General features: G+C 63.2%; 145 protein-coding genes and 5 pseudogenes (1 of these 150 running past the window's edge). 69 read left to right on the plus strand and 81 right to left on the minus strand.

Going from position 1 to position 168,772, the window contains the following annotated elements:
* The 6 genes in view from leuC to A3AI_RS0120575 are tightly spaced (at most 2 nt apart) and all read left to right on the plus strand, a layout consistent with a single transcriptional unit that may run on beyond the window.
* Positions 1-1,222, plus strand: partial view of a 3-isopropylmalate dehydratase large subunit gene (gene leuC / locus A3AI_RS0120550; protein WP_198030168.1) — the 3' portion only. Its footprint begins 167 nt before the window's first position; only the last 1,222 of its 1,389 coding nucleotides appear in the window; its start codon lies off the left edge, out of view; its stop codon occupies positions 1,220-1,222.
* 1 nt (position 1,223) lies between these two features.
* Positions 1,224-1,859: a 3-isopropylmalate dehydratase small subunit gene (gene leuD / locus A3AI_RS0120555; RefSeq protein WP_024517379.1), complete on the plus strand. Its 636-nt coding sequence runs from the start codon at positions 1,224-1,226 to the stop codon at positions 1,857-1,859.
* Positions 1,856-2,995, plus strand: a complete 1,140-nt coding sequence (gene leuB / locus A3AI_RS0120560; protein ID WP_024517380.1) for a 3-isopropylmalate dehydrogenase — start codon at positions 1,856-1,858, stop codon at positions 2,993-2,995. Before leuD ends, leuB begins: the two co-directional genes overlap by 4 nt.
* On the plus strand, positions 2,995-4,056 hold the full coding sequence (locus tag A3AI_RS0120565; RefSeq protein WP_036048975.1) for an ABC transporter substrate-binding protein: 1,062 nt from the start codon (positions 2,995-2,997) through the stop codon (positions 4,054-4,056). The genes leuB and A3AI_RS0120565 overlap by 1 nt, the downstream gene beginning before the upstream one ends.
* A 2-nt stretch (positions 4,057-4,058) precedes the next feature.
* Complete coding sequence (locus tag A3AI_RS0120570) at positions 4,059-4,880, plus strand: ABC transporter ATP-binding protein (protein ID WP_245286922.1); 822 nt, start codon at positions 4,059-4,061, stop codon at positions 4,878-4,880.
* Positions 4,877-5,749, plus strand: a complete 873-nt coding sequence (locus tag A3AI_RS0120575; protein ID WP_024517383.1) for an ABC transporter permease — start codon at positions 4,877-4,879, stop codon at positions 5,747-5,749. The genes A3AI_RS0120570 and A3AI_RS0120575 overlap by 4 nt, the downstream gene beginning before the upstream one ends.
* Before the next feature lie 11 nt (positions 5,750-5,760).
* Here the strand turns inward: A3AI_RS0120575 and A3AI_RS0120580 are convergent, their stop codons facing one another.
* Both A3AI_RS0120580 and A3AI_RS0120585 read right to left on the minus strand, forming a co-directional pair.
* Positions 5,761-6,678: a LysM peptidoglycan-binding domain-containing protein gene (locus tag A3AI_RS0120580; RefSeq protein ID WP_024517384.1), complete on the minus strand. Its 918-nt coding sequence runs from the start codon at positions 6,676-6,678 to the stop codon at positions 5,761-5,763.
* A 120-nt stretch (positions 6,679-6,798) separates the two neighbouring features.
* Positions 6,799-7,761, minus strand: a complete 963-nt coding sequence (locus A3AI_RS0120585) for a helix-turn-helix domain-containing protein (RefSeq protein WP_024517385.1) — start codon at positions 7,759-7,761, stop codon at positions 6,799-6,801.
* Between the two features lie 163 nt (positions 7,762-7,924).
* Here A3AI_RS0120585 and A3AI_RS0120590 point away from each other — a divergent pair, with 163 nt between their 5' ends.
* From A3AI_RS0120590 to A3AI_RS0120605, 4 genes are all read left to right on the plus strand, one after another.
* Positions 7,925-9,907: a primary-amine oxidase gene (locus A3AI_RS0120590; protein ID WP_024517386.1), complete on the plus strand. Its 1,983-nt coding sequence runs from the start codon at positions 7,925-7,927 to the stop codon at positions 9,905-9,907.
* A gap of 31 nt (positions 9,908-9,938) precedes the next feature.
* Positions 9,939-11,027: a TRAP transporter substrate-binding protein gene (locus tag A3AI_RS0120595; protein ID WP_024517387.1), complete on the plus strand. Its 1,089-nt coding sequence runs from the start codon at positions 9,939-9,941 to the stop codon at positions 11,025-11,027.
* 37 nt (positions 11,028-11,064) lie between these two features.
* Positions 11,065-12,687: a gamma-glutamyltransferase gene (gene ggt / locus A3AI_RS0120600; RefSeq protein ID WP_036048977.1), complete on the plus strand. Its 1,623-nt coding sequence runs from the start codon at positions 11,065-11,067 to the stop codon at positions 12,685-12,687.
* 81 nt (positions 12,688-12,768) lie between these two features.
* Complete coding sequence (locus tag A3AI_RS0120605; RefSeq protein ID WP_024517389.1) at positions 12,769-13,938, plus strand: Gfo/Idh/MocA family protein; 1,170 nt, start codon at positions 12,769-12,771, stop codon at positions 13,936-13,938.
* Here the strand turns inward: A3AI_RS0120605 and A3AI_RS0120610 are convergent.
* The 5 genes from A3AI_RS0120610 to A3AI_RS0120630 form a co-directional block, all read right to left on the minus strand.
* Entirely contained in the window at positions 13,899-14,918 is a 1,020-nt protein-coding gene (locus A3AI_RS0120610; protein ID WP_024517390.1) for a branched-chain amino acid ABC transporter permease, read from the minus strand. The genes A3AI_RS0120605 and A3AI_RS0120610 overlap by 40 nt on opposite strands.
* The gene (locus A3AI_RS0120615) at positions 14,915-15,769 is read right to left on the minus strand and encodes a branched-chain amino acid ABC transporter permease (protein WP_036048979.1); all 855 of its coding nucleotides are present in this window, start codon (positions 15,767-15,769) and stop codon (positions 14,915-14,917) included. Before A3AI_RS0120615 ends, A3AI_RS0120610 begins: the two co-directional genes overlap by 4 nt.
* A gap of 4 nt (positions 15,770-15,773) precedes the next feature.
* The gene (locus A3AI_RS0120620) at positions 15,774-16,478 is read right to left on the minus strand and encodes an ABC transporter ATP-binding protein (protein WP_024517392.1); all 705 of its coding nucleotides are present in this window, start codon (positions 16,476-16,478) and stop codon (positions 15,774-15,776) included.
* A 5-nt stretch (positions 16,479-16,483) separates the two neighbouring features.
* On the minus strand, positions 16,484-17,209 hold the full coding sequence (locus A3AI_RS0120625; protein ID WP_024517393.1) for an ABC transporter ATP-binding protein: 726 nt from the start codon (positions 17,207-17,209) through the stop codon (positions 16,484-16,486).
* A gap of 69 nt (positions 17,210-17,278) precedes the next feature.
* On the minus strand, positions 17,279-18,589 hold the full coding sequence (locus A3AI_RS0120630; RefSeq protein WP_024517394.1) for an ABC transporter substrate-binding protein: 1,311 nt from the start codon (positions 18,587-18,589) through the stop codon (positions 17,279-17,281).
* Positions 18,590-18,781: 192 nt separating this feature from the next.
* Between A3AI_RS0120630 and A3AI_RS0120635 the strand changes: the two genes are divergently transcribed.
* Positions 18,782-19,633, plus strand: coding sequence for an SDR family NAD(P)-dependent oxidoreductase (locus A3AI_RS0120635; protein ID WP_024517395.1), 852 nt, complete (start codon positions 18,782-18,784; stop codon positions 19,631-19,633).
* A 33-nt stretch (positions 19,634-19,666) separates the two neighbouring features.
* Here the strand turns inward: A3AI_RS0120635 and A3AI_RS0120640 are convergent, their stop codons facing one another.
* Positions 19,667-21,355 (minus strand): AMP-binding protein, encoded by a 1,689-nt coding sequence (locus A3AI_RS0120640; protein ID WP_024517396.1) that lies wholly within the window; start codon positions 21,353-21,355, stop codon positions 19,667-19,669.
* 472 nt (positions 21,356-21,827) lie between these two features.
* Positions 21,828-22,013, minus strand: coding sequence for a hypothetical protein (locus tag A3AI_RS0120645; RefSeq protein WP_036049053.1), 186 nt, complete (start codon positions 22,011-22,013; stop codon positions 21,828-21,830).
* A gap of 272 nt (positions 22,014-22,285) precedes the next feature.
* Here A3AI_RS0120645 and A3AI_RS0120650 point away from each other — a divergent pair, with 272 nt between their 5' ends.
* Complete coding sequence (locus tag A3AI_RS0120650; RefSeq protein WP_024517398.1) at positions 22,286-24,634, plus strand: mechanosensitive ion channel domain-containing protein; 2,349 nt, start codon at positions 22,286-22,288, stop codon at positions 24,632-24,634.
* 114 nt (positions 24,635-24,748) lie between these two features.
* Here A3AI_RS0120650 and A3AI_RS0120655 read toward each other — a convergent pair whose 3' ends face one another.
* Positions 24,749-26,818, minus strand: a complete 2,070-nt coding sequence (locus tag A3AI_RS0120655; RefSeq protein WP_024517399.1) for an NHL repeat-containing protein — start codon at positions 26,816-26,818, stop codon at positions 24,749-24,751.
* A 365-nt stretch (positions 26,819-27,183) separates the two neighbouring features.
* On the opposite strand from A3AI_RS0120655, the pseudogene A3AI_RS46340 reads away from it, so the two are divergent.
* Positions 27,184-27,923, plus strand: a pseudogene (locus A3AI_RS46340) (IS5 family transposase); the annotation flags it as partial.
* Positions 27,924-27,954: 31 nt separating this feature from the next.
* Here the strand turns inward: A3AI_RS46340 and A3AI_RS0120665 are convergent.
* Positions 27,955-28,863: a LysR family transcriptional regulator gene (locus A3AI_RS0120665; protein WP_024517401.1), complete on the minus strand. Its 909-nt coding sequence runs from the start codon at positions 28,861-28,863 to the stop codon at positions 27,955-27,957.
* Between the two features lie 106 nt (positions 28,864-28,969).
* Between A3AI_RS0120665 and A3AI_RS0120670 the strand changes: the two genes are divergently transcribed.
* Positions 28,970-30,037: an aromatic ring-hydroxylating dioxygenase subunit alpha gene (locus tag A3AI_RS0120670; RefSeq protein ID WP_036048981.1), complete on the plus strand. Its 1,068-nt coding sequence runs from the start codon at positions 28,970-28,972 to the stop codon at positions 30,035-30,037.
* 124 nt (positions 30,038-30,161) lie between these two features.
* On the opposite strand, the gene A3AI_RS0120675 is transcribed toward A3AI_RS0120670, so the two are convergent.
* Both A3AI_RS0120675 and A3AI_RS0120680 read right to left on the minus strand, forming a co-directional pair.
* A complete protein-coding gene (locus A3AI_RS0120675) occupies positions 30,162-30,512 on the minus strand; it encodes a RidA family protein (RefSeq protein ID WP_024517403.1) in 351 nt (116 codons plus the stop codon).
* 78 nt (positions 30,513-30,590) lie between these two features.
* Complete coding sequence (locus A3AI_RS0120680; RefSeq protein ID WP_024517404.1) at positions 30,591-32,189, minus strand: FAD-binding oxidoreductase; 1,599 nt, start codon at positions 32,187-32,189, stop codon at positions 30,591-30,593.
* A 141-nt stretch (positions 32,190-32,330) separates the two neighbouring features.
* Between A3AI_RS0120680 and A3AI_RS0120685 the strand changes: the two genes are divergently transcribed.
* Entirely contained in the window at positions 32,331-34,007 is a 1,677-nt protein-coding gene (locus A3AI_RS0120685) for an acetolactate synthase large subunit (protein WP_024517405.1), read from the plus strand.
* Between the two features lie 130 nt (positions 34,008-34,137).
* Here the strand turns inward: A3AI_RS0120685 and A3AI_RS0120690 are convergent, their stop codons facing one another.
* The 3 genes from A3AI_RS0120690 to A3AI_RS0120700 form a co-directional block, all read right to left on the minus strand.
* The gene (locus tag A3AI_RS0120690; RefSeq protein ID WP_024517406.1) at positions 34,138-35,760 is read right to left on the minus strand and encodes an inorganic phosphate transporter; all 1,623 of its coding nucleotides are present in this window, start codon (positions 35,758-35,760) and stop codon (positions 34,138-34,140) included.
* A 239-nt stretch (positions 35,761-35,999) separates the two neighbouring features.
* The gene (locus A3AI_RS0120695) at positions 36,000-37,448 is read right to left on the minus strand and encodes a UdgX family uracil-DNA binding protein (protein ID WP_024517407.1); all 1,449 of its coding nucleotides are present in this window, start codon (positions 37,446-37,448) and stop codon (positions 36,000-36,002) included.
* On the minus strand, positions 37,448-38,686 hold the full coding sequence (locus A3AI_RS0120700) for a putative DNA modification/repair radical SAM protein (RefSeq protein ID WP_024517408.1): 1,239 nt from the start codon (positions 38,684-38,686) through the stop codon (positions 37,448-37,450). The genes A3AI_RS0120695 and A3AI_RS0120700 overlap by 1 nt, the downstream gene beginning before the upstream one ends.
* Positions 38,687-38,855: 169 nt before the next feature.
* Between A3AI_RS0120700 and A3AI_RS0120705 the strand changes: the two genes are divergently transcribed.
* The 4 genes from A3AI_RS0120705 (at position 38,856) to A3AI_RS0120720 (ending at position 46,280) form a co-directional block, all read left to right on the plus strand.
* On the plus strand, positions 38,856-39,656 hold the full coding sequence (locus A3AI_RS0120705; RefSeq protein ID WP_024517409.1) for an ImuA family protein: 801 nt from the start codon (positions 38,856-38,858) through the stop codon (positions 39,654-39,656).
* The gene (locus A3AI_RS0120710; RefSeq protein WP_036048983.1) at positions 39,544-41,148 is read left to right on the plus strand and encodes a Y-family DNA polymerase; all 1,605 of its coding nucleotides are present in this window, start codon (positions 39,544-39,546) and stop codon (positions 41,146-41,148) included. The genes A3AI_RS0120705 and A3AI_RS0120710 overlap by 113 nt, the downstream gene beginning before the upstream one ends.
* Complete coding sequence (locus tag A3AI_RS0120715; RefSeq protein ID WP_024517411.1) at positions 41,145-44,711, plus strand: error-prone DNA polymerase; 3,567 nt, start codon at positions 41,145-41,147, stop codon at positions 44,709-44,711. The genes A3AI_RS0120710 and A3AI_RS0120715 overlap by 4 nt, the downstream gene beginning before the upstream one ends.
* A gap of 165 nt (positions 44,712-44,876) precedes the next feature.
* Positions 44,877-46,280, plus strand: coding sequence for a CoA transferase (locus tag A3AI_RS0120720; protein WP_502685754.1), 1,404 nt, complete (start codon positions 44,877-44,879; stop codon positions 46,278-46,280).
* 115 nt (positions 46,281-46,395) lie between these two features.
* Here the strand turns inward: A3AI_RS0120720 and A3AI_RS0120725 are convergent, their stop codons facing one another.
* Positions 46,396-47,361 carry an amidohydrolase family protein gene (locus tag A3AI_RS0120725; RefSeq protein ID WP_024517413.1) on the minus strand — a complete coding sequence of 322 codons (966 nt, stop codon included), beginning with the start codon at positions 47,359-47,361 and terminating at the stop codon, positions 46,396-46,398.
* 123 nt (positions 47,362-47,484) lie between these two features.
* A complete protein-coding gene (locus A3AI_RS0120730) occupies positions 47,485-48,033 on the minus strand; it encodes a P-loop NTPase family protein (RefSeq protein WP_024517414.1) in 549 nt (182 codons plus the stop codon).
* 286 nt (positions 48,034-48,319) lie between these two features.
* Between A3AI_RS0120730 and A3AI_RS0120735 the strand changes: the two genes are divergently transcribed.
* Positions 48,320-50,173 (plus strand): acetyl-CoA hydrolase/transferase C-terminal domain-containing protein, encoded by a 1,854-nt coding sequence (locus tag A3AI_RS0120735; RefSeq protein ID WP_024517415.1) that lies wholly within the window; start codon positions 48,320-48,322, stop codon positions 50,171-50,173.
* 37 nt (positions 50,174-50,210) lie between these two features.
* Here the strand turns inward: A3AI_RS0120735 and A3AI_RS0120740 are convergent, their stop codons facing one another.
* The gene (locus A3AI_RS0120740; RefSeq protein WP_024517416.1) at positions 50,211-50,990 is read right to left on the minus strand and encodes an enoyl-CoA hydratase; all 780 of its coding nucleotides are present in this window, start codon (positions 50,988-50,990) and stop codon (positions 50,211-50,213) included.
* 134 nt (positions 50,991-51,124) lie between these two features.
* A complete protein-coding gene (locus A3AI_RS43195) occupies positions 51,125-51,700 on the minus strand; it encodes a hypothetical protein (RefSeq protein WP_156927868.1) in 576 nt (191 codons plus the stop codon).
* Positions 51,701-51,858: 158 nt separating this feature from the next.
* Between A3AI_RS43195 and A3AI_RS0120750 the strand changes: the two genes are divergently transcribed.
* The 3 genes from A3AI_RS0120750 (at position 51,859) to A3AI_RS0120760 (ending at position 53,453) form a co-directional block, all read left to right on the plus strand.
* Positions 51,859-52,404 carry a sigma-70 family RNA polymerase sigma factor gene (locus A3AI_RS0120750; RefSeq protein ID WP_024517418.1) on the plus strand — a complete coding sequence of 182 codons (546 nt, stop codon included), beginning with the start codon at positions 51,859-51,861 and terminating at the stop codon, positions 52,402-52,404.
* 5 nt (positions 52,405-52,409) lie between these two features.
* Positions 52,410-53,048, plus strand: coding sequence for an NrsF family protein (locus tag A3AI_RS0120755; protein WP_024517419.1), 639 nt, complete (start codon positions 52,410-52,412; stop codon positions 53,046-53,048).
* 234 nt (positions 53,049-53,282) lie between these two features.
* Complete coding sequence (locus A3AI_RS0120760; RefSeq protein ID WP_156927869.1) at positions 53,283-53,453, plus strand: hypothetical protein; 171 nt, start codon at positions 53,283-53,285, stop codon at positions 53,451-53,453.
* A 33-nt stretch (positions 53,454-53,486) separates the two neighbouring features.
* Here the strand turns inward: A3AI_RS0120760 and A3AI_RS0120765 are convergent, their stop codons facing one another.
* Positions 53,487-54,602: a DUF2336 domain-containing protein gene (locus tag A3AI_RS0120765; RefSeq protein WP_024517421.1), complete on the minus strand. Its 1,116-nt coding sequence runs from the start codon at positions 54,600-54,602 to the stop codon at positions 53,487-53,489.
* 68 nt (positions 54,603-54,670) lie between these two features.
* The gene (locus A3AI_RS0120770; RefSeq protein ID WP_024517422.1) at positions 54,671-55,819 is read right to left on the minus strand and encodes a sensor domain-containing diguanylate cyclase; all 1,149 of its coding nucleotides are present in this window, start codon (positions 55,817-55,819) and stop codon (positions 54,671-54,673) included.
* A gap of 403 nt (positions 55,820-56,222) precedes the next feature.
* On the opposite strand from A3AI_RS0120770, the pseudogene A3AI_RS43200 reads away from it, so the two are divergent.
* From A3AI_RS43200 to A3AI_RS0120795, 5 genes and pseudogenes are all read left to right on the plus strand, one after another.
* A pseudogene (locus tag A3AI_RS43200) lies at positions 56,223-56,782 on the plus strand (sigma-70 family RNA polymerase sigma factor).
* Complete coding sequence (locus A3AI_RS0120780) at positions 56,779-57,474, plus strand: hypothetical protein (protein ID WP_024517423.1); 696 nt, start codon at positions 56,779-56,781, stop codon at positions 57,472-57,474. Before A3AI_RS43200 ends, A3AI_RS0120780 begins: the two are co-directional and overlap by 4 nt.
* Before the next feature lie 34 nt (positions 57,475-57,508).
* The gene (locus A3AI_RS50280) at positions 57,509-57,712 is read left to right on the plus strand and encodes a S8/S53 family peptidase (RefSeq protein ID WP_024517424.1); all 204 of its coding nucleotides are present in this window, start codon (positions 57,509-57,511) and stop codon (positions 57,710-57,712) included.
* 71 nt (positions 57,713-57,783) lie between these two features.
* Positions 57,784-58,050 carry a hypothetical protein gene (locus A3AI_RS50285; RefSeq protein ID WP_024517425.1) on the plus strand — a complete coding sequence of 89 codons (267 nt, stop codon included), beginning with the start codon at positions 57,784-57,786 and terminating at the stop codon, positions 58,048-58,050.
* A gap of 418 nt (positions 58,051-58,468) precedes the next feature.
* The gene (locus A3AI_RS0120795) at positions 58,469-58,915 is read left to right on the plus strand and encodes a TIGR03809 family protein (RefSeq protein WP_036048988.1); all 447 of its coding nucleotides are present in this window, start codon (positions 58,469-58,471) and stop codon (positions 58,913-58,915) included.
* Positions 58,916-58,920: 5 nt separating this feature from the next.
* Here the strand turns inward: A3AI_RS0120795 and A3AI_RS0120800 are convergent, their stop codons facing one another.
* Complete coding sequence (locus A3AI_RS0120800; protein WP_024517427.1) at positions 58,921-60,276, minus strand: TIGR03808 family TAT-translocated repetitive protein; 1,356 nt, start codon at positions 60,274-60,276, stop codon at positions 58,921-58,923.
* A gap of 3,308 nt (positions 60,277-63,584) precedes the next feature.
* On the opposite strand from A3AI_RS0120800, the gene A3AI_RS48800 reads away from it, so the two are divergent.
* Entirely contained in the window at positions 63,585-63,761 is a 177-nt protein-coding gene (locus A3AI_RS48800; RefSeq protein WP_198030156.1) for a hypothetical protein, read from the plus strand.
* Positions 63,762-63,776: 15 nt separating this feature from the next.
* On the opposite strand, the gene A3AI_RS0120825 is transcribed toward A3AI_RS48800, so the two are convergent.
* The 11 genes from A3AI_RS0120825 to A3AI_RS0120875 form a co-directional block, all read right to left on the minus strand.
* Positions 63,777-64,421, minus strand: a complete 645-nt coding sequence (locus tag A3AI_RS0120825; protein ID WP_024517429.1) for a pyroglutamyl-peptidase I — start codon at positions 64,419-64,421, stop codon at positions 63,777-63,779.
* Positions 64,418-65,410: a methylmalonyl Co-A mutase-associated GTPase MeaB gene (gene meaB / locus A3AI_RS0120830; RefSeq protein ID WP_024517430.1), complete on the minus strand. Its 993-nt coding sequence runs from the start codon at positions 65,408-65,410 to the stop codon at positions 64,418-64,420. The genes A3AI_RS0120825 and meaB overlap by 4 nt, the downstream gene beginning before the upstream one ends.
* Before the next feature lie 143 nt (positions 65,411-65,553).
* Positions 65,554-67,707 carry a methylmalonyl-CoA mutase gene (gene scpA / locus A3AI_RS0120835; RefSeq protein WP_024517431.1) on the minus strand — a complete coding sequence of 718 codons (2,154 nt, stop codon included), beginning with the start codon at positions 67,705-67,707 and terminating at the stop codon, positions 65,554-65,556.
* Positions 67,704-67,895 (minus strand): hypothetical protein, encoded by a 192-nt coding sequence (locus A3AI_RS0120840; protein ID WP_024517432.1) that lies wholly within the window; start codon positions 67,893-67,895, stop codon positions 67,704-67,706. The genes scpA and A3AI_RS0120840 overlap by 4 nt, the downstream gene beginning before the upstream one ends.
* Before the next feature lie 42 nt (positions 67,896-67,937).
* A complete protein-coding gene (locus tag A3AI_RS0120845; RefSeq protein ID WP_024517433.1) occupies positions 67,938-68,435 on the minus strand; it encodes a GFA family protein in 498 nt (165 codons plus the stop codon).
* Entirely contained in the window at positions 68,432-70,300 is a 1,869-nt protein-coding gene (locus A3AI_RS0120850; protein ID WP_024517434.1) for a methylmalonyl-CoA mutase subunit beta, read from the minus strand. Before A3AI_RS0120850 ends, A3AI_RS0120845 begins: the two co-directional genes overlap by 4 nt.
* Before the next feature lie 72 nt (positions 70,301-70,372).
* Entirely contained in the window at positions 70,373-70,864 is a 492-nt protein-coding gene (gene folK, locus A3AI_RS0120855) for a 2-amino-4-hydroxy-6-hydroxymethyldihydropteridine diphosphokinase (RefSeq protein ID WP_024517435.1), read from the minus strand.
* Positions 70,857-71,237 (minus strand): dihydroneopterin aldolase, encoded by a 381-nt coding sequence (folB, locus tag A3AI_RS0120860; protein ID WP_024517436.1) that lies wholly within the window; start codon positions 71,235-71,237, stop codon positions 70,857-70,859. Before folB ends, folK begins: the two co-directional genes overlap by 8 nt.
* A complete protein-coding gene (folP, locus tag A3AI_RS0120865; RefSeq protein WP_024517437.1) occupies positions 71,234-72,109 on the minus strand; it encodes a dihydropteroate synthase in 876 nt (291 codons plus the stop codon). Before folP ends, folB begins: the two co-directional genes overlap by 4 nt.
* Positions 72,110-72,269: 160 nt before the next feature.
* Positions 72,270-72,677 (minus strand): DUF4332 domain-containing protein, encoded by a 408-nt coding sequence (locus A3AI_RS0120870; protein WP_024517438.1) that lies wholly within the window; start codon positions 72,675-72,677, stop codon positions 72,270-72,272.
* A 23-nt stretch (positions 72,678-72,700) separates the two neighbouring features.
* The gene (locus A3AI_RS0120875; protein ID WP_024517439.1) at positions 72,701-73,063 is read right to left on the minus strand and encodes a hypothetical protein; all 363 of its coding nucleotides are present in this window, start codon (positions 73,061-73,063) and stop codon (positions 72,701-72,703) included.
* 352 nt (positions 73,064-73,415) lie between these two features.
* Here A3AI_RS0120875 and A3AI_RS0120880 point away from each other — a divergent pair, with 352 nt between their 5' ends.
* The 4 genes from A3AI_RS0120880 (at position 73,416) to A3AI_RS0120895 (ending at position 78,781) form a co-directional block, all read left to right on the plus strand.
* A complete protein-coding gene (locus A3AI_RS0120880; RefSeq protein WP_024517440.1) occupies positions 73,416-75,017 on the plus strand; it encodes a helicase HerA-like domain-containing protein in 1,602 nt (533 codons plus the stop codon).
* A 70-nt stretch (positions 75,018-75,087) separates the two neighbouring features.
* Complete coding sequence (locus A3AI_RS0120885) at positions 75,088-76,377, plus strand: glycosyltransferase family 87 protein (protein WP_051382461.1); 1,290 nt, start codon at positions 75,088-75,090, stop codon at positions 76,375-76,377.
* A gap of 11 nt (positions 76,378-76,388) precedes the next feature.
* Complete coding sequence (locus A3AI_RS0120890) at positions 76,389-77,804, plus strand: M20/M25/M40 family metallo-hydrolase (protein WP_024517442.1); 1,416 nt, start codon at positions 76,389-76,391, stop codon at positions 77,802-77,804.
* Positions 77,801-78,781 carry an ABC transporter substrate-binding protein gene (locus tag A3AI_RS0120895; protein ID WP_024517443.1) on the plus strand — a complete coding sequence of 327 codons (981 nt, stop codon included), beginning with the start codon at positions 77,801-77,803 and terminating at the stop codon, positions 78,779-78,781. The genes A3AI_RS0120890 and A3AI_RS0120895 overlap by 4 nt, the downstream gene beginning before the upstream one ends.
* Positions 78,782-79,032: 251 nt before the next feature.
* Here the strand turns inward: A3AI_RS0120895 and A3AI_RS0120900 are convergent, their stop codons facing one another.
* The 5 genes from A3AI_RS0120900 to A3AI_RS0120920 form a co-directional block, all read right to left on the minus strand.
* Entirely contained in the window at positions 79,033-79,341 is a 309-nt protein-coding gene (locus A3AI_RS0120900; protein ID WP_024517444.1) for a DUF1330 domain-containing protein, read from the minus strand.
* A gap of 414 nt (positions 79,342-79,755) precedes the next feature.
* A complete protein-coding gene (locus tag A3AI_RS0120905) occupies positions 79,756-80,517 on the minus strand; it encodes a bestrophin-like domain (protein ID WP_024517445.1) in 762 nt (253 codons plus the stop codon).
* A gap of 798 nt (positions 80,518-81,315) precedes the next feature.
* Positions 81,316-81,708: an SEN1984 family lipoprotein gene (locus tag A3AI_RS0120910; protein ID WP_024517446.1), complete on the minus strand. Its 393-nt coding sequence runs from the start codon at positions 81,706-81,708 to the stop codon at positions 81,316-81,318.
* A gap of 310 nt (positions 81,709-82,018) precedes the next feature.
* Positions 82,019-83,014 (minus strand): NAD-dependent epimerase/dehydratase family protein, encoded by a 996-nt coding sequence (locus A3AI_RS0120915; protein ID WP_024517447.1) that lies wholly within the window; start codon positions 83,012-83,014, stop codon positions 82,019-82,021.
* A gap of 37 nt (positions 83,015-83,051) precedes the next feature.
* Positions 83,052-83,831, minus strand: coding sequence for a class II aldolase/adducin family protein (locus tag A3AI_RS0120920; RefSeq protein ID WP_024517448.1), 780 nt, complete (start codon positions 83,829-83,831; stop codon positions 83,052-83,054).
* Between A3AI_RS0120920 and A3AI_RS49990 the strand changes: the two genes are divergently transcribed.
* Positions 83,830-83,964, plus strand: a complete 135-nt coding sequence (locus A3AI_RS49990) for a hypothetical protein (RefSeq protein ID WP_283807254.1) — start codon at positions 83,830-83,832, stop codon at positions 83,962-83,964. The two genes, A3AI_RS0120920 and A3AI_RS49990, sit on opposite strands and share 2 nt — an antisense overlap.
* A gap of 92 nt (positions 83,965-84,056) precedes the next feature.
* Here A3AI_RS49990 and A3AI_RS0120930 read toward each other — a convergent pair whose 3' ends face one another.
* Positions 84,057-85,706 (minus strand): glycosyltransferase family 39 protein, encoded by a 1,650-nt coding sequence (locus tag A3AI_RS0120930; protein WP_024517449.1) that lies wholly within the window; start codon positions 85,704-85,706, stop codon positions 84,057-84,059.
* 317 nt (positions 85,707-86,023) lie between these two features.
* Here A3AI_RS0120930 and A3AI_RS0120940 point away from each other — a divergent pair, with 317 nt between their 5' ends.
* Both A3AI_RS0120940 and A3AI_RS0120945 read left to right on the plus strand, forming a co-directional pair.
* On the plus strand, positions 86,024-86,866 hold the full coding sequence (locus A3AI_RS0120940) for a flagellar biosynthesis protein FlhF (RefSeq protein WP_024517450.1): 843 nt from the start codon (positions 86,024-86,026) through the stop codon (positions 86,864-86,866).
* Positions 86,867-87,024: 158 nt separating this feature from the next.
* Positions 87,025-87,441 (plus strand): Ros/MucR family transcriptional regulator, encoded by a 417-nt coding sequence (locus tag A3AI_RS0120945; protein ID WP_024517451.1) that lies wholly within the window; start codon positions 87,025-87,027, stop codon positions 87,439-87,441.
* Here the strand turns inward: A3AI_RS0120945 and A3AI_RS0120950 are convergent, their stop codons facing one another.
* From A3AI_RS0120950 to A3AI_RS0120960, 3 genes are all read right to left on the minus strand, one after another.
* The gene (locus A3AI_RS0120950) at positions 87,442-87,867 is read right to left on the minus strand and encodes a SufE family protein (protein WP_024517452.1); all 426 of its coding nucleotides are present in this window, start codon (positions 87,865-87,867) and stop codon (positions 87,442-87,444) included.
* 94 nt (positions 87,868-87,961) lie between these two features.
* Positions 87,962-88,381 (minus strand): DUF5330 domain-containing protein, encoded by a 420-nt coding sequence (locus A3AI_RS43205; protein ID WP_036048992.1) that lies wholly within the window; start codon positions 88,379-88,381, stop codon positions 87,962-87,964.
* A gap of 96 nt (positions 88,382-88,477) precedes the next feature.
* On the minus strand, positions 88,478-88,753 hold the full coding sequence (locus tag A3AI_RS0120960) for a hypothetical protein (protein WP_024517453.1): 276 nt from the start codon (positions 88,751-88,753) through the stop codon (positions 88,478-88,480).
* A 167-nt stretch (positions 88,754-88,920) separates the two neighbouring features.
* On the opposite strand from A3AI_RS0120960, the gene A3AI_RS0120965 reads away from it, so the two are divergent.
* Genes A3AI_RS0120965 through A3AI_RS0120975 form a run of 3 tightly spaced genes read left to right on the plus strand, consistent with a single transcriptional unit; the run spans position 88,921 to position 91,864 of the window.
* Positions 88,921-90,762: a sensor histidine kinase gene (locus tag A3AI_RS0120965; RefSeq protein WP_036048994.1), complete on the plus strand. Its 1,842-nt coding sequence runs from the start codon at positions 88,921-88,923 to the stop codon at positions 90,760-90,762.
* On the plus strand, positions 90,755-91,480 hold the full coding sequence (locus tag A3AI_RS0120970) for a peptidoglycan-binding domain-containing protein (RefSeq protein ID WP_024517455.1): 726 nt from the start codon (positions 90,755-90,757) through the stop codon (positions 91,478-91,480). Before A3AI_RS0120965 ends, A3AI_RS0120970 begins: the two co-directional genes overlap by 8 nt.
* A 39-nt stretch (positions 91,481-91,519) precedes the next feature.
* Positions 91,520-91,864: a DUF1491 family protein gene (locus A3AI_RS0120975; protein WP_024517456.1), complete on the plus strand. Its 345-nt coding sequence runs from the start codon at positions 91,520-91,522 to the stop codon at positions 91,862-91,864.
* Positions 91,865-91,898: 34 nt separating this feature from the next.
* On the opposite strand, the gene A3AI_RS0120980 is transcribed toward A3AI_RS0120975, so the two are convergent.
* The 5 genes from A3AI_RS0120980 to A3AI_RS0121005 form a co-directional block, all read right to left on the minus strand.
* Complete coding sequence (locus tag A3AI_RS0120980) at positions 91,899-92,867, minus strand: DUF2336 domain-containing protein (RefSeq protein WP_024517457.1); 969 nt, start codon at positions 92,865-92,867, stop codon at positions 91,899-91,901.
* A 534-nt stretch (positions 92,868-93,401) separates the two neighbouring features.
* Entirely contained in the window at positions 93,402-95,744 is a 2,343-nt protein-coding gene (locus A3AI_RS0120990) for a S8 family peptidase (protein ID WP_198030157.1), read from the minus strand.
* 144 nt (positions 95,745-95,888) lie between these two features.
* Positions 95,889-96,890 carry an AAA family ATPase gene (locus tag A3AI_RS0120995; protein WP_024517459.1) on the minus strand — a complete coding sequence of 334 codons (1,002 nt, stop codon included), beginning with the start codon at positions 96,888-96,890 and terminating at the stop codon, positions 95,889-95,891.
* Between the two features lie 232 nt (positions 96,891-97,122).
* Positions 97,123-97,383, minus strand: a complete 261-nt coding sequence (locus A3AI_RS0121000) for a hypothetical protein (RefSeq protein WP_024517460.1) — start codon at positions 97,381-97,383, stop codon at positions 97,123-97,125.
* 103 nt (positions 97,384-97,486) lie between these two features.
* On the minus strand, positions 97,487-97,753 hold the full coding sequence (locus A3AI_RS0121005) for a hypothetical protein (protein ID WP_156927871.1): 267 nt from the start codon (positions 97,751-97,753) through the stop codon (positions 97,487-97,489).
* A gap of 520 nt (positions 97,754-98,273) precedes the next feature.
* Here A3AI_RS0121005 and A3AI_RS0121010 point away from each other — a divergent pair.
* The 3 genes from A3AI_RS0121010 to A3AI_RS49370 all read left to right on the plus strand — a co-directional run bounded on the left by A3AI_RS0121010 (position 98,274) and on the right by A3AI_RS49370 (position 100,922).
* On the plus strand, positions 98,274-98,462 hold the full coding sequence (locus A3AI_RS0121010; protein WP_024517462.1) for a hypothetical protein: 189 nt from the start codon (positions 98,274-98,276) through the stop codon (positions 98,460-98,462).
* A gap of 18 nt (positions 98,463-98,480) precedes the next feature.
* The gene (locus A3AI_RS0121015) at positions 98,481-99,242 is read left to right on the plus strand and encodes a hypothetical protein (RefSeq protein ID WP_024517463.1); all 762 of its coding nucleotides are present in this window, start codon (positions 98,481-98,483) and stop codon (positions 99,240-99,242) included.
* Between the two features lie 414 nt (positions 99,243-99,656).
* The gene (locus A3AI_RS49370) at positions 99,657-100,922 is read left to right on the plus strand and encodes a transglycosylase SLT domain-containing protein (protein WP_245286924.1); all 1,266 of its coding nucleotides are present in this window, start codon (positions 99,657-99,659) and stop codon (positions 100,920-100,922) included.
* A gap of 70 nt (positions 100,923-100,992) precedes the next feature.
* Here A3AI_RS49370 and A3AI_RS0121025 read toward each other — a convergent pair whose 3' ends face one another.
* The gene (locus A3AI_RS0121025) at positions 100,993-101,844 is read right to left on the minus strand and encodes a LysR family transcriptional regulator (RefSeq protein ID WP_024517465.1); all 852 of its coding nucleotides are present in this window, start codon (positions 101,842-101,844) and stop codon (positions 100,993-100,995) included.
* Between the two features lie 90 nt (positions 101,845-101,934).
* On the opposite strand from A3AI_RS0121025, the gene A3AI_RS0121030 reads away from it, so the two are divergent.
* Positions 101,935-102,762, plus strand: coding sequence for an MBL fold metallo-hydrolase (locus A3AI_RS0121030; protein WP_024517466.1), 828 nt, complete (start codon positions 101,935-101,937; stop codon positions 102,760-102,762).
* Positions 102,763-102,770: 8 nt separating this feature from the next.
* Here A3AI_RS0121030 and A3AI_RS0121035 read toward each other — a convergent pair whose 3' ends face one another.
* Positions 102,771-104,096 (minus strand): 4Fe-4S dicluster domain-containing protein, encoded by a 1,326-nt coding sequence (locus A3AI_RS0121035; RefSeq protein ID WP_024517467.1) that lies wholly within the window; start codon positions 104,094-104,096, stop codon positions 102,771-102,773.
* Between the two features lie 664 nt (positions 104,097-104,760).
* Between A3AI_RS0121035 and A3AI_RS0121040 the strand changes: the two genes are divergently transcribed.
* Both A3AI_RS0121040 and A3AI_RS47760 read left to right on the plus strand, forming a co-directional pair.
* On the plus strand, positions 104,761-106,128 hold the full coding sequence (locus tag A3AI_RS0121040; RefSeq protein ID WP_024517468.1) for a TAXI family TRAP transporter solute-binding subunit: 1,368 nt from the start codon (positions 104,761-104,763) through the stop codon (positions 106,126-106,128).
* A 126-nt stretch (positions 106,129-106,254) separates the two neighbouring features.
* Positions 106,255-106,425: pseudogene (locus tag A3AI_RS47760) on the plus strand (IS110 family transposase); the annotation flags it as partial.
* Between the two features lie 157 nt (positions 106,426-106,582).
* Here the strand turns inward: A3AI_RS47760 and A3AI_RS47765 are convergent.
* Entirely contained in the window at positions 106,583-106,837 is a 255-nt protein-coding gene (locus A3AI_RS47765) for a hypothetical protein (RefSeq protein WP_036049000.1), read from the minus strand.
* A gap of 267 nt (positions 106,838-107,104) precedes the next feature.
* Between A3AI_RS47765 and A3AI_RS0121055 the strand changes: the two genes are divergently transcribed.
* Positions 107,105-107,626 carry a hypothetical protein gene (locus A3AI_RS0121055; protein WP_024517470.1) on the plus strand — a complete coding sequence of 174 codons (522 nt, stop codon included), beginning with the start codon at positions 107,105-107,107 and terminating at the stop codon, positions 107,624-107,626.
* Between the two features lie 134 nt (positions 107,627-107,760).
* Here A3AI_RS0121055 and A3AI_RS0121060 read toward each other — a convergent pair whose 3' ends face one another.
* The 3 genes from A3AI_RS0121060 to A3AI_RS0121070 are packed head-to-tail and all read right to left on the minus strand — an operon-like array spanning position 107,761 to position 111,221.
* Positions 107,761-108,354 (minus strand): DUF1254 domain-containing protein, encoded by a 594-nt coding sequence (locus A3AI_RS0121060; protein WP_024517471.1) that lies wholly within the window; start codon positions 108,352-108,354, stop codon positions 107,761-107,763.
* On the minus strand, positions 108,351-108,929 hold the full coding sequence (locus A3AI_RS0121065) for a DUF1214 domain-containing protein (RefSeq protein WP_024517472.1): 579 nt from the start codon (positions 108,927-108,929) through the stop codon (positions 108,351-108,353). Before A3AI_RS0121065 ends, A3AI_RS0121060 begins: the two co-directional genes overlap by 4 nt.
* Before the next feature lie 12 nt (positions 108,930-108,941).
* On the minus strand, positions 108,942-111,221 hold the full coding sequence (locus A3AI_RS0121070) for a transglycosylase domain-containing protein (RefSeq protein WP_024517473.1): 2,280 nt from the start codon (positions 111,219-111,221) through the stop codon (positions 108,942-108,944).
* Positions 111,222-111,538: 317 nt separating this feature from the next.
* On the opposite strand from A3AI_RS0121070, the gene A3AI_RS0121075 reads away from it, so the two are divergent.
* Both A3AI_RS0121075 and A3AI_RS0121080 read left to right on the plus strand, forming a co-directional pair.
* Entirely contained in the window at positions 111,539-112,054 is a 516-nt protein-coding gene (locus tag A3AI_RS0121075; RefSeq protein ID WP_024517474.1) for a YcgN family cysteine cluster protein, read from the plus strand.
* A 161-nt stretch (positions 112,055-112,215) separates the two neighbouring features.
* Positions 112,216-113,790, plus strand: coding sequence for an MDR family MFS transporter (locus A3AI_RS0121080; RefSeq protein WP_024517475.1), 1,575 nt, complete (start codon positions 112,216-112,218; stop codon positions 113,788-113,790).
* A gap of 79 nt (positions 113,791-113,869) precedes the next feature.
* Here the strand turns inward: A3AI_RS0121080 and A3AI_RS0121085 are convergent, their stop codons facing one another.
* Both A3AI_RS0121085 and A3AI_RS43225 read right to left on the minus strand, forming a co-directional pair.
* Positions 113,870-114,259: a response regulator gene (locus tag A3AI_RS0121085; protein WP_024517476.1), complete on the minus strand. Its 390-nt coding sequence runs from the start codon at positions 114,257-114,259 to the stop codon at positions 113,870-113,872.
* 2 nt (positions 114,260-114,261) lie between these two features.
* Entirely contained in the window at positions 114,262-116,304 is a 2,043-nt protein-coding gene (locus tag A3AI_RS43225; protein ID WP_245286925.1) for a GAF domain-containing protein, read from the minus strand.
* Positions 116,305-116,685: 381 nt separating this feature from the next.
* Between A3AI_RS43225 and A3AI_RS0121095 the strand changes: the two genes are divergently transcribed.
* Positions 116,686-117,654 carry an ABC transporter substrate-binding protein gene (locus tag A3AI_RS0121095; RefSeq protein ID WP_024517477.1) on the plus strand — a complete coding sequence of 323 codons (969 nt, stop codon included), beginning with the start codon at positions 116,686-116,688 and terminating at the stop codon, positions 117,652-117,654.
* A 167-nt stretch (positions 117,655-117,821) separates the two neighbouring features.
* Here A3AI_RS0121095 and A3AI_RS0121100 read toward each other — a convergent pair whose 3' ends face one another.
* From A3AI_RS0121100 to A3AI_RS47770, 3 genes are all read right to left on the minus strand, one after another.
* On the minus strand, positions 117,822-118,319 hold the full coding sequence (locus A3AI_RS0121100; RefSeq protein WP_024517478.1) for a hypothetical protein: 498 nt from the start codon (positions 118,317-118,319) through the stop codon (positions 117,822-117,824).
* Between the two features lie 216 nt (positions 118,320-118,535).
* Positions 118,536-120,170: a thiamine pyrophosphate-requiring protein gene (locus A3AI_RS0121105; RefSeq protein ID WP_024517479.1), complete on the minus strand. Its 1,635-nt coding sequence runs from the start codon at positions 120,168-120,170 to the stop codon at positions 118,536-118,538.
* A gap of 225 nt (positions 120,171-120,395) precedes the next feature.
* Positions 120,396-120,548, minus strand: coding sequence for a hypothetical protein (locus tag A3AI_RS47770; protein WP_156927872.1), 153 nt, complete (start codon positions 120,546-120,548; stop codon positions 120,396-120,398).
* 262 nt (positions 120,549-120,810) lie between these two features.
* On the opposite strand from A3AI_RS47770, the gene A3AI_RS0121115 reads away from it, so the two are divergent.
* Entirely contained in the window at positions 120,811-120,987 is a 177-nt protein-coding gene (locus A3AI_RS0121115; RefSeq protein ID WP_036049004.1) for a Flp family type IVb pilin, read from the plus strand.
* Between the two features lie 4 nt (positions 120,988-120,991).
* Here the strand turns inward: A3AI_RS0121115 and ku are convergent, their stop codons facing one another.
* On the minus strand, positions 120,992-121,972 hold the full coding sequence (gene ku / locus A3AI_RS0121120; RefSeq protein ID WP_024517482.1) for a non-homologous end joining protein Ku: 981 nt from the start codon (positions 121,970-121,972) through the stop codon (positions 120,992-120,994).
* Positions 121,973-122,260: 288 nt separating this feature from the next.
* Here ku and A3AI_RS48805 point away from each other — a divergent pair, with 288 nt between their 5' ends.
* The 15 genes from A3AI_RS48805 (at position 122,261) to A3AI_RS0121195 (ending at position 139,265) form a co-directional block, all read left to right on the plus strand.
* Positions 122,261-122,413, plus strand: a complete 153-nt coding sequence (locus tag A3AI_RS48805) for a hypothetical protein (protein ID WP_198030159.1) — start codon at positions 122,261-122,263, stop codon at positions 122,411-122,413.
* A gap of 252 nt (positions 122,414-122,665) precedes the next feature.
* The gene (locus A3AI_RS0121130) at positions 122,666-123,337 is read left to right on the plus strand and encodes a response regulator transcription factor (RefSeq protein ID WP_024517483.1); all 672 of its coding nucleotides are present in this window, start codon (positions 122,666-122,668) and stop codon (positions 123,335-123,337) included.
* Positions 123,338-123,425: 88 nt separating this feature from the next.
* A complete protein-coding gene (locus A3AI_RS0121135; protein WP_024517484.1) occupies positions 123,426-124,802 on the plus strand; it encodes a sensor histidine kinase in 1,377 nt (458 codons plus the stop codon).
* A 162-nt stretch (positions 124,803-124,964) separates the two neighbouring features.
* Positions 124,965-126,362: a hypothetical protein gene (locus tag A3AI_RS0121140; RefSeq protein ID WP_024517485.1), complete on the plus strand. Its 1,398-nt coding sequence runs from the start codon at positions 124,965-124,967 to the stop codon at positions 126,360-126,362.
* An 87-nt stretch (positions 126,363-126,449) separates the two neighbouring features.
* A complete protein-coding gene (locus A3AI_RS0121145) occupies positions 126,450-126,719 on the plus strand; it encodes a hypothetical protein (protein ID WP_024517486.1) in 270 nt (89 codons plus the stop codon).
* A 134-nt stretch (positions 126,720-126,853) separates the two neighbouring features.
* Positions 126,854-127,954, plus strand: coding sequence for a c-type cytochrome biogenesis protein CcmI (gene ccmI, locus A3AI_RS0121150; protein WP_024517487.1), 1,101 nt, complete (start codon positions 126,854-126,856; stop codon positions 127,952-127,954).
* Positions 127,955-127,982: 28 nt separating this feature from the next.
* On the plus strand, positions 127,983-128,480 hold the full coding sequence (gene ccmE / locus A3AI_RS0121155) for a cytochrome c maturation protein CcmE (RefSeq protein ID WP_024517488.1): 498 nt from the start codon (positions 127,983-127,985) through the stop codon (positions 128,478-128,480).
* Positions 128,477-130,459 carry a heme lyase CcmF/NrfE family subunit gene (locus A3AI_RS0121160; RefSeq protein WP_024517489.1) on the plus strand — a complete coding sequence of 661 codons (1,983 nt, stop codon included), beginning with the start codon at positions 128,477-128,479 and terminating at the stop codon, positions 130,457-130,459. Before ccmE ends, A3AI_RS0121160 begins: the two co-directional genes overlap by 4 nt.
* Positions 130,460-130,462: 3 nt before the next feature.
* Positions 130,463-130,945, plus strand: coding sequence for a cytochrome c-type biogenesis protein (locus tag A3AI_RS0121165; RefSeq protein ID WP_024517490.1), 483 nt, complete (start codon positions 130,463-130,465; stop codon positions 130,943-130,945).
* Between the two features lie 228 nt (positions 130,946-131,173).
* Positions 131,174-132,736: a Do family serine endopeptidase gene (locus A3AI_RS0121170; protein ID WP_024517491.1), complete on the plus strand. Its 1,563-nt coding sequence runs from the start codon at positions 131,174-131,176 to the stop codon at positions 132,734-132,736.
* Between the two features lie 276 nt (positions 132,737-133,012).
* On the plus strand, positions 133,013-133,693 hold the full coding sequence (locus tag A3AI_RS0121175) for a response regulator transcription factor (protein WP_036049017.1): 681 nt from the start codon (positions 133,013-133,015) through the stop codon (positions 133,691-133,693).
* Entirely contained in the window at positions 133,677-135,140 is a 1,464-nt protein-coding gene (locus A3AI_RS0121180; RefSeq protein ID WP_024517493.1) for a sensor histidine kinase, read from the plus strand. The genes A3AI_RS0121175 and A3AI_RS0121180 overlap by 17 nt, the downstream gene beginning before the upstream one ends.
* Positions 135,137-138,100 carry a bifunctional [glutamine synthetase] adenylyltransferase/[glutamine synthetase]-adenylyl-L-tyrosine phosphorylase gene (locus A3AI_RS0121185; RefSeq protein ID WP_024517494.1) on the plus strand — a complete coding sequence of 988 codons (2,964 nt, stop codon included), beginning with the start codon at positions 135,137-135,139 and terminating at the stop codon, positions 138,098-138,100. The genes A3AI_RS0121180 and A3AI_RS0121185 overlap by 4 nt, the downstream gene beginning before the upstream one ends.
* A 93-nt stretch (positions 138,101-138,193) precedes the next feature.
* On the plus strand, positions 138,194-138,778 hold the full coding sequence (locus A3AI_RS0121190; protein ID WP_024517495.1) for a bifunctional transcriptional activator/DNA repair enzyme AdaA: 585 nt from the start codon (positions 138,194-138,196) through the stop codon (positions 138,776-138,778).
* Between the two features lie 16 nt (positions 138,779-138,794).
* The gene (locus A3AI_RS0121195) at positions 138,795-139,265 is read left to right on the plus strand and encodes a PaaI family thioesterase (protein WP_024517496.1); all 471 of its coding nucleotides are present in this window, start codon (positions 138,795-138,797) and stop codon (positions 139,263-139,265) included.
* On the opposite strand, the gene A3AI_RS0121200 is transcribed toward A3AI_RS0121195, so the two are convergent.
* Genes A3AI_RS0121200 through A3AI_RS0121220 form a run of 5 tightly spaced genes read right to left on the minus strand, consistent with a single transcriptional unit; the run spans position 139,262 to position 145,223 of the window.
* On the minus strand, positions 139,262-139,474 hold the full coding sequence (locus A3AI_RS0121200; protein ID WP_024517497.1) for a formate dehydrogenase subunit delta: 213 nt from the start codon (positions 139,472-139,474) through the stop codon (positions 139,262-139,264). The two genes, A3AI_RS0121195 and A3AI_RS0121200, sit on opposite strands and share 4 nt — an antisense overlap.
* Positions 139,464-140,306 carry a formate dehydrogenase accessory sulfurtransferase FdhD gene (gene fdhD, locus A3AI_RS0121205; RefSeq protein ID WP_024517498.1) on the minus strand — a complete coding sequence of 281 codons (843 nt, stop codon included), beginning with the start codon at positions 140,304-140,306 and terminating at the stop codon, positions 139,464-139,466. Before fdhD ends, A3AI_RS0121200 begins: the two co-directional genes overlap by 11 nt.
* A gap of 4 nt (positions 140,307-140,310) precedes the next feature.
* On the minus strand, positions 140,311-143,187 hold the full coding sequence (gene fdhF / locus A3AI_RS0121210) for a formate dehydrogenase subunit alpha (RefSeq protein ID WP_024517499.1): 2,877 nt from the start codon (positions 143,185-143,187) through the stop codon (positions 140,311-140,313).
* Between the two features lie 12 nt (positions 143,188-143,199).
* Positions 143,200-144,750 carry a formate dehydrogenase beta subunit gene (locus tag A3AI_RS0121215; RefSeq protein WP_024517500.1) on the minus strand — a complete coding sequence of 517 codons (1,551 nt, stop codon included), beginning with the start codon at positions 144,748-144,750 and terminating at the stop codon, positions 143,200-143,202.
* Positions 144,747-145,223, minus strand: a complete 477-nt coding sequence (locus A3AI_RS0121220) for a formate dehydrogenase subunit gamma (RefSeq protein WP_024517501.1) — start codon at positions 145,221-145,223, stop codon at positions 144,747-144,749. Before A3AI_RS0121220 ends, A3AI_RS0121215 begins: the two co-directional genes overlap by 4 nt.
* 244 nt (positions 145,224-145,467) lie before the next feature.
* On the opposite strand from A3AI_RS0121220, the gene A3AI_RS0121225 reads away from it, so the two are divergent.
* Positions 145,468-146,364, plus strand: coding sequence for a LysR family transcriptional regulator (locus A3AI_RS0121225; RefSeq protein ID WP_024517502.1), 897 nt, complete (start codon positions 145,468-145,470; stop codon positions 146,362-146,364).
* 15 nt (positions 146,365-146,379) lie between these two features.
* Here A3AI_RS0121225 and A3AI_RS47775 read toward each other — a convergent pair whose 3' ends face one another.
* Together A3AI_RS47775 and A3AI_RS0121240 are read right to left on the minus strand one after the other, a co-directional pair.
* Positions 146,380-147,219, minus strand: a complete 840-nt coding sequence (locus A3AI_RS47775; protein ID WP_156927874.1) for a hypothetical protein — start codon at positions 147,217-147,219, stop codon at positions 146,380-146,382.
* A gap of 227 nt (positions 147,220-147,446) precedes the next feature.
* Entirely contained in the window at positions 147,447-149,396 is a 1,950-nt protein-coding gene (locus tag A3AI_RS0121240; RefSeq protein ID WP_084800991.1) for an autotransporter outer membrane beta-barrel domain-containing protein, read from the minus strand.
* Here A3AI_RS0121240 and A3AI_RS47780 point away from each other — a divergent pair.
* The gene (locus A3AI_RS47780) at positions 149,395-150,102 is read left to right on the plus strand and encodes a hypothetical protein (RefSeq protein ID WP_156927875.1); all 708 of its coding nucleotides are present in this window, start codon (positions 149,395-149,397) and stop codon (positions 150,100-150,102) included. The two genes, A3AI_RS0121240 and A3AI_RS47780, sit on opposite strands and share 2 nt — an antisense overlap.
* Positions 150,103-150,892: 790 nt before the next feature.
* Here the strand turns inward: A3AI_RS47780 and A3AI_RS0121245 are convergent.
* From A3AI_RS0121245 to A3AI_RS0121295, 10 genes are all read right to left on the minus strand, one after another.
* On the minus strand, positions 150,893-153,217 hold the full coding sequence (locus A3AI_RS0121245; protein ID WP_024517505.1) for a PAS domain-containing sensor histidine kinase: 2,325 nt from the start codon (positions 153,215-153,217) through the stop codon (positions 150,893-150,895).
* A 202-nt stretch (positions 153,218-153,419) separates the two neighbouring features.
* Positions 153,420-154,799 (minus strand): cation diffusion facilitator family transporter, encoded by a 1,380-nt coding sequence (locus A3AI_RS0121250; protein ID WP_024517506.1) that lies wholly within the window; start codon positions 154,797-154,799, stop codon positions 153,420-153,422.
* Between the two features lie 117 nt (positions 154,800-154,916).
* A complete protein-coding gene (locus A3AI_RS0121255) occupies positions 154,917-155,885 on the minus strand; it encodes a zinc-binding dehydrogenase (RefSeq protein WP_024517507.1) in 969 nt (322 codons plus the stop codon).
* A gap of 33 nt (positions 155,886-155,918) precedes the next feature.
* A complete protein-coding gene (locus A3AI_RS0121260; RefSeq protein WP_024517508.1) occupies positions 155,919-156,914 on the minus strand; it encodes an NAD(P)H-dependent flavin oxidoreductase in 996 nt (331 codons plus the stop codon).
* A gap of 262 nt (positions 156,915-157,176) precedes the next feature.
* On the minus strand, positions 157,177-157,605 hold the full coding sequence (locus tag A3AI_RS0121265) for a CBS domain-containing protein (protein ID WP_024517509.1): 429 nt from the start codon (positions 157,603-157,605) through the stop codon (positions 157,177-157,179).
* 316 nt (positions 157,606-157,921) lie between these two features.
* The gene (oxlT, locus tag A3AI_RS0121275; RefSeq protein WP_024517510.1) at positions 157,922-159,223 is read right to left on the minus strand and encodes an oxalate/formate MFS antiporter; all 1,302 of its coding nucleotides are present in this window, start codon (positions 159,221-159,223) and stop codon (positions 157,922-157,924) included.
* A 212-nt stretch (positions 159,224-159,435) separates the two neighbouring features.
* Entirely contained in the window at positions 159,436-159,576 is a 141-nt protein-coding gene (locus A3AI_RS48810) for a hypothetical protein (RefSeq protein ID WP_198030161.1), read from the minus strand.
* A gap of 210 nt (positions 159,577-159,786) precedes the next feature.
* Positions 159,787-161,064, minus strand: a complete 1,278-nt coding sequence (frc, locus tag A3AI_RS0121285; protein ID WP_024517511.1) for a formyl-CoA transferase — start codon at positions 161,062-161,064, stop codon at positions 159,787-159,789.
* A 71-nt stretch (positions 161,065-161,135) separates the two neighbouring features.
* Positions 161,136-162,866 carry an oxalyl-CoA decarboxylase gene (oxc, locus tag A3AI_RS0121290; protein ID WP_024517512.1) on the minus strand — a complete coding sequence of 577 codons (1,731 nt, stop codon included), beginning with the start codon at positions 162,864-162,866 and terminating at the stop codon, positions 161,136-161,138.
* Between the two features lie 65 nt (positions 162,867-162,931).
* Positions 162,932-163,627: a GntR family transcriptional regulator gene (locus tag A3AI_RS0121295; protein WP_502685755.1), complete on the minus strand. Its 696-nt coding sequence runs from the start codon at positions 163,625-163,627 to the stop codon at positions 162,932-162,934.
* A 212-nt stretch (positions 163,628-163,839) separates the two neighbouring features.
* Between A3AI_RS0121295 and A3AI_RS0121300 the strand changes: the two genes are divergently transcribed.
* Positions 163,840-165,969 (plus strand): acetate--CoA ligase family protein, encoded by a 2,130-nt coding sequence (locus tag A3AI_RS0121300; RefSeq protein ID WP_024517514.1) that lies wholly within the window; start codon positions 163,840-163,842, stop codon positions 165,967-165,969.
* 65 nt (positions 165,970-166,034) lie between these two features.
* Here the strand turns inward: A3AI_RS0121300 and A3AI_RS0121305 are convergent, their stop codons facing one another.
* The 3 genes from A3AI_RS0121305 to A3AI_RS0121315 form a co-directional block, all read right to left on the minus strand.
* Positions 166,035-166,385 carry a VanZ family protein gene (locus A3AI_RS0121305; protein ID WP_024517515.1) on the minus strand — a complete coding sequence of 117 codons (351 nt, stop codon included), beginning with the start codon at positions 166,383-166,385 and terminating at the stop codon, positions 166,035-166,037.
* A gap of 75 nt (positions 166,386-166,460) precedes the next feature.
* Positions 166,461-167,063: a thiamine pyrophosphate-dependent enzyme gene (locus A3AI_RS0121310; protein WP_024517516.1), complete on the minus strand. Its 603-nt coding sequence runs from the start codon at positions 167,061-167,063 to the stop codon at positions 166,461-166,463.
* Between the two features lie 8 nt (positions 167,064-167,071).
* Positions 167,072-167,674: a thiamine pyrophosphate-binding protein gene (locus A3AI_RS0121315; protein ID WP_024517517.1), complete on the minus strand. Its 603-nt coding sequence runs from the start codon at positions 167,672-167,674 to the stop codon at positions 167,072-167,074.
* 203 nt (positions 167,675-167,877) lie between these two features.
* Here A3AI_RS0121315 and A3AI_RS0121320 point away from each other — a divergent pair.
* Positions 167,878-168,492: pseudogene (locus tag A3AI_RS0121320) on the plus strand (NAD(P)-dependent oxidoreductase); the annotation flags it as partial.
* On the opposite strand, the pseudogene A3AI_RS46365 reads toward A3AI_RS0121320, so the two are convergent.
* Positions 168,487-168,772, minus strand: a pseudogene (locus A3AI_RS46365) (integrase core domain-containing protein); the annotation flags it as partial. The pseudogenes A3AI_RS0121320 and A3AI_RS46365 overlap by 6 nt on opposite strands.

The raw sequence follows: 168,772 nt of genomic DNA on the forward strand, positions 1-168,772 counted from the left end.
TCCGGACCATGCCATTTCCACCGCGCATGGCCGCGCCGGAACCAGCAAGATCGGACAGGAGCTGCTGGCGGCGCTGCGGGTCGAAACCTCAGCCAGCGGCATCCGGATGTTCGATGTCGATCAGCCCGGCCAGGGCATCGTCCATGTCATCGGCCCCGAACTCGGCCTGAGCCTGCCGGGCGCGACAATCGTCTGCGGTGACAGCCACACCTGCACCCATGGCGGGCTGGGCGCGCTCGCCTTCGGCATTGGCTCGAGCGAGCTTACGCACGTGCTGGCGACGCAGGCGCTGATCCAGCGCCGGCCGAAAACCATGCGCGTGAAATTCGGAGGGAGACTTCCGCTCGGCGTGACCGCCAAGGACATGATTCTCGCGCTGATCGGCCATATCGGTGCGGCTGGCGGCACCGGCTATGCCGTCGAATATGCCGGCAGCGCCATCCGCGCGCTGCCGATCGAGGGACGGCTCACCGTCTGCAATCTCTCGATCGAGCTAGGCGCCAAGATGGGCATGGTCGCGCCGGACGAGAAGACTTTTGAATTTCTGCGCGGGCGGCCCTATGCGCCAGAGGGCGCAATGTGGGAGCAGGCGGTTGCGGCGTGGCGCGAGCTTCCGAGCGATGCCGACGCGGTGTTCGACCGGGAAGTCCTGATCGATGTCGAAAAGATCATTCCGCAGGTGACCTGGGGCATCAGCCCCGAACATGTGATCGGCGTCGATGGCTGCATACCCGATCCGGGCAATGTGGACGATCCCGCGCGCCGCGCTGCGATCGAGACCGCGCTCGATTACATGGGCCTCAAGGCCGGCGCGCTGATCGCGGGCACCCCGGTCGATTGGGTCTTCATCGGCTCCTGCACCAACAGCCGCCTGAGCGATCTGCGCGCGGCGGCCGAAATCGCGCGCGGCCGGAAGGTGGCTGCGGGCGTGAAGGCTTGGGTGGTGCCGGGGTCGGAGACCATCAAGCGGGAAGCGGTGGCCGAGGGGCTCGACAAGGTCTTCACCGAGGCCGGTTTCGAATGGCGCGAGCCGGGCTGCTCGATGTGCCTGGCCGCCAACGGCGAGACAGTCGCGCCCGGGCAGCGCTCGGTCTCGACCTCGAACCGCAATTTCGTCGGACGTCAGGGGCCGCTCGCGCGCACGCATCTCGCAAGCCCCGCAAGTGCTGCGGCCGCGGCGATTGCCGGCGCGATTGCCGACGTCCGGACCATGGGGCGCTGACATGCCGAAACCGTTCAACAAGCTGACCGCGATCGCCGCGCCGATCATGCGCAGCAATATCGACACCGACGTCATCATCCGCATCGAGCGCCTCGTTGGCAACTCCGTGCGCGGCTCACTCGGCAAATGGGCGTTCGGCTCGCTGCGCTATCTGCCCGACGGCTCCGAGAACCCCGATTTCATCCTGAACCGGGAGCCGTATCGGGGCGCGGAGATCCTCGTGACCGGTCCCAATTTCGGGTGCGGGTCCTCGCGTGAGGGCGCGGTATGGTCGCTGCAGGAGATGGGCATCCGCGCCGTCATCGGCTCCGGCTTCGGCGACATCTTCTTCGCCAACTGCTTCCAGAACGGAATCCTGCCCGTGGTCGTCGACAAGGAGATCGTCGATTCCCTTGCCGCCGACATCGAGGCGACACAAGGCGCCGGGCGGCTCAGCATCGATCTGGAGGCGCAGACGATCGTTTCGCCCTCCGGCAAGCAGCACATATTCGAGATCGATCCGCGACGGCGCGAAGGCCTGCTGCAGGGATTGGACGAGGTCGCGCTGACGCTCCAGCGCGACGACGAGATCAGGAGCTTCCAGGCCGCCGACCGTGCGGCGCGGCCCTGGATCCATTTTGCGAGGCCATCGGCATGAACAACGCGTCCAACATGGTGAAGGTCGCCGTCGTCGGCGGCGAGGGGATCGGGCCTGAGGTGACCGCGCAGTCGCGCCGCATCCTCGACTGGTTCGCGGCCAAACGCGGCGTGCCCATGACGATGCGCGAGGCGCAATATGGCCTCATTCCCTATCTTGCGACCGGCAAGGTGCTGCCCGACGACACGCGCAAGGCGATGGACGAGGCCGACGCCATCCTGTGGGGCGCGACCGGAGGCCCCGAGACCAAGGAGGTGCCGGCGGCGGCGCGCAAGGCGGGCAGCTTGCTGTCGCTCCGCAGCAAATACGATCTCTACGCCAATCTGCGCCCGATCGTAGCGAGCGCCGCACTCTCGGCGTCCGCGCCGCTCAAGCCGGAGGTACTCGACGGCGTCGATTTCGTCATCATCCGCGAGCTCACCAGCGGTATCTATTTCGGCGAGCCGCGCGGCATCGAGACCCTGCCCGATGGGCAACGGCGCGGCTTCAACACCGAGCAGTACACCACCAACCAGGTTCGCCGTGTCGCGCGTTCGGCCTTTGAGCTGGCGCGGACGCGGCGGAACAAGGTCTGCTCGGTCGACAAGGCCAATGTGCTGGAGACCAGCGTGCTCTGGCGCGAGGAGGTGATCGCGCTGCACAACGAGGAGTTCTCCGACGTCGAGCTGACCCATCTCTATGTCGACAATGCCGCCATGCAGATCGTGCGCGATCCCCGGCAATTCGACGTGATGGTGACGGGCAACATTTTCGGCGACATTCTCTCGGATTGCGCGGCGATGGCGTCAGGCTCGCTCGGCATGCTGCCCTCGGCCTCGCTCGGCCCCGTCGATCGCTTCGGTCGCCGCAAGGCGCTTTACGAGCCGGTGCATGGCAGCGCGCCCGACATCGCGGGCAGGGGCATCGCCAATCCGCTCGGCTCAATCTTGAGCGTTGCGATGATGCTGCGGCTGACGCTGAACCGGCCTGAAGATGCGGATTTGCTGGAGCAGGCGGTGCAAATCGCGCTCGCGGCCGGCGCGCGAACTGCGGATATTGCCGAGCCCGGTGTGAAGAAACTCTCGACCGTGGAAATGGGTGATGCCGTGTTGCACGCGCTCGACAAGGTCGCGGGCAAGGAAAGGGAGCATGCGTGATGGCTCAAATGCCCATGGCTCATGTGTCCCGACGTACGGCGCTGATGGTGGTTGCAGGCGCAGGCACGGCGCTCGCGGGCCGGCGCGCCCGCGCTGAAGATGCGAGCGGCCGCGCGATCTATCCGGTCGCGATACCGATCTATCAGACCCAGTTCATCGCCGACCGGATCGGTTACTTCAAGGAAGCCGGGCTCGACTGCAAGCTGATCCAGGGCGGCAGCGGCGTGAAGACACGCGAGATCATCGCCTCCTCGCAAGGCGATGTCGGGATCGGCGACATCACCCATCCGATGCAGCTCTCCAATCACGGCCGTGCGGGCCGTGTCCTCATGCCGGTCGACACGCGATCGAGCGCGGTGATGTTCATCATCCGCAAGGACTTGAAGGACCAGGGGATCAATACGCTGGAGGGATTTACGCAGTGGAAGCGGCCGGACGGCCGCAAGCCGATCGTCTCGGTGTCGTCGCTCGGCGGCACCAACCATGTCTGGGCGTCCTATTACATGGAGACGATGGGGCTCGACGACAAAGTGACCTGGATCGGCACCGGCAATGTCGACACCATGCTGGGCTCCTTGAAATCGAAGCAGGTCGACATTCTCGTCAGCTCGCTGTCGCTGCTCAACGAGTCGCGCGAGCAGGGCTGGGGCGAGCTGTTGTTCGACGGCACGGATGAGGCGATCTGGAACAAATATATCGGCGGCAAGGTGCCGGTCACCGCGCATTTCACGCTGCAGTCGACCATCGACAAGGACCCGGCCAAGATGCAGGCCTTCGTCACCGCGCTGTGGCGCGCGGCGCAATGGATCAAGGCGCACAAGCCGGAAGAAATCTACGACGCGATCGAGCCCTATGTCGGCAGCACGTCGCGGACGGCAAACCTGCTCGAAATCACTTCGCTGCAGAAGGTCGCGGATTACGAAGGCACCATCGAGGCCGCGGACTTTACCCGTGGCGAGAAGGTGTGGTTCCGTGAGATGACCGGCATCAAGCCGCTGGCGATCGCCGACGTTGTCAGCCCGAGCTTCATCGCGGCGGCGCGAAAGGCCTATCCGGATTGACGGTGCAAGAGACGACCGCAGCGCCGTTGTCGAAGGGTACCCGGCGGATCGAGGTCCGGGGCTTGAGCAAGTCGTTCCAGCTCGCGGGTACCACGATCGAAGCCGTCCGCGACGTCTCCTTTGCCGTGCGTCGCGGCGAGTTCGTCGCGTTGCTCGGGCCCTCCGGCTCGGGAAAAAGCACCGTGCTCAACATGATCGCGACCCTGATCCGGCCAAGCCGCGGCGAAATTCTGATCGACGGCAGGCAGGTCACAACCGGCAAGGCGACGCCCAATGTCGGCTATGTCTTCCAGCGTGACACGCTGTTTCCTTGGCGCAGCGTGGCGGACAATATCGGTTACGGCCTGCAGCTCGCCGGCATGCCTGAGCGCGAACGCAAGGCGCGGATCGCTGCCAGCATTGCGCAAGCCGGCCTGAAGGGGTTCGAAGACGCCTACCCCTCGGCGCTGTCGGGCGGAATGCGCCAGCGCGCGGCCCTGATGCGGACCCTGATCGTCGAGCCGCAGATCCTTCTGATGGACGAGCCGTTCGGCGCGCTCGACACCCACACCAAGATCGACATGCATGAGGTGCTGTTGCGGATCTGGGAGCGCGAGCAGCAGACGGTGCTGTTCGTCACCCATGACCTCGGCGAGGCCCTGACGCTGGCCGATCGCATCATCCTGTTCTCGGCGCGGCCCGGTCGGATCAAGGACATGTTCGATGTCGACGTGCCGCGGCCGCGCGATGCAGTGAAGGTGCGGGAGACGCCGCGTTATGCCGAGCTGTTCAAGCACATCTGGCATTCGCTCGGCGAAGAATTCGTGAAGGGCCGCGAGCCATGAAGCGATATCGCGGGCTCGATACGATCGCCTGGCAGCTCGGGATCTGCGTCGTTGTGCTGTCGGTCTGGCAATGGGGCTATGACCTGCACGCTAAATTACCGTGGCTGGTGCCGGATCTGCTCGATCCCTATTTCATCTCCAAGCCGTCGGAGATCTTCGACAACTTTCTGCAGCTCGGCTGCTTCAAGTCCAAGCTCGGCACCTATAATGGCTGGCTGAACGGCGATATCGCCAAATGCCTGGCGCGCAACCAGAACAATCTCTGGATCGCCACCGCCGTTACGCTGAAGAACACATTCTCCGGCTTTCTGACCGGCGTAGCCAGCGGCTTCGTCGCCGGGCTGATCCTGGGACGCTCCGACCGGCTCAGCGCCATCTTCCAGCCCTTCATCACCGCGGTGAACTCGATCCCGCGCATTGCACTGGCGCCGATCATCGTGCTCGCCTTCGGCATCGGTGACGCCTCAAAGATTGTCACCTCCTGGATCGTGGTGGTGTTCCTCGTGTTCTTCAACACCTTCGAGGGCGCGCGCTCGATCGACGAGGGGTTTGTCAACGCCGCGCGGCTGTTGGGCGCCAGCGAATGGCAGATCACCCGCACGGTCGTGATCCCCTCGACCATGGCGTGGGTGTTCGCCTCGCTGACGCCGGCGATCTCCTTTGCGCTGATCGGCGTCATCGTCGGCGAGTTCATCGGCGCCGAGCGCGGCATCGGCCGGCTGATCATCGAATCAGAGGCGCGCGGCGAGGCCTCCGGCATGATGGTTGCGGTCATCGTGCTGATGCTGGTGGGTGTAGTGCTGTCCGCGTTGATCTGGCGGCTGCAGGCCTACCTGTTGCGCTGGCAGCAGCACAACAGGGTGGAGTAGGCGAAAGCGCCTCAGCGGTGCTTTAGCGGCACCACCAGGACCTGGCCGGGACGGATGAGATTAGGGTCCCGGATACGGTCGCGATTGGCGCGGTAGACGATCGCGTATTGCTCGCCCGCCCCGTAGGCAAGGCGGCTGATGCGCCACAGGCTGTCACCGCGGGTGACGACCCTGGTCGTGCCACCGGTCGCACTGCTGGCCGCAACGCTTCGGGGCGCGGGTGCGCCGTCATCCGTCGCCGATGCTGCCGCCATCGCCTGCCGCGGCGCGGTGGCCGCGCTGTCCTGCGGCTTTGCGACCGGCGCTGCGACTTGCGCGGCGGCTACCGCCTGTGTCGTGATCGATCCGGTATTGGTATCCGCTTCCTTCACCGTGACCGTCACGCCCTGCTTCGACAGGGCGACCGTCCCGTCAGCCATCTTGGCGCTCAGCGTCAATTCGTAACTGCCGGCGGGCAGATGGGGAGGAACCATGACGAACTGGCCGGATGCATCGGCCACCGCGCGATCGAGCCGCTCACCATTGCGCATGAGGTCGACGGTCGCGCCCGGCGCCGCCCGGCCGGCAATGACCGCATCGCCGCCGGCCTCGACGCGGGCGACGTCGAAGGCGGGGACGAGCGGATCGGCGGCCGGCGGGGGTGGCGATTCCCCGAGATCGGCCGACAGAGCGGCGATCTTGCTTTGGGTGGATGCGAGTGCCGGTGGCGTCTCGGTCTGGGGGGCACTCCTCTCGGCAGTGAGGGGGGCGCTCGCAGGCTTGCTGGCGGCGGCCTCGGACTGGGAAGGCTGCGACATCACACCGACTGGGTGGCTTTCGGCCAGCTGTCCGTGAGGAATCTGCATCACGGCGTAGCCGAGGGCCGCAACGCTCGCCGTGCCCACCAGGAGCATCGGCGCGAATGTCTTTCCGATCGATAATGTCATCATGATGAGCCCCTATGGCCCGTCGATTAACTGCGGTTTGGCGGAACCCTGCGCCGATTTCACCCACCCATCAAGTCCGCTTGTGGGATTAATTCGTTGGATAAAGCTCTTTCCCGGCTTCTGTTACAGATTCGGCTCACGCTGAAGCACACCAATTGAGCTGCGAAATTCCCGCGGCGTCAGACCGATGGCCGCCTTGAAGCTCCGTGTTGCATGTGCGGCGTCGGCGAAGCCGCATTGGGTGGCAAGGTCCGCAATCGACGCGCCGCGCGATGCGGCGCCACCAAGCAGCCGGTGGAACAGCTCGACGCGAAGCTTATGCACATGGCGCTCGAAACTCGTGTCGCGGTCGGCGAAAACGCGGTGCAGCGTACGCTCGGAGATGCCGAATTCACCTGCAACGGCACTTGCGGGACGGATCGCGGCGGCGATGTTGGCCTTGAGATAGGCCTCCAGCAGCGCGAACAGGCTGGACCGGGAGAGCTCATGTCCGGTTCCATTGGCGATCCGCAGCAAAGCCGCGAGGTAGGCCGCGATGTCGGCCTCATCCTGGCCGGCTCGCGCCTCCTTCGCATCGACCGCACTGCGAATGAAGGCCGCGACCGCCCGGGAAAGCGTCGTGGACAACGGAATGGGCCGGGCGCAGAACCGCTCGGCGTCCGGGAATGCATGCAACAAGGCACGCGCGGGCACCATGACCACCAGGACTTCGGCGCGCTGCTCAGGGCCATAGAGCCGGTCCTCGAACGGGCGCCGCGCGTCATAGAGCATGCCGAAACCCGGCGTCATTGTGCCCTCGTTACCGCCCTGGGTCAGCGAGCTCTGGCCGCGCCGCTGAAAGTCGAACATGAAGTCGTCGGCGCCGTCGCGGCTGACCAGCCGCGCGCTGCGGGTGTAGCACTGTGGGCTGCTGTCGAAACGGACCAGCTTTGCCGCGCCGAACTCCACGAACTCGAAGCGGCCGCTGACATGCGTCGAACCGAGCGGCCGCGTTTCGATCTGGGAAAAGGAACGGCAGATCGCCTCGGTCCAGAACGCATGACGTTCGGCCGGGTGGACGCGATCGGTTGAGACGCGGACGGGCATCGGCAAGCCTTGGTTTCAACCTCTACGGTCGCTCAGGACCGGTCCGGCTGGCAAGGGGCTCGCCAGCCGCCGCCTTTCGCTGGCCGCCTTGGCAGGCTGGTTCAAGACGGAGGTATCCGGCCCGGCCTAGGCTTGCGACTGACTAGCAAGAATTGGTCCCGTCATGGCTCGCACAGAACAATCGTTTCACGCCACCATCGCCCATCCCCTCAATCCCCTCAGCGAGGCCGAGGTCGTGCTCGCCGCCGATATCCTGCGGACCGGGAAGAAGCTCGGTCCCGACACCCGCTTTGCCCATATCCAGCTCGATGAGCCGGCCAAGTCCGCAGTGCTGGCCTGGCAGCCAGGCGGGAGGCTGCCCCGGCGTGCCGAGGTCACGCTGTTCGACTGCAAGACCGGCGTCACCCATGTCGCGACCGTCGATCTTACCGCGCGCGAGGTGACCGTCTGGCGGGAGCACTCGACCAAAATCCATCCCTTCGGCCAGCCGCCGATCCTGATCGAGGAGGTGTTCAAGGTCGGCGACATCGTCAAGGCCGACCCCGGCTGGCGCGGCGCCATGAAGCGGCGGGGCTTGAACGATGCCGAGATCGAGCTGGTGCAGGTCGATCCGTTCTCCGCCGGCTATTTCAATCGCGAGGTGGAGAAGGGGCGGCGGCTGGTCAGCGCCGTCTCCTACTGGCGCAAGGACAACAAGGACAACGGCTATGCCCATCCGATCGAGGGCGTGGTGGCGCTGGTAGACCTGATCGAGAACAGGGTGGTCCAGCTCGTCGATGAGCCCGAGATCGTGCCGATCCCCAAGCGGCTGCGCAACTACGACCGGGACTCGATCCCGCACACCCGCACCGACGTCAAGCCGCTCGACGTCGTGCAAAAGCACGGACCGAGTTTTGCCGTGGACGGCTGGAAGGTGAGCTGGCAGAATTTTTCCTTCCGTGTCGGCTGGACTGCGCGCGAGGGGCTGGTGCTGCACCAGATCACCTTCAACGACGGCGGCCGCGAGCGGCCGATCATCTACCGCGCCAGCGTCACCGACATGATCGTGCCTTACGCCGATCCGACCGCGAACCATTTCTGGAAGAGCGCGTTCGATGCCGGCGAATACGGCCTCGGCAAGCTTGCCAATGCGCTCGAGCTTGGTTGCGACTGCCTGGGCCACATTCATTATTTCGACGTCGCGGTGGCCGACGATTACGGTAAGCCGGCCATCATGAAGAACGCGATCTGCCTGCATGAGGAGGATTACGGCATCCTCTGGAAGCACTATGAATTCCGCAATGAAACTTTCGAGGTCCGTCGCTCGCGACGGCTCGTGATCTCGTTTTTCTCGACCGTCGGCAATTACGATTACGGTTTCTACTGGTATTTCTACCAGGACGGTACGATCCAGCTCGAGACCAAGCTGACCGGAATCATCCAGACCGCGGCCGTCGCACCGGGCAAGAGCTATCGCTGGGGCGGCATGGTCGCCGACGGCCTCGGCGGTCCGACGCATCAGCACCTCTTCAATGCGCGGCTGCACATGATGGTCGATGGCGAACGCAACAGCGTCACCGAGCACGAGTTCAGGCCGCGGCCGTTCGGGCCCGACAACCCCTATGGCAATGTGTTCGACACCACCTCGACCGTGCTGACACACGAAAAGGATGCGGCGCGCGAGGCCGACGGCCGCACCGGGCGCTACTGGAAGATCATCAATCCGAACCAGAGAAACAGCGTCGGTGGCCCGACCGGCTACAAGCTGATCGCGCATGTCGCACCGGTGATGCTGGCGCAGGACAACTGCTACATGACCACGCGCGGCGGTTTTGCCACCAAGCATGTCTGGGTGACGCGCTACGCACCGGACGAGCGCTACGCCGCCGGCGAATTCCCCAACCAGCATGCCGGCGGCGACGGCCTGCCGAAATATGTCGCGCAGGACAGGGACATCGAGAACCAGGACATCGTGGTCTGGCACAGTTTCGGCGCGACGCATGTGTGCCGGCCCGAGGATTTCCCGGTCATGCCGGTCGAATATGTCGGCTTTGCCTTGAAGCCGAATGGCTTCTTCGCCGAAAATCCGGCGATGGATTTGCCGGGCGAGCGCAATAGCGCGAGCCGCGACAACCGTGACAAGGGATCCTGCTGCCAAAGCAGTTGAGGAAATCGCAAAGCCATCAGGGGAGGTGACCATGAACCGCAGGAAGTTCTTCAAGGCTGCAAGTCTCGCCGCGGCGTCCAGCGCACTCAGTGCGCCCGCCATCGCACAGTCCGCACCGACCATTCGCTGGCGCCTGACGACCTCGTTTCCCAAGACGCTCGATACGCTCTACGGCGCCTGCGACATGTTTGCGAAGGCGGTTGGCGATCTCTCCGAGCAGAAATTCCAGATCAGCGTGTTCGGTCCCGGCGAGATCGTGCCGGCCTTCCAGGTGTTCGATGCGGTCGCCAACAACACCGTGGAGATGGGCAACAGCGCGTCCTACTACTACATCGGCAAAGACCTCGCCTTTGCCTTCGGCACGGCCGTGCCGTTCGGGCTCAACACGCGGCAGATGAACGCGTGGCTGGCCTATGGCGGCGGGCTCGACCTGCTCAACGAGCTGCTGCATGCGCCCTTCGGCATTCGCGCCTTTCCCTTCGGCAACACCACGGCGCAGATGGGGGGCTGGTTTCGCAAGGAGATCAAGACGCTCGACGATCTCAAGGGCCTGAAATTCCGCGTCGGTGGCGTGGCCGGCCAGGTGCTGAGCCGGCTCGGCGTGGTGCCGCAGCAGATTCCACCCGGCGACATTTATCCGGCGCTGGAGAAGGGCACGATCGATGCCGCCGAATGGATCGGTCCCTATGACGACGAGAAGCTCGGCTTCCTGAAGGTCGCGCCTTACTACTATTATCCGGGCTGGTGGGAGGGCTGCGCCAACGGCTTTCTCTATATCAACGGTGGCAAATGGGCGGAGCTGCCGAAAGTCTATCAGGACATGGTGGCAATCGCGGCGGGCCAGGTCGCGGCCGATCTCACCGCCAAATATGACGCTCGCAATGCGCAGGCGATCAAGCGGCTGGTTGCGGCCGGCGCCCAGCTCAGACCGTTCTCGCCCGAAATCCTCGACGCCGCCTTCAAGGCAACCACCGAGCTGTTTACGGACGTCGCCGCCAACAACGACAAGTTCAAGAAGCTCTACGATTCCATGACCGCGTTCCGCAACGAGCAATATCAGTGGGACCAGGTCTGCGAAGCGACCTATGACAACTACATGATCCGCCGCCTGCGCGCCTGATCCGGGCTGTTGCAGCTCGTCCGAACGGGAGAGTGATTTGGAGATTCGCACCGGCCGGCCCGTGACGTTGGCGTCGCGGGGGATGGTGACGTCGCCGCATTCGCTTGCCTCCGCCGCCGGCGTCGATGTGCTGCGCGCGGGCGGCTCGGCCATCGATGCGGCGATTGCGGCAAGCGCCGTGCTCGCGGTGGTCTATCCGCACATGACAGGGCTCGGAGGTGACGCGTTCTGGCTCATTCACGATGGCCGAAGCGGCAAGGTCAGTTATCTCAATGGCGGCGGCAAGGCGGCAAGCGGCGCGTCGCTGGCCGCGATGTCCGGGCGGGGGCTCGCCGAAATTCCACTGCGCGGCGTGGTGCCGGCGACGCTGACCGTGCCTGGTGCGGTCGCGAGCTGGATCGTGGCGCACGAGACGCATGGGCGGCTGCCGCTGTCGCGCGTACTCGATAGCGCGATCGGCTATGCGGCGGAAGGTTTTCCGGTCACCGCACGTCTTGCGAGCTTTATCGAGATGATGCGGGAGGATCTGGCGCGGCAACACGAGGCCGCGGCGATCTTCCTGCCCGAGGGAGCGGTCCCGGCACTGGGAACGACGCTCGGAAATCCCGATCTCGCCGCGACCTTGCGGGCCATCGCTGGCGAGCGCTGGTCCGGCTTCTATATGGGGGACATCGCCGCCGAAATGGATCGGTTTTCGCAGGCGGCGGGCGGCTTTTTCCGGCGATCCGATTTTGAGAAGCAGACGGCGAGCTGGGGCGCGCCGCTGGTCGGCCGCTATCGCGATGTTGAAATCTACAACACCCCGCCGCCGACGCAGGGCTTCACGGTGATCGAGATGCTCAATCTGCTGGAGCCCTATGAGCTCGGCAGCATGGACCTGCTCGGGCCGGATCGGGTGCATCTGATGGTGCAGGCCAAGCAGATCGCCTATCACGACCGCGACTCCGTGCTCGCCGATCCCACCTTTGTCGATGTGCCGGCCGAACGCCTGATCTCGAACGACTATGCGCGCGAACGCGGCCGACTGATCGATCCCGCCCGCGCGCTGCGCTGGGATCAGGTGCCATCTTTCGGCAGCCTCGCCGGCGACACTGTTTATGTCGCCGCGGTCGATCGCGAAGGCAATGCCGCCTCGCTGATCCAGAGCCTTTACGGCGCGTTCGGTTCCTGCATGGTGGCGGGACGCACGGGCATCGTGCTGCAGAACCGCAGCGCCTATTTCTCGCTCGATCCTGTCGATCCCAACCGGCTCGAGCCCGGCAAGATCCCGCTGCACACGCTGATCGCCTCGATCGCCAAGCGTGATGATAGGCTATGGACCGTGCTCGGCTGCATGGGCGCCGATGGCCAGCCGCAGATTCAGCTGCAGCTTTATTCCGCGATGATCGATGGCCGGCTCGACATTCAGGAAGCGATCGAGCTGCCGCGCTTTCTCTCCGGCCGCTTCTCGCTCGGCGAGGCGCGCGATACCCTTCACATGGAAGGACGCTTCCCCGCCGCCACCATCGAGGCACTGGAGCGGCGTGGCCATATCGTCAGGCGGTGGGAAGCGTGGAACGAGATGGCCGGCCATGCGCACGGCATCACCCGCGACCCACAGAGTGGCACCCTCAGCGGTGGCGCCGATCCGCGCAGCGACGGGGCGGCGATCGGGTATTGAGATTGCTTGCGGTTGATGTCGAGCACGTGCTTTGCCAAGGTGGTGCAAAGCAGGACCGACAGCGACGGGAGGCAATCCAGAATGACAAAAATCAGGGTGGGGATGGTCGGCTGCGGCTTTGTCTCCGAGCTGCATATGTACGCGTTCCGCCGTGTCTACGGCGTCGATGTGGAGGTGAAGGCGGTTGCGGCGCGCGGGGAGCATGTGGTCGAGTTCGCGCGACGGCACCGGATTCCGACCGCCTATCGCAGTTTTGCTGATCTCATCGCTGATCGCGAGATCGATGTGGTCGACATCTGCACGCCGCCGAACCTGCACACATCCATGATCGTCCGGGCCATGGAGAGCGGCAAGCATGTGATCTGCGAAAAGCCGTTTGCAGGCTATTTCGGGCGCGAGGGTGACCAAACGCCGATCGGCAAGCATGTGCCGAAGGCAGTGATGTATCAGCGCGTGCTGGAGGAGATGGACAAGACTGCAGCGGCGATCAGAAGGACCGGCCGGCTCTTCATGTATGCGGAGGACTGGGTCTACGCGCCGGCAGTGACCAAGATCGCGGAGATCATCAAGGCGACAAAGGACAAGATCCTGTTCATGAAGGGCGAGGAGAGCCACTCCGGCTCGCATGCAGCCCATGCCGCGCAGTGGGCGATGACCGGCGGCGGCTCGCTGATCCGCATGGGCTGCCATCCCCTGTCGGCAGTGCTTTATCTGAAGCAGGTCGAGGCAAAAGCGCGCGGCGAGGCGATCAATGTTGCCAGCGTCACCTGCGATGTCGGCAATGTCACGGCCTGCCTCAAGCCGGAGGAGCGCGCCTTCATCAAGGCCAATCCGGTCGATGTCGAGGACTGGGGCGCGCTCAATGTCACCTTCTCCGACGGCACCAAGGCGACGGTGTTCTCCGGCGACATGATCATGGGCGGAGTGCGCAACGTGATCGAGACCTACACCAGCGGCGGCTCGCTGTTCGCCAATATCACGCCGAATACGCATCTGGTGAGCTACCAGACCAGCGAGGAGAAGCTCGCCGGCGTCTACATCACCGAGAAGGTCGACCGCAAGACCGGCTGGCAATATGTCTGCCTGGAGGAGGAATGGACGCGCGGCTATTTGCAGGAAATCCAGGACTTCATGGAATGCGTAGCCACGGGGCGGCAGCCGCTGTCGGATCTGGCGCTGGCCTATGAGACCATCAAGGTGAACTACGCCGGTTATTGGGCCGCGGAGGACGGGCGCCGGGTGGCGCTCTGACGGTCCAATGTCACCAGCGGCTTTGCAATGGCCCCGCGCCGCCTCATCCCCTGCAAGCTGCCGACGATGCCTTGCGGCATGAAGATGATGCAGAGCACGAGCAGGATGCCGTAGATGGTGTTGGCGGCGCCGATGTAGTCGGTGCCGAACCAGACCCGCAGGCCTTCGGTCAGCGACAGCGTCAGGAGCGAGCCGACGCTCGGGCCGAGCAGCGAATAGACTCCGCCCGCGATCGCCGCGAACACGATCTGCAGCGAGACGGCGATGCCTGAGACGGTCTCGGGGTTGAGATACATCACATATTGGCCGTAGATCGCCCCGCCCACGGCGGTGAGCGCGGCACTGACGATGGTGACGCGCATCTTCTGGCGCATGACGTCGATGCCGACGGCGGCGGCTGCATCCTCGTCCTCCGAGATCGCCTCCAGCGCCTCGCGGCCGATGCCGCGGTCGATGCTGCGCCATGCCGCGAGCCCGGCGAGCCAGAGCAGGACGGCGATGACGTAGAAATAGCCTTTCTCCGGAAATTGCAGTGCGTACCAGGAATGGCCGACCGCCTTCTGGGTGAAGCCCAGCGAGCCCCCGGTAATATCGCGCGCCGCGACCAGCGAGAGCAGGACGACCTGGCTCAGCGCGAGCGTCACCAGCGCAAAATAGTGCCCAACCACGCGGCGGCGGAAGCAGGGATAGCCGACGACGATCGCAAGCAGCACGGCGCCCGCAACGCCCAAGGGAATCCCGAGCCACGGCGTCAAGCCATAATAATTCCAGAGCAGCGCCGGCACATAGGCGCCGACGCCAAGGAATGCGCCATGGCCGAAGGAGACGAAGCCGAAGCGGCCCATCAGGGACCACGCGGTATAGATGAAGGCCCAGATCAGGATCTGGATCACCAGATGCAGGAAATAGGGTGGCGCGAGAAATGGCAGGGCGATCAGGATCGCGAGGCCGACCGCCCAAAGGACGTGATTGAGGTTCATGGCGCGAACAGCCCCCGCGGCCGGATGAACATCAAGACAATGAAGAAGGTGAAGGCGAACACGTAGGACAGTTCGGTCGAGGAGTAATAGCCGCCGATGGCAATGATCTGGCTGATCACGAAGGCGGCGATGAAGCCGCCGATCATGTTGCCGAGCCCGCCGAGCACGCAGATCATGAAGATCACGGGACCGAAGGTGTTGCCGATAAAGGGATGCACGTCATACTGCAGCGCCAGGAGGCAGGCGGCGAGCCCGGCCAGCGCGCCGCCAATGCCGGAGACCACCAGATAGATGCGGCGCTGGTCGACGCCCATCAGGCCCACGATCTCGCGGTCCTGGGAAATGGCGCGGATCGCGGTGCCGATATAAGTGCGCTTGAGGAAGACATAGAGCGCGACCGCGCCGATCAGCGCTACTGCAAAGGCAATCAGCCGGGCGAAGCTGACATAGATGGTGGCGACTTCCAGAACCGGCAGCCGCACGCCGATATTGCGGAAGTCGGTGCCGAACAGGAGCGTCGCAAAGCTCTGCAGGAAGAACAGCAGGCCACCGGTCGCGAGCAGCTGGTTGATCGGCGCGGAGTCCAGCACCGGCGCGATGATGAATAGATGAACGAGGATGCCGAGGGCGGCGATGCCGATGATCGCGATCAGGAAGGCCAGCGGCAGGGGCACGTGATACTGGGCGTAGAGGAAGAAGATCGCATACATGCCGCACATGACGATGTCGGCATAGCAGATCCAGACCACGTCGATGACGCCGAAGATCAGGTTCAGCCCCAGCGCAAGCAGCGCCAGCACCCCGCCGAGCAGGATGCCGTTGATGATGGCTTCGAGAAGATAGATGTCCATTCTCTTAAAGCCCCATATAGGCTTCGCGGATGAAGCTGTTGCCCTTGAGCTCGGCGGCGGTGCCGGAAAGCTTGATCGCGCCAACCTCGAGCAGATAGGCGCGATCGACGACGTCCAGCACCTGCTGCACGTTCTGCTCGACGATCAGCACGGTCAGCCCCTCGGCGCGGATCCGGTGCACGAGCTCGAACACCTGTTGCACCACGATGGGCGCCAGGCCCGCGGACGGCTCGTCCATCAACAGCACCTTGGGCTTCGACATCAGCGCCCGCGCGATCGCGCACATCTGCTGCTCGCCGCCGGACATGGTGCCGGCGGGCTGGCCGCGGCGCTCCTTCAGGCGGGGGAAGAGCTGATAGACCCAGTCGAGCTGCTCGGCAAAGCGCGCACGGGCCGAGGGAATGAACGCGCCGATGCGCAGATTCTCCTCGACCGACAGGCGCGGAAACAGCCGACGATTTTCCGGCACATGCGCGATGCCCTGTTCGACCACGCGGTGCGCCGGCAGGCCGCCGATCTCGCGACCCTCGATGCTCATGGTTCCGTCCCGCATCGGCAGGATGCCGGAAATCACCCGCATCAAGGTGGTCTTGCCGGCGCCGTTCGGGCCGATCACGCCGACCGCTTCGCCGCGTGCCACGTCGAGCGAGACGCCGAACAGCGCCTGGAACGAGCCGTAGGCAGCGGAGACGGTGGCAAGCGACAGCATCGGCGTCATGCCTGCGCCTTGCCGAGATAGACTTCGGTGACACGGGGGTCGGCCGCCGCCGCACCCGGCTTGCCCTCAAAGATCTTCTCGCCATGGTCGAGCACGATCACACGATCGACCACCCGCATCAGCACGCCCATGATGTGCTCGACCCAGATGATGGTGATGCCGAGCCGGTTGCGGATGTCGAGAAGCATGTCGGCGGCACGCTCCATCTCGGCGCGGTCGAGCCCGCCGAGGCTTTCATCGGCGAGCAGCAGCTTTGGTTTTGTGGCAAGCGCCCGCGCAAGCTCGAGCTTTTTCAGCGCTGCGGCGCCGAGCCCCGCGGTCGATGCGGCGGCGTCGGAGGGCAGGCCGACCATGCCGAGCGCCTCGACGGCGCGGCGTTCGGCATCGAGCCGCGAGATGCGACCGGCCTCGCCATAGAAGGCGGCGAGCGTGACATTTTCCAGCAGCGACAATTTGCGAAAGGGGCGCGGGATCTGGAAGGTTCGTCCGACGCCTTGATGACAGACGACATGCGCGCTTTCGCCTGCGATCTCGCGGCCGTCGAGCCGTATCGAGCCGGAGGAGGGCCGCAGATTGCCCGCGATCAGATTGAATGTCGTGCTCTTGCCCGAGCCGTTGGGACCGATCAGGCCAAGGATCTCGCCTGCTCGCACATCGAAGGAGACCTGGTTCACCGCCAGGAATCCGCCGAACCGCTTGCTGAGTCCCTCGACCGTCAGCATCGGGATCTCTTGAAGTGGAGCATGATCTTTTCGAAAAACCGGTGTCCACTTTTTCGGATCATGCTCTTTTCACGCCGCGTAGACTGAGGATTTCGGCAGCGGGAAGACCGGGTCCTGGGTCCTGATATTGGTCGGCCAGACCACCGAGATATGCTCGCCGGCGTTCTGCATCACGACCGGCGTGGAGCGCTCGTTCTGGCCCGAGAGCGGCGTATCGGGTGGGAAGAATTTCACGCCATAGCCCTGGATGGTGCCGCCCGGCGGGATGTCGACATCGAGCGCGGCCTTGCGGACAGCCTCGGGATCGAACCCGCCGTATTTGTCCTTGGCGACCGGCAGCACATTGTTGAGCAGCACCCAGGTCTGGTTGAAGCCCATCGAGCAGTGCGGCGGCACTTCGGTGGCGCCGGTCTTGGCCTTGAAGCGCTCGACCATGGTCTTGATCAAATCGCCCAGGCCCGGCGCGAGTTTTGCGGGATCGAGCAATTGCGCCGGCACGGGATCGATGTTGCAGAAATTGTCGATGTCGGTGCCGAAGGTCGCGCGCAGCTTGTCGAGCTGGCTGTAGCCGGCGCCAGCGCCGAACAACATCTTGAAGCGCAGGCCGTTCTCGCGCGCCTGACGCAGGAACAGCGTGATGTCAGGGTTGTAGCCGGCATGGGAGATCACGTCGGCGCCCGAGCGCTTGATCTTGGTGACCAGCGTCGAGAGATCAGGAGCGGCGGCCGAATAGCCTTCCTTGAGCACGACCTGAACGCCGGCCTGTTTGGCAAAGACCTCGTCGGCCGCGGCAACACCGGAGCCATAGGGGCCGTCCTCGTGGATCAGCGCGACCTTGACGTCCTTCGGCTCCATGCCGAGCTTGGCCTTGGCGTGCTCGGACAGGAAGCCGCCAAAGGCCTGGCCATATTGATCGGAATGAATCTGCGCACGGAAGACATAGTGCAGGTTCTTGTCCTTGAACACGGCAGTCGAAACCGCGGTCGTGATCCAGAGGATCTTCTTCTGCTGCTCGCACTTGGCGGCAAGCGGGACCGCGTGCGCACTGGAGAAGACGCCGTCTATGATGTCGACCTTCTCCTGGCTGATCAGGCGTTCGACCTCGTTGATCGCAACGTCGCCCTTGCTCTGGGAGTCGGCCTTGACCGCCGCAACCTTGTACTTGCCGCCGATGCCGCCTTTTTCATTGACGAGATCGATCGCGATCTCGGTGCCGACCGAGGAGGCCACCGAGCCGCCGGCGGCGAATGGTCCTGACAGGTCGTAGATGGTGCCGATGCGCACGGTCTCGGCTTCGGCCTGCGCGCGTCTCCAATCCAGGCTGAGCACGGCCGCGGCAGCTGCGCTCCCCTTCAGCAGCGTCCTGCGTGAAGTCGGCATGGCATTCCCTCCCATTGACCGTCGTAAAGGCGATTGTTTTGTTGTTTTTCTTTGAAGTATTTGGTGGATACGGCGGAAAGTCAATCGGCCGGCGGCCTGGCTAGCCAAAGTGCTGACGCCGCGGTGAAGGCGCTTGCCCATCAGTTTGCGCCTGTCATATTGCAGGCAAGAACCACAAGGCCGCGTGACATCATGCAACAACTGGCCGGCAAGACGGCATTCGTGACCGGCGGGGCAAGCGGCATCGGCCTTGCGCTTGGCCGCGCCTTTGCCGAAGCAGGCATGAAGGTCATGCTTGCTGATATCGAGGCCGGTGCGCTCGAGACCGCCGTCAAAAGCTTCTCGAACGACGCCGATATACGCGGCGTGCTGTGCGATGTCGCCGATCCCGACAGCGTCGACCGAGCTGCGGAAGCTTGTTGCAAGGCTTTCGGAAAGGTCCACGTCGTTTGCAACAATGCGGGTGTCGGCGGTGGCAGCGGCATCGACGACATCTCGCTGCCGACCTGGCGCTGGGTGCTCGACGTCAACCTGATGGGCGTTGTTCACGGTATCCGCGCCTTCCTGCCTCACATCCGCGCACACGGCGAGGGCGGCCACATCGTCAACACGGCCTCCATGGCGGGCTTGAACAGCGGACTCGGCTTCAGCCCCTACGCGGCGAGCAAGTTCGCCGTGGTCAACATCTCGGAGGGACTGGCAAAGCAGCTCGCCTCGCTCGGTATCGGCGTCACCGTACTTTGCCCGGGATTTGTGCGAACCCGGATATCGGAGGCCAGCCGCAACCGGCAGGATCGCTACGGGCCGGCGCACCGGCCAGACCCGGACAGCGCCGCGGGCAAACTGGCTGCCGAGCTCTCCGAGCTCAGCCAATCCGGCCTCGATCCCGCCGATGTCGCAGCGCAAGTGCTCGCCGCCATTCGTGGCAATGAGCTCTATGTGTTCACCCACCATTCCGCCGAATGGCGAGCGGAACTGCAGGAGCGCTTTGATTCCATCCTGGCAGCGATGGACAAAGCGGCGGCCAATGCGGCGGCGGAATAGCCGGCCGGAGCACGGCTCCTGTGTCGCGGCAGGTCAGGCTGTCTTCTGAACATTCAGCCCAAGTTCGTCGATCATCCGTTGCCGCATCACGAATTTCTGGATCTTGCCGGTGACGGTGGTCGGGAACTCCTCGACAAAGCGAACATAGCGCGGGATCTTGAAATGGGCGATGCGGTCCCGGCAGAACGATCGGACCTCGTCCTCTTTCATGGCCGCGCCGGGCTTCACCCTGATCCAGGCGCAAAGTTCTTCGCCGAACCGGTCGTCTGGCACGCCGAACACCTGTGCGTCGGCGACCGCAGGATGCTGATAGAGCACGTTCTCGATTTCCGCGGGGTAGATGTTCTCGCCGCCGCGGATCGCCATGTCCTTGCTGCGGCCGACGACGTTGCCGTAGCCCTCTGCATCCAGCGTGCCGAGATCGCCGGTGTGCATCCAGCCCTCGGTGTCGATCGCCTCCTTGGTTTTCTGCGGATCGCCCCAATAGCCGAGCATCACCGAATAGCCGCGGGTGCAGAACTCGCCGGGCACGCCGACCGGCACTGTCCGTCCGTCGAGATCGACGACCTTGACCTCGACATGGGGATGAATACGGCCGACGCTGCTGACCTTGCGCTCCAGCGGATCGTCGGCGGAGGTCTGCAGGCAGACCGGGCTTGTTTCCGTCATGCCGAAGACGTTGGTGAAGTCGCGCAGATGCATGTCCGAAAGGCAGCGCTTCATCATCTCGATCGGGCAGGGCGCGCCGCCCGCCCAGCCGGTCCGCATCGAGCGGAGATCGAAGCTCGAAAACGCCGGATGATTCAGCATTGCGAGAAACATCGTGGGCACGCCGCCGATCGCAGTGCAGGCTTCGGCCTGGATCGCTTCGAGCGATGCGAGCGGATCGAACCAGTCGGCAGGAAAGATCATCGCTGCGCCATGCGTGAGGCAACTCAGAGTGCCCACGACCATGCCGCCGCAGTGATAGAGCGGCACCTGGATGCAGAAGCGGTCGCGTTCCCTGAGTCCCATGGTACGGCCGACGAAGAAGGCGTTGTTGAGGATGTTGCGATGGCTGAGCGTGGCGCCTTTTGGCGACCCCGTCGTGCCGCTGGTGAACTGGATGTTGACGGGATCGACGTTCCTCAATGTTGGTCCCAATGCGGCGAGCGCTTCGTGGTGCTGGGTCGTGGCCATGGCCGAGACCCGATCGAAGCGGATGAAGCCGGGCGCATCGGCGCCGATGCAGATCAGCGTCCTGAGCGAGGGGAGCCTGGCGGCGGCGAGCTGTCCCGGCGCGGAGCCGGCAATTTCCGGCGCGATCGTGTTGAGCATGTCGATATAGTTGCTGGTCTTGAACGCGGCGGCGGTGATGAGCGCGGCGCACTGCACCTTGTTGAGGGCATATTCCAGCTCGGCCAGCCGGTAGCCGGGATTGATGTTGACCAGGATCAGACCGGCCTTGGCGGTCGCGAACTGCGTGACGACCCATTCGGCATTGTTCGGCGACCAGATGCCGACACGCTCGCCGGGCTTGAGGCCCAATGCCAAGAGGCCCGCTGCGAAGGCGTCGACCTGCTGGCGCAACTCGCCGTAGCTCCAGCGGATGCCCTGGTGGCGGACCACCAATGCATCGTGTTCGGCCAAACGCTCGGTTGTCGTGTCAAAGAACGCGCCGATCGTGCTTTCGATCAGTGGCGTGTCGATTGGACCGCAGACGTGACTCTCCGTGATCGACATCGTCTCCCCCGTCCGCACCAGGCACATTTTTCGTGCTTCTCCGAGAGGTGCGTGCGGCAACTATGCACTGTCACGGCGGTTCACCGCAAGCGCCCGGCTCAGGTGCCGTCCGGGTTATCCGGCAGGTGCTTGAGATATTCGTAGACCGCGCCAAGCTCATGCGAGTGCCACGGCAAGGGCAATGAAGATTGATGGCCACAACAAATTGAAGGTCATGAAAACTGCTTTCGATTTGCGTTCAGGTTAAAACAATCGAAGCCGGCAATACGTGTCGCGCTACGTCATGCTGCGTCCTCCCAATGGACGTCATGTCGAAACACGAGCAGGCTGTGAGCGCGGGGTTGCCACGTGATTTCAAAGCCGCTGAAGAAGGATTACATCCGTAACGAAGCGGCTCGGTTCACTGTCGGAATTGTAGCGAAGTCGCCGGTGTCTGCGCCGATGCGCGATGTCGCATCGGAGATTGCGCGCCTCACTCGCGTGGCGCGGGATATCGCTTGATCAGTTGGTCGAGCGACAGTCTTGCTTCGTGGTCCGTCAGTGGAAAGCGGACAAGGACATCCTGACGGCCAAGCTGCCCCCAGAGGGCATCCGAAGACCACTTCTGCGGCTCGGGCCCGCGCGGGCCATCGATCCAGACGAAATACCATTTGGTCATCAGAAACATCCACGAGAGGCGTGCGCGATGGAACCTGAATGAAGGGCCACCGCGAAATCGAACCGGTTTCTTCACATTTGCGCGAGAGTGCCCCGCAGCCGCCAGTGGAACGCAACGGTATCCGCGCGATGCCGCAAATGCCAACAGAAAGACTTCCGAACGGCAAATTTCCGACACAGGGTTGCGGCGAGAAGGGCAATTCGACATGACGCATTGCGCAACGGCAGGCCTGTTCCGGCGTTGCCGTGGCGATCATTTCAATAGGGGTCTTCGTGTCGCACAGAACCTTCCCCGCGATCCTGCTCGTCCTTTTCTTGTTTGCTCTCCCTACATCGGCCCAGCCGGCTCCAGCACCGGCCACGCACGCTGCCGACAAGGCCGAGGTGCTAACGCCCGATCAGGCGAGGCGTGCGCTCGACACGCTGACTGACGACAAGAAGCGCGCCGAGATGATCGATACGTTGCGGGCGATCGCCAATGCTCCGGCGCCGCAATCCGCGCCTGTGTCCGAGCAAGCCGCGCCGGCGGCCGCGCCGCACTCGCCGATTCCGCTTAAGGAAGACAGCCTCGGCGCGCAGCTGCTGCTGACGGTGTCCGAAGAGATCGGCGACATCTCGCATGAGATCGCAGGCTTCGCGCGCACGCTGACACATTTCCCGGCCTTCTATTACTGGATCGTACGCACGGCGAACGATCCTGCGGCCTATGATCAGTTGCTCGATATTGCCTGGAAGCTGGCGCTGGTGCTTGGCTGCTCGCTTGCCGTTGAATGGGTAATCTTCCGCATCATCAAGCGGCCGGTTCTATTCCTTGAATCGCGCATGCCGGAGACCGCGCGTCAGCCCATGCCGATTGCCGAGCCAGTGATGGAGGCCGCGGACATCACGACACAGGTCGAGGTGCATCGGCGCCGTCTCAGCCTGGCGCGTGCCTGGCAGTCGGTGGTGAGGCTTCCTTTCGTGCTGGGTCGTCTCTTGCTCGAACTGTTGCCGGTGCTGGTCTTTGTCGGCGTCGCGACCACGTTGCTTGGCACCGAGATCGGCGACATCGTCACCACGCGGCTCGTCATCATTGCGGTGGTCAATGCCTACGCACTGTCACGTGGATTGATCTGCGTGGTGCGGGCGCTGGCGGGCCCGTTCGGGCTGCTTCGCGTGCGCGCCGAAACCGCTGCCTATGTCGAGATCTGGGCGCGGCGCGTCCTTGCCGTCGGTGTTTCCGGCATTGCCTTCGCCAACGTCGCGCTGCTGCTCGGCCTGCATCGCGCCGGCTACCTCGCCCTGCTGCGCATGGTGATGCTGGTCGTGCACCTCTTCGTCGTTGTCATCATCCTGCAATGCCGCCGCCAGGTTGCCGAGGCCATTCGTGCGCCTGCCGACCGGGTGAGCCTCGCGGCGAGGCTGCGAAACCGGCTTGCCGGCCTGTGGCATTATTTCGCCATCGCGCTCGATCTTGCACTGTGGGCGGTGTGGGCGCTCAACATCCGCAATGGCTATTCGCTGCTGCTGCAATATTTCGTCGGCACCATCGCGGTAGCGCTGATCGCGCGGCTCGCGACCATCGTCGCGCTGGGCCTGATCGATCGCGGCTTCCGCATCAGTCCGGATCTCAGGCAGCGTTTTCCCGGCCTCGAGGCCCGCGCCAACCGCTACCTGCCGCTGCTGCGCAAGACCGTTGCGACGATCATCGCCTTCATCGCCTTCGTTGCCCTGCTGGAAGTCTGGGGCGTCGATGCCATCGTATGGTTCTATGGCGGCCAGATTGGCAGTCGACTGCTGTCGGCGGTCGTAACCATCGCCATTGCCGCGCTTGCGGCGGCGGCGATCTGGGAGGTCGCCAACGCGCTGATGGATCGCCAGGTGAATCAGCTGTCGCGCGACGGCCATTACGCGCGCGCGGCGCGGCTGCGCACCTTTCAGCCGATGCTGCGGACGGCGCTGTTATGCCTGATCGTCACCGTGGTCGGCTTGACGGCGCTGAGCGAGATCGGCGTCAATGTCGCGCCATTGCTTGCCGGTGCCGGCATCGTCGGCATCGCCATCGGTTTCGGCTCGCAGAAGCTGGTGCAGGACCTCATCACCGGGCTGTTCCTGCTCCTGGAGAACACCGTGCAGGTCGGCGACAATGTCAGCGTATCGGGCCTGTCGGGGACGGTGGAGAATGTCTCGATCCGTACCATGCGCCTGCGGGCCGGCGACGGCGCGCTGCATGTCGTGCCGTTCAGCGCCGTGACCACCATCACCAATGCCAGCCGCGGCGTCGGCAATGCGGCGGTCAGCGTCAACGTCGCCTACAAGGAGGACAGCGATCGTGCCGGCCAGATCCTGAAAGACATCGTCGCCGAGATGCGCCGCGAGCCCGAATACAAGGCGGCGATCCTTGGCGACCTCGAATTGTGGGGCGTCGACAAGGTCGATGGCGCGATGGTGTCGATCGTCGGCCAGATCCGCTGCACCGATTTCGGCCGCTGGCCGGTCCAGCGCGAGTTCAACCGCCGCATGAAGCGGCGCTTCCAGGAGGCCGGCATCGATATGGCGTCCGCAAGCCAGACCATCCTGATGGCAATCCCCGCGTCATCAGACTCCGCCGCCAATACAAAGGTGCGGCGGGCTGCAGGCTAGGCCGTGAACCTATAAATCTACCGGGCGAGGCTTGCCAGAGTCCGCTAAGCACCGATAGCGACCAATTCCTGCATCGCAGCGAAATGACGCGATGGGCCAACAGGAGACATCGGCTTACGGTTGCCTGGCCGGGCCGATCTGCGGCGCGCGCACTGGCTTTGCCATGCCGAAGAAGACCGTGACACCTTGTCCGCCGCACCGGGTTGAGAGCGCTTCGTCGGGAACGCCGAAACAGCTATCTATATCCTGCCAATTATTCATGACCCAAACGTCGCCCGCCGGGCCGATGGCAAGATCGGTCTGCATCTGCAAACCTCCGCCGACATAGCCGCCGGGTGGCGAAATCTGGTCACCCGTCTTCATTCCTGGTGGACAATTTTCGGTACGAACACCGCACAGCTGCGTAATTGGGCTGTTCGTGCCGGCAAAATTGGAAATCCAGACGTTATCGTTACCGTCAATCGTCGCAGCCCAAGGACCGGGTAGACCGCCACCCTTGAAAGGCGAGCCGGGATATTCGCTGCCGTCGGGTCTCAACAAGGTGACGCTGCCGTCACCACCGCGTTGTTTAAACATTGCTCGTGTTACGACTTCATCCGGACTGCCACCAAGTTCTGCTCTTGCCAAAATGTCTGCGACGAGCAACTCGCCGCGCATCGAGCTACCTAGCCGGTTTGTCACCCATACATTTCCTTGACTGTCGATACCAAGTCCGCTGCCGCTCCAACCCGTACTGAACTTTTCGGCTTTGCTCGGATCGGAGGCAGGAAACCTTGTTACGTGGCCGCCGGCGCCATTCGTCACCCAGATCCGGTCCTGCTGATCAATGCCCAGATGGAACGGCCCCAAAAACGACTTGCATGGCTCTTTTTCGCGCCCCTCGCATACGATCTGGCCGTTGTTTAGATCTCCTTTGGGGAAATGGAGTAGTTGATCCTTGCTGACGCCGAGTGCCCATACATCGCCATTCGGCGTAGCAATGATGCCCTGCATCAGCCCAAGCTTACCGTTGAACGTAATTCCCTCAGGGGGTGTCAACGGCTTGCCGCTCTTGTCGAACACTGCGATGGACTTACCACCATAGGTACCGAACCAGGCATTATCGCTGGCATCGACTGCTAAGCCGAAAGTGCCCCCCTGCATACCTCCACCAGCGAAGCCGGTAGTGATCGGCGATATCGCCGTTCCATTCGGGCTGAACTTGGTCGCATTGCCCTGCCAAAGGTTATCGCGGCCCTGCCAGCCTATTGTGAAGTTGTCTCCAACCCACAAATTGCCTTCGCTGTCGAACATTGCTTTGCCACCCGCGCGATATCCTCCTCCGTCGAACTTCAACGGCAACACCCAGGCACTCGGAGGAAAGCTCAGGTATGGCATGAACGGTACCGGGCGCATGGTCCTGCCTGCAGGCACCGTATAGAACTCGTTTAGCAAACGAAACAGCCGCTCGGGGTGATACCAGGGATAGCGGGCGATGGCCTGCGCCGCCGTCAGCGTGTCGGTCGGCGCGGTTCCCTTCGGGGGTGTCACGGCTGCGAAAAGCCTGCTGCATGCGTCCGGTTTCACCAGCGTAGCGCATGCGGACAGCAGGTCGGACAAGGTAGCGAAGTTCGCCAGCGTCGGGGTCTGGCCGCTGTTAAGCGGGTCTTGAATAATCGGACCCCACCCACCTGTTTGAAGATCGACAAAGCTCGGCACATTACCGGCGGCGATCTTAAGACCAAGCGCATGGCCCTTGATCGCGGTCCCATCAATGAACTGGTTGTTTGTCCAGACCGATGCCACGGTTGTCATCTCATTGATGACCACTGGCGACGGAGGCGAGTTACCCAAGACTGACAACATCGCAATCGCCGGATTGTCGCCAGCGCCCCTGTTGACCAAGGCTTCGCCACCCTTGGCAACGACATATAAAATCACATTCGCAGCGGGCGTTTCCGTGCTGGTGAGCTCGAAGTGGCCGTCACCGTTTGTTCTTGCTTGCGCCAGTTGTTTCGGCTCGCCCGCACTCGCAGCCCAAAGCGTGACGGACGAATTTGCGATCCCGCCACCGCCCGCTTGCACTTGGCCCTCGATACGAATAGCGGCCTTGGCCGGGCTGCACGCGAAGCCCAGCGCACCGAGCGTCACAAGCATGGCAACCATCTGCGCTGTGTTGATGAAGAGCGTTCGCACACGGAACATGTTTGCCTCCTTGAAGGGCGGTTTATGTCCTGAGTGTCGGGCAGCGCGCAGGATATTTCCCGAATAGTCTCCGCCCGGCAAAAACAACGATAGCTCGCGGGGCTAGAGCCGCTATGCAACATCGGCAAGAATGATCCCGGCAGCTCAGCGCAGAGCCGCCTATCGAGCGCCGAAGCGAGGCAATAGCCCATGTCGCGTATGGGTCCATTCGCGACATGGCCAAGCCAGCAGCGGGTCCGGCTATGTCCGATATTCCGCCGAAAGCGGAAGTAAATTCAGAGCATTACCGGCCCCGCTACGGGCCGTGCCGGGTTGATGATATGGCCGTGCGCGTGATTCAAGCTCCGAAACTGGAGCCTCGACTCATGCGCTACGAACTCAGCGATTATGAATGGACCGCCATCAAACCGATGCTGCCGAATAAGCCGCGCGGCGTTCCGCGTGTAAATGATCGGCGCGTGCTCAATGGCATCTTTTGGGTCCTGCGTTCAGGCGCGCCATGGCGAGACCTGCCTCAGACCTATGGTCCCCGCACCACCTGTCACAACCGCTTCGTTCGTTGGCGGCGGGCCGGCGTCTGGGACCAGATCATGGAAGCGCTGGCCGCGGGCCATGACGCGGCGGTGCAGATGATCGATACGTCCATCGTGCGCGTGCATCAGCACGGAGCGTGCATCGCGGACGGCAATCACCGAGATATGGGTCGCTCGCGCGGGGGCCTGACCAGAAAAATTCACGCGGTGGTGGACACCAAATGTATGCCGGTCCATCTCGCCACTCCCGGTGAGGCGCATGACGATCGGCTGTGCTCGGCTCTCCTCAGCGCCTTGCTTCCACAAACGATGTTGCTCGCGGATCGTGGATACGACGCGGACTGGATCAGGGAACTTGCCCTCCAGCAAGGAGCATGGGCGAACATTCCACCGAAACGAAATCGGAAAGACCGATCTGCTTCAGCCTGTATCTGTATCGCGCGCGCAACCTGATCGAACGGTTCTTCAACAAGATCAAGCAATGTCGGCGTGTCGCGACACGATATGACAAACTCGCAGCCAATTATCTGGCGTTCATCAAGCTCGCATCAATCCGAATTTGGCTACGCGCTAATGAGTCCGCGCCCTACTCACCGCCTGGCCTCAAGGGTGGATATGCGCAGTCGGGTCGCCGCGGGCATGCGCATCCATGGCATCGAGGAGGCACCGCACCTTCGCCGGAATGAATCGGCGCGCCGGCAGCAATGCGTGCACATTGAGCGGCTCACAGAGGTGATCGGCCAGCAGGCGCCGCAACTGCCCGGTCTCGACTGCGGTACGGGTGTAGCTCGCGGTGACGCGCAGCACCCCATGACCCGCGAGAGCAGCCTGCAGCCGCACATGGGCGTTGGAGCTGATCAGCCGTGGCTTCTCGATGCCAAGACGTTGCACGGTGCCACCCGGCGGCGTGATCGCCCAGGCGGTGTCGTTCGGGCCGGTCAGGAGCGGCAGCTTGGCAAGGTCTGCGACCGTACGCGGCTCGCCATAACGCGCGAGCAGTGAAGGCGAGGCAAACAATCCGCGCTCGAGCGAGAACACGCGGCGGATCACAATCCCGGCCGACGGCAACGGCGCCTCCAGCATGGCGAACACGATGTCATAGTTCTCGGCGACAGGATTGACGATGTCGTGCTCGACGTCGATGCGGATCGAGAGTTCCGGATAGCGGCTCATCAATTCGCAGGCGACGGGGCCCGCATGATGGGCGCCGAATTCGTAAGGCGATTTGATGCGCAGCGTTCCTGATATGGCGCGGTTCATCGACTGCGCCTCGCTGTGCGTATCGTGCAGCGCGGCAAACAGCGGCTTGACCCGGCGATAGATGGTCTCGCCGGCCTCGGTGAGGCGGAGATGCCGCGTGGTACGCTCGATCAGGCGGAGGCCGAGATTGCCTTCCAGTCGCTGCACTGCAGCACTAAGGCTGGATTTCGGATGTCCGAGCACGCGCGCGGCCGCACTGAAGCCGCCATGCTCGACCACCTCGCAAAACAGCTCCCAATCGCGCCAGTCCATGCTTCGATTGTCCATCCAGCGGTACAGTGTGTCCAGTGAGAACCGGTTCTCCGGAAACTGCCGATCACCTACAACAGTCCCCCAAGAGCAGGGAAGGAAGGGCGATATGAAGGACGTTGATGGAATCTTCCTGAGAAATTCCTGGTACGTCGCGGCGCTGGGCCAGGAACTGATCGACGGCCACAAGGTGGCGCGCACTATCCTTGAGCGCCCGGTCGTGATTTATCGCGGCACCAGCGGCCGTGTGGTCGCGCTCGACGATCGCTGCTGTCATCGCGCGGCGCCGTTGTCGATGGGGCGCATCGAAGGTGACGATATTCGTTGCATGTATCACGGCATGAAGTTCGAGCCGGGCGGAAAATGCATCCAGATTCCGGGCCAGGACGCGATCCCCGCCAAGCTCGGTGTGCGCTCCTATCCCGTGGTCGAACGCTACAACATGGTTTTCATCTGGACCGGCGATCCCGAGAAGGCCGATCCGAGCCTGATCGTCGACTATCCGCCGCTCGCCGATCCCAGCTGGCGCGGGCTGCCCGGCTACATGCACTACAAGGCGAACTGGCTCCTGATCGTCGACAACTTAAGCGACTTCGCCCATCTCGCCTTCGTGCACACCAACACGCTTGGCGGCTCCGAGGAATATGCCTACAAGACCAAGCCGGTTGCGATCGAGAAGCTGGACGATGGATTCCGCGTCGAGCGTTGGCATCTCGATGCCGATCCGCCGCCCTATCACCGCAAGGTCATCCCGAACAAGACCGACCGCATCGACCGGCGCAATATCGGCCGCATGCTGATTCCCGGCATCTTCCTGCTCGACAGCATGTTCGCACCGGCCGGCCAGGGAGCGGAGAAGGGCGTCGCCGTTCCGGGCACGCGGCAGTACCGCAACGCGCAGTTCATGACGCCGGAGACGCGCAGCTCGACGCATTTCTTCTGGAACTACCTGCACGACTACGATCTCGACAATCCGAACATCGCGATCTCGCTGCGCCACAGCCTCGAGGAAGGCTTCAACGAGGACAAGGATATCATCGAGGCGCAACAGCGCGTGCTGGATGAAGACCCGAACTATCCGCTGCTGGCGATCGGCGCGGACGCGCCGCTGACCTATTTCCGCTGGTTGATGGCGCGCAAGCTCGAAGCGGAGAAGACCGCGGCGCGTGCCGCGTGACATTTCAGCCTGATCCGGCCAGGTCAGCCCCGGTTGCCGCGATCATGCTGAAACGAGGACGGGGCGGCCATGATCGGCCGCCCCGCGCTCAAATCGAGTTGGCTGCGGAGGTGTGCGGTGCGCGTTAGCGGGCCGCGGTCACCATGATCTCGACATTGTACTGAGGCGCCGCGAGCGCGGCCTGCACGGTGGCGCGTGCCGGCGTGTTGCCGCCGGACACCCAGCCGTCCCACACCGCGTTCATCTCGCCGAACGTTTTCATGTCGGTGAGATAGATGGTCGCGGTGAGCAGCTTCGACTTGTCGGTGCCGGCCTTCGCCAGATGGCCGTCGATAATGGAGAGGATCTCCTGCGTCTGCCTGGTGACGCTTTCGCCCGCGGCCTTGCCCGCCACGACGCCGGCGAGATAGACGGTGTCGCCGTGCACGACAACCTGGCTCATGCGCGGCCCGGTTTCAAAACGCTGGATAGTCATTCAAGGTCTCCGATTGTTGCGGCGACTTCCTAGCAAAACTCGGTTGACACCGTCTACCCGCGGCTTCGCCTGCTCTGTTCAGGGATCGATCAGCACGCCCGGATTGAGCAGGCCAAGTGGATCGAGCTCGCGCTTGGCTGCGCGAAGCGCGGTCGCGAACAGCTCGGGGCGCTGGCGGTCGTACCAGGGGCGGTGGTCGCGCCCGACGGCGTGGTGATGGGTGATGGTGCCGCCGGCCTCGATCAGCGCGTCGCTGGCCGCATCCTTGATGGCCTGCCACTGCTTCAGCAGCGCGCCGTGGCGGCCGAGGGCGTGGAAGGAGAAATAGGGCGCGGGGCCGTCGGGATAGATATGGGTGAAGCGGCAGGTGACCTCGCCTTTGACGCCGGTGGCCTCAACGATGGCGCGCTCGGTCGCCGTCTTGACCTTGTCGTGAAAGGTCTCGAAGCGATCCCAGGTGATGGCGGTTTCGAAGGTGTCGTTGATGATGCCGGCGGGATTGAGAAACTCTCGCGCATAGGGCATGCGGATGAAGGCGTTGCGCCAGATCCCGGCCGCGCCTTCGAGATGCGCGTCGCTTGCCTCGGCGGGTTCAACGGTACCGCCATGGTCCGCGCAGCATTGCAGCGCCCGCGCCATCCAGGCATCGAGCGGATGATCGCCGGACTCGAAGGCCAGCACCATGATCGCGACGCTGCCGTCGGCGGCGCCGGTGTTGTAGGCTTCGGCCGGATCGAGGATGCGGCAGTTGGACGGATAGAGCCCGGCTTGCGCAATTGCGCGCACGGCGCGCGCGGCCTCGAAGAAGGAGCGATAGCGGACCGATGCGCCGGCACGGAATCTCGGGCGCGGCTGCAGCCGCATCCAGGCGCGTGAGATCACGCCCAGAATTCCTTCCGAGCCGATGAACATGCGGTCGGGGCTGGGGCCTGCGCCCGATCCCGGCAGGCGGCGCGTCTCCACGATGCCGCGCGGCGTCACCACGCGCAGGCTTTCGACGAAATCGTCGATATGGGTGTAGAGGCTGGCGAAATGGCCACCCGATCGCGTCGCGATCCAGCCGCCCAGCGTCGAATATTCAAAGCTCTGCGGAAAGTGCCGCAAGGTGACGCCGTGCGGCTTGAGCTGGCTTTCCAGCGCCGGGCCATAGGTGCCGCCCTCGATCAGGGCAGCGCGCGAGGTCATGTCGACCTCGACGACCTTGTCCAGGTTGCGCAGGTCAAGCGTGATTGCGGCCTTGTATCTTGATCCATCGGCACGCGGCTCGACGCCGCCGCAGACGCTGGAGCCGCCGCCGAACGGCGTCAGCGAGGCCTGGACCGAGCCGGCCCAATCCATCACGGCCGAAATTTCTGCCTCGTCGCGCGGATAGGCGACGACGTCGGGGGCGCAATCATAATCGCCAAGCATTGCTCGCACATAATCGGGATAGGATTTTCCGTAGGCATGCGCGGCGCGGTCGTAGCGTTCGGTCGTGCAGAAGGCGGCAAGCGAGGCCGGCGGGGTGAGGCGCGGTGTGCGAAGTGCGAGATCCTCCAGGCGCGGCACGGCGATGGTTTCGAAATTGTCGCGGGCGAATTTCTGACGGTAGCGGCCGAGCACGAAGTTCCGCTCCTCCGCGCTCATGCCTTCGCCTTCGCGGCCCCAGCCGTAATGTTTCAGCCTCGCGCCGGTCATGAGCGTTCCTCGCATGTTTGTTTCTTTTGCGTTTCGCCGCAAAAGACTACGCTTGCCGGCATTGTGCTACAAGGAGTCAATCGTCTCGCCGTTGGCGCGCTTTTCGTGCTGCGGCGGCCGCAAACAACGATGGATACCCATATGAACGGTCAGACAGCCAAGAGCACCGCCAAGGTCAAGGGCTCGGATCTTCTCGTCGCGGCGCTCGAAAACGAAGGTGTCGAGCGCATCTTCGGCGTGCCCGGCGAGGAAAATCTCGATCTTGTGGAGTCGCTGCGCAATTCAAGGATCGAGCTGGTCCTGACCCGGCACGAGCAGGCCGCCGCCTTCATGGCCGCGACCTATGGACGGCTGACCGGCAAACCTGGTGTGTGCGTGTCGACATTGGGGCCGGGCGCGCTCAATCTGTCGACGGGCGCGGCCTATGCCCATCTCGGCGCGATGCCGATGATCATGATCACCGGCCAGAAGGCCATCATGAGCAGCCGGCAGGCACGGTTTCAGATTGTGGATGTCGTCGCGACGATGAAGCCGCTGACCAAGCTGGCGCGGCAGATCGTGAGCGCCGTGAGCATACCGACTGTGGTCCGCGACGCCTTTCGCGCGGCGATGGAGGAGCGCCCGGGTCCGGTGCATCTGGAATTGCCTGAGGACATCGCGGGCGAGGAGGTCGAGGCCGCGCCGCCGGTTCCGGTCCATCCGATCGAGATTCCCGTCGCCCATCGCGCCGCGCTCGATCGCGCCGCCGAGATGATCCTGGGCGCAAAACGTCCGCTGATCATGATGGGGGCCGCAACCAGCCGGCCGCGTTCGACCCATGGTCTTGCGAGCTTCGTCAGGCGGACCGGAATTCCCTTCTTCACCACCCAAATGGGGAAGGGCACCGTGCCCGGCGGCACCAATCTCTATATGGGCACGACGGCGCTGTCCGAGCGCGACTATGTGCACGAGGCGATCGATGCGGCAGACCTCATCGTCGCCATCGGCCACGATCCGGTCGAGAAGCCGCCCTTCATCATGGGGCCCGGAGGGCCGCAGGTGATCCACATCTGCTACACGCCGGCGACCGTGGAGCAGGTCTATTTCCCGAATGCCGAAGTCGTCGGCGATGTCGGGCCGAGCCTTGAATTGCTGGCCGATCGCGTCGAAGGCAAGCTGCCGAACGCGAACGCGCTGCTGCCGATGCGAGAGCATATCCTGTCGCGTATCGCCGATCGCGCGACCGAGGCGCGCTGGCCGCCGACGCCGCAACGGATCGTCCATGACGTCAGGCAAGTGATGCCGGAGAACGGCATCGTCGCGCTCGACAATGGCATGTACAAGATCTGGTTCGCGCGCAACTACCGGACGCGGGTCGCCAATACGCTTCTGCTCGACAATGCGCTGGCGACCATGGGGGCCGGCCTGCCGTCGGCCATGCTGGCGGCGATGCTCTATCCGGATCGCAGGGTGCTCGCGATCTGCGGCGACGGCGGCTTCATGATGAACAGCCAGGAGATGGAGACCGCGGTTCGGCTGAAGCTCAATCTCGTGGTGCTGATCCTGCAGGATAACGCCTATGGCATGATCCGCTGGAAGCAGGCCGTCGATCATTTCCCCGATTTCGGCCTGAGCTTCGGCAATCCCGACTTCGTCCTCTACGCCAAGGCGTATGGCGCGAACGGCCATCGCATCGAGACCATCGACAGCTTCGTACCCACGCTGGAGGCCGCCTTCCAAAGTGGCGGTGTGCACCTGATCACGATCCCGATCGACTATTCGGAGAACGTGCGCGTGCTGGTCGATGAACTGCGGGCGCGGGAAACGGAGCGAGGTTGACGATCCAACACGGCTGGTTCATCTCTCCCCACTGCGGAGAGGTAGACTGAGCGCTCATATAAAAGCCCGCGCTGTTCGAGCGCGGGCTTTTACATTGCTCAGGTTTGGCGGGCTGGGCCCGCGCTTTCCCTCAGAACAAGTTGGCGAAGATGAAGTAGAGGCAGCCCGACAGCATCATTGCGATCGGCAGGGTCAGCACCCAGGCCATCGCGATGTTGCGGATGGTCGACCATTGCAGCCCCGAGCCGTTCGCCGCCATCGTGCCGGCGATGCCCGAGGAGAGCACATGGGTGGTCGAGACCGGCAGGCCGTAGCCGTCGGCTGCTGCGATCGTAGCCGCCGCGGTGATCTCGGCGGCGGCGCCTTGCGCGTAGGTCAGGTGGGTCTTGCCGATCTTCTCGCCGACCGTGACGACGATGCGCTTCCAGCCGACCATGGTGCCCAGCCCCAGTGCGATCGCGACCGCGATCTTCACCCAGCCCGGAATGAACTTGGTGGCGGCATCGAGCGAGCCCTTGTAGGCGTTGAGCGTCGCCACGTCCGTAGCCGAGAGTTCGGCCTCCTTGTCCTTCATCAGGAAGCGCAGCGCTTCGGAGGCGAGATACATGTCGTTACGGGTGTTGCCGACCAGCTCCGAGGGAACCTTGGCCAGTGACCCATACTGGCTGACCTGCTGGGCGATATCGCGCACCAGCACGGCCAGCGATGGGAAGGTGCCCTCATTGATCTGGCGCTGCGCGACAAAATTGGTCACCGCAGGCCGCGGATTGCCGATCACATTATAGCCGGCGGCCTTGCCCTCGATGATCTTGCTCGCAGCTTCCGAATTGCTGATGAACTGAGCGACCTGACTCTGTGGCATCGAACGGTTGAGCGCATAGGCCGTCGGCACGGTGCCGATCAGGATCAGCATGATCAGGCCCATGCCCTTCTGACCGTCATTGGAGCCATGGAAGAAGCTGACCAGCGTGCAGGTGAGGACCAGGATGCCGCGGATCCACAGGGGCGGCGGCTGGTTGCCGACCGGCTCTGCGAACAGCTGCGCCGCGGCGCGCTGCAGCAGACTCTTGAGAACGAACAGCAGGGCGAAGGCGAGCACGAAGCCGAACAGCGGCGAGAGCAGGAGCGCCTTGCCGATGCCGGCCGCCTGCGACCAATCCACGCCGGAGGTGCCATCGCGGCCGCGCATCAGCGCATTGGCGATGCCGACACCGATGATCGAACCGATCAGCGTATGCGACGAAGAGGCGGGCAGGCCGAAATACCAGGTACCGACATTCCAGATGATGGCGGCGATCAGCAGCGCGAACACCATCGCAAAGCCGGCGCTGGAGCCGACCTGCAGGATCAATTCCACCGGCAGCAGCGACACGATGCCGAATGCCACCGCGCCGCTCGAGAGCAGCACGCCGAACAGGTTGAACATGCCCGACCAGACGACGGCAACATGGGCCGGCAATGAGCGGGTGTAGATCACGGTCGCCACAGCGTTTGCCGTGTCATGGAAGCCGTTCACGAACTCGAAGCCGAGCGCGATGAGGAGCGCGACGAACAGCAGGATGTACGGCATGAAGCTCGTCACCCGCGTGCCGGTCGCATCGATGTCGGAATAAATGCTGTAGGCGACGAACAGCAGCGCGGCTGCGACGACGCCCATATAGATGACACCAGTAAGCGGGTGAAAACCGCGATCGAGTTCGGGGCCCTTTTGCAGTGCGGGCTCTATCGAACCGGGTAATGCAACGTCGCTCATTTCAAATACTCCTGTCCCAACGGGCCGCAATCTTGCGCGATGCATGTGACAGTCAGTTGAAAAGGCCCGTAAAAACCACGGCCGGTCCCCATCTATAGAGGTTGTTGTTCCCGCAAACAGCCCCATGATTTCCGCGCGATGCGAGGCATCGAACCGCAAAATCCCGAGATTGAGATGTGAGATTCCGGGTTCGTTCCTTTCGAAGCGTCCGGAATGACGGGGCGTGAATGGATGGAAGGCTAGGCGGCGCGGGCCGCTTTCCGGATGAAATCCGCGGCAATCCTTAAGTCGTCGACAAAGCGGAGGTATTCCCGCGTCTTTGCCTCTTCATCAGGCAGCCTGAGCAGGTAGGACGGATGTACCGTCACCAGAGCCTTGACGCCGTCGGCGAGCTCGATCACGCGGCCGCGGTTTTTGTTGATCTGCGTCAGCTTGCCGAACACACATTGCGCGGCCGTGGCGCCCATTGCTACCACGAGTTCAGGCCTGAGCAACGCGAGCTCGCGCTCATACCACGGACGGCAGGCCCTGATCTCCGGCGTGCCCGGTTTCTGATGCAGGCGGATTTTGCCGCGGGGCACGAACTTGAAATGTTTCACCGCGTTGGTGACATAGGTCTTCTTGCGATCGATGCCGGCCTCTTCCAGCGCGCGGTCGAGCATCTGGCCGGCCGGACCGACGAAGGGATGGCCTGCAAGGTCCTCCTTGTCGCCGGGCTGTTCGCCGATCAGCATCACTTGCGCGTTCGCGGGCCCTTCGCCGAACACGGTCTGAGTGGCCTGTTTCCACAGCTCGCAGGCGCGGCAATGGGTTGCCTCGTCGCGTAGCGTTTCGAGATTATCGGCGGACGTTTGCGTGTTGCGAGGCATGTCGGTCTCCACCCGTTTCTGAGGTTTGTGCGGATCGGTTGCGGCCTGGTCGATCATCTCGGCCGTGCGCTGGCTCGCGCCTGCGATCAGCGGCTTGATCAGCCCGGCCTCGGGAAGATTGCGCCAGTATTTCCTGGGCATCTCCTTTTCCATCGCCTTCACTTTCAGCCGGGCGGGATTGAAAATGCTGGCGTAATAGCGCCGCCAGATCTCCTCCAGCCGATCCTCGGACGGCGCGTCTGCCTTGCTGACACCCGGCGTGAAGGTGACGTGGCTGCCGTCCCAATGCGCGCAGAGATCAGGGGTGAGGATCGACCAGGGCATGTCGGCGAAGCGGCGGGCAAAGAACGGTGCGGCCAGCTCCACGATGTGGTGCTCCGGCTCGAACCAGGCGACATAGCGCGCCTGCCGCTCGCGGCCGATCTCACGGAAGCGCACAAAGGCCTGCATCTTGTGCTCGTCGCGGTGCACCGCTCTTGCCATGGCCGTGACCTCGGCGACATCGGGATCGGTCGCGATCTCAAGCAGGTCGTGATTACTCCTCACGCGAAGGAGCAGGCGGTAAAGGATCGCGAACCGCTCCGGATTGCGATGCAGGATGGCGGTCTGCGCAAGCTCGACGAATTTCGCGGGAACGTTGAACGTTCCTTCGACGGGATCAGGCAAGCGTGGTGCCGACAATTCCTCGAGCAGGTCGTGATCGCTGCCGCTGAAGCGCCAGATAATGTCGGCGGGTTCAACATGGTTCATGGCAAGCGTCCGCGCGGCCTGGCGCCAGCCTGCGAAATCGGTTTCAGTCTCGATCGTTACAACGTGCATCAGAAGCCAAACCCGAGCTGTCTTGCCTTCGGCTTGAATCGCGCCGAAAGGCCTGTGCTGTCGAGCGCCGCCGGCGAGGGGCGGTAATCCGATAAAACGATGAACGGCAGTGCCTTGTTCCTGACGATGTGCAGGCGCGGCAGGTCCGCATAGCGGATCGCGCTTGTGCGGCGCGTAGCGATGATGCGCTCCACGGTTTTTGTGCCGAAGCCCGGCACACGCAGCAGCTCCTCGCGGCTCGCCCGATTGATATCGAGTGGAAAGCGCTCGCGATGGCGCAACGCCCAGGCGAGCTTCGGATCGATGTCCAGCGGCAGCATTCCTTCCGCCTCATCGACAATTTCCTGCGCGGCAAAACCGTAGAACCGCATCAGCCAGTCGGCCTGATAGAGCCGGTGCTCGCGCACCAGAGGCGGCGCCTGCAGGGGAAGCGCGCGGCTCGCATCGGGGATCGGGCTGAAGGCGGAGTAATAGACCCGCTTGAGCCTGTAGGCACCGTAGAGATTGGCACTGGTATCGAGGATGGTGCGATCGTTGGCACTGTCGGCGCCGACGATCATCTGCGTGCTCTGGCCGGCGGGTGCGAAGCGCGGCGGCTTGGCCTTCGTGATGGTCTTTTTTGCGTCCTCCGCCTCGTCGAGCTTGAGGCGCAACCGGCCCATGGTGCGACGGATCGCGCGCTGGTCCTTCTCCGGCGCAAACCGCGCCAGGCTCGTCTCCAGCGGCATCTCGATATTGATGCTCAGACGATCGGCGTATTTGCCGGCTTCAGCGATCAGCGTTTCGTCGGCTTCGGGAATGGTCTTGAGATGGATGTAGCCGCGGAAGTGATTTTCCTCACGCAGCTTGCGCGCGACCGCGACCACCTGCTCCATGGTGTAGTCGGCGCTGCGGATGATCCCGGAGGAAAGAAACAGGCCCTCGATATAATTGCGGCGATAGAAATCGATCGTGAGCTTGACGACCTCGTCGATGGTGAAGCGGGCGCGCGTCACGTTGGATGAGGCGCGGTTGACGCAATAGAGGCAATCGTAATTGCAGGCGTTGGTCAGCAGGATTTTCAAAAGCGAAATGCAGCGGCCGTCCGGTGCATAGGAATGGCAGATGCCCATGCCTGGCGCGGTCGAGCCGAGGCCCTTGCCGTCGCTGGAATCCCGCACCTCCGTACCGCTGGAAGCACAGGAGGCGTCGTATTTGGCGGCGTCCGCCAGGATTTCCAGTTTGCGCGATAAATCCATTCTTGAATCCCTTTGATTCCACTCGTGAATCGCACCCTCTTTGATCCCGATTGACTCCGCGGGCGTTGTTAGCTTTATATTAGAACATATCATGAACAAATGGGCCAGCTTCTGGTTCTCTTTCAAAAGAGCCAGTGACGGCCATCCCTCTCGTGAAGGAAGCGACGCCATGACAAGCGCACGCATGAGCGCGCTTGCGAGTTTGCGCGGCAGTATCGAACGCATCGAGGCGCAGAGCGGCAGCCCATCGCTGGCGCGCGCGGCACTCGGCCATGCCGAGCTTGACGCAGCGCTGCAGGGCGGGCTCGCGCTCGGCGCGGTGCATGAGGTGTTTTGCGAGGGCGGCCGGCAAAGCGCTGCGGCCACCGGCTTTGTCGCCGGGCTGGCGCGGCGCGTGACGCCGCGCCGGCCGTTGATCTGGGTGCGGCAGGATTTTTCCGAGCGCGAGGTCGGCCGGCTGTCGATGAGCGGGCTCGCCGAGCTTGGGCTCGATCCGCGCCGCCTGGTGATGGTGCGGGCGTCCGATGTCGAGGATGCGCTTCGCACCACCGCCGACGCGCTCGCCTGCGACGCGGTCGGCGCCGTGGTGCTGGAGGTCTGGGGCGAGACGCACAAGTTGGATCTCGTCGCAAGCCGCAAGCTGACGCTCGCCGCCCAAGGGGCAGGGGTCACCGGCGTTCTCTTGCGCATTGCCGCTTCGCCCGCTCCGTCCACCGCCGAGACAAGATGGATCGTGCGTGCGGCACATTCGCCGCCCGCTTCGCCCTGGCAGATGTGGGGCGCGCCGCTATTCGACGCGGAGCTTGTCCGCAACCGTCATGGCCCGCTCGGGCGATGGATCATGGAATGGAAATGTGATGAGTGCCTTTTCAGCGAGTTCACGGCGGCGGATTCTCAGTCTGTGGCTGCCGCGCCTGCCCATCGACCGCATCAAGCGCGAGCTCAATTGCAAGACAGACTTGCAGGCTAAGCAAGGCGACGACGCGCCCAGCGTCGTCGTCGCCAAAGAGAATAACGCATTGAAGCTTTATTCGCTCGACGACGCGGCGGCGCGTTATGGCCTCGACATCGGCATGCCGCTGGCCAATGCCCGCGCCATCTGTCCGCAGCTAATAGTGTTCGATGCGGATGAGACGGCCGACGCTCAATTGATGAACGACATCGCCGACTGGTGCGATCGTTTCACCCCGCTGGTGGCACTCGATCCGCCGCATGGCCTTTATCTCGACATCACCGGCTGCGCGCATCTGTTCGGCGGCGAGGCCGCGCTTTCAAAACTCGTCTGCGATCTCCTGACTACGCAAAAATTTACAGTGAGCGCCGCGATTGCCTCGACCTCGATCTGCGCGCGGACGCTGACGCGGCATGTCCATGGCCGCATCGTTGCCGATGGCGAGGAGGCGCGCGCGGTTGCGCCATTGCCGGTCTCGGCGCTCGGCGCCAGCGAGGCGATCACGACAGGCCTGCGCCGGGCTGGCTTGAAGACCATCGGCGATGTCGCCTCCCGCGCGCGCTATGAAATCACGGCGCGGTTTGGCGCGGCTTTCACGGCGCGGCTCGACCAGGCGCTGGGGCAGGGCGACGGGCCGATCAACCCGCGCAAGCCGTTGCCGGATTACATCGTGGAGAAACGCTTTGCCGAGCCGGTCCTGACCGACACGGTGATCGCAGCGACGCTGTCGAAACTCGCGCAGATGCTGGTCGCGGCGATGGCGCGAGATGGCAAGGGTGCGCGGCAGCTCACCGCCTGCTTTTTCCGCACCGATGGCGTGGTGCGCGGCATCGTGGTCGATACCGGTCAGGCCGTCACGCGCACCGAGATCATCGACCGGTTGTTTCGCGAGCGGCTGGAAAGCTTAAGCGATCCGCTCGATCCCGGCTTCGGGTTCGACCTGATCCGCCTCTCGGCCAGCCGCACCGAGATCGTGGTGCAGCAGCAGCACGATCTCGACGCCCATGTGCATGATAATGATGAGCTGGCCGCGCTGATCGACCGCATCGCGGCGCGGATCGGCTCCCACCGCGTCGTCGTCCATTTGCCGCAGGACACCCACATCCCTGAAAGCGCGGAGCTGCCGGTTCCTGCGCAGCAGAACCTGGCGGCCGCCTCTCAAGCCGCCTGGCAGCCGCGTATCGAGGCCGAGCCTCCGCTGCGTCCATTGCGGTTGTTCGAGCGGCCGGAGGAGATCCAGGTGATCGCGCAGGTGCCGGATGGGCCGCCGGCGCGCTTTGTCTGGCGCCGCGCCAGTCATGCCGTGGTGCGCGCCGAAGGCCCCGAGCGCATCGCCATGGAGTGGTGGCGACCTGACGGCAAGGGTCTGACGCGCGACTATTTTCGCGTCGAGGACGAAGCGGGCTTGCGGTTCTGGGTCTATCGCGACGGGCTCTACGACCGCGAACGTGATCCGCAAACGAACGAGCCGGTGCAGCCCGCCTGGTTCATGCATGGGTTGTTCGCATGACGGCGCCTTATGCGGAAATCGGCGTCACCTCCAACTTCTCCTTCCTGCGCGGCGCCTCGCATCCGCAGGAATATGTGCAGATGGCCGGTCAGCTTGGCTTCCACGCGATCGGTATCGCCGACCACAACACGCTCGCCGGCGTGGTGCGCGCCTATAGCGAATTGGAAAACCCTGACATCAAGCACAGGCCGAAGCTTCTGGTGGGCTCGCGGATCGTCTTCATGGACGGAACGCCCGATATTCTAGTCTATCCGCGCGACCGCGCGGCCTACGGCCGGCTGTGCCGCTTGCTGACCCGCGGCAAGCGTGGCGAGGACGTCGAGAAGGGCGAGTGCCATTTGAAGCTCGACGATCTCCTGGATTTTGCCGAAGGCCAGCTCCTGGTGCTCGCGCTGCCGCATCGCTTCGATCAGGCGCAGGCTCTGAAACTGCTTGCGCGGTTGAAGGACACCCACTCCGACGGCGTTTGGCTCGCGGCGAGCCTCATCTATCGCGGCGACGACCGCCGCCGTTTGGCGCGGCTTGCGCGGTTAGCGCAAACGGCCAAAGTGCCGCTGCTCGCGACCAACGAGGCGCTCTATCATCACTATTCCCGCCGTTCGCTGCAGGACGTGCTCACCTGCATCAGGGAGAAGACCACGATCGATACGGCGGGCCGGCGGCTGGAAGCCAATGCGGAACGGCATCTCAAGCCTGCGGAGGAAATGGCGCGACTGTTTCGCGATTATCCGGCGGCTATTGCGGAGACCGTCCGTTTTGCAAAGCGGATCGCATTTTCACTCGATCAGCTCAAATACCAATATCCTGATGAGCCGGTGCCGCCGGGAAAGACCGCGCAGCAGCATCTGGAGGATTTGACCTGGGAAGGTGCAGCGACGCGCTTTCCCGGTGGTCCCGATCCGACCTTGCGCGCCACCTTGCGCAAGGAGCTCGACCTCATCGCCGAGCTCAACTACGCGCATTATTTCCTCACCGTGCACGACATCGTGCGCTATGCGCGAAGCCAGAACATCCTGTGCCAGGGCCGGGGCTCGGCGGCCAATTCCGCCGTCTGCTATGTGCTCGGCGTCACCTCGGTCGATCCGACGGAGATCGATCTGTTGTTCGAGCGCTTCATCTCCAAGGAGCGGCTGGAGCCGCCCGATATCGACGTCGATTTCGAGCACTCGCGGCGCGAGGAGGTGATGCAATATGTCTACCGCCGCTATGGCCGCCACCGTGCGGCGGTCATCGCGACCGTCATTCATTACCGTCCGCGCAGCGCGATCCGCGACGTCGGCAAGGCGCTGGGCCTGACCGAAGACGTCACCGCGCTGCTTGCCGACACCGTCTGGGGCAGCTGGGGCGATGGGCTATCGGAGGGGCAGGTACGGCAGGCCGGGCTCGCGCCCGACAATCCGATGGTCGAGCGCGCGGTCAAGCTCGCCGCCGAGCTGATCGAATTTCCGCGCCATCTGTCGCAGCATGTCGGCGGCTATGTGCTGACGCAGGATCGGCTCGACAGCTATGTGCCGATCGGCAATGCCGCGATGGAGGGCCGCACCTTCATCGAATGGGACAAGGACGATGTCGACGCGCTGCACATGATGAAGGTCGACGTGCTCGCTTTGGGCATGCTGACCTGCATCCGCAAATGCTTTTCACTGCTCGAAAAGCACAAGGGGATACATAAGGAACTCGCCGACATCAAATCGGTCGATGACGACGAAGTCTATCAGATGTTGCAGCGAGGCGAGTCGCTCGGCGTGTTCCAGGTCGAGAGCCGCGCGCAGATGAACATGCTGCCGCGTTTAAAGCCGCGGACCTTCTACGATCTCGTCATCGAGGTCGCGATCGTGCGGCCCGGGCCGATCCAGGGCGACATGGTGCATCCTTATTTACGCCGCCGCAACAAGCAGGAACAGGTGAGCTTTCCCTCGCCATCGCCGGAGCATGGTCAGCCGGATGAGCTGTTCCGGGTGCTGCACAAGACGCTGGGCGTGCCGCTGTTCCAGGAGCAGGCGATGCGCATCGCGATCGAGGCAGCGCAATTTTCGCCCGAGGAGGCCAACGGCCTGCGCCGCTCGATGGCGACCTTCCGCAACCTCGGCACCATAGGCAAATATGAATCAAAGCTGATCGGCAACATGATCGCGCGCGGCTATGCGCCGGAATTTGCCAAGAGCTGCTTCGACCAGATCAAGGGCTTTGGCTCCTACGGTTTTCCGGAGAGCCATGCCGCAAGCTTTGCGCAACTCGTCTATGTTTCTTCATGGCTGAAACACCATCATCCGGATGTATTTTGCTGCGCGCTGTTGAACTCGCAACCGATGGGCTTCTATGCCCCCGCGCAGATCGTGGGAGACGCCCGCAAGAACGGCGTCGAGGTGCGCGAGGTCGATGTGTCCTTCAGCTTCGCGCAGAACACGCTGGAGGAGGGTGACGGAAAATATTGCGCCGTGCGACTCGGCTTTCGCCAGATCGACGGCTTCCACTGGATCGATCCGGATGAGCAGAGGTTGAAGGAAATACGGGCTGCGTTGCGAGATACGTCTGCAGAAGACTCGTTGATTGAATCAGCTTGGCCGCAGTCTCCCTCCTCTCCCCAGCGGGGAGAGGTCGATTTGCTCCTGGCGATGCGAAGCATCGTCCGGCGCAAATCGGGTGAGGGGACTCAGGTCCCTCGAGAGACCGCGCCCCTCACCCGCGCCTCCGGCGCGACCTCTCCCTATGGGAGAGGTGTGGCACCGCTGCTGTTGCAACATGAAGATGACTGGGCCGACCGCATCGTCAAGGCTCGCGCGCGCCGGCCCTTCACGTCGCTGGAAGACTTCGCCCGCGATACGGGGCTACCCAAGCGCGCGCTGATCCTGCTCGCGGATGCAGATGCGTTTCGCTCGCTCGGGCTCGATCGTCGTGCGGCATTGTGGGCGGTGAGAAGGCTGCCTGACGACGTGCCTTTGCCACTGTTCGAAAGCACGGCCGCGCGCGAGCAGCCGGACGAAGAGGCTGAGGCCTTGCCTGTCATGCCGCTGCCGGAACATGTGGTTGCCGATTACCAGACCATCCGGATGTCGCTTAAGGGCCATCCGATGCAGTTCCTGCGGTCGATGCTTGCGCGCGAGAACGTCATCGCCTGCGATGCGGTATCGCATGTCCGCGACAGGCAATATGTCCGCTGCGCCGGCGTGGTGCTGGTGCGGCAACGGCCGGGCAGCGCCAAGGGCGTCGTGTTCATGACCTTGGAGGATGAAACCGGTATCGCCAACGTCGTGGTCTGGCCCAAGGTGATGGAACGGTATCGAAAAGAAGTGATGGGCTCGCGCCTGGTGCTTGTCGAGGGCCGTATTCAGAGCAGCCCTGAAAAGGTGGTCCATCTCGTCGCCGAGCGGCTGATCGACCGCTCGGCAGACCTGTTGGGTCTCGCCAATGATGCGCTCAACCACAAGCCGGCGGTTCCCACTGGCCCCGCGCTGATCGAGCCGCTCAACGACGATCGCCGCGATCATGTGGACGCACCGGCACAGAAAATCCGCCATCCCCGCAACGTCCGCATCCTGCCGGCCTCGCGGGATTTTCATTGAGCTCCGCTGTCATTCCGGGGCGGTCCGTTAGGACCGAACCCGGAATCTCGAGATTCCGGGTTCGATGCTTCGCATCGCCCCGGAATGACGAGGTCTATGGCTTTGAGGTTAACTCCTGCGAGGCTTATCATCCCCTTTTGATGACGAAGCGCTCGAGGTCCGCCCATGCACATCCACACCCCCCGCGAAATCCTTACCGATCTCTGGCGTCGCGCCGGCGGCGAGCCGGTGGAACTTGCGGCAGCAAAACTCACGGGTGAGGAGCCGCAGCTGCCGTCGTCGTTTCGCGTTGCAGCAGCGGCGCAGGCGAGCATCGCTGCCGCTGGCATCGCCGCCGCCGATATCTGGCGCGCGCGGAGCGGTGAAGGTCAGGAGGTTGCAGTCGACATGCGCCACGCTGTGATCGAGTGCCGCTCCGAGCGTTATTTGCGTGTCGACGGCAAACCACCGCCGCCCGCCTGGGACCCGACCGCGGGCATCTACCGGACAGGCGACGGCCGCTACGTCCGGCTTCATACCAACTTTGCCCATCACCGCGCCGCCGTCTGCAAGGTGCTGAACTGCGCGCAGGAGCGCGACGCCATCCAGACGGCGCTGATGCAATGGCAGGGCGAGGCGTTCGAGACGGCGGCCTATGCTGGCGGCGCCGTGGTCGCCATGATGCGCTCGCACCAGGAATGGTGCGCCCACCCGCAAGCCAGGGCGCTGGCCGAGCTGCCGCCTTTCACCATCGAGAAGATTGGCGAGGCACCGCCGAAGCCATGGCCGGCTGGAAACCGCCCGCTTGCTGGTATTCGCGTGCTCGATCTGTCTCGGGTGATCGCAGGGCCTGTCGCGGGTCGCGCGCTCGCAGCGCATGGTGCGGACGTGATGCTGATCTCATCGCAGGAACTCCCAACGATCCCCTGGCTTGTGATCGACACCGGGCGAGGCAAGCTGACGAGCTTTGTCGAGCTCAAGGGTGAGGCGGGTCGGGCGACCCTGCGCCAACTGCTCCAACAGGCTGACATCTTCTCCCAGGGCTATCGTCCGCGTTCCATTGGCGCGCTCGGCTTCTCACCGGAGCAGGCGGCCGAGATCAACCCCGGGATTGTCTATGTGTCGCTGTCGGCCTATGGCCATGTCGGCCCATGGGCTGACCGGCGCGGTTTCGACTCGCTGGTGCAGACCGCAACCGGCTTCAATCATGCCGAAGGGCAGGCGGCTGAGATCGAGGGGCCAAAGGAGTTGCCGGCACAGATGCTTGATCACGCCACCGGCTATCTGATGGCGTTCGGCGCCATGATGGCCAAAGCCCGCCAGGCGCGTGAGGGCGGCAGCTGGCTGGTCCGCGTCTCGCTTGCGCAGACCGGGCGCTGGTTGTGGAATCTCGGCCGGGTCTCCCATGGACTCGAAACGGAAGATTTGAAGGCCGACGACGTGCTGCCGTTCATTGAGGAGCAGGCCTCCGGCTTCGGTCCGCTGCACGGTGTCAGCCATTCCGCAAAGCTATCCAAAACCCCCGCTGTCTGGGCACGCCCGGCGATGCCGCTCGGCAGCCACAAGGCGGAATGGCCGGCGCGGAGTTGAGATCCCGCGCGGGCGCAGGCCGGCCCTTGATCGTCGAAGAATTACGCAGGACCGCCAAATGGTTGCGTGCCCATCCTGAGACGACGCTTCGTGTTTACGCTGCAACGGCCGCGCGTCAGAAGCCGTAGAGCCGTGCCGGATTGTCGACCAGGATCTTCGTGCGGATCGCCGCATCCGGCGCCCAGACCGGAAGCTGGTTGAGCAGCCTGCCGTCGTCGATCTGGTAGAGCGGCGTCACGTCGGTGACCTTGCGGCCCGGCGGGGTGACGGAATCCGGATGCGGCCAGTCGCTGCCCCAGACGATGCGGTCGGGATTGGCCGCGATCAGCGCCTTCGCCAGCGGTGCCGCGTCTGGATAGTCGGGCGCCAGTTTCGACGCCCGATAGGCGCCGGAGATTTTCACATAGGCCTTGCCGCTTTTGACGAGCTCGAGCAGGTCGGAAAAGCCGGGTTGCTCCGTGCCAAGCGCGGCTTCCGCGCCGCCGAAATGATCGAACACGGCCGGCACCGGCGAAGACGCCACCAAATCCTTGATCGCCGAGATCATCGCAAGCGAGGTGAAGAGCTGTACATGCCAGCCGCGCGCCTTCATCCGTTCGACAGCGGCGGTGAACCTGGTACGACCGACATTGGGATCGTTGACGCCGCCGGTTGCAAGGTTCAGCCGGATGCCGCGAAAGCCGGCCTGTTGCATGGCGTCGAGGTCGCTATCGCTCGTCTTGTCGTCGATGACAGCGACGCCGCGAGCGGTCGGCCCCCGCGCCTTGATGCCGAACAGGGTTGCGGAATTATCCGGCCCGTAGACGCTGGGCGTGACGATGACGACGCGCTCGACATGCAGCGCCTTTTGCAGCGCGCTCATTTCCTCGGGCGACGCCAGCTCCGGCGTATAGACCCGCCCCGCATAGAACGGGAATTTCGCAGGGTCGCCGTGAATATGCGTGTGGCAATCGCAAGCGCCCGCGGGCACGTCGAAATTGACCGGCGTGGACGGTTGCGAGGCTTTGGCCTGCGCGGATCTGTTCTGCATGGATACTCCGGCGGCCATCGAGGCAAGCAGCATGGTTCGTCTGGTGAGCATGATCCTTGCCTCCCCTTGTTTTGTGCGTCGGGACGATGTTCGTCCTGGCGGCGCTTTTCGCGTCTGTTGATGAGAAACAGCGTGGACCGTGTCGCGACCTCGCGCAAGCGCGCGTCATGCTGCTCAGGTTTGCAGCTTCCGAAGGACTTCGTCGACCAGCTCTGCCACGGGGCGCGATCCGTCCAGCCGCAACACCGGGCAGGGCAGCGTGGCGAGCCAGGCCTCGTGGCGTGCGAGGTTTCGACCCTCCCGCGTGCCGTCTTCATAATGCGAGGCCCAATCGAGGAAGGACTCCGTCTCATCGAAGCGCCAGCCGCCGGGACCGATGCTGTCTGCGCCGAAATGCCGGGCCTCCCGCGCCTGGAGCCGCCGCATGCGCAGATCCTGCGGTGTCCTCAGGAACACGACGAGGTCGAAGCAGGGCACCACCGCATCGCCCCAGCCGTCGAGCCCGCCGCTCAAGACCCAGTCCGCCCGCGGCAGAAACATCTCCTGCATCAGCCGCAAGCGTTCGTTCGTCTCGCGCAGCTCCCGGTAGGGCGGCGTGGTTGGCTTCCACAGATAATCATCCGTGTCGTGGTGCGGCAGCGCCAACGTATCCGCAAGCGCGCGCCCGAGCGTGGTGACGCCCGCGCCGGATGCTCCCGTGATGTGAATGCGACGACTTTTCATGGGTGTGGCTCGAGTGCCTGCAGCAGTGCTGCGTTGAAGGCAATGGGGTCTTCGATTTGCGGAATATGGCCAAGCCCGGGAAGCACCGAGAGCGCCGCTCGCGCAGTGCGCAGAATAGTCCGGCCGGCGGCGATAAACCACCGCGTGTGCCCTCTGCCCGAAACAGGTGGCCGAAATCGCCCGGCGGCTGTTGCGCTCGCATCACAGCGCGCTGCAAATGGGCTATAGCTTGATGGCGCCTTCGATTCCCGCCGCGCAATCTCGACGCCCACCCGGATCCCGCCCGATGCCGAAAATTTTCTCCGATCCCGATGCGATCGTGGAGGACATCATCCGCGACGTCGGCCCGAATCTCGTGGTCGGGCTGCCGCTTGGTCTCGGCAAGGCCAATCATATCGTCAACGCACTTTATGCACGGGCTGCGGCCGACCGTTCGATCAAGCTCACCTTCTTGTCTGCGCTGACGCTGGAAAAGCCGAAGCCCGCCAATCTGCTCGAGCGGCGTTTCATCGCGCCCGTGATCGATCGCCTGTTCGGCGGCTATCCCGATCTCGCCTATGCCGAGCCGCTACGCAAGGGTACGCTTCCGGAGAATATCCGCGTCGTCGAGTTCTTCTTCCTTGCCGGGCGCTGGCTGCATGTGCCGGCTGCGCAGCAGAATTATATCTCCGCTAATTACACTCATGCGGCGTCTTATCTATTGGCCGCCGGCCTCAATGTCGTCCCGCAACTGGTGGCGAAGCGTGTCGTCAACGGCCTGACGCGCTATAGCCTCAGCTGCAACACCGACACCACGCTCGATGTCTTGCAGGCGCGAAAAGAGGGCCGGGCCGCATTCAGATTGATCGGCCAGGTCAATTCGGAGCTGCCGTTCATGCCGGGCGAGGGCGATCTGCCTGCGGATGATTTCAGCGCGGTGCTCGACGGCCCCGCGACGGATTTTCCATTGTTTGCGCCGCCGGCCGAGCCGATCACGGACAACAAATATGCCATCGGCCTGCATGCAGCGGGCCTCGTGCGCGATGGGGGCACGCTGCAGATCGGCATCGGCCAGATCGGCGATGCGCTGGCGCAGGGGCTGATCGTCCGTCATCGCGAAAATACGCAGTTCTGCAATCTCATGGCACGCCTGTCTCCGGCTGCGCCGCCGCGCGAGCAGGGAGCGTTCGTCAAGGGGCTTTACGGCGTGAGCGAGATGATCACCGAAGCGTTCATCGGCCTGATCGATGCGGGCATCCTGACGCGCGAGGTCGACGGCGTCATTCTGCACGGGGCGTTCTTCCTCGGTCCGAAATCCTTCTATCGCGCGCTGCGCGAGATGACGACGGAGCAGATCGCGCGTATCCAGATGAAGGCGGTGTCCTTCACCAACGAGATCTATGGCGACCAGGATGCCAAGCGCGCCGCGCGGATCGATGCGCGCTTTGTCAACAGCACCATGATGGCGACGCTGCTGGGTGCGGCGGTCTCGGATGCGCTGGAGGACGGCCAGGTCGTGAGTGGCGTCGGCGGGCAGTATAATTTCGTGGCACAGGCCTTTGCGCTGGCGAGCGCCCGCTCGATTCTGGCGCTGGAAGCGACGCGGCAGGCGAGGCCGCGCGCGCAATCCAACATCCGCTTCGCCTACGGCCACGAGACCATCCCGCGACACTTGCGCGATATCATCATCACCGAATATGGCGTCGCCGATCTCCGCGGCAAATCGGATTCCGACGTGATCGCGGCGATGCTGCAGGTGACGGATTCCCGCTTCCAGGACGAACTGGCAAGGATGGCGAAGGACGCCGGCAAGCTGCCGAAGCAATTTCAACTGGCGTCCGCTTACCGCGAGAACGTGCCGGAGCGGATCGCGGCCGCGCTCAAACCCGCGCGCAATGCCGGGCTGCTGCCGTCCTTTCCGTTCGGCACCGACTTCACCGACGTCGAACAGCGGCTGATCCCGGCGCTGCGGCGGTTGCAGGAGGCGCAGCATTCACCGCCGCGGCTGGCGGCGATGCTGTGGCAGGGAATGAGAAACGGCATGAAGCCGGATGATGCCGAATGCCTGGCGCGGCTCGGCCTCGATCGCCCGCAACATTTTTCCGAGCGCGCCTATCGCGCGTTGATCATTGCCGCGCTGGCGCAGAGTCGCACCGCCTGATCACGATACCATGCTGACGACCGCCGGGACGGTGGTGTCACCTGTTCTTGTTGACCGGCTTGCGCTTCTCGATGAACGCCGCCATGCCTTCGGCGCGATCTTCCAGCGCGAAGGTCGCGTGGAACAGATTGCGCTCGACGTTGAGGCCTTCGGCGAGCGGCGTCTCGAAGGCGCGGTTGACGGCTTCCTTCGCCATCGCCGCTGTGGGGCGCGACATCGCGGCGATCTTTTCGGCCGCGCCAAGCGCTTCCTCCATCAATTTGTCCGCCGGCACGACGCGGCTGACGAGGCCGCTTCGCTCGGCCTCGGCCGCATCCATCATGCGCCCGGTGAGGCAGAGATCCATCGCCTTGGCCTTGCCGACCGCCCGCGTCAGGCGCTGCGTGCCGCCGATGCCGGGAATGGTGCCGAGCGTGATCTCGGGTTGGCCGAATTTGGCGGTGTCGGCCGCGATGATGATGTCGCACATCATCGCAAGCTCGCAGCCGCCGCCGAGCGCATAGCCTGCAACGGCGGCAATGGTCGGCTTGCGGCATCGGGCGACACGGTCGCCGCCGATCGCGGCAAAGTCGCTTTCGAACATATCGATGAAGCCCTTGGGCTGCATCTCCTTGATATCGGCGCCCGCTGCAAAGGCTTTGTCGCTGCCGGTCACGACGATGCAGCCGATCGCGTCGTCCGCCTCGAGGTCGTCGATGGCGGCCGCGATCTCGCGAAACACGCCGAATGACAGCGCATTGAGCATCTTCGGCCGGTTCAGCGTGAGGATGCCGACCGCGCCCTTGCTTTCGACAATGATGTGCTCGAACGTGCTCATGGTTCACCCGCAAAGTTGATCTGTTGCGGGCGAATGTGCCTTTAGCGCGCCTGCGCTTCAAGTAGAACCATGGTCGGTCGCGCCTCCCGGGACGCCGCGCTGGCGACCGTCCCAGGAGTGTCGACGACCCGCCGTCAAGCCATGAACATGCGCGCCGCGGACGCGACTGTCAGCAGTGCGCCGAAGCCGATGAAGATTTTTCCGATCAGCGACGTCTCGTCCCACACCGAGTGCTCGCCACTCGCAGCCATGACCGGCGCGGAGCGCGCCGGAGGCGCTTCATTGGACGCGGCGGGTACGGTTGCCGGGGCAGCGGCGTTGTCGCGCAACGCGCGGTCGCCGTCGTTGAGTTGGTCTTGAGCAGCCGCCTGGCTTTCGGCCGCCGGCTGGCCGGTACTGGGCTGGGCGGGGTTTGATTGCGCGCCGCTATTGGCCGGCGAGACGAAAACCGGGGAATTGAGGTCGTCGGAGCCGGCACTGGCCGGAGCCGGAACGCCCGCCAGAAGTCCCGTTGCCAGCGTTGTTGCGAGTATCAATGCCGATCGCCCGTTGGCCTTGATCATTGTGGCAATCTCCACGCTACCAGCCTCCCAGAGTGCGGCAATGAGAACTCGCGGCGTGACGGCAGCGGGGCAGAAAAGGGGAATCTTCGCGTTATGCCAATGAAAGGGAGGAGTGGTGCAAACCTGCACTGTTGCCGCGCTTGCCATGCCTGGTTCCCGCAGAGGCGCGGCCAACGGCTGCCCGGCGGCGGCGATCGATGGTATGAGCCGCCGCATATGGCCTTTGGATATATCACGGTTTCGTGATTATCTTTTTCGAGCGTAACAAATTGAAACATCGACCGAATTAAACGGTGGGAGCGTGTGTGCGCGAACGTGAGGACGAATGGACCGGCCTGATGCGCTCGGCCATGGCCGGCGATGGCGCGGCTTACCATCGTCTGCTCAAGGCCATTACGCCGGTCTTGAGGGCGGCTTCGCGCCGCGGGCTCGCGCGCGCAGGCCAACCGCCTGACCAGGCTGAGGATATCGTGCAGGACATTTTGCTCGCGGTGCATCTAAAGCGACACACCTGGGACGTGAACGCGCCGTTCGCGCCCTGGCTGTTTGCGATTGCCCGCAACAAGCTGATCGATGCGCTGCGCCGGCGCGGGAAACGGGTGTTTGTCAACATCGACGATTTCGCCGAGACGTTGTCCGAAGAGCCGAAGGGCGAGACGGCCTCGGCCACCGAGGTCGCGGCCCAGCTCAACGCGCTGCCGGCGCGCCAACGCGAGGTGCTGCAGTCGATTGCGGTCGAAAGCGCCTCGATCAAGGATACGGCGAAGAAGTTTGCGATGAGCGAGGGCGCGGTGCGGGTCGCGCTGCATCGTGGACTCGCAAGCCTCACCGCCAAACTACGGGAGCAATGATGAGGATGGACACCGACCAGCTCATTCGCACGCTTGCTGCCGACAATTCCTATCGGCCGCGTCCGGTCGGCTTCGTGCTGGCGCTGATGCTGCTCGCCGCCGCGCCCGTGTCGCTGCTGATGTTCTTCTCCATGCTCGGCGTGCGGCCCGACGTCATGACCGCGATGCATAATCCGCTGTTCGATCTGAAATTCGCGGTCACGCTCGCGCTCGCGGCAGCGGGGATTGCCGCGAGCCTGCATCTGTCGCGCCCCGAGGTGCCGCTCGCAGGCTTCGGCTGGCTGTTCGTGATCCCGGCCGGGCTGCTCGCCGCGGGCATCGCGGGCGAAGCCATGATGCCGCAGCGGCTGCCGATGATGACGCGGCTGGTCGGCTCCAATTCGCGCGTCTGCATGACGGCGATTCCGTTGATGTCGCTGCCGCTGCTTGCCGCCTCGATCCTGGGCCTGCGCCACGGCGCCCCGACCCGGCCGGCGCTTGCCGGCGCGGTGGCCGGGCTGATGTCGGCAGGACTTGCCGCGACGTTCTATGCCTCCCATTGCACCGACGATTCACCCCTGTTCGTGACGACCTGGTACACGTTGGCGACCGCGCTCGTGACGACCATCGGTGCGCTGGCGGGATCGAGGTTTCTGCGATTTTGATTCATCAGCCGATTTTCCGCGTGACAAACGCGGAGCGTTTGTGCGCAGACCATGGCAATCAGAGGGTGCGGTGGTATCCAAAATGCCGCATGTAAGCTGGCTCACATCAGCCGGCAGGGGAACTCGTTAAGTTCGTATCACTAGCGCTCACGAACGAAGGCGAGGTCTTATATGAAGTCCCCTCCTCATTCGACGTTACATGCCTTGTTTGCGGCGCAGCTGCTGAGGGCCGGGATGCCGGTCTACGGCAACTGGATCGCCACATTTCTGGAGGCGCTCTACGATTTGCAACGGGAGCAGGCGATGAGGGTCATCGGTACCTATCAGCGCTTCTACGAACTGCGAAACGATGGAACTGAGCCGGCGAAGGCCGCCGCTGAGGAGCGTCCCGCCGCCGACCATTGAGCCGATATGACGCTGCCCAGGGTAGCCGCATTGTCAGGCGGCCGGCGCCTCGGTGGAGATTTGCTGCATGCGATGGAAGCGTAGGACTTGCTGGGCGGTCGCGGGCCGCAGCCGTTCATAAGTGGCCCTGCAGGTCGGCAGGTCCGTCGGCTCGCTGCGCGATAGCCGGTCGCGCATGTCAATGATCGCTTTCACCGTCGGCCAGGACAGGCCGGAGACCTTGCACAGGATCATAACGCCTTCGGCGCGGGTCTCGACCATCATGTTTTCCGCGACCGCCAGCGGCACATTGGCGAGCGCCGCGATCGCGGCGTTGGCCTCGTCGAACTTGCCGGCTTCTGCAAATTGAGCGATCTGGGTTTCGTCGAGCCGGCCGTCTTCGAACAGCGACCTGACAAGCGCGTGTGCGATCTCGGTCTGCTTGCTTATGCCGTAAGACGCAGAACGCGCCCGCCGCGTCGCCTCGCGCACTGCGCCCGACACATCCTCCGCCTGTTTCGGATTGGCAGCCTCCAGGCGCTCGCGCACCGTCGTGGACGCTTTCGCAAGCAGTTTCAGGTAGAGGTGCCGGGGCAGGTTCGGGCGCAGGCCGACGCAGGTCGCAAGATTGTCGTCGTCCTCGGCGCGGCTGACCAGCCGCGTGAAGCCGCGCTCGGTGAACTCGGCGCCGGGATTGTTGACGGTGTTCTGGACTACCTCGTCATTGCCGCGCATCACCAGCACGTCGGTGACCGCGCCGGACAGCGTGCGGCGCCTGGAGATGGCGAGCAGATGCTCCTGGCCCCGGTTGCGCGCGGTCTCGATCAGCGCGTCGTCGTCGAGCCGTTCCGATTGCGTCAGCACTGGACCTGCGACCTCGATCGCCTCGTCGAAGGCGAGCGTCCGGATGGTGTTGTAGGGCGCGCGGTTGATCGGCGCCAGGCGATGGGCGAGCAGCGCCTTTGCCGAAATCTCGATATGATGGATCAGGCACTGGAAGACATCGTCGAACAGCGAAATCTGCTCGTCCGAGTAGTCGACCGCGCCGTTGACGAAGAGGTCGGTGACGCGGCGCAGCGTCTCGACACGGCGTGCGACGGTACCATGCGCAAGCGCGGACTGCAGCTCGTCGAGCAGGTTGTCGGAGGCGGGGGCAGCTTTGGGAATCATCGTCTTTTCTGTCCTGGAGTAGTGCGATCAATGACGTTTTCTGCGTCCTGAAATGATGGGTGCAGGCTTCAAGCGCTGGTGATGCGATTGCGGCCTCCGGCCTTCGATGCGTAAAGCGCCCGGTCGGCGCGGGCGAGCAATGTGTCGGTGTTTTCGTCCCTGCGCAGCGTCGTCACGCCCGCGGATATCGTTACCCGCATGCCGGACGAGAACGCGCTCCAGTCGAGCTCAGAGATGATGAGGCGCAGCCGGTCCAGCATCTGGGTGGCGTGCTGCCCGCTCGTGTCCGGCAATAGCAGCAGAAATTCCTCGCCGCCGTAGCGGCCGAACTTGTCGATGCTGCGGATGTTGGCGAACACGGTGATGGCGAACGTGCGCAGCACCTCGTCGCCGATCGGGTGGCCATAGGCATCGTTGATGCGCTTGAACCAGTCGAGATCGATCAGTGCAATGGAGCAGGGGTTGTTGAGCCGCTGCGCGCGGGCGATCTCCTCCTCCAGCGCGCCCATGATGCTGCGGCGGTTGAGCGAGCCGGTGAGCTCATCGAGCTCGGCGAGCTCCTCGATGCGGCGATAGGCTTCCTTCAGCTTCAACCCGCGCTGATAAAGCGACTGCCGCATCGTGCTCGAGAAGATGCCGAGGAACATGCAGCGTCCGATGCACAGAACGAAGACCGACATGGTCGCGAAGCGTTCGATCGGGCCGTCATGCGGCATGGCGATCGGCTTGTCGGTCAGAAGAAACAGCGCGGCGAGGCCGCAGACGAGGCCGCTCCAGACAATCACCGTCTGCCACGGCGTCGCCCGCAGCGCGCCGAACGAGAACACCAGGAACAGCTCGCACAGGAAAAGCACGCCGGCTTGCGGCGCGACGTAGGCGAATGCCAGCATAATCGCCATCGAGATGATGACCTGTGGCACCACGAAATAGTGGTCTTTGAGGCGCTCGGTGAAGCCGGTCTCCGACAGCACGAGGTAGAACGCAACGGAGGCAAGCCCACATGCCGCGTAGGCTCCGGCGATCGTTGCCGGAATCGTGCCGGCACGAGCGTAGACCTGCAGGATCAGGGCGTCGATCAGATAGCTCGCGGCGATCATCAGCTGGATCTGGCGGCGTTGCCTGGCGCGACGCGCAAGCGACGAGACGCTCGGTCGTGCGCCGGCGCCTTGCAGCTCAGCAGCAATCGGATGCAGGAATGGCGACGCCGTTGTGCCCATGATTTCGCCAGTGGTGGAACCGGGATGAGAATCTACGGGGAAAGCCTTTAGTTTTCGTATCTTTTGAAACCTTTCCGGCTCTCGCCAGACCTATCCACAGCCCTTGTTTCGCAAGGCGAATTTCCCGCAGGCCCGGTTGTCCAACGCCGCGCAGACAGAGCCTTGTCAGGAGAGGCCTGCGGGCCTCAGTTCCAATGGAACCGAGGCTGGTTCGTGAGTGAAAACACTAATATGATACCGGTCTCGCAAGGGAGTTTTCGGATGCGCGAGGTATTTGCGCACGCCGTGGTTGATTGTGAGACAGATCACACACGCGGATATGCGGTCGTGGCAGACTGAAGAATCTTGTCATAGTCATCGAACCAGCCAGTAACTCCATTCGACAAATCCTGCGAGACGGACCTTGAGCGCACCACAGGCGGCTTCGGACGAAGTCCCGATCGCCAGGATCGCTTTAGGGACCGGCTCGCCATGCAGGTGCTGTATGGACGGCACCATGTCAGGGTATTCCGCTTTGGACTTCGGCTCGTCCGCGACGAACAGGTCGCCGAAGACCTCATCAGCGAGGTCTTCCTCGATGTCTGGCGTCAGGCCGGCAAACTCGAAGGCCGATCCACCTGGCTGTTGGCGATTACGCGTTTCAAGGCCCTCTCGGCGCTGCGGCGCCGGAAGGGCCTCGAGTTGGAAGACGAGGCTGCCCAGGCGATCGAGGATACCTCCGACGATCCGGAAGTGGCGGCGACCAAGAAAGATACCAGTGCGGCGTTGCGTAAGTGTTTGGCCGGGCTTTCGCCGGAGCATCGGGAGATCGTCGATCTTGTCTACTACCATGAGAAATCAGTGGAAGAAGTGGCCGAAATCGTCGGGATTCCGGAAAATACCGTGAAGACGCGTCTATTTTACGCGCGTAAGAAACTGGCCGAACTGCTGAAGGCAGCCGGCGTTCAACGAGGCTGGCGATGATGGCGCTGAGCAAAAAGATGCTGGAACGCGACCCCAGTGACGTCGAGCTGTTGCTGCCATGGCACGCTGCGGGCAGGCTGAACGCACGCGATGCGCGCCGGGTCGAGGAAGCGTTGGCCCGCGATCCCGCGGTCGCCCGGCAATATGCCGTGATCCGCGAGGAATATGCCGAGACCATCGCCTTGAACGAAAGCCTGGGGGCGCCGTCGGGGCGGGCGATGCAAACGCTTTTTGCGGCGATCGACGCCGAGCCCGAGCGCCGTCGGCCCGTGGCGGCGGGCCTGGCCGCGAGGATCTCCGGTTTTTTTTCTAATCTTTCGCCCCGCACGATTGCCTGGTCGGCGACGCTCGGGGCGATCTTGCTCCTCGCGCAGGCTGCCGTGATCGGCACTGTGCTGATGAACCAGCCCGGCAATTTCCGGACGGCCTCGCTCAGCATGAACGAGCCAGTGACCCGTGATGTCAGCGGCGCCGCGCCGCCGCGCGCGCTGGTGCGTTTTGCGCAGGACGCCCGTGTCGCCGACATCACGGCGCTGCTCGACAAATATCAGGCCTCGATCATCGGTACGACGCGAGGCGGGATGTTCCGCCTGCAATTCGGTGACCAGGCCATGAGCAAGCAGGACCTCACCAGCCTGATCAACAGGCTTTCGAGCGAGAAGATCGTCAATCTCGCCGTGCCCGCGTCGTAAGGCGGGGCTGCAGCGCGCCAATTGCGAGGTCCAGATGCGTTGCGCGGCTGCCGGGCAAGTCGCCATCGGCGTGGCGGTACTCCGGCTCGGCAAAGCCAATGTCATTGCGGTCATTGCGGTCAGCGCAACCGACGAGCTGGATGAATTGTTCGCGGCATCGAATCGCGGCAGCTGTATCGCGCTTGCCGCGCCCGGCGTCGACATATCCTTCCTGCATTTGACGACAAATACCAGATGACATCGGGTACGGCGTTTTTGGCCGCCTATGTCAGAGGGCTTGCTGCGCTGGTCCTGTAACGCAATTCGTCCTTGAAGGCAGACGATGTGCGCACATTATTGACGAGCAGCGCACACGACCTTGGTTCACCAGGACGTGATGACGAGTTCGGTGTCGCTGAAGCGGATGCCTACGCGGCACTCAAGGCTGCAATCGGGGCAATGCCTGCGCCAGCAGCATCATCGGAACCGGGCAAGGCCAGCGAAAATGCGCCGGAACTGAAGGAAAACGCGCCAGTCGCGGCTGTCGCGACCGAAAAATCGGCGGCCACCGAAACCAGAGGCGCAGCCGAGCAATAGCTTTTGGCGCACAGAATCCTGTTTCCGAGAAGTTAAAAAAATCGGCCCCGCTTTTGAACGTGCCGCGATGATCAATCGACCAAATGGTGTGGGAGCGGGAAATCCCTCCCCGACAGTCATATCAGGCGCGAGCGCCCATCCACCCCAAGCGCCCATATGGCTTTGACCCGTCCGGTTGTCCCCCCGGACGGGTCTTCCATTTTGCGCGCTGTTTTGACGCACGGCTGCGGGTAGGACTGCGATGAGCGGGCCGGCTTGACGGGGGAAGGCAAAGAAACTCCGGCGAACGACGGCTTTCGGCGTGCCAGCGCATGCATGCGCTGGACAATAAAAATGTTTTCCACAAAATATTGCCGTCGCGTCCAGTTGATTCGCGTCGTTGCGTCTGCGTCCGGTACTCTCTTACGGGCTGGGATTCATGACACAACTCCTGGATGTGGCTTTGCGCCGCGAACTTCTCGCGCGCTGGTGCGCGCTTGCCGAACAGCGCCTGCAGCATCTTACCGATCTGTTCGAAAGCGGGCGCTGGCGCCGCTATTACGGCGAACGGGCCTTTCTCGAAAATATCAAGGAAGCCAAGAAGGCGGTGGAGACCTGGCGTGCGCTCTCGGGTTATCCGGTTGCACGAAGGGGCGATTCGCCCGGCGTGATGCCGAAGGAGCGTGCGCCCGAGGTGTTGTGGCGGCCGAGCGCTCCTGCGAGCGAAACCTGTTTTGCGGACGTTGAGGTCGCGGTGGAGGAGGCTCCATCTCGACTGGAGGTGGACCTTGTCGCGCTGGAGCAGGCCCTGATCGCGCCGTCGCCGGTGGTGGACCTCGCCAGCATGGAGCAGCGCTACCCGCTGCTGCGCAACGCGCTGCTGTAGACGGCCTAACGCCGCACCGCGTTGCTGCCGACCATGACCTGGGCGTAGTGCTGCGCGCCGTCGGCTGTGAGATCGGCCGTCACTACATGGGCGTGATCGAGCCCGACCACCGCCCCGCGTGGCGTCTCCGCGATCATGTTGTTGTTGACCAGCGCGGCGCCGGCACCTGCCGCGACCGATACCCCGATGCCGGCAAAAGCGTTGCGGATGACATTTCCCGTGATGCTCACGTCGCGCAGATATTTGCCCCAGCCGGCGACGATACCGAAAGCAGGGGCGTTCTCGATCACATTGCCCGTCACGCTTGCGTCGGCTTCGACATAGATGCCGATGCCGCCGTCGTCGTCGGGCGCGGTGCCTGCGGGGCGCTTGGGCAACAGGTTGCGAATGATGTTGCCTTGAACAACCGCGATGCGGCCGCCTTCGTTGAAATTGCAGACGGAGACGCCGAGCGCTGCGCCATCAACGGTGTTGTTGGCGATCACCGCGCCCTCGAACGCAAATTCCGCGTAGAGCGCCACCTCGCGGACCTCGCTGACGCTGTTGCCTGTGATCTGGATATTGGAAGCGGAATTGCCGCGCACCGCGGAATAGTCGCAATTCCTGATGCGATTGCCGCGCACGATGACATTGCTGGCGCGGAAGGCGTTGATGGCGTTGCCATACTGGCCGCTTCCACCGGGGCCGGCCTTGATGTTCTCGATGCGGTTATCGGCGACCAGCGTGCCGTCGTCGCCGATCGCCGTGCGCAGGATCTCGATGCCGTTGTCGCTGGTTCCGATGATGGTGTTGCGCGAGACGATGAGGCCAAGCGCGTCGAAGGAGACGAGCGCGGTCGCAGCGATTCCGGAGAAGATGTTGCCGCTGATGTCGCCTGCGACCTGCTCGATCCAGATGCCGTTGCCGCCGCTGTTTGTGATCTCGCAGTCGGTGATCTCAACCGCGCGCCCGCCCAGCAGATGGATCAGACCGCGCCGCGGCGGCAGTGGAATGCTGCCGCCATCGAGCGTGAGGCCGGACAGGGTGATGTGCCCGCAGCCTTCGCCCAGCAGCAGCGACGGCCCGCCGGTATAGACAAGTTTTGTCGCGCCGCGCACGCCGATCAGTTGCGTGCCGTTCTGCAGGCTTAACGGGCCGGTGCGATAGATACCCGGCGGCAGCACCAGCGGCACCTGCGCGCGCGCCGCCTCGTCGATTGCCCGCTGCAGGCTTTTGGTCTGGTCGTCGGCACTCCCTGGCCGCACGCCATATTGCGTGATGTCGCGCCCGAGCGATGCGGCAAGGGCGTCGCGGGGCATAGCAAGCGCGCCGGCCGCGCCGGCAACGGAAGCGCCCAACAGATGGCGGCGATTGAGGTCCATGGCCCGCATCCCTGGCGACGGCACGTCTTGGGGTGATTACTCCAGAAATACAGTGCCGCGCGGCGTTAGCGGTGGCAGGGAAGGGGATTGTTGGCGGTAGGGTTAAATCTTTGCTTTTTCAGCACTCTCTCATGCCGTCTCACGGCTTGCCCACGTCAAACCCGCGATGCGCCGGGAGCAGGCTTGGCCCGCTAGGCCACCACCCGGTCACCGGGCGAGCCCGTGCGTCCGAATTCCGTTCCGAGCGAGAAGGTGGCGAAATTCTCTACGTGCGAGGGACGGCTTGCGATGGCCCTCCTGCCGAACGGCAATGACCTCAGGGCGCGAACATACTGAAGGCCAACGCCCCCACAAGTCCAACACACCACGTCATCAAGATAAGGAACAGAATATCGAGCCGGGCCATTTTACGAACCCGTAAGCTAATATTTCGATTGGTCTAACTTTTCTCTCCTACCGCAGGACATGCGAAGGGCTTCAGATAAAAAGGCCGCTCGTGAAAGCGGCCACCGGGCTAAAAATCAATTCGTACTGAAACGTTCCCAGCTCCCCGGTTGGTAGAGACGATATCGCGTTTCGTGGCTCCGGCGTCTAACTTTGATTAGAAGGTCAACTACCCATTCAGTGGTACTCCACTGGCATATCCCAATCACTCGCCGAACCCCGTGGCGGCTAATCCGCTACGTTGCATTCGGAACGAATGCAGTCGTATGCATAAGGAGGGTCGTGAGGGGACAAACGCAATGGAGCTTTTTAGGGCTCAGAAGATCGCTGAGGGGCCGAGCGCCTCAAAGCGGCGCTGCCGCTTCTGCGGTGAGATGCAAGAAGTCATGCAAGTGGTTGTCGATGCAGACACCGGGCACAGTGTCCAAATGTTCGAGTGCAAAGGCTGCGGAGAGCGAAGCTGGGACGACTAGGCCGCCTCACGGTCGCGGCAGGGTCCAAGTTAGAATTTCCCTGAACCTTTAACATCACTCCGGGTTAATCGCGCGGAGCAGGTTGCATGGAGGGAGCCCGTGATGAAGTGCTTCGCGGCTCGGCGCGATCCGACTTGATCTGCTGGAGCGCGAACGAGTCTACCGGATACTTCGCGTGAGGATGGAATGCGAAGAGACGTTGCTGTTGAACGTCCTCGGAGGAGCAGGCTTCTCAAATTGGTGATGAGTGAAAGTATCCTTTTGAACTGACCGCCCACACTGTTGGGCGTACGCGAGATCGCATCCGGCTCGAAAGCTGGATCACCTCCAAGAAGGGAAGACGACCCCGGTATCGCCCCACCGGGGTCGTTCCTTTTCGGGCGCGTCGCCAGAACCGTTTAAGGGGACCACGCCGGAAGGCTCAGACCCGCCGCTGCTGAGGTCCACTTCGCGCTAAAGTAAAGGCCCGCGCGACGCCGAGGAGGGCCGCCGTACCCCGAAATTGCCGCCCATTGCTTCCCTGCATAGGTGCTAGACCAGATAGGGGTTGCTCTGGGAACGGGCCTGTGCAAATCCCGAAAAAGAGAATTGAATTAAATCCGTTCGTTAACCAATTAAATCCGTTCGTTAACCAAGGGAGTTGCAATGAGACGGGGACTTCTCATTCTGACAGTCTTGTTCGGTTTTTCATCAGGCGCTTGTGCGGGGGAGCGGCCGGGCTTGCTGCGCTCGGTCTCCTGCTCTGTCGTCCGGTATTATGTGACGAAATATAGCGAGGCAGCGGCCGAAGCGTGGGCGAGAAGCAAGGGCGCCACCGAGGCCGAGATTGACGCAGCAAAGCGTTGCTTGACCACCGAAACGACGCGAACCGCTAAGGCTCAGACCAGGCCTCTAGCGCTCGGATCGTATGGCTGGTGACCCCTCAAAGACACCGTCATATTTTGGTTCACAGATTTCTTAAACGCCGAAACGCGGTGTGTAACCGCGCCTGCCGCGCTGACACCTGTTCGTCTTTCAAAGCGGCTCCATCCTTGATCGCGTCGAGCGATCCGTTTCTCCAACAGCACGAAGGATTATAGTGTTGCGTAAAATCGTAGCTGCAATTGCTTTGCTTTGCCTCGCCGCATCGAGCGCAGAAGCCAGAACTCGCAATCATCATGACTATCGGCACTATGCGCACAGGAACTCACATGCCGGGCGGCCCTCTGCGTGGTGCGGATGGTACATGCGCACTCAGGTTGGTGGCGATCCCGGTCCAGAGTACAACCTCGCCAAAGCTTGGACTCACTATGGCGTAAGTGCGGGTGGTCCGTCAGTCGGGGCTATCGTCGTCTGGCGTCACCACGTCGGCAAGATTGTAGGCCAGCAGAACGGCCAATGGATCGTGCAAAGCGGTAACGATGGCCACGCTGTGAGGACACGTCCGCGATCCTTGGCGGGTGCGATTGCCTTCAGGCGAGCTTACGCCTCGATGTAGGCGGGTATGAACGAATAGAGCGAGGCCCGGCGTGACTAAATCGCGATGAGATTTGGTTGAATCGTCATCGCGCTTTAGGTCTTTGATTGAGCATGATCTTTTCGGAGAACCGCTACACACTTCTCCGGATCATGCTTAGGAGACCGGCCTCGGAGCGACGCCGGCTGACGACCGTAGGTTCAGATCGGAACCAAGGTCGGCGCCTTCGCCCCAGCGGTCTCTCGGCAGGCCTATAACCAATGGGATATTCCGATTTTAAGAAGGAGTCCTGCACTGGGCGCAGGTCGCCAAAGGCGAATTCGGCGTAAGCTAATATCGGTTATCTCGAATACGCCGCTTCCAAATTGTCTGAGTTGGGAGGCCTGTCATGTTCCGAGACCCATCTACCCGCGAAGGTGTACTATACGGGACGCTGCTCGCTTTCGGACTATCGCTCATTGGCCTTGGAGTTCACAGCCTACTCCGCTCGCCCGACGAGATCGCGAAGGTCACTGGCTTGGTTTCAGTCAGTCAGGCATCGTCTAATCCCTGATCTATCGTCTGATCAACCGTGCGCCCGGCGTCCGGGCTCGACGGCTTGGGATTTCACGGGGCGCGGCTTGTTAAGGTATCGAAACGCTCCGGGGCCGCCGCCGAGTTGACGCCAGTTCGACCGTGCAACCGAAGCGCGCCAACGAACTTTGCAAAATGTTGTCCCCAGTGTCGCCCCGGCAGATTTTTCGTACGTCGAACGTTCTCGAAAATCTCGGACAAGTTTTTGATTTGACTCAGCAAAGTGATAGTGCGCTGAGGCGAGGGGTAGTTCGAAATCTTTACCTCCGGCAGTCGCGTTGAAAAGTGGTACCCTGCGTGCCATCGCATGATGATGAGCGCATGATCGTGATGCGAGCGCGAGCGCAGCGGAGGTGGTGAACATGAACGGAAATCGTTACTACGGTGTCAGAGTTGAAGGCGCGAAATACGGTGTGAGCTTTGGTACGGCCCTCGCGATCGCGATATCCTATACCGCCAATCACTCGATACTTTGGGCAATCGTTCACGGCATTTTGGGCTGGCTCTACGTGATTTACTACGCCCTGTTTCGGTCGTAGCAATTGCTCAACCCTCTACGTCTGCGCGAGCTCGACCTCGCGCTCCTTTTGCCGCACGAGCCTCACCATTTCCATCAAAATGGCCTCGCCCGCATCGACCAGCTGATCCAGCGTTATCCCCGGCGCGCCCTCGCGGACCACCAGGGGCACATGGATGAATGACGCCAGCTCCGGTCCACCGGGCTGTCGCGTTGCCTCGATCGCGCGCCAGCTCAGATAATTGCAGAGATACGTGCCGGCATCGCGGGAGAGCCGCGCGTCGATGCCTGTCGCGCGTGCGGCACGCAACAGGCTCGCCGTATGCGCACCGAACGGCCTGGCATCCTCCGCAGGAACGATCGATGATTTCTGCGCCCGGTTGCCGTCAGCGTCGGGAAGGTGCGTCGAGACGGCATTGCGTGCGCGGGTCTCGATCCGCAGGTAGCCGGTTCGCGACGCCAGCCCAAACATCAACAGTATCTGCGGACGCAGCCGCGCGATCAGTTCGGGCAATTCGCGATCCACGGTCTGATAGGTGACATGGAAGATGTGACCGGTCAGCGTGGCGCCGTCGAGCGCGGGACGGCGCAGCTCTGTCAGCCGGTCGACCAGCGGCATGGTCGGATTGAAAGGTGCGCCCGGAAACGGCCCGAAACCGGTGACGAGGATACGCAGGCTCATCGCAGCCACTCCACGATCTGTTCGGCGGCCACTGCCGGCGTGACATGGCCCTCCGCCACTTCAGCCTCGATCTTCTTCACTTTGCTGCGGATCGAGGCTTCGGTCCGCAGCCGCGCCATCATGCGCTGCTCCAGCATCGACCACATCCATTTTACCTGCTGCTCGCGCCGCCGCGCAGCGAAATCGCCAGACGCCGTCATCGCGCTGCGATGATCGAGCACTTTTTGCCAGAGCTCGGCAATGCCTGTGGCGGTCAGGGCCGAATAGGTCACGACCGGTGGGTGCCAGTGCTCCGAGCGGGGGGTCAGGATATGCAGCGCGCTGCGATATTCGCCCGCCGCCGCATTGGCGCGCTTCACATTGTCGCCGTCGGCCTTGTTGATGGCGATCATGTCGGCAAGCTCGACCAGGCCCTTCTTGATGCCCTGCAGCTCGTCGCCGGCGCCGGGAAGCATCAGGGCGAGGAAGAAGTCGGTCATGTCACAGACCGCGGTCTCCGATTGGCCGATGCCCACGGTCTCGACCAGGACGACGTCGAAGCCAGCCGCCTCGCACAGCAGCATCCCCTCACGCGTCTTGGCCGCGACCCCGCCGAGCGTGCCGGAGGACGGGGAGGGCCGGATGAAGGCGTGCTCGGATGCGGAGAGCCGGGCCATCCGCGTCTTGTCGCCGAGGATGGAGCCGCCCGAGCGCGCCGACGACGGGTCGACCGCAAGCACCGCGACCTTGTGGCCGCGCTCGATCAGGAACATGCCGAGCGCATCGATGGTCGTGGATTTGCCGACCCCCGGAGAGCCGGTAATGCCGACGCGGATGGCTTTACCTGTATGGGGCAACAGCGCCTGCACCAGCTCACGCGCGTGTGCCTGGTGATCGCTGCGCCGGCTTTCGATCAGCGTGATCGCCTGCGCCAGCGCCGCGCGATGGCCGGCGCGGAGGGCTCTTGCAAGGATCTTGGTGTCGAAGCGGGGATTGGTCGGTGTGGGCATGCCTTGCTTTACAACGGCAGGCGCAGGCAGGCGAGGGGGACAGCGGCGAACTGCACCGTTGCGCAAAGCTTTAAGGCTGGTCCTCGGCATCGCCCTTCGGGCGGCTGCCACCGAAGATCCGCGTTCCCTCGGCCGGAGCGCTGCTACTCCGCCGCCGCGCTGTGGCCGAGTCGCGCATTGAGCTTGTGGATCAGCTCTTCCGCGGCATCCGCAATCACCGTGCCGGGCGGGAAGATCGCCTCTGCACCGGCCTCGTAGAGGGCGTCATAATCCTGCGGCGGGACTACGCCGCCGACGATGATCATGATGTCCTCGCGGCCTTGGCTCTTCAGCGCAGCCTTTAGCTCCGGCACGGCCGTGAGGTGCGCGGCCGCGAGCGAGGAGACGCCGAGAACATGCACGTCGTTCTCGACGGCCTGGCGTGCGGCCTCGTCGGCGGTCGCAAACAAGGGGCCGATGTCGACGTCGAAGCCGATATCGGCGAAAGCGGACGCAATCACCTTCTGGCCGCGATCGTGGCCATCCTGGCCGATCTTGGCGACCAGGATGCGCGGCCTGCGGCCCTCGGCCTCCTCAAAAGCCTCGATCAGCGCCTGCACCTTTTCGACCCGGTTGGACATGCTGGAGGCCTCGCGCTTGTAGACGCCGGTGATGGACTTGATCTCGGCGCGGTGGCGGCCGAACACTTTTTCCATGGCATCGGAGATTTCGCCGACGGTGGCCTTCGCCCGCGCCGCATCTATGGCGAGAGCGAGCAAATTGCCGCTGCCCTCGGCGGCGCGCGTCAGCGCCGCCAGCGCCGCGTCGACGTCCTTCTGGTTGCGCTCGGAGCGCAGCCGCTTGAGCTTGTCGATCTGTAGCCGACGGACATTGGAATTGTCGACCTTCAGGATGTCGATCGGCTTCTCATCCGATGGCCTGTACTTGTTGACGCCGATCACCGCCTGCTTGCCGGCGTCGATCCGGGCCTGGGTCTTGGCGGAGGCCTCCTCGATGCGCAGCTTCGGCAGGCCGGCCTCGATCGCTTTCGCCATGCCGCCGAGCGCCTCGACCTCCTGGATATGCTCCCAGGCGCGGCCGGCGAGATCGCGGGTCAGCCGCTCGACATAATAGGAGCCGCCCCAGGGATCGATGATACGGTTGGTGCCGCTCTCCTGTTGCAGGAATAGCTGGGTGTTGCGCGCGATGCGGGCCGAGAAATCGGTCGGCAGCGCGAGCGCCTCGTCGAGCGCATTGGTGTGCAGCGACTGGGTGTGGCCTTGCGTCGCCGCCATCGCCTCGATGGTCGTGCGCATCACATTGTTGAACACGTCCTGCGCGGTCAGCGACCAGCCCGAGGTCTGGCAATGCGTGCGCAGGGACAGCGAGCGCGGGTCCTTCGGATTGAACGGTTTCAGCAGCTTCGCCCAGAGCAGGCGCGCGGCGCGCATCTTGGCGACTTCCATGAAGAAGTTCATGCCGATCGCCCAGAAGAATGACAGGCGCGGCGCGAAACGGTCGACGTCGAGGCCGGCGGATAGCCCAGCGCGCAAATATTCGACGCCGTCGGCGAGCGTATAGGCGAGCTCGAGGTCCTGCGTCGCGCCGGCCTCCTGCATGTGATAGCCGGAGATCGAGATCGAATTGAATTTCGGCATCCGCTGCGAGGTGTAGGCGAAGATGTCGGAGATGATCCGCATCGATGGGCTCGGCGGATAGATGTAGGTGTTGCGCACCATGAACTCTTTCAGAATGTCGTTCTGAATGGTGCCCGACAGCTTCTCCGGCGGCACGCCTTGTTCCTCGGCGGCAACGACGAACAGCGCGAGCACGGGCAGCACCGCGCCGTTCATGGTCATCGACACGCTCATCCGGTCGAGCGGGATGCCGGCGAACAGCGTGCGCATGTCGTAGATGGAATCGATCGCAACGCCGGCCATGCCGACATCACCTGACACGCGCGGATGATCGGAGTCATAGCCGCGGTGGGTGGCGAGATCGAAGGCGACGGACAGGCCCTTCTGCCCGGCGGCGAGGTTGCGGCGGTAGAAGGCGTTGGAGTCTTCCGCCGTGGAGAAGCCGGCATATTGCCTGATCGTCCAGGGCTGGTTGACATACATCGTGGGGTAGGGGCCGCGCAGATAAGGCGCGATCCCGGGCCAGGTCTCCAGGAAATCGATGCCGGTAAGGTCGGCCTCGCCGTAAGCCGGCTTCACCGGGATGCCTTCCGGCGTGAGCCACGGCTGGGCGTTGTCGGCTGGCGGTGGCGCGGCCGTTTTTTCGAATGCGATATCGGCGAAGTTCGGTATGCGGCTCATTCCCTGGCTTCCTCAAGCTCGCGATTTCGCTCGATCAGCTTGTGCACGTTCTTCTTGTAGACGGGATCGTCCAAGCGGCGGTCGGTCATCGCGCCAGACCCGAGCCACAGCAGCCGCGCGAACAGCTTCCCGAGCGTCCATTCCAATTGTGCAAAGCCGAGCAATATGTTTCCGAGCACCCGAAACATCGGCATAGCCTATCACAGTTTCCGCCTCGATGAGGCGATACCTCAATCATGGTCCGGATGCTGGTGGGACACGATGCCGCCAAGCTTCTCCGACCCGTAATTCTGCAGCGTGGTCTGGCTCGGCAGGTTGGCGATCCCGACCACCCAACCAAGGCGGGATTCCGTGCCATATTGCCGGGTCGGAATCATCCGGTCCGGGTGGTCGAACGTACCAGTCATGATCTCGATGCTCGGGCCGTCGATGCGGCGGAAGCTCAAGGGCGTCCCGCAGCTTGCGCAGAAATCGCGCATCGCAATGGAGGAGGAGCGGAACGCGGCCGGCGTGCCGCGGGTCCAGCTGAAATTCTCCCTGGCGATGTCGGCAAAGGAGGCGAACGGCGCGCCCGAGGCTTTCTGGCACATCCGGCAGTGGCAGATGCTGACCTTCAACGGCGCGGCCGTGATCGCAAAGCGGATGGCGCCGCATTGGCAGCCGCCGCTGAGCAGGGGCTTTGTGGTCTCACTCTTTGTTGTCTCGGCACTCGTTGTTTCGGCGCTCATGGCTGCTCCGCTTTCCGGTAGGCCTCTTCCAGCACGGCAGGTGCGTTGGAGCCTGCAAAGACGAAGGCGCCGACACCTGCCCCCTTCAATGCGGCCTCCAGTTCACCCGGACGTCCCGCCAGATAGATATGCTTGATTCCTGCGGCTTGAAGGGCGCGGGCAGCTTCGGCCGCCTGCTCGGCATAGACCTTGTCCGACGAACAAAGGCAGGCGAACCCGGCGCCGGAGGCCTTGCAAGCCGCAGCGAGCGCAGACGCGTCGGAAGAGCCTTCGCTGTCGATGGCCTCGATGCCGCCGCTTTCGAAAAAGCTCTTGGCAAAGGTTGCGCGTGCGGTGAAGTCGGAGGCTCGGCCGAGATTGGCGAGGAAGACGCGCGGCCGCTTGCCGGTTTCTTCAAGGATTTGGTCCGAGCGATCGCGCAGCCGCTCGAATGGAGTTGCGAGCCGCGTTGCCGAAAGCGGTGCGAAGCTGATGGTCGCAGCCGGAGCCGGCAGCACCACCGGCTTCACATCCTCGACCGCGACCGGCGCCTCCCGCAAATTGGGAAACTCGCTCGCCCCGGTCAGGACGTCCTTGCGGCGGGCGACGTTGGCTTCGCGTGCGCTGCGCGTTGCTGCCACCTTGCCCTGGATCAGGCCTTGCTGCAGCGCTGCAAAGATGCCGCCGGACTTCTCGATTTCCTGGAATAATGTCCACGAAGCGCTGCTCAATTCTTGCGTGAGGCTCTCGATGCCGCCGGAGCCAGCCGCGGGATCGCTGACCTTGGCGAGATTGGATTCCTCCAGAAGAATGAGCTGCGTGTTGCGCGCGACACGCCGTGCAAACGCTTCGGGCAGGCCGCAGGCCAGCGTGTGCGGCAGCACGGTGATCGCATTGGCGCCGGCTAGACCGGCGGCGAAGGTCGCCATGGTGGCGCGCAGCATGTTCACGTCAGAGTCACGCTGGGTCAGCATGCGCCACGCCGTTTCCGCGGCGATGAAGACCGGCTTCGGCGTGAGGCCGCAGGCCTGCTCGACGCGTGCCCAGAGCAGCCGGAGCGCACGGAATTTGGCCATGGTCAGGAACTGGTCGGCATCGGCGACGAGGCGGAACGACAGCGCGTCGCGCGCGGCATCGAGCGCGATGCCGCCATCCTCCAGCATGCGCAGATAGGCGATTGCGAGCGACAGCGCGAAGGCCAGCTCCTGCACCTCCGAGCCGCCGGCATCATGCACCGGTCGGCCGTCGGCCAGCACGAAGGGCCCCTTGAAGCCGCGCCCGATCAGCCCGCCCACGACTTTCGCAAACGGCGGCGCCATGTCTTGCCAGACGGAAGGTGCCGCACCATAGACCGCCATGGTCGACAGCGCCTGATAGTTGAAGCGGATATCGACCTGAGCGGGATCGATGCGCCTTGCCTCGATCAATGCGGCGAGGCTCTCGCCGGCATTGCCGCGCCCGATCACGGGATTGAGTGCAATCGCGATCCCGGCATCGATCATCACGCCGTCGAACAGCTTTTTCAGCGTCTCCGGGGTTGCGTCGAGCACGCCGAAGCCGCGCGCGCCTGGTCCTCCGGCAAACTCGATCTCGAGACCGGTCGCGCCATTCTCGAGCTCGGCAAGCGCGATGGCGTTGGCCTTCGCGGCATCCGGATGATCGATCCGCTGCATGATCTGCCACGGCGCCGCTGCCGCGCGGCCGGGGAGCGGCGTCGCATTGGTCGCGCGGCGGTAGATCGGCTCGATCTTGAGGCCGTCATAGGTCTTGCCGACCAGCTTCTCGAACGGCGCGCCTTTCAGCACCCCGTCCACCAGCTTGCGCCAGTCGTCGAAGCTGGCTTGCGGGAAATCGGAGGCCAAGGGCAGGTCGGATGGTGAGGTCATGCGGTATTTCGCTCCCGGTATCGAGCCGGAAATTGCCACGGCCGGCCGGCCAAGCCAAACGCTTGTTTTAGGTCAATCCAGCGCCGGCAGCCGCTCGATACCCGCGCTTGACAGGCTCGCCAGTGCCGCTTTGACATCGCATCCGCCGATCTTGCGCTGAGGCGCTATTTCGGCCAGCGGAACCAGCACGAAGGCGCGTTCGAGAACGCGCGGATGTGGAAGCCTCAGCGTCGCCGTCTGCAGCGCCAGGTCGTCATATGCGATCAGGTCGAGGTCGAGCGTGCGCGGTCCCCAGCGGCGTTCCACGGTCCGGTCGCGGCCGAAATTCCGCTCGACGGCTTGCAAGACCGCGAGCAGGGCATGTGGCTCAAGGCCAGTCTCGATCTCGATGCAGGCATTGACAAAAGGCGGCTGCTGCTCGTCGCCCCAGGGCGGGGTCGCATAATCGGAGGAGCGTGCCAGGAGCCTTGCTTGGGCGAGCGTGCAAGTCTCCGCAATCGCAGCCTTGAACGTCGCACGGACATCGCCGACATTGCCGCCAAGTGCAATGATCGCGCTAGCCATGCGTCGGCGGATGTCGGTTGCGCGTCAGCACCACGCCGACATCCTCGAAAATCTCCGCAATCGGCGCATGCGGCTTGTGCACGGTGACCTTGACGGCGCGTACCTTCGTAAACGACGACAGGATCGCATCCGCCACTGCGCCGGCGGCGCGTTCCAGGAGCTTGTAGTTGGCGTTTTTGAAAGCGTCGGTCGCGGTCCCGACCACGTTGGAATAGGAAATCGTATCGGACAGGCGGTCGCTGCGCGAGGATTCCGAGAGGTCGGCGTAGAGTTCGAGATCGATCACGAAGCGCTGGCCGACCTCCGTCTCATGCTTCATCACGCCATGACGGGCATGGACGACGACGCCTTTGATGAAGATGGTGTCGGTCATCGCTTCTCCTCGATCGCAGCCGCAAAGCGCAGCGCCTGCACGGTTTCCGCAACATCATGTGCGCGAATGATGTCGGCGCCGCGCTGAGCGGCGATCACATGCGCCGCGATCGATCCGCCCAGGCGCTCCTCCGGCTCGGCGGGACCAACGGTTGCGATGAAGCGCTTGCGCGAGGCGCCGACCAGGATCGGCAGGCCGAAGGCTGCGAGCTCATCCAGCCGCGCCAGCGCGGTCATGCTTTGCTCCGAGGTCTTGCCGAAGCCGATGCCGGGATCGAGCACGATATTGCCCGCGGGAATCCCTGCGCTAGCTGCGATCTCGAGCGAGCGCGCAAAGAACTCGGCGATGTCCTTCATGATGTCGATGGCGGGATCGGCCGCGTCGCGGTTATGCATGACAATGACCGGCACGTTGCGCGCGGCGACCAGCTTTGCCATTTCAGGATCACGCTGCAGGCCCCAGACGTCATTGGCAATGGCGACACCGGCGTCGAGCGCAAAGGCCACGACCTTGGCCTTCATGCTGTCGATAGAGACGGGCACGCCGAGCTTCACGACGTCGTAGAGGATCGGCTTGAGCCGCCTGATCTCCTCATCCCCCGTCACCGGGCTTGCGCCACCATAAGGGCGGGTGGATTCCGCACCGACATCGATGATGTCGGTGCCTTCCGCGACCATGCGCTGCGCGTGCCTGAGGGCTGGGCCGGGCGCATAAAAATGACCGCCGTCGGAGAAGGAGTCCGGCGTGACATTTAATACGCCCATCACGGCCGGATAAGGCCTTGCCAAAAGCTTCCGCAACAGCGGATGCCGGGGGGCCGCGCCTGGTGACCACGTGGCCGTCATGGGCAGTCTGGACGGGGTCGCACTCATGCCGGTGGCTTTGCGCGGTTAGCGTCCCCGAGTCAAGCCGCGGAGGCGTGCCGTTTGCCCGTCAATGCCGTGGGATCATGTTTGATTTGTATGCAAAGGCCGCTTCGCGCCCCGAGTTTGCAGCGAGCGACTGTTGCGAGTGAGCGCCCAACGGGGGCGGCTAATAGGTGATCTTGGGTTGCAGCTTGCGGGCCTGCGCGATCAATTGCGCGACCGATTTCTCCGATGGCAGGATGCGCACCAGCCTGCGCTTGGTGTTCACGTCTTTCATATTCTGCGCGAGTCGCGCCGGATTGCGATGTGCGAGCTCGCGCACCGTGGTGGGCCCGGCGGCACGGACCAGCCCGACCTTGGCCTTGCCCATCCCGGGGATGCGCATGTAGTCGGCGACATTGGCCCACTCCAGCAATTGCTGCTCACTAATGCACGTCTTCGCAGACAGCGCCTTGCGCCCCTTCACAGTGCGGGCCGCCTCGAGCAGCGCCTCGGTGGTCCGAACGCCGTGCGATTTGAGCTTTTGAGCGGCAAAGGCCGTCATGCCTTCCAGCTCGGAGAGGGGGTATGTCATGATACTCGATATCAGAAGGTGATTTAGGCGAACTGGCTGAGCCCCGGCGTCCCCGCGATGATCTCGCCCATTTGATCCGCTCCGATTATGTCATGGCCAAAGCGCAAAAGTTCACGGACGACCGTTTGAATTTCCGTGATGCTGAGGCCAAGGCCGATCAACTTGGTGCCAACGGCCATCAGGCTGTTGCCCATCAAGCGCGCAAGCCCGCCGCCATTCGATGCTGCGATAGCCGCCTCTGCACCTGGAATCTGATTGATCAAGGCCTGAACCTTGTCTGAAGGTCGCGTGCTGCGTAGGAACCCCAAAATGATCCCTACGGTTTTTTCAGCGACAGACCGATCGATGCCGGCTTTTGCAGCCAGCTGTCCAATCAATTCGTCCATAATGCCCCGCCTCAACCGGTTTTGAACCGGCCCCTCGAATTAAGAAATCATCTTGAGCTTGCGCATGACGAAATTCAAGCGATGACCACAACGCAAAGCACGATTCATCTGCAATCGCGTTGCAAGTGTTGCAGCAATGCAAGAGCGGTCGAGGGATTTTACGGGTTTCGCAATGCGGAGAAAGACTGTTGTGTCTGGTGGTTGGCCGAAAGCACGTAAGCGCTCGGTTGACCGGCCTCGCGTATGCCGCAATGCGGCGATCGGAACGGTTTAAATCGGCTTGCAAGATGCAGTATGATCCGACTTAAGGAGAAGACTTAAGGAGAAGATGGGTGAACCGAGACCGATGACGATGACGTCCAGCGACAAAATGTCCGATACCGACACGAAGATCTTCGTCGGCAAGGGCGAAGAGCCGGCGTGGCTGACGCTTGCGCTCGCCAACCGCCATGGTCTCGTCACCGGCGCCACGGGAACCGGGAAGACGGTAACGCTACAGGTCATGGCCGAGGGCTTTGCGCGCGCCGGCGTTCCCGTATTCGCCGCCGATATCAAGGGCGACCTCTCGGGGATTTCAGAAGCCGGCGAGGCCAAGGACTTTATCATCAAGCGGGCCGGCGAGATCGGGCTCAACTACGAGCCGGACCGCTTCTCCGCCGTCTTCTGGGATGTGTTCGGCGAGCAGGGACATCCGGTGCGGGCGACGGTGACCGAGATGGGCCCGCTGCTGCTGGCGCGCATGCTCGATCTCAACGATGTGCAAGAAGGCGTGCTCAATGTCGCGTTCCGCGTCGCCGACGAGAACGGGCTCGCGCTGATCGACATGAAGGATTTGCGGGCGCTGCTGGATGCCATCGTGCCCGATCCGGGCAACAAGGGCGACGACGATCCGCTGGCGCAGATCCGCAAAGCAGCGCAATCCTTTGGCAACGTGACACGGGCAACCGTGGGCACCATCCAGCGTCAGCTCCTCGTTCTGGAAAACCAGGGCGGCACCAAATTCTTCGGCGAGCCTGCGCTGTCGTTGCAGGATTTCATGCGCACCGACCGCGACGGGCGCGGCATGATCAACATCCTGGTCGCCGACAAATTGATGCAGAACCCGCGGCTCTATGCCACCTTCCTGCTATGGATGCTGTCGGAGCTGTTCGAGCAAATGCCGGAGGCCGGCGATCCACCCAAGCCGAAGCTCGTGTTCTTCTTTGACGAGGCGCATCTTCTCTTCAACGACGCGCCGAAGGCGTTGATGGAGAAGATCGAGCAGGTGGTGCGGCTGATCCGCTCCAAGGGCGTCGGCGTCTATTTCGTCACCCAGAATCCGATCGACGTGCCTGATCGGGTGCTCGGCCAGCTCGGCAACCGCGTGCAGCACGCGCTGCGCGCCTATACGCCGCGCGACCAGAAGGCAGTGTTGGCCGCAGCCCAAACCTTCCGGCCCAATCCCAAGCTCGATACCGCCAAGGTCATCATGGAACTCGGCAAGGGCGAGGCGCTGGTCTCGTTCCTGGAAGGCAATGGCGTACCGGCCATGGTCGAACGGGCTCTGATCCGTCCGCCGTCAGCACGGATCGGGCCGATCACGCCCGAGGAACGCAGGGCGATCATGGATCAAAGCCCTTTGAAAGGAAAATACGACACGGCCATCGACTCCGAGTCCGCTTACGAGATATTGCAGAAGCGCGTCGCGGGGACTGCGGCGACCGCCGAGGCGGCGGCGGGCGGCAGCATATGGGACAAGATCGGTGGCATCGTGAGCACGATATTCGGCACCAATGTCAGGCGCGGCAGGCTGTCAACCGGACAGTTGATCGCGCGCAAAGTGACGCGCTCGGTCACCGACCAGGTGGTCGGCGGCGTGGCGGCCGATATCGGCAAGTCGGTCGCGGGCTCGATCGGCGGCTCGGTGGGACGCGCGATCGTGCGCGGCACGCTCGGCGGACTGTTGCGCCGATGATCTCCAACATCCGGTTTGAACGCGCGTGACCGGCGAAAAAGCGAGCCTGCCGAGATATCCGTCGCTGCGGATGCCGGTCGATATCCTGTTCTTCTTTTGCTGCCTACTCCTGGTCGGCGATGTGCTCGTCCCGGAGATCTTCGGCAGCGGCAAGACCAAGGACTATCCCCTGTGGTTCTGGGCGGGACAGCAGGTTCTGCAGGGCAACGCGCTATATCCAAGCGACCCCAACAGCTATTTCGATTTCATCTATCCGCCGCTGCCGGCGGTGCTGCTCGCGATCCCCGCCTGGTTCGGCAAGGTCGCGCTCTATGCATGTTTGGCGCTGCTCAACGTGGTGGCGTGGTGGGTGACGGCGCAGCTCTCCCACGCCATGACGGGATCGGGCAGGGTGCCCGGGCAATGGCTCTATTTCTTCTCAGGCCTTGTCACTATCGGCTTCGTGTTCGACATGTTCGACCTCGGCCAGCCCAATCTCGTGCTGATGGCGCTGATGATGTACGGCTTCTGGTCGATGCAGCAGCAGCGGCCATGGATGGCGGGAAGCATGTTTGCGCTCGCGACCGCCATCAAGGTGTTTCCGGTCGCCGTGTTTCCCTATCTGGTGTGGCGAAAGCAATGGACCGCGCTTGCCAGCATGGCGGTCTTCCTGGTCGTGTTCTTGTTCGTGGTGCCGGCGCCGGTCCGCGGCTTCCAGCACAATATCGCCGAGCTCAAGACCTGGTACCAGGGCATGGTCGGCGCGAGCTCGGAGAAGGGGTTCGGCCAGCGCGACGAGCAGAACTGGTCCTGGGTCAACCAGTCGATCATCGCTGTGACCCACCGCCTGACGCGCCCGGTCAACTACAATCAGGACGATCCGGCAAAGCCCGTCCGCACCATGAATGTGGTCGACCTCTCGTTCAAACAGGCTAACCTTGTCGTGCTCGCCGTATCGCTTCTGCTCGGGCTCGGCTTCCTTGCGGTGATGCCGCCCGCCGCGCGGCGGACGGCGGCCTCGGATGCCGAGGAGATCGGCATCCTGTTCTGCCTGATGACGGTCGCCTCGCCGCTGGCGCGGCAATACTACTTCATGTGGCTGTTCTATCCGGTGACCATCCTGATGCACCGCGCGGTCTACGATCCGCGGCGAGGCGCGAGGGCCTTGAGCTGGCTGGTGCTTGCTCTCGCCGGGCTCCTGATGTGCCTGTCCTTTCCGACCTTCCCGAAAGACCTGCAGGCCTATGGTAACAATCTGCTGGCGACCTTCGTCATCGCCGCGGGGCTGGTCTGGCATATCCTCAATCCGGCCAAGCCGGATACATCTAGCTCGGACGTTGGGGCGGCGGTAAAAGCATCGGTGGCGAACAGCCAGGCATAAGGAAGTGCAGAATGTCCAATCCGTCGCAGCTCAACTCGGTTCTCGATCGCATCGACGCCGATTTCGACAACAGCCTGCAGCGGCTGTTTGCGCTGTTGCGCATCAAGTCCATCTCGGCCGATCCGGCCTTTGCCGAAGACTGCAAGAAGGCCGCCGATCATCTGGCAAAGGACATCGCGACAGTCGGCTTTTCCTCCGAGGTGCGGCCGACCGCCGGCCATCCCGCCGTCGTCGGCAAGAGTAACGGCAAGAGCAGCGGCGCCGCGCGGCCGCATGTGCTGTTCTATGGCCATTATGACGTGCAGCCGGTCGACCCTCTCGAGCTTTGGCACCGGCCGCCGTTTGAGCCGGTCGTGACCGATCACGCCGACGGTCGCAAGATCATCGTCGCTCGTGGCGCCGAGGACGACAAGGGCCAGGTGATGACCTTCATCGAAGCCTGCCGCGCCTGGAAATCGGTCACCGGTTCGCTGCCTGTCGATATCACCATGCTGATTGAGGGCGAGGAGGAGGTCGGCTCGAAGAATTTCGTGCCGTTCCTCGAAGCCAACAAGAAGGAGTTTGCAGCCGATTTCGCGATGGTCTGCGACACCGGCATGTGGGACCCTGACACGCCGGCCATCACCACCTCGCTGCGCGGCCTCGTCTATGACGAGGTCAAGATCAAGGCTGCCAACCGCGACCTGCATTCAGGCATGTTTGGGGGCGGCGCGCAGAACCCGATCCGCGTGCTGACCAGGATCCTGGGCTCGTTGTTGGACGACAACAACCACATCACCATTCCGGGTTTCTACGACGGCGTGAAGGACCTGCCGCCCGACATTCTGGCGCAGTGGAAGAAGCTCAATCTCACGCCCGAGACGTTCTTGAAGCCGATCGGGCTCTCGATCCCCGCGGGCGAAAAGGATCGTCTGTTGATCGAGCAGCTGTCCTCGCGCCCGACCTGCGACGTCAACGGCATTGTCGGCGGCTATATCGGCGAAGGCTCCAAGACCGTGATCCCGGCGCAGGCCTCGGCGAAGATTTCCTTCCGCCTGGTGGAGGGACAGGACCCGGCCAAGATCCGCAAGGCCTTCCGCGATTATGTGACGGCGCTTGTGCCGAAGGATTGCTCGGTCGAATTCGGCGACCACTCCTCGGCGCCGGCGATCGCGCTTCCGTGGACCATGAAGCCGCTCGCGGCTGCGAAGCAGGCGTTGACGGAGGAATGGGGCAAGGAGGCGCTCCTGATCGGCTCCGGCGCCTCGATCCCGATCGTCGCCGATTTCAAGAAGACGCTCGGCCTCGACACGCTCCTGGTCGGCTTCGGGCTCGACGACGACAACATCCATTCGCCGAACGAGAAGTACGACTTGAAGAGCTTCCACAAAGGTATTCGTTCCTGGGCGCGCATCCTCGCCGCGCTCGCCGAATTGCCGCGGGCATGAGGCGGCGCCGCTTCCTGACGTTGGCGGCAACCGCCGCGCTCGTGCCGGGCTTTGCGGCGCGGGCGGAGCAGGCGGGAAAGATCTGGCGGATCGGGCAGGTCGCTCTCGGCACCGATCCGACCGCGCCGATCGCGACCGCACTCGAGCGGCATTTGGCCCAGCTCGGCTATGAGCAGGGCAAGACCATTACGCTGAACAGCCGGCTGGTGATTCCGACCCCGCCGGCCGTGGAAGACGCGATCCGCTCGCTTCTTCCCAATATCGATTTGCTGGTGGTGTGGAGCACGATCGGCGCGGTTGCGGCCAAGAGGCTGGCTTCCAACATTCCCGTCGTCTTCCTGTCCGTGGGCGCGCCCGTCGACATCGGCCTGGTGCAGAGCCTTGCCCATCCCGGCGGCAACATGACCGGCGTGACCTTTGAAGCCGCGAGCGAAACCTATGCCAAGCGGCTGCAGTTCCTGAAGGAGATCATTCCCTCGCTCAAGCGCGTGGCGGTGCTGCGCGCACATGGCGACGTCAACGGCACCTTTGCGTTGGCGTCGATGGAGAAGCCCGCCGCCGAATTCGGCGTCTCGCTGATTCCGGTCGACGTCGAGACCTCCGAAGGGATGGAAGCAGCTTTTGCGCGGATGAGAGATGCGCAGGCGGGAGCCTTGATCGTGGTTGCGGGCGCGCTCACTTACGACAACAGCAAGGAGATCGCCGCGCTCGCGCTGCGCTACCGCCTGCCGTCCTGTCACGGCTTCAAGGAAACCGTGGCGGGTGGCGGCCTGATCAGCCTGGGACCTGACGTCATCATGATGGCCGCGCAGGCAGCGATCTACATCGACAAGATCATCCACGGTGCGAGCCCCGCGGACCTGCCGGTCGAGCAACCCACGCGCTACGAAGTATATGTCAACCTGAAGACGGCCGAGGCGCTCGGCCTCACGATGCCCGAGACCGTGCTCGCGATTGCGGACGAGGTGATCGAGTAGGCGTTGTCTTCCGCAGGTTGTGGGATGGGTAGAGCGCGGCGAAATCCATCATCTCACGACGGCATCCATATGACCGGCTATCGTCGCGACTTAGTGCTCATAAATTTCGGTCATGTCCGCTTCGCTCCAATAACAACCACTTTTGTGCCGGCGCAGCAAACGACGCGATGGGCCAGAAGGAGACATTCGGCGGTGCGAACGACCTATGAGGCAAAATATCAGCTGCGTGGTGCGCGCCGCCAAAGCGGGGCTCAATCCGTGGGCTGCGGGCCGTCGTAGCCTTCGATCACGATGATATCGATGTCCACGGCGCCCGCGCGCAGTGCCCTCGCCTTGGTGTATTCAGGTGAGCGGTAGCAGGCGAGCGCGGTTTCGTAGTCCTTGAACTCGATCACGATATTGCGGTCGCGCGCCTTGCCCTCCACCGCCTCGAAGGTGCCGCCGCGCACCCGGAATTTCGCGTCGTATTTGCGGAGCACCGCCGCGAGGGCGGGGCCGTAGGCTTTGGTGTATTCGGGTTTGATCACATCGATGCGCCCGATCCAATACCCGTTCGGCATGTTGTCCTCCTCATCTTTGCATTCTCAAATCAAAAGGGGCCACTGGGGGTTAAATTGCTCTGCGGTGCCGATTGTTCCGTCGGGTTGACGACACCGTTGGGCTTGAGGTAGTGGCGCGGCGGGGCGAGGCTAATCGAGCGTCGAGGTCCGTTCAGGGTCACTTGCGTCGCTGTCCCTCAAGCGCGCGCAACCGCCGATGTCTGCTTCACCCGGGAAGCGACTGAATTATTGCGTCGCCGCGAAATGACGCGAAGGGCCATGAACTAACATTGATGTTGCGGCCTAAACCATGCTGTCGTTAGTCGGAAGCGGCACGTTGGCAATCGACGCGAATCACCCGCCGTTGCGGCCCGCTTTGGGTTCCTAAGCCAACGAACGCCCTCCTCTTGTTTTGTATGTCTCAATCACCAGAGCTTACGAGTTCAGGGGCGAAAGTGCACCCCGCAGTATCGAGCTCGAAATCCCCATGAGTCCCGTGAAGGGATCATCCAACTCCAAAATCAGAAAGATCGCACCGGCAAACGACAGCGCACCTACAAACAGCGAGATCGTGACGACCATATTCGTCCGCGCAAACAGGGTGGCGCTCACAAAGATCACGCTCAGCCAAAATACCATAATTACCAGAAAAGGCGTCGGAATTGAACTGCCGGCCTGCGTAAACAATTGCAGTCGCATCTGCGCGCCTTCCGTGAAAGCCGCAATAGCGCGAGACTGCAGGGAACGCTGCGTATCGTTATTCGGCGATAGCCGTTCGAGCTCATTGTAGAACGCCCACGCCTCCACGCTGGACTCGAAGCGCACGGGTTTCCCGGTCGGGTTCGCTTGCTCGCGCCAAATGCGATCAGCCATCGGTGGTATGCTCTGCCTCAGGAGCTTTCGGACAGAGGTTGCTTCCGGTCCGTATTGCGAAAGCAGATCGTCCAGAAGAATGATCGTTGCGGTCATCTGCTTGACCTGGTTTGTTTTCTGGTCGAACGTGGTTTTTGCGGATGCGATCAACAGACCCAGTACGAGTGCGCTCAGTGTGCCAATCAGCCCGGCGGTCAGCTTTACGACGTCCTTGGAGTCCGAGTGCAAGTGATGTTCCGACAACAACGGCCGTACGGCCATCCCAACCAGGGCGCCAGCAAATATCAGCGCGAACACAAACAACGAAACCGATAGATTCATCATATTTGCGAATGCTCCACCACCTCAGTGACCATACTGACCTTAACTCCGATTGTGCGGGCTTGTCTAAAGACCCGTTCCTGAGACCAAGTTCGACATGCAGTTGGCAGGCGGATTTCGTCGCGAAGGGTAAGCAGGAGACATAAAACCTTGTGATGCATTACATTGGATGGCCTCACACGGAGTCATCGACCAGGGATTGAGGTGGCGACATGCCCGACTACATCTTCCTCATGCATGACGATGCGAATGACTACGATCAGGCGTCGTGGGAGCCATAGCTGCGGAGCCTAGGGGAGCGGCAGTCATTCGAAGGAGGCAGCGCGATCGGCAGCGGGCTTTGTGCGCGGAAGATCGGCACTCCACCATCAATCACCGCTCATCTTGTGGGGTTCATCCGAGTGACCGCTGCAAGCTTCGATCAGGCAAAATCATTATTGATCGGCAATCCTCATTTTGAGGCGGGAGGGACGGTCGAGATACGCGAATTACCACGATCGAGTTAACCTTCGCGGGAGAAGGCTTCTGCGAATGTCCGGATCGGGTCATTTGCGTCGCTGTCCCTCAAGCGCGCGCAACCGCCGATGTCTGCTTCACCCCGGAAGCGACTGAATTATTGCGTTGCCGCGAAATGGCGCGAAGGGCCAGCAGCGGCCATCCCGCTCTGGCCAAGACGTATCTGCAAGGATGCCGAACGCCTACTAAAATCGCGTCCCCGCTGGGGCTGTGCGACTTTGTTGATCCGGTTCGTAGTCGACAAGCGGATCAATGCCGTCGCCAAGCGACTAAGGAGCTCGCTGGCTATCGCGTGATCAGACCTTGGCTGACATCGACCTTTGATGAGCTGACCGTGTATTGCTGAACGACTTTGCTCCTGTCGAAAAAGATCACGAGCGACTTCTTATCGCCTTCAGCGCCGCTGTGAATGAGGTTCACATAGGGAATAAAGTTTGTGGGCTTCGAGTGCATTCTGGAGAAATCGTATTCCCATGTTTCGTTGCCGCTATCGGTGAAGGAGGTCTTTGCAGGGTCGCCATATAGGCCACGCACATTCTGTTGAGTGGTTTTACCCTTGATCAATTGCGCGGACACACTCTCGGGCGTCGCGTCAGCGATGCTTTCATTGCCAACGCTAGCGCACCCGCTCAGCAAAGCAAATGAAAGGCTTGCTGCCAAAGAGATCCGCCATGACATTAGTACCCTCCAACACTATGACTACCGAAAAGCACTCACCCTCCTGGACGACCTCCCGGGCCGAACGGTGGCAGCCAGTGACATTGGTCGGTTGACAACCGACGATTGCCGACGACTGTTGCCAAATGTCCTCAATCCGACCGTTGGCAGCGGTTGTTGCAGCAGGCGAAACAGCCGGTACGGGTGTCAGGAGGCACGCAAAAGCAAAAACGCCGCCCGGGATTGGACGGCGTTTGATTTCGAGAACGTGTAGAGGGTGTATGCGCCGCAATCTAGCGCATTCGCGGGGATTCGTCCATCGCATGATTGGTCAGGCCGGATTTGGCGTGACCGGGTAGGGGCCGTCGCTGAAGGTGCGGTCATGATAGCCCTTGCTGCCGACCGCGCGTGCAAGCGGGCTCATGATGTCGCCGCCGGCCCTGAGGCGGTCAATCAGCGTGCCGAAGTCATGGCGGGGTTGCCAACCGAGTTCGGTGCGGGCCTTTTCGTTGACATAGACGCGATCGATGCTGTCGATCATGGTCCAGCCGCGCTTTGCATATTCCCGCTCAAAGGCGGGCACGCGGCGCCGGACGACCTGCGTTGCGCGATCGCGCAGCTCCGCGAGGTCATCGTGTGAGAAAGGCGTCGTGGCGCTGATGATATATTTCGCAAACCCCGCCAGCGGCGCGCGAGCGGCGGCGAGCAGGTGCGCCTCGACCACATCCTCGATGTCGACCCGGCGATAGAGAAACTCGTTGACCTTGGCATTGTCGCCGCCAAAGGTCGCGCGCACCGCGGCGTTGTCGTCCTCCTCCGGAAAGAAGCGCGAGGTCCTGAGCACGATGGTCGCAAGCGCATGGTTGCGCGCGAACAGTTGGCAGAGGTCCTCGGCCGCGGCCTTGGTGACGCCGTAGATGTTCTTCGGGACCGACGTCACCTCTTCCGTCACCCAGGCCGCGGGCGCGCCGGGCGGCGGCACCAGCGCGTCTCCGAACACGCTGGTGGTCGAGGTGTAGACAAAGGCCGCAACCTTCGCCGCGGCCGCTTCCTCCAGCAGGTGCAGCGTGCCGGTGACGTTGACGTCCACAAAGTCCTGCCGGCTGTGGGTCGCCACATGCGGCTTGTGCAGCGTCGCGGCATGCAGCACCGCCGTGACGCCCCTCATGCAGCTGCGGACGAAGCCGCGGTCGGTGATCGAGCCGATGCGCTGGGTGAAGGCTGCGGCGCGATTGTCAATGCCGACGACCTCATGGCCCCGGGCCTTGAGCGTGCGGACCAATGCTTCGCCGAGATGGCCGGAACTGCCGGTCACCAGGAACGTCACCTTGCAAACCTCTCGCGGCTTCCGCCCTCGACGGCCGTCAGGTCTTGTAGCTCGGATCGAGGCGGTCGAGCTTGCGTAGGAGCGGTGGCCAGACCAGCCTGGTCGACCGCAATTCGGCGCGATCGGCGTTACCGAACAGCGTGTTGTTCTTGTCGATCACGGCCTCTTCGACTGGATAGGCAGTCGGGCCCAGCATGCGGGTGTGCACCTGCATCGAGCAGGCCCGCTCCAGGTGGTACATGCGCTCGAACGCGGATGCGACCGACTGGCCGACGGTCAAGGTGCCGTGGTTGCGCAGGATCATGTGGTTCTTGTTGCCGAGGTCGCGCTGCAGCCGCGGCCGTTCGTCATGATCCAGCGCGACGCCCTCATAGTCGTGATAGGCGAGGTCGTGGGTGACGAATTGCGCGGTCTGGTTCAGCGGCAGGAGGCCTTCCGTGCAGCTCGACACCGCGGTGCCATCGATGGTGTGGAGATGGAGCACGCAGATCGCGTCCTCGCGCACCTCGTGGATCGCGGAGTGGATGGTGAAGCCGGCCGGGTTGATGCTGTAGTCGCTCTTGCTGAGCTGGTTGCCATGGAGATCGACCTTCACGAGGCTCGAGGCGGTGATCTCCTCGAACAGGAGGCCGTAAGGGTTGATCAGGAAATGATGCTCGGGTCCCGGCACGCGGGCCGAGATATGGGTGTCGACCAGATCGTCCCAACCATACAGCGCGACGAGCCGGTAGCAGGCGGCGAGATTGATCCGTTGGGTCCACTCGGCCTCCGTCATACCCGACGGCACTTCCTTGAGGCGAGCTTCGGCTGGTGACATGGTCGTTTTCTCCCGTAAATATTGTTTCTCGCAGGCAAGCGTAATCCCGCGCACGCCCGTCAGCAAGGCGCGGGTGCCGGCCGACAGCTATGCCGTTATGGCGTCCGGCTATGGCGCGAATCTGCCCGTCTAAAGCATGATCCGGAAAAGTGTGTAGCGGTTTTCCGATCATGCTCAATCAAAGACCTAAAGTGCGATGACGATTCAACCAAATCTCATCGCGCTTTAGGGCGGCGGAATCGACAGCAACGTCGTGATGCTCTGACCGCGGATGTCGTAGACGCGGGCGTAGACGACGTCGTCACGCTTGACCTCGACCATCACAGGCGCGTTGAGGCCTTTGCAGTAGAATTCGCCGAGGGTCATGGCGAAATCGGCAGCATGGCTGCGCCAGTCGATGGAGAAGTCGGGACCGAGCGCGACCTGTGCCGGCCGCTGCGGGCCACACACCGCAACCTTCCACTTGCGTCCGTCTGGCGGAAATTCCTGCTTCTCGGCAAGCTGCTCGCGCAGCTCGTCGGAGGCCTGTTTGAAAGCAAGTCCCCAGTAATCCAGCATGAAGCGCTCGTCGGCCCCGCGCACGGTGCCGGCGATGTGGTTGAAGTAGGTGTATTGGTAGGGATGCAGGCGTATCATTTCGCCGAGCGACAGCAGCAGGCCGAAGCAGAACGCAGCCAGCAGCACCGGCTGCCAGGCGCGGCGATTTTGCGCGAGCCTGTTCACGGCCCAGGCGAAAGCGAAGCCGCCGACCACGGCCATCGGCGGGATCACGAAGACGAAATGGCGGATGCCGTTGTAAAGCGCCGGGCGTTTCACCATGGCGATCGCGATCGGCAGCGAAGCCGCCAGTGTCAGCATCAAGAGGATCGTCTTGCGCCGCGCCGGAACGCCGCGCCGCGCCAGCATGATGAAGGTGCCCACCGCGCCGCCGATCGCGAGTGCGAGCAGCACCTCGGGCATCTGCAGCGCGAACAGGGTCGGCAGATAGGACCAGGGCATGTCCGGCACCGACACCAGCGCACCGTCGAACATTTCCTTCCAGGGCTTCTCGAAGAAATGCGAGAAGTAGGTCAGCGCCACGAAGGGATTTTGCGGCTCGATGATCGACCACGGCCAGATCAGGCCCATGATGAGATAGCCGAGCACGAGGCCGGGGATCAGCACATAGACCACATGCAGGAAGCGGACACCGGCCTCGCGGATGCCCTGGGTGCGGATTTCGTCGATGAAGACGGGCAAAAAGCCGATCAGCGCATAGACCAGCGCCAGCCCGGCGAGAATGCGCGAACCGATCGACAGGCCCGCACCGAGCCCGATGATCAGGACGGTCCGCGGCGAGGGAGACGGATATTCCTCGGCCAGGCGTACGAGCCCGAGCATCAGGATCACCATCGCCACCGCGAACGGCGCATCCTTCGGGTTCATGAACATGTGCCCATAGTAGATCGGGCACAGCGCGAGCAGCAGCAGCGCGGCAAGGCCGGCAAGCGGCCCACCGACGCGGCGCGCAAGCCGCCAGCTTACGGCAAGGCCGATGACCCCGACCACGGCGCCGACGAGTCGGCGCGTCTCGAACAGCTCGAGCGGGATGATCTTGTGCAGGAGCGCGGCCGCCATGTCGAAGCCGCCGCCATACATGTACAGGTTGGCAAAGGAGAGCGCGCCGGTGTCGTGGAACCCGGAACCGTACATGCGCAACAACAGGTCGGCATACTCGGCGTGCGTGTAATCGTCCCAGCCCAGGCCATATTCGCGAAAGGTGAGCCCCGCGACCAGACCGACCACGGCCAGCGCGAACCAGGCGAGATCATCGCAGGTCTGTTCCACCGAGCGCCGTACTGGCGTATCGATGACTGAGGTTGTGATGGAAGACATGGCTATTGGTCGGCGTCCCCTATTGAGCCCAAAATGGCGCTTCGGGCCTCAATCCCCGGCATCCATATAGCGCGAGATGGCGCGGCGCGTAATCGTCCATTGTGGCTTAAATCCTGATGCGATGCAGCAATTCCAGTTTTCTGATATGCTTGCTTACGATTACTCGTGCCTCGCTGAAGGGAATGTGAATAACTATCTGACGGCCTTTCTTTTTTGGAACCGGCGCGAGATTTGGCGATTGGCCCTGTGGACAATATGACGGTATCGTGGCGGGGCGGCTTTGCGCGGGATCAAGAGGCGCGACCGGGGGTATTCGGATGATGATTGGTCTCTTGGTCGCGGGAATCGTCGCCATGTTGGCGGGGCTCCTTGCGATCGCGTACGGGTTTCTGCTCGACCTCAGCTTTGGCAATACACTGATTCTGGCCGGAGCGTTTGGCGTGTGCAGCGGCCTGATCGTGCTTGGCCAGACCGCGGTGGTGCATGAATTGCGCAATCTCGGCCGCAAGCTCGGCCCCCGAATGGCCGCCGAGGTACGTTCCCGGCCGGGCGCCGGTGAGGAGGGCTTCGCGCCGCCGCGCGACCTCGGGACGCCAATGGAGGCAATGCCGCCCGCCATCCCGACTGCGTCGGTGCCGCCCTGGCGGGACGAGGCGCCGTCCCGCGATCGGATGCGACAAGACCCAACTGTCGCCCCGCCGCCGGAGGTCGTCGAACCCGCGTCGCCGAAGCGGCGTAACCTGCTGTTTTCGTCGACAGTGCGGAAAGATCGTGAGCGGCCGCAAGCCCCGGTCGAGGAGGCTGCGGACACGGATCAGCAAGCCCTCCCTGAAGCCAGCGATGCGCCGCCGGCAAGCTTTGAGGAGGCCTGGCCGCGCGCCATGCTCCCGTCGGAGGCGATGGCGCAGCGGCGGGCTGCTCGGGCTGCTTTCGCCCAGGGCAAGGCAGGCGCGGCTCCGCCGGATCGGTCTGCGCCGGCTCCGGCGCCGCGCGATGCGCCGCCGCCGGCAACAGCGGCCATGGTGATCAAGTCTGGCGTCGTCGATGGCATGGCCTATTCGCTGTATTCGGATGGCTCGATCGAGGCCGAGATGCCCGAAGGCATGATGCGCTTTGCCTCGATCGATGAACTGCGGGCTCATCTCGACCAGCGGCCATGACGGCTGTATTGGCTTCAATCGCCTAAATCGAGCCCAAGTCTTCTTGTCAGATCAGCAGTAATCAGCCCATATTCGCTAAGATAAACGCGATTCCGGCGCGTATTGACGCATTCCGGATACTGTCATTCGAAGGTGGCGCAACCCAAGGATTTCGCATCATGACGGATGCCGCCGGCAAGAGCTTTGTCGACCTCACGGCCAATATCGTATCGGCCTATCTCAGCAACAATCCGACGCCGGCGTCAGAGATCCCGAACCTGATCAGCCAGATCCACGCCGCACTGCTGCGGGTTTCGAGCGGCCGCAGCGAGGCGCCGCCGGAGCCGGCAAAGCCGGCGGTGTCGGTGAAGAAATCGATCCATCCCGACTATCTGGTGTGTCTGGAGGACGGCAAGCGCTTCAAGTCGCTCAGGCGCCATCTGCGCACGCAATACAACATGACGCCGGAACAATACCGGGACAAATGGGGTCTGCCGCCGGACTATCCGATGGTCGCGCCGAACTACGCCGTGGCGCGCTCGCAATTGGCCAAGAAGATGGGCCTCGGCCAGCAGCGGCGGCGGGAACGGAAGTAACTAGGCCGCGGCGAGCGCGGCCCGGGCGTCGTTGCGGATGCGCTCGACCATGGAACGCAGGCCGTTGGAGCGCTGCGGCGTCAAGTGGTCGCGAAAGCCGAATTCGTCGAAAACCTCGATCGCATTGGTCTTGAGAATCTCCTGCGGGCTCTTGCCGGAATAGAGCGTCAGCAGTATCGCGATCAGGCCGCGGACAATATGCGCGTCGCTGTCGCCGCGATAATTCAGCACCACGGCCTCGCCATTGCGACCGAGCCGTTTCGACAGCCAGACCTGGCTGACGCAGCCCTGCACCTTGTTTTCAGCCGAATGCTCCGCCTCCGGCAGCGGGTCCAGCGTGCGGCCGAGCTCGATGACGTACCGGTAGCGGTCGTCCCAATCGTCCAGCAGCGCGAAATTGTCCCTGATGTGGTCGATCGTCGTCATGGCAGCCTGCGTTGATCCCATACGCCTATATAGGATCGCGCGGCGCCGAAAGCGATATGTTCCGGCCGGCTTTTGGCCTACGTCGGGGGCTGTTTTACGGCAATCCGCGCCATTCCACGGCGAGATCGTCAGGCGTCAGGGTGTCACGTGAGGCGGTCCCGGTCTGCGCGGCGTCCACATCCTCACCGCCGATCGAGCCGGTGTGGTCGGGCGACTTCTTGTCGCCGTCGGGTTTCTTGTCGGCGTCGGACTTCTTGTCGGTGATCGACTGGTAGATCTTGCGCGCGCCGTCCTGAGCTCGCACGCCGATCACGGTCGCGGCCTGGCCGCCGACCTCGCAGGCCTGCGGCTGGCGCTTGCAGAACTGGCCCATGTCTGACATGGCAGCGCTCGCCGCGGTCACGGCGTCGGACACGCTGATCTGCGGCAATTTCTCCGATTGGGGCGTCTTGTCCCGCGGCAGCAGCACGAGCACCAGCCCGAGCCAGAATGCCATGCGCAGCAGAAAAAACATCGTCGCGACCCCGGTCGTGCCTCGTGCTGTCTGCCTAAAGCATGATCCGGAAAAGTGTGTAGCGGCTTTCCGAAAAGATCATGCTCAATCAAAGACCTAAAAAGCGCGATGACGATTCAACCAGATCTCATCGCGCTTTAATGTTCCGTTGCGATTGATGCTCGCAATCAGCGCGGGCTTTAGCAGCCCTCGATAAATCGCAAGTGATTGCATTGAGCTTAATTTGACCGGCATTTTTGAAAAAATCGCCGCATCGGGAGCCCGCGGGATTTCGTTTTCCATCGATTCGCGCAAAACGCGCGTCCGCGCCGCGGGCACGTCCACACTTTCGAAACCATGATTGCCGGCGAGCAGAAACCTGTCGTTCACCATTCGCGCCGAATAGCATGCCTCTCGCGATGCAAAGGCGCCGTGAAGCGACGGTGTTTTGCCGCAGCCCGCCCTGCCTTAGCGTTCGTTTAAGGTCGCTCTGACACGGTGGCGCGACGAAGGGGGCGTTCCGGCACGTCTGACCGACGAACAGCCGAGGCGCGAGTGTTGTGAACGTTTTGAACATTATCCGCGATTGCCTCGATGCATTGCTGCACCCGTCGGCGCGCTTCGATGGGCTGACCCGCGCGCGTCATCGCGCCTTCATCGCGCCGCGGCTGCTCGGCAGCCTGGCGGCGTTCGCGGCCTTTCCCGTCTATCTCGTGGTGCGCGGCGCGCCGAGTGCGCTGGAAGTGGCAGGCTTCACCTGGCTGATCGCACCGATCCTGCTGTCGTGGTTCCTGTCGCGCACAGGCCGCTATGAGAGCGCTCATGTGCTGTCCTCGCTTGCGCTCGCCTGTCTGGTGATGGCGGTCGCGGTGACGACCGGCGGCATCGCGTCTTTCGCAGCGGTCTGGCTGGTGGTGGTTCCCCTGGAAGCCGCGCTGTCGGCCTCGCGACGTGTTGTTGCATTCGCATCGCTCCTTGCCTTGTCCTGCGCGGCGATCCTGATCGCGCTCGGCCATTTCGACCTGCTGCCGCTCGCGGAGGCGGGCGCGCCGCGGCACGCCATGATGATGGCGTTCGGCGTGGCCTCGGCGACGCTCTACGCGGCGGGATTGGCGTTCGGCGCTGAATCGCAGGCGCGGACCAGCGTCGCGCTGTTGTCGCGCGAGGAGGAGCGCTACCGCCTGCTCGCTCTCAACATGAGCGACGTGATCTCGCGCCATCGCAGGAACGGCGCGGTGCAATTCATCTCGCCCGCGGCGGAAAGCCTGCTCGGCACGCCGATCTCGCAGCTGACCGGGCATGGCCTGTTCGATCGCGTCCATGTCGCTGACCGTCCAGCATATCTTACGGCGTTGTCGGATGCCGCGCGCGGTGACGCCAAAAGCGTCGAGTTCCGCGTGAAGCGGGACGGCACGCGCGGCGGGGCGGTCGATTTCATCTGGGTCGAGATGCGCTGCCGGCCACTCGAACAATCGGCTGCCGATAACGGCGAGGCCGAGGTCGTCGCCGTGATGCGCGATATCGCCGACCGCAAGATGCAGGAGCAGGCGCTCGATCTCGCGCGCAGCGCGGCCGAAGCGGCGGATGCAGCCAAGACGCGGTTCCTCGCCACCATGAGCCATGAATTACGTACGCCCTTGAACGCGATCATCGGGTTCTCGGAAATGATCGCGAAAGAAGACACGCTGTTGCTGGATGCGGGGCGGCGCAAGGAATATGCCGAGCTGATCAATGATTCGGGGCAGCATCTGCTCGGCGTGGTCAACGGCATTCTCGACATGTCCAAGATGGAGACCGGCAATTTCGAGGTCGCGCCGGAGCCGTTTGCACCGCGCGTGGCCGTGATCAATTGCTGCAACCTTCTCGCTCTGAAGGCGCGCGAGAACGGCGTCGACCTTATCGCCAATGTCCCGCAGGATCTGCCGCCGCTGAACGCCGATCCGTGCGCGTTCAAACAGATCGTGCTCAACCTCGTCTCCAATGCCATCAAGTTCACCGAGCGCGGCGGCACGGTGACGGTCGCGGCGCAGGTGGAGGGCGCGCGGCTCGTGCTGCGCGTGACCGACACCGGCGTCGGGATCGCCGCCGAAGACCTGAAGCTGATCGGTGCGCCGTTCTTCCAGGCCGGTCGGATCTATCAGCGCCGCCATGAAGGCACCGGTCTCGGTCTTTCGATCGTGAAGAGTCTCGTTGCCTTGCATTCCGGTGAGTTTAAGGTGCAAAGCAAGGTGGATGAGGGCACCACGGTCACCGTGGCGATGCCGCTCGTGTTCGAGAGGCAGCAAGCCCCGGCGGCGCCCAGCAAGATCGCAACACTGACGCCGGCGGTCCGGCCGGCTGCGCAAGAGACGACGGTCCCGCTCGCAGTCCAAGTGAAGCAAAGTGTGAAGAAAAGTGCCTAAGAAGAAAACCGGCGAAGACGAGACACCCCGCCGCCGCCGTGGCGCTGCCGCAGCGGTCGCCGCGCCTGAGCGCGGGCTGTTGCTGCGCGTCTTGCTCTATAGTCCCAAGGACATGGTCGCAGGCCTGATCGCTTTTGCGGCCGCAAGCGCCATCATCACCAATGCGCTGTTCCTGCAGAGCGGACCGCATCCGGCGCCGATGTTCGGCACCGCCGTGTCGCCGCCGAATGCCCTGCTGATGCCAAATCCATTGCCGCGGCCGCGGCCTGCGGACGCCGATGTGCTGCCGCTCGTTGAACCGAAGCGGTCCGACTCCAGCCTGTTCGATCCCAAGCCGGTCGAACCGCCGCCGGAGCCGAAACAGGTCGAACAAAGGTCGGTCGTGCAGCGGCCGGCCGAGCCGCGAATTGTCGATCCGATGGCCAGTCTGGTGCGGGCCACGACATCGACATCTTCGCCATCGCCATCAAATGCGCTGCGTCCGCCGGCCCCGATCCCCACCACCGGCTCGATCGGCGGCGGCAAGCGCGTAGCGGCGGTGCAGCGCGTGCTCACCGAATATGGCTACGCCCAGTTGAAGCCGAGCGGCACCCTCGGTCCGGACACCAAGGCCGCCATCGAGAAGTTCGAGCGCGAGCGCCGGCTGCCGGTGGACGGGCAGGTGTCCGACCGGCTGGTGCGCGAACTCTATGCCGCGACCGGGCACGCCGTCGAGTAAAGCTGGCCTTCGCCGAAACGCTCGCCTATCGTTCACCTCATGCGATTGAAAAGCAGCATATGGGTGGCGGCTTATTTGCGCCGCTGCCAGACCGCGGGCGTGTTCGGCGCGGTGCGACGGCGGGGTGCGGAGGAGGCAGGCGCAGTGTTCGTCAAGATCGCGACGCTGGACGGCAATGCCATGCTCTACGTGCCGGCGCCGCAGACGGTCTATGACGACAGCCGTCCGGTCGAACGCCTTTTCGTTCCCGTCGCCAAGGAGCCGCTGGCGGAAGCCGCGGTGGAAGAACGCCTCACCAGGGAAATCCGCTTCGATCCCGACGCCTGGATCGTAGAGACCGAGGACAAGGCCGGACGGCATTTCCTGGATCTTGCGTCTACCTGATTGCCCGTCATTGCCGGCTACAGATTGACGGCGGCTACGACCCATTCGTGCCGGTGCGCACGGGCGGACTCGAGCCGGGCTGTACCGTGCTGCGCGTGGTGTTGCCGGCGTTGCGGGCGCGCTGGCGCTCGTCGTCGTAGAGCGTGGGGCGGAATTTCGCGCGCATTGTCGCCGTGTTTGCGCCACGCCAGGCGGCCAGCATGATCAGCGCCGATCGCTCGCTCACGCGATCGTAGAGCCGCGATAGCCGGTAGACCATGTGCACGGAGCCGCCGATCTCGGCTTTGAGAAACAGCAGCACGCGCTGATACACCGGGCTTGGCATGGCCAGCGCGCGCATTGCCACCGCGAGCGGCTCGCCGCCCGTATCGTCGACGATCTCGGCGGCAAGCCGGGTCGGCAGAATCAGGCTCTCACTGACCTCGAGCTTGAAATTCTCGACATCGGCGGCAAACGCCGCCATCTCCAGCGTCTCGATGGCGCGCTTTGTCAGCTTGTCCGGAATCCGCGGCGCGGCCTTGAGCGGTGTGTCGGCGAGGCTGTGCAGGATCGAGACGCGCTCGCTGCCGCTCGCACGAAAGAACAGCTCGTGGATTTCGGCCGCGTCCCTCGGCTGCATCGAAAGGTGGTTCGACATCCGCGCCGGGACGTCGGCGGCGCAGGGCGAGGCAGGCGCCGGCGATGCTGCCGCGATTTCCTCGGCCAGCGGCACCGGCAGGTCGGGGTCCACCGGCCGCATACCAAGCTTGCGCAGCACTTCCACCGGCGTGCCCGGATAGACTGCAAGGCGCGCGCGTACCGCCGCCCGCGTCGCGTCGTCGACATCGTCGATCAGGCGCGAGGTCAATTCGATGAACTGTCGCGCTTCGTCGGTGGAATGGGCGCTGGCCTGAACGTAAAGGTCGGTGAGCACGCGCAACAGCGTGGGCCTGATATCGACGCCTTCACGGCGCGACAGGGTCAGCAATCCGTCGAAGCCCGGAAAGAGCAGAGGTCTGGTCATGAATACTGAACGCGACTTGTTCGAACTTCGCACAAGTGTAGGGCAGCTTGCTTTAACAGCTCGTTAATGGTAACGGCCGATTAACTGTGTGAAATCAACAGGGATGTGCGCTGTGTGCGCCGGGAGTGCGCACACTCATGCCGATTATTTCTTTTTCCGGGAAGCGACGCGCGCCGCCTGCAAGATTGGCCTTGAGGGGCTGGTCCCGAAACACCGCGAGCGCGCCTACAAGGGCGGGCGCTGCGCGTACTCGATCAAGATCAAGAACCCGGGATGGTCGCGAAGGAGAAGCTGCGCTTCGGGGGAAGGGGACGCGCGAGCCAGCGCGGATAGGCTCGAACAACCTTCCGGTCGGCAGAGCGGGAGCTAGGCAGGGCGGCCGGCCTAAGAACGAAAGCAGGACATTGCTAAACGCTTAGGAACGATGCGGAATGCCGGCGTGCTTCTTGCGGCGCTTTGGATCGGCGGCGCAGGGGCCAGTAGCGACGAATTTGACGAAGTCTATGTGTGCTCGGCCCCCAGATTGATCTTTCGCTAGACCTCCGTTTCGACTTCGACCGGCACCGTCGCGGCTGCGACGGTGATCGGCGTGTGAATGTCGAGCTCCAGGTTACGCGTCCTGAGGCTTACAATCAGTGCATAACGTGTCTGTCGATTGCAGACGTCAGGCGACGAGCGGTCGCGCCACCAGCCATTGACCGGTTTGACGCATAGCATGGTCCGGCCCAGTAATTCGATCGCGGGACCGCGCCAGACGTCGCAGTGCAGCGATCCTGCCGACACACTATCCTGTCCGAGAACCCAACGTGTATCGGCGGGTACGGGAGTGCCCCGGCGGCGTGGGTTCGCTCGCTCAGAGGCATTGACCCGAGTCTTGAATTGCGTAAACGTTTCTCTTGGCCGTTGCAGGTCGAACCGCAAGCCGTACGATTGATATCGCTGAGAGTCTACGTTCGCCGACAATCCTGGATTGGGATCGATGAAGTACGAGAGCGTGACCTTCAACTCAACTGGCTCGTTCTCGAGCTCCTCCAACATATCTCCCGGTATTGGCAGATTGTAGTAGTGGCACTCGTTGAATTTCCGATTGCCCCTTACCTGAAACGGTTGGATTTCGGACTGTGCAATCATCGCAAGGTGATTGATTGCGGACGCGTTGGCGCGATCGAAGTCAGGCACGCCATATCCAAAACGCCGGATAAGCTGATATCGCTCGCGTTTGCTTGGTGTGGCGTCGATCGCCGCCAGCATCGCTGGGGTCCATTCTGCGCTATGCACCATAAGAGCACGGATAGTTTCCGGCCAAAAATCGGGATTGGAAGCCATCAACCGGGCAGCCATGCGCGCGCCCTGTGCTGCTGCTGCGCTGGTCGCTTCGAACGGCACTAGCGGCAAAACCGGATCTCGGCCAGTGGTCAAAAGCGAGAGCGATCCCATCGTCAAGACCTCGGTCTGGCGAGGATCAATCGCACGGTTTCCTGCTTCAAAGACGAGTTCTGGTTTGAACGGCGCGATGCCTTGCTGCCACGTCACGCTGGTACGGCTGTGCGGACTAACCTCGCCCGCGGCCACCATCGGAGTCCAATCGGTATAGCCATCGTCGCGCACCGCGATGAGGTCCGTATAGCCGCCAACTGTGAGCGCGTTCCAGGCCTGAGCCGGATCTTCAATCGGATAATTATCTTGAGGCTCCACAAGAGCAAATGTTGTCTCAGCAGGTACATTGCCCGCAGAAACCACAATTAGCCGACGGGGGCGCTCGTCTTCACCCCCATCAGCGACCATGCATCCCGCTGCTGCTTGGTCGATCGCGGCGCTCCAGCTTGATGCTGTTGCGCCCGAGACGTTATCGTTTGTCACGGCGAGGCAATAAGCTCGCTTGCGTTCCGGAGCTTCGATTTCAGGAAGAACCAAACCCGCCTGCGTCAGAATCCCGTAGCTCTGAGGTTCGCTCGGGTCGAAACCAGCGGGCGGTAAAATTTTGACGGACTCCAAACGATGTAAAAGAAAACGCTCCTCCGTGTCGGCAAGCGCGGCCGTCAGGTCGCCATGCAGAGCAAGACCGGCCATCGCCGTCCCGTGACCGTCAGCATCATGGTCATCTGTGCCCCAGTCTGGGTTTATTGCGAAGCCATCATTGATGCCAAGCGCAGGTTCAATTAGCGGATGGCCACGGTTGATACCCGTATCTAGAACGCAGACCGCCGGAGCATAATTGCCCGGCCAAATGACGCGCTCCGCGAGGGCATCTACCCAAGCTTGCTCATCACCACGGATGTCATCCGTGAAAAATGTCGGGCTATCGTCGGCGATCCGCAATTCCGCGATGGCGTCCGTGGCGAACATCAAGAGTTCGATTGTAACGCGGTTTGCGAGAACAGGCACGACTACGACCTCGTGGAAATATAGCCTGCGATCTCCGTCTCCCGTGCGAACCTCTAGGCGCGCGCAAACATCCTCGATGACCGCTTCTTTGTCGCGATAACACCAAAGCGCCCACCACATATCCACCTGTGCGCCTTCCGGCACGGGCCTTGCGTCTGTCCAGAGCGTACCAATCCGGGCGACTCGGATATTTTCAATTGCCTCAACTTTTGCCTTGTTTGGCGGGTTTTGTCCTCGCTCGGTAAGTGGGCCGGTAAGATAGTCACTGATGATTTGTTCAAGCAAGGGCCGCGCATTATTGGGCACGTGAAGCGCAATCGTGGTCCGACGTGCCTCATCTTCTCTCGCGGCACCGGCGCGAATGCCTTCGGTTTTCATGTCAAGCACGTCAGCGGCCGTGCCCTTGCGCAGTTCAACCTCGATGACGCTGCTTGACGCGGGTTCGAGCCGCGTATCGGTCGGGCGTAATGCATCAGCAGCCGCCAGCGCCACTGTGAGTTCGTTGTGAATCCTGCGGCCATGTTCCTCGCGGATGCGAACGGCGCTGGAACTGAAAACTTGGTCTCCGGAATATCGCTGAGAGTCAGCGAACGCACTGATGTCAACGTGCGGGAGCGTAAAGCGTGATGCCATACATTATGAACTTTCAGAGTCCAAAAAGGCCTTTCGCATCGCGTGGCGCTCTTGCAATCTGTTCAGGATATCCTCCGTCGTCAATTGCCTGCATTCCTCCAGTATTGCCGTTTTCACTGCGTCATCCGCGGCACGCACAATTTCCGATTGGCTCAAGCCGTCCGCAGCAGCGATCAACTTTTTCCAATTTGGATTTATTACCTTCATTGGTGCGACATTGGCGTTAATCAGTTGCCTTATCTGCACCGAGGTCGGAGCATCGAATTCCAAGATTTGGTCGTACCTCCGCAATAATGCACGGTCAAGTAGCGACGGATGGTTTGTTGAACAAATAACGACGCTATCGGTCGAATTGCTCTCCTCCATGAATTGGAGGAAGGAGTTTAAAACCCGGCGCATCTCCGCGACGTCATTGGTTGCCGTCCGCTGACCTCCGACCGCATCAAACTCGTCGAACAGATACACTCCTCGGCGCTTGGCCGTCTCCTCGAAAATCAAACGCAGCTTCCCTGCAGTCTCACCCATATAGCGAGTAATCATTCCCTCAAGCCGGATGACAAAAAGGGAAAGATGCAACTCTCCTGCTAACGCCTCCGCGGACATCGTCTTGCCGGATCCGGGCGGCCCGACGAACAAAAGTCGCCGACTAGGCGTCTTGCCGTGCTCACGCAGCCAATCGCGTTTCCGCTGCTGGCGAAGAACATCGTCAAACCGCGCCGAGATGCGCTCATTCAAAACGACATCCTTGAGCTTGATGCGAGGCTCACGCAACTCCAGGAGACCTTCGAGATTGCCACGAGGGTGCGCGATTGAAATTGGAACACTTGCTCCGCGTGATTGGCGAGCGCGCGCTTTGTCGATTTCAGCACGCATTTCCTGCGCCGTCTCACGGCGGCCCTGACGCGCTTCCGCAGCCGCTACCTGAAGGGCAATCGAGAAGAACGCATCCTCGTTACCCTCAGCGCGACTGCGCAGCATGGCTAGAATTTGCTTCGCGTTGGACACGGCCCTACTTCTCCCCGGACCACATATATACCATTGAGGCCCCTCAGCTGAATGGCTATGGGCGCGACATAGTGTGTGAACTTGTGGAACGGTTAAGCCGTTCCGTATGAGTGGCCAAATCTCACCCCGAATCGGTGCATTATCGGGCAGTTTCATGCAGCCAAACAGGGACGGCCTCCCGTGCCGGAGCCGTCCCCCGGCCGGAGATCAGGGCGTCGGGTGAGTGCGAAGGTCATGCCGCTGCCTTGTCTTCCTTGTCCGCGCCACGCGCGCAGGTTTCCGAAGTAACGGTTGGGCCGCCAACGAATTGCCTGGCGCTCCAGGCCTCGCAGTCGAGCCGATGAGTCTCAAAGAGCGCATGGTCCGCGGCCTGATGGGCGCGTGGCATCGGTGACTGGGCGCCCTGGGCCTGTTCGGCCTTGTGCAGTTTCTTGGCGTAATGCCGACGGTCGCGCCTGGACATCGGCGGGTGGATGATGCTGGCGGCGGACATGGCCGCATGATTTGCGTCGTTCGGCCTCGGAGTGAAGCCGCTAGAACTAGTGCGCAGCAACGTGGAAAGTACCAAATTCGCTCTTCAGCACCGCGTCTCGTCCTTATTTTTTTCTGGCTTTCCTGCCGCTGGAGCTTTCGTTGCCGTCGAGTCGGTGTGGGTAGTGCTTAGGGTCTTCAAGCACCGGCATCGGATGGCCCTCTGGCCAGTTCTCCTCGAACCATTCTGTCAAGAAATCGTACTTGCGGAGCGTGCACGATGTCCGATTGCTCTTGAGATCAAGGTAGAAAGAAGCCGTCTTCGTCGAGTTGGTGCCAACTGTCGTCAGCTTGACGCGCTTTATCTCTGCGAATCGTTCGGCGAGTGTCACGAGGTTTCTCACCAGAACTGACGAGATTGGTTGAACTTCGAATTTCCTGCTCATGACTTTCTATGACGTGGTCACGATTGGGCTCCACCTCGCGCCGGAAGGAGGCTTCAAGCAGTTTTTTTCATCGTATGGTTGCGTGCCGACCGATTTATGTGGCTCGGCGGGCCTTTCGCTTTTGAGCCATGAACATCCTCAGGTTGGCGTCGTCCGCAGCGAACTTTGTCCAGGCCTCTACCCGACCGAAACGTGAACGAGAAGGGCGCACACGCCCGCGCACAGCGCTCCAGTGAGATCAAGGGCTTGGGCGTAACAGCTCGTTAAGGATGACGATCCGTGAAAATCACCTGTATTCTTGCGGTGTTGTCCGTCTGCAACGCGACAGGGCTTTGTCGGCGCGCCTTCCTGTCCCAAAGCGGCGATTAAGACGCCGTTAACCACGTCCTGATCTTAATCGTTCGCATATTGCCGCACCAACGATCCGCGGCAGCAGTCAGAAAAGAGCTGACTAGAGAGAACCGACATGGGGACCATCATCGAATTTCCGGCGCCGCGGCGGCTGGGCTCAACGACGGAGTTCGCTCCGCTCGAGACCGCCGCGACCGTCCTGATCCTTCCCGTCGTTCGCATCGAGCGTCACACCGACGAGACGAGCGGCGACCGCGGGCCCGAGCAGGGCACGGCTACGGGCCGCCGCCGGCGGCGGCGCTGAACAAAGATTGGAAATGCCATGCCGGGGACGGTTTCTCCGATCAGGTCGCTATCGCCGCTGCCGGCCTTGCTGGTGACGCTTCTGCTCGCAGGCTGCAGCGGCGGCGACTTCTGGCGTACCCGCGACGACATGCGCAACGACGACATGCACAGCTGGATCGGCCGCGAGGCCACATCGAGCGTGGGCATCCGTCCTTCCCAATTCCAGCTCACCGAGAATGAGCGCCAGCTCCGCGACTATGCCTATCCGCTGATCGAGCCGCCGCATTCGCGCCCTGCGTGGAAAAGCGTGTTCGGCGACTACACGCCGATTGCTTCGCCCTGGCGCCAGGCGCCGGTCTTCGATCGCACCGCCTATGGCCGCGCGCTGATCGACGAGCCACATCGCACTCATGCCTCGCGCTATGCGCAGCTGATCGACGACGTGCGCGACGACATCACGCGCTTCGAGCTGTTCTATTCGACGGCCGTGCGCGTCGTCGATCTCGACCGCAAGCGCAGCGCCAGCATGGCGCATATGTCCGAATTGTCACCGCGCGAGAATGCTGATGCGATCAGCCGCATGCAGGAGAACGCGCTCATTGTGCAGTGGGTGCAGCAGTGCCTGGAGCGGCGGGTGTCGTCCTATCGCTGGGGGCTGGAGCGGCTGGTGCTGCAGGCGCCCGACGGCATGGCCGCCGATGCCGACCGCCTGATCGGCGAGCTCGCGGCGCAAACCGCCAATCCGCCGGTCGCAGCCAATCCGCCGGTGATCGGCCGCCCGATCACGACGCGGGGCTGACCCCGCGTCATAAGCCGCAGGTTGGGCAGAGCGAAGCGAAGCGGACAAACGCCGAGAGAAGCAGAGATCGTCCCATTGTCGCCGCTTTCCGTCGCACTTGCGCCATTAGGGCCGAGCCGGTCGCCATGCGGAGCTTCGCGTCGATGCTGACGACGGCGAGATCGGCGCTGGCTTGGCCTCGCCGCCGGTCGAGTGATTCAACAGCTTATTCAGCGGCGACCTCTGCATGCTTCCGTCCGAGGATGCACAACAACTCGCTGGCGGCCGCGAGTTGCATTCAAGCAACACTGTTTGACAAAAATCGATGATCTGCAGTTTCTGCCCTTGGGCGGTCACATCGTGATCCGAGGGTACAGCGGCGTCGCATGCTTGGCGCTTCAATCCGGCCCAGTGGAGCGTTGGGAGGTTACGATCATGAACCCGCGGCGATTGGCGATGGTGCCGGCGCTAACCGTAGTTCTCGCGGGTTCCATTGTCGCCTGGGTTGCTGGCTTCGGTTCGGCCGGCGTCGAACACACCGCTGCGGCGCCAATCGTCGACCGGCCGCCACCATCTCTCACTGCCGACGCCGAGGTCGCGGACTCCCCGCAGACAACGGCCAACGCCGCTGTCGATAGCGCCGACACGACGGCGCTCGCAGGGACTTTGCCTGCAGCGATCCAGCAGATCGTGGTATCGCGCCCGAGCGTCGCCACGCCGAATGTGAGAGTTGCTGATGCATTCGGCGCCATTCCGCTGAACGTGACCAAGGCGCTGACCACTGTCGACGCAGTGTCGTCGACCCCGGCCGTCGAGGCGGAATACGATACGAGATTATCGGCTAATGCGATTGTTGCTGCGGGATTCAGCGACGCGGCGCCGCGCGGGGTGCCGTCCGCTGCCGCGAGTTCGCCGCGCCAGGCTCTTGCCAGCCTGGAGGTTGCGCCGTCCGAGAACGAGGCAACGTCACAGCAGGACCGTCTGCTCGCTTCCTCGCCTTCTTCGCCCAATCCGGACGAAGGCGAACAGTCGTATCTGAAGTACTACGTCTACTCGGAAATTCCGCCGCCGGAGAAACCCGCGAAGATCGCCTTGGCGGCATTGAGCCGCGTTCCACTCGGGACGCCCGTCCGGGAGATCGAACGTGCGGCCGAAGCGTTCGGTGTCGATGTCAATTTCATGAGGGCGGTTGCCAAAATCGAATCCGATTTTAATCCCAAGGAACGCACCGGCTCCTATATCGGTCTGTTCCAGCTGAGCAAGTCTGAGTTCAACCAATACGGGTCGGGCGACATCCTCAATCCTCGCGACAATGCGATGGCTGCCGCCTACAAGTTCGTCAGCGAGGCTGCGCTATTCGAAATAATGACGAACGAGAAGCCGACGTTCGCCAATCTCTATCTGATCCACCAGCAGGGCTGGGAAGGAGCCGCCGAACACGTCAGCCATCCGCAGCAGGTTGCCTGGAAGTCGATGTGCGCGACTCACGAGGGCATGGCGAAGGGCGAGCGATGGTGCAAGCGCGCCATCTGGGGCAACACGCTGCCAGCGGTCAAACGCGAATGGAAGTCGGTAGATAGCCTCACCTCGGGCGCGTTCGTGGCGATGTGGCGGGACCGTGTCGAGACGTTCTATGCCCGCTATCCAGCTGCCAACGTCAATGCCGCGGCGGCCGGAAGCTCGAGATCGAATAGTTTGTAACTGCTCACACGCATGCTGCGACGGAGCGAGGCGGACGTAGCCTTCGTCGCGTCAGATCAACGGGGCTAGCCTAATTCGGGAGCGACGGCCGGCGGCTCTTGCTGCGCGGTGTCTGCTTCTGGAGCCCCGCGATGAAATTCTTCAGCAGGTCCGAAACAGCCTGTCCGGCATCATAGGCCAGCCCCACCTCGCGCTGCACCCGCACGTCGATATCACGGACAGCAATGTCTGGATGGGCGCGTGCGATACCCTCAGGGACGATTGCGATCCCGACGCCGGCGGCAACCAGGGCCATTGCCCAGTCTTCCGATTCCGCAATCGCAGCAGGCTTTCGCGGGCTGGCGTGCCGGCGGAAGAGCTCATTCTGCTCGCAATGGCAGCGATCGACCATCGCGACGCCGTCAAAATCCGCGGGCCGCAACTTGTCCTTCAAGGTGAGGGGATGCGAGGGCGGCAACGCCGCGACATAGCGTTCGGTCCAGAGCGGCACGAAATGCTCCCTCGACTTGAGCATGCTCCTGGAGATGATCCGTGCGTCGGCTCGTTCGTCCGCACCGACGAGGCGGAGCGCGATATCGGGATTGCCGGTCAGGGGCTTTAGCAGGCCGACGATGCGTGCGCGGTCGAGGGTGCGCATCAGGCCGAGTGTGAGGGCGAGCCGCGATGGAGCTTTCCGGAACAGATTCTTCGCTGCGTCGGCCTCGTCGATGATGCGCCGGGCGATGGCATGAAACTGTTCGGCTGATGCCGTCGGCGCGACGCCTTTCTTGTGCCGGACGAACAGAATCGTGCCGAGCTCGGCTTCGAGATTGGTGATGGCGGCCGAGATCGAGGGCTGCGAGATGAAGCAGCGCCGGGCGGCTGCCGTCAGATTGCGCTCGGCAAACACGGCCGCGAAATAGCGGAGCTCGCGGATATCCATAGGTCCATCCTATTGATGGTATCAATGAACAATATTTTACCTATAACCGGCGCCGTGGCAAGCAGGCGGACATCTCAAACGAGGTTTCTCATGCGCATCCATCATCTCAACACCGGCACGATGTGCCCGATCGGCCGGCGGCTGGTGAACGGCACCGGCCACATCTTTCAGCGCGCCCGCATGGTCTGCCACTGCCTGTTGATTGAGACACGGGACGGGCTTGCCCTTGTCGACACCGGCATCGGGCTTGGCGACATCGCCAACCCGATGCAACTCAGCCGGCGATGGGTGCGGCAGACTGCGCCGCGGCTCGACCCGGCCGAGACCGCCGTGCAGCAGGTCAAGGCGCTGGGTTATGCCCCAGGTGACGTGCGGCATCTTCTGCTCACGCATCTCGATCGCGATCACGCCGGCGGCATTCCCGACTTTCCCAACGCGAGGGTGCATGTGCTCCGCGCCGAATATGAGATGGCCGTGCTCGGCAAGCCGGCAGCGCCGAAGGGGCGTTATGTCACCGAGCAATGGCGGCACGGGCCTGACTGGGCGCTCTATGACGACGGCGGCGAGAGCTGGTTCGGCTTCAAGGGCGTCCGCGCACTCGGCGACCGTGAGCCTGATATTCTCATGATCCCGTTACCCGGCCACACAATGGGTCATTGCGGCATCGCCGTGCGCGACAAGGACAAGTGGTGGCTGCATGCGGGCGATGCCTATTTCTTTCACGGGCAGCTGCAGCCCAAGGTCCGGATACCGCTCGTGCTCGGCTATTTCCAGCGCCGCGTCGATATGGATCGCGATGCGCGCCTTGCCAATCAGGAGCGCCTGCGCACGCTGCAATTGCAGCATGGCAGCGAAGTCACCGTCATCAACAGCCACGATCCCGTGCATTACGAGAACTGCCGCTGCGGCAGGCATTGAGAGGCCTGCTAAGCGCGGCCCTGCAGCGGCAGCGGCTGGTCGCCGAGCAACCCCTTGACCACCACCTCGCGCGCCCTCGCCGGATCGAGCGCATGCTCTGCAATCAGCTCGTGGCACTCGGCCATGATCAGGTCGGCGTCCTGCAGCAGCTTGAGCTCCTTGTAGCGGTCTGGCTGCCGCAGACCCATCGCTTCGCCAAGCACCTCCAGCACATTGACGATGCGGAACGGCCAGTCCCGCTCATGTCCGCACAGCTCGCGGTGATCGGAATGATAGACCGCGACCAGCGCATCGACGCCGGCCTTGTGCGCCGCCTCGAGCTCCGCAAGCTGCAATTGCCGTTTGTAGGCGGGTAGCGCGCTCAAGGACACGCTCTGCAATCCCGCCGCCGGTATGTCCAGCGCGACGAGCTCGATGCCGGGGATGGCGCGGAGGAGGTCGGCCGCTGCCTCCATCGTGCCGGCCACGCCGGGATGACGATGCAGCGCGACGCGCATGGCAACGGGGCGGGTGAGGTGAGGGGCGAGATCGGCAAGCCTGCCGCGCAGGAACTTGATGAACGGCGTCAGCTCGAACGGTTTTGCGCGACCCTGTCGTTCCAGCGCCGGAAGCGTGGTCTCGGTGAACTGGACATAGCAGCTCGGACACCATGACAGCACGTTGCCGCTCTTCGAGCGCGCGAGGTGATCGATGGTGTTGGCGCCCATGCGTCCGGCCATCTCGATGTCGGCGGCACGCAACTGCTGCACGCCGCAGCAATGGCTTGGGCCGCCGAGCACCCGGTAGCTGATACCAAGCCGGTCCATGATATCGAGCGCGAGCAGCGCGATATGCGGCGTCTTCAGCACATTGCAGCCGGTGTAGAAGACGAAGTCCGGCAGCTCTTCGGATGTGCCGGCCGATGCGCGTCCCTGTCCGAGCCGCTCCAGCGTGGTGTGATCGAGCTGCAGCTGCGACAGGGTGGCGACGTCGCGGCCGAGATCGCGGAACGCCTGCACGCCGTCGCGCCGCCGCTCCGGCAAGTCCTTGCTGGCACGTCGCATGGCGGCTCGCGCCATCGCCAGCAGGAAACGCGGATTGACGTTATAGTCGCAGGCCTTGATGCATTCGCCGCTGAGCACGCAGGACGAGGCCCATTTGCGCGAGGCTTCGGGTCCTTGGCCATCACGGATGATGTCGAGAGCGCCGGCGATGACCTCGATGGGATCGGCGTTGCCGATGCCGGCCGGCTCCATGGTCGGACAGGCCTCGACGCATTTGCCGCAGCGGATGCACGCATCCATCATGTCGTGAACATGATCGTCGAGGGCAGCTTCGAATGAGACTTCGTCCATGGACGGCCTCCCTTGCCGGGCGTTGGGCAAGAGTAGCCAGTCGACAATCCGTTGACTAGGTCCATGGACTCATTGGCTCACCGCCAGCCGACACCCCCAGCTGAATCCGTCGAAAATGACCTGACTGCTACACAGGTGGTCCTTGTCTCCGGTCGTTTTGTCCGCTGGAGGTCCCCGCCGTATGCAGAAGGAGCTATGCACGAATGACAGCGTCGAAGAGGTCGTCCGATCGGGAAACGCTGCTCCAGTTTCCGGACCACGAGCAGGGTTGATCCAGATCAACGGCTCTCGGCTTGGACGCGCCCCATTATGTCCAAACGGCACGGATAGAGGGCAAACAATGATCAAATGGACAGTAGGTGTGCTTGCTCTGGTCTTGGCGTCGTCGGCTCTCGCCATGCCGCGTGCTCCGCTGCAAGCGCCAAACGACATGGTCGTCAAGGTTAGGTAAGCATGTGTACCGGGCATGCACTGGGTCAATGGCGTTTGCATCAGAAATCCCGCGCGCCGTGCCGCAAGCAAGTGTGCAAGGGGAGCGTGCTAACACCTTGGACAGCGCCCGACCGGTCGATGTTAACCTGTTCCACTTCCCGGCCGGTGCGCAAAAGCGGGCCTTTGGCTCGACAGCCGACGGCGAACCCTCGCAGCGGGAGGCGGCACGGCCATGGATGACTTATCGAGAATTGGCTTTGATGCCGCCAAGCTGCCGGTTTGGCTCCGCATCGTGGTTGTGGTGGCGCTGGTGGTGCTGGCTACTGGCGCGAGCCTGTTTGCGTACCGCTGGTACGTCCGGCCGGTGACGTTGTCGATCGCGGTCGGGTCGTCAGATGGCGAGGCTCCCAAAATCGTGTCGGCGCTTGCGAGCAGGCTTGCTGTCAATAACGCGCCGGTACGCCTAAAAGTGGTCGAGACCACCGGCCCAATTGAATCCGCCGCCGCGTTTTCGTCCGGCAAGACCGACCTTGCCGTCGTTCGCGGAGATGTCGGCGACCTCTCGCACGCGCAAGCCATTGTGGTCTTGGCCCAGGCCGTGGCGCTGCTTGTTGCCCCCCCGGGATCGGCGATTACGGACATGGCTGGCCTGAAGCGCACGACCGTGGGCGTGGTGGCAGCCGACACCAATCAGAGGATCGTCAGCGTGTTGACCAGGGCGTATGACCTTGACCGCGCCAACGTCGTATTCAAGAACGTTGCACTCGACCAGGTGCGCCGAGCGCTCGATACGAAGGAGATACGTGCCGTCCTCTTCGTCATGCCGCTAAGTGACAAGTACTTATCTCTGGTGCGGGGGCTATTCCCCCAGAATGCGAAGACCGCCCCGGTTCTGATCCCGATCGAGAATGCGGGAGCGATTGCGGAGAAGGAGCGCGCTTATGAGAGCTTCGACATCCCGAAGGGTACGTTGCGCGGATCCCCTCCCGTTCCCGAAGATGATGTGACCACGCTGCAGACTTCCTTCTACCTGGTTGGCAAGAAGAGCCTCGACAACGATATGATTGCCGGATTTACGCAAGCCATAACGAGCGCTCGCAGAGATCTTTTGGCCGAGTTACCGATTCTTGCGCAGTTCAAGGCGCCCGATACCGACGCTGGTGCCTATCTTCCCGTTCATCCGGGAGCAGCAGAGTTCTATAACGGTAACCAGCAAACTTTCCTGGACAAGTGGAGCAACGTCATCTTTCTGGCGCCAATGGCTCTTGGCGCGCTCGCCACGGTTCTTGCCGCGGCCTGGCAGTTTCTCCGATCCGGCGAACTCAAGCCGAGGGAGCCGGCACTGGATTCCCTCTATGCGTTGGGGCGAAAAATAAGGCTCGCCGAAAACGAAACGGAATTGTTGGAGATCGAAAATCAGATCGACGAGGTTCTGCGCGCGCAACGCGCCAGAGCAGATGACGACGAAAACGCGCTGGATGCGGCTACGCTAAATGTTGCGGCCCATCGTCTTGAAAATCTCATCCACGATCGAAGGGTTGCGCTTGCCTCTGCAAATCCGGAGCCAACGCTACAAGTCCGAGGCCGGTCGCTAGAGTAGAGGCGGGCGACCTTTCTGGTCCTGCTGCCTTTTTGCCAAGGCGGAAAGCGCCGCTTCTGGCCCCTTTGAGACATGCCGACGAACCGTGAGAATGTCTGTTTATCGGCGTAGACTGGAAGTGATCGGCCACCATGCCTGGCGGGGATCGAAGCTTGCGCGTCATCGCACCATTGGTCCCGCGAGCTGCAGGCGTTGGGGCATACGGTGCGATTGATGCCTCCGGCCTATGTGAAGCCCTACGTCAAGCGGCAGAAGAACGACAGCACCGGCGCGGAGGCAATTTGTGAGGCGGCATCTCCAAGCAGGGAGACCGCTGTATTCGACGGTTGCTCGTCATCGGCGCGACAGCCGTTGTTCAACACGCCCGGCGGCATCCGGAAAGCATCCCTGGATCATAAGGCTGCGGATGTTTGCCGGGTTGAGAAAGGGCGGCAAACCCGAAGCGGAAATCCTCTCATTTGCCGTTCGGAACGACTGTCCTTGGGCCACTGCGATAAGCGTGGGATTTGTTGGTTCTCGCTCCCTGCGCGTAGATGTCGCCTTGCGGCGGGTAGACATCGATGCCCTGCGCGTAAATATCGCCGTAGCCGATTTGCTGTACCGTGGGGGGAACAGACGATTTGGGCCCTCCCTGATACTGCTGAGCCGTGCTGGACACTGTCAGGAATGGCGTGAGGAGTGCGACTGCAAGGATGTACTTGATAGTCATGAGCTTCCTCCGGCATTTTCCGCTGGAATACTGTTGGTAGGGTACAGCTTCGGCTGCACTGATTTTCATCAAAGAGGCGTGAATACGTCTATTTTTTAGACTTCGGCGATGCTGCCTTACTTGCTGCAGAGGTGAATGCGGGGCAGCAATCCAGGCAAATCGCTTTCAAATCAGCTTCTTAGTTTGCCCACCTTAAGTGGGCCGCCGGTGGCATGCGATTTGCGAGGCGTGGCGCATGATTGATCCGCCACTGCCTAGGAAAAGGACATGCGAGCGCACCTGATTGCTGCGGTAGTATCGACAGCGTTGAGCGTCACGTCGGTCTTTGCGACCGAAATTATCAGCGGCGACATCGGCGGTAAGATGCGGGATTACACGACGCACTTCCGGCAGCTGCGCGACTCTGGCGAGCCCGTTGTCATCGCCGGCACATGCGTCTCGGCCTGCACGATGGTGCTCGGACTGGTCCCGAGCGACCGAATCTGCGCCACCCATAATGCAGTGTTTGGTTTCCATGCCGCATGGACGTTCGATGACTCCGGCAAGCGCGTCGTCAGCCCTTCCGGGACGGAAGATCTAATGAGGACCTACCCAGCTCCGGTGCGCGCCTGGGTCGCGCGGCACGGTGGGTTGACGTCGAAAATGATCTATCTGCGAGGTCGTGATCTCGCCGCCATTGTTCCGCCCTGCAGCTCACGCGTGGCGTCTGATTCACGCGCAAAGCCCTTTGGCGAGACTCATCAAGTTGCGGATGGAAATACGCCTCGCGCCAGTCTCGACGCACGCTGAACAATTGTCCGCTGCACTAACGTGCTCATTCGTGCTTGCAGCCTTGGTGACGGGGACTCGAGCGAGATATCGCGAAGTCGGCATTTCAAGTGCACCGCGTTGATGCCGTCGGCGAATAGCCGCTTTGCGACGGATCAGCGCCGTGCCTGCGGCCTTGACGGCTCGGGCTGCTTGACGGGCTGATCAGCCTGCACACTGCAGCTCGAGGCCGCGAGCGAGGCCTGCGCCTGCACCATCAGGCCGGGCTCGGGCGCCAGCGCCTTCATCACGATCAGGCCGGTTGCGGTCGGTGAATCGATGATCAGCCGGTCGGCGGCGGTGATGTCCTCGTCCTCCGGCAGCGCTTCGTGCTGCGCTTCGGTCATCAGGTCGAGCTCGATCACCTTCTTGCCGGCGGAGCGGTCGTTGATGGCGTAGTAAGCGCGCTCGTTGCGGGTGTAGAACGACACTGAGGTGTAGGCCTGGCTGACCGGGACCTTGAGCTTGATCGGTCCGGTCGAGAGGTCGTAGCGGCAGATCGCTTCCGCAAAGGCCGGGTCCAGATAGGGCATCAGCGTATTGCCGGGATCGGCCAGCGGAAGCTGGGTGACGGCGTTCAGCTTGGTCAACGGCGTCAACCGCGAATAGGCGTCCTCGCTCGCGATCTTGGGCAACGCCAGCACGCTGACGAGATGCACGATGAGCCCGAGCAGCACGCCGGCGGCGACGGTGAAGGCGAGCCGGATCATGGGCACCCCACCGTGGCAATCGCCGGCATCGGGGCGTCGCGCTTGGAGCGGGTCGCGACCCCGACCGGCGTGTCGTAGAGGCGCAGCATCAGCGCATAGCGCTCGATGCCGCCGGTGGGCAGCCAGTTGCCGGCGCGCGAGCGCGAGGCGATGTGGATTTCGAACGAGCCGTCCGCGCCGCGCACGACCTCCTGGCTGGTGAAGCCGTAACGCTGCAGCGAATTGGCAACCAGGTGGCCTTTGCCGTCATAGAGCGTCAGCGTCCAGAACCGCGCCGCGGGCGTCACCCCGCTGACGACCACGTCGCAGCGGCCATCGAGCGGGCGTTTGCGATCGTCGGCGCCGGCCGTGAATGCAATTCCGTCACCGGTGCCGATCGGCAATTCGCCGTTGCGGGTGATGGTGGCGCGCGAATACGGATCGACGTCGGCGGTGCCGGTGCGCGGGCGGGCGGTCCAGGCCCCGATGGTCAGTGTGCCGAGCTCGGTGCCGCGGGTGGTCGTCATCCATGTCGAGCCGACCCCGACGATGGCGGCGATACACAAAGCGAGGATGGTTCCGAAAATCAGCCGCACGGGTTCAACGCGTCAGTTCTTGAGCGACGAGGCCGCGTCGCCGGTTGCCGCCGCCAGATTGTCGGGGAAGGGCAGCTCGCTCGACGACACCGGCTTGACGGGCCTGGCTGGCTCGCTCGCCGACGTCTTGTCCGTGGTCCTGGCCACCTCGTCGAGCATCTTTTCCACGTGTACCAGCACATCGGCGCCGCGCCTGGTCAGGACCGGCGGCGGTCCCGGCTTGATCTCCGGGGCTTTCTGCGCGCCATTGGCCGCCATGGTCTGTGGCTTCTCCGCCGCCGGCGGCTTCTGACCCATGCCGACGCCGGTCAGCTCCCTGATCTCGATGCCCTGATGAGCGACCGTCATGATGTTGTGCCAGGTCTGTGCCGGCAGCGAGCCGCCGGTCATGCGATTGGTCGGCGAGTAGTCGTCATTGCCGAACCAGACCGCGCAGGCGAAGTTGCCGGTGTAGCCGACGAACCAGGCGTCGCGGTAGTTATTGGTCGTGCCGGTCTTGCCCGCGGTTGGAATGCCGTCGAGCCCCGCACGCCGCGCGGTGCCTTCGCTGACCACATGGCTCATCATCCCCGCCATGTCGGCGGCAATATTCGCCGGGATCGCCCGCCGCGGCTGCGGCCCGTCGCGATCCCAGCGCCACACCAGGTCGCCGGCGCCGGTGCGCACCTCGAGCACCGCATGCGGCGTTACCGCCATCCCCTTGTTCGGGAAGGTGACATAGGCGACCGCGTGCTCGAGCACGGTGACCTCGTCGGCGCCGATCGGCAGCGACGGCGTATCGGGCAGTGGCGCTGTGATGCCGAACTTGCGTGCCGTTGCGACGATCATGGCGCGGCCGAGCTTCGGTCCTCCCCCGGCCTTTTTGCCGAGCTCGATCGACAGTTTTACCGGCACGACATTGATCGAGTTGGTGATCGCCTGCGTCAGCGTCACCGCGCCGGAGTAGGAGTGGCCGTAGTTCTGCGGACACCAATTGCCGATGCAGACCGGGCCATCGACAATGATCGACTTCGGCGTGAAGCCGTTCAGGAGCGCCGTCGTATAGACATACGGCTTGAACGAGGAGCCGGGCTGGCGATAGGCGTCGGTGGCGCGGTTGAACTGGCTCGCGCCATAGTCGCGGCCGCCGACCATGGCGCGGACGCCGCCGTCCATGTCCGCAACCACGGTCGCAGCCTGCGTCGCATGATAATCGCGGCCGAACTGGCGCAGCTGGTTCTCGATCGCTTCGTCGGCGGCATGCTGCACGTTCATGTCGATCGCGGTGCGGACCACGAAGACGCGCTCGTTGTAGGATTTCGGGAAGGTGTCGACGAGCTTGTGCATCTCGTCGAAGGCATAATCGAGATAATAGTTCGGCGAGTTCTCGTCGCGCCGGTCGACGGCCGTGGCCGGATTGCGCCTCGCGCCGAACACCTGGCCCTCGGTCATGAAGCCGGCGTCGACCAGGTTGTCGAGCACGACGTTGGCGCGGGCGCGCGCCGCCGGCAGGTTGATGTGGGGGGCGAACTTGGTCGGCGCCTTGAACAGGCCGGCCAGCATCGCCGCCTCCGCAAGGTTGATGTCGCGCACCGACTTGTTGAAGTAGAAATGCGCCGCGCCGTCGACGCCGAAGGTGCCGCCGCCCATGTAGGCGCGGTCGAGATAGAGTTTCAGGATTTCGTTCTTGGTCAGGCGCGTCTCCAGCCAGATGGCCAGGAACGCCTCGTTGATCTTGCGTTCGATGGTGCGCTCGTTCGACAGGAACAGGTTCTTGGCGAGCTGCTGGGTGATGGAGGAGCCGCCCTGGCGCACGCCGCCGGCCTGGGCGTTGGTGACCAGCGCGCGCACGAGGCCGGGGACGTCGATGCCGAAATGGTCGTAGAAACGGCGGTCTTCGGTCGCGAGCGTCGCCTTGATCAGATTGTCCGGAAAATCTTCCAGCGGGATCGAGTCGTTGTGCTTGATGCCGCGGCTGCCGATCGGATTGCCGTAGCGGTCGAGGAAGGTCACCGCGAGGTCGGACTTCTTCAGCCAGTCCTCGTCCGCCGTTTCGCGGAAGGCGGGGATGGCGAGCGCCAGCAAAACGATCAGCCCGCCAAGCCCGAGGGTGGCTGCTTCCGAGAACGGCTCGATGAAGACCCAGCGCTTCCAGCCGCCCACATAGAAATTGTCCATGAAGGTCGAGAAGCGCTCATAGAGCTCGCGGGTGCCCCGGAACGAGGAGAACAGCGCCGAGTCGAACCGCGCGTCGAGGTCGAGACGCCAGTTGTTGAGCCGTTGCTTCCAGTTGTCCGGGAGGATCTTGCGCACTGGGATTCTCTAAACTCTTGCCAGTTCGAAAGCGCTTCAAAGCGCGCCCGGTGGGCACCGTCGAATCGAAATTGTCTTGCGGTAGCGTTGCGGCAAACCCAAGGCATTAAATCCGAGCCGCTCCTTGCGTCCTGCAGGGATTCATCTCTATCTAGCTGAGCAGGCCACATAAACCAATGGCCCGGCTCGCGATTTTCATGGTTTAGGACTAATGCCGTGCAAGCCCCTGCGCGTGCGTGGATAAGTCCGGCCGGACGCTGGCCGGATGCGGCCGAAACGGCAAAAAAGCGAGTTGATCCTTCGGTTCAAGAGACAAGATGACCACGCAGCCCAAGCGACCCTCCGACCAGGAGGGATTTTTCTGGAAAACCAAGGCCTTGGAGGAGATGTCTAGGGACGAATGGGAAAGCCTGTGCGACGGCTGCGCGCGCTGCTGCCTGGAAAAGCTCGAGGATGAGGATAGCGGCAAGATCTACTTCACCCATGTGTCCTGCAAGCTTCTGGATGCCGGCCTATGCGCCTGCAAGGATTACACAAACCGCTCCGATAAAGTTCCGGATTGCGTTCGCCTCACGCCCGAGAATGTCCGCAGCCTGAACTGGCTGCCGCCAAGCTGCGGCTATCGCCTGGTCGCGGAAGGGCGTGACCTCTATTGGTGGCACCCGCTCATCTCCGGCGACCCCAACACGGTGCACGAGGCCGGCGTCTCGGTGCGGGGCCGGGTGGAAGGCACCGAGGACGAGATTCCTGATGAGGACCTCGAAGACCATATCGTGAGCTGGCCCGCGCTCCTGCCCAGGCGGGCGCGGCTGAAGAAGCGCCCCAAGGTCTGAGAAGCCGGCGCCCGATCACGCACTTGCGAACGGTTTGGGGCAGGGTGGGACCAGCCATGCGCCAGGAGTGCTGCCTGAGGAGCCGTTTAACCCCTAAATTCAGCGCGAGTTAGCGAATCTGCGCCGTTATTGCGGCGCACCGAATAAAAATATTCCGAAACATGAACCAGTCCATACGGCAGCGCCGTAATCCTGCCGCCTCCGCCGCTGTGCCCGCCGACATCGCGGCAGAACTATCGGAACTTCCGGCCGCGATTTCCGCTGCGCCGTCGATCGCGCCCGCCCGTCCGCCGCTGACACAGAGCGAGGTGCGGACCATCCTGCTGAGCCTGTTGCTCACGATGTTCCTGGCCGCGCTGGACCAAACCATCGTCGCGACGGCCTTGCCGACCATCAGCCGGCAGTTCCGCGACGTCTCAAATCTCTCCTGGGTCATCACCGCCTATCTGCTGGCCTCGACGGCGGTCGCGCCTGTGTTCGGCACCTTGAGCGACATCTATGGCCGGCGGGCCATGATCGTCGTGTCCCTGAGCCTGTTCATCGCCGGTTCCGTGCTTTGTGCGCTAGCGCCGACCATGCCGATCCTGATCCTGGCCCGCGGCCTGCAGGGGCTCGGCGGCGGTGGCATCATGCCGGTCGTGCAGACCGTGATCTCCGACGTGGTCAGCGCGCGCGAGCGCGGCCAGTACCAGGCCTATTTCAGCGCGGTGTGGATGATCGCGGGCATCAGCGGACCGGTGTTGGGCGGCATCTTTGCCGACCACCTGCACTGGTCGATGATCTTCTGGATCAACCTGCCGCTGGCGCTCGCCGCGCTCGCGCTGCTGTTGCCGAAGATGGGCAAGATCCCGGTCTACCACCGCCGCCGCAAGGTCGACTGGCTCGGCGGCGTGCTGCTGATGGTCTCGGCCGTGCTGTTCATGCTGGTGCTGACCTGGGGCGGCAACCGCTTTCACTGGCTGTCCCCGACCATCCTGGGCTTGATCGGCGGCGCGCTGGCGCTGGCGCTCGCCTTCGTCTGGCATGCGGGCAGGGCGGATGAGCCGTTCCTGCCGCTGTCCATGATCGGCGGCTCGGTCGTGCCCTACGGGCTGATGGCGAGCGGTTGCGCACTCGGCGCCATGATCGGGCTGACCGTGGTTCTGCCGCTCTATTACGAGGTGGTCTATCATCTGAGCGCCAGCGAGGCCGGGCTCGGCCTCATTCCGCTGGCGGCGATCTCGACCTGCGGGGCTGCGATTGCCGGCCGGACCATGGCGCGGGTCAGGCACTACAAGCGGGTCGCCATCGCCGGTTCGATCATCGCCACTTTGGCGTCGGCAACGATGACCGTCGTGACGCCGACGCTGTGGATGCTGCTCGTGCTGCTGGCGACCTTCGGCGTCGGCCTCGGCACCGTGTTTCCGATCACCGTGGTCTCGCTGCAGAACGCAGTGCCGCGCGCACAGGTCGGCACCATGACCGGCGCGATGAACTTCTTCCGCGCGATGATGTCGTCCTTCACGGTCGCGGCCTTCTCCGCCATCCTTCTGATGGCGCTCGGTTCAGATGTCTCGCTCGTCGGCGACAGCCATGGGCCGGTCGGCTCGATTGCCGCCGCCGACATGGTGGCGGCCTTCCGCTACGTCTTTGCCGCAGCGACCGTCATGCTCGCCTGCGCCGCCGTCTGCATGATCGCGATGGAAGAGCGGCCGCTGGCCGGTCCTGCGTCCGTGCCGCCGGAGATGGCGGAGTAGGGGCCGCGAACCCGGTTCACCTCTCCTTGCCGGGAAAGAGGTGAAGCGCGGCAACCACCGAAGCTAATCTCGCGATGCCTTAATGCGCCTGCGCAACGCGGGTGTCGATCTCCTCGCGCAGCACCGCGAAATCGATCGGCTTGGTCAGGAGCCCGGAGGCGCCCTTTTCCAGCGCCCTGCGCTTGGTGTCGGCATCACCGTAGGCCGTGATCATGATCACCGGCACGTCCGGGCGGATCTCTTTCACCTTCGGCAGCATCTCGAGCCCGGTCATTCCGGGCATGTTGATGTCGGAGAGGATCAGGATCAGCGAATTGTCGATGGTCGAACCGACGCGCGTCAGCGCATCCGCCGCCGAATTGGCAAAATCCATCACAAAACGCTGTGCGCGCAGATCGCGCCGGAATTGCTGGCGGAACAGCGCCTCGACATCGGGCTCATCATCCACCACGAGAACGAGAATACCCACCTCTAACCTCTGGTCTTGTTTGAAAGATCGCTTGTTCGCGGCAATGAAATGATGAACTCGGTAAATTCGCCCGGGTGGGTTGCGACATCGATCGTGCCACCATGTTGTTTCACCACGATGTCGTGGGTCATGGATAGCCCAAGCCCGGTGCCTTCGCCAGCCGGCTTGGTGGTGAAGAAGGGATTGAATATCTTGTCCTTCACCTCGAGCGGAATCCCGGTTCCGTTGTCGCGAATCCGGATCTCGACATGGCCCGGCCGGCCGCAAGTGGTGGCCTTGACGACCGGTTCGAAGCCGGTTTCGCCATTTTCCGCCTTGCGCATGGCCGCCGCATAGAAGCCGTTGGAAATCAGGTTCAGAAGAACGCGCGTGATTTCCTGGGGGAACGCCTCGATTGTGCCGGCATTGGGGTCGAGCTCGCGCTCGAGTGTCACATTGAATTGCGGCTTCTCGGCGCGCGCTCCGTGATAGGCGAGGTTGAGGCTCTCCTCGACCAGTGCATTGATGTCAGTCGGACGATGCTCGCCCGATCCCTCGCGGGAGTGCAGCAGCATGTTCTTGACGATGGAATCGGCGCGCCTGCCGTGCTGGACCACCTTCTGCAGGTTGTCCTTGAGCATGCCGGTCAACTCGCTGACCTCGTCGCGGATTTTCGCATCGAGTTCGACCGGTCCGAGCGCCCGGTCCAGCTCGTCGGTCAGCTCAGCCGACAGCGCCGCAAAATTGTTGACGAAGTTGAGCGGGTTCTTGATCTCATGCGCGATGCCGGCGGTGAGCTGGCCGAGCGAGGCGAGCTTTTCGGTCTGGATCAGCCGGTCCTGCGCGGCGCGCAACTCGTCGAGAGATTTTGCCAGCTCTTGCGTGCGCGATTGCACTTCATTGAACAGGCGGGCATTCTCGATGGCAATGACAGCCTGGTCGGCAAATGTCTGCACCAGTTCGACCTGCCGTTCGGTGAAGCCACCCGGCTCGCTGCGCCCCAGTGCAAACACCCCCTCGATGCGTCCCTCGCGCAACAGGGGAACGCCGAGGAGCGCGCGATTGCCGCTGATCTTCGTGACGCCCGGAAAGTGATATTCGGCATCCTCCAGCACATCGGGGATTTGCTCTACCGTGCCCGAAAGAGCGACGCGCGGGCAGATCGACTCGCGGCCGGGTTTGCGCGGGTGTTTCTTGAGAAATTCAAGATAGTCCGGGCCACCTCCCGCCACCGCCTCGGCGCGATAAAGATCGCCGTCACGCAGGAAAATGATCCCTTGCTGGGCTTCGCACAGGTTCACGGCCGATTGCGTCAGAGTCTCGAGGACGGTCTGCAAATCGAACGCCGAGCGGCTGATGACCTTGAGGACGTCGGCGGTCACCGTCTGTTGCTGCAGCGATTCCGAGAGATCATCGGTGCGTGCCCGCAATTCCTGCAGCAGGCGGGCATTCTCGATGGCGATCACGGCCTGCGCCGCAAACACCTGCAGCGTCGCGATCTGCTTGTCGTCGAACGGGCGCACCTCCTGCCGGGCAGCGACGATGCGTCCGAAGGCGGTGCCATTCTTCAACAGCGGCACCCACGCCATGGTGCGAATGCCGCCCAGCTCGACCGAGGCGCGCGTGGCGCTGAACGAGGGCTCGTCGGCGCGATCCTTCAACATCTCGGCGACGTCGGCCCGCTGCATCGGACGATCGGTCAACAGGCCGCTCCGGATGCCTTCGGCGAAGGGATAGCCGCGCCGCAGAAATTCGTCGAAAGCGGGCGTCATGCCGCGGGTCGCGACGGCGGTCACCCGATTATCCCGATAGAGTTGCAGGCTTCCGCATGGCGCGCCACAGAGCTGGTGCGCCTTCTCCAGGATGCATTCGAACACCGGCGCAAGATTGCCGCCGGAATTGTTGATGGCGGCGAGGATTTCGGCGGTCGCCGTCTGCTGCGCCAGCGCTTCCCTGGTCTCGTTGAACAGCCGCGCGTTCTCGATCGCCTGCGTCTGCGCCTGCTGCTCAAGCGCCGCGATCCGGCGCTTGAGGTCGGTCACCACGTCCTTGGAAAGCGCGGTCATCCCGAAATCCATGTCGCCCGGCGCCTCAGGGGCAACCGGGCCAAATCCGTGAAACGGCTCAATAGAACCGGATTATTTCATCCCCGGTCCCACTGGGCTAGGCCTGTCGAGTTGATTTGGCTGTCATTTCGAGCGAGGTCTGCTTAGACGGTTCGCTTCAGGGTTTACGCTGCCAGGGCAGTCTGCTGGCCGAGACGGAGCCCTAATTTTCCACTGGTGGCGCTCGGCTCCACAGCGTGTTTACTGCAGGGACGTCGGCTGTCGGGAGCACACCGGGCCGTCGGTCGCCTGTATTTTACTGCGATGCACGGCAGATCCGTCATGTGAACGAAGTGTGAATTACTCTAAGCTGTCTCGTATGACGTCAAAGAGGACGAGGTCATGAAGCGGCGCGAATTTATCGCGGCCCTCAGCGGCATGGCGATTGCCCGACCCTCGGGGTTGGGCGCGCAGCAAACACGGCCGCTACCGCGGATCGGCTGGCTGTCGATCGCGAACAGCCGAATTGAGGATGCGTTTCGCCAAGGGCTGCGCGACTTCGGTTATGTCGAGGGACAGAACCTGCTCGTCGAATATCGGTCCGCGGGCAAAACGGCTGGCCAGTTGGATGGATTTGCCGCCGAATTGGTCGCCCTCAAAGTCGATGCCATTGCAGCCAACAGCTCACGGACAACACGCGCGGCCTTCGACCAAACCAAGACGATTCCGATCGTCACGCTGAGTACCAATCCGGTTGGGCTTGGATTTGTTGCCAGTCTCGCCAAGCCCGGCGGCAATGTCACCGGCGTCAGCCTGCTCGGTCCGGAGGTCAGCGGCAAGCGACTCCAACTCCTAAAACAAGCGGTTCCGGGCATCACCAGAGTTGCAGTGATCTGGAACCCGGACGATCCGGCTGCGCATTTCTCGGTTGAAGAATCGCAGACCGCTGCCGCGGCGTTAGGTCTCAAGCTTCAAGTTCTCGAGGGGCGCGATGCCGATGCCATCGATGGTGCGCTGCAGGCTGCAATGAACGCGCAGGCAGAGGCCGTCGTTCTCCTGCCCACGCCGCTTTTCGATGGGCTTGCCGAGCGGATTGCCGGTCTCGCAATGCGGAGGCGGTTGCCGACGCTCTTCTTTGACAGGGAAGCCGTAAAAACCGGCATTCTGATATCGTATGGTGCCGACCTATATGCAGCCAGTCGACGCCAAGCCTATTTTATCGATCGCATCCTCAAGGGGACAAAGCCGGCCGATCTACCGGTCGAGCAGCCGGCCAAGTTCGAGCTGGCGATCAATCAGAAGACTGCTAAGGCGCTCGGACTGAACGTGCCGGAAAGTTTGCTGGCAAGCGCCGACGAGGTGATCGAATAACATCCAGCTGTCTGTTCATGGGCCTGTCAGCGAAGTGGCGACTGCTATTCCGTCGCTCTCGGCAGAGAAGCAGTCATCCCGCGAACGGTCCGAAATCGACGCTCGTGACGCCATAGCGGACCACGAACACGGATCGTTCGACTTCGATCTGTCGTGCTCAGAGGGCCTCAGATTTCGCAGTCGGCTGAATTCAAAGCCTTACGCAAGCCACCGAACGCCTTGAGCCGACAAGGCTCGGTATCGCTCGCGGCTTTTGAACGCTGTGAAATGGCAGTTCGCTTGATAACGGTCGCCTTTGGCTTCGACTTGGGACGTGCAGCGGTCGTGACCTTCTTCGATTTGGGATTGTGCCGATGACGGGCGATCGGCCTCGGAGGCCGCGAAGGACCAATACTGATGTCTTCAGAACCGATACTGACGTCTTCCGGCCGAGCAGTGCCTTCGTCGATCGAAACAGCCTGTTCTGGCGTCTCGCTGCTCACGGCTGCAACTTCAAGGCGATCACCCTTCGCCAGCGCCTCATGTGAATCGGAAATGTCTGCGTTTGGCTCGGCAGGCGGCTGGACGATGGCTACTGCACTGCGCGGTGGAGTTCTGAGCTCCATTGCTGACAGTACTCCTACACCGAACAGGATGAGGAAGCCCAACAACACCATTTTCAGCATGATGCGCCTCTATCCCGAGTTAGTGCAGGTGAAGATTCTTCGCTCCAATGAGGCAATTTGTCGGCGGCTGCCGACCCACGTAAGGATCATTTGCCGACAAGGTTAACGTCGGCGATGCTCCCAACGCGCGACGGCTAGGCCCACGCGAGAAATTTCGTCGAGTTCAGCGCCGTACAAACGGACAACTCTTTCATTAGCTTTAGTTCATCCGCTCCCTCACGTCCCCGGTCGCGAGACCTCGGTCTCCTTGCTGGTGATGAACTCCAAGAGCACGGGAATGCCGGCTTGCGTCTTCTCGATGCCGCGCCTGATCGTCGGCACAATCTCCTCCGGCTTCGTGATGCGCTCGCCATGACCGCCGAAGGCGCGCGCCATCGCGGCGTAGTCGCCGGAGATGTCGGTCGAGCGATATTTCTCGGTCGAGATCGGCATCACCTTCAACTCGATCGCCATGGAAAAATTGTTGAGCAGGATCGACATGATCGGAATCCGCTCGCGCACCGCGGTCTCGAAATCCATGCCGGTGAAGCCGATCGCGGCATCGCCCCAGACATTGATGCAGAGCTTGTCGGGTTTTGCGAGCTTGGCGCCCATTGCAAGCCCGAGGCCATAGCCGAGCTGGGTGGTCTTGCCCCAGCCGAGATAGGACAGGGGTTCGACCGCCTTCCAGAACGGCGAGAGCTGGTCGCGCGGGCTGCCGGCGTCATGGGTGATGATGGTGTTCCTGATGTCGACGGTGTGCTGCAGATCCCACAGCACGCGATAGGGGTTGAGCGGCGCGTCGTTGCTGGTGAGCTTCGGCATCCATTTTTCAAGCCACTCCTTGTGAGAGGCGGCGATCTCGGCTGCGACGCCGCGCGCGTCGTGATCCGCAGTCACTGTCTTGCCGATCTCTTCCAGCAGCGCATCGAGCACGAGACCGGCATCGCCGACCAGGCCGATCCTGGCCTCGACATCCTTGTTGAGATGGTTGGGGTCGAGCGTGGAATGGATAATGGTCTTGCCCCTGGGCATGGCGATGCCAAAACTGGTCTCGGTGAAGGAGCAGCCGATGCCGAAGATCACGTCGGCTTCGCCCAGAAATTTCGGCACGGCGCGCGGCACCGCAAGCCCGCCCGAGCCGAGCGAGAGCGGGTGCGTCTCCGGGAAGGCGGACTTGCCGCCCAGGCTCGTGGTGACGGGAATGGCGAGCCGCTCGGCCAGCCGTTTCAGCTGCGGCCAGGCGCGCGCGTAATGCACGCCCTGGCCGGCATAGATCACCGGGCGTTTGGCATTGATCAGCAGCGCCGCGGCTTCCTTGATATGGGCGGGATCGGCGCCGTAGCGCGTGCGCAGCACCGGCCTATAGGCAAGCGGCTCCGGCACCTCCTCGTTCCACATGTCAGCGGGAATTTCGACAATCACCGGCCCGCCGCGGCCGTTCTTCAACTTGGTGAAAGCGCGGCGGAAGATGTTGCAGACCTCGGCGGCGAGGATGATTGGCTCCGAGGACTTTGCGAACGGCTTCATCGCCTCGCTGGAATTGAAGTTCGGCTCGATATGGGAAAGCCGGCGCGCATAGCCCATCGGCAGCACGAGCACGGGAACCGACTCGCCAAAACATTGCGCGACGCCGCCCATCGCGTTCTCCGAGCCCGGGCCGTGCTGCATGCAGAACGCGCCGATCGACCGCCCCGACGTGACGCGCGAGATCGCGTCCGCCATGTGCAGCCCGATCCGCTCCTGGCGCACCATCACCGGTCGGATGTCGGCATTGGCGGCATATTCGATCAGATGATTGACCGGATAGCCACAGAGAATTTCGATGCCTTCGCGCTTGAGTATTTCCGCAATGGCGGTGCCGAGTTTCATGGCCGTTTCTCCCGAACACTGGCCGATTGTCAGCTCGGCCTGCTTGGCTCTTTAATCGAGTCAATTGAGCATGATCTCTTCGGAAAACCGCTACACACGTTTCCGGATCATGCGCCAACAGGAACAGGATTCAGGCGGCCGGTAAAGCGGGCAGGCGGCTCTGCGGCAGAAGCCCTGCCATCCGCTTTTTGCATCTTGCAATCTGGAGAGCGGGATTCGGCTCGTCTAGTTCGGGCCATGCGAGCGGGGCCATAGCGCGGCAATGAACGCCAGCACCCTGTTCGTCAGCGATCGGCCCTGGGGACGCGTGCCTTGCTGCTCGGCGGTGTCGCCCAAGATATCGATAAAGTTCTTTCTGACGTTCTGCGGCGATGGCATGTGGCTTGCTCCAAGTTCCACAAGCATGAGCTACACAGGTAAAACGAAGAGTAAATTTTGCCTGCAAAGAACGTCGACCTGCCAATTTTATCGCCGATGCGAGACTTGTTGTCGCCGATGCGAGACTTGCCGCGCGGTTTCGGACAAATGTTTAACCGGCTGTTCAGCGTGTTTATGAACAGAAACAAAATCTGTCCAAACCTACATTGCTCAGCCTCCGGCAATGCGGGAGAATCGCACTATCGGGCCACAGGAGTTTTTCATGCGTGCGCTGATTTCGGGATTGATTCCAAAGTTCCTGGCGGATCAGTCCGGCGCTACTTCGATCGAGTATTGCCTGATCGCGGCGGGCATCAGCATTGTCATTGTCACCGTCGTCAACGGCATGGGTACGCAGTTGAACAACACGTACACGTCGGTGAGCACCGCGCTGAAGTAACGGCTCAGCTCGCCTTCCGCGACCGGGCAGAGGCGCGCGCCGGTTTCCTTGTTTCCTTTGCCTCTTCCTTTGTTCCTTCCTTTGCTCCTTCTTTGGCCTTCTTGCCGCTGATCGGCAGCAGCATCTCGCGCTGGCCCTCGATCCGCTTCTTTGGCTTCTTGGCAGCCTTGCTGGATTCCTTGGCCTTGGCGGCCGGCGCGCTCTCGCCTTCGTTCGCCAGGCTGCGTTTGAGCGCATCCATCAGGTTGATGACATTGCCGCTCGTCTTCGGCGCCGCCTTGGCCGGAAGCTGCACGCCGGCGCGCTTCTTGTTGATGAGATCGACAAGGGCGCCCTCGTAATGATCCTCGAAATTATCCGGCTCGAAGGAGGCCGACTTCTTCTCGACGATATGCTTGGCGAGATCCAGCATGTCCTTGGTGACCTTGACGTCCTGGATGTCGTCGAAATAGTCCTTCTCGTCGCGCACCTCGTAGGGATAGCGCAGCAGCGTGCCCATCAGGCCCTTGCCCAGCGGCTCCAGCGCAATGACGTGTTCGCGATTGGTGAGCACCACGCGGCCGATCGCCACCTTGTTCAGGCTGCGTGCGGTTTCGCGGATCACGGCGAAGGCGTCGTGGCCGACCTTGCCGTCGGGCACGAGATAATAGGGGCGGATCAGGTAGCGGCTGTCGATGTCGCTCTTGGGCACGAACTCGTCGATCTCGATCGTGTGGGTCGATTCCAGAGCGATATCGTCGAGCTCGTCCTTGGTCACCTCGATATAGGTGTCGGTGTCGACCTTGTAGCCCTTGACGATATCGTCATTGGCGACTTCCTCGCCGGTCTCGGCGTCGACCTTGGCGTATTTGATGCGGTGGCCGGTTTTCTTGTTGATCTGGTTGAAGGAAACTTTCTCCGATTCCGAAGTCGCCGGATACAGCGCCACCGGGCAGGTCACCAGAGACAGCCGCAGAAAACCCTTCCAGTTGGCGCGTGGGGCCATGACAAACTCCAGAACTGACAAACTCCAGAACCGACAAATTCGCGGACGCAACAGACCACAATCCGCAAGGATAACATTCGGGGGTGCGGAAACAAGCAAGGGGAGCAGAGATTCTCCTGTTGGCGTTAACCGTCCGCCGAGGGGCCAAGGCAGGGCGGCAAGGCTGGGAACGGCGAGACGCAGAAAGAACGGAACATCGTCAGGCATTTGGCGTTGGCTTCACAGGCGCGGCGGGGCCGCAGGGCCTCCCGCGTAGCCCGAGCAACCGCATGCCTATTTGAGGGCGCCATGGCAACACGGGACGAGCACCGGATCGTCGAAACGTCGACCCAGGCCCGGCAGGGCGAGCCCGGACCGTCGGTCGCGGCCCTGCTTGCTGTCTCCCTTGGGCTCGCGATCCTGGTGCTGGCCGTGGTGTGGTTCGTGTTCTTCCGCACCTGACGCACCGCCTGGTGCGACACAGCGCCTACGTCCATACCGCTTGTGCGGGCTTCCGCGGCAGCGCTAGGCGGCGTAAACCGGTCGCGTCTTGACGATGTCGTTGTCCGACCGGCGCAGCCAGATTCCCTCCAATGGACTCTTTTTCCATGACGAAAAAGTAACGTTGCGGGGCTTGCCCGTTCATGGGCGGTTCACGCCGGCAGCGCTCATCTTGAAGGCGTGAAGTCGTGCAGTTCAGCTTTGGAGGCAAGCGTGCGCCTGCTCGTTGTTGAGGACGATCCGGATCTTAACCGCCAGCTCACCACCGCGTTGAGCGATGCGGGATATGTGGTCGATCGGGCATTCGATGGAGAGGAGGGGCACTATCTCGGCGACAGTGAGCCCTATGACGCAGTGGTGCTCGATATCGGCCTGCCCAAGATGGACGGCATCTCGGTCCTGGAGTCATGGCGCCGCAACGGCCGCGCGATGCCGGTCCTGATCCTCACCGCCCGCGATCGCTGGAGCGACAAGGTGCAGGGTTTTGATGCTGGCGCCGACGATTATGTCGCAAAGCCGTTTCACCTTGAGGAGGTACTGGCACGAATCCGTGCGCTGCTGCGCCGCGCTACCGGACACGCGCAGAGCGAGCTCGTCTGCGGACCGGTTGCGCTGGATACGCGCACCAACAAGGTTTCCGTCTCGGGCAATCCGGTCAAGATGACCTCGCACGAGTACCGCCTGCTGCAATACCTGATGCATCATGCCGGCCGCGTGGTCTCGCGCACCGAGCTCGTCGAGCATCTCTACGACCAGGACTTCGACCGCGACTCCAACACCATCGAGGTGTTCGTGGGCCGCATCCGCAAGAAGCTCGACGTCGACATCATCCAGACCGTGCGCGGGCTCGGCTATCTCCTGGCGCCGCCGCCGAACGGGGCGTGATCCAGGGCGGGACTAGCGGCGCGATACTGCGTTTACTTTTCTCGCTTGAACCGTGGCCTGCGGCACCACTTTTCGTTATTGTGATTCCATGCGCCGCAGTTCGCTCGCGACCCGGCTGTTTCTCTCTGCGACCGCCTGGGTGGTGGTGATTCTCGTCATCACCGGTTTCGTTCTCTCCTCCGTCTATCGGGACGCGACCGAGCGCGCCTTCGATCGCCGGCTCAACCTCTACCTGCGGACGCTGATCGCCGAGGTCGCAACCCCGGACGAGCCGCCGGACCGGCAATTCCAGTCGCTGGGCGAGCCGCTGTTCGAGCTGCCGCTGTCAGGCTGGTACTGGCAGATCACCCGCACCGATACTGACAAGCCGGACGTGCGCGCCTCGCGCTCGCTGTGGGACAAGAAGCTGCCCAAGCTCGAGGACCAGGGCATCGAGCTTACGCCTGCCGGGATCCGCATCGGCTATGTCGACGGGCCCGAGGGCCAGACCCTGCGGATCGTGGAGCGGCAGGTCGATCTCGGCGCCGACGGCAAGTTTCTGGTGGCGGTGGCGGGCGACGCAAGCGAGATTTTCGATGAGACCCGCAGCTTCGATTATTATCTCGGTGGCACCTTTGCCGCGCTCGGCATCGTGCTGCTGCTCACCACGATCTTCCAGGTCCGCTTCGGCCTTGCGCCGCTCAAGCGCATCTCGGAAGCGATCGCCGACATCCGTTCGGGACGGACGGAACGGCTGGAGGGCAATTTTCCCGTCGAGATTGCGCCGCTCGCACGCGAGACCAACGCGCTGATCGATGCCAATCGCGGCATTGTCGAGCGCGCCCGCACTCATGTCGGCAACCTCGCGCACGCGATCAAGACGCCGCTGTCGGTGATCGTCAACGAAGCCTCGGCCCATGGCCTCGATCCGTTCGCCAGCAAGGTCCTCGAGCAGGCCGAGGTGATGCGCAACCAGGTAGCGCACCATCTGGAGCGGGCGCGCATCGCCGCGCGCGTCTCCATCGTCGCGACCGTCACCGAGGTGGCACCCGCTATCGAGGCGCTGCGGCGGACCATGGAGAAGATCCACCGCGACCGCGGCATCACCATTGAGGTCAAGGCCGACCCGCATGCCCGCTTTCGCGGCGAACGGCAGGACCTCGAGGAGATGGCCGGCAACCTCGTCGACAATGCCTGCAAATGGGCGTCCTCGCAGGTCTTCATCGAGGTGCTGATGGAGCGCCCCGCCGAGTCCGGCGCGGGCCCGGTGCTGCGCATCATTGTCGATGACGACGGCCGCGGCCTCTCGGCGGTCGAACGCGCCCAGGTCTCGCGCCGCGGGCAGCGGCTCGATGAATCCAAGCCCGGTTCGGGGCTGGGGCTATCGATCGTGACCGATCTTGCCGCGCTCTATGGCGGCAGCCTGTCGCTCGGCACCGCGCCGATCGGAGGCTTGAGGGCCGAATTGCTCCTTCCTGCGATGTGAACCCGCGTATGCTGCATCGAAAAACCGGATTATCGGTCGATTTGGCGCAAAGCCGTTAGCCCTAAATTCGTCATTCCTAAAGGACTTCTTAACGGCGTGGCCCATATGGTGGCCGAGGTACGCGGTGACCGTCCGCGCCACAGAAAGTGCTGATCCGTCCGTATGAGCCAGACGTTACAGGAGCGGCTGAAGGATTATCTCGCGCAGCTTCCGCCGCGATCGCAGGCGATGTTGATGCGGGCTTTTGAGGGCGCGCTCGAGCGCGGCGAGGACACCGCGGTCGCGACCTTCGTGCTCGAGGCGCTGCGCAAGATCGTTCGCGGCAGCGACGACGCACAGCCGCGCAGCGATGATCCGGCACGACTGCTGTTCCGTCCGCTGGAACCGTTCCTGGTCGATGGCAGCATGCCAACACGTCCGGGCCAGATCCGCCGCAGCTCGCTGGTGCCGATCTGGCAGTGGCTCCTCCGTGACGGTGCACCGGAGCACGCAAGCGCATTCGAAGCGATGCTGGCAAGCGGCGAAGGCGGGAAGGGACCGCACCTCGAAATAGCCGTCCGCAAGCTCCAGCTCGCCACGGCCGAGGCCATCGTCAAGATCGCGGGCCCCGCGGCCGGCGGCGACAAGCAGCGTGCGCTGAGCCGTGTCGGCCAGCCCAGCGTCGTCGAGGATCTGATGTCGGTTGGCGCCGTGCTGCAGGCGCGCGAGGCGCTGGACGGGCTCAATGGCAGGCTGCCCGGCTATTTGCGCGCATTCGGCGACTCCCAGATGGAGCAGGTGCTCGCCGGGCTCAACGTTCCCTCGCTGCAGACACCGATGCTGTTGCCGTTTGCCCTGTCGCTCGTCATACAGCGCCTGAGCGCACCCTGGCAGATCATCCGCCTCGCCATCAGGATGGCGGCGTCAGACGACGAGATCCGCGTCGCCGCCATCCCGCTCGGCGTCGCCGTGACCATCGCGCTGCATGATCTGTCGGGCCGCGCCGCGGGGCTGCGGGCCGACATCAGGCGCGGCCACTTCGCCAATGTCGCCGAAAATCTCAAGGCGCTGCACGACGGCGTGCGGGGCCTGCGCACCGAGCTCGACCTGCGCACCGAATCGACCTGGGGCAGGCAGCTGACGTCGATCCGCGCCGAGATTTCCAACGCGCTGCAGTCGGAAATCGACAGCGTGCCCGGCCGCGTCCGCCGCATCCTGCGCCAGCGCCCCGACAAGGACATCGTCGCCGGCGCCCGGATTGACACCGCCGATGTCGACGAGGTCGTCGCGCTGATCGATTTCGTCGCGGTCTGCCGCACCTATGCGAGCGAGCTCGCCATCAACGAGGTGACGTTGCGGACCTATTCCGACCTGCAGCAATATGTCGAGCAGGCGACGGAAGCGCTGGTGCAATCGCTGCGCGGCAGCGACGTGAGGGCGCGCGCCTACCGACAGATGCAGGTGGCCGCGGCCATCAAGTTCTGCGAGGCGCTGTTCGGCCGTGACTATGCGTCGCTGATGAGCCGGGCGGCCGAAAATGCGCTGACCGGCGAACGCAAGTCCGCTTCGCGCGCTGGTTAAAGTAGCGCTATATCTACAATTCCAGGTTGACGAAGGCCGGGCGGGTTCGTACGGTCATGGGTGTGAAACGCATTGCCCCTTCGATAAATGAATTCAGCCATCAACTTTATTGAACTCGAGAATCAGGTCATTACGGCGACCTACCGGAACCTGATGGTCACGGCGAAAGTCGTGCTGGTGGAGAGCACGAGCGGCGCGCAGCTGCCCAATCCGGTCACGACCATCTCCTCGCCGTTGCCGGCAGGCGCGCTCCGCATCCGGCTGCCGGCCGCGGTCAGGCCGGGGACCTATTATTTGATGGCCCTCAACGGCCATGGCGAGCCCGCGGCCCGCAGCGCCGACTTCCGTATCGACTAAACAATTACTATTGCTCGACTTTCGAGACGGGATCACTGGCGGCAATTTGATAATTGTCAATTGCCCGCAGCGGGAGCCGTGGTGTAAAGCGGCACAATCATGCGCAAGTGAGCCCACCCTCCGGAACCCACCCGATGACGCTATGGTTTGTGTTCGCGCTTATGACGGCCGCGGCGATCTTCGCCGTCTTGTTGCCGCTCGGCCTGCGCGGCAGCAAGCCTAGCCAGGGGAGCGAGGCGACCGTCTACAAGGACCAGCTTGTCGAGATCGATCGCGACCTCGCTGCCGGCCTGATTGCGGCGGGCGAGGCCGACGCTGCGCGCACCGAGATCGGCCGTCGCCTGCTTGCCGCCGCCGACCCCAAGAACAGTCCGCCGCTGCAGTCGAACCAGGCGCTGCGCCGGCTCGCGGCGGTGGTGGCGCTGGTCGGGCTGCCGGCGGTGGCGCTTGCCGTCTATCTGCCGATGGGTTCGCCGCGCCTGCCGGACTTTCCCTTGGCCGCACGCAGCCGTGCCCCGGACGCCCAGCCGCTCGACGGCCTGGTTGCACAGGTCGAGCAGCATCTGGAACAGAACCCGACCGACGGCCGCGGCTGGAGCGTGCTGGCGCCGGTCTTGCTGCGGCTTGGCCGCTATGACGAGGCGGTGCGCGCCTTCCGCAACTCGCTCACCTATGGCGGCGAGAGCGCGGAGCGGCATGCCGATCTCGGCGAGGCCCTGGCTGCGGCCGCGAACGGCGTCGTCACGGCCGAGGCAAAGAGTGAGTTCGATCGCGCGCTCGCGCTCAACGCCGACGAGGTCAAGGCGAGCTATTTCCTGGGCCTTGCCGCGGAACAGGACGGCCGCAAGGCCGACGCGGCGAAGATCTGGCATGCCATGCTCGACAAGGCTGCACCCGATGCGCCGTGGCGGCCGCTGGTGCAGGCGGCCTTGCTGCGGGTCGGCAGCCCGGCGGCGCCCGCTCTCTCGGATCAGACGGTCGCCGCCGCGCAGGACATGAAGGCGGACGACCGCGAAGCCATGATCCGCGGCATGGTCGATCGACTGGCGACCCGGTTGAAGCAGAATGGCGATGATGTCGAGGGTTGGTTGCGGCTGGTGCGCGCCTATCTTGTCATGGGCGACCGCGACAAGGCGAAGAGCGCGCTCAGCGACGCCCGGCAGGCGGTCGCCAACGATGCCGAGCGCCTGCGTCAGCTCAACGAGGGGCTGAAGACTCTCGGGATCGACGGATGAACGTCACACGAAATTCCAGGGCAGGCTCATGACACGCAAGCAGCGGCGCCTGACGATGATCGGATGTGCACTCGCCGTGCTCGGCTTCGCCGCAGGGCTCGTGCTTTATTCACTGCGCGACTCCATCGTCTTCTTTTCGACACCCGCCATGGTGGGCGAGCAGCACATCGCGCCGGGCAAGCGTTTCAGGCTCGGCGGCCTGGTGCAGCCGGGCTCGCTCAAACGCGGCGACAATCTTGCCGTGACTTTCGAGGTCGCCGACGGCACGGCCAAGCTGCCGGTCGCCTATAAGGGGCTCCTGCCCGACCTGTTCCGCGAAGGGCAGGGCGTGGTCGCTGAGGGTTCGCTCGACAACGCCGGTGTGTTCCAAGCCGACACCGTGCTCGCCAAGCATGACGAGACCTACATGCCCAAGGAAGTCGCCGATGCCCTGAAGAAGCAGGGGCACTGGAAGGACGACTACGCCGCCAAGCCGGGCGGTGGCATGGCCGCGCAGGCCGGGCAGGGGCAGGGAGCGACGCGATGATTGTCGAAGGCGGACATTATGCGCTGGTGCTGGCGCTCGCACTTGCGCTGATCCAGTCCACGGTGCCGCTGCTGGGTGCGCGCTGGCGCGATCCGGCGCTGATGAATGTCGCGCGTTCCACTGCGCTCGCACAGCTTCTGTTCGTCGGCGTGTCGTTTGCGGCGCTGGTGACGTTGCATGTCACCTCGGATTTCTCCGTGCTCAACGTGTACGAGAACTCGCATTCGATGAAACCACTGATCTACAAGATCACCGGCGTCTGGGGCAGTCATGAAGGCTCGATGCTGCTCTGGGTCTCGATTCTCGCGCTGTTTGGCGGCCTGCTTGCGGCCTTCGGCAACAATCTGCCGCTGTCCCTGCGCGCGCATGTGCTGGCCGTGCAGGCCTGGATCGCGAGCGCGTTCTATCTCTTCATCCTGACCACCTCGAATCCGTTCCTGCGCATTCCCAATCCGCCGATGGAGGGTCGCGATCTCAATCCGGTGCTGCAGGACATTGGGCTCGCGGTGCATCCGCCGATGCTCTATCTCGGCTATGTCGGCTTCTCGATCTCATTCTCCTTCGCAATCGCAGCCCTGCTGGAAGGCCGCATTGATGCCGCCTGGGCCCGCTGGGTGCGGCCGTGGACGCTGCTTGCCTGGATATTCCTGACCCTTGGCATCGCCATGGGCTCCTACTGGGCCTATTACGAGCTCGGCTGGGGCGGCTGGTGGTTCTGGGATCCGGTCGAGAACGCCTCGCTGATGCCATGGCTTGCCGGCACCGCGCTGTTGCACTCGGCGCTGGTGATGGAGAAGCGCAATGCGCTGAAGGTCTGGACCATCCTGCTTTCGATCCTGACCTTCTCGCTGTCGCTCTTGGGCACCTTCCTGGTGCGCTCGGGCGTGCTTACCTCGGTGCACGCCTTCGCCACCGATCCGACGCGCGGCGTGTTCATCCTCTTGATCCTCTGCGTCTTCATCGGCGGCAGTCTGACGCTGTTTGCCGGGCGCGCCTCACGGCTGAAGCAAGGCGGCCTGTTCGCGCCGATCTCGCGCGAGGGAGCGCTCGTCCTCAACAACCTCTTCCTCACCACGGCCTGCGCGACCGTGCTGGTCGGCACGCTTTATCCGCTGGTGCTGGAGGTTCTGACCGGCGACAAGATCTCGGTCGGCGCGCCCTTCTTCAATCTGACCTTTGCTCCCTTGTTCGTGCCCTTGATGGCCGCGGTTCCGTTCGGGCCGATGTTGGCCTGGAAGCGCGGCGATCTCCTGGCCGCGACGCAACGCCTGACCGCCGCCGGCATCGCCGCGTTATCGGCTATCGCGCTGGCCTGGGCCTGGGCGCGCGGGGGTGCTGCGCTCGCACCGCTCGCCATTGGGCTCGCGGTGTTCGTGATCGGCGGCGCGATCACCGATATTGCCGAGCGCACCGGATTATTCCGCGTGCCGTTTGCCATCGCGCTGCGGCGGGCGCGCGGGTTGCCGCGCTCGGCCTGGGGTACCGCCTTTGCGCATGCCGGCATCGGCGTCGCGCTGATCGGAATCGTCTGCGAGACGACCTGGAACAGCGAATTTATCGGCACCATGAAGCCGCGCGACACCGTCGACGTCGCCGGCTATTCGCTCACCCTCAACGGAGTGGTGCAGCGGCAGGGACCGAATTATCGCGAGCAGGTCGCGAGCTTCATGGTCTCGATCGACGGCGAGCCGCTCAGCACGATGACGCCCTCGAAACGTAGTTTCACCACGCGCGGCATGTCGACGACGGAAGCCGCGTTGCTGAGCCGCGGTTTCAGCCAGCTCTATATCTCGCTCGGCGATAGCTCGGCCGACGGTGGCACCGTGGTCCGCATCTACCACAAGCCGCTGGTGCTCCTGATCTGGTTCGGCCCCGTGCTGATGGCCTTCGGCGGCATGCTGTCGCTGTCCGACCGGCGTTTGCGCGTCGGCGTGCCCAAGGCCGCGAAGGCGCTGCGCGGCCTGCAGGCGGCGGAGTAGAGCATGCGACGCTTGCTCGCCAGCCTCTGTCTTCTTGCGGCGATCGGGCTTTCGGCCGCGCATGCCGTGCTGCCCGACGAAATGATGGCCGATCCCGCCAAGGAGGCACGCGCGCGCAACCTCTCGCACGAATTGCGCTGCATGGTGTGCCAGAACCAGTCGATCGACGATTCCGAGGCGCCATTGGCGCGCGATTTGCGCCTTCTGGTTCGTGAGCGCATCGCCGCCGGCGATAGCGATTCCCAGGTGATCGACTTCCTGGTGGCGCGCTATGGCGAGTTCGTGCTCCTGAAACCGCGATTCGAGCGGCAGACTCTGCTGCTCTGGCTGGTTCCGCCGCTGCTGCTGTTCGGCGGTGGCGCGGTGTTGTGGATGCACACGCGGCGGCGGGCAAAAGGCGCATCCGACGCCTCCTCGCTTTCGGCGGAGGAAGAGGCAAAGCTTGCGGCGCTGATGTCCGCCGATGGACCGGCCGAAAAGTCGTGACATCTGCGTTTGGCATTCATTCCCGACCTTTCGTTGGGCGCGGAAATTCCTTGCCATCGCAGGGCCTTAGCGCCCTGCGATGAACTGCCGCATCAGTAACGGCCTTCATTACAAAAGTTTAACTCCGTAGCCAGCGCGCTGTAAGGCGTTACTCCCCATCTTCACACGCGAATGGTGCGCTCAAGCGCACCCGTGGGACATTTCAGCTCAGGCTCTGGAGAAAGCTTTATGACCGATCGTCCGACCGACCTCTCGTCGTTCCCATCCTATCGGCAACCGGGCCGCACATTGCTGTCGGCGCGGAAGTTTGCGCTGATGGCATCGGTGGTCGCCGGCCTTGGTGTCGCGGCCTATGGCTTCAGCCCCGTGCGCGATGTCAACGTGTTCTCCACCCCGGCGCATGCCGAGGCCACGGGCCAGCGGCCGATCGGCTTTGCCGACATTGTCGAGCGGGTGAAACCCACGGTCATCTCGGTCAAGGTCAATATCAACGAGAAGGTCGCGAAGAACGACGACGGCGACGATGATTCGCCATTCCCGCCGGGCTCCCCCATGGAGCGTTTCTTCCGCCGCTTCGGCGGCGGCGACCTTCCGCCCGGCCTGCGTGGCGGCGGCAAGCGCGTGATCACGGGCCAGGGCTCGGGCTTCTTCATCTCGGCCGATGGCTATGCGGTGACCAACAACCACGTGGTTGACGGCGCGAGCAAGGTCGAGGTGACGGCCGACGACGGCAAGACCTACAGCGCCAAGGTGATTGGAACCGACGCGCGCACCGATCTCGCGCTGATCAAGGTCGAGGGCGGCTCGAATTTCGCTTTCGCCAAGCTCGCCGACGGCAAGCCGCGGATTGGCGACTGGGTGCTCGCGGTCGGCAACCCCTTCGGGCTTGGCGGCACGGTGACTGCCGGCATCGTCTCGGCCATGGGCCGCGACATCGGCAACGGTCCCTATGACGATTTCATCCAGATCGATGCGCCCGTGAACAAGGGCAATTCCGGTGGTCCGGCCTTCGACGTCGATGGCGACGTCGTCGGTGTCAACACCGCGATCTATTCGCCCTCCGGCGGCAGCGTCGGAATCGCCTTCTCTATTCCTGCGTCGACCGTGAAGAGCGTCGTCGCCCAGCTCAAGGACAAGGGCTCCGTTAGCCGCGGCTGGATCGGCGTGCAGATTCAGCCCGTCACCCAGGACATCGCCGACAGCCTCGGCATGAAGAAGGCGGAAGGCGCGCTGGTGGCCGAACCCCAGAAGGATGGCCCGGCGGCCAAGGCCGGCATCGAATCCGGCGACGTCATCACCTCGGTGAACGGCGATAACGTCAAGGATGCCCGCGAGCTGGCGCGCACCATCGGCGGCATGGCGCCGGGCGCCGCGATCAAGCTCAACGTGCTGCACAAGGGCCAGGACAAGGTCGTCAACATCACGCTCGGCCAGCTGCCGAACACGATCGAGGCCAAGGCCGACAACGGCAATGACGACAATGGCGGCAAGGCCACCCGCGGCACCGACGTGCCCAAGCTCGGCATGACGGTTGCGCCCGCCACAAGCGTCGCCGGCGCTGGCAAGGATGGTGTCGTCGTCACCGATGTTGACCCGAAGAGTGCGGCCGCCGAGCGCGGCTTCAAGGAAGGCGATGTCATTCTCGAGGTCGCCGGCAAGACGGTGACCAGCGCCAACGACGTGCGCGAGGCGATCAATGCGGCGCGTTCCGACAACAAGAACAGCGTCCTGATGCGTGTGAAGACCGGCGGCCAGTCGCGTTTTGTCGCAGTCCCCTTGGCCAAGGGTTAGGCGCTTACCAGATGGAGGGTGTCGCCGGCATTGTCGCCCCCGCCGACGGCTCTTTCCCGGGAGCGGGCTCGATGTCCGCTCCCGCCTCAAACCTTCCGGTGGAATTGCCCCCCTCCGTCGGAAGGGTAAAGGGCGGTGAGGTCCCCCAGCTTCACCGCCCACTTTTTTCGATCAACCTGATGGCGTGAGGCGCGCTCTTTCCAAACCTTGCACGAACGAGCAGCTCGCGCCATGTTGAAGGAAAGTCGAACAACTTTGAGCACGTCCGACAAGCAAATGCGCCTGCTGATCATCGAAGACGACCGCGAGTCCGCCGACTACCTCGTCAAGGCGTTCCGTGAGGTCGGTCACATCGCCGATCTCGCCGGTGACGGCGAGGAGGGCCTGGCCATGGCCGAGGGCGGCGACTACGACGTGCTGGTGGTGGATCGCATGCTGCCCAAGCGCGACGGCCTGTCGGTGATCGGTGCGCTGCGCGACAAGGCCAACCGCACGCCGGTGCTCATTCTCTCCGCGCTCGGCCAGGTCGACGACCGCATCAAGGGCCTGCGCGCCGGCGGCGACGACTACTTGCCGAAGCCCTATTCATTCGCCGAGCTGTTGGCGCGGGTCGAGGTGTTGTCGCGCCGCAATGTCGGTCCGAGCGAGGAAACCACCTACCGCGTCGGGGATCTCGAGCTTGACCGCCTCTCGCACCGCGTGGCGCGCGGCAAGGATGAATTGACCCTGCAGCCGCGCGAGTTCCGGCTGCTCGAATATCTGATGAAGCATGCCGGGCAGGTGGTGACCCGCACCATGCTTCTGGAAAATGTCTGGGACTATCATTTCGATCCGCAGACCAATGTGATCGACGTGCATATTTCGCGGCTGCGTTCCAAGATCGACAAGGGTTTCGATCGGCCGCTGCTCCATACCATCCGTGGCGCCGGGTACATGATCCGTGACGGCATTCGGTAAACTGGTCCGAACCACTGCGTTTCGGCTGACGCTGTTTTATCTGTTTCTGTTTGCGCTTTTTGCTGCGTCCCTGGTCGGCTATTTCGCCTGGAACACCCGGAGACTGATCACCGAGCAGATCACCACGACGGTGAATGCTGAGGTCGGCGAGATTACCGACATCTATAATCGCCGCGGCCTGCGCGGTCTCGTCTTCAACATCGAAAGCCGCGCGCTGCGGCCGGGCTCCAATCTCTATCTCGTCACCACGCCAACGGGTGTAGCGATCGCCGGCAATGTCGGCTCGCTCGCGCCGGGCGTGATAAGTACCATCGGCTGGTCCGAGACCGCGTATCGCCGGCTCGAGGACCAGGACCGCTCCGACCATCGCGCGCTGGTGCGCGTCACCGAGCTGCCAGACGGCATTCGCCTGTTGATCGGACGCGACCTCGACGAGCGGCGTCGCATGTTCGTCATCGTCGCCAAGGCGGCGCAATGGTCGGTGCTGGTCGTCGTGGTGCTCGGCATCCTCGGCGGCATCTTCGTCGCGCGGCGGGTGCTGCAGCGGATCGATGCCATGACCGGTACGACCCAGCGCATCATGACGGGCGACCTCAGCGGGCGGCTGCCGGTGGGCCGCAGTGGCGACGAACTCGATCGCCTCGCCGAGAACCTCAATGCCATGCTCGAGCGCATCGAGGCGCTGATGAAGGGCCTGAAGGAGGTCTCGGACAATATCGCCCATGACCTCAAGACCCCGTTGACACGCCTGCGCAATCGCGCCGAGGACGCGCTCGCCAAATCGAGCTGCGAGGCCGATTACCGCGCGGCGCTGGAGCGCACCATCGAGGAATCCGACGGCCTCATTCGTACCTTCAATGCGCTTCTGATGATTGCGCGCGCGGAATCGGGACAGGCGCGCGGCAACATGGATGATTTCGACGCGGCCGACGTCGCAAGCGGCATTCACGAGCTCTATGAACCGCTCGCCGAAGACGACGGCATGACGCTGCGGCTGAAGACCGCGCCGGCGCCGCTGCACGGCAACCGCGAGCTGATCGGCCAGGCGCTCGCCAATCTGGTCGAGAATGCCATCAAGTACGGCAAGCCCGCGCAGGCCCCGCAGCCCGGTACGGTCGTCAGCCTCGACACCAGGCAGATCCTGATCGAAGCGCGGCGCGAGGGCGATACGGTGCTGCTCAGTGTCACCGACCACGGCCCCGGCATTCCTGAGGCCGACCGCAAGCATGCGGTGGAGCGCTTCGTCCGGCTCGATTCCAGTCGCAGCCAGCCCGGTTCCGGCCTCGGTCTGAGCCTCGCCTCTGCGGTCGCAACGCTGCACGGCGGCGAGCTGAGGTTGAGCGATGCTCACCCCGGCCTCGTGGCGACGCTGGCGATTCCCTTCCGGAACGGGGCCAGTGAGAGGCTTGCGGCTCAAACGCTGGATGTGCCACAGAAGGTGGCATGACTGCCTCCGCGCCCGGCAATGCGGACGAACTCAGGCTGGCCGCGCGGTTCGTCGAAGCACCCTATATTGCCGCCTCAGAACAGGCCGAACAGAAACTGGCTGACTGGCTCGCCGAGCTGGAGCCGGAGCAGTCGGCCGCGCTCGACGCGCTGTTCGAGGCCCCCGTAGCGAAACGGGTTCTGCTCGGCATTGTCGCGTTTTCGCCCTATCTGTTCGACCTCGTTCGCAGCGATGCAGCCCGCCTGATCCGGCTCTTGCGCAGCGATCCGGATCGCCATCTCGCGGCGCTGATCGAGACCGCGTTCGGCGAGGTCTTTGCCGCGCCCGGCGAGACCGAGGTGATGCGGCTGTTGCGCCGGCTGAAGGCGGAGGCGGCGCTCTTGATCGCGCTGTGCGACATCGGCGGCGTCTGGCCGGTGATGCGGGTGACCGCGGCGTTGACCGAGCTTGCCTGCGCCTCGGTGCAGGCGGGCCTGCGCTATCTGCTCCGCCAGGAATCCGTGCGGGGCCGGCTGGCACCCGCCGACCACGAGCGGCCGGAGCAGGACAGCGGACTGTTCGTGCTGGCCATGGGCAAGATGGGGGCGGACGAACTCAACTATTCCAGCGATATCGACCTGATCGTGTTCTTCGATCCCAAGGCGCCGACGCTGGCGCGCGACATCGAGCCGCAGCCCTTCTTCGTCCGCATCACGCAAGGCCTGGCGCGGCTCCTACAGCAGCGCACCGGCGACGGCTATGTGTTCCGCGTCGACTTGCGGCTGCGGCCCGATCCGGCCTCGACACAGGTCGCGATCTCCACCGACGCGGCGCTGCATTATTACGAGCGGGAAGGGCGGACCTGGGAGCGCGCGGCGATGATCAAGGCGCGCCCCTGTGCCGGCGATCTCATCGAGGGCGGTGCGATGATCGCGGACCTTTCGCCCTTTGTCTGGCGCAAGCATTTGGATTTCGCCGCGCTTGCCGACGTCCACGAGATGAAGCGGCAGATGCAGACCTATCGCGGCCAGAGCGAGATCGCGGTCGAAGGCCACAACGTCAAGATCGGCCGTGGCGGCATCCGCGAGATCGAGTTCTTTGCGCAGACCCAGCAATTGATCGCCGGCGGGCGCCACGCGGAGCTGCGCGTGCGCCCGACCCTGGCGGCGCTGGAGGTGCTCGCCAGCAGCAGCTGGATCACCCATGAGGCGCGCGACGAGCTGAGCGCGGCCTACCAATTCCTGCGCCGCGTCGAGCACCGTCTGCAGATGGTCGCCGACGAGCAGACCCACAGCCTGCCCGAGGAGGTCGAGGCAGTGGAACGCTTTGCACAGTTCTTCGGCTATGACAGCCGCGAGGCGTTTGCGAGCGACCTGCTTGCCCAGCTCAACATCGTTCAGGCGCATTACAGCAAACTGTTCGAGGGCGACGACCCGACCGGCACTGTGAAATTGCCACCGATCAATTATGGCGCCGGACCCGAAGACCAGCGTCTGGTGAACCATCTCGCGACCATGGGCTTCGAGGAGCCGGGGAAGGTTGCCGAGACCGTGCTGGAGTGGATGCGCGGCGAGTACCGCGTATTTCGAACGGAATCTACGCGCGCCGCCTTTGCCGAATTCCTGCCGGCGCTGATGGATGGTCTTGCGCACGCCGACGAGCCCGATCGCGCGGTCGCGGCCTTCGACCGCTTCCTGCAGGCGTTGCAGCGCGGCGGCCGGCTGATCACGCTGCTCAGCCAGAACCGCGACCTGGTCGCGCTGGTGGCGCTGGTGCTCGGGGCTGCGCCACGGCTCGGCGACATGCTGGCGCGGCAGCCGCAATTGATGGACGGGCTGATCGATCCGCGCTTCTTCGGCGCCATGCCCGACCAGCGCGAATTGTCGGTCCGGCTCGCGGCGACGCTCAAGGAGGCGGCTGCTTACGAAGAATTTCTCGACCGCCTGCGCCTGTTCGGCCAGGAGAGCCTGTTTTTGATCGGCACCCGCATTCTCTCCGGCACGGTGTCCGCCCAGCAGGCGAGCACGGCTTTTGCCGACGTCGCCGAGGGCATCGTGCACACCGTCCACGGCCTGGTGACGGATCGCTTTGCCGCCCAGCACGGCCGCATCCGGGGGCAGGAGACCGCGATCCTCGCGATGGGCCGGCTCGGCAGCCGCGAGATGACCGCGTCCTCCGATCTCGACCTGATCCTGCTCTACGATTTCGACCCTGAAAATCCGGACTCTGACGGCGAGAAGTCGCTGCATGGCGCGCATTATTTTGCGCGCTTCACCCAACGGCTGATTTCGGCCTTCACCATCCGTACCAATTACGGCGTGCTGTACGAGATCGACATGCGGCTGCGCCCCTCGGGCCGTGCCGGGCCGCTTGCGTCCCACATCGCCTCGTTCGCAGACTACCAGGAGCACGAAGCCTGGACCTGGGAGCACATGGCGCTGACACGTGCGCGGGTGATCTCGGCCTCGCCAGGGTTTCGCAGCCGCATCGAGGCGGTCATTCGCACCGCGCTGACGCGACCGCGCGATGCTGCGAGCGTTGCCCACGATGTCGCCGACATGCGCCGGGCGATCGCCCAGGAGAAGGGCGAGGATGATCTCTGGAATTTGAAATATGCGGCCGGCGGCACGCTCGACATCGATTTCATCGCGCAATATCTGCAGCTCGTGCATGGCGCCGAGAAGCCCGAGATTCTCGACGTCTCGACGCTCGAGGTGCTGGAGAAGGCCGAGCAGTTAGGGGTGCTGCCGCATGCCTCCGCCGAGGTGCTGCGCGCGGCCGTCCGGCTCTATCACGACCTGACCCAGATCCTGCGGCTCTGCGTCAGCGAGCGTTTCAACCCGGAAACTGCCGGCGACGATCTCCTGCACGTCATGGCCCGCGCCGGCGACGCCCCGGATTTCTCCTCGCTCGAGGCGCGGATGAAGGAGACCCAGGCCGAGGTGCGGCGGCTGTTCGGGGTGATCGTGGAAGGGCGGTAAAGCGCGCACGTCATGATCGGAGCGCCGGTCGTTTTCGGACATCATCTCCACATCCAACTCGCGTTGGAACGCCGGGGCCGGTATAGCGGCTCCATGCTCGACTTCGCCGCCCAATATGAAGCATTTAGACGCCGCGATTCCGCGTGGGACGGAGTGGTGTTTGTGGCGGTCAAGACGACCGGCGTCTATTGTCGCCCGGTGTGCCCGGCGCGAACGCCGCTGGCGCGCAATGTCAGCTTCTATCGCAGCGCGGCGGCGGCGGAGCGTGGCGGCTTCAGGCCTTGTCTGAGATGCCGTCCAGAAACCGCTCCGTTCTGTCCCGCCTGGAAGGGTACAAGGACGACGGTCGAGCGCGCGTTGACCCTGATCGAAAGTGGCGCGCTTGACCGTGGTGACGTTGACGAGCTTGCCCAACGGCTCGGGGTCGGATCACGTCATTTATCACGGCTCTTTGCTGAGCATCTCGACGCGTCGCCGCTGCAAGTCGCACTCTCGCTGCGTATACGCCGCGCCAAACATCTCCTCGACGGTACTGATCTTCCGATCGGCCTCATCGCCGAGCGCGCAGGTTTTTCCAGCGCGCGGCGTTTGACCGCTGCGTTTGCCAGGCTCTACGGCAAGCCTCCCTCAGCTGTCCGGAAACGAGCATCGGCGTCGCCCAAAACTGCAACGCGCTAAACTTGGTGGAGAGCCCATGACGATCAAGACTTACGGGACTGTAAGTGCCGAAAAACAGAAGCAAATGAGTGGGCTTGAGTTCGTGCATGGCCTTGCGAGCGGCGCGCTGCCTCTCAATACGATCGCTCAGACGCTGGGCTATGATATTGCCGAGGCGGAGAGCGGCCGCGTCGTGGTGACGCTCGTTCCGACCGCTGCCCACCTCAATCCGGCCGGCACCGTACATGGCGGCCTCACGGCGACGCTGCTCGACAGTTGCATGGGACTGGCCGTCCAATCGATGTTGGACAAGGGAGTCAGCCAGACGACACTCGAGTTTAAGATTTCGCTTCTGCGCCCAATCACGCCCGAGACCGGCGAGGTCAGGGCTGAGGGCAGGGTGCTGAGCTGTGGCCGTCGCGTCGGCACGGCGGAAGGGCGCGTCGTGGACGGCAACGGCCGATTGCTCGCGCACGGCACCACGACGTGTCTTGTTTTCCCGAGCTAGGCCTTCTTCAGTGTCGTCAGCGCGTCGCGGACGTTGGGTTCGAGGCCTTCGCCGCCCTTGTCGAGATGCGCAAGGATGGCGGAGCGCATCCGCGGGTCCCAGAATTTACGGATGTGCTCGGCGATGCCGGGCACCGCCTTGTCGTGGCCCTGGCTGTTGAAGAACTTGCCGATCTGGTTGGCCATGTAGATCAGCCGGTCAGGCGACATCTTCGATTTCCTTGTTTGTTTCACTCACGCCCGCCTTGGCGGTGATCCGCCCGGGGTGGGTGAAGATTTCAAAACCGTCGGCGCGGGCAACCGCCACAAGCGTGATGCCAGCGGCGTCTGCCATCCGTACCGCGAGCGCGGTGGGGGCGGAGACGGCGACCATGACCGTTGCGCCAAGGCTTGCAGCCTTCTGCACCATCTCGACCGACACCCGGCTGGTCAGCAGCACCAGCCCTTCGCTTGCAACGACGTGCGCCCGTGCCAGCGCGCCGCAGAGCTTGTCGAGCGCATTGTGGCGTCCGACATCCTCGCGCAGGGCGACGACGCCATGCTTCGGTGTCCAGAATGCGGCCGCGTGCACGGCGCGCGTTTCGATGTTGATCTCCTGCAGCGGCGCGATGCTCTGCATCGCCGTCATCACCTCGGCTTGCGAGAATCGTCGTCCTTGCGGCACTGCGGCGGCGGGCCGCAGCGCCTCCGAGATCGAGTCGATGCCGCACAGGCCGCAGCCGGTGGGACCGGCGATCTGCCGCCGTCGCTCGCCGAGATGGGCTGCCTTCTCGTCCTGCAGCCACATCCTGAGCTCGATGCCCTCGCCGAGATCGACGAGCTCGATCGACTGAATATCATCGGGCGTCTGCACGATGCCTTCGCTCAGGCTGAAGCCGACCGCAAAATCCGTCAGGTTTTGCGGTGTACCCATCATCACGGCGTAGGTGCCCCCATTGTAGGTCAGCGCCAGCGCGGTCTCCTCCGGAACGGTGCGCGCGCCTTCGAGCTGGCGGCCGTCGCGCCAGACCTGCCGATTGACGCTGCGCACCGGCCTGTGCATTCGCCTATTCCGCCGCTTCCACGACGGGTGCGATGCGCCGCGAATGGCGCGCTTGCTCGTCATAGGATTTCTGCCAGTCGCTTGGTCCGTTCGACGGGGAGATCTGCACCGCCGTCACCTTGTATTCGGGGCAGTTGGTAGCCCAATCCGAATAGTCGGTGGTGATGACGTTGGCCTGCGTGTCCGGATGGTGGAAGGTGGTGTAGACGACACCCGGTGCGACGCGGTCGGTGATCAGCGCGCGCAACGTCGTTTCGCCGGCGCGGCTGGCAAGCCGGACCCAGTCGCCGTCACGCACGCCGCGCTGCTCGGCATCGTGCGGATGAATTTCCAGCCGATCCTCGCTGTGCCACACCACGTTTTCGGTGCGGCGGGTCTGTGCCCCCACGTTGTATTGGCTCAAGATGCGGCCTGTTGTGAGCAGGAGCGGGAAGCGCGGCCCGGTGCGCTCGTCGGTCGCGATATATTCGGTCACGACGAACTTGCCCTTGCCGCGCACGAAACCGTCGATGTGCATGATCGGCGTACCTTCCGGCGCCTTCTCGTTGCAGGGCCATTGCACCGAGCCGAGCTCGTCGAGCTTGGCGAAGGAGACCCCGGCGAAGGTCGGCGTCAGCGCCGCGATCTCGTCCATGATCTCGGATGGGTGATTGTAGTGCATGTCAAAGCCCATCGCCTTGGCGAGGCCAATGGTGACTTCCCAGTCCGCGAGTCCATTGCGCGGCGTCATCACCTTGCGCACGCGCTGGATGCGCCGTTCCGCATTGGTGAAGGTGCCGTCCTTCTCGAGGAAGGTCGATCCCGGCAGGAATACATGGGCGTAGTTCGCGGTCTCGTTCAGGAAGAGATCGTGGACGATGACACATTCCATCGCCGACAGCGCCGCCACGACGTGCTTGGTGTTGGGATCGGATTGCAGGATGTCCTCGCCCTGCACATAGAGGCCCATGAAGGTGCCCTCGATCGCCGCGTCGAACATGTTGGGAATGCGCAGGCCTGGCTCGGGATTGAGCTTGACGTTCCACACCGCCTCGAATTGCTCGCGCACGGCGTCGCCTGCGATATGGCGATAGCCCGGCAGTTCGTGCGGGAACGAGCCCATGTCGCAGGAGCCCTGAACGTTGTTCTGGCCGCGCAGCGGGTTCACGCCGACGCCGGAGCGGCCGATATTTGCGGTCGCCATCGCAAGGTTGGCGATGGCGATGACCGTCGTCGAGCCCTGGCTGTGCTCGGTTACGCCGAGCCCGTAATAGATCGCGCCATTGCCGCCGGTGGCGTAAATGCGCGCGGCTTCGCGCAGGTCCGTCGGGTCGACGCCGGTCACACCAGCGGTGGCTTCGGGGCTGTTCTGCGGCAGCGAGACGAACGCCGCCCAATCCTCGAACTCGCTCCAGTCGCAGCGCTCGCGCACGAAGGCTTCGTTGGCAAGGCCTTCGGTGACGACGACATGCGCGATCGCGGTGAGCACGGCAACATTGGTGCCGGGCATCAAGGGCAGATGCAGCGCCTTCACATGCGCTGACTCCACCATTTCGGTGCGGCGCGGATCGATCACGATCAGCTTGGCGCCCTGGCGCAGCCGCTTCTTCAGCCGCGAGGCGAACACCGGATGCGCCGACGCCGGGTTGGCGCCGATGATCATGACAACGTCGGTATCCTCGACGGAATCGAAATCCTGGGTGCCTGCCGATGTGCCGAACGTGGTGGCAAGACCATAGCCGGTCGGCGAATGGCAGACGCGGGCGCAGGTGTCGACATTGTTGTTGCCGAAGCCCGCGCGGATCAGCTTCTGCACCAGATAGGTTTCCTCGTTCGTGCACCGCGAGGAGGTGATGCCACCCACGGCATCGCGGCCGTATTTGGCCTGAATCGCCTTGAACTTCGCCGCGGCGAAACCGAACGCCTCGTCCCAGGAGACTTCGCGCCAGGGGTCGTTGATGGTCTCGCGGATCATCGGCTCGAGGATGCGCTCCTTGTGGGTGGTGTAGCCCCAGGCGAAGCGGCCCTTGACGCAGGAATGGCCGCGATTGGCCTTGCCGTCCTTGTAGGGCACCATGCGCACGACTTCCTCGCCGCGCATCTCCGCCTTGAACGTGCAACCGACGCCGCAATAGGCGCAGGTGGTGACGGCCGAGTGCTCGGGCTGGCCGATCTCGATCACCGATTTTTCGGTCAGCGTCGCGGTCGGGCAAGCCTGTACGCAGGCGCCGCAGGAGACGCATTCCGAACCGATGAAGCTCTCGCTCATGCCGGGCGAGACGCGGCTGTCGAAACCTCGCCCCGAGATCGTCAGCGCGAACGTGCCTTGCACCTCTTCGCAGGCGCGGACGCAGCGCGAGCAGACGATGCACTTGGAGGGGTCATAGGTGAAATAGGGGTTGGTTTCGTCCTTCGGCATCCAGGCCGCGTTGGCTTCGCCGCACGCCTCGGCGAAGACATGGTTCTCGCCCTGATAGCCATAGCGCACGTCGCGCAGGCCGACTGCGCCCGCCATGTCCTGCAGCTCGCAGTCACCGTTGGCAGCACAGGTGAGGCAGTCCAGCGGGTGGTCGGAGATGTAGAGCTCCATCACGCCCTTGCGCAGCTTCTTCAGCCGCTCGGTCTGGGTGCGGACCACAAGGCCCGGCATCACCGGCGTGGTGCAGGAGGCCGGCGTGCCCGCGCGTCCGTCAATTTCGACGAGACAGAGGCGGCAGGAGCCAAAAGCGTCGACCATATCGGTGGCACAGAGCTTTGGAATTTGCGTGCCGGCTTCCATCGCCGCGCGCATGATCGACGTGCCCTCGGGCACCGTGACGCTTTGACCGTCGATGGTCAGCGTCACCAGCTTGTCGGACTTCGACCGCGGCGTGCCGAAATCGGTTTCCTCAACGAGCGACATGGCTTTCGTCCTTTATTCCGCGGCCTGGAGTTGTTGCGGCCTGAAATCCGCAGGGAAATGTTTCAGCGCGCTCAGCACAGGGTAGGGCGTGAAGCCGCCGAGTGCGCAAAGCGAGCCGAGTTTCATGGTGTTGCAGAGGTCCTCGATCAGCGCGACCTGGTCCGCGCTGCGCTGACCCTTCAGGATCTTGTCGATGGTCTCCACGCCGCGGGTCGAGCCGATCCGGCAGGGCGTGCATTTGCCGCAGGATTCGACGGCGCAGAACTCGAAGGCGAAGCGCGCCTGCTTGGCCATATCGACAGTGTCGTCGAACACCACGATGCCGCCATGGCCGATCAGGCCGTCACGCGCGGCAAAGGCCTCATAGTCGAACGGCGTGTCGAACAGGGGTCGCGGAAAATAGGCGCCGAGCGGACCGCCGACCTGCACCGCACGCACCGGGCGGCCGGTGGCCGTGCCGCCGCCGACGTCATCGACGAGTTCGCCAAGCGTGACGCCGAAGGCGGTCTCGAACAGACCGCCATGGCGGATGTTGCCGGCGAGTTGAATCGGCATCGTGCCGCGTGAGCGGCCCATGCCGAAATCGGCATAGGCTTTTGCCCCGTTGGCGAGGATGAAGGGGATCGCCGCGAAGGACAGCACGTTGTTGATGACGGTGGGCTTGCCGAACAGGCCCTTGTGCGCGGGCAGCGGCGGCTTGGCGCGGACCAGGCCACGGCGGCCCTCCAGGCTCTCGAGCAGCGAGGTTTCCTCGCCGCAGACATAGGCGCCGGCGCCGACGCGAACCTCGATGTCAAAACCCCGTGTAGAGTTGCCGCTGCGGGGTCGCAGATAGCCGCCGCGCCGCGCTGCGACGATTGCGGCATTCATGGCGGCCACTGCGTGGGGATATTCCGAGCGGATGTAGATGTAGCCCTTGCTGGCGCCGACAGTGAGGCCCGCAATGGTCATGCCTTCGATCACCAGGAAAGGATCGCCTTCCATGATCATGCGGTCGGCGAAGGTGCCGCTGTCGCCTTCGTCGGCGTTGCAGACGATGAATTTGCGATCGGCCGTGGTGTCCGCCACCGTCTTCCACTTGATGCCGGTCGGAAAGCCGGCGCCGCCGCGGCCGCGCAGGCCTGAGGCCGTGACCTCGGCGAGGGTCGCTGCAGGGCCGAGGTCAAGGGCACGCTTGAGACCCTGGTAGCCGCCATGGGCGCGGTAGTCGTCGAGCGAGCCGGGGTCGATGATGCCGCAGCGGGCGAAGGTGAGGCGCGTCTGCCGCTTCAGCCAGGGGATCTCCTCCGCAAGTCCTTGGCGCAGGGGATGGGGGCCATCGGCCATGATGGCCTCCAGCACGGACGCCGCCTCGGTTGCCGTGACGGGTCCGAACGCGACGCGCCCGGCCGGTGTCGCCACCTCGACCATCGGCTCCAGCCAGTAGAGCCCGCGCGATCCGGTGCGAACAAGATCGATCGCCAGTCCGCGGGCCGCCGCGGCCGTCTCCAGGGCATGGGCAACGTCGTCGGCGCCGACCGCGACCGCGCCAGCATCGCGGGGAACAAAAACGCGAAGCGTCATCGTTGCAGCTCAGTAATCAGCGCATCGAGCCGGGCCGCGTCGAGCCGTGCGACCAGGCGGCCGTCCAGCATGGCCGAGGGCGCGATCGCACAGAGGCCGAGGCAGTAAACCGGCTCCAGCGTCACACGGCGGTCGGGTGTGGTGCTTCCGCAAGCAACCCCGAGCCGCTTTTCGGCGCGCGCGGCAAGCGCTTCGCTACCGGCGGCCTGGCAGGACTCGGCGCGGCACAGCTTCAGCACATGCTTGCCTGCGGGCTCCTTGCGGAAGTCATGGTAGAAGGTAAACACGCCGTAAACTTCGGCGCGCGAAAGATTGAGGGCCGTGGCCACCATGGGAATTGCCGGTTCCGGCACATAGCCGAAGGCCTCCTGGAGCGCGTGCAAAATGACGATTGTTGCGCCCTCGATGCTCGCGTGCTCCGCGATAATCTCGGCGCCGCGCGCTTTGTCCCATGGTTCGTATGGCGTTGTCATGGCTTCCTCAATCAGCAAGTGATGGCTTTTTTCATGAGAGCCTGATTTCGCTTGAACATCAATAAAGCTGTCCCGTGGTGCGATTGCGTAAGCCGATTAATCGGAAATTGAAATCGTGTGATATGAAAAACTGATGAAGCGGATGCAGGCGGGTGCAGAGCGCTGCCGCGCATTTGGCGTGTTGCCCAAAAATCGGCCGTGTTATGGGTGTTGACGACGTCAACAGGCTGCAAAGGTTGTCTTCGTGATCGACAAGCTCGAACTTCTGCTGGCATTGGCAAAGGAGCGGCATTTCGGGCGCGCGGCGGAAGCCTGCGGCGTGACCCAGCCCACGATGTCGACCAGCATCAAGCAGCTCGAGGAAGTGCTGGGCGTGATGCTGGTGCAGCGCGGCTCACGCTTCCAAGGGTTCACTCCGGAAGGCGAACGGGTGTTGGACTGGGCGCGGCGGATCGTCGGCGATACACGGGCGATGCGCCAGGAGATCAACGGGCTCAAGGACAAGCTGTCGGGCGAAATCCGGATCGCGGCGATCCCCACCGCGCTCGGCATGGTCGCCTCTCTGACCACGCCGTTCCGCGCCCGCCACCCCGACGTGCGCTTTCGCATCCAGTCCTGCACCTCGGCTGACGTGTTGGGCCTGCTCGAAAATCTCGAGGTCGATGCAGGGCTCACCTATATCGAGAATGAGCCGATCGGCAATGTCCGCACCATCCCGCTCTACAACGAGAGCTATCGTCTCTTGACCGCGCCCGACGCCATGTTCGGCGACCGCGAGCAGGTGACCTGGAAGGAGGTCGGCCAGGTGCCGCTCTGCCTTTTGACTCCCGACATGCAGAACCGCCGTATCATCGACCGCGCGCTGCGCTCGGTCGGCGCCGAGGCGACGCCGAGCCTGACATCGAACTCGCTCTTGGTTTTGTTCACCCATGTGAAGACTGGCCGCTGGGCGAGCGTGATGCCGGCCAAGCTTGCGGAGACGCTGGGGCTGGAGGACGCCGTCCGTAGCATCCCGATCGTCGATCCAGCGGTCGATTACTCAATCGGCCTTGTGATCCCCAAGCGTGATCCGATGACGCCGCTGATCGCCGCGCTGGTCAACGTGGCGCGGGAAGTGGCACCGACGCTGCAGACGGCGTAGTCTCAAACCCTGCGACTATTCAGTCGAAATGAGTCCCGCAGTGGTTGAGACGATCCAACGATTGCCCCATCGCACGATCGTATCGATCCGGCCCACCCCCGGAACGGTATCTCCTGTCTTCACGGTCCAGGCGTGATCGGGCCCCGCGAGAACGACCTTTTCTCCGTAGACCTCGCGAACGCTCCAACCGGCGATGGTCGTCGGCTTGGTCTCCGGCACCGGGGAAAGGGGGAGCGGCGGATCTGAATCGCCGGACGCCGACGGCGCTCTGGACGGTGAACTCTTCTGCATACCTTGTGTTGGTATGCTCTGTGGTTCGGCATGAACTGGAGCAGCGGCCGCAGAACGTGTGCTGGCCGCCGAAGCAGACAGCTTCGGCTTATTTGACTCAGCAGGCGCGGGGTTTGAGAGGACAGCCGCGTTTGCAATTCTATGGTTACGCCGGACGTCCTTTTCGACATCAAGCCTTCCTGGTGACAGGTCAACTTTCTGATCGAGCAGAATCGAGCTTGCGTCAGGATTTGAATTATAGATCGTCGCGCAGGCCCAGCCGAGGCCAAAGGCGACAACGAGTGCGCCTCCGATTGACAATGAACGGCGCGTAACCGACGCCCGGATTTTGTCTAGATTCTCGCCAAGTCTTCCGATCGATCTGCTTACGATCCTTCTGGCATCATCGACGTGAGAATCGAGTGCCGGCCTGCCGCTCCATCCTGACGAGATTGAGTTGGCGGCATCGATTCGGTCGCCGGCCAAAATATGGATCTCAGACTGATCGGCTCCTGCTTGAGAGTGAACCGTCTGCTCAGCAAACCCTGTTGGTGTCGCACTTTGGAATTCCGGCTCCGCACGCATGCTGGAAACCTCCTAAACGACGGGCAAATCATCGGACCCGGAGGTAAATGAATTCTTACGGAGACGGCGGTTAACTGCTCGATGCAAAAAGTGGTGGTAGCTTCCGCCTTTGCGGCATCGAACGGGACACAATGCTAAACGTTCTGGCCATCGAGGCCTTCAATGATCTGCTGAAGAAGTGCGGTAAGCGCACTTGGACTGGGAGTCCGTTGTTGGACTAATGGAATCTACCATGCGTAATGCACGCCGAAGTCGCCCTTGACGCCATCGCGGCGGAACTGACTTGAGGTGGCGAACTGGTAGCCGGCCTGGGCGTAGATGCTAAAGCCCTTGAGAAGCTTCGCGCTGAAGCCGCCGGCAAACTCGATCCGCGTGGCCTGGTCGATCAGGGGCACTGGATCAACGCCGAACATGGTCGTGGCGTTACCGCCCCAGTCCTCCCAGACATTGGCGAGCACATAAGGCTGCCACACCCGCCCGGCGGGGTCGGTGATTGTCCACTTGCCGCGCAGGCCGAGACGCGCGCTGACGCCGGACGTCGTGCCGAGCGCAACCGGGCCCAGGCCGTCATTATCCTGGTCGAAGGCAACCCGTTGCCAGATGACCTGGGCCTCCGGCTCCAGCACGAAGCGTGGCCCAAGCCAGGGCAGCGGGATCGGATAGCCACTCTCCAGCGATGAGGTGAAGCCCGTGCCAACGGTCGGCAGATTGGCAAACTGTGTCGCCGCGTTGCCGCTGTAGAACGAGCCTTGCAGCACGGCGTCGATGTACCAGCCGGTAGGACCAATGTGGGTCCAGTACCCACCAATGGAATAGGCATTGAGGTTCACCGAACCGGTGTGCTGCAGCACATAGGCGGTTGCCGCCGCGTTGGTGACCAGGCCGTTCACGCCCGCGTTGCCGTTGCCATAGGCAAAGTAGAGGCCGGCGGTGTCGCTGTGGCCCGGGATCAGGCCGCCGCGCCAGAGGTCGGCGCCGGCCTGGATGCCGGCCACCTGACCGTCGGCGCGCGGGTCGGCAAAGGCCTGGTAGTGGTTGTCGATTTGCTGGCCGAACAAGCGGCCCCAAACCACCTCCTGCCGGCAGTTATTGTACGGGACAGGCGGGGCCTTGGTGATGAGCGCGTCGTCGGGAGTGGCATTCAGGCACGCAGCATCCGCTGCCGCATCGCCGACGCGCTCATGGAAGGTGCCGAGCGTGGTCAATCCCATCTGCCGGGCGATCGGTTGCACCACGCCATAGGTCGCAAGCTCCGGCCCGATGATCGGGTGGGGGCCCGGCGGCAGCGGCTCCGGGGGAGGATCAGGCGGCAAAGGCGGCTCCGGCGGTAAAGGTGGCTCCGGCGGTATCGGCGGGCCCATGAAGGTTGAGCGCAGGAACCAATCCTGGGGATCGCTGCCGTTGATCCCACCGCGGAACAGGCGATAGTCGAAGGCGCCCGCGCGTAGCTCCGGGTTGGTAAGCGTGAAAGCGTTGAGTGCCGTGGTGGCGTTGTTGAGAGTCTGGACCACCAGGATGCCGTTGGCGACGGTCTGATCACCGGGGCCGGTTGTATTTAGAATTCTGAGCCCCGTTGAGCCCGTCGCCGTGCCGCCGTTGATGATCAGCCTGTCGGACGGGGAACTGTCGTTGCCGAGATAGGTGTTGAGCTGAATGGTGCCGCCTACGCCGATGTAGTTGTTCGCAGTCAGCGTCTTGTAGCTCGACAATTGCGTCTGGTCGCCGGTTGGCGGGGTGTAGACGATCTCGCTGCTGTTGTTGGTGACGTTGGTTGCGTTCGAATTGCCGGTCATCGTCCAGACGGTCTGTTGTGTGAGATTGACCGTGCTGGTGCTGCTGGCGTCAGTCGTGATCACCCCTTGCAGAATCGATCCCTGCGCGTTGAACGTCGTGCTGCCCGACGAACTCGTCGCAAGCAGGGTATTGTTGTTCGCGGTCGCCGTCGTGTTGGCAAGGCTGATATTGGCCGTGGAGCCTTGCACCGAGAAGGACGCGTTGCTCGCGGTAATCGTGCCCGCAGAGTAGTTCAGCGTCGTCGCGCCGCCGCCATTGTTGAACAGAAAGCCGATGCCGCCATTCCCCGACGCGCTCACATTGGTGCCGGTCATCGTGACGGAGCCGCCGTTCTGCAGCAGGCCTCCCGCGCCGTTGATGACGGACGCCGAGCCGCCGTTCATGACAACACTGCCATTCGTGTCCGCCCGCACCCCGAAGTCGCCGCCGCTGCCGCCCACCGCGAGGTTCGTATTGGTTGCCGTGATCGTGCTCCCGGCACCGGTGGCCCAGAAACCGGTGTCTCCTCCTCCCGAGGAAGACACCGAATTGTTGATCGTGCTGTTTGTAAGGCTGATGCTTGCGCCGTTCTGCGCTTTGAAGGAGTTTTCTCCGCCCGATCCACTTGTGATGTTCATCGTCAAGCCGTCGGCTGTGACCCGGCTCGCGGCCCCATCGGACAAGATCACCGCGATACCGAACCCGCCGCTGGGGACGGTGATCGACGAATTGGGGGTGAACTCGATGACTCCACCGTTTGTTGCCTCCATCAGTGCCGTGCCAAAGCCGTTTGGCCACGCGACAGTGATGCCGTTTGCAATGATCGTTCCGCCATTGGCGAGCATCGCCTCCGCGCCGCCGCCGGTATTTCCCAGCGTGATCCCGTTGGCGATGATCGTGCCGCCGCTGGCCGCGCTCAAGCCGATGCCGGCGGCGGTCACGTTGCCGTTTGCCGTGACCGTTGCATTGGTGGTGGCGCTGATCCCCGTTCCGCCGCCGTTGGCCGTCACGGTACCGTTTGTCGTGACATTGGCGGCATTCGATGCGTCCACCGCCGTTCCGAAACCGGTGCTGACATTGTTGTTGTCGATGCAGGTTCCCCCGCTCTGAAGGACACCGCCATTGGTCGGGTTCGCCGTGCATTGCTGTGCGCGGGCAGTCTGTGTGGGGTCGAGCAGGGCTGCACCAATCAGCAGGATCGCGAATCGACCTCCATGCAACGTGCGAACTGCAAGGTAATGCGGCGCGCGACATTCTTCCGCGTCGCGCAAGTTCAGTTGGATGCGAGCTTTCGGCGCGAAGAGGTGACTGAACGCAAGCGCCGAACGCGACACACCCCTGGGATTCATCGCTCCCCCAACGTCCATTGCCGCGCCGGCACCGAAGCGACAGACGATCGCTTCAGCCGGCTCAGATGCGCAAAGGTTCAAATTGCCTCTTCGCGGCAAACGGCTATAGCGCGGAAATCACGGCGCAAGCTAAGCTTGCAAATCAGAGCGTCACAATTGCAGCAAGAGCCGTCGCAAGTGTGGCGAGGACGAGCACAATCCCAACATTCGGACAGTTGTACCTTTCGGGCCACGCAGTTGGCAGTGATGCTGACCTATCGCGGCGGTTCGCCCGCGCTGGAACAACAGCTGGGTGCGCTGAGCCTGTCTCGGCTGCGGTGCTCGCGGAATATCGGAGGGGCATTCGCCAGTGACTCTCGCGATTGATGCGAGAATGCAGAATCGTGTCTGCCAGATCGTTACGCCCGGCCATGACCAAACAAGTGCGATAGGCATCTCACCCGGCTCAGGCCCGAACAGGTCTCAGCCATGTCTCCCGACTAAACACTTCGCGGGCGATGACAGCGGAGTTGCAACGATGCCGGTGCGCTCGTTGCAGGTTCCTGTCGGTCCTATGCCGCCGCCGATATCCTTACCCCCGCTTTGCGGGCGTCACGGGGCAGGGAGATGCGGACGACGGTGCCGGCGCCCAGCTTGGAGCGCAGCTTCATGGAGCCGCCGTGCAGCTGGGTCAGCGACCGCGCAATCGCAAGCCCCAGGCCCGAGCCGTGATAGGTCTTGGTGAGCTGGCTTTCGACCTGCTCGAACGGGCGCCCCAGCCGCGCCAGCGAATGTGGGGCGATGCCGATGCCGGTGTCGGCGATCAGGAACACGATTCTGTCAGGCAGCACATGGCTCCGCACCACCACGCGGCCGCCATCGGGGGTGAACTTCACCGCGTTGGAGAGCAGGTTGACCATGATCTGCTTGGTGGCACGGCGATCGGCAACCATCGGGATGGAGCTGCTGATATCGGCGTCGAGCAAAAGGTCCTTGTCCTGGGCGCGGCCGGTGACGACGCGCAGCGACTCCGCAAGCGTCTTGGAGAGATCGAGCGTCTCCATGTCGAGCTTCATGCGGCCGGCCTCGATCTTGGACATGTCGAGGATGTCGTTGATCACCTCGAGCAGGTATTGGCCGCTGGTCAGGATGTCGTGGCAATATTCGCGGTATTTGTCCGAGCCGAGCTCGCCGAACATGCCGCTGCCCATGATCTCGGAGAAGCCGATGATGGCGTTGAGCGGCGTGCGCAGCTCGTGGCTCATATTGGCGAGGAATTTTGATTTGGTCTGGTTGGCTTCCTCGGCACGGTTCTTCTCGCGGGCATATTTCTCGGCAAGATCGGCAAGCTCGAGGGCCTGCCGCTCGAGCTCGGCCTGCGAGCGCTTCAAATCGTTGACGGTGGCGCGCAGCCGCAGGTCGTTCTCGACCAGCTTCTGCTCATGCGCCTTGATGCGGGTGATGTCGGTGCCGACGGAGACATAGCCGCCGTCCTTGGTGCGGCGCTCGCTGATGTGCAGCCAGCTGCGGTCCTCGAGCTGTGCCTCGAAGGTGCGCGCTCCCGGGATCTGGTTGGCATTATCCTGCTGGCGGGTGCGCACCTCCGGCATGCTGCCGACCTCGATCACGGTCTCGTAGGAGGTGCCGGGGATAACAGCGGAATCCGGCAGCTTGTGCAGGCGCTGAAAGTGGGAGTTGCAGAGCACCAGGCGGTCGCTCGCATCCCAGAGCACGAAGGCTTCCGGAATGGTCTCGATGGCGTCGCGCAGCCGCAGATCCGCTTCCACGGTCCGCTCGGCGAGGCTCTTCTGCTCGGTGATGTCGACGGCGATCCCGATCAGATGCAGCCCGGCGTCGTTTGCGCCCTGGCTCAGCTCGCAGCGCACCCGCAGCCAGATCCAGTGGCCGTCGACGTGCTGCATGCGGAAGCTCTGGTCGATGTGATCGATCTCGCCGGCGATCAGCCGGTCGGCGATCGAGAACAGGTCGATGTCGTCAGATTTCACCAGCGCATTGACCTCGCCGAAAGTCAGCAGATCGCTGCGGCTGTCGAGCCCGAGCATGGTGAACATGGATTGTGACCAGAAGATCCGTCCGCGCGACAGGTCCCAGTCCCACAGACCGCAGCGGCCCCGGTTGAGCGCGGTATCGATGCGGCCGCGCACGGCATCGTTGATCAGGTCGCCCTCGCGGGCGCGGGTCGATTGCCAGTGAAAGGCAAAGCCGAGGATCAGGACCACGAAGCCTGTCGTGGCGGACAGGGTGATCGCGAGCGCCGCGTCCGAGCCCCAGATCGGCTCGTACTTCTCCTGGATCACGACAACCTGGCCCGGGAGCGACTTGATGATGCGGGAGACCGCGAGCGCGCCGCGACCGTTCGGCAGCATCATGTCGCTGACCTCGGCCCGCCGGCCGGGCGCTGCGACGAGCTGCGCCGTGCTGATGATGTCGAGCAACCGGTCGGCTTCGCCAAGGCTGGCATCGATCGGGAGCCGCGCGAGGATCCGATGATCCGCGCCGGTAACGATGACATGCCGGCCGGCGGTCGTGCCCCATTCTGGTACGAGATCGGGCAGGAGATCCTGCAGATGCTCGATATTGGAGAGGCGCTGCATCCGCACCGAGGTCAGGTCGTCGATGCGTTCGACGAGCACGTCGGCAAGCGCGGCAAGCTCGCGCTTGGTCGCGGCGCGCTTCTGCCTGTATTGGTCGAGCACCTGCACGAACGCGCCGAGGCAGATCGTGATCAGGAACGCGATGATGAGTATCGGGACCGCACGGCGGAGCGTCGGCTCCGCTATCAACAGCCGGTGGTAGGCCGGTTTCGCGATCGATTGCGCCAATCCCTTGATGGAATCGGATTGGACGCATGCGTTTGCCGCATGCGCGCGCGCCATGCCTTAAACCCCCGCCGAAGTTCTTCTGCACCGCTTCCGGAAGCACCCCATGACTTCCGAATCAATGCGATTTGAATCCAGTTTTCGCGGGCTGTCGAGAGTCAACGATTCCTTAAAGCGAATAATTCCTTGTCCAACAGAGAATCCCGAGCGTGAAATTACGGAAGATGTGAGTCCGAAACAGGAACGCGGCGCGAATGCGTCAAGCGTGTGGCGGTTCTGCGTGACTGATGACGCGCTTCACGCTCGGAAAATCGCGTCGCAGCGCGCGCTCGATCGCGTCGACATTCTCGTGCACCTTGATGACGCTCAGCGTCGGCACCGCACGGCAGTGGAAGTTGACGATCTCGCCGGCCACGGTGTCGCGCACGCGCACATTGTGAATGTCGCCGACCTCGGTGTCCGCCGCGTAGCGCGCCAGCGCCTGCGCAATCGTCGCCACCCGCTCCGGCGCGGCGTCGCTGCCGAACGGCAATTCCGGCTCCAGCGGCTCGATATGAGTGTCGACCTCGACCTCCTCGCCGAATTGTTCGCCGATACTGCGCTCCAGCCGGTTGGCGATGGCATGGGCCTCGTTGAGCGGCATCTCGCCGTCGACCTCGAGATCGATGCTGACGATGAGCTTGCTGCCGAGGTCGTGCACGGTGACGTGATGGATGGCGAGCCCGGAGTTGCGCGCGATCACCATGATGCGTTCGCGCACGCTTTCATTGCTGAGTGCGACTGGCACCGCGGTGAAGGTGAGGTCGGCGTCGCCCAGCGCCTTGGCGACCGAGGCCTGCGCCCGGCGCTTGATCTCCTCGACGCGGTCGATCGGCAGCGTGCGCGGCACCCGGACCACGGCATCGATGAAATAGGTGGCGCCGACCATTCGCGCCCGCAGGCGTTCGACCGCGACCACCCCGGGCACTGCGGCGATCGCTGCGGTTCCGCGCTCGGCGACGCCCTCGGGCGCGCGGTCGACCAGCGTCTCCACCGTGGAGCGTGCCAGCCGCAGGCCGAGCGCTGCGATCATCAGCGCGACCGCGGCGGCGGCAGCGGCATCGCCCCAGTGGAAGCCGAAAGCGGACAGCAGGAGCCCGACGATGACCGCGACCGAGCCGGCCACATCGGAGGCAAAGTGCAGGGCATCGGCCGCGAGCGCCTGGCTGTGGGTCGCGCGTGCCGCGCGATGCAGGGCGCGCGCGCGCCAGAGATTGACGGCAATATCGACCAAGAGGACGACGAAGGGAATGATCGAGATGACCGGCGGCGGAGCGCCGTCGCGCAGGCGGCTGTAGGACTCGACCAGGATGCCGCCGGCGAGCACATAGAGCAGGGCGATGATGCCGAGTGCGGAGACGCTCTCGAGCTTGCCGTGCCCATAATGATGTTCCGCGTCGGCCGGACGGTCGGACACACGAACGACCATCCAGGTGATGATGGTCGCGATCACGTCGACCGAGGAGTGCAGGGCCTCCGAAATCAGCGCGAGCGAGCCGATCAGGATGCCGACCGCGAATTTGGCCGCCGCCATGGCGGCGCTGGCAAACACCGAGATCGCAGCAACGCGGGATTTGTCGGGGAGATGGGCCTCGTTCATGGCCGGCGGTTTACCAGCCCGCACATCTACATGAAAGCGTGCATCGGGCGCTCTTCAGCGCCCGACCACAGCTTGGTCTCTCTTGTTGCGAATTGTTCCGATATCGAGTCGCAGACATCAAAGCGTCACGACGATCTTGCCGAGATGCTTGTTGGCTTCCATGTGCGCGAACGCCGCACCGATGTCCTCGAACTTGAACACTCTGTCGATCGGCAGCTGCAGCTTGCGGCTTTCCACCGCGGCCCAGATGTCCTTTCTCACCTCGTCGAAGATCTCGGCGATCTCCTCCGCGGTGCGGGTGCGGAAGGTGACGCCGATATAGTTGATGCGACGCGCCGCATGCAGGTCGAAGTTGAAATCCGCATGGGTACCGCCGAGCCGGCCGACATTGACGATGCGGCCCTTGATCCTGGTCGCGGCGAGGTTCTGGTTGGCGACCTTGCCGGAGACCTGGTCGACGATGAGATCGACGCCTTCGCCATTGGTCGCGGCGAGCACCTGCTCGACCCAGCCGGGGTCGGAGGAATCGATCGCAAGATCGGCGCCGAACTCCTTCAGCCGGCCGCGGCGCATCGCGTTCGTCGAGGATCCCACTACGAGCCGCGCGCCCTTGAGCTTTGCGATCTGCATCGCCATCAGCCCGACGCCGGAGCTTGCGCCCTGGATCAGGACGGATTGCCCTGCTTGCAGCGCGCCGTTGGTCACGACCGCATTATGCATTGTGGTGAGCGCGACGGGGAGGGTGGCTGCCTCCTCGAAATTCATGTTGGAAGGGGCGCGGAAGATGCGGCCGGCGTCAGCCAGCGTGTATTCGGCGAGCGCGGCCGCGCCCGAGCCCATGATGCGGTCGCCGACCGCGACGCCCTTCGCTTGCGGTCCGAGAGCGGCGACTTCGCCGGCCCATTCCATGCCGAGCGCGGTGCCGACACCGCCGCGGCTGCCATGCACATGACCCTTGGTCATGCCGAGGTCGGCGCGATTGAGCCCGCAGGCGCGGACCTTGACCAGAACCTGTGCGCCTTTCGGCGCCGGCTGGGGAACGTCGGTGATTGCGGGGCCGTTCGCCCCGTAGACATAGGCTTTCATGGGATCAACTCTCGAACGATTGAACGATGTTGGCTATTCCGCCGCCTCGCGGCGCGCGGATGCGGTCATGCCACCCAGTCGGCTTTCGATGATCGCTTCCGCCTCGCGCATGATGCGGGAAACGAGCTCGGCGCAGCTCGGGATGTCGTGGATCAGCCCCTGTACCTGGCCGGCGGACCAGATGCCTTCGTCGGCATCGCCGGTCGCATACACCATCTTGCCGCGCGCGCCGGCGACCAGCTCGCGCACCTGCTCGAAGGTCGCGCCTTCCTTCTCCATGGCAACGACCTTGGTCGAGATCGCGTTCCTGGCGACGCGCGAGGTGTTGCGCATGGTGCGGAAGATCAGCTCGGTCTCGCGCTCGTCATTGGCGACGATCTTCTCCTTGATCAGCTGGTGGATCGGGCTCTCCTTGGTGCACATGAAGCGGGTGCCCATGTTGATGCCCTCGGCGCCGAGCGCCAGCGCCGCGACCAGGCCGCGGCCGTCGGCAAAGCCGCCGGAGGCGATCATGGGTATCTTCACCTTGTTGGCGGCGGCCGGGATCAGGATCAGGCCGGGCGTGTCGTCCTCGCCCGGATGTCCCGCGCACTCGAAGCCGTCGATCGAGATGGCATCGGCCCCCATGCGCTCGGCCGACAGCGCGTGTCGGACACTGGTGCATTTGTGCAGCACCTTGACGCCGTGCTTCCTAAACTCGGCGACATGCTCCTGCGGCTTGTTGCCGGCGGTCTCGACCAGCTTGATGCCGCTTTCGATGATGGCGGCGCGATATTCGGCGTAAGGCGGCGGCTTGATGGCGGGCAGAATGGTCAGGTTGACGCCGAACGGCTTGTCGGTCATGTCGCGGCAGCGCGCGATTTCCTTGCTGAGGTCTTCCGGCGTCGGTTGGGTGAGCGCAGTGATGAAACCGAGCGCGCCTGCATTGGCAACCGCTGCGACCAGCCCGGCGCGGCCGACCCATTGCATGCCGCCCTGCACGATCGGGTGTTCGACACCGGCGAGCTCGGTAAATCTTGTTTTCAGCATGTCCTGCCCAGCGCTCCCTGGCGCGAGCGGTGCCGCGCCTCTCTTCTGCGTGTGATTTTGGAGGCAGAGGATGGCGGTAGCTTCGGCAAAAGTCCACCGGCGGCTTGCGGCCGATCCGGCAGTGCGGTCATGCAGAGGCGTGAACCGTACGTTCCACGAGACGGACAATTGAAGCCCGATCATCTGCGCGCGCCGGGCAACCAGTGCGCGCAGATTTCAGCTTCAGCCGCAGCGGGGCAGGCGGCTTCGAAGTGGATTCGGCTTAAGCGGCTTGCGGTGCGCTGGTCGTGATCTGGTCGACGGCGGCGGCGATGTCGCGCATGCTGATGACGCCGGCCAGCGAGAAATTATCGATCACCGGCAAATGGCGGATGTGATGAATGTTCATCAGGTGTCGCACGTCGTCGAGCGTGTCGCTCGAGCTGCAGGACACCAGCCGCTGCACCGAGATCAGTTGCGAGACCTTCACGTTGACGCCGTTCGCGCCATGCTCGGCGATCGCCCGCACCACGTCGCGCTCGGTAAACATGCCGGCTGCTGTGTTGTTGCCCTCGGACCGGACGACATCCTTGACCACGAGCGCGCTGATATTGTTCTCGCGCATCAGGCGGGCGGCGATGCCGACGGTCTCGTTCATCCGGATCGTGACAACGCGGGCGTTCTTCTTGCGAAGAATATCTCCGACTTGCATGGCAACCTCCTCTGCGGGTGGTGGTGGTCGTATCTCCCTGGTCCGATCACTCTGGTATACATTATGCCAATTGTCAATTCTGTTGCGCGGTAAAATCGAACCGAATCGGCAGGGCAATAGCGTGATGCTTAAGCTGGCGAGTGATCGCGCAGAGGCAAGGGGCGGGAAGGCGATGGAGACCACAATCACGGAGGCTGCGGCGCGTGCGGCTTTCCTTGAGCAGGCGGTTCGTGGTCCGATTGAAGCTGCGCAATAAAAAGCAAACGAGGCGCACTGAGTTCGCCTCGCACTTAATCCGTTTAACCAGCTGCAGCGCTTACTCAGCCGGCGCGTGCGCCACCGCGTTCTTCTTTTCCGACGCGCTGATCGACAGCCGCATCGGCCGCACCACGAACAAGGCGAGCGCGACCACGATAAAATTCATGACCGCGGCGATGAGGAACACGGAATGCCAGCTGCCTGTCTGCGACTTCAAGACGTTGGCCAAGGGAACGACAAAGGCGGACAGGCCCTTCGCCGTATAAAGCAGGGCGGTGTTGGTCGTGGCGTATTTCGGACCGAACATGTCAGTGCAGGTCGAGGGGAATAGGCTGAAAATTTCACCCCATGTGAAGAAGATTAGCGCCGCGCAGATCACAAATGTCCACGGGGTGGTGCCCACCGTTCCGAGCAGCCAGTACGCCACGCCGCCGAGAGTAAACGCGATGGCCATCGTGTATTCGCGGCCGATTTGATCCGACACCCAGCCAAAGAACGGCCTGGCGCCGCCGTTAGCCAAATTGTCGATGATGCCGGCGACTACCAGCGTCGTTCCGCCGAACAGGATCACCGTCTGTGCCACGTTGTAATCCTTAGCGATGATTGCGACCTGCGCGGCCACCATCAACCCGCTCGCGGACACCAGGACGAACATGAGGTAGAGCAGCCAGAATATCGGAGAGGCGAGCATTTGGCCCGGCGTACTGCTGGTCTTCGATTGCAACACTTTCACGGCCGATGCGGGCGGCGCCTCGCCCGGCATCGGCGGGCGGAGAAACCAGGCCAACAGGAAGACGACGCCGCCTTGTACCAGCGCGAACCAGAAGAAGGTGTCGGCATAGCCGATCGAGGCAATCATCATCTGAATGGGAATGACGGTCACGACTGCGCCGGCGCCAAAGCCGGCTGCGGTGATGCCAACTGCGAGGCCGCGGCGATCAGGGAACCATTTCACGGCGTTGCCGACGCAGGTGGCGTAGACCCCGCCCGCGCCCACGCCCGAAATGACCGCGCCGAGATACAGCATCTCGAGCGATCCTGCCTTGGAGTTGATGAGCCAGCCGAGCGCAGCGAACACACCACCAAGCGCAACCATCAATCTCGGGCCCTTCTGGCCGAGCGAGTCGACGATCCATCCCTGAACCGGGGTCGCCCAAGTCTCGAGTGCGATGAAGATGCTGAATGCAACCTGGATGCTGCCGACTTCCCAGGAATGGGCTTTCGCCATCGGACCGACGAAATATGTCCAGCCGTATTGGAGATTGGCCATCATCGCCATGCAGATGACGCCGATGATCAGTTGCGTCCACCGGAAGCCGTTGGAAATTTGGCCTGGCGCGCTCGCTGCGGTTGCCGTCATAGTGTCCCTCCCAATGCGCGCTTCTTTCACCTCGCTCGTTTGGGGCGGGTCCAGCGCTGCAGGTCACACAGTCTGGTATAATATATTCCACGGCGCAAGACCAATTCGTCGCCTGCGACAAATTGGTGAGCGGGTAGCAGCTGTAACGCAAATGGCCCCGAAATGGGGCCATCAAGCAAGATAGATAATTGGACTAGTCGAGAGGCCTCGGCTCAGACGCCGTGACGCGGAATGTCTCCGTTTCGGATGGTCATCTCGGCATAGGCTAGCAACAGCCGATCGACAGTAGCGAACAGGCGGCTGAACAGACCGGCGGAGGGCGCATGAAACGCGGCGGCAGAAGTCCTGGACATGAAAATTCTCTCTTTCCTCTTCTCTGTGACGCGGCCGGCAGCCCCGCCTCGAGTTCTGGGAATGGAGTTAATGTATACCAGATGCCAGAACAATGCGTTTGTTTGCATAGCAGCATGCGATATCTCGCAATGCAGCATTCGTAGTTCCAGGGACAGCAAAAAGGCCGCCCGAAGGCGGCCTTGGCAAAATCCGGGTATCTGAAACCGGTCTTATTCCGCCGCCTCCTTGCGGGGCGGGTCGAGTGCGCCGGAGTCATGAATGTCGGCGACCTGGTGATCAGAGAAGCCGAGCACCTGGCGCAGGATTTCATCGGTGTGCTCGCCCAAGAGCGGCGACCGCACGACGTCCGCGGGGCTGTCCGACAGCTTGATCGGATTGCCGACCGAGAGGTACTTGCCGCGGGTGGGATGGTCGACCTCGACCACGGTGCCGGTCTTGCGCAGCGATTCGTCCTCGGCCAGTTCCTTCATCGACAGGATCGGGCCGCAGGGGATGTCGTATTTGTTGAGAATCTCCATCGCCTCGAACTTCGTCTTGGTCGTTGTCCATTGCTCGATGCGCGCGAAGATCTGGTTCAGCCGTGGCAGGCGGGCCGGCGGCTTGGCATAATCCGGATGGGTCTTCCAGGTGGGCTCGCCGATCACGTCGCAGATCTTCTCCCACACCGGCGCCTGCGTGATGAAATAGATGTAGGCGTTGGGATCGGTCTCCCAGCCCTTGCATTTGAGAATGCGGCCCGGCTGTCCGCCGCCGGAATCGTTGCCGGCGCGCGGTGTCGCGTCGCCGAACGGGATGCCTTCGCCGAACTGGCTGTATTCCTTCAACGGGCCGTGGTCGAGCCGCTGCTGGTCGCGCAGCTTGACGCGGCAGAGGTTGAGCACGCCATCCTGCATTGCGGCCGTGACGCGCTGGCCCCTGCCGGTATGGGTACGCTGGAACAACGCGGTGACGATGCCGAGCGCCAGATGCAGGCCAGTACCGCTGTCGCCGATCTGCGCGCCGGTGACGAGGGGAAGGCCGTCGCGGAAGCCTGTGGTCGAGGCGGCGCCGCCGGTGCACTGCGCGACGTTCTCATAGACCTTGCAGTCCTCGTAAGGTCCAGGGCCAAAACCCTTGATCGAGGCCACGATCATCTTCGGATTGATGCTCTGGATCTTCTCCCAGGGGAAGCCCATGCGATCGAGCACGCCGGGGCCGAAATTCTCCACCAGGACGTCGCATTTCCTGATCAACTCGGTCAGCACCTCCTTGCCCTTGGGGTTCTTGGTGTCGAGCGTGATCGAGCGCTTGTTATGGTTGAGCATGGTGAAATACAGGCTGTCCACGTTCGGGATGTCCTGCAATTGCCCGCGCGTGATGTCGCCGACGCCCGGACGTTCGACCTTGATCACATCGGCGCCGAACCAGGCGAGCAGCTGCGTGCAAGTCGGTCCCGACTGGACGTGGGTGAAATCGAGAATGCGAACGCCCGTCAGCGCCTTGGTCATGATAGGGTTTCTCCTCAAAACTACTTTGTTTGTTGTCGTTCCACCTGCGCGGGGAATGACGGGGTGGTGACTTATTTCTTCTTCAGCACGCTCTGCGGATTGAGATTGCCGATGCGGCCGCTTTCGCTTCCGGCGGCGGGATCGATCACTGCATTGATGAGCGTCGGCTTGCCAGAATCCATTGCCGCATTCACGGCGCGCTTGAGCTCGTCGGGCGAGGTGGCGTTGACGCCGACACCGCCGAACGCCTCCATCATCTTGTCGTAGCGCGCGCCCTTCACGAACACGGTGGTCGCGGGATCGGCGCCCGCAGAGTTGACGTCGGTGCCGCGATAGATGCCGTCATTGTTGAAGATGACGATGCAGATCGGGAGGTTGTAGCGGCAGATGGTCTCGACCTCCATGCCGGAGAAGCCGAAGGCGCTGTCGCCTTCCACCGCCAGCACCGGCTTGCCGGTCTCAATCGCTGCCGCAATCGCCGAGCCCATGCCGATGCCCATCACGCCCCAGGTGCCGACGTCGAGCCGCTTGCGCGGCTGATACATGTCGATCACGCCGCGCGCGAGGTCGAGCGTGTTGGCGCCTTCGTTGACCAGGATCGCGTCGGGTCGCTCCTTGATGATGGTGCGCAGCGCGCCGAGCGCGCCGTGATAGTCCATCGGCGACTTGTTGTTCATCAGCCGCGGCGCCATTTTGGCGACGTTCTCCTCGCGCTTGGCCTTTACCGCATCGACCCAGTCGGCGGGGGCGGTGGTCCCGCCACTGCCCATGGCCTCGATCAGCGCCGTGACGCAGGAGCCGATGTCGCCAACGAGAGGAGCTACGATTTCGACATTGGAGTCCATTTCCCTGGGCTCGATGTCGACCTGGATGAACTTCTTCGGGGCCTCGCCCCAGGTCTTGCCCTTGCCGTGCGACAGCAGCCAGTTGAGGCGCGCACCGATCAGCATGACGACGTCGGAATCCTTCAGCACCGTGGAGCGTGCGGCGCCCGCGCATTGCGGATGCGTGTCGGGCAACAGGCCCTTCGCCATGCTCATGGGCAGGAAGGGAATGCCGCTCTTTTCAACCAGCGTCTTGATGGCATCGTCGGCCTGGGCATAGGCCGCGCCCTTGCCAAGGATGATGAGGGGCCGTTTTGCGGCCTTGAGCACGTCGAGTGCGCGCTTCACCGCGGCAGGCGAGGGGATCTGCGCCGGTGCAGCATCGATCACCTTCACCAGCGATTTTGCGCCGGCCTCGGCATTGATTACCTGCGCGAACAGCTTTGCCGGCAGATCGAGATAGACGCCGCCGGGCCGGCCCGATACCGCGGCGCGAATGGCGCGCGCAAGGCCGATGCCGATGTCCTGGGCGTGCAACACGCGATAAGCCGCCTTGCAGAGCGGCTTTGCGATCGCAAGCTGGTCCATCTCCTCGTAGTCGCCCTGCTGCAGGTCGACGATCTCGCGTTCGGAAGAGCCGGAGATCAGGATCATCGGGAAACAATTGGTGGTCGCGTGGGCGAGCGCAGTGAGGCCGTTGAGGAAGCCCGGCGCGGAGACCGTGAGACAAACGCCTGGCTTCTTGGTCAGGAAGCCCGCGATCGCCGCCGCATAGCCCGCATTCTGCTCGTGACGGAAAGAGAGCACGCGGATGCCGGCAGCCTGCGCCATGCGGCCGAGGTCGGTGATCGGAATCCCCGGCACGTTGTAGATCGTCTCGATGCCGTTGAGCTTGAGCGCGTCGATGACGAGATGGAAGCCATCCGTCAGCTCTTGCTCGGCGCCCGATGCCTCGGTTTTCTGTGCAGTGTTGAGCATGGGCTCGTCTCCCTGTTCGTCGCTTCTTGGCGACGTGTTGATCGTCTTCTGAAGATGTCAGCGGTTCAGCCAAACAGCTCCTGGCCATGCGCCTCGACGTAGGCGGCAAGGCCCAGCGTGTGGTCGCGCGCGCGTTTTTCGGCGAGTTCGGTGTCGCGCGCTTCCAGCGCTTCGATGATTCCGAGGTGTTCGGGCAGCGAGGCAGCTGTGCGTTCAGTGCGGCCAATGGTGAGCTGCCGGTAGCCGCGCACGTGCAGCAGGAGATCGTTGGTCAAATCGACCAGCACCGGCGATTCCGACAGCGAGATCAGCGCCTGGTGGAAGGCGATGTTGGCGCGGGAATATTCGTCGATGTGGTCCTGCGGAAGGCGGTCCTTGCCGAAATCCTTGAAGACGTCACGCAGCGCCGAGATGTCTTTCTTGCTGGCGGTGGTGGTGATCAGCCGCGCGGCCATGCTCTCAAGCGCCGCCCAGGCGCGGATCATGTCGACGATCTCGCTCTTGGTCCGCCTCACCACCATGATGCCCCGGCGCGGCACGGTCTTCACGAAGCCGTCCTGCTCCAGCATCGCAATCGCCTCGCGGATCGGCGTGCGGCTGACGCCGAGCCGCTCCGACAGCGCCCGCTCGTCAAGCATCACGGGCTCCGGCGTCGCGTAGATATCCATCTTGAGGATCGCTTCCTTGAGCGCCTCATAGGCCTTGTTCTTGAAGCTGGTCTCCGGGGCAATCCTTACGATTGCGATGTCTGCATCCGCCATGGTCGGCGCCACCTTGGTTAGTTTCCTGATGGACACGACAAGCCCTCTCCCAGGGGAGATGTCTACTGGTATCTTCTCAGAATGTTTTTGGCATGCCAGATGCCAGCTTGTCAAGGCTGCTGGCTTTTTCAGCGTTTTCACACAATGCCTTGTCTTGACAATCTCGTTTCTGGCATACCAAATGCCATAAAAGGTGCCGTAGGAGGAAGCTGATGTCCAGTGCCAAAGAAGCCGTCCGCAAGGTTCTTGATCAGGTCAAGGCGGACAAGCGCAACAGTCTGACCGCCCCGGAGGGCAAGCTGGTCTGCGATGCCTACGGCATCCCGGTGCCGAAAGAGGGGCTGGCGAAGTCGGCCGCTGAAGCCGCGAAGATCGCCGGCGACATGGGCTTTCCGGTGGTGATGAAGATCGTCTCGCCGGACATCCTGCACAAGACCGAAGCCGGCGGCGTCATGGTCGGCGTGAAGAATGCGGCCGAGGCCGAGAAGGCCCATGACACGATTCTCGCCAATGCGAAGAAATACAAGGCCGATGCCAAGATCGAGGGCATCCAGGTGCAGCAAATGCTGGCCGGCGGCACCGAGGTCATCGTCGGCTCCATCACCGACGGCTCGTTCGGCAAGCTCGTGGCCTTTGGCCTCGGCGGCGTGCTCGTCGAGGTCTTGAAGGACATCACGTTCCGCCTCGCGCCCGCGACGACGGAAGATGCGCTGTCGATGCTCGACGGCATCCAGGCGCATGAAATGCTCAAAGGCGTGCGTGGCGGCGACCCGGTCAGCCGTGAGGCGCTTTCGGCTGTGATCGTGAAAGTGTCGCAGCTTGTCAGCGATTTCCCTGAAATCGTCGAACTCGACCTCAATCCGGTGTTCGCGACCAAGAAGGATGCGATCGCGGCCGACGTGCGCATCGTCGTCAATTTCGATTACAAGCCGCGCCCGGCGCCGCGTTCGAACGATGAAATCGTCACGGCCATGAACCGCATCATGCAGCCCAAGGCGGTCGCCGTGATCGGCGCCTCGTCCGAGGACGGCAAGATCGGCAACTCCGTGATGAAGAATCTCATCAATGGCGGCTACAAGGGCGAGATCTACCCGATCCACCCGAAGGCGGGCGAGATTCTCGGCTACAAGGCATACAAGAGCGTCACCGAGGTCCCCGGCGTGATCGACGTCGCGGTGTTCGCGATCCCCGCCAAATTCGTCGCGGGCGCGCTCGCCGAATGCGGTGAGAAGAAGATTCCCGGCGCGGTGCTGATTCCCTCCGGCTTCGCCGAAGCGGGCCATCCCGAATTGCAGGACGAAATCGTTGAGGTCGGCAAGAAGTACAATATCCGCCTGATGGGGCCGAACATCTACGGCTTCTATTATACCCCCGCCAATCTCTGTGCGACGTTCTGCACGGCCTATGACGTCAAGGGCCATGCGGCGCTGTCGTCGCAATCCGGCGGCATCGGCATGGCGATCATCGGCTTCTCGCGCTCGGCGAAAATGGGTGTGTCCGCGATCGTCGGCCTCGGCAACAAGTCCGATATCGACGAGGACGATCTGCTCGCGTTCTTCGAGCAGGACCCCAACACGAACCTGATCGCCCAGCACTGCGAGGACCTGAAGGACGGCCGCGCCTTCGCGGAGGCCGCCAAGCGCGTCTCCAAGAAGAAGCCGGTGGTGGTCCTGAAGGCTGGTCGCACCTCGGCCGGCGCGAAGGCGGCGTCCTCGCATACCGGCGCGCTTGCCGGCAATGACAAGATCTACGAGGACGTGTTCAGGCAGTCCGGCGTGATCCGGGCCCGCTCTCTGCGGCAGTTGCTCGAATTCGCCCGCGGCGTTCCGGTGCTGCCGACGCCGAAAGGCGAGAACGTGCTGATCATCACCGGCGCGGGCGGCTCGGGCGTCTTGCTCTCGGACTCGGTGGTCGACAACGGCTTGTCGCTGATGGCGATGCCGCCGGACCTCGATGCGGCCTTCCGCAAGTTCATCCCGCCGTTCGGCGCCGCCGGCAACCCCGTCGACATCACCGGTGGCGAGCCGCCGATCACCTATGTCAACACGGTCAAGCTCGGCCTGTCGGACGAGCGCATCCATGCGCTGATCCTCGGCTACTGGCACACCATCGTGACGCCACCCATGGTGTTCGCGCGCAACATGGTCGAAGTGAAGAAAGAGATGGAGGCGAAGGGCTTCGTAAAGCCGATAGTCGCCTCGCTCGCCGGCGACGTCGAGGTCGAGGAAGCCGCCGAATATCTGTATCAGCACGGCATTCCGGCCTATGCCTACTCGACGGAACTGCCGGTCGAGGTGCTGGGTGCCAAGTACAAATGGGCGCGCGGCGCGGGCCTGCTGTAAGGCTTGGAATCTGCGCATCGAACATGCCGTCCGGTTTTCCGGGCGGCATTTTTGTTTGAGCAGGCTCAGGACGGCTCCCAGCGCCGCTCCCTCGCCCAATCGAGCAGCGCTGCCAGCGCAAAGCCGGCGATAGCGGCGAGTGCGTCGACCACAAAATCTTCCAGCCGCGCGTGACGGCCGGGGAACATTAACTGCAGGAGTTCGAGCGCGCCGATCAGGACCACTGACATGGCCATGGCAAGCCGCCGGTGCTTGGGATAGGCGAAGGCAAAGGCAAGCCCGACCAGCAGGAAGGCGAGGCTGTGGTCCGCGTCCTGGCCCAACATGGCATGCGGGCGCAAGGTCGGCGGTCCGAGCGTGAAAAAGGTGACAGCGGCGGCCAAGAGCCAGGCGCAGATGCGGAGAAGGATGGTCATCTCCGCTGCATAGCACAATTTCGGCCAAGCGCATGCGTTGCGCGCGCTTTCAGATATCCGTGTAGTAAACGAGGGTTACAGCGGCTGCCGCACGTTAAGTCCCAGCATGAAACGTTCGCGGATCTGCACGGGATCCCGCCGCGTGGTTCCAACGCCGGGCTTGTCGTCGATGCGGACCCCGATCAGCGTGGGTCCGGTTGCCGCCAGTGCTTGATCGATCAGGCGCTCGAAATCCTCCTCGTCCGCGGCCCAGGCGCTGCCGGCAAGGCCGCTGGCTGCGGCAATTGCCACGATATCGGCGACCTGTGCCGCCGGCGTCGGCTGCGCGCCGGTAATCTGATAGATGCCGTTGTCCATGACCACCATGGTGAGATTTTTCGGCGAAAGTGCCGCGATGGTTGTGAGAGAGCCGAGCTGCATCAGCAGCGACCCGTCGCCCTCCAGCGCAAAGACCCGCCGCTCTGGCTGGGCCAATGCCACCCCGAGCGCGATCGGAAAGCCGAGCCCCATGCTGCCCAGCATGTAGAAATTCTGCGGCCGGTGGCCGGCCGCCCACAGGTCGAAATTGGTGTTGCCGATGCCGCCGATCACGGCCTCTTCGTGCTTCAGCTTCTTGACCAGCCGCGAGGTGAGGTCAAAGCGGTTCATCACCTTGGTGTTGCGCATCGTTGTGCTCATGGTTTCGCTCACTTGTCGAACACCTTGCCGCCGGTCAAAAGCGGCGAGAGGATCAGCGCCACCGGTGCCTGCGTGGTCACGGCCTGCTTGATGGAGCGGTCGACGATGAACTCGAGTTCGTCGAGCCGGGTGATGGTGTGGTGCTCCATGGCGAGCGAGTCCAGGACCGGTCGCATGGTGCGGCACACCAGCGACTGGCCATAGTTGAACTCGCCGAGCGTGCCGCGCTCGGACACGATCATGATCAGCGGGATCTGGTAGGGGATGGCGAGCGACGCCAGCACATTGGCCAGCGTCGCAAAGCCCGAGGTCTGCATCAGCACCGCGCCGCGCACGCCGCCCATCCAGGCTCCGGAGACGATGCCGACGGCTTCCTCCTCGCGCGCGGCCGCAAAGGTTGTGAAGAAGGGATCGGCATGCAGGCTCTTGATCAGCGTCGTCAGCACGCGATCGGGAACGTAGGGAATGATGCGGATGTCGTTGCGCTTGAGCGTGTCCAGCACGATGCCGTGCCAGGTCTTTTCTGACGGCGTCTTTTCTGACGGCGTCTTCTCTGACGGCGTCTTTTCCTCGCGCATCTGGTGTGAGGTTTTTTCCTGCGCGACCGTCATGCCGTCCTCCCTTTATTCCCTTATTGGCCGGGACGACGTTGGTCGCCTCGCGCCGTCGAAACTTGACGCTCCTTCTGCGATTGTCAACATGCTCCCGCTGCATCGCGACCTGCGCGATTGCGACAATGTCGCAAGCCGTGATCCGTGCGATAAGGACGAGAACAGCAAGCAAGAGAACCGGGCAGGGGAGGCTAATCGGATCGATGACCGTCAACAACAAGCGCGTTTTCTACGTCAAATACCTTGCCCATCCGATCTATGCCGAGACGCTGCGCGCGCGGGCCGACGTGCGGCTCGACCGGCTGGAGAATGAGAGTGCCGAGGAGGTCTACGCGCCGATCCTGCGTGAGGCTCATGCCTATCAGATCGGTGCGGCGCGCGACGAGCTCGCGCCCCACTTCCATGCTCATGCCGACCTGCTGCGGCGCGCGCCCAACCTTCTGATCGTTTCCTCCAACGGAGCCGGCTTCGATCCCGTCGACGTCGAGGCGTGTACGGCGGCCGGCGTGCTCGTGGTCAATCAGTCCGGCGGCAATGCGCATTCGGTCGCCGAGCACGCGCTCGGCATGATGCTGACGCTGTCCAAGCGCATCATCGACTCCGACCGCAGGCTGCGCCGTGATCGCGACGTCAACCGCAACGACCTGATCGGCAACGAGGTGCAGGGCCGCACCATCGGTATCGTCGGCATCGGCAATGTCGGCCGGCGTATCGCCGAACTCTGCAAGGGCCTGCTGGGGATGCGGGTGCTGGCCTACGATCCCTACCTTTCGCGCGAGGACATCGCAGCGCGCGGAGCCGAAAAGGTAGATGTGGAGCCTCAAGAGGTTATACCCGGCCAAGCCGAGCCTGCTGATTGGTGGTACAGACCCGATACTGCCATGAGGACGATGCCAATTGTAGCGGTGGAGCCATCTTGGCAGCTCGGCGGCGCGTTCTCTTGAGGTGTTGTAGGCCTGGGCGTAAGCCCACTCGCGCAGGCTGGTTTGAATGAAGCGCTCGGCCTTGCCGTTGGTTTGTGGGGTGTAGGGCTTGGTGCGGATGTGTTTGAGGCCGAGGCGCTTGCAGGCCTTCTGGAAGGCAATGGATTTGTAGCAG

Source organism: Bradyrhizobium sp. Tv2a-2, assembly GCF_000472425.1.
GTDB lineage: Bacteria > Pseudomonadota > Alphaproteobacteria > Rhizobiales > Xanthobacteraceae > Bradyrhizobium.

What these genes read in the sequence shown, in the direction of transcription:
- A3AI_RS0120620 (WP_024517392.1), bottom strand. Translation starts at nt 16,478, where the DNA reads ATGCTGTCGCTTGCCACCGTCTCCGCTGCCTACGGCTCGTTCCAGGCG.
- A3AI_RS0121075 (WP_024517474.1), top strand. Translation starts at nt 111,539, where the DNA reads ATGACCACGCAGCCCAAGCGACCCTCCGACCAGGAGGGATTTTTCTGG.
- A3AI_RS0121135 (WP_024517484.1), top strand. Translation starts at nt 123,426, where the DNA reads ATGCGCCGCAGTTCGCTCGCGACCCGGCTGTTTCTCTCTGCGACCGCC.
- A3AI_RS0121310 (WP_024517516.1), bottom strand. Translation starts at nt 167,063, where the DNA reads ATGAGCACAACGATGCGCAACACCAAGGTGATGAACCGCTTTGACCTC.
- A3AI_RS0120645 (WP_036049053.1), bottom strand. Translation starts at nt 22,013, where the DNA reads ATGACCAAATGGTATTTCGTCTGGATCGATGGCCCGCGCGGGCCCGAG.
- A3AI_RS0120895 (WP_024517443.1), top strand. Translation starts at nt 77,801, where the DNA reads ATGAGGCGGCGCCGCTTCCTGACGTTGGCGGCAACCGCCGCGCTCGTG.
- A3AI_RS0120880 (WP_024517440.1), top strand. Translation starts at nt 73,416, where the DNA reads ATGACGTCCAGCGACAAAATGTCCGATACCGACACGAAGATCTTCGTC.
- A3AI_RS0120770 (WP_024517422.1), bottom strand. Translation starts at nt 55,819, where the DNA reads ATGGGCACAACGGCGTCGCCATTCCTGCATCCGATTGCTGCTGAGCTG.
- A3AI_RS0120605 (WP_024517389.1), top strand. Translation starts at nt 12,769, where the DNA reads ATGACAAAAATCAGGGTGGGGATGGTCGGCTGCGGCTTTGTCTCCGAG.
- A3AI_RS0121185 (WP_024517494.1), top strand. Translation starts at nt 135,137, where the DNA reads ATGACTGCCTCCGCGCCCGGCAATGCGGACGAACTCAGGCTGGCCGCG.
- A3AI_RS47765 (WP_036049000.1), bottom strand. Translation starts at nt 106,837, where the DNA reads ATGACTATCAAGTACATCCTTGCAGTCGCACTCCTCACGCCATTCCTG.
- fdhD (WP_024517498.1), bottom strand. Translation starts at nt 140,306, where the DNA reads ATGCACAGGCCGGTGCGCAGCGTCAATCGGCAGGTCTGGCGCGACGGC.
- A3AI_RS0121100 (WP_024517478.1), bottom strand. Translation starts at nt 118,319, where the DNA reads ATGCTGAAAATGGTGTTGTTGGGCTTCCTCATCCTGTTCGGTGTAGGA.
- A3AI_RS0121170 (WP_024517491.1), top strand. Translation starts at nt 131,174, where the DNA reads ATGACCGATCGTCCGACCGACCTCTCGTCGTTCCCATCCTATCGGCAA.
- A3AI_RS0120845 (WP_024517433.1), bottom strand. Translation starts at nt 68,435, where the DNA reads ATGAGCGCCGAAACAACGAGTGCCGAGACAACAAAGAGTGAGACCACA.
- A3AI_RS43195 (WP_156927868.1), bottom strand. Translation starts at nt 51,700, where the DNA reads ATGGCAAGCGCGGCAACAGTGCAGGTTTGCACCACTCCTCCCTTTCAT.
- A3AI_RS0120735 (WP_024517415.1), top strand. Translation starts at nt 48,320, where the DNA reads ATGCCGAAAATTTTCTCCGATCCCGATGCGATCGTGGAGGACATCATC.
- A3AI_RS0120730 (WP_024517414.1), bottom strand. Translation starts at nt 48,033, where the DNA reads ATGAAAAGTCGTCGCATTCACATCACGGGAGCATCCGGCGCGGGCGTC.
- A3AI_RS0121015 (WP_024517463.1), top strand. Translation starts at nt 98,481, where the DNA reads ATGCCGGGGACGGTTTCTCCGATCAGGTCGCTATCGCCGCTGCCGGCC.
- A3AI_RS0121220 (WP_024517501.1), bottom strand. Translation starts at nt 145,223, where the DNA reads ATGACAACGCCATACGAACCATGGGACAAAGCGCGCGGCGCCGAGATT.
- A3AI_RS0121060 (WP_024517471.1), bottom strand. Translation starts at nt 108,354, where the DNA reads ATGATCCGGCTCGCCTTCACCGTCGCCGCCGGCGTGCTGCTCGGGCTC.
- A3AI_RS0120630 (WP_024517394.1), bottom strand. Translation starts at nt 18,589, where the DNA reads ATGCCGACTTCACGCAGGACGCTGCTGAAGGGGAGCGCAGCTGCCGCG.
- A3AI_RS0120900 (WP_024517444.1), bottom strand. Translation starts at nt 79,341, where the DNA reads ATGCCGAACGGGTATTGGATCGGGCGCATCGATGTGATCAAACCCGAA.
- A3AI_RS0121080 (WP_024517475.1), top strand. Translation starts at nt 112,216, where the DNA reads ATGAACCAGTCCATACGGCAGCGCCGTAATCCTGCCGCCTCCGCCGCT.
- A3AI_RS0121200 (WP_024517497.1), bottom strand. Translation starts at nt 139,474, where the DNA reads ATGTCGCCTGACCGGCTGATCTACATGGCCAACCAGATCGGCAAGTTC.
- A3AI_RS0120635 (WP_024517395.1), top strand. Translation starts at nt 18,782, where the DNA reads ATGCAACAACTGGCCGGCAAGACGGCATTCGTGACCGGCGGGGCAAGC.
- scpA (WP_024517431.1), bottom strand. Translation starts at nt 67,707, where the DNA reads ATGAGCCGCATACCGAACTTCGCCGATATCGCATTCGAAAAAACGGCC.
- A3AI_RS43225 (WP_245286925.1), bottom strand. Translation starts at nt 116,304, where the DNA reads ATGACCGCGCTTTCCAAGGACGTGGTGACCGACCTCAAGCGCCGGATC.
- A3AI_RS0121055 (WP_024517470.1), top strand. Translation starts at nt 107,105, where the DNA reads ATGCGAGCGCACCTGATTGCTGCGGTAGTATCGACAGCGTTGAGCGTC.
- A3AI_RS0121175 (WP_036049017.1), top strand. Translation starts at nt 133,013, where the DNA reads ATGCGCCTGCTGATCATCGAAGACGACCGCGAGTCCGCCGACTACCTC.
- A3AI_RS0120685 (WP_024517405.1), top strand. Translation starts at nt 32,331, where the DNA reads ATGAACGGTCAGACAGCCAAGAGCACCGCCAAGGTCAAGGGCTCGGAT.
- A3AI_RS0120875 (WP_024517439.1), bottom strand. Translation starts at nt 73,063, where the DNA reads ATGGACGAATTGATTGGACAGCTGGCTGCAAAAGCCGGCATCGATCGG.
- A3AI_RS0121035 (WP_024517467.1), bottom strand. Translation starts at nt 104,096, where the DNA reads ATGGACGAAGTCTCATTCGAAGCTGCCCTCGACGATCATGTTCACGAC.
- A3AI_RS0120850 (WP_024517434.1), bottom strand. Translation starts at nt 70,300, where the DNA reads ATGACCTCACCATCCGACCTGCCCTTGGCCTCCGATTTCCCGCAAGCC.
- A3AI_RS0120695 (WP_024517407.1), bottom strand. Translation starts at nt 37,448, where the DNA reads ATGCACGTTGTAACGATCGAGACTGAAACCGATTTCGCAGGCTGGCGC.
- A3AI_RS0121250 (WP_024517506.1), bottom strand. Translation starts at nt 154,799, where the DNA reads ATGAACGAGGCCCATCTCCCCGACAAATCCCGCGTTGCTGCGATCTCG.
- ccmI (WP_024517487.1), top strand. Translation starts at nt 126,854, where the DNA reads ATGACGCTATGGTTTGTGTTCGCGCTTATGACGGCCGCGGCGATCTTC.
- A3AI_RS0120585 (WP_024517385.1), bottom strand. Translation starts at nt 7,761, where the DNA reads ATGCCCGTCCGCGTCTCAACCGATCGCGTCCACCCGGCCGAACGTCAT.
- A3AI_RS43205 (WP_036048992.1), bottom strand. Translation starts at nt 88,381, where the DNA reads ATGTTTTTTCTGCTGCGCATGGCATTCTGGCTCGGGCTGGTGCTCGTG.
- A3AI_RS0121165 (WP_024517490.1), top strand. Translation starts at nt 130,463, where the DNA reads ATGCGACGCTTGCTCGCCAGCCTCTGTCTTCTTGCGGCGATCGGGCTT.
- meaB (WP_024517430.1), bottom strand. Translation starts at nt 65,410, where the DNA reads ATGCCCACACCGACCAATCCCCGCTTCGACACCAAGATCCTTGCAAGA.
- A3AI_RS0120580 (WP_024517384.1), bottom strand. Translation starts at nt 6,678, where the DNA reads ATGATGACATTATCGATCGGAAAGACATTCGCGCCGATGCTCCTGGTG.
- A3AI_RS0121255 (WP_024517507.1), bottom strand. Translation starts at nt 155,885, where the DNA reads ATGAAAGCCTATGTCTACGGGGCGAACGGCCCCGCAATCACCGACGTT.
- A3AI_RS0120975 (WP_024517456.1), top strand. Translation starts at nt 91,520, where the DNA reads ATGCGATTGAAAAGCAGCATATGGGTGGCGGCTTATTTGCGCCGCTGC.
- A3AI_RS0120575 (WP_024517383.1), top strand. Translation starts at nt 4,877, where the DNA reads ATGAAGCGATATCGCGGGCTCGATACGATCGCCTGGCAGCTCGGGATC.
- folB (WP_024517436.1), bottom strand. Translation starts at nt 71,237, where the DNA reads ATGACCGACACCATCTTCATCAAAGGCGTCGTCGTCCATGCCCGTCAT.
- A3AI_RS0120780 (WP_024517423.1), top strand. Translation starts at nt 56,779, where the DNA reads ATGATGGCGCTGAGCAAAAAGATGCTGGAACGCGACCCCAGTGACGTC.
- A3AI_RS0121140 (WP_024517485.1), top strand. Translation starts at nt 124,965, where the DNA reads ATGAGCCAGACGTTACAGGAGCGGCTGAAGGATTATCTCGCGCAGCTT.
- A3AI_RS0120920 (WP_024517448.1), bottom strand. Translation starts at nt 83,831, where the DNA reads ATGTCACCAGCCGAAGCTCGCCTCAAGGAAGTGCCGTCGGGTATGACG.
- A3AI_RS0121145 (WP_024517486.1), top strand. Translation starts at nt 126,450, where the DNA reads ATGAATTCAGCCATCAACTTTATTGAACTCGAGAATCAGGTCATTACG.
- A3AI_RS0120740 (WP_024517416.1), bottom strand. Translation starts at nt 50,990, where the DNA reads ATGAGCACGTTCGAGCACATCATTGTCGAAAGCAAGGGCGCGGTCGGC.
- A3AI_RS49990 (WP_283807254.1), top strand. Translation starts at nt 83,830, where the DNA reads ATGGTCGTTTTCTCCCGTAAATATTGTTTCTCGCAGGCAAGCGTAATC.
- A3AI_RS0121010 (WP_024517462.1), top strand. Translation starts at nt 98,274, where the DNA reads ATGGGGACCATCATCGAATTTCCGGCGCCGCGGCGGCTGGGCTCAACG.
- folP (WP_024517437.1), bottom strand. Translation starts at nt 72,109, where the DNA reads ATGAGTGCGACCCCGTCCAGACTGCCCATGACGGCCACGTGGTCACCA.
- A3AI_RS0120945 (WP_024517451.1), top strand. Translation starts at nt 87,025, where the DNA reads ATGACGGATGCCGCCGGCAAGAGCTTTGTCGACCTCACGGCCAATATC.
- A3AI_RS0120655 (WP_024517399.1), bottom strand. Translation starts at nt 26,818, where the DNA reads ATGTTCCGTGTGCGAACGCTCTTCATCAACACAGCGCAGATGGTTGCC.
- folK (WP_024517435.1), bottom strand. Translation starts at nt 70,864, where the DNA reads ATGGCTAGCGCGATCATTGCACTTGGCGGCAATGTCGGCGATGTCCGT.
- A3AI_RS0120625 (WP_024517393.1), bottom strand. Translation starts at nt 17,209, where the DNA reads ATGCTGACGGTCGAGGGACTCAGCAAGCGGTTCGGCGGATTCCTGGCG.
- A3AI_RS50280 (WP_024517424.1), top strand. Translation starts at nt 57,509, where the DNA reads ATGCGTTGCGCGGCTGCCGGGCAAGTCGCCATCGGCGTGGCGGTACTC.
- A3AI_RS0120690 (WP_024517406.1), bottom strand. Translation starts at nt 35,760, where the DNA reads ATGAGCGACGTTGCATTACCCGGTTCGATAGAGCCCGCACTGCAAAAG.
- A3AI_RS0120675 (WP_024517403.1), bottom strand. Translation starts at nt 30,512, where the DNA reads ATGACTATCCAGCGTTTTGAAACCGGGCCGCGCATGAGCCAGGTTGTC.
- A3AI_RS0121040 (WP_024517468.1), top strand. Translation starts at nt 104,761, where the DNA reads ATGGATGACTTATCGAGAATTGGCTTTGATGCCGCCAAGCTGCCGGTT.
- A3AI_RS0120980 (WP_024517457.1), bottom strand. Translation starts at nt 92,867, where the DNA reads ATGACCAGACCTCTGCTCTTTCCGGGCTTCGACGGATTGCTGACCCTG.
- A3AI_RS0120680 (WP_024517404.1), bottom strand. Translation starts at nt 32,189, where the DNA reads ATGACCGGCGCGAGGCTGAAACATTACGGCTGGGGCCGCGAAGGCGAA.
- A3AI_RS0120705 (WP_024517409.1), top strand. Translation starts at nt 38,856, where the DNA reads ATGACAAGCGCACGCATGAGCGCGCTTGCGAGTTTGCGCGGCAGTATC.
- A3AI_RS0120595 (WP_024517387.1), top strand. Translation starts at nt 9,939, where the DNA reads ATGAACCGCAGGAAGTTCTTCAAGGCTGCAAGTCTCGCCGCGGCGTCC.
- A3AI_RS0120700 (WP_024517408.1), bottom strand. Translation starts at nt 38,686, where the DNA reads ATGGATTTATCGCGCAAACTGGAAATCCTGGCGGACGCCGCCAAATAC.
- A3AI_RS0120720 (WP_502685754.1), top strand. Translation starts at nt 44,877, where the DNA reads ATGCACATCCACACCCCCCGCGAAATCCTTACCGATCTCTGGCGTCGC.
- A3AI_RS0120715 (WP_024517411.1), top strand. Translation starts at nt 41,145, where the DNA reads ATGACGGCGCCTTATGCGGAAATCGGCGTCACCTCCAACTTCTCCTTC.
- A3AI_RS48805 (WP_198030159.1), top strand. Translation starts at nt 122,261, where the DNA reads ATGGCAACACGGGACGAGCACCGGATCGTCGAAACGTCGACCCAGGCC.
- A3AI_RS0121095 (WP_024517477.1), top strand. Translation starts at nt 116,686, where the DNA reads ATGAAGCGGCGCGAATTTATCGCGGCCCTCAGCGGCATGGCGATTGCC.
- A3AI_RS0120760 (WP_156927869.1), top strand. Translation starts at nt 53,283, where the DNA reads ATGCCGGTCTACGGCAACTGGATCGCCACATTTCTGGAGGCGCTCTAC.
- oxlT (WP_024517510.1), bottom strand. Translation starts at nt 159,223, where the DNA reads ATGACGGCAACCGCAGCGAGCGCGCCAGGCCAAATTTCCAACGGCTTC.
- A3AI_RS0121265 (WP_024517509.1), bottom strand. Translation starts at nt 157,605, where the DNA reads ATGCAAGTCGGAGATATTCTTCGCAAGAAGAACGCCCGCGTTGTCACG.
- A3AI_RS0120890 (WP_024517442.1), top strand. Translation starts at nt 76,389, where the DNA reads ATGTCCAATCCGTCGCAGCTCAACTCGGTTCTCGATCGCATCGACGCC.
- A3AI_RS0120590 (WP_024517386.1), top strand. Translation starts at nt 7,925, where the DNA reads ATGGCTCGCACAGAACAATCGTTTCACGCCACCATCGCCCATCCCCTC.
- A3AI_RS0121260 (WP_024517508.1), bottom strand. Translation starts at nt 156,914, where the DNA reads ATGCTGAAAACAAGATTTACCGAGCTCGCCGGTGTCGAACACCCGATC.
- A3AI_RS0120615 (WP_036048979.1), bottom strand. Translation starts at nt 15,769, where the DNA reads ATGGACATCTATCTTCTCGAAGCCATCATCAACGGCATCCTGCTCGGC.
- A3AI_RS0120710 (WP_036048983.1), top strand. Translation starts at nt 39,544, where the DNA reads ATGAGTGCCTTTTCAGCGAGTTCACGGCGGCGGATTCTCAGTCTGTGG.
- A3AI_RS0120800 (WP_024517427.1), bottom strand. Translation starts at nt 60,276, where the DNA reads ATGGACCTCAATCGCCGCCATCTGTTGGGCGCTTCCGTTGCCGGCGCG.
- A3AI_RS0120795 (WP_036048988.1), top strand. Translation starts at nt 58,469, where the DNA reads ATGACACAACTCCTGGATGTGGCTTTGCGCCGCGAACTTCTCGCGCGC.
- A3AI_RS0120565 (WP_036048975.1), top strand. Translation starts at nt 2,995, where the DNA reads ATGGCTCAAATGCCCATGGCTCATGTGTCCCGACGTACGGCGCTGATG.
- A3AI_RS0121025 (WP_024517465.1), bottom strand. Translation starts at nt 101,844, where the DNA reads ATGGATATCCGCGAGCTCCGCTATTTCGCGGCCGTGTTTGCCGAGCGC.
- A3AI_RS0120725 (WP_024517413.1), bottom strand. Translation starts at nt 47,361, where the DNA reads ATGCTCACCAGACGAACCATGCTGCTTGCCTCGATGGCCGCCGGAGTA.
- A3AI_RS0120840 (WP_024517432.1), bottom strand. Translation starts at nt 67,895, where the DNA reads ATGTTTCGGGTGCTCGGAAACATATTGCTCGGCTTTGCACAATTGGAA.
- ku (WP_024517482.1), bottom strand. Translation starts at nt 121,972, where the DNA reads ATGGCCCCACGCGCCAACTGGAAGGGTTTTCTGCGGCTGTCTCTGGTG.
- A3AI_RS0120765 (WP_024517421.1), bottom strand. Translation starts at nt 54,602, where the DNA reads ATGATTCCCAAAGCTGCCCCCGCCTCCGACAACCTGCTCGACGAGCTG.
- A3AI_RS0121000 (WP_024517460.1), bottom strand. Translation starts at nt 97,383, where the DNA reads ATGTCCGCCGCCAGCATCATCCACCCGCCGATGTCCAGGCGCGACCGT.
- A3AI_RS0120940 (WP_024517450.1), top strand. Translation starts at nt 86,024, where the DNA reads ATGATGATTGGTCTCTTGGTCGCGGGAATCGTCGCCATGTTGGCGGGG.
- A3AI_RS0121215 (WP_024517500.1), bottom strand. Translation starts at nt 144,750, where the DNA reads ATGACGCTTCGCGTTTTTGTTCCCCGCGATGCTGGCGCGGTCGCGGTC.
- A3AI_RS0121245 (WP_024517505.1), bottom strand. Translation starts at nt 153,217, where the DNA reads ATGGCGCGCGCGCATGCGGCAAACGCATGCGTCCAATCCGATTCCATC.
- frc (WP_024517511.1), bottom strand. Translation starts at nt 161,064, where the DNA reads ATGACCAAGGCGCTGACGGGCGTTCGCATTCTCGATTTCACCCACGTC.
- A3AI_RS0120930 (WP_024517449.1), bottom strand. Translation starts at nt 85,706, where the DNA reads ATGTCTTCCATCACAACCTCAGTCATCGATACGCCAGTACGGCGCTCG.
- oxc (WP_024517512.1), bottom strand. Translation starts at nt 162,866, where the DNA reads ATGCTCAACACTGCACAGAAAACCGAGGCATCGGGCGCCGAGCAAGAG.
- A3AI_RS0121105 (WP_024517479.1), bottom strand. Translation starts at nt 120,170, where the DNA reads ATGAAACTCGGCACCGCCATTGCGGAAATACTCAAGCGCGAAGGCATC.
- ccmE (WP_024517488.1), top strand. Translation starts at nt 127,983, where the DNA reads ATGACACGCAAGCAGCGGCGCCTGACGATGATCGGATGTGCACTCGCC.
- A3AI_RS0121195 (WP_024517496.1), top strand. Translation starts at nt 138,795, where the DNA reads ATGACGATCAAGACTTACGGGACTGTAAGTGCCGAAAAACAGAAGCAA.
- A3AI_RS0120755 (WP_024517419.1), top strand. Translation starts at nt 52,410, where the DNA reads ATGGACACCGACCAGCTCATTCGCACGCTTGCTGCCGACAATTCCTAT.
- A3AI_RS0121190 (WP_024517495.1), top strand. Translation starts at nt 138,194, where the DNA reads ATGCTCGACTTCGCCGCCCAATATGAAGCATTTAGACGCCGCGATTCC.
- A3AI_RS0121305 (WP_024517515.1), bottom strand. Translation starts at nt 166,385, where the DNA reads ATGACCATCCTTCTCCGCATCTGCGCCTGGCTCTTGGCCGCCGCTGTC.
- leuB (WP_024517380.1), top strand. Translation starts at nt 1,856, where the DNA reads ATGAACAACGCGTCCAACATGGTGAAGGTCGCCGTCGTCGGCGGCGAG.
- A3AI_RS0120825 (WP_024517429.1), bottom strand. Translation starts at nt 64,421, where the DNA reads ATGAGCCTGCGTATCCTCGTCACCGGTTTCGGGCCGTTTCCGGGCGCA.
- A3AI_RS49370 (WP_245286924.1), top strand. Translation starts at nt 99,657, where the DNA reads ATGAACCCGCGGCGATTGGCGATGGTGCCGGCGCTAACCGTAGTTCTC.
- A3AI_RS0120665 (WP_024517401.1), bottom strand. Translation starts at nt 28,863, where the DNA reads ATGGACTGGCGCGATTGGGAGCTGTTTTGCGAGGTGGTCGAGCATGGC.
- A3AI_RS0121160 (WP_024517489.1), top strand. Translation starts at nt 128,477, where the DNA reads ATGATTGTCGAAGGCGGACATTATGCGCTGGTGCTGGCGCTCGCACTT.
- A3AI_RS0120950 (WP_024517452.1), bottom strand. Translation starts at nt 87,867, where the DNA reads ATGACGACGATCGACCACATCAGGGACAATTTCGCGCTGCTGGACGAT.
- A3AI_RS47775 (WP_156927874.1), bottom strand. Translation starts at nt 147,219, where the DNA reads ATGCGTGCGGAGCCGGAATTCCAAAGTGCGACACCAACAGGGTTTGCT.
- A3AI_RS0120610 (WP_024517390.1), bottom strand. Translation starts at nt 14,918, where the DNA reads ATGAACCTCAATCACGTCCTTTGGGCGGTCGGCCTCGCGATCCTGATC.
- A3AI_RS0120905 (WP_024517445.1), bottom strand. Translation starts at nt 80,517, where the DNA reads ATGATGAATCTATCGGTTTCGTTGTTTGTGTTCGCGCTGATATTTGCT.
- A3AI_RS0120960 (WP_024517453.1), bottom strand. Translation starts at nt 88,753, where the DNA reads ATGGTGAACGACAGGTTTCTGCTCGCCGGCAATCATGGTTTCGAAAGT.
- A3AI_RS0120640 (WP_024517396.1), bottom strand. Translation starts at nt 21,355, where the DNA reads ATGTCGATCACGGAGAGTCACGTCTGCGGTCCAATCGACACGCCACTG.
- A3AI_RS0120670 (WP_036048981.1), top strand. Translation starts at nt 28,970, where the DNA reads ATGAAGGACGTTGATGGAATCTTCCTGAGAAATTCCTGGTACGTCGCG.
- leuD (WP_024517379.1), top strand. Translation starts at nt 1,224, where the DNA reads ATGCCGAAACCGTTCAACAAGCTGACCGCGATCGCCGCGCCGATCATG.
- A3AI_RS47780 (WP_156927875.1), top strand. Translation starts at nt 149,395, where the DNA reads ATGACAACACTGCCATTCGTGTCCGCCCGCACCCCGAAGTCGCCGCCG.
- A3AI_RS0120885 (WP_051382461.1), top strand. Translation starts at nt 75,088, where the DNA reads ATGCCGGTCGATATCCTGTTCTTCTTTTGCTGCCTACTCCTGGTCGGC.
- A3AI_RS0121295 (WP_502685755.1), bottom strand. Translation starts at nt 163,627, where the DNA reads ATGGCGGATGCAGACATCGCAATCGTAAGGATTGCCCCGGAGACCAGC.
- A3AI_RS0120910 (WP_024517446.1), bottom strand. Translation starts at nt 81,708, where the DNA reads ATGTCATGGCGGATCTCTTTGGCAGCAAGCCTTTCATTTGCTTTGCTG.
- fdhF (WP_024517499.1), bottom strand. Translation starts at nt 143,187, where the DNA reads ATGTCGCTCGTTGAGGAAACCGATTTCGGCACGCCGCGGTCGAAGTCC.
- A3AI_RS0121300 (WP_024517514.1), top strand. Translation starts at nt 163,840, where the DNA reads ATGTCCAGTGCCAAAGAAGCCGTCCGCAAGGTTCTTGATCAGGTCAAG.
- A3AI_RS47770 (WP_156927872.1), bottom strand. Translation starts at nt 120,548, where the DNA reads ATGCCATCGCCGCAGAACGTCAGAAAGAACTTTATCGATATCTTGGGC.
- A3AI_RS48810 (WP_198030161.1), bottom strand. Translation starts at nt 159,576, where the DNA reads ATGTCCAGGACTTCTGCCGCCGCGTTTCATGCGCCCTCCGCCGGTCTG.
- A3AI_RS0121115 (WP_036049004.1), top strand. Translation starts at nt 120,811, where the DNA reads ATGCGTGCGCTGATTTCGGGATTGATTCCAAAGTTCCTGGCGGATCAG.
- A3AI_RS0121315 (WP_024517517.1), bottom strand. Translation starts at nt 167,674, where the DNA reads ATGACGGTCGCGCAGGAAAAAACCTCACACCAGATGCGCGAGGAAAAG.
- A3AI_RS0121030 (WP_024517466.1), top strand. Translation starts at nt 101,935, where the DNA reads ATGCGCATCCATCATCTCAACACCGGCACGATGTGCCCGATCGGCCGG.
- A3AI_RS48800 (WP_198030156.1), top strand. Translation starts at nt 63,585, where the DNA reads ATGAACGGAAATCGTTACTACGGTGTCAGAGTTGAAGGCGCGAAATAC.
- A3AI_RS0120870 (WP_024517438.1), bottom strand. Translation starts at nt 72,677, where the DNA reads ATGACATACCCCCTCTCCGAGCTGGAAGGCATGACGGCCTTTGCCGCT.
- A3AI_RS0121240 (WP_084800991.1), bottom strand. Translation starts at nt 149,396, where the DNA reads ATGAACGGCGGCTCGGCGTCCGTCATCAACGGCGCGGGAGGCCTGCTG.